We start from the raw sequence: 226,215 nt of genomic DNA on the forward strand, positions 1-226,215 counted from the left end.
TCTTACTGGAATTGTACCTACATTTAACTTTACATTACCATCCGTAACGGGTGTGGTACTTACTAACAGTACTGAAACAGCATTGATTACTGATGCTCCAGATTTCAATATTGCGTGGGATTCTCAGAAGAATATTTTAGTTAATGGTCGTTCATTTAGTGATTATTTTAAGTACTATGTAATCAATGTTTATAATGGTACAACACTAGTAGACACATTCTATACACAGAGTAATACATTTAACTTAACTCTCGCGATGAACCGTTTGAAAATACGTAAACCTACTATTGGAATTATCGCACAGGGTTTTAATGCTGGGACATATTCACAAGAAGTTAAAATTACCGTAGAGAACAAACAGGCAGGTTTAGTAACTGGTGTTAGCTTTACGGGTGGTTTTGGTAACTTATTCTGTAGTTGGACTAAATCAAATGAACGTGATTATGCTGGGGCTATTATTAGTATTGTTTCTGGTACTACTACTAAAATTTATACCAGTTATGCTCCTGAATTCGATAGTATACCAAACATTGCCGATGGCGAGTATCAAGTTAAGATGGGTTTCTTTGATGTGTTTGGTACTGATGATATTCAATATTGTCCAGTACAGACAATTTCAATCAACTCTAAGTATCAGTTTACGGCAGAAGATGCCGATGCGATTAATGGTATTCTTGATTTAGATGATCGTCTAACTGATACATTGAATAACGCAGTTAATGAATCAAACGCATATACGAATACACGTGTTGATTTCCTTAAGAATACCGTAGACGGGAATACTGCTCAAATTGGCACTTTATCACAGACTGTAGTTAGTAATAATACAGCACAAACGCAGGCAGTTACACAGTTACGTAGTGATGTTGATGGACAGATAGCAACTGTTAACCAGCAAATGGCAACTAAGGCTACGGCAAGTACTGTAGATGCTCAGTACTCACTATCTGTTAATGCTAATGGTACTGTAGCTGGTATTCGTCTTGTGGCTTCACAGGGTGCTAGTAATAACTCAGCAATTTATTTTGCTGCGGATAAGTTCATTGTATCGGGTAGTGATTCGGCAACAGTTGGCGGTACTGCTCCATTCGCAATCGTCAATGGTACTACATACATCAAGACAAGTATGATCCAGGCGGCAAGTATCGGTACTGGTTATATTGCTGATGCTGCGATTACAAATGCGAAGATTGCTAACGCTAGTATCAATGCTGCGAAAATCATTGATGGTGAAATTACCAACGCGAAGATAGGCCAAGTGATTCAAAGTAATAACTATGTTGAAGGATATTCAGGCTGGTCAATTAACAAGTCTGGAGTTATTGCCATAAATGGTAATGGCGGTACTGGTAGAATGACAATCAGCAACAACATTATTCAAATCTTTGATAACAATGGTGTACTAAGGGTAAGAATGGGGTTGTGGTAATAAATAGGATGGGGGATTTTACATCCCCCGATTTTAAAAGGATTTAATATATGGCACAAGGTTTACAATGTTGGGATGCTGCGGGAAATCTAATAGTAGATCTCGGTGATTACAATATTCGTTATATGGGGACATATTATGTTACTGCTTCATCAGGAGTACCTACATATACAATAGCAGTACCAGGAATGAGAACTACTGGATGGTTTGTACATTATGCCCCTGCTAATGATGTTTTTAATGATTGGTCAGCATTCTGTAATAATGGTTCATTCACGGCTGTTTATATGCCTACTAACTTTCCACCATCTGGCACTTATGCCTTTAATGTTTATAAGTGGGATGTGTAATTATGGCAGGTTTTGAAGTTTATAATTCGGCGGGTGCTCTTACAATCGATAGTAGTAACAAATCAATACTAACTGGTTTCGTAAAAGCTATGGGTGGTTTAACTGACTATGGTTACTATACAGGTCTAACGTGTGCCTTTGGTAATGGTGGCTCACTTGGTTTCTTGAATAGCTCAATCATCACGAACAGGAATGTATATCAGTACTGGTTTCAGTTACAAACAGATGGGGCATGGTGTTTTCCAGGGGCTTCTATGTTCATGCCTAATACTGGTAGATTTATGACAAGCTCACATACAACTACTCCAACTAGTGGTTATCTTGATGTATATAATGCTTCAGGTGGTTTGATTTGGTCTGCTGCCAGTGCTGCGACTATGCCAAGAATTGTTGGGTTTTTATCTGCTGGTCCAGGGGTTGATCTCTCAAGTGTAGTTAATGTTACGTCACCAGTTCCTAATCCGTGGTTTTGTTGGTCACAATGTCCGGGTAACTTATCTGATGATGGGTCGGCATTAGGTTATTCAGGAATAGTAATTAGACGTAATTCAAGTACTTCATTTAGTTTTCAGTACATTAATAGATTACAAAAATCATATACTCAGGCAATGGGTAATAGTGGCGTACAGATTGCTTTGGCAACATTTACCGGATACTAATAATAAATACATTATAATAATTACAGCAAGGAATATACACTAATGGATATTGGTACTATTTTAGCCCTTGTTATTTCTGGTTGTGTATTTCTATATACTATCTTCCGTGATAATACTAAAGACACTGATGATTTACTTTACCGTGTTAGTGATATTGAAACTAAACAGGCAGTACAAGAAGCAAGTATCTCCCGTATTGAATCGGATCAGGATAAAATGAGAGATTCACTATCTAAACTCGAAGCTCAGATACATGATTTAGATGTTAAGATTGAAAAGATCATTACAATTCTTGAACAGAAACAATAAGAATGAAAAAGGGCAAGATACTATCAAGTACTTGCCCTTTTTTTATTTGTTAGTTAACGCTGCGATCATTTGATCTACACGTTTTGGAGTTTGTTTATACCATAGTGAATCTTTAGCTTGTTTGATTGCTTCAGGGTAGTTCTTTTCCCTTAGTGCCTTTAACATCTTCTGAAACTTCTGAACGCCACCTAATCCCAATTGAAATACCATAATGACCATGAAATCACGCCAGTCAGTTGGAAGCCAGATGTTAAGGGTTTCAACATTATGAATAGCAGTTTGAATATCACGGTCTAGTAGTTTCTCGGCTTCTGCGTCAGTTAGTCCATTTGGATAGCTTTCACCATATGTTAATAGATGACCGTAACCAATCGTTGGATAACCTAGAGAATCTTTATACGTCCAGAATTTACCATCACGGTAGTAACCTACTTTCTTTTGGTACGCAATAGTACCCTCATACTCTTTTAATCTCGTTTTTAAATCACTCATAGATAAATACCTTTAGTTAAATTATTATTGGTATTTATATGAACGAATGGAAATATACAGATGGTTGGAGTGAAGAAGAACTACTAAATGGTTCATATTGTGGATTCGTGTATAGCTTCTACTTCCCCAATAGTGATCAGTACTATTATGGTGCTAAACAACTATACAAACGCGTTAAAGACGCAAAGAAAATTAAGGAAGATAGTACTAGTAATGGTTGGGAAAACTATACTAGTAGCAGTAAGACAGTAAATCAGATGATCAATGACGGTGAACCATACATACGTACAGTACTATATGGTTTCCCAACTATGCGAGAAACTTTACTTGTCGAATCTATCATTATCACAACACAAATTTTAAAGCCAGAATGTCTAAATATGGCAGTTATGAATAAATTACGTGCTCCCAATTCCCAAACTAAAGCACGTTTACTAGCAATAGTACAAGAAATATTAGAATGGATTAATTGAGGTAAATATATGGCAAGCGGAATAAATGGGATAGGCAGTACTAGAACCTATATACAAACGACAGGGACAAAGTTAAAGAAACAATTCCAAAATGAAATAATTAAACGGTCGCGTACCCTATCCCAAAAAGTACAAGCAGATTTGAATAATTCTGTAGATAAAGGTGCTGTTAACTTCACACAACGTTCAATACTATTTCTGTATAAGAAAAAAGGTACTGATTCAGTACAATGTTCAATTCTAGTGAAGGATATTCAGGCAAAGTATCTATATGAAGTAATCGTTAAACAAAAGGCAATTGATAAATTCATTCCTACCAGTTTAGCTAAACTCACTAAGCAAGGTAACATTTCAGGACTGAAAAAGAACCTATCAAGTGGAAGATTCAAAATCGTTAAAGCGAAGAATGGTAAAGAGCGTTTGATCGACACGAGTAAGAAAGATACTAAGAAGAAAACTAAACGTGTAATTGGTCTACGTGAACGGAAACAACGCAAAATGATTTATGATTTCTATGGCGAAGTGGAATCAGGATTTCGTGTAGTAATGTCGGGGATTCAGGGATCATTTGTACTAAAAAGGAATTGATATGAATTTTGAACAACATTATGAAGAATTAACAAGTGAAATTACTTTAGATGGTATTACGCCAGATGGTAATTCATTGCCATTGAATAAAATGTTCCTTGGCAAAAAGTTTCAAAAGATCATTAAAAATAGTAATCATGAAATTGATAGCTATATGAATGTTATTTTTGAAAAAAAGCAATCCTTTAAAGATGGTGAAGTACTCGAATGGGAATTACAGGGTGAGGTATTACCCGTATTCGTAATCGATTATAAAAAGCTATTCGTAAAAGGTAAACACTTTCATGTATACGCAGTGGGGATCATTGAATGATTGGTGTAATAGTAGAACTACTTTCTAAAGGTTTAGATTTCTTTATCAAAAGAAAAACAATTGAATCTGAAGTAAGTAAAACAAATGCCGAAGGGCAGATTGAAGTAAACAAAGAAGAGATTGAAAAGGTATCATTCCATTGGCGTAATGCTCTTGGATTCGTGATTACCCTAATCATCCTTTACAACTGGATCATAGTACCAGTACTTGATGCTTTTGGAATCGTAGTAATCCAGGTTCCACTAGGTCAACTCTTACAAGTACTTTTGATCATGGTTGGTGGTAACTAAAACTAAGCCCGTATATGAACGTATGCGGGCTTTTTTCTTGGGCGTACATACTGTACTAGCTACGAGCAGTCTGTGGTGCCGCCGCCGATATCCACCACCAGCACCCGCTTCTCTTCGCTGAGGGTAGCCTCGAAATCCAGTCCGGCCGCCACCGGCTCGAACTGGAATACCACGTCCTGAAAGCCGGCCCGCTTCGCCGCCCGTTCGAGAATGCCCTGCGCCTGGGCGTTGGCCTCTTCGCCGCCGAGGCCCTGGAAGTTGATCGGGCGGCCGATGACCGCCTGGGTGATGCTTTCGGGCAGCTGCGCGCCGGCCTGCTGGCGGATGTGCAGCATCATGGCGCAGACCAGATCCTCAAACAGCGCCACCTGCTGCGGCTTCAGGCCGCTGGCGCCGAGAAAGGATTTCGGCGACTTGACGAAGTAGACCTCTTGCGGATCGTCGATATACTGCTGCAGCGACGCGAGACCGAACTGCACGCTGCTGCGGCCCACCTCAATATCTTCGTCGCGGTTATAGCGCAGGGCGCGGCGCAGCAGGGCTTCAGTCTCCGCGCCGGTCGCCGGAACGTCCTGCTGGCGATAGAGCCACTCGCTGACCGCTTCGCGTACCGGGGCGCAAAGCATGGACGGCAGCAGCGGGCTGCCGTTTTCCAGGGCCAGCATCTGCGGCGCGCCGTCGCGCATCGCGGCCACCGAGCAGTTGGCCGTTCCGTAGTCAAAACCGATAAACATTGTGCACATTCCCCATGCCGGTGAAGAAGGGGGGCGACTTTAGCCCAATGCGCCGCCGGCGACAACCGGAATATGAAAGCAAAGCGCGGCCGGGCGTTCGCCGTTATGCTGGGATCTGCAAATGAAAGGAGCCTTTATGTTAACGCTCTCCTGGCAGCCGCCCTGCGACTGGGCCTGGCTGTTTGGTTTTCTCTCGGCGCGTGCGGTCGAAGGCGTTGAGGCCTTTGAGGGAAACAGCTACCTGCGCACGCTGGTGATTGGCGGGCACCGCGGCCTGGTGCGGGCGACGCCGGATCCGCAGGCGCACGTCCTTCATGTTGAGCTCAGCGACGGCCTGCTGCCGGTAGCGGCGCAGTGCCTGCAGAAGCTGCGCGACCTGTTTGATACCGGCTGCAGCCCGCAGCAGATTGCGCAGGCGCTCGGCGGACTTGCCGCTGCGCGTCCCGGACTGCGGCTGCCGGGCTGCGTCGATCCGTTTGAGCAGGGCGTGCGGGCGATCCTGGGACAGCTGGTGAGCGTGGCGATGGCGGCGAAGCTCGCCGGGCGGGTGGCGAACGCCTGCGGCACGCCGCTGGCAGAAGCGCCGGGCTTTATCTGCTTTCCGACGCCGGAACAGCTCGCCGGGGCCTCGCCGCTGATGCTGAAAAATCTGGGGATGCCGCTCAGGCGGGCGGAGGCGATCGTCTCCCTGGCGCGGGCGGCGCTGAGCGGCGAACTGCCGCTCAGCGCGCCGGAGGATATTGAGCAGGGCGTCAGGGCGCTGCAGCGGCTGCCCGGCATTGGCCGCTGGACCGCCAGCTACTACGCCCTGCGCGGCTGGCAGGCAAAGGATATTTTCCTGCCGGATGATTACTTAATTAAGCAGCGCTTTCCCGGCATGACGCCGGCGGCGATCCGCCGCTACGCCGAACGCTGGCAGCCGTGGCGCTCTTACGCCCTGCTGCACATCTGGTATAGCGACGGCTTCACGCCCGATTAGCGCGTCTGCCGGCTCGGCTCGCCGTGCGGCTGCTGGCCGGAGATAATCACGCCCCGGGTTTCACGGCCAAAGGCAACGAACAGGCAGATAAGGATAGCCACCGTCCCGGCCACCAGCGCCATCGCCAGACCGTAGTTGCCGCCGTTGGCTTCAGCAATACGCGCCTGCAGGGTGGCGTTGACCGAGGCCAGCAGATTGCCCAACTGATAAACGAAGCCCGGCAGCACCGCGCGGGCGTTGGCGGGCACCAGCTCGTTGAGGTAGGTCGGCACCACGCCCCAGGCGCCCTGGACCATAAACTGCATCAGGAACGCGCCGAGGCCGATATTGAAGGAGCCGGTGGAGAACGCCCACAGCGGCAGGACCGGCAGGGCGAGGAAAGCGGCGATAATCATCGCCTTCTTGCGGCCAATCCTCTCCGACAGCGAGCCGAACAGGATCCCGCCTAGCATCGCGGCAATGTTATAGCTGATGGCGATCAGGCTGACGGTATGCGGATCAAAGCTGTGCTGCACCTTCAGGAAGGTGGGATAGAGGTCCTGGGTGCCGTGGCTGAAGAAGTTAAAGCAGGCCATCAGCAGCACCAGATAGATGCACAGCTTCCAGTGGCTGCGCAGGATCGGCAGCAGCGCCGTGCTCTCTTTTCGCTCACGCGCCGCCAGCCACACCGGCGACTCCGGCACCTTAAACCAGATATAGGGCAGCAGCACGATCGGCAGGGCGCCTATCAGGAACATCCCGCGCCAGCCGACGGTGCTGTAGAACAGCCCGAACACCACCGAGGCCAGCAGGTAGCCCGCCGGGTAGCCGGCCTGAAAAATGCCCGACATCAGGCCGCGGGCGCGGTCGGGAATGGTCTCCATCGCCAGCGACGAGGCCACGCCCCAGATACCGCCCATCGCCACGCCGTAGATCACGCGGAAAATCAGGAACGCGGTGAAGGTGGGCGACCAGGCGGAGAGCAGTTCGAAGATGCTGAACATCAGAATATTGAGCATCAGAATAGGGCGACGGCCAAACTTTTCGGCCATGCGGCCAAACAGCAGCGCCCCGATGGGGCGAACGGCGAGGGTCAGCATAATGGCAATCGACACTTCAGAGACGGAGGCGTGAAACCAGCTTGCCAGGTCGCTGAGAACGAAGACCAGGATAAAGAAGTCGAAGGCGTCCAGCATCCAGCTGGAGAAACTGGCGAAGGCAACGTGCTTCTGCGTTGCGCTCCAGTCAAATGGCGTATTCATGTCAGGTGTCCTTGTAATAACAGCAGGGTACGGCGCACGGCGATCGCGGGTAAGAGGGGTGACGCATCCGATCGCCGGGCAAAGGTCCTTTTGTAAAGATGAAGACCTTTTGTTATTTAAGTGTATACCTGATGTAAATAATGGTTAGCGTGTTAATGGTTAAATTTTGTAACCTGTCGCCGGGGCGATCACGCTTTGGTCGCGGCGCGATTGGGAGGAGCGTAAATGCTGACGGTGCCGCGCCCGCTGTTCTTTGCAACGTAGCAGGCGATATCGGCCTGCGACATCACCTCAGACATTCGGGCGTTGGTCGCATCAATCTGGGTGATGCCGATACTGGCGCCGACGCGGTGCTCCTGTCCGCCGTAGCTGAAGGAGAACGTCGCAATCGCCTCAACGATACGCCCGCAGAGCACCCTGGCGCTGGCGAGGGAGCGATCCGGCAGCAGCAGGCCGAACTCATCGCCGCCGAGGCGGGCAAGCACATCTCCCGTACGCAGCATCTGCTGCATCAGCGTCGCCAGCGCCTGCAGCAGGGCATCGCCGGCGGCATGCCCGGCGGAGTCATTGACCGCCTTGAAGCGGTCGAGATCGATAAAGGCCAGCGCGTGCGACTGGTGGCTATGCGGTAAGCTTTCGAGCAGTTCGCTGAGCCGCTGCTCGAAACTGCTGCGGTTGGCAAGCTGCGTCAGAGGGTCGTGCGAGGCGCTATAGCTGAGCTCGCGCAGCAGCTTGCGCGACTCGGTGACGTCGTGAATGACCAGCACCAGCCCGAGGCTTTTGCCCTCAAGGGTGCTCAGGGGGCGCACGCTGTAGTGAATGTCGTACCGGCCTCCGCTGCGGCTGTGCAGCACCACGTCCTGATCGATAGCCATTTCGCAGGCCCCTTCAGCGGTCACCGTGATTGGCGAGGCGCCGCCTGCCGTAATGTGCAGCACGCGCCCCAGCGGCCGATCGAGGGCTTCATCCAGCCTCCAGCCGCACATCTTTTCGGCAACCGGGTTCATAAAGATAACGTTCATGGCGACGTCGGTGCAGATCACCGCATCGGCAATGGAGTCTAGCGTGATGTGCAGCCGCTCTTTTTCCTGAAACAGCGCCTCGTTGAGCTGCTTCACTTCGGTCATGTCCATATTGATGCCGATCAGGCGCTCAACCTCGCCCTGGGCGTTCAGCACCACGCTGGAGTGGGAGCGGATGTGGCGTATACCGCTTTGAACGCGGATCCTGAACTCCACCATAAATGAGGCGCGCATCGCCATCGTACTGCGGATAAGTTCCTGAATCCGGTAGCGGTCCTCATCCAGCAGGCAGTCCAGCCACATCTCCCGGGTAAGAGAGACATCCTGCGGCAGCTCGTACAGCTCGTGCATACGCTTATCCCAGACCATAGCCTGCTGGGCGGGCAGCCACTCCCAGATACCAATGCCGCCCGCCTCGTTGGCGAGCGTGATCCGCTCCATCAGACGCCGGTTCACCTCTTCGGACTGCTTCAGATCGTCAATATCCTCTATCTGGGCGATCAGATAGAGCGGCGCACCGTCCGGCGCCCGCACCAGCGAAACGGCCAGCAGGGCCCAGACCATTTTACCGCTGCGGGTGACGTAGCGCTTTTCCATGCTGTAGCTGTTGACCTCGCCGCGCAGCAGCTTATCCAGCTGCCGCAGGTCCTTATCCAGATCCTCCGGCCAGGTGATCTGCTGAAAGGTGGTGGCCAGCAGCGCATCCTGCTCGTAGCCGAGAAACTGGCACAGAGCCTTGTTGACCTGCAGCCACTGACCTTCGACGCTGACCAGCGCCATGCCGATAGCCGAGTACTCCATGGCGCTCCGAAAGCGCAGTTCGCTCTCGGAGATATGCTTGCGCTCAAGGCGAAACGCGTACATCACCATGGTCATGATATTGACCGGCAGCAGCATCATCAGGAATGGCAGCCAGGCAATATTGCTGAGTCCGAGGGTGCGCGGCGAGCTGAGGATCTGCGGATGTACGGCAAGCATCAGCGACACCATCATGGTGGTGAGCAGAAAAACGGTGAACGCCTCCATACGCGGCAGGCGCACCGCGCTCCACATCAGCAGCACGATGATGCAGGTAAAGGGCCAGGGCATCCACAGGATAGCGACGGCGCTGAGCGTCAGGGTGACAATCAGCGTGGTGACGGTTTCCAGCAGCAGCTGCGGGTTTCGGTGGCGCAGCAGATAGTGATTTTTATACAACATGCCCAGCGGCACCAGCGCCAGCGCGCCGATAGCTTCTGACTGCACCCAGACGATCAGCGTCTGCAGCGGTTCATCGCCCGGGGCCAGCATCAGCACCAGCGCGCCGCCCACCAGCGGCGGGATCAGCGCGCAGGAGACGGCCAGCCTTACCCAGTCCTGCAAATTTTGCAGCGGGTTATAGTTGGGCAGCAGCTTGCGCATAAGCAGCGCCCCGACGATAGCTTCAATGATATTGATAGCCACAGAAGTGAAGGTGGTGTCATCGACTGACGATAACAGCAGACACCCTAATAAAGTGCTGAGCGAGCAGCAGAGGAGGATCGATGGCCACAATTTATGCGGATGGCGATAGCAGGCGACCATCATCAGCGAAGTCGGGAACCACAGCGGGGCCAGGCTCGCGCCGGCGCGGGTAAGCTCTAGCGAGAAGAGGGTAAATATAAAGGCCAGGACGCTGAGACTGGCCGTGCGCCGCAGAGGATGATAAAGCGCAACCCGCGTCCGCTGATGCGATATCTTCATGTAGCCGCGTCCCGCAATGATAACTTCCTCGAATAACTAAATTTATTACATAACTTCGCTTGATGAGAATATGCTAGTACAAACCCTTTACATTTCCTATCGCCGCGTTTCACTTATTTGCAGCGGGCGAAGCCGGGCGCGGCAGATGGCGAAATAAAAAGCCGTCGCGGCGGCGTTTTCCATACAGAATAACGGCCGGACCGTTTTCGGCTGGAATCGACGCCCTGAAGTCCCTATAATTGCCGCGTTTGGCGCAAGCCGCCCCCTCTCTACTTCCAGTTTAATCAGGTCGCAAAATTTATGACTGATAAGTCTCATCAGTGCGTCATTGTAGGTATCGCCGGCGCATCGGCTTCGGGAAAAAGTCTTATTGCCAGTACGCTCTATCGCGAATTGCGCGAACAGGTTGGCGATGAGCACATTGGCGTTATCCCCGAAGACAGCTATTACAAAGATCAAAGTCATTTATCGATGGAAGAGCGCGTTAAGACGAACTACGACCACCCTAACGCGATGGACCACAGCCTGCTGTTTCAGCATCTGCAGGCGCTTAAGCGCGGCGAGCCCGTAGAGCTGCCGGTATACAGCTACGTTGAGCACACCCGCACCGGGAACACGATTCGCGTTGAGCCGAAAAAAGTCATTATCCTCGAAGGGATCCTGCTGTTAACCGACGCCCGCCTGCGCGAAGAGATGAACTTCTCGATTTTTGTCGATACGCCGCTGGATATCTGCCTGATGCGCCGCATTAAGCGTGACGTTAACGAGCGCGGGCGCTCAATGGATTCGGTGATGGCCCAGTACCAGAAGACGGTACGCCCGATGTTCCTGCAGTTTATCGAGCCTTCCAAGCAGTATGCCGATATTATCGTCCCCCGCGGCGGCAAAAACCGTATCGCCATCGACATTCTGAAAGCGAAAATTAGCCAGTTTTTTGAATAATTTCCCTGAATTAGGTACTGTGCATAATGGCCCGGCAATCGGCGGGCCTGATGGCATCTTAAGGAGATAACGTATGCGTCTGTGTGACCGAGATATAGAAGCCTGGCTGGACGAGGGGCGGCTGTCCATTTCGCCCCGCCCGCCGGTTGAGCGCATCAACGGTGCCACCGTCGACGTTCGCCTGGGCAATAAATTTCGCACCTTCAGCGGGCACACGGCGGCGTTTATTGACCTGAGCGGGCCGAAGGCGGAGGTGAGCGCGGCGCTGGATCGCGTGATGAGCGAAGAGATTGTGCTCGCGGAAGGCGACGCCTTTTACCTCCACCCCGGCGAACTGGCGCTGGCCGTCACTTATGAATCCGTAACCCTGCCTGCGGACCTGGTAGGCTGGCTCGACGGCCGCTCATCGCTGGCCCGGCTCGGGCTGATGGTTCATGTGACCGCGCACCGCATCGATCCGGGCTGGTCCGGCTGCATCGTGCTTGAGTTCTATAACTCCGGTAAGCTGCCGCTGGCCCTGCGCCCCGGCATGCTGATCGGCGCCCTGAGCTTTGAGCCGCTCTCCGGCCCGGCGGCGCGCCCCTATAACCGCCGCGAAGACGCCAAGTATCGCGATCAGCAAGGCGCGGTTGCCAGCCGCATCGATAAAGACTGACTGTAGCTGAGGCCCCGAGGCTGACATGAGACGACTGTTAACAACCCTGATGATTCTGCTGGTGGTGATTGTCGCCGGCCTGTCGGCCCTGGTGCTGCTGGTCAATCCCAATGATTTTCGTCACTACCTGATCGACCAGGTTGCCAGCCGCAGCGGCTATCAGCTTGAGCTTGACGGGCGCCTGCGCTGGCACGTCTGGCCGCAGCTGAGTATTCTGACCGGGCGCATGAGCCTGACCGAGCCCGGCGCCAGCGCGCCGCTGGTGCGTGCGGATAACATGCGCCTCGACGTGGCGCTCATCCCGCTGCTGTCGCACCAGCTGAAGGTTAAGCAGGTGATGCTCAAGGGCGCGGTTATCGAACTGACGCCGCAGACCGAGGCGGTAAGAGACGGCAGCGCGCCGGTGGCCCCGCGTGAAAATACGCTGCCGCTGGAATCCGCCGATCGCGGCTGGTCTTTTGACGTCGCCAGCCTGAAGGTTCACGACAGCGTGCTGGTGTTCCAGCACGCTGACGATGAGCAGGTGACGGTTCGCGGTATCGACCTGGAGATGCAGCAGGATGAGCACCACCGGGCAGAGGTGGATTTCTCCGGACGAATCAATCGCGATCAGCGCGACCTCACTATTGCCTTTAACGCCCAGGTTAACGCCGGCGACTATCCGCAGAACCTGACGGCTACCTTTAATCGCCTTAACTGGCAGTTGAAGGGCGCCGACCTGCCGCCGCAGGGGATCGTCGGCCAGGGCAGCCTGCAGGCCCAGTGGCAGGAGGCGGCGAAAAAGCTCAGCTTCAGCCAGCTGCAGCTGACCGCCAATGACAGCACGCTGCGCGGCGAAGGCAGCGTGGTGCTCTCCGACAGGCCGCAGTGGACTCTCAATCTGCAGTCCGACAAACTCAATCTCGATAACCTGATGGTTCATGCCGACGCGGCCGCCGACGGCGGCACCGGCGGACAGGGCCAGGTGCGTCAGCAGCCGCTGCGGCCGGTCATTGCCGACAGCGCGCCGCAGCCGGACTATGCCAGCCTGCGGGCCTACCGCGCCGACTTCAGCTTCCAGGCAAGCCAGCTGCAGTGGCGGGGCATGAATTTCGTCAACGTGCGGGCCCAGGCGCAGAACAATCGCGGTCTGCTGACGGTCAGCCACCTCAGCGGCGAGCTCGGTAAAGGAACCCTGTCGCTGCCCGGCACGCTGGACGCGCGGGAGGACGTGCCGCGTGCGCGCTTCAGGCCGGCGCTGAAGGATATTGAAATCGGCGCGCTGCTGAAGGCGTTTAACTATCCCATCGAGCTGACCGGCGAGCTGTCGCTGAACGGCGATTTTAACGGCGGCAAGATTGATGCCGACAGCTTCCGCCGCAGCTGGGATGGTCAGGCGAGCCTTGCGCTGCGCAACAGCCGGGCGCAGGGGCTCAACTTTCAGCAGCTGGTGCAGCAGGCGGTGGCGCGCAGCGCCAACGTGAAGGTGCAGGATTCATTCACCAATGCCACCGAACTCGATAGCCTTACCAGCGAGCTGTCGCTCGATAGCGGCATGCTGAGCCTTGACGATATGGCCGGCCAGTCGCAGATGCTGGCGCTCACCGGCGAAGGCACGCTTGATCTGGTGCATGAAGAGGGCGATGTCCGCTTCAACGTCCGCGTGCTGGATGGCTGGGAAGGGCAGAGCAAGCTCATTGAAACGCTGAAGACGACGCCGGTCCCGCTGCGGGTTTACGGCAAGTGGACGGCGCTTAACTACAGCCTGCAGGTCGATCAGGCCCTGCGCAAATCGCTGCAGGACGAGGCCCGCAGCAAGCTGCAGAAGTGGGCCGACAAGAATCAGGACCGGCAGAGCGGCAGAGACGTGAAGAAGTTTCTCGACAAGCTGTAGCGGTTAACGGGGCGCCTTTCGGCGCCCCGTTTGCTATACCTCGTAATCCAGCGCGTCCTCATCCGGCGGCGGTGGAATAATCTGCACCTTCTGCACCCGATGGTGCTCCACGGCCAGCGTTTTCAGCCTGTATCCCGCCACCTCCACCTCTTCGCCCGGCTCGGGTATCCGCTGCAGGTGCTCCATAATCAATCCGGCGATGGTGTGGTATTCGCGCTTTTCATCCAGCGGAATAGCGACGAACTGTACCAGGTCGTCGAGCGGCATGTGGCCGTTAGCGGTCCAGCTGCCGTCCGGGTTTTTCTGGATATCGTGGCGGGCGTCAATCTCCTCGGCTTCGTTGGGCAGGTTGCCCGCAATGGTCTCCATCACGTCGCTGAGGGTGACGATACCCTCCACCGAACCAAACTCGTCCACCACGAAGGCAAAATGGGTGCGGGCGCTGCGGAACTGCTCCAGCGCCGGGAGCAGCGGCAGGGTTTCCGGGAACACCAGCGGCTGGCGGACCAGCGCCCGCAAGTCCAGCGGCTCGCCGCGCAGCGACTGCTGCAGGAGATCGATAACGTGAACCACGCCGAGCAGGTCTTCGTCGCGCTCGCCGCCGGTCACCACGATCCGGGTATGCTGATTTTTCTCCAGCAGGGCGCGGATAGCGGACTCATCGGCGCTGAGATCGATATGCTCGATATCGTGACGCGAGGTCATGATGCTGCTGACGCTGCGCTGGTTGAGGTTCAGCACGCGGCCGATCATCCTGCGCTCCTGCGGATTAAAAATCGGCTCATCGCCGCCGGAGACCAGCGATGCGGTATCGGGGTCAAGCTCGGCGTCGGCGGATTTGCCGCTCAGCAGCCGCATCACCGCATCGGTGGTGCGGCGGCGCAGCGACTGGCTGGCGGAGAGAAAGCGGCGGCGGTTGAAGTTGGCCAGCTGGTTGAGGGCCTCAATCATCACCGAGAAGCCGATGGCGGCGTACAGGTAGCCTTTCGGAATGATAAATCCGAAGCCTTCCGCCACGAGGCTGAAGCCGATCATCAGCAGAAAGCTCAGGCAGAGAATAACGATAGTCGGGTGGCTGTTCACGAAGCGGGTCAGCGCCCGGCTGGCCAGCATCATCATACTGATGGCGATGACCACCGCCGCCATCATCACCGCCAGACGATCGACCATGCCCACCGCGGTGATCACCGAATCGAGGGAAAACACCGCGTCCAGCACCACGATTTGCGCCACTACCGGCCAGAATTTCGCCCCGCGGCGCTGGGTGGGGCCGTCGCTGTCCTTACCCTCCAGCCGCTCATTCAGCTCGACCGTGGCCTTAAACAGCAGAAACAGCCCGCCGCCGAGCATAATCAGGTCGCGCGCGCTGAAGCTGAACTCGCCGACGGAAAACAGCGGCCGGGTGAGGGTTACCAGCCAGGAGATAGAAGCCAGCAGCAGCAGGCGCATCAGCATCGCCAGCACCAGGCCGGTAATGCGCGCCCGGTTGCGCTGCGCCGGCGGCAGCTTCTCCGCGAGGATCGCGATAAACACCAGATTATCAATGCCCAGCACCAGCTCGATGACCACCAGCGTTATCAGGCCCGCCCAGATTGAAGGATCGGCGATCCAGTCCATAGGAAGTGTGTACCCTCATCGTTACATAATATGTATTTGTAATGGATCATGGTTAAAGGCAGAGGGAATTGCAATTTTTGTCGCGCTGTGTAGCGGACAATACCCTTGTTATTTGTGTTACAAAACATCTGGATAGATGAACATTAAGATACCAGGAAGATAAATGCGATTAATCTGGGTTATGGTTGTTAACATTATGAATTAGAAGCGTTTTATCCAATTAAGGATTTCTTAAGAACACAAAAAACTACTGGAGTTAATGTCTTTTCGATGATTATAATCGGACCTCTATTCATAGTTGGAAATGATAATGACTAATTTAAAAGCGGTTATTCCGGTAGCGGGTCTTGGGATGCACATGCTGCCGGCTACGAAGGCGATCCCGAAAGAGATGCTGCCGATTGTTGATAAGCCGATGATTCAGTACATTGTCGATGAAGTGGTAGCTGCGGGGATCAAGGAAATCGTCCTGGTGACCCACGCGTCCAAAAATGCGGTGGAAAACCACTTTGACACCTCCTATGAGCTTGAATCCCTGCTTGAGCAGCGCGTGAAGCGCCAGCTGCTGGCGGAAGTGCAGGCTATCTGCCCGCCGGGCGTTACCATTATGAACGTGCGCCAGGCGCAGCCGCTGGGGCTGGGTCACTCCATCCTCTGCGCGCGTCCTATTGTTGGCGACAACCCTTTCGTCGTCGTGCTGCCGGATGTCATCATTGATAACGCCAGCGCCGATCCCCTGCGCTATAACCTGGCCGCGATGGTTGCCCGCTTTAACGAGACCGGCCGCAGCCAGGTGCTGGCCAGACACCTTGAGGGCGACCTCAGCGAATACTCCATCATTAAGACCAAAGAGAGCCTCGATATCGAAGGTAAGGCCAGCCGCATCATTGAGTTCGTTGAAAAACCCGATCAGCCGCAGGCGCTGGACTCCGACCTGATGGCGGTAGGGCGCTACGTGCTCTCCGCGGATATCTGGCAAGAGCTTGAGCACACCGAGCCCGGCGCCTGGGGTCGTATTCAGTTGACCGACGCCATCGCCGAACTGGCGAAGAAGCAGTCCGTCGACGCGATGCTGATGACCGGCATCAGCTACGACTGCGGCAAAAAAATGGGCTATATGCAGGCCTTCGTCAGCTACGGACTGCGCAATCATAAAGAGGGCGCGAAGTTTCGCGAAAGCATTAAAAAGCTGCTGGCGTAGCCCGTGGCCGCTTCAGCCGATGGGAGCATCCTGTTCCCGCCGGCTGAATAAGCGCAGGGCGTATCCAGGTTAGGAGACTTCTGGTATTCAGCGCCCGGCCAATGTGGCCTAATCCAGCAGTTGGCTTTACTAACTTCAGGGAAGCGTGCGTCTCATGTTGATGACACAAATGATTACTATTGCGGTTGGAGTGTGAGCGGCAGTGTTATGAGCAACTTCTCGCAGGTGCCTGCGGTCGTGCGCGTCAGACAGGTGATTAATTCAGGGGTGCAGACGCTATGAGCTGGCCGTTTATCTCTTTCTTTGGTGATAGCACCGTGCTGCTGCCGAGCGCAGCGCTCCTTTTTGCCATTTTGCTGCTGCGTAAAAAAACGGCGCATCTCGCCTGGCAGTGGGCGGCGCTGTTCGGCGTCATCGGCGGAATAGTCAGTCTTTCCAAGCTGGCCTTTATGGGCTGGGGTATCGGCATCCGCGATATCGATTTTACCGGCTTTAGCGGTCATTCGGCCCTCTCTGCCGCATTCTGGCCCATCTTCCTTTGGCTGCTCAGCGCCAGATTTACCTCCGCAAGCAGAACCCTTTTCGTTGTCGCAGGCTACGGTATCGCGCTGATCGTCGCGTACTCGCGGCTAGTGCTCCACGCCCACTCCGTCTCGGAAGTCATCGCCGGGGCCCTGCTGGGCGCCGCCGGCAGCGCGCTGTTCTTACTGCTGCAGAAGCGCGCGGGCGAAACCGCGGCGGTGCAGATTTCGTGGGGCGGTGTCGCCTGCATGGTGCTGATCCCGGCAATGCTGTTACATACCGGCGTTAAGGCACCCACCCAGTCGCTGCTGGGGAAAGTGGCGGTGGCCATCGGGCCGCTGGAAAAACCGTTTACCCGGGCGGATCTGCACAGGCAGGCCTGGTAGCGGCGTTTTATTTCATATCCATCGTCGCTAATTAGTGAGAGAGGCGCGGTTAAGAGTAGCCACTATTTTAACAGGGAATGAGTGTGGCTATATCGGCAGCGAAAAACAGTCTGCTGCGGATAATATTCTGCGCGCGCCGGATAATGTTATAAAACCAGGCGCCACTAGCGACAGATTGGAGTGACTCCTAATTTTTAGGAGTTGACATATCATATTACTCTCAGGCATCAGTGAGTTTGATGCATTAGTTTTCTTCATCCGGCGGAAAGCTGCGCCTGCTCCCGGACTGGAAGATGAATTTATTATTAATTTCATTAAAATTATAGCGTTATGCTGCCAATCGGCGGCGAAAGCCTGTAGAATCCCGGCGTTAACTGAAATCGGTAGCGATTAGATCTACTAATGCCATTCCTGAAAAAATAAGTTTTCTGCATCACAGTGCACTGGTAGCTGCAAAGCCAGGGGCGGTAGCGTGCCTGAATTGACGAACCTCACCCTTTACACTGCGCCTCTCTGAGTAGGCCGCTATTTGTCATGCCGAGTGACTATCTGATTGTTTAATAATGTACCCGAAAAACTTGACGGTGATATAAATCACATTTAGTGCGTGGATGAAGCTGATAGGGCCATCACTGAAGCGCATCCGCCGACGCGCTTCTTGAAGTATAGCCGTCAGAACAGGCAATATACGGAATACGGATACATTCTACCGTTTTAATCATTAATAATGATGATTATAGCGGCTGTTAATATAGGATACTTTCGGTGCTTACCCGAGAGTGGGTCGGATGCCTGACGCTGACCTGCTGTCGGAGATAACCTTTTTCTTCTTCTTTCCCTCACCTCTGCACGCGACCTGCATGAGAGGGGCAAAAATGGATCTTGTGCAATGATAAAAATCTCCCGTTTAGCCCTTGCCCTTGGACTGGCCTCCGCCATTTCGACCCAGGCGTTTGCCGCCGGGCTGGTTCTTAATGACAACGACCTGCGCAACGATTTGGCGTGGCTGAACGACAGGGGGGTTATCCACCTGAGCCTCTCCACCTGGCCGCTGAGTCAGGAGGAAATTGCCCGCGCGCTGAAAAAGGCAAAACCCTCCTACTCCTCAGAGCAGGTTGTGCTGGCCCGTATCGATAGTCGCCTTGCCTCCCTGAAGGCCGACTTCCGCGTCAGCGGCTATACGTCCACCGATCAGCCGGGCACTCCGCAGGGCTTTGGGCAGACCCAGGCCGCCGATAACTCGCTGTCGCTGGCCTTTAACAACAGCGGCGACTGGTGGGACGTGCACCTGCAGGGCAACGTCGAGGGCGGCAAGCGCATCAGCAACGGTTCAGACGTTAACCCGAACGGCTCCTACGGCGCGGTAAAATTCTGGAACCAGTGGCTCTCCTTCGGCCAGATGCCGCAGTGGTGGGGCCCGGGCTACGAAGGCAGCCTGATCCGCGGCGACGCCATGCGCCCGATGACCGGCGTGCTGATGCAGCGTGCCGAGCAGAATGCCCCGGAAACCTGGTGGCTGCGCTGGATCGGCCCGTGGCAGTACCAGATTTCCGCCAGCCAGATGAACCAGTACAGCGCCGTACCGCACGCCAAAATTATCGGTACCCGCGTCACGGTATCGCCGTTCCAGTCCCTGGAGCTTGGCGGATCGCGTATTATGCAGTGGGCAGGGAAGGGGAGACCGCATTCGTTCGGTAACTTCTGGGATGGATTTACCGGAAAGGATAACGTTCACGGCGATGATTCCAACGAACCGGGCAACCAGCTGGCGGGGTTTGATTTCAAGCTGAAGCTTGAGCCGACCCTGGGCTGGCCAATCAGCTTCTATGGCCAGATGATCGGTGAGGATGAATCGGGGATGCTGCCGTCCGCTAACATGTACCTGGGCGGGGTAGAAGGGCATCACGGCTGGGGCAAGTCGGCGATCAACTGGTACGTTGAAGGCCATGATACCCGCACTAACATGAGCCGCGAGAACTACAGCTACACGCACCACATTTATACTGACGGCTACTATCAGCAGGGATACCCGCTTGGGGATGCGATGGGCGGCGATGGCCGACTGCTTGCCGGTAAGATCGAGCTGGTGACCGAAGATAATCAGCGCTGGAGTACCCGCCTGGTGTATGCCAAAGTGAACCCGAGAGATCAGCGGATTAACAAGGCCTTCCCGCACTCCGATACGCTTAAAGGCGTGCAGCTCGGGTGGAGCGGGGATGTTTACCAGTCGATACGGCTAAATACATCGCTGTGGTATACCGACAACGACCACAGCACGGCGGACGATGTGGGTGCCAGTGCCGGGATTGAGATCCCGCTGAGTTTGTAAACATTCGGGGCTGAAGAGACGATGATACCGGTACGATACAGAGAATCTCACTGCCTCTTCGGTCTTATGGATATAACAGCAAATAATTGCTCAGGAATTAGCAACGTTTGAATGATTGATGATACGACACTATGAAAAAAAACATTATTAGATTTAGCGCGCTGGCGTTGGCTGTTGGGATTTTATCGGGCTGTACGGTTTTTCCAGGGCAGGGACTGAATAGCCTGCGTAAGAATGTGGTTGAGCTGCCGGACAGTGACTATGACTGGGATAAGCTGATAAATGTTTATCCGATGACCCCGGGGCTGGTGGACCAGCTGCGGCCAGAGACCGTTATGGCCAGGCCGAACCCGCAGCTGGATGAGCTGCTCAAGAATTATGAATATCGAATTGGCGTTGGCGACGTCATCATGGTTACGGTTTGGGATCATCCGGAACTGACAACGCCAGCTGGTCAGTACCGAAGTGCCAGCGATACAGGTAACTGGGTCAATGCAGATGGGACAATGTTCTATCCGTATGCGGGTAAAATCCATGTTGCAGGCAAAACACTTAGCCAGGTTCGTCAGGAAATCGCTAATCGACTTACTACTTACATTGAGAGCCCGCAGGTTGACGTCAGCGTTGCTGCGTTTCGTTCTCAGAAAGCTTATGTCACAGGGGAAGTTGCTAAATCTGGCCAGCAGCCAATTACCAATATCCCGCTTACCGTTATGGATGCAATCAACGCCGCCGGCGGCCTTGCCGCTGATGCCGACTGGCGGAATGTGGTGTTAACTCACAACGGTAAAGATACGAAGATCTCGCTCTATGCCCTGATGCAGAAGGGCGATCTGACTGAAAATCATCTGCTTTACCCCGGCGATATACTCTTTGTGCCGCGCAATGACGATCTGAAAGTGTTCGTAATGGGTGAGGTCGGTAAGCAGAGCACCATGAAGATGGATCGCAGCGGTATGACGCTGGCCGAAGCGTTGGGTAACGCGGAAGGCATATCTCAGGAAATGAGCGATGCGACCGGGGTCTTCGTTATTCGCCAGCAGAAAGCTGACAAGCAGGGCAGAATTGCCAATATCTATCAGCTTAACGCCCAGGATGCATCGGCTATGGTGTTAAGCACTGAGTTTCAGCTACAGCCATATGATATTGTTTACGTTACCACTGCGCCGGTCGTACGCTGGAACCGTGTGATCTCGCAGCTAGTACCCACAATTGCCGGTGTACATGATATGGTTGAGACTGGGAGATTTATTAAGACTTGGAATAATTAGAATGTTTGATTCTATTTTGGTGATTTGTACAGGTAATATTTGCCGTTCTCCTATAGGCGAACGTTTGCTACGTAAGGCGTTACCAAATAAGCAGGTAGATTCTGCTGGAGTTGGAGCTCTTGTTAATCATCCAGCAGATGCGGCAGCCATTAGAGTTGCTAGTAAGTATGGGCTTAGCTTAGATGGACACAAAGGTAGGCAGTTCACACGCAGCATAGGCCACATGTACGATTTATTGCTGGTTATGGATCACAGCCATCTCTCACAGGTAACACGCATTGCTCCAGAAGTTAGAGGGAAAACCCTGCTGTTTGCCCATTGGTTGGGAGGGAAGGAGATCCCAGATCCATACCGCAAGAGCGATGAAGCATTTGAATCGGTGTACCAGTTAATAGACCAAGCTAGCCAGAGTTGGGTGGCACGGCTGAGCGAATAATATCAGGAATAATATTGCATGACTTCTGTCACTACGAATACTGCGACCTCACAGGATGCTAATGAAGTTGATTTGGGCCGCCTGCTGGGAGAAATTATCGATCACCGCAAATTAATCATTGCTATCACTACAGGATGCACGGTGTTAGCTATACTTTACGCACTTTTTGCTACGCCGATTTATCAGGCGGATGCGCTCATTCAGGTTGAGCAAAAGCAGGGTAACGCAATCTTAAATAGCCTGAGCCAGATGTTGCCTGACAGCCAGCCGCAATCGGCCCCTGAAATCGCCCTACTTCAATCCCGGATGATTCTGGGTAAAACTGTGGATGATCTTAATCTACAGGCACAAATAACTCAGGATTATTTTCCTCTGTTGGGGCGAGGCATGGCACGTTTATTTGGGAAAAAATCAGGGACACTGACTATTACACGCTTTTATTTACCGGAAAGTGAAAACAGTGCAGATACTCAGAGCGTAAATATTATAGTATTGGATAAGGATCATTATATTGTTGAGAAAGAGGATTATAGAGTTAAAGGGAGAGTAGGGCATCTTCTTAATGAAAATGGTATCTCGTTGCTGATTTCAGAGATAAATGCGCAGCCCGGGGATCAATTTACCGTAACTCAACTTTCCCGTCTCAAAGCTATAACAAATTTACAGTTAGAATTAAAAGTAAACGATCAAGGCAAAGATACAGGTATACTGAACCTAACGCTTACGGGCGATAATCCAGAATTAATTTCTAAGACTCTAGATAGCATTAGCCAAAACTACCTTGCACAGAATATTGCCCGTCAAGCGGCTCAAGACGCAAAAAGTTTAGATTTTTTGAATAAGCAGCTGCCGAAAGTCAGAGGAGAACTGGATATAGCTGAGGACAGACTTAATGCCTATCGTAAGCAAAAAGATTCAGTAGATTTAAATATGGAGGCAAAATCCGTTCTTGATCAAATAGTTAATGTAGATAATCAGCTTAATGAATTAACGTTCAGGGAAGCGGAAATCTCCCAGCTATATACCAAGGAACATCCAAATTATAAAGCATTATTGGAAAAGCGCAGTACTCTTCAGGATGAAAAAAACAAATTAAATAAACGCGTGAGCGGAATGCCCTCGACACAGCAGGAAGTCTTGCGATTGAGTCGGGATGTCGAGTCAGGTCGGGCTGTTTATCTGCAATTGCTTAATCGGCAGCAGGAATTAAGTATCGCTGAATCTAGCGCTATAGGTAATGTGCGAATAATTGACAATGCGGTAACTGAGCCTAAGCCAGTTAAACCCAAAAAAATAATAGTAGTTGCCATCGGCATCGTATTAGGTATTCTAGTTTCGTTTTGCCTAGTACTAGTGCGTGTATTTTTACGTAGGGGGATTGAAACACCCGAGCAGCTTGAAGAGATTGGAGTTAACGTATATGCCAGTATCCCTGTTTCAGAATGGTTAATGAATAATAAACGCAAGGTAAATCGTTTAAGAAAGAACCAAACTGACGTGCTTCTTGCTGTGGAAAATCCGGCTGATTTGGCGGTCGAAGCCATCAGAGGTTTACGTACCAGCCTGCATTTTGCAACAATGGAGGCCAAAAATAACGTTCTGATGATTTCAGGTGCAAGCCCTAGTGCCGGTAAGACTTTTATAAGTACCAACTTAGCTGCTACTGTGGCCCAGACAGGGAAGAAGGTGCTGTTTATTGACGCGGATATGCGCAAAGGATATGTCCATAAGATTTTTGGGAGTAACAATGAACAGGGATTGTCTGAGGTGCTTTCTGGACAAGCATTACCCGATGATATTATAGAAAAAGTAGCAGGAGGTAATTTTGACTATATTTCTCGGGGGCAAATACCACCTAACCCAGCCGAGCTACTGATGCACCCAAGATTCACGAAGTTGTTGTCTTGGGCAGAAAAAAAATATGATTTAGTTATTATAGATACACCGCCAATTTTAGCTGTTACAGATGCAGCAATTATCGGTAGCTATGTTGGTACAGCATTGCTTGTTACGCGATTTGAGGCGAATACAGTCAAAGAAATTGAAGTTAGTATTAAGCGCTTCGAGCAAAGTGGTGTATTGATTAAAGGTGCCATATTAAATGGCGTAGTTAAGAAGGCCAGTAGTTATTATAGCTATGGTTATAATAGTTACGGATACTCTTACTCTGAAAATAATAAAGATTAAATATTTCCGGCTATGCCAGATGAAATGGTATCGTTATTTCATCTGGCTATTTTAGTTCTATAATCATTTTTTACTAGTTTCTTTGAGGGCCTTATGACGCCTTTTAAAAAAAATATTTGTTGCGCAATTACACTAGCATTAGGAGACTTTATTAGTTTTGCAGTATCAATGTATTTTTCTGTAGCCATATTAAGCATCACTATGAGTCAGTTTTCATTACGTGTACCAAATGATCAAATTGAGCCATGGATTGAACTACACTGGTTATTGGCGGGGACATGTGTGGCTTGGTGTGGAATACGTTTAAGGCATTATCTTTACCGAAAAACATTCTGGTATGAGCTGAAGGAAATATTGCGAACACTAGCAATATTTGCCGTAATAGAAATGGCGGTTATCGCTTTCGCGAAATGGTATTTCTCGCGGTACGTATGGTTGTTTACATGGGTTTTTGCAGCAGCACTTGTACCATTTATGAGAATACTTATTAAACATATACTAAATACCTTAGACATATGGATGCGAGATACATGGATTATCGGGAGTAGTAAGAATGCCTCCGATGCTTATAATGCTATTAACAGCGAAAAAAATTTAGGGCTGAAAATTGTAGGTTTCATTCATGCGGATAAAGCTCCAAATTCAACTTTAATGATGCACTCTCTGCCTGTGATTGAAGCAGACGATCATTGGCTTACAAATGTGGATAAACATACTCAATTTATAGTAGCAGTCGAATCAGATCAGGCTGATATCCGTAACAATTGGTTGCGCGAGTTTATGATAAAAGGTTATCGTTATGTGTCTGTAATACCAACACTGCGTGGCATGCCGTTGGATAGCACTGATATGGCATTTATTTTTAGCCATGAAGTAATGATTTTTAGGGTTCAACAAAACTTGGCAAAATGGTCATCGCGAATCATGAAGCGTACGTTTGATTTTCTCGCCTCATTATTTATTATACTTCTATTAAGCCCACTACTCGTTTATATCTTTATTAAAGTTAAGAAAGATGGCGGTAAAGCAATTTATGGTCACGAGCGCGTAGGAAAAGGTGGTCGAACGTTTAAATGCCTTAAGTTTCGCTCAATGGTTGTCAACTCTAAAGAAGTACTAGACAAGCTTCTAGCTACTGATGTAGCTGCGAAAGCTGAGTGGGATGCAACCTTTAAATTAAAAAATGATCCAAGGGTTACGGAAATTGGTGATTTTTTACGGCGTACCAGCATGGATGAATTACCTCAGCTTTTTAATGTTTTAAAAGGTGAAATGAGTCTGGTTGGACCTAGGCCAATAATTACCGCAGAGCTGGGTAGATATAATGAAGAGGTTGACTATTATTTATTAAGTAAGCCTGGTATGACTGGTTTATGGCAAGTTAGTGGTAGAAGTGATGTAGATTATGATACTAGAGTATATTTAGACGCATGGTATGTAAAAAACTGGTCTATGTGGAACGATATAGCTATACTGTTTAAAACAGTTTCAGTAGTATTAAAAAAAGATGGTGCGTATTAATTGTCAATAATACAATAAATTCGGTGTAAAAAATGAAATTTTTTATAGCAATACCGACGTATAATGGTGGGGATATTTGGCGAGAAACGGTGATCAATATAAAAAAAAATGCGCCAAAAAATACTTTTGTCCAAGTAATAGACTCAGGAAGTAAAGATGAAACTGTTGCGGTGGCAACAAAAGCTGGTTTTGATGTTATTAGTATAACCAGTGAAGATTTTAATCATGGTGACACACGAAATAAAGTCGTTTTTAATAATATTAACCAATTTGATATAGTTATTTTTTTGACTCAGGATGCGATCCCAACACCGGGATTTACTGAAAATATTGTTCAAGTATTTTCAGATCCATCAGTTGCATGCGCGTATGGAAGACAACTTCCCCATAAAGATGCTACTCCTCTTGCAGAGCATGCTAGAAGATTTAATTATCCTGAAGCAAGCCATATATGCGATCTATCAAATGCTGCCACTATGGGTTTAAAAGCTGTATTCATGTCTAATTCCTTTGCTGCTTATCGACTTTCAACTTTTAATAAGTTAGGGGGCTTTCCAAGCAATACTATATTATGTGAAGACATGTACTTCGCAGCTAAAGCATTATTATCTGGTTATAAGTCTGCATACGTTGCTAATGCAGTGGTTAAACACTCGCATAATTATACTGCGATCGAAGAGTTTAAACGATATTTTGATATAGGTGTCTTTCATACCGACCAACCGTGGATAAAAAAAGAATTTGGAGGAGCTGGACATGAAGGTTCTAAATTTATTGTTTCAGAAATTAAATTTATATCAATTACAAGATTGCCATGGCTAGTAAAAGCTTTTTTTAATAATTCAATGAAGATTTTAGGATATAAATTGGGTTCTAAGTATAAATTATTCCCTATTGAGTTTATTAAAAAGTTTAGTATGCATAAAAAGTATTGGACTTAAATTTTTAACGTTTTTGAATTGTTATGTATTTTTAGTTTAGATTATAGTGTATGTTACCTTTAATTTTATAATGCACATGACGGATATTTTTGCGAATAGCTTACATTTTAATAATGATATATTTTGTCTCAGTAGGAAGTCGGGTTCAAAAGTGACAAGTTATGATTAATACTAATGTAACTAACGTATATTGAATGTATATAATAAAGGTATCGAAGAAAGTCTTAAATAAAATAGCATTCAGATGATTTGGTTATTAAGTTGAACCAGTACTGAGAGATAATATATGGTGAGTAACATTAAGAAAATATCAATCATAATGGCAACGTACAATGGTGGAAAATATATAAATGAACAACTTCAGTCAATTATAACGTGCAATTCATATAACGATAAAGTTGATGAGTTTATAGTTTCTGATGATGAGTCTTGTGATAATACATTGTCCATCTGTCAAGCATATATGGAAAAAGATAAAAGAATAAAAATTATAAAAAATCCCAATAAAGGTGTCATTAGCAATTTTATCAATGGTGTTACTAATGCAAAAGCAGATTTTTTAGTCCTTACAGATCAAGATGACGTATGGGAGTTTAATAAAATAGAAATTCTCTTTGATAAAATGGTTAATGCAGAAAGTGATTTTGGAGAAAAAACGCCGCTGATAATATTTTCCGACTCTCGTGTTGTTGATAGTGAGTTAAATATTATTAATGATTCTTTTTTTAAATATTCGAAAGCCGATCCGCATAACTTAACATTGGATTCTTTGCTGGTAAAAAACTGCATTCAAGGATGTGTAATGATGCTTAATCGTGCACTTATAGAAAAAATTGATTTAAAAAACACAACTAAATGGATAATGCACGATTGGTGGTTTTTGCTAATTGCTGTCTATTATGGCAAAATTATATTTGCTGATGAAAAATTGGTGAAATACAGGTTGCACGGACAAAATGTTCTTGGGGCAAAAAAAAAGACATTGCTGTATAAAATTTCAAATATTCCAGCTCTAAATTTCAAGTTTAAACAAGATGGGAAAAGGATCATTGCTCAAGCGGCTGAGTTTCTTAACATAATAGATAATAAAACAATGTTGAAAAAAATCCCTTTACTAATGATTCGATATGAAAACTCATTACCTCGAAAACTAATGGCTTTAATTAATTATTTCTATTTTAGAAAAGAAGTAAAATCTAATAATAGGTAAATTTATGTCTGACTTAGTTAGTGTATATATAACTACATGTAATAGATTGGAAAAACTTAAACGGGCCTTAAAGTCTGTTGTTAATCAAACATATGAAAATATTGAAGTAATAGTTTCTGATGATGCTTCAGATGATGGCACTAAATTATTTATGGATAATTATGTCCTTGAAAATAAAAAATGTAAGTATATTCGTAATAATCAGCGAGAAGGTGCGTGCGCAACTAGGAATAAGGCAATAAATATAGCTTGTGGGAAATTTATTACAGGCCTTGACGATGATGATGAGTTTTTGCCTAATAGAATTGAAGTGTTTATTAGGCATTGGGATGATGAATATTCTTTTTTATGTGCAAATTTCTTTGAGGTATATAATGATAAGCAGAAAAAAAAATATTATACTACCCATGATAATACGCTATTAAAATACACTGATTTGCTTTATGAGAATAATGCGTCAAACCAAGTGTTTACATTGACGGAAAGATTAAAATGTATTGATGGATTCAATACGAAAGTATCTAGGCTCCAAGATTGGGATACATGGTTGCGTCTTTCTTACAAGTACGGTGATTTTTTACGATTAGATACCGTAACTTATCTAATGCATCATGACCATGCTTTAGATGAGTATAGAGTTTCCGGAAGTTATCCTTTGGGCATTGCTTTAGATGAACTGCTTGAAAGAAATAAAGAAATATATGCAAGTGTGTACTATAAAAGAAAATTATATTTAAATTACTTTAATAATAACTTAAGTTTTCTTGATAGTATAAAGTGGGCTTTTATAGATAAAAACCCCTTGCATATGCTGAGGTTTTTCTATCAATTCAACCGAAAAAATACACAGTAAGGTATGCTGTAAATATGATAAAGGTAAATGTTCTTCTTGCTTCCTATAATGGTGAGAAATATATCAGAGAACAGATAGATTCAATTTTAATTAATTTTGAAAATGTCGGAAATGAGTTTGATTGCAAAATTTTAATTTCTGACGATGCTTCTACAGATAATACTATTGAAGTGATCAATAATTACTTCAATAATGATAGTCGAGTTGAAATTGTTAGCGGGGATAAAAAAGGCGGGGTAAAAGAAAACTTTTACTTTCTTATAAGCAACGTTGACTGTGATGCTGAGTATGTTTTTTTTAGTGATCAAGATGATTTTTGGCTTCCTAGTAAAATGCGTATATTTCTTAACACTCTAACTAAGTATGATGCGTTAAGTAAGGGTAAAGTTCCATTGCTTGTTCATTCTGATCTTGTAGTCACCAATGAGTTATTGATACCCAAAAAAATATCAATGTTTAATTACCAAGGCCTAAATAGGAATGCAAACTTCAAGGAGCTTTTAGTTACTAATTCTGTAACAGGGTGTGTGATGGCTTGTAATAAAAAATTGATTAAAATAGCTAAGCAAAGTAAAATACAAAATTCAATTATGCATGATTGGTATATAGCTTTACTAGCATCAGCATGTGGAGATATAAAATTTATCGATGAGCCACTTATTTTATATCGTCAGCACAGTAATAATCAGGTTGGAGCTAAATCAGACTCATTATTTAATAGACTTAAAAATAAAAGAATATTAAATTTATTAGAGGATGCTAGACACTCCATTTCGCTTACAAAAAATCAAGCAAAGCTTTTTCTTTCCGAAGTTAATTTAACACTCCCCTATGAGAAGGCGGTTACATTAAAATTGTATTGCGGAAATGGTAATGATAATCTTATAAAGAGATTTTTCTTATTTTTGTCGGGCGTAAGAAAAAAAGGTTTTATAAAGAATGTTGTCTTTTTTATTCTCTTTGTGATGGGACGTTAATTTTATCTGCAGATTTTCAATGGTTTTATCGTTTAATGTAAAGAATTTTAGTGCTTTCACTTATGTATCATGCGGCGAGACTAACAGGGTAGAGCCTTAGGGCTGAGTGTTAGTTTGGCAAGATGGTGAGAGCCATCGGCTAATCCGGTAAAGTAATAGAGTGGTTTATTGGGCCTGGCCACCTAAATAAAGGGGATATGCTCACCTCAGATCAACACAGGAGCCATAATAAAAAAAGAACTTTCAGCGCAGAGTTTACTCAACTGGTCGTTGACCAGAACTACACTGTGGCAGATGTAGACGCGCTATGGATGTCGGCCTTTCCACAATGATGCGATGGGTTAAGCAATTACGTTATGTGCGGCAGGGAATAACACCAAAAGTCTTCCCCGTTCCCCGGAACAAATTGAAATGCGTGAGCTCAGGAAAAAACTACAACGTCTTGAAATAGAAAATGAAATATAAAAAAAGCTACCGCGCTTTTGATGTCAGACTCCTTGGACAGTTCTCGATAATCGGCAAACTCACGGCGCGTTATCCTGTAGCCAATTCCTGCCATGTGTTAGGGGTTCATCGGAGCAGCTACAAATACTGGAAAAATCATCCTGAAAAGCCAGACGGCAGACGGGCTGTATTACGCAGCTAGGTAACTTGTAATGGCTCAATAATACCGGCACTTCAATAGTCTGCTAATGTAACAACAGTAAATTATTGAGGTAAGTGACCTTTACTCAGCGTAATCAGACGATGTGCAGTTTCTCTCCCGAATTGAAACTGGAAGCCGTTGAACAGGTTGTTAAGCATCAGCTGCGTGCCGTGGATATCGGATGCCACTCTGCTGCGCAAATGGATACGGCAGTACAAATCAGGGCTTCAGGGAGAAACGTCGAATGGCGCTGCCTGACACCGGAGCAGCGAAAAATTCAGTCACTTCGGGCTCAGGTTAAGCGCCTGGAAATGGAGAAAGAGATACTAAAGCATGCGGCCGTGCTGATGAGCGAACTCCCGACTAAATTTGTGCGCTAATCACACGGCTGAGGAGACAGTAATCCTACCCACGTTATGTTGTGTGGACACAGCCCTAAGCGAGATTCAGGTTTTCAAATTGTTCCAGGCTGAGACTCCCGGAGGCACTGTGGCGACGCCAGCGACTGTAATCATAATCGATATAATTAAACACCGTCGTTCGCATTATTTCCCAGCTGCTAAGCGTTTCCCGTAGATACATTCCACCTACAGCGAATGAACGAATCTTTCTACGCAGGCATTGTCATAACAACAACCTTTAGCGCTCATGCTTCCGCGCAGATTGTGCCGCTTCAGTGGGTCAGTCCTGATAATTCACTCGACAGTACTGGCCTCAAGGTCAATGTGGACAATGACATTTTCCGGGAGCTTTCGTCACCAGAGTGCTATTTCCAGTGGATCACAGGCAAGCTGTGCCGTCATCCGTGATGGCACTGACCAGCTGATTGCCGTACGAGACCGCAATAACTACTGCCAGATACAACCAGCCTTCATCAGTGCGAAGATACGTGATATCGCCCGCCCACTTCTGGTTCGGGCCGCTGGGGATGAAGTCCTGCCTCAGCAAATTTTCTGATACCGGCAGGCTATGCTCACGGTAGCTGACTGGGCTGAATTCGAGGCTGGCTTTCGCCCGGAATTCCTGACGCTCCAGACTGGTCGGCACCGTTTTGACACAGACGTCTGCCTATGGTCGCGCTGCTGACAAAATTGTTTACGCGGATTCAACAACGTACGGCGTCCACGCCAGGTATACTAGCCGTTGCGGGTAACGAACTGTGCTTAATAATGAAGTGCGGATTTAATCTTAACCTGATGGAATTGGGATGCAATTACATATACTCATATGAAAAAGTTTAATAAAAATAGATATGCAATGGTTTTATTATTGCAGCTATAATATGGCTTGAATAAATGGAGCCCTCATTGTTGAGGGCATTAATTAATCACAAAATAAACCATTTGTTTTCTGTAAAAACAATATTCATTTTTTTTTCATTTGTTTTTTGTTGTATAATATCAGCTTTACTTAAAAAAAGTATTTTACCTAGGCCTATATTGTTGACTTCTATAGTATAACCATCTGCTAGATTATTAGTGTCGGGTAACTCTAGCGAAATATTGGAGGGTGAATTGACTATATACCTATAATAGGAGTCAGATAGTTTTGTAGATTCATTTATAATTTTTGTTTTAAATGATATCTTCATTACTTGTCCACTCGGAGAAATTTGTGCTGTTATTCGCTCGTTGCTACGCCATACGATTGAGCTATTTTTATTCTTACCCTCAAATGTTAGACCTGATAGCGATGATGAGTTTTCATAAAAACCGGTTTTAGTACTATTTATCTTAGAGTTTCCGGCACTATAGAAGTTTGCAATTTTTGCACCATTTGAGGAGAATCCTAACTGCCATTGTTGCCTTTTACCTGAAGTCGCTGATCTGGCGAGATATGCAGCTGTTCCTCCATATTGAGATATCGGCAATATAACAGTGTCAATTCCATTTACTTCATTTGGATTTTCATTATTGTTATTTACAATACCATTCTCCTGTACTACACCTGATCTCGCTCGGCCTTCTTTCGCTAAGAATAAATTGAAGTTTGTTGACCATACTTTTGATATAGGGTTTAGTAGTATTGCTGTATTGTTTTCTGGGGTTCCTAGTTTTTGAGTTTTTAAATTTACCCAGCCAGATGTTGTTATTTTGTTTCCTTTAATTGAAATAATAAATGCTGACCACTTTTCAACGCCTATCGTATCAATAATCATACCTGGATGAATAAAACTTCCAATTATTTCTGGTGATTTTACTGATGTCGGTGTAAAAATTGTTTTTTCTATTTTTTCCCAATTATTAAAGGGAAGTGAAGTATTGTCAGCGTATAAACCTACAGAGTCTCTACTTTTATAGCTTGATAAAGATTTAGTATAGTTGAAGCCATTGATGGGGTATTCTAAAAGATTCAAGTTAGTGGTATTAGCTCTGACAGCAACCGCAACAGCATTTGCTCTCATGCCATAAGTATTTCTAGCAGCATAAATACCACTCGCATAAATGTTTTTGGGAGAGTTAAACTCAATTTTACCTAATACATTTGTTTTCTCGGTTTCACATGATGCAAAAAATGGAAAAGAAGATGCGATAGCAAATAAAACAATCAGAGTTAATTTCATAATGGGACCCTTTACACAATAATGTTTAATAGCATATATCATTAGCACAATTAAATGTCAATAAGAATAGAGACTAGAATTAATGAATTCACTCGTAAATAAATGCACACATGCATCAGCATTGATTTTTATCTGTCTGATAGTCATCCTTCCATCAGGAAGTATAGGTAGTATAAACGTTAAGGTTCTATCGATGACCTTCTTATTGTTATCTCTTATTATGTCCTTGATTTTAAAAAAGCATATAAGAATGAAAACACTCAAATTAGTTTCAATAACATGTTTTGCTATGGTGTTGATTCTTTTTGAATATTATAGCTCAAGCTCTTTAGCTACTCAGAAAGGCTACAGGGATATAGAGTCATTTCTTTTTTTTACTTATTTTGTTTCTACTCTAGTAATTATTGTGCTAATTCTTGAAGAGTTTATATCCAAACATTTTCTTTTAGGCGTGATTTTCTACGCTTCGTTATTGTACTCAGGAATTAAATTGGTGGCGACTGTATGTGCTGCTTTAGGTTTTATTTCCATGGCGTCAATTTCTGATTTCGTTTTGTTAAGTTTTGGTGTTCAGCCTATGTTGTTCCCAATAACCGAATATTTTAGTCGTTTACAGTTGGCTAACGATTATATAATTTGTTTTTGTTTATTTTTTACAATAGTCAGACCGGATCTTTTCTCCTTTACTTCCAAGAAATTCTTCGTAATTGGAATGCTATTGTTGTTCATTTGCGTAATCATATCATTCTCTAGATTTATGCTTCTGCTTTTATTGTGTTCTTTGATCTTGAAATTAATAAGAATTAAATCGATTAGCGTGAGTGGTTTTATTGCTTTTGTTTTTTTTATATTGTTAGTTACTTCTCTATATTACGTGAATTTCGAGCAGGTAAATAATGCAATTGAGTTAAGGTTCTCCTCATCTGGTGTTAATCAGCACTCAGATGCAACTAGGGATTTCCAAGTTACATGCCTTAGCAAATCTATAGATAAATCACCATTTCTCGGTGTTGGTGGGTTTGGTGATTATTCTGTTTTGTGTCCAGGTCCAATTAATGCAGAGTTTTCTTATGAAGTACAATATTTGGGTTTTATATATAGATTTGGATTTATACCAACATTGCTTTTTATGTTAATTTATTTTTTCCAGTTTAGCATGTCTATAGAAGGCTGGCTCTTCTCAAAATATAATATTCCATCATTCATAGCAATGTTGACTTGGATGATGGTTGGATTTTTTAATCCATATCTTATTAGTGCTTTCGCTTCAGTGATAGTTGCTTTATGCATGAGTTGCTCAGGGGGATATAAGCTCATAAAAAAACCTTTTGATCTTTCATAGGTAAGTAATTAAATGTGTAATACAATTAGACGAAAATGCTAAAGGTTGGTGGTCTTTGTTAACTATATATGAAATAAGCTAATAATTAAAATGTAAAACTCTATACTTAATTTTTATTGCCTGATATTTTTAATTTTTTACTTGCGATAAAAAATTAATTAGATTTTTGTTAAGGAGTCGAGTTGAAGAAAATAATACTTTCCAATTCGCTTTGGATGATGAGTGAGAAATTAATTTCAATATTTGGCCTTGTTTTTGTCACTTCATTTGTAGCGAAGTACGTTGGTCCTGGTGTATTTGGTACAATTGCGTTAGCCATGTCTACATTTCAGCTTGTGCAATTGGTTTCACTTATGGGAACAGATATTCTCATTTTTAAGAGAATAAGCAGAAATAAGAAATCTGGCGTTAATCTAATTAATATAACATTCCCAATTAGATGCTTTGTTTATGTTTTTTTATCAATTCCGATTTTGGTTTATTTCTCATTTGATTCTGACTGGTTAGTGATTTTTTTCTTGATTGCAGCATTTGCTGCATGTTTTATACAGTCGCTCGATGTGTATTCTATTTTCTATGACGCTACACTTAACTCTAAAGTAAATACTTTTGTTAACGCATTTGGCTTGGTTATTTCTCTGGTTCTGAGATGGTTGATTGCTGCACTTGAACTTGATCCTGTTTTACTATGTATTCCAATTGTGTTGACGCCTCTAGTTCCCTTTATGATTCGCTATCTTTATTTTATAAAGAAGAATACACAATCGACTATACCAAGGAGACATCGTAAAAAATATTATAAGTATATAATTGGTGCTGGCTCTTCATTTGTTATTGCGTCAATTTCAGTAGCAATATATACTCGCCTTTCATTGCTGATGTTAGGTGCCTATGATGGCGCAACTGCTGCAGGTATTTATTCTGTAGCTGCGACATTAGCAACTTCTTGGATTTTTATTCATAACTCATTAATAACGTCCTCTCTTCCATCTATTTTTTCAGAAAACAATGATGCATTAGCTTTGATAAAAACAGCTAAGTTGAATGTCGTTATTCTCGTAACATCGATACCAATTATTTTGGGATTCTTTATCTTAGGTAAGTGGTTTATTGGTTTTTTTTACGGTGTAGAATATTTAGCATCATATGATGCTCTTTTAATTCTTAACTTTGCTGCAGTATTAGCTTCACTTGGTACCATTTCAGCAAGATTTATTGCGAAATATTCTGGTTATACTTTTCTTTCAATTAAAATGTGTTTAGTTGCAGTTTTTAGCCTCGGAATTAATTTGATTCTTATCAAGGAGTATCATATAGTAGGCGCTTCCATAGCTAGTGTTCTAACGCAGTTTGTTTCTCTGACAGTATTCAATTACCCTTTTAAAAATGGGATTGTGTTTAAACTCCATTGTAGGACATTTTATTTTAGATAATAATTTTATATTTTATTATTAATGCTCGCGAATACTTATAATTTTATTTATTGATGATAGTAATGGGGGGCTTAGTGACATAAAATATTGAACTAATTTTATTGTTAGATGTTTCATTGTTATTGATTTTTTAAATAGCACTATCTTGATAAAAAGGTAAGTATACATGAATATTTTGGTAACTGGTGGCGCCGGCTTCATCGGCTCAGCTGTTGTTCGTAATATTATTGATAAAACCGCCAACACGGTGCGTGTGGTAGACTGCTTGACCTACGCAGGCAATCTCGAATCCCTGTCCTCTGTTTCATCCAACGAACGGTACTCATTCTCTCGTACCAACATTACCAATGCTGTTGCGGTTGCAGAACAACTCCGTGATTTTCAGCCGGACATCGTTATGCACTTGGCGGCCGAAAGCCATGTTGATCGCTCTATCGACGGGCCTACCGCTTTTATCCAGACTAACCTTATTGGTACATTTACCCTGCTGGAAGCATCCCGTCAGTACTACATGACCCTAGATGCGGATCGTAAAAAGACATTCCGCTTCCATCATATCTCTACCGATGAGGTTTACGGAGATCTTCATGGTACAGATGACCTCTTTACTGAAGAAACCCCCTATGCACCCAGTAGCCCGTACTCTGCATCTAAAGCTGGCAGTGACCACCTTGTCCGTGCCTGGAACCGTACCTATGGTCTCCCGGTAGTTGTAACCAACTGTTCAAACAACTACGGCCCTTATCACTTCCCGGAGAAACTAATCCCGCTGACGATTCTAAACGCATTGTCAGGTAAGCCCCTGCCTGTGTACGGAAACGGTGAGCAGGTTCGCGACTGGTTGTATGTAGAAGATCACGCCAGGGCGCTCTACAAAGTGGCCACTGAGGGTAAGAATGGCGAGACCTACAATATTGGCGGTCATAATGAGCGGAAAAATATTGACGTGGTTAAAACTATTTGCGCCATTCTCGATAAGGTGGTTGATAACAAACCAAACGGGATTACGCAGTTTGCCGATCTCATTACCTTCGTGACAGACAGACCGGGGCACGATCTGCGCTACGCGATTGACGCTACAAAAATTCAGCGCGAGCTGGGCTGGGTACCGGAGGAGACGTTTGAAAGCGGTATCGAAAAAACGGTACACTGGTATCTCAATAACCAGACCTGGTGGCAGCGTGTTCTCGATGGTTCTTATGCCGGTGAGCGTCTGGGTCTGAATAAGTAATACAAGGAATAATGAATATGAAAGGTATTGTTCTCGCTGGTGGCTCAGGCACGCGTCTTTATCCCATCACCCTGGGCGTCTCCAAGCAGCTGCTACCTATTTATGACAAACCGATGATTTACTATCCGGTCTCTGTGCTGATGTTAGCTGGTATTAAAGATATTTTAATTATCACGACCCCGGAAGATATGCCTGCCTTTCAGCGCCTGATGGGAGATGGTTCGCAATTTGGAGTCAACTTCTCTTATGCCATCCAGCCTTCGCCAGATGGCCTGGCACAGGCGTTCATTATTGGAGAGAAGTTTATTGGTAATGATTCCTGTGCATTAGTACTGGGCGACAATATTTACTTTGGTCAAAGTTTTGGTAAAAAACTTGATGCTGCTGCAGCTAAGCAAACGGGCGCAACGGTATTTGGCTATCAGGTACTCGATCCTCAGCGCTTTGGCGTTGTTGATTTCGATGAAAACTTTAAAGCGCTATCCATTGAAGAGAAACCGCTGAAGCCGAAGTCCGACTGGGCCGTCACCGGTCTCTATTTCTATGATAAAGACGTTGTCTCGATGGCGAAGGAAGTCCGTCCTTCTGAACGAGGAGAACTCGAAATCACCACGCTTAACCAGATGTATCTCGAGCGTGGCGATCTTCATGTCGAACTTCTGGGGCGCGGTTTTGCCTGGCTTGATACCGGCACTCACGATAGCCTGATTGAGGCTTCGCAGTTTATTCACACCATCGAAAAGCGTCAGGGGATGAAGATCGCCTGCCTGGAAGAGATAGCTTACCGCAATAAGTGGCTGTCTGCGGAAGGTGTTGCTACTCAGGCTGAACGCTTGAGGAAAACGGAATATGGCGCGTATCTGAAGCGTTTGCTGAATGAATATTAAGCACGAAGGTTGCATTCAATGAAAATTCTGCTGATTGGAAAGAATGGCCAGGTGGGTTGGGAGTTGCAACGCGCCCTCTCTACCCTTGGCCAGGTTGTTGCTGTTGACTATTTCGATAAAGACCTCTGCGGGGATTTAACCAATCTTGAAGGTATTGCGCAGACAGTCCGCACTGTAAAACCCGATGTTGTAGTCAATGCCGCAGCGCACACGGCAGTGGATAAGGCAGAGAGTGAGCGTGAGTTATCGGAACTGCTTAACGAGCAAGGCGTCGCCGTGCTTGCTGCCGAGTCTGCAAAACTTGACGCTTTAATGGTGCATTACTCGACTGATTATGTTTTTGATGGACTGGGGAGCCACTATCGTCATGAAGATGAGGCTACCGGCCCGCTTAACGTTTATGGCGAAACTAAACGTGCCGGTGAACTGGCGCTGGAGCAACACAATCCTCGGCACCTGATTTTTCGCACCAGTTGGGTTTATGCTACGCGAGGGGCGAACTTTGCCAAAACTATGCTGCGACTCGCTGCTGATAAAACATCTTTGTCGATCATTGACGACCAGTACGGTGCACCGACAGGTGCCGAGCTGCTGGCGGACTGCACGGCAATCGCTATTCGCCAGGAGATGCGCGACCGGGCTGTTGCAGGCACGTATCATCTAGTGGCCAGCGGAGAGACCAGCTGGTGCGACTATGCAAGGTTCGTTTTTGAGGTAGCCCGTAAGCATGGAGCAGAATTGGCTATCAAAGATGTTAAGGGGATCCCCACGACATCTTATCCGACGCCAGCTGCCCGTCCTCTGAACTCACGTCTTTCAAATACTAAGTTTCAGCGTACATTCGCAGTCACTTTGCCAGACTGGCGGCAAGGCGTAGAGCGGGTCGTTACTGAACTTCTGGGAAAATAAGCGAGTACAGGCGTATGAACATCATTAAAACCGATATACCGGATGTCCTAATTTTTGAGCCCCGCGTTTTTGGCGACGCGCGCGGTTTTTTCTTCGAAAGTTTCAGTAATAAATTTTTTAATGAGGCTGTGGGTCGTAGCGTAGAGTTTGTTCAGGATAATCATTCGCAATCACAGAAGGGCGTATTACGGGGCCTGCACTACCAGCTCGATCCGCACGCGCAAGGTAAACTGGTTCGCTGCGTCGAGGGAGAGGTGTTTGATGTCGCGGTTGATATTCGAAGCTCTTCTCCGACATTCGGAAAATGGGTAGGAGCCATTCTGAGCGCTGAAAATAAGCGCCAGCTTTGGATCCCGGAAGGCTTTGCCCACGGTTTTCTGGCTTTAAGTGACACTGTGCAGTTTGTGTATAAAGCGACTAATTACTATGCCCCACAATCTGAGCGCAGCATCCTGTGGAATGATCCTGAGATTGGCATCTCATGGCCTGAGATTAATGAAGGTAAGCTCTCTTTATCTGATAAGGATCTGGCAGCTGTCAATCTGGCTGGTGCCGAAGTTTATAAATAACGTCATCAATAAAGGCCCTGAGCGGGCCTTTATTTTCTGGTGTTATTCCCGACTTTAAATCCTGAAGGCTAAGCTTGTGCTATTTATGGATAAAGTCGGCCGCTTTGCACAATTTTTTAAATGAATAAAGCGCAATCAAATGAAAATAACCATCTCCGGCACAGGCTATGTCGGCCTGTCCAACGGCGTACTGATCGCCCAGCACCACGAAGTGGTCGCTCTCGACATCGTGCAGTCGAAAGTCGATCTCCTGAATCAGAAAAAATCGCCGATTGTCGATAAAGAAATTGAGGAGTATCTGGCCAGCAGGCCGCTTAATTTCCGCGCCACCACGGATAAGCAGGACGCCTACCGCGATGCTGACTTTGTGATCATCGCCACGCCAACGGACTACGATCCGAAAACCAACTACTTCAACACAGCTTCCGTTGAAGCGGTGATCCGCGACGTGACTGAGATTAATCCGTCTGCAGTAATGATTATCAAGTCAACCGTACCCGTCGGCTTTACGCAGAACATGAAGGAGAAGCTGGGCATCACTAACCTGATCTTCTCCCCGGAGTTCCTGCGCGAGGGCAAGGCGCTGTACGACAACCTGCATCCTTCCCGCATCGTGATCGGCGAGCGTTCCGAGCGTGCGGAGCGCTTTGCCGCGCTGCTGAAAGAGGGGGCCATTAAGCAGGATATCCCGACGCTGTTCACCGACTCGACCGAAGCCGAGGCCATCAAGCTGTTCGCCAATACCTACCTTGCGCTGCGCGTGGCCTATTTTAACGAGCTGGACAGCTACGCGGAAAGCCTGGGCCTCAACACCCGGCAGATCATTGAGGGCGTGGGGCTCGATCCGCGTATCGGCAGCCACTACAACAATCCGTCGTTCGGCTACGGCGGCTACTGTCTGCCGAAAGACACCAAGCAGCTGCTGGCCAACTATGACTCGGTGCCGAATAACATTATCGGCGCCATCGTCGACGCCAACCGCACCCGCAAGGACTTCATCGCCGAACGGATCCTCGCCCGCAATCCGAAAGTGGTCGGCATCTATCGCCTGATCATGAAGAGCGGCTCCGACAACTTCCGCGCCTCTTCCATTCAGGGCATCATGAAGCGCATCAAAGCCAAGGGTATTCCGGTCATCATCTATGAGCCGGTGATGAAAGAGGACACCTTCTTTAATTCGCAGGTGATCCGCGACTTCGATGCCTTTAAGCAGCAGGCCGACGTCATCATCTCCAACCGCATGGCTGACGAGCTCTCCGACGTGGCAGACAAAGTCTACACCCGCGATCTGTTCGGCAGCGACTGACCGCTCCCCGGTGGTATTCCGCCGCCCGCGCAGCGCGGTATAAGCCTTGCTTACCTCGCTGCGCTTTTTCCCTCCGGCAAAAGCTTAAAACCCGCGCTAAAATCAATGAAATTAGGCAATCAGTGTGACTTAGATCAGCAAATACTATTCATTTTACCTCTGACTGAGTTAACATCTAAGCCACATTCCAGACCGCATCGAATCGCGGTGAAAACACCTGACAGGAGTATGTAATGTCCAAGCAACAGATCGGCGTCGTTGGTATGGCTGTGATGGGGCGTAACCTGGCGCTCAACATTGAAAGCCGCGGTTATACTGTCTCCATCTTTAACCGTTCGCGCGAAAAAACCGAAGAAGTGGTCGCCGAAAATCCGGGCAAAAAACTGGCCCCATACTACACGGTGCAGGAGTTCGTTGAGTCGCTGGAAACCCCGCGTCGCATCCTGTTAATGGTGAAGGCCGGCGCGGGCACCGATGCCGCGATTGAGTCCCTCAAGCCGTACCTGGAAAAAGGCGACATCATCATTGACGGTGGCAACACCTTCTATCAGGACACCATTCGCCGCAACCGCGAACTGTCTGAAGACGGCTTCAACTTCATCGGCACCGGCGTTTCCGGCGGTGAAGAGGGCGCACTGAAGGGCCCGTCCATTATGCCCGGCGGCCAGAAGCACGCCTACGAGCTGGTGGCCCCGATCCTGACCAAAATTGCTGCCGTCGCCGAAGACGGCGAACCGTGCGTGACCTATATCGGTCCAGACGGCGCTGGCCATTACGTGAAGATGGTGCACAACGGTATCGAGTACGGCGACATGCAGCTGATTGCCGAAGCATACTCCCTGCTGAAGGGCGGCCTGAACCTTTCCAACGAAGAGCTGGCGCAGGTCTTCAGCGAGTGGAACAAGGGCGAGCTGAACAGCTATCTGATCGATATCACCAAGGATATCTTCACCAAGAAAGACGAAGAGGGTAAGTACCTTGTCGACGTCATTCTTGACGAAGCCGCCAACAAAGGCACCGGTAAGTGGACCAGCCAGAGCTCGCTGGATCTCGGCGAACCGCTGTCGCTGATCACCGAATCCGTGTTTGCGCGCTACATCTCTTCCCTGAAATCACAGCGCGTTGCTGCCTCTAAAGTCCTCAGCGGTCCGCAGGCCAAGCCGGCCGGCGACAAGAAAGATTTCATCGAGAAAGTTCGCCGCGCGCTGTATCTCGGCAAAATCGTCTCCTACGCGCAGGGCTTCTCTCAGCTGCGCGCGGCGTCTGACGAAAACAACTGGGATCTGCACTACGGCGAAATCGCCAAAATCTTCCGCGCCGGCTGCATCATCCGCGCCCAGTTCCTGCAGAAGATCACCGATGCCTATGCCGAAAACAAAGATATCGCCAACCTGCTGCTGGCACCGTACTTCAAGAAAATTGCCGACGATTACCAGCAGGCGCTGCGCGACGTGGTTGCCTATGCCGTGCAGAACGGTATCCCGGTTCCGACCTTCTCTGCGGCCGTTGCCTACTACGACAGCTACCGCGCAGAAGTGCTGCCGGCTAACCTGATCCAGGCCCAGCGCGACTACTTCGGGGCGCATACCTACAAGCGTACCGATAAGGAAGGCGTGTTCCATACGGAGTGGCTGGATTAAGCTTGACTGGATAAAAAACAATCAAAAATCCCGGCTTTGCCGGGATTTTTATATTTGTAACTTATTGTTTTTAATTAGATATATGCTTCATGCACAAGCGAGTCTTGAATGACTTAAAATAGTGTTGTTTTTATATGTGACATAACATTTAGAAATGCAAAAGATATATTATCGATTTTCATAAAAAACAGTGTGTTAAATCATACCTACGGAGCGCGGGCTAAAAAATTCTCGTCGGTAATGGCTTGTCTTAGGTGATGTTTAAGACCACAATAGCCGACTGTATTTACCAGTGCCATCTCGTGGCTGATGTTATATGGATGATAACTATACTATTAAAGCATTCTGGTAGCTGTCGAGCCAGGGGCGGTAGCGTGTCCGAAAAGGATTTGATGCATTTCTTATGATTAATTAGCATCAATAGATCGATGGATGAAGCATGATTGGTCAAGTGACATTTGACTGAGCAAGATACTTTTTTGAAGTTTCTTTGGGTTGAATCATCGATAGTAAGTGCATAGTTATTGACGAGAGAAGCATAAACATGCAATCTATGCAGCTCTCATATTAACTACTGATATAATTCCCATTATGGATATTGTGAGCAAAAGGAAGTATATCTTTATAAATCATCATACAGTTTATAAAGTTTAAATAAAGGATGGTCATAAAATTAAGGAACGATACTGACTCTATTATCAGTTTAGTTAAAGTGGATGTGCTCATTTTTAATTACTTTCATTCAATCGCTCGAAAAACTTACTATTATTTCTGAATCCTTTTACTTTACAGTTTTGATATTTTTTACATAGAGTAACAGCTTTGTTTTTTTAATTGTAATTTAGTATAACTAACAACAGTGATATCAACAAATTATGGCAATAAGTAAAACTAAACAATTTGTAGCAGGTATTATTAATCAAGCATCTAATATTATTGTACCATTTATCATAACCTTTATAGCATTGAATCAGTTACCTAAAGAGTTAGGCAGTGTGTGGTTAATATTTTTATCCATGGTTGTTTTAGTTATTCTTTTTGACTTCGGTTTGTCACCAACGATAATACGAAATGTAAGCTATGTTATAGCTGGTGCTCGTAAGTTGGCTAAAAATAATATTGATGAAATCGATTTTAGCGATAGCATATCCTATGGCTTATTGAAAAGGTTGGTTAATGATACACGGGGTTTATATAAGAAATTATCCATTATAGCAAGTATCATAATACTTGTTTTTGGTAGTGTATATTTTTACTATATTTCTCCGGCCAATATTGTGATTGAAACTGTAATGTCATGGATATTGTTTGGTATGGGGCTTCTCTTAAGTTTCTATTATCTTTATTATACGCCAATGCTCAGTGGGTTAGGGGAAATACACCTTGCTAATATTGCAAATACGATTGGCAGAATAACGTGGTTACTACTGGTCATTATAAGTGTACCCTTTAAATTGTCATTATTAAGCATTTCTGGTTTTTTCCTGATTTCTGTGATCGTTATTAGAATATTTAGTTCTTATTTTTTTAATCGGAATGAACACATCAGGGCTATGGCGGATATACCCGAAGATCCTGTATCAACAATACCGTACATTTCAGGTAGTGCAATAAAACTTGGCATTGCGACCTTAGGCGGTTTTTTAATAAATCGCTCAACTGTCATTATTGCCGGAATGGTATTAAGTTTGACATTAGCTGGTCAATTTACTTTTACAATGCAAATTTTTTTGGCTATCATGTCAGTAAGCAATGTTTATCTTGCAATGCAAATACCAAGTCTGTCTCAATTAGTGATAAAGAAGGATACTGAGTTACTTAAAAAAGAAATATCTAAAGTAATTCTTTTTTCAATCTCTCTATACGTTTTGGGTGTACTCACCTTCTTGCTTAGCGCTGACTTTATTGTGAGTCTTACTCGAGTTAAGGTCGGGTTTTTAGAACACAAATATATCATTATAATGAGCCTGATGTTTTTATTAGATCTGAACCACAACGTTTGTGCGTCAATTTTGACTGTAAATAATAAGATCCCCTTTGTTGTTCCTGTTTTAGTATCAGGTTTTTTAATTGTTATTACAGCTCTAATATTAGTAGGGCCACTCCACTTAGGGGTTGCTGGGTTGATTATGGCTCAAGGTATTGTCCAGATATGTTATAATAATTGGAAATGGCCTTTGATGATTTATAAGGATTTCTATACAAAGAGTTGAATATTACTGGAGCGACAATCACAATATTATGATTTAATTATATTATAATGAATTTTGAATCAGGCGGTTGTAATTTTATCGTTTTAAATGCTTTCTATAATAATCAATAGGATTAAAATTGGCTAGAGTAATCATTTTAGCACTAATGTTGATATCAGCTAATCCTTATTACCTTGGTTCTATTGCGTATGCTGCAGTTATTGCATTAGTTTTTTATAATGTCTTTACAACGAAATATTCCCATCAAAGGTTATTGGCTTTACTATTATTCATATCATACTATATTATAAATTTTATTTACGTTTTTTCACAAAAGGCAGAGTTTGATCCTGTTGTATTGAATTTCTTTGTTCAGATGCTTTTTTTATTAACTGTAAACTATTCCAATATTTCATTATTTCGTACCTTATACTTTTCAATGCAGCTACAGGTGGGTCTTTCTGTCCTTCTTGGATTAGTCGGATTCATGACCGGTGGGGGGGCAATGTTTGTTGATGCTGGTTCAGCTAAAGGTTTTAGCGGTTTCTACGCACTTACAGGACTTTTCGCTACACCACAATTATTATCCAGCGTAAGTTTAGCGGTAGTATTGTTCAGTAAAACCTTTACTAAAAAAATAACGCTATTTCCTTTTTTTAATTTTATGTCTGCTTTGTCGTATATCACTATGTTGGTTTCGTTAAATCGCATTAACTTATTAGGTGTTATTGCATTAAAATTTTTGGCATGGTTTAAGGATAGAAAAGACAAACATATTTTAATATTCCTACTTCCTCTATTAATAATGTTATTGTTTTTTATTTTATTAAGTGTAATTGATCTTAGAAGTGTTGATTTGCAAACTATTAATAGCAGATTAGCTCTTTTTTCTGGAGTTTTGTCTACGATAGACCTGAGCTCCATATGGCAATTAATATTTGGTTCATTTTCTAAAATTCATTTTTATCTTAGAGAATATATTGTTGATATTTACTATGTGGAAAATGGATTTCTTTTTTTATTTAAGTATTTTGGCTCGTTAGGCCTTCTGATCTATTTTTCTATAGCTATTTTTTTTGTGGTTTATTTATATAAAAAAAATATGTCAATTTTAGCATTATATACATTTTTTTATCTTTTTATTGTTCAAAATTTCACTAATGAATATGTTTCATTTGTGTTTCCACAGATATTAAGTTTGATAATTTTTAGGTCATTAAATTTCCCTAACAAATATAAATCATACGCTCATGAGGGAGCTTAATTGTTGTGAAAAAAATAGCATTTTTCCATCCTGTTGATGATTACTACGGAGCAAGTAAAATTCTTGCATATATTCTTTTATTTTTATCCAAAGAGTATCAATGTGATGTTTATCTTCCTAAAGTGACTGGTTCATTAAAATCAATGACTGCCGACGCGGGAAATATTAATTTTATAGAGTTTAACGAATTACCTTTAGCTCATAGAGGTATGTATAATCTCTCAGGGCTATTAAAGTGGTTTAAATACGATATACAAACTTTCTTTTTACTTAGAAAAATTAAGAAACAATATGTTTTTATTTATATTAATACAGTTGCATTATTTAGTGTTTCTTTTTTATGCAGAATTCTCAATATAAAAAATATAGTACATTGCCATGAATATCTAAAAGGATCTATTTATGGTAAATTAATTCGTTTGTTAGTTAATTTTTCGGCCAATGATGTGATTAGTGTCTCAAAGCATGTAGCATCATATATTGGAAAAAATAGTTTAATAATACATAATGGTATCCCTGATATTAAAATTACAGAGAATATCCAACCTTACAAAGGTGCGGATGATAAAATTAACTTTGCGATTGTCGGTAGAGTGATGCCTGAAAAAGGACAATGGTTCTTGCTTGATGCGCTTAATTTGCTTGAAAAGGACATCACAGATAAAATTAAAATCCATATCTATGGTGATGCTCCTCCGACAAGGGCATATTTAATGCGAGACTTAAAAGAAAAGATCCTAGATTTACATCTCAGCGATCTCATTGTATTACATGGATTTGACTCAGATGCCTCGTCTAAAATCAAAGATGTTGATTGTTGTTTAATCCCATCACTAATGGCTGACCCATTTCCAACAACAGTTCTTGAAGCAATGAGGGTGGGGAAGGTAATCATTACCACTAGCAATGGTGGCGCGAAAGAGATTATTCTTGATGGTGTTAATGGATTCATTATTGAGCCTAATGATTTAAATGAATTCGCGTCAACTCTTCGTAAGGTTGCAAGCCTTTCAAAACAACAAATGAATTTGATGGGTGAGGCAGCACGTGGTACTTTTCTCGAAAATTATACAGTAGAAAAATTCCAATTACGTTTTAATAATGTTATAAGAAAATATATTTAATCACTCAAGGTAAGCAATGAAAAATGTACATATTATTGGCACGGTTGGAGTACCTGCGTGTTATGGTGGTTTTGAAACATTAGTCGATAATCTAATTGATACTGATGAAGTTTCTTTTACTGTATACTGCTCAGCAAAAATCTATAATTCTGAACAACAGTTAACAAGCTATAAAGGTGCAAAGTTAGTTTACTTACCATTCAATGCAAACGGGATAGCAAGTATTTCGTATGATATACTTTCTATGATTAGTGCTGGAATAAAGAAAGCAGATTGCATCCTTATTTTAGGTGTTTCAGGTTGTTTGTTTCTCCCATTCCTTCGCTTGTTCACGAAAGCATTAATTATCACAAATATTGATGGCCTGGAGTGGCGAAGAGATAAATGGAGTTTACCAATAAAATATTTTTTGAAAATATCGGAGAAAACCGCCGTGCGTCATTCTGATATTGTTGTTTCAGATAATCAAGCTATTGCAGAATATGTTAAGAATGAGTATAGCAGAGATAGTAAAGTAATTGCATATGGAGGGGACCATGCGATCTGTAATGGTGTTGCCCATGATGACAAGGGTTATGGATTAACTGTGTGCAGAATTGAACCAGAAAATAATATTTCGATGATTCTTGAAGCCTTTAGTAAAATAAAAGAAAGCATTATCATTGTTGGCAATTGGGAATATAGTGAATATGGTAGAAAAATAAGGCAATCATACCAAATGTATGAAAATATAAAAATGCTAGATCCAATTTATGACAAAGAAAAATTAGCAGAGATGAGAAGTCAATGTTCATTTTATATACATGGGCATTCGGCTGGAGGAACAAATCCTTCACTCGTTGAGATGATGCATTTTTCTAAACCTATTTTATGTTTCGACTGTAATTACAATAGAGCCACAACTGAAAATAAAGCCATTTACTTTAAAGATGTAAATACACTTGTCGCTGCTATTCAAGAGAAGGAGTTTTATGGCGTTTCTAATGAAGTAAAAGAAATCGCTAATAGAAGATATACTTGGAGTATTATACGAGAGCAATATCTGGAGCTTCTAAGGTGAGAAGTGGCAGATTACTCATAGATATATAAAAACATTGTCCATTAACTTAAATTTAGTAGATGCTCTAAATTTTGCAAAACTTTTATGATGGTTATTGCGAAGGTTTTTAATTGCAGGTGAGATTATATAATGCTGAGTAACGATCGATTCAATGATAGAAACGAAAATTCGAATTCATTCGATTTGACTGATGTGTTTATTGAAGTTTGGCATCATAGAATCACTGTACTCTTAACGGTATTCGTAACATTAGTTCTAGCTACAGGCTATATTTTTGTTGCTAAAGAAAAATGGATTTCTACGGCTATCGTTACTAGTCCAGATGCAGGGCAGATTTCTGGATACACTAATGCATTGAATGTAATGTACGGTAATAATGCTCCAAAAATAAATGATGTTCAAAAAGCTTTCATTGAGCGCTTTGGTGCCGCTTTTTCGGCCTTATCCGAGGCCCTGGATAATCAAGAGGAGCGAGAAGAGCTTACTATAGAACCTGCTTTAAAGGACCAAAACGTTCCTCTTAAACTAACATATACGGGGAGGTCTGCTGAAGCAGCAAAACAAAAGCTAGCCGAATATATACAGCAAGTTGATGATACGGTTTCTAAAGGTCTTGAAGTGGATTTGGACTCATCTATTACTTCTCGTAAATCAGAACTTGAGCAGTCTTTAAGTACACTGAAACAAGTTGCTACCGAACAAAAGGAGTTAAGTCTCGCTCAAATTAGTCAAGCACTGATGGTAGCAGAGCAGTCAAATATCAAAATTCCTCAAGTGCAACAGATGGATCAGGTATCACAAGATACAATGTTTATGTTAGGTAGTGATGCTCTTTCATCCATGCTTAAAAATAAAGCATCGCGACCACTGCATTATCCTGACAGCTATTATCAAACTCGCCAATCACTTCTTGATGTCTCGAATTTAATCAAAGGTGAAAAGCAAGATGAAATTAAGGCAGATAATCTACACTCCTATCGCTACGTAATGAAACCAACATTGCCAGTCCGCCGTGATAGTCCAAAACGGCCACTTATTTTTGTCTTAGCAGTGTTTTTAGGTCTGGTTATTGGAACTGCTATAGTATTAGCACGTAATGCTTTTCGAGCTACTCGTCCATGATTCATTAAAGAACACAAAGCAATATAATATTTGAAAATATTATTGGGCTATAGGGATTATAGCCCAATACCGAAATTCTAATTAGTTATTGTAATGTTATAGAGCTAGTAACTCATAATCATCGAGCATTAAACTACTATAATGCTATTTGTGCCTCTCCCTCAACCTCCCCACAACATCCCCCAACCCCAGCCCCCCATCCTGCAACAGCACCATCAAATGATAAACCAAATCCGACGCCTCATTCTTCAACTCCTCCCTATCACGCACCGTCGCCGCCAGCGCCGTCTCTACGCCTTCCTCGCCCACCTTCTGCGCAATCCGCTTCGTTCCGCTGGCGTACAGCCTCGCGGTATACGAACTCTCAGGATCGGCGTTTTTCCGCGACGCAATCAGCTCTTCAAGCTGATACAGGAACAGCCACTCGTGGCTCGCCTCGGCGAAGCAGCTTGAGTTCCCCTTGTGGCAGGTCGGCCCAATTGGATTAACCAGCACCAGCAGCGTATCGTTATCGCAGTCCGGGGAGATGCTCACCAGATTAAGAAAGTGGCCGGAGGTCTCGCCCTTGGTCCACAGTCGCCCCTTGGTGCGGGAAAAGAACGTCACCTTGCCGGTCTCCAGCGTTTTCGCCAGCGCGTCCTTGTTCATATAGCCCAGCATCAGCACTTCGCCGGAGACGGCGTGCTGCACGATGGCCGGCATCATGCCGTCGGTTTTTTCCCAGTCCAGCTTCTCTGTCAACATACCCTTATCTCCACGCCCTGGGTGGCCAGGTACGTTTTTAATTCACCAATATTAATAATTTGTTTGTGGAATACCGAGGCGGCAAGCGCGCCGTCTACGTCGGCATCCCGGAAGGCTTCCAGAAAGTGCTCCATGGTGCCCGCGCCGCCGGAGGCGATCAGCGGGACGTGGCAAACCTCGCGCACCTTCTTCAGCTGCGCCAGGTCGTAGCCGCTGCGCACGCCGTCCTGGTTCATCATATTGAGGACGATTTCGCCGGCGCCGCGCTTCTGCACTTCCTGCACCCAGTCGAGGGTTTCCCACTGCGTAACGCGGGTGCGGCTCTCATCGCCGGTGTACTGATTGACGTGGTACTTGCCGCTGTCGGCGTCAAACCAGGTATCAATGCCCACCACGATGCACTGCACGCCGAAGCGGTCCGCCAGGCGGGTTATTAGCTCCGGGTCGGCGAGGGCGGGGGAGTTCACCGAAATTTTATCGGCGCCGAAGGATAAAATTTTGGCGGCGTCCTCTAACGACTTGATGCCGCCCGCGACGCAGAAGGGAATATCGATCACCTCGGCCACGCGCTCGACCCAGCTCTTGTCCACCACCCGGCCATCGCTGGAGGCGGTGATATCGTAGAACACCAGCTCGTCGGCGCCTTCTTCGGCGTAGCGCTTCGCCAGCGGCACGATGTCGCCGATAATTTCGTGATTGCGAAACTGCACGCCCTTAACCACCTGACCATCGCGCACGTCCAGGCAGGGAATTATCCGTTTTGCCAGCATTCGATGGCCTCCGTTACGTTGAATTTACCTTCCAGCAGCGCGCGGCCGACGATCACGCCGCGCACGCCGGTGCCGCGCAGGGCGGCGATATCGCTAAGGCCGCCGATGCCGCCGGAGGACTGGAACGCCACCTGCGGATAGCGGGCGCAGACTTCCTCATATAGCGAGACGTTGGAGCCCGCCAGCGTACCGTCGCGGGAGATATCGGTACACAGGACGTGCTGCAGGCCGACCGGCAGATAGGCTTCAACCAGCGCCTCGAGGCTGACGCCGGAGTCCTCCTGCCAGCCGCTGACCGCCACCTGTTTATTACCTTCAGCATCAATGCGCACGTCGAGGGCGAGCACCAGCTTCTCCGCGCCGAAACGCGCGAACCAGCCTTTCACTACCTCGGGTGATTTTACTGCCGTCGAGCCGACCACCACGCGCGCCACGCCCGCCTCGAGCAGGGCGGCAACGTCCTCTTCGCTGCGGATCCCGCCGCCGACCTGTACCGGCACGTCGACGCCGGCCACCAGGGTTTTAATCAGCGCGATCTGGCGCTTCGCCGGATCTTTGGCGCCGGTTAAGTCCACCAGGTGCAGGACTTCTGCGCCCTGCGCGGCGTAATCCTGCAGGCGCGGCAGCGGATCGCTGCCGTAGTCGCGCTGCTGCCCGTAGTCGCCCTGGTGCAGGCGCACCACGGTGCCGTCGATTAAATCTAAAGCCGGTATGATCATTACATCTCCAGGAAGTTTTTCAGCAGCTGCGCCCCCGCGGCGCCGGAGCGCTCCGGGTGAAACTGCACGCCGAAGAAGTTCTCTTTCTGCACGGCGGCGGTAAAGGCCTCGCCGTAGCTGCACTGGGCGATGGTGTGGGCATTCACCGGCATCGCGTAGCTGTGCACGAAATAGAAGTAGGCTCCGTCGTCGATGCCGCGAAACAGATGGTCACCGGCTTTCGGATAGACGCGGTTCCAGCCCATGTGCGGCAGCGGCAGGCCGAAGTCGGTCATTTTCGGCACCGGCTGGTCGATGATGCCCAGCATATCGATACCGCCGTTTTCATCGCTACGGCTGCCCAGCAGCTGCATCCCCAGGCAGATGCCGAGCACCGGCTGGGAGCAGGCCTTAATCAGATCGATAAGCGCGCGCTCGCGCAGCTGATCCATCGCCGCCTGGGCGGTGCCGACGCCCGGCAGGAACAGCTTATCGGCGTGCAGCACCACGTCCGGGTCGCGGCTGACCACCGGCGCGTAGCCGAGGCGGCTGACCGCCGATTTGACCGAGTTGAGGTTGGCGCAGCCGGTATCGAGGATCACCACGTCCATCAGAGCACTCCTTTCGATGAGGGAAGGGTATCGCCCTCCACGCGGATCGCCTGGCGCAGGGTGCGGCCAAAGGCCTTAAACAGGCTCTCAACCCGGTGGTGATCGTTTTTGCCCTTGGTTTTCAGGTGCAGGGTCACGCCCATGGCGTAGGAGAGCGAGCGGAAGAAGTGCTCGACCATCTCGGTGCTCAGATCGCCCACCCGCTGGTAGGTGAACTCGGCCTTATATTCGAGGTGCGGGCGGCCGGAGATGTCCAGCGCGCAGCGCGCCAGGCATTCGTCCATCGGCAGCACGAAGCCGAAGCGGCAGATGCCGCGCTTATCGCCCAGCGCTTTTTTCAGCGCTTCGCCCAGCGCCAGGCCGGTATCTTCCACGGTGTGGTGATCGTCGATGTACAGGTCGCCCTTAACGCCAATCTCCATGCGGAAGCCGCCGTGGGTGGCTATCTGGTCGAGCATATGGTCGAAGAAGCCGACGCCGGTGTTGATCTTGCTTTCGCCTTCGCGATCCAGCCACACCTTGACGTCAATCTGCGTCTCGCGTGTATTGCGCGCAACGTGAGCGTAGCGGTCGCGCTTCGCCAGCTGTTCGCTGATCCGCGGCCAGCTCAGGCCGTCGCTGCCGTAGCGCAGGCCGGTGATGCCCATGTTTTCAGCCAGCTGAACGTCGGTGGCGCGATCGCCAATCACGTAGCTGTTGGCGAGATCCATCGTGCCCTCGACCAGCCACCGGGTGACCATTTTGGTGCCGGGCTTGCGGCAGTCGCAGCCGTCGGCCTCGAAGTGCGGGCAGATCAGCACATCGTCAAACGTCACGCCCTGGGAGGTAAAGACCTGCATCATCAGGTCGTGCGGCCCGTCGAAGTCCGCCTGCGGGAAGCTGTCGGTGCCCAGCCCGTCCTGGTTGGTGATCATCACCAGCCGGTAACCCGCTTTCTGCAGCGCCAGCAGGGAGGGAATAACGTCCGGCTCGAAGGCCAGCTTATCGAAACGGTCAACCTGGTAGTCGCTCGGCGGCTCGGAGATCAGGGTGCCGTCGCGATCGATAAAGAGGAACTTCTGGGTCATACTTGCTCCGCGCGAAGGGCGTCAATGACGCGCTGGCTCTCGGGGCGGGTGCCGATAGTGATGCGCAGGCAGCCGCTCAAAGAGGGTTGTTTATTCTGGTCACGTAAGATAATGCCCTGATCCCACAGCGATTTAAAGACCGCGCTTGAGGCGGTGATGCGGGCAAGAATATAGTTGGTCTCGGAGTCGAACACTTCCTCAACGCAGGCAATCTCCCGCAGCTGGCTGACCAGGAACTGCCGCTCGTCGATAATCTGCGCCACCCGCTGGCGCATGGCGGCAATCCCTTCCGGGGAGAGCGCCTGGGCGGCGATATCGGCCACCGGCGTGGAGAGCGGGTAGGGGGCGATCACCTTCAGCAGCAGGGCGATAATCTCGGCGCTGGCGAGGGTAAAGCCGCAGCGCAGGCCGGCGAGAGCAAAGGCCTTTGACAGCGTGCGCAGCACCACCAGGTGCGGATACTCCGCGATCCAGCCCGCCAGCGTCGCCTGCGGGCAGAACTCGATATAGGCCTCATCGGCCACCACAATCGCTCTGCCGCGGGTCATCTCCAGCAGGGTGCGCATATCCTCGGGATTGATGATTTGCCCGGTCGGGTTGTTCGGGCTGCAGACGTAGATCACCTTCACGCCGTCCAGGCTGTCGCCGATGGTCTGCAGATCCAGCTGCCAGTCCTCGCGGGCGGGTACGGTACGATACTCGACGCCGAAGGTTTCGGCGCTGACGCTGTACATGCCGTAGGTCGGCGGGCAGAAGAGGATAGCGTCCTGGCCCGGTTCGCAGAAGGCGCGGATCAGCAGCTCAATGCCCTCATCGGCGCCGCGGCTGACCAGCACCTGTTCCGGCTTCAGCCCCGCGTAGGCGGCGTAGTTGTCAATCACCGCTTTCGGCTGGCACTCCGGGTAGCGGTTCAGCGTCTGCTGGCGCAGGTCGAAGTTGACCGGCGTCGGAAACTCGTTGGCGTTGAGCCACACGTCGCCCTTGCCGCCCAGGCGGCGCGCGGACTGATACGGCGTCAGGTCGCGCACGTTTTTACGGGCTAACTCTTCAATGCTCATTTCATCTCCTTGAGCGCGGCGACGCGCAGGGTCACGGCGTTTTTGTGGGCGGTCAGCAGCTCGGCGGCGGCCAGGGTTTCAATGGTCGAGGCCAGGGCAGAGAAGCCCGCCTTCGACAGCTCCTGGACGGTCATCCGCTTCTGGAAGTCGGCCAGCCCCAGGCTTGAACAGGTAGCCGTGTAGCCGTAGGTCGGCAGCACGTGATTGGTGCCGGAGGCATAGTCCCCCGCCGACTCCGGCGACCAGTCGCCGAGGAACACCGATCCGGCGCTGGTGATGTCGTCCACCAGGGCGCGGGCGTCGCGGGTCTGGATAATCAGGTGCTCCGGGCCGTACTGGTTGGAGATCTCTACGCACTGGGCGAGATCGCGGGCGACGATCAGCCGGCTGGCCGAGAGCGCCTGGCGGGCAGTTTCCGCGCGGCTCAGTTCGCCGAGCTGGCGCTCAACCGCCTGCGCGACCCGGGCGGCCATCTCCGCATCCGGCGTCAGGAGGATCACCTGCGAGTCCGGACCGTGCTCGGCCTGGGAGAGCAGGTCCGAGGCGACGAAGTCCGGCGTCGCGCCGCTGTCGGCGATCACCAGCACTTCGGAGGGGCCGGCGGGCATGTCGATGGCCGCGCCGTCGAGGCGCTGGCTGACCTGGCGCTTGGCTTCGGTGACGAAGGCGTTGCCGGGGCCGAAGATCTTGTCCACTTTCGGCACCGATTCGGTGCCGAGCGCCAGGGCGGCGATGGCCTGGGCGCCGCCGACGTTAAACACCTCCTGCACGCCGCACAGCTTCGCCGCGTAAAGGATCTCATCGGCGATGGGCGGCGGCGAGCAGAGCACCACCTTGCGGCAGCCGGCGATGCGCGCCGGGGTCGCCAGCATCAGCACCGTCGAGAACAGCGGGGCCGAGCCGCCGGGAATATAGAGGCCAACCGAGTCAATAGGGCGGGTCACCTGCTGGCAGCGCACGCCGGGCAGGGTCTCCACGTCCACGCCGGGCAGCTTCTGCGCGTTGTGGAAGGTGTCGATATTCTTCACCGCCACCGCCATCGCCTGCTTAAGGGCGTCGCTCAGCCGATCGCCGGCGGCGTCGATTTCCGCCTGGCTTACCTTCAGCGCCTTAACCTCGGTTTTATCAAACTTCGCGCCGTACTCGCGCAAGGCCGCATCGCCGTTGGCCTTCACGTTATCGAGGATCTCCGCCACCGTGCGGGTGATGCTGTCCGAGGCGGCGATCGCCGGGCGCATCAGCAGCTCGCGCTGCTGGTCGGCGCTGCAGTCGTTCCAGTCAATGATTGTGCTAAAGCTCATGGCCGTTACTCCATCATCTTCTCAATCGGCAGCACCAGAATGGAGCTTGCCCCCAGCGCCTTCAGTTTTTCCATGGTTTCCCAGAACAGGGTTTCGCTGCTGACCATGTGCATCGCCACCCGCTGCTGGTCGCCCGCCAGCGGCAGAATGGTCGGGCGCTCGGCGCCCGGCAGCAGGGCGACAACCTCTTCCAGACGCTCGGTCGGCGCGTGCATCATGATGTACTTCGACTCGCGGGCCTGAATGACGCCCTGAATGCGGGTCAGCAGTTTATCGATAAGCTGCTGTTTGGCCTCCGGCATCTCGCCGTCGCGCTGGATCAGGCAGGCCTTCGAGCGGTAAATCACTTCGACTTCGCGCAGGCCGTTGGCCTCAAGGGTCGCACCGGTGGAGACCAGATCGCAGATGGCGTCGGCAAGGCCGGCGCGGGGGGCCACTTCCACCGAGCCGTTCAGCAGGCAGGACTTAAAGGAGATGCCCTTCTGATCGAGGTAGCGCTTGAGCAGGTGCGGGTAGGAGGTGGCGATACGCTTGCCGTCCAGCGCCGCCGGGCCGTTCCACGCTTCATCCACCGGCGTTGCCAGCGACAGGCGGCAGCCGCCGAAGTCGAGGCGGCGCAGGGTAAAGTAGCGCGGATCTTCGCCCTGGGCGCGGCGGTCCAGCAGCTCCTCTTCCAGCACGTTTTCGCCGATAATGCCAAGGTCCACCACGCCGTCCATCACCAGGCCCGGAATGTCGTCGTCGCGCACGCGCAGGATATCAATCGGCATATTCTCCGCCATCGCGATCAGGCGCTGGGTGTGGAGGTTGATTTTTATGCCGCAGCGGGCGAGCAATTCGCGTGAATCATCGCTTAAACGCCCGGATTTCTGCATAGCTATGCGTAAACGGCTGTTGTCTAACATTCTCTTTATCCTCGTCGTCCTGTCTGTACTGTACGCAATTGCGCTCAACAAAAAAGCCCCCGGAAGAGCGATCTTCCGGGGGCTTTCTTTGCGTTCATGCACCGCTGGAAGATCCAAACGTCTTCCAGCACACATCGCCTGAAAGACTAGTCAGGGTGATGGTGATGATGGTGCTGTTTGAACTGAACGCTAATCATAAAAAATCTCGTTGAATGCTTATGCATTTGATGCCTTTTAACCTAAACCACTTTTGTGACCGAAAGCAAGGTCTTTTTTCTATCATTAATTCATTTCATATTCAGCGGATAAATTGTCAGCCGCTCCCGGCTGGCGTAGCCTTAATGAAGGAAGACGACGAGCCGGGAGAAAGGGCATGAAGAAGGTCGCAATTGTAGGATTAGGCTGGCTGGGTATGCCGCTGGCGTTAGCCATGACGGCGCGGGGCTGGCAGGTGAGTGGAAGCAAAACTACCGAAGACGGCGCAGAGGCGGCGCGGATGTGCGGCATTGACGGCTACCCGCTGCGCCTGACGCCGGTGCTGGAGGCCGACAGCGACGATCTGGAAGCATTAATGAACGTCGACGCGCTGGTCATCACGCTGCCCGCGCGGCGCAGCGGCCCCGGCGATGATTTTTACCGGCAGGCGGTGCAGGAGATTGTCGACAGCGCGCTGGCCCACCGCGTGCCGCGCATTCTCTTTACCAGCTCCACGTCGGTTTATGGCAAAGGGGAGGGGACGCAAAAGGAGAGTTCGCCGCGCCATCCCGTCACCGCCAGCGGGCGCGTGCTTAAAGAGCTGGAGGACTGGCTGCACAACCTTCCCGGCACCTCCGTCGATATCCTGCGCCTGGCCGGGCTGGTGGGGCCGGGGCGTCATCCGGGCCGCTTCTTTGCCGGCAAATCGGCACCGGACGGCCAGCAGGGCGTCAACCTGGTGCATCTTGAGGACGTTATCTCTGCGATTATGCTGCTGCTGCAGGCCCCGAAGGGCGGACACATCTATAATTTATGTGCGCCCGGCCATCCGGCGCGCAAAACGTTCTATCCGCAAATGGCCCGCGAGCTGGGCCTGGCGCCGCCGGTGTTCAGCGACAGTAGCGATAAAGGACGCATCATCGACGGCAACAGAATTTGCGCCGAGCTGGGGTTTGAGTATCAGTATCCGGATCCGCTGGTGATGCCTCTGGAGTAAACCGCAGCGGTGATGGCTCTCTGAGTAAAGGAGGGAACATGAAGCCGCTGCTGGAAGTTTTGCTGATCCTCGACGCGCTGGACAAAGAGGGAAGCTTCGCCGCCGCCTCGGCGAAGCTCTTCAAAACGCCGTCTGCGCTGAGCTACACCGTTCAGCGCCTGGAGAGCGACCTCAATATTCTGCTGCTCGACCGCAGCGGCCACCGGGCCAGGTTTACCCGTACCGGGCAGATGCTGCTGGAGAAAGGGCGGGACGTACTGCAAACCGTCCGCGAGCTGGAGAAGCAGGCCGTAAAGCTGCACGAAGGCTGGGAGCACGATCTGGTGCTCGGCGTCGACGACACCTTTCCCTTCTCCCTGCTGGCGCCGCTTATCGAACAGTTTTACCTTCATCACAGCGTTACCCGCCTGACCTTTATTAATGGCGTGCTCGGCGGCTCCTGGGAGGCGCTGCTCCAGGGGCGGGCGGATATCATTATCGGCGCCCTGCGCGAGCCGCCGCCGGTGAGCCACTTCGGTTTTGCGCCGCTGGGCCGCCTGGAGCAGATTTTTGCCGTCGCGCCCCATCATCCGCTGGCGTCGGAGCCGGAGCCGCTCAGCCGGCGGACCGTGCGCCGCTTTCGCGCCGTTGTCGTCGGCGATGCCGCCGGGAGCGACTGCCCGCCGTTCCGCCAACTGCTGCAGGATCAGGAGGCGATCACCGTCTTTGATTTTAAGACCAAGCTCGAACTGCAGATAAGCGGCCTCGGCTGCGGCTATATCCCGCGCTACATGGCCCAGCGCTACCTCGACAGCGGGGCGCTGATTGAGAAACAAATCACCCCTCAGGCCGGGCCTGAAGCGGTATGGATTGGCTGGAATGAACAGACCGCGGGCCTTGCCTGCGGCTGGTGGCGGGACGCGGTTTTGACCAATAATGCTATCGCTTCCGTCTATCGCAACTGCGTCGACGAATAATCAGCCGCTTAGATCAAGAAATTTCCCGATGCCGCCCTGGCCGGCTTGTGTTTCACCAGGGAAGGGGGCAGAATACGCGCCAGCAAAAAATGAGACTAACCGACGCTGTTCAAAAGGCGCCGGTTATTTTTTTGCTACACACTCATTCAAATAAAGAGGCCGGGCTCCGTACCGGATAGATACTTACCAAAAATCGACAGTTGTTGTCGCCGAGGATTAAACAAAAAATGGGGCAATTTTTTGCTTACGCGACGGCGTTCGCCGTAAAGGGGAATGACCATGTCGCATAACGTTACTCCAAACACCTCTCGCGTGGAATTACGTAAAACGCTTACGCTGGTTCCGGTTGTCATGATGGGCCTTGCCTATATGCAGCCGATGACGCTGTTCGATACGTTCGGTATCGTTTCGGGCATGACCGATGGTCACGTTCCGACAGCCTATGCCTTTGCCCTGATAGCCATCCTGTTTACCGCCCTGAGCTACGGTAAGCTGGTGAAGCGCTATCCGTCAGCGGGCTCTGCCTACACCTATGCCCAGAAATCCATCAGCCCGACCGTGGGCTTTATGGTGGGCTGGTCGTCGCTGCTCGACTACCTGTTCGCGCCGATGATCAACATCCTGCTGGCAAAAATCTATTTTGAAGCGCTGGTGCCGTCGATTCCGTCGTGGATCTTCGTGGTGGCGCTGGTGGCCTTCATGACCGCCTTTAACCTGCGCAGCCTGAAATCTGTGGCCAACTTCAACACCGTGATCGTGGTGCTGCAGGTGGTGCTGATTGCGGTGATCCTCGGCATGGTTATTTTCGGCGTATTCGAAGGTGAAGGTGCCGGTACGCTGGCCAGCAGCAGGCCGTTCTGGTCCGGCGACGCGCACGTGATCCCGATGATCACCGGGGCGACGATCCTCTGCTTCTCCTTTACCGGTTTTGACGGCATCAGCAACCTGTCGGAAGAGACCAAAGACGCAGAGCGCGTTATTCCGCGCGCCATCTTCCTGACCGCGCTGATCGGCGGCCTGATCTTTATCTTCGCCACCTACTTCCTGCAGCTGTACTTCCCGGACATCTCCCGCTTCAAGGATCCGGATGCCTCGCAGCCGGAGATCATGCTGTACGTGGCCGGTAAATTCTTCCAGGTCGGGGCGCTGATTTTCTCCACCATCACCGTACTGGCCTCCGGTATGGCCGCCCACGCGGGCGTGGCGCGCCTGATGTACGTGATGGGCCGCGACGGCGTGTTCCCGAAGAGCTTCTTCGGCTACGTGCACCCGAAATGGCGTACCCCGGCGATGAACATCATTCTGGTCGGCGTGATTGCCCTGCTGGCGATTAAATTCGACCTGGTGATGGCGACGGCGCTGATTAACTTTGGTGCGCTGGTGGCGTTTACCTTCGTTAACCTGTCGGTGATCTCGCAGTTCTGGATCCGCGAGAAGCGCAACAAGACGCTGAAAGACCACTTCCAGTATCTGTTCCTGCCGATGTGCGGTGCCATGACCGTCGGCGCGCTGTGGGTCAACCTCGAAGAGAGCTCGATGGTGCTGGGCCTGATCTGGGCCGCCGTGGGGCTGATTTACCTGGCCTGCGTGACCAAAAGCTTCCGTAACCCGGTGCCGCAGTACGAAGACATCGCCTAATCTGCGCACGATCTGACGAGCAAGCCCGGAATTGCGAGCGCGATTCCGGGCTTTGTTTTTTCTTACGCTTACCGCTTTCTTCCCCGCCCGACTTTCCGTTAGGCTGCGGACATCTTATTTCCCGCAAAGGCAATGGATATGTCCGCCAGAAAAGGAACAGGAAAGCGCCCCGGGTCGCCCACGCCCCACGATCTGACCTTTAAGCAGTTTCTGACGCACCCGGATATCGCCCGCGACTTTATCCTGCTTCACCTGCCGCCTGAACTTCAGGCCGCGTGTGATTTATCTACCCTTCAACTGGAGTCCGGAAGCTTCGTCGAGCCTGGTCTAAGACCTTTCTTTAGCGATGTGCTCTACAGCATGAAGACCGTTTCCGGACATTCTGGTTACGTTCACGTGCTGATTGAGCACCAGTCGACGCCGGATAAACAGATGGCTTTCCGGCTGCTGCGCTACGCGGTTGGCGCGATGCAGCGCCACCTTGATGCCGGGCACAAGGCGCTGCCGCTGGTGATCCCGGTTCTGTTTTACGCCGGCAGGCGCACGCCTTATCCGTATTCGACCCGCTGGCTGGATGCGTTTGCCGAACCGGCGTTGGCGGAAAAGCTCTATTCTGGCCACTTCCCGCTGGTTGACGTGACGACTATTGCGGATGATAGAATCATGACGCACCGCAGGATGGCTGCGCTGACGCTGCTGCAGAAGCATATTCACCGGCGGGATTTGTCGGCACTGGTTGAACGTCTGGCTCAGCTTTTACGCGCAGAGCCCATTGCAGAGACGCAACTGGCGGCGCTGATTAACTATCTGGTGCAGACGGGAGAGACGTCAGAGGCCGAGGCCTTTGTACGCGAGCTGGCGCGGTGGGTGCCGCAGCATGGAGAGAAACTGATGACAATTGCAGAACAGCTGGAACAAAACGGGTTCAGAAAAGGCGTGGAGATGACGAAGCGAGAAGTCGCCCGCTCCATGCTGCAAAACGGCATCGACTGGCGCCTTGTCAGCAAAGTCACCGGCCTAACGAAAGAACAAGTGGCGCAGCTGCGCCACTGAAATCCGGCGGCCCGCCGGCCGCCTTACACTATCTCCTGCGCATATTGCCACAGCGCCTTCAGCAGCTTCAGCTTTTCCGCGTCATTCTCATACTGGCCGTAGAGCGTCTCCAGCTCGCGGGCGTAGGCCTCGAGAAACTCCGGGGTAAACACATTGCGGCGGTGCTGCAGCCAGCGCGCCTGCTCGGCTTCATCCAGCGTGCCCGGAAAGTTGCGGGCGCGGTAGTTAAACAGCAGCTTCTCGATGCGCTTATCGGCAAAGGTTAAATCCAGCGCCGGCAGGTTGCGCGGCTCGGTCTCCAGCAGGATCTTCATCGCCGCCCGGTCGGCATCGCTGAAAAAGCCGTTATAGAGCTGGGCGTCGACGTTCTCCGACGGCACAAACGGCTCCGCCTCGGCGAAAATTGCCAGCGCCTTATCGCGCACCTGCGGGTTATCGCGCAGCAGCTTCAGATTATCGAGGCAGCGCTGGCGGTCGACGCCCAGCCGCTCGGCGTCCTCCGGGCGCAGGGTATTGGCTTTCGCCAGCACCGGGCACTTGTTGAGGTGTACCAGCTTCACCGGCACCGCCGCCAGTTCGCCCAGATCCGCTTTTGGCGTATACAGCCGCTCGCGCAGGGCATCGGCATCCAGCTCCAGCAGCGGCGCCATATCACCCGCAAGATCGACCGTAATTACCGCGTTGCGGTTATCCGGATGCCACGCCAGGGGGGCAATCCAGCTGGTGTTGCCGCGCGCGGCGCCGAACATGCCGGAGACGTGCACCAGCGGCGCCATCTGCGCGACGTCAATCAGCGTCGCCAGCTTGTTTTTGCCGCGGTACGTATAGAGATAGTCAAACAGCCGCGGCTGCTTCTCTTTCACCAGTTTTGCCATGGCGATGGTGGCGTACACGTCGGCCATCGCATCGTGGGCGTTGCTGTGCTCAATGCCGTTGGCTTTCGTCAGGTGCTCCAGGCGAAAGCTCGGCAGCCCGTCGTCGTTCTCCGGCCAGTTGATGCCGTCCGGGCGCAGGGCGTAGCAGGCGCGCATCACGTCGAGCAGATCCCAGCGCGAGTTGCGGTTCTGCCAGCTCCAGCCGTAGGGATCGTAAAAATTGCGATAGAGAATGTTGCGGGTCACCTCATCGTCGAAGCGGACGTTGTTATAGCCCACCACGCAGGTTTCCGACACCGTAAACAGATCGTGAATGCGGCGGGCAAACGCGGCCTCGTTATCGCCCTTGGCGCGGGCCTCCTGCGGAGTGATCCCGGTGATCAGCACGGCTTCAGGCTGGGGCAGATAGTCATCCGCCGGCCGGCAGTAAAATACCTCCGGCTCGCCGATAAGGTTGAAGTCGCCGTCGGTGCGGATGGCCGCGAACTGCGCCGGCCTGTCGAGCTGGGGGCTGGTGCCGAAAGTTTCGTAGTCGTGGAAGAGGAATGTGCTCTTTGGGGTATCGCTGCTGTTTTTCACCTGATGTACATGTCCGCTTTTTTTATCTGTCGGCATTTATACTCTCTGCCGCCGTTTCGCTTTACCGCGGCCGCGCCGCCGGTATCTGTATTTGCCGAAGTCGGCACCGGGAGCGGACGCGCGTCCGCCGTCGCCGGGTAGGGAACAGCGCGAGCGTCAACTCAGGCTGCGACCTCCTATGGTAAACCATATTCGCGGGCATCTGAAATGGCCGGTTGCGACCGCTGCCCCGGCGAAAAAAGAGGGCGGCCGGGCTCAGGGATAAATAATATTCAGCGTCGCCGTGGTGTTGATCGTTCCCTGAGTTAGCGCATGGGGATCCCAGGTGTAGTAGTAAACGCCCATCGGGATGGAAAAACTCGCCGCCAGCGGCGCGCCGGCAGCGACGCTAAAAAGGGCCGTTGCGTTGCCCCTGACGGTTCCCGACGATGACAAGGTGACCGGCTTTTGCGGGTTGTCACGCGTCACCAGCCGCAGCCCCAGGCCTTTAGCTGCCTGCGGCGAAGCGTCGGTCAACACGGTCGCATCGCCGGATAGCAGCGTGTTACTGGATAAGAAGACTTCAATCGCCCGATTGGCCGTGGCGTTGCTCTGCCGGTTGTCGCAGCGTAAGTTGAGCGTAAAAGGCGTATAGCCCGGCTGCTGCTGCCCGAGAACCTGATTGAGTCCCAGCGTCGGCAGCACGACGGACATGCCCGGATTGGTGAAGGCACAGGTGGTCAGCTTCGGCGCGTAGCGGATGTTCATCGGCTGGCCGAACATATCCCGCACATCATACGGCCAGTTGAAGCCGCTAAACAGCCACTGAAGGATCTTGAGCAGTTGCTTTAACGGCCAGCCGATAATCTCCAGAAACGACATCCCGCTCAGGTCCGTGACGAAGAGCACATCTGCAAGATTGGCGGTATCACCCGCCACCGCCGTGCCGCTTTTGTTCACCAGCGTAAAGCGAATGGTCATGGGCGTATTAAGCTCTGAGGCGCTATGGCTGTAGCCCTTAAGCGTGACGTTCGGGATGTCGTTCGTGATCTCCGCCCGGATGTTATAGCTGCCGTTATTAAACCCAAGAATGGTCTCGTAGCTATCGTCGGTGTTGAGAATTTTGGTATAGCCAAACTTGCTGCTGTCGGTCGTACAGCTGAAAGAGCCGCTGTACTGGGTGCTGAGCGACGTGGTCCATTCTGGCGTCGCCGGCGTGAGCTTATCGGATAGATCGAGAGTAATCGGCGGCGCATAGCTGACGCTGTTACCGTGGCAGGTGGCGTGGCAATAGCCACTGAAGAGGGCCAGTATCAGGAAGAGGGCGAAGCGGTTATTCATGGCTTTTTCTCCAGCGGCAAATGTTTGCCTGGCTATCCAGCGTCAGCGATGGATGCGCGATGAGGCATTCACCATCGCGAAGACGAACAATCAGACGTTCCGGCGGCCGATCGGCCTTGATGAAAAGGGTTCCCGCCTGGCCGACATAGCCCAGAGAATGGCCCGCTTCATCCTGAACCTCCGCGCCAAACGGCAGCCCGGAGCGGTCCGGCAGGGTTGCGCGCATGACCCAGGACTGGCGGCTATCGGTTTCAAAATGCACCACGCTGATGGCGCCATCAAATGGCACGCTGTTGGCGACGTTACCGATAACCTCGGCCCCGGAGGCGTTGTCGGAATTGGCGAGCGTGATCGTGTTTTTACGGTAAGGCGTGGCATAGGGGACCAGCGCCAGCCCGTCGCTATTGGTAACGATACTGCTGTCGCCATTGACCATCAGCCCTTTGGCTTTTGGCGCTTCGACAATTGTCAGGGTGGTGCCCATTTCGTTCGCTGCCAGTACGTGCCAGGGGATAGCGACCAGGCTCCCGCGCGCGCTGAGGCCGCCCTGGCGGTAATCGCGGGACTCGCTCCACGATCCTCCGAGGGTGGAGGCATTGGCGCGATAGGATACGCTGGCGCTGGCCATATTTTGTCCCTGGCGCTGGTTTGAGCCAGAGAACGAGTAGCTCAGACGGTTAGCGTCCATGGCGTTGCCGCTGAGGGTCATGTTTGCCTGCTGATAACGCGCGTCATTGGCAGAGATGCCGGCGGTAAGCCAGGCGCTGTGGTCGAATATTTTCAGCGGTATGCTGAGCGACAGATAGAAACGCGTGTCGCTATTGCTGCTGCGGCTGTGCGTCCGGCTGGCCGTCAGCGAGTAGTTGATCTGGCGAAAAGCGTTTGAATACCCGATCTGGAACTCGCGGCTGGTCTGCGATTTCGTCCAGTAATCGCGCTGAGTGCCGGAGATAAACAGCGTGCCCCGGCTATCGTCCAGCCGCTGATTAAGATTCAGCGTGAAGGTGTTTTTCGGCCTGGCCGAGCGGAGCGAGTCCCAGGTATTGAGATCCAGCGCAGGCAGCTCGCCGTCGCCGTCCGACCTGAACGCCTGCTGGTAGCGCCGATAGCGCGAAGCGCTATCGTGCGAGTAGATAGCATCGCTGAAACTGTAATATCCCCGGGTCGAGTAGCGGTAGGCCGCGAGGGTGAAGTTGGTGGCGGTCGCGTCGATGAATTTGCTGTAGGCGACGCGCAGACTCTGCCCGGAGGCGTTATGATTTTGCAAACGCGTCTGCGCCTGGGTAACGTCAAGCGAAACGGCGCCGACCGGAAAATTCCATCCGCTTCCCAGAAGCCAGGCGCGATAGTCCTCGCTGAGGAGCGTTCCGGCATATCCCGTCAATAAATTATTAACGCCGTAGGTCAGCGTCCCCTGCAGAAAATGGGGCTGATAGCCGGTGCCGGTCTCGCGGACCTGGCCGGCAAGCAGGCTATATTTACTCACGCCCTGTTTCAGCATATTCGGAACCGCAGAAAAGGGGACGGTGAAGGAGCGCGCTTTGCCGTCTGCGCCGGTGATAATCACCAGCAGATCGCCGGCCGAACCGGTAGGCTGAATGCTGTCGAGGGTAAACTTGCCCGGCGGGACGTTCTCCTGGTAGATAACGTTGCCGTTCTGCAGCACCTTGACCAGAGAGTTAGAATCGGCGACGCCGTGCACGATCGGCGAAAAACCCTGCTGCGAATTAGGCCGCATATTCATATCGGAGGCGAGCGCGACTGCGCGTATGCGCAAAGAGTCGAACAGCTCGCCGGGGGAGTACATATCGCCGATCGTCAGGTTCGACCGGATTGCGGCGAGGGGGCGGCGAAAATAGCGGGTGTTGTTTTGCCACTCTGCCTTCTGCCCGGAGTGTTTACGGAATGAACTGCTGTCGCGCAGCTGCCAGCCGAACAGATTCACGCCCGATTCAAGCCCGGTATAGAGGTCGTCGTCGGTATCGTGGGTGCCGCTTTTTTGCCGGGTTTGATAATACGTTGTGTTGTAGGAAAGCTGCAGGGCGGAGACGCCGCTGTCCCAAAATTGCGGCGCGACATATCCCGCTTCGGAGTGAATGACGTGCGCCTGGGGGACGCTCATTCTGACGCTGAGCGTGCTGGCATCAATCTCATAGCGCCCGCCCTGAACCAGCGCCCGCAGCGTAAACGTATCGCCGCCCGCCGCACCGGTTTCCGGCAGGCGGATCCCCAGCAGGGCCGCATCGCTGCGCCCGAGGTGAATATCCTCTTTCGCGGTGCCGAATCGTAAAGAATAGCGGCCTTTCCACTCATCATTAACGTAAATATCCATCTCCTGCTGACCGGCTGGCATATCGAGATCGGGATTAAACCGCGACAGATCGGATTCAGCTGACTTTCCTGCCAGCAAAGAGGTATCAAAAGTGACCGCCATACATTTCTCCCCTATGAGGCATGAACAGATCGCCAGCAGCACTATTTGGTGACCCTGTGGTTTCATGACATCCTTTCTCATTATTGGCTGGTAACAGCCTGCGTCTTATAGGCGCCTAAATCGTCCACATATAGCAGGTAATAAGATTTGCCCGGCAGCGCCGCCGTCGCAGAGGCGACCTGCTGAGTGGCGAACGGGCTCAGCATAATGGCGTCGCGCAGCAGATTTTTTTGTTTACCGTCGCGGATATTCGCAAGGGTAATAAAGTAGGGGCTCGGGTTACTGATGCTGAAGCCATTGCCGGCGCTTTTTATCTGAACCCGGGTGATGGCTTTATCCGACCGTCCGGCAAGCGCCTGAGGGCGATAGAATAATTTTATGCGCGAGCGCACCGCCAGCTGCACGGTATTTTTGCCCGCCAGGTTTTCTGGCACCGGCGGGATATCAAGTACATTCAGAAAAAAAACGGACTCTCTGTCTGCGGGCAGCGTGGAGGGCAGCTTCTTAATCAGCAGCTGCTGTCCGCTGCCGCCGGCAATTTTGACCACCGGCGGCGTCAGTAAAAAAGGAACGCGGGCGGTTTCGGGCGTGGAATTAATATCTCCGTCGTCAATCCAGGCCTGGACTAACGCAGGCGAGGTGCCGTTATTAAACAGCTGAACCGTGGTTTCCCTACTGGCGGCATGATAAATAATGCGGGTGCCATTAACCACCACATTCGCGAATGCCGGCTGATAAAAGGAGATCATCAGCATTATGGTGAGCAATATTCTCATTATTGTTCCCGGTTAAGCCAGACCCGCACCGGGTCTGGCTTATCTCATTATAAATAGGCGATGGTATAGGTTACATTGGAGCTCAGATCGCCGACTTTGGCGGCTTCGGCATTGGTTTTGTAGTAGTAAACGTCCAGGTTCAGGGTTTCAGCATCAGGCGCCTTGCTGCTGCCCTTCAGGCCGGTGTCAAAAACCTGATTAAGCAAAATGGGCGTTGATGAGCCGGGCTTTGCCAGTGAAAAACCGACGTTCCGCGCGACGCTGGCATCGCTTTCATTGACGGTGGTGTTCAGCAGATATTTACCGTCGGTGGAAATATTATTGGCTGACGAGAAATAAATTTTCAGCGAGGTTCCGGTCTCTTTTGCCGCCGGGGAGCAGCCGGAAAAAGTCAGCGAAAATGATTTTTTATTTTTCGTGATCGGCCCGACCGTGGTTCCCGCATCGGTAACGGAAATAGGGTTGAGGGCGACGGTAAAGTCGGCGCTTTTGCCGCCGTTGATGGTGCAGGTGGTGTCAGTAATCGCGCCGCTGAAGTTAATACTGCCCCCGGCAGCATTATCCTGCGCCGCTGCCGCGCCGGATAACGCCAGAGGAAATAAGGCGGTGACAAGATGTATTTTTTTAAACATGATAGCTCCATTTATGGCAAGAATAAGCCAACGGCCAGACAGGCGTTAACTTGGTCGGGTTGAACGTGAGTGTTATTAGTGGTGTCGCCAGTTAGTCAGATGGCATAATAATGGCAGATTAATAGGTTATTAAATTATTAATGGTGTCACCCATTTTATTTTTCAGTGAACGTCTGACGTTATAAATTGAGTTGCGGTTGGTCGCCAGCTTCTGGCAAATATCTTTGATGCTGCATCCGCTCATCAAATATTGTAAAACGGCGACTTCAAATTCAGTAAGCTGCTTGCGGCAGGTTTCCCTCGTGGTCAACCCACAGATTGCTTTGCTGATTTTATTGTTGATAATCCGGCGATCGTTATCGCTGTAAATCACCGCGAGTATTTCATCAAACTGCCTTTGCCAGTAAGTTGCCAGGGGCGCCATTCGCTTATCAGCAACCAGGATAAGCGGCAGCCTTGACTGGATCAGATAGGTGAGCCAGTCGCGTTTACTTAACAATAATAAGTTATAGTAGGCGAAGTCGATAAAAATAAATCCGCGGCCAAGATGACACTTTGTCTTCTCCGTCAGGATGGAATAAATGCCCTCCTGAAAAAAATTATTACCTCCTGGCCAGATGCAATATTGCCTCTCCAGGCACTGACTGGTTCGGATAGAGGCTACCGGCAGAATTTCACAGTTTAAGTGACAACTGATGCAGCATAATTTATCAAGCTGTGAATGATGCATTATTATCCTTTCCCCCCCGGTAGTAACGGCCCTGTGTTACCAGCGGGATGTATTTTACGCAGACATTTTTCGCCATGACAATATCATCATTTTTTTTGATGCTGATGGAGTTTTACAAATACTCCGAAAAATAACAAAAAATGATTAACACCGGGAACAAAACCTTCTGTAGCCGCGCCATAACCCCCATCAGAAAGCAAAAGAGAGTTTCTATGATTAAATCCAGGAATATCACATCAGGTATTCGGAGTATCTGTTGATGAGAGCGGGAAAAATTTGAGATAAAAGCGCACAAAAAGTCAAAGAAATTCAGCGCTGAAAAGTCAGTAAGCTTAAAAATTTAACTTAAGTAAGGCTTTGGCTGTTCAGATATCCAGCCAAAGCAACTTGAGCGGCTTCCGTAATAGCATTATTTGTGATTTATTTTGCGGCGAAAGCCGTTATGTCCGTAGCCTGACGATATATTTTAGCCGCAACGGAGATCGGGTTTCAGCGTCACAACAGTGTGGCATTTTTTTATAAGCCAGGGGCAGCAGCGGGTAATAGAGATCTGCGGTACGGGCTGGCGCAAAGGCGGGTCGGCCGCGCGCATTCGCTCCGTGAGGAGGTGCGGCAACCGCACATTAAGCAAAACATGTCATAAATTCTTGCAATTTAACGCTGTCAGAAAAGCGTAACTCCCGTAAAAAGTACTGCGAATTCATGAACGTTGAGGATCCTCTGTTGAAAGGCCGCTTTTTTATTGCCGTAACTTTGCTCGCTTCGGGCATCTCCTGCGCGTTTGCCGCAGACACTTTATCCCCTCAGGTACAGCCGCCGGCTATCCAGGCGGGCTCCTGGGTGCTTATGGACTATACCACCGGCCAAATCCTCACTGCGGGCAATGAGCACCAGCAGCGCAATCCCGCCAGCCTCACCAAACTGATGACCGGCTACGTGGTCGACCGCGCCATCGACAGCCACCGCATCAAGCCCGACGACATGGTGACCGTCGGCAAGGACGCCTGGGCGAAGGGCAATCCGGTGTTTAACGGCTCGTCGCTGATGTTTCTCAAGCCCGGCGACCGCCTGACCGTGCGCGATCTCAGCCGGGGGCTTATCGTCGATTCCGGCAACGACGCCTGCGTCGCGCTGGCGGACTACGTGGCCGGCGGCCAGCCGCAGTTCGTTAAGCTGATGAACAGCTATGTTGACAAGCTGGGGCTGAAGGATACCCACTTTGAAACCGTGCACGGCCTCGATGCGCCGGGGCAGCACAGTTCGGCCTACGATCTGGCGGTGCTCTCACGGGCGATTATTCACGGCGAGCCGGACTTTTACCACATGTACAGCGAAAAGAGCCTGACGTGGAACGGTATCACTCAGAACAACCGTAACGGCCTGCTGTGGGATAAAACCATGAACGTCGACGGCCTGAAAACCGGCCACACTTCCGGGGCGGGCTTTAACCTTATCGCCTCCGCCGTCGACGGCGAGCGCCGCCTGATCGCGGTGGTTATGGGCGCCGACAGCCCGAAAGGGCGCGAGGAGCAGGCCCGCAAGCTGCTCGCCTGGGGCCAGCAGAACTTCGATACCGTGCAGATCCTCCACGACGGCAAGCAGGTCGGCAGCGAGCGCATCTGGTACGGCAATAAAGAGAAAGTGAGTCTCGGCACCAACCAGGACTTCTGGCTGGCGCTGCCGAAGGCGGAAGTGCAGAACATCAAGGCGAAGTATGTGCTGGACAAAAAAGAGCTGGATGCCCCGCTCGCCGTTAACCAGCGGGTCGGGGAGATAGAGCTTTACGATCGGGATAAGATAGTGGCCCGCTGGCCGCTGGTGGCCCTCGAAAGCGTGGAGAAGGGCGGTATGTTCTCCCGCTTCGGCGACTGGCTGCACCACGTCCTGTAACGACAAACGCTCCCGTTACGGGAGCGTTTTTTCCTTCTGCCTTTTACCTTCTGTCTTCAGGCGTCCGCGCAGGCCAGCACCAGCCCGGTTGCCACCGCGTTGCGCGGCCCCTGCGTGCCGCGAATATTGCCCTGGCCGGCGACCACGCCGTAGTGCGACAGCGCGTCGGTGATAAGCTGCGGCACCTCAAAGTCCAGCGATGAGCCGCCCACCAGCACCACGAAGGCAATATCGCGGATCGAACCGCCCGGCGAGACCTGGCGCAGGGCGCGCAGGCAGTTGGTGACGAACACCTTCTCTTTGGCCTGGCGGCGCACGGTGCGGATTTTCTCCAGCGAGGTCTGGTTATCCAACGGGATCAGCTCCCCGTCCTTGATGTAGACCACTTTGGCAAACACCGACGGGCTCAGCGGCTCGCGGAAGAACTCCACCGCGCCGTTCTCGTGGCGGATGCTGAACAGACTCTCCACCTTCGCCAGCGGATACTTTTTCAGCTCTTCGGCGAGGTGCAGTTCGCTTAACCCCAGCTCGGTTTTGATCAGCAGGCTGACCATATTGCCCGCCCCGGCCAGGTGCACCGATTTGACGCTGCCTTCGGCGCTGATGATGGCGGCATCGGTGGAGCCGGCCCCCAGATCGAGAATCGCCAGCGGCGCCGCGCAGCCCGGCGTAGTCAGCGCCCCGGCAACGGCCATATTGGCCTCCACGCCGCCGACCACCACCTCGGTATGCAGACGCTCGCTCAGGGCGCTGGCAATGGCCTGCATCTGCAGCCTGTCGGATTTCACCATCGCGGCAATGCCGACCGCGTTCTCCATCGAGAACTCCCCGGCGATGCCGCCCTGGACTTTGCGCGGAATAAAGGTATCCACCGCCAGCAGATCCTGAATACGGATATCGCTCATCGCGTGTCCGCTGAGGGTCGCCATCACGCTGCGCACCCGCTCCAGCATCCCGCCGGCGTGGGTGCCCGCTTCGCCGCGAATATCCTGCACCGGGGCGCAGCCCGCCATCGCCTGCATAATGCCGTCCGCGCCGCGGGCGACGTCGGCCTCGGCGCTGCGGCGCTCGCCGCTGATGAGGATTTTCCCGGCGGGTATGGTCCTTGACTTCACGTCGCCCTGGGGCGTTTTGAGCACCACCGCCGAGCGGTTGCCGATCAGCGCCCGGGCGATGGGCACGATGGCCTGGGTCTCTTCCGGCGTCAGCCCGAAGAAGGTGGCGATCCCGTAGGGATTGGAGAGCACGCGCACCACCTGGCCGGTAGCGGCGACTTCCACTGCCGCCAGCACGCCTTCCGGCACCTGCTCCAGCAGCGTCACCTCGTCCACCACCGGCAGCACTTTGCGCAGCCGGTTATTGACCAGCACGCCGTCGTCCTTTTTCAGGATGGCAGCGACGACGTTGACGCCGCGATCGAGCGCCTCGTTCAGCAGCCAGACCGCCTCCAGAAAGTCGTACTCGTCGCCGATAAGCGGGATCCAGCCGTCGGCAAACTGCGCCTCCGGGACGGCCGCCAGAGCGGCCAGGGCGATGGTTTTCCCGACGCCGATCCCCGCGCCGCCGGGCGTCTGCGGGTTGTGGCCGATCATCGTCGATTCGGTGATGATGGTTTCGGTGATGGTCTCCATCGCCACGTCGCCAATGACCGGGGCCGCTTCATTAATGCAGATCTTATCAAGATCGCCCAGCGTCCACGGCGTGCCGCTCAGGGCCTTCTCCAGCGAGGCGACGATCCCGGCGATGTTCTCGCCGGTGCCCTTCATCCCGGTGGTGGCCACAATGCCGCTGGCGATAAACTGCGTTTCCCGCCCGCCGGTCTGCGCCAGCGCCACCTCGGTGGTGGCGTTGCCGATATCAATACCTGCAATTAACGGCATTATGACTCCGCCTTGCTCTCTTTACGCAGCTTGCTGCGCTGCTGGTACACCTCGGCCGCCTCGCGCACGAACGCGGCATTCACTTCGGCGTTCCAGGTGTGCTCCAGCTCATCGGCGATGGCCAGCAGCTCCGCCTTCGAGGAGCGGTAGGGGCGCAGGGCGTTGTAGATTTCGAGGATGCGCGCATCCGGAATCGCAATCAGCTCCCCCGCGCGGCGAAAGTTGCGCGCCACCGCATCGCGGTGCATCTCTTCGGCAATCTGCGCCTGGTACTCCAGGGTCTGGCGCGAGATGCGCACGTCCTGGGGGCCGACCGCACCGGAGAGTACGTTTTCCAGCGTAATGTCGGTGAGCGGCCTGCCGGTAGGGGTCAGGATCTTCTCCGGGCAGCGGCTGGCCAGCGGGTAGTCCCGCGCGGTCATGGTTTTATCGCTCATGGTCACTCCTTCACTAATTCAATGTCCAGGGTGACCGGCTCCGCGTCCGGTACTACGTGCCTGGTCTCTTTAATATGGAACAGGGCGGCTTTGGCCATAAATTTCGGCCGCACCATCTGATCGTTGACCACCGGCACCGGCGACGGCGACTCTTTGCGGGCGTAGCGCGCGGCGTTTTTGCCGATCTGCCGGTAGGTCTCGAGGGTCAGCAGCGGCGCCTGGGAAAACAGCTCCAGGTTGCTCAGCGGCAGCAGGTCGCGCTGGTGGATCACGGTGGTGCCTTTCGACTGAATGCCGATCCCGATGCCGGAGCCGCTGAGGTTGGCGGCGTCCCAGGCCATAAAGGAGACGTCGGAGGTGCGCAGGATCCGCACTACCCGGGCGTGCAGGCCTTCCTCTTCCACGCCGGCGATAAGCTCTTTAAGGATCGCTTTGTGCGGCATGTCGATCAGCGTTTTGTGCTGAAATTTATCAAACGCCGGGCCGACGCCGATAACCACTTCATCGACGCGCTCGCCGACGCCCGCCGCGCCGGCCTCCGTTACGCGGAGGGTAAACGTGGGTTTCTGCTTCATTGTCTGTTCCACAAGCGTCCCGCCTTATTCAATGGAGTCGGGCTGGATCACGCCCGCGATGTTTTTGATTTCCGCCCAGCGCTCGGGCGACACGCGGTAGCCGGTGCCCGGCCCCTGGTAGTCGTTGATATCGTTGACGGCGCTGACCACTTCGAACTGCCTGTCGAGAATGGCCGAGGTTTGCAGGTAGTCGCCGGTTACGCGCTGGCGCAGCATGTTGAGGATATTTCCGGCCACGTCATCGAAGCCGCTGCGGCTCAGGGCCCTGACGATGTCCAGACCGGTGATGTTGCGCTTCATCATCTCTTCAACGGCGCTCAAATCTTCGACCACGTTGCGCGACGGCATATCTTTGCTGCCGTGGGCGTAGGTGGCGGCCTCGACCTCTTCATCGGTGACCGTCGGCAGGCCCAGTTCGCGGAACACCGCCTGTACGGCGCGCGCCGCCTTGTTGCGGATGGCGATGGTCTCCTCTTCGGTCACCGGGCGCAGGCCGCCGTCCACCATCAGATCGCGCTGCAGGATGTTGTAGTCGTCAAAGTCCTCGGCGTCGAAGTTGGAGCCGGCAAACATATTGTCGTAGTTCGGCACCGCGCTGTAGCCGGAGAAGATAAAGTCGGTGCCCGGCAGCATCTGCATCAGCGTGCGGGCGGTGCGGCGGATGTCGGAGTGGGAGAACGTCTGGTCGTTGGCGGAGGCGCATTCCAGATCGAGCATCGAGGCGATCAGGTTTTCCGCCAGCACCGCGCGGATGCCGGACGGCACCGCGCCGGTCATGCCGATGCAGCTGACGGCGCCGTTCTGCAGGCCCTGAACGCCCGCGCCTTTGGTAATAAAGATGCAGCGGGATTCGAGGTAGAGCATCGATTTCCCTTCGGAGTAGCCCATCAGCGCCTCCGAGCCGGTGCCGGAGGTGTAGCGCATCTTCAGCCCGCGCGAGGCGTAGGCGGAGGCGAGGAACGCCTTCGACCAGGGCGTGTCGTCCCCGTCGGTAAATACCGCTTCGGTGCCGTAGACGGAGACGGTCTCGGCGTAGCTGGTCAGCCCGCGCATCCCCAGCTCCAGTTCGGTGGCCTCTTCGACGGAGCACTGGGTCAGCACGCCCGGACGGCCGCTCTGGGAGCCGATCAGCAGCCCCAGGGCGTTAAACGGCGCGTAGCGGGCGATGCCGACGGTGGTCTCCTGCTCGGAGAAGCCGCGAATGCCTGCTTCGGCGGCGTCGGCGGCAATCTGCACCGGGTTGTCCTTCAGGTTGGTGACGTGGCACTGGTTGGAGGGCGTCTTCCTGGCGCGCATCTTCTGCAGGGCCATCATCATCTCCACCACGTTCATTTTGCTCATCACCTCCACCGCTTTGGCCGGGGTAATGGCGGTGGTGACGGCAACGATCTCTTCACGGCTGACGTGAATGTCCACCAGCATACGGGCTATCTCTAGCGCGTCCAGCCGCATGGCCCGCTCCGTTTCGGCGACGTTGATCGCATAGTCGGCGATGAAGCGGTCAATCATATCGAACTGCGCGCGGGGTTTACCGTCCAGCTCGACGATCTGTCCATTCTCGACCTTTACGGAAGAGCGGGGATCGTGTGGGCTCTCCATGGCGATCAGGCCCTCTTCCGGCCATTCGCCGATCAGCCCGTCCTGGTTTACCGGGCGCCGGGCCAGAACTTCGAATCGTTTCGATCTTTTCATGACGTATTGACTCAATAAATAAGAAATGGGATGCATTTACTGCTTGGCTGCAATTTAAGGCGAACTTTAAATGAGTGCGTTTTAAATAAAATAAAATTAATTTTGTTCCGTTTTGAGACGCTCGGGAATTTATTTGATTCCAGATTGAAACGTTATAGAACAAAATTGATTAAAGTGTGATGCGGGTTACGATGAACATCAAAGTTTACGCGTTATGGCTCTTCTGATGATGATTTTGAAGACTTTTCAGTGATTGACTTAATATCTCGTGATGACAATATAAAACAAACGTAAATAGAGATGTTAGCGGTCGGTTACTGTATTTTTAAATAATGACCTGAGCGCGTTTAATTTAATTATTGAATTTAACAATCACGTGTGGCGTTGGAGTACGTATGCTTAAAAGTCAACAGATCCAGACAATTACCCTCGCTGCCGCCAGGGCTATGGCCGATGCGGTGCAGGAAAAAGCGAAAGAAATCAATGTTCCCGTCGTCGTGGCGGTGGTGGACTGCGGAGGCAATACGCTGCTGCTGCAGCGCATGGACGAGGCTTTTACCACCAGCTGCGATATCGCGCTGAATAAGGCCTGGACCGCCTGCTGTTTAAAAACAGGAACTCATCAATTAACCCAGGACGTACAGCCAGGTAAATCACTTTATGGTCTGCAGTTAACCAATCAGCAGCGAATTGTTATTTTCGGCGGCGGTTATCCGGTTGTCCTGAATAATCAGGTGATCGGCGCCGTTGGCGTCAGCGGCGGCACCGTTGAGCAGGATATGCTGCTCGCTAACGTGGCGCTGGAAAAATTTTCTCAATTGTAATCGAAATTAATTCAGGAAGGTAAATGATGAGTTATCGTATGTATGATTATCTGGTGCCAAATGTGAATTTCTTTGGCCCAAATGCTATTTCCGTGGTGGGCGAACGCTGCAAACTGCTGGGCGGCAAAAAAGTGCTGCTGGTGACCGATAAAGGTCTGCGTTCAATTCCGGACGGCGCGGTAGACCAGACCCTGAAATACCTGCGCGAGGCCGGTATCGAGGTGGCTATCTATGACGGCGTTGAGCCGAACCCGAAAGACACCAACGTCCTCGACGGCCTGGCTATTTTCCGCAAAGAGCAGTGCGACACCATCGTGACCGTCGGCGGCGGCAGCCCGCACGACTGCGGTAAAGGGATCGGCATTGCCGCCACCCACGAGGGCGATCTCTACAGCTACGCCGGGATCGAAACCCTGACCAATCCGCTGCCGCCGATTATCGCGGTCAATACCACCGCCGGCACCGCCAGCGAAGTCACCCGCCACTGCGTGCTGACCAACACCAAAACCAAAGTGAAGTTCGTTATCGTCAGCTGGCGCAACCTGCCGTCGGTATCGATTAACGATCCGCTGCTGATGGTCGGCAAACCCGCCCCGCTCACCGCTGCTACCGGTATGGACGCGCTGACCCACGCGGTGGAAGCCTATATCTCCAAAGATGCCAACCCGGTCACCGACGCATCCGCTATCCAGGCGATCCGCCTGATTGCCCGCAACCTGCGCCAGGCCGTTGCCCTGGGTACCAATCTGAAGGCCCGCGAGAATATGGCCTGCGCCTCTCTGCTGGCTGGCATGGCCTTCAACAACGCGAACCTCGGCTACGTTCACGCCATGGCGCACCAGCTGGGCGGCCTGTACGACATGCCGCACGGCGTGGCCAACGCGGTGCTGCTCCCGCACGTGGCGCGCTACAACCTGATCGCTAACCCGGAAAAATTTGCCGACATCGCCGAATTTATGGGTGAAAACGTTCAAGGTCTCTCCGTCATGGATGCCGCCGAGCGGGCCATCAGCGCCATCGCGCGCCTCTCTGCCGATATCGGTATCCCGCAGCACCTGCGCGATCTCGGCGTTAAAGAGGAGGACTTCCCGTACATGGCGGACATGGCGCTGAAGGACGGTAACGCCTTCTCCAATCCGCGTAAGGGTAATGCGAAAGAGATCGTTGAGATCTTCCGTCAGGCATTCTGATAGCGGCAGGGGACACGATGTCACTTTCACCACCGGGCGTACATCTCTACTACGACCCGCAATGGCAGGACTCCCGGGCCATTAACGAGCTGTGCTGGGGGCTGGAAGAGCAGGGCGTTCCCTGCCTGACGACGTGCGTAGAGGCGGGCGGCGACGCCCGCACTCTCAGCCATCTCGCCGCCAAAGGCTCCGCGCTGCGCGTGGGGCTTGGCCTCAGCGCCAGCGGCGAGATTGCCCTGACCCACGCCCAGCTGCCGGCCACCAGGCCGCTCATGACGTGCAGCGCCCGTGAGGGCGCCGCGCGGCTGCGCGCGCTCGGCGTTAACGCCGGACAGCTGGTCAAAGTTTTACCCTTCAGCGAGGTAACCTGAATGTACCGCATCTATACCCGCACCGGGGACAAGGGAACCACCGGGCTGTTTGGCGGCAGCCGCATTGATAAAGACGATATCTGCGTCGAGGCGTACGGCACGGTTGACGAGCTCATTTCCCAGCTCGGAGTGTGCTACGCCAGCGCGGCAGACGTGGCGCTGCGCGACTGTCTGCACGCCATGCAGAAAACGCTGTTCGTGCTCGGGGCCGAGCTTGCCAGCGATGAAAAGGGCCTGGCCAGGCTCACTCAGACTCTCGGCGACGAGGATATTGAAGCCCTGGAGCAGCTTATCGATCGCAACATGGCCCTCAGCGGACCGCTGAAGGCATTTGTCATCCCGGGCAAAAATCTCGTCTCCGCCCAGCTTCACGTGGCGCGCACGCTGGCCCGCCGGCTGGAGCGGATCCTGACCGCCATGGCCCGGACCCGGCCCCTGCGCGACCACCTGCGGCGCTACGCGAACCGCCTGTCGGACGCGCTCTTCTCGATGGCCCGCGTTGAGGAGACTACTTCGACGCCGGACGCTTAAACTGGCTGGCGTCGATATTATACTGCTTCATCTTACGCCACAGGGTGGTGCGCCCGATGCTCAGCAGGCGGGACATCTCCTGCACGCGCCCGCTGGTCACGCGGGCCGCGTGAATAATGGCCTCTTTCTCAATGGCGGTGAAGGTCAGGCTGGCGGGCAGCAGGGAAGAGGCGCCCTCGTCGCTGCCGGGCCGCTCTGAGAAGAGGTACTCCGGCAGATTATTCAGCCGGATGTGGCCGTTGTCGCTGCTGATGGCGATATTATCGATCGCGCTGTTCAGCTCAAAGTCGTTCCCCGGCCAGGAGTAGGCCATCAGCTGGGTCAGCACGTCGTCGTCCACCTTCAGCTGGGTGGAGAAGCGCTTCTCCAGGGCCCGCAGGCGGTGCTGAACCAGGGAGGGAATGCTGCTGCGGCGAGCCCGCAGGGGCGGAATGGCTATCTCAAACGAGTGCAGGGCATAGTAGAGCTGGCGGCTGAAGCGGTTCTGCTCCACCAGGTTCGCCAGGTCGACGGTGCTGGTGGCGATGATTTTCACATCCACCGGGATCAGCCGCCGGGCGTCCAGCCGGGTGAGCACGCCCTGCTTGATAACCTGAAGCAGCACCGACTGCAGCTCCGGCGCCAGATACTCAATTTTTTCCAGAAACAGCGTGCCGCCGCTCGCCAGCTCAAGGCGGCTGAGGCGGCCGTGCTCCTCATCCGCCGGGGCGCTGAAGTCCTGCCCGGCCAGACTGTCGGTGTACATCTGGCAGTTAATCGCAATATAGGGCCCTTCGGCCCGCTCGCTTTCATTGTGTATCGCCTGGCTGAGCAGCTCTTTGCCCACGCCCTCCTCGCCGCTGAGCAGCGTCGGGAAGCTGCCGCGCGCCGCCTGGCGGCCAAAGTGGATCAGCCTGCGGGTTTCCGGATCGTCGACGGGCATCTGCTCGAAGGTGTGGCTGACCTTGCCGAGCTGGCTGGTCATCAGCTGGCGCATCTGCGCCACCGGGTGCAGCAGCATGATAAAGCTGTAGCCCTGCGCTTCGGCGATGGGCTTGAGGGTAATCACCGTATCCACGAACTGATGCTGGCTCTCAAAGGTGACTTCGGCGTGATTGAGCGCGCGGCCCTGCTTGATGGCCCGGCGCAGCAGTGGGGGCAGGGTGACCAGCTCGGTCAGGCTCCTGCCGAGGCTTGCCTGGGCATCGAGATGAAGCAGGGTGGCGGCCTGCACGTTGAGAAACTGCAGCTGTCCCTGCTCGTTCCACGCCATCATTCCCGCGTCCATGCTCTCCATCAGGCCGTAAACCTGGCTGAGATGGCGGTTAGATTCGGCCAGCAGGCTGTCGGTCAGCAGCGAATTGCCGACTTCCCGCGCGACCGCGAGGGTCAGGGAGAGATCGGACCCGGCGTGGTCGTCGTTGAGGACGGCGAGGGCAATAGAGCCGAACAGCCGGCCGTGGTTATCAAACACCGGCGTCGAGCAGAAGGTCCAGGGAAACAGCGCCTCTTTGAAGTGCTCCTCTCCCCGGGTGCGGATGGGCTGACCCTGCATCGCCGCAAGCGACAGCGCGCAGGTGCCGATAATGCTTTCGGCGCAGTAGCTGCCGTCGCGAAAGCCCAGCGCGTCGAGCTGGGCGAGCGTCTGCGCCGCGCCGCAGCGGCTCAGAATGCAGGCCGACTCATCGAGAATAAACAGCGCGCAGGCGCGATCGGACATAAACTCAAACGCGTCTTCCAGCGCCGCCTGGCCGATGGTCAACAGGGTGGTTTTACGTCGGCAGATAGACTCAAACGTCAGGCCCTGCGCCTGGTGGGGCGTGCTCCATCTCTCCCGCGGCATAAACTTGCTGCAGCGATGCCAGGACTGGGCGACGGCGAGCGAAATTTCATTCCCCGGATTCTGCGTCATATTCATTTCCGCTTCATAATAATTGAAAACCCCTCCGGCAGCGGCTGTCGGAGGGGAAATTTACGCTTTACTCACTCAGAATGCTGAATCAGCGCGCCAGCCAGCGCTGGCCCAGCCGATCGGCGACCATAATAGCGGCATACACGCTGTCCGCCGTGACCGGGAAAGGCATATTGTGAATGGTTTCGCCTTCGGCGCAGGTCGCTTTCGCCACCTCGCGGATCTTCGCCTCAATATCCTCTTTCACGCCCATTTGCGCCAGGGTGATCGGCAGGCCGACGTTTTTGCAGAAGGCGAGAACGGTCTCGATCTCTTCCATCGGGCTGTTCTGCAGCGCCAGCTGCGCCAGGGTACCGAAGGCCACTTTCTCGCCGTGATAGAGGTGGTGGCACTCTTCGAGGATCGTAAAGCCGTTGTGAATGGCGTGCGCCCCGGCCAGGCCGCTGCTCTCAAAACCGATACCGCTGAGGTAGGTATTAGCCTCGACAATACGTTCCAGCGCATCGCTCACCACCCCGGCCTGCGCCGCCAGCAGCGCCTTTTCGCCTTCGCGCAGCAGCGTGTCGTAGCACAGGCGCGCCAGGCTCAGCGCGGCGGCGGTAGACTGTCCTCCCGCCATGCTGGTGGCGCGGGCATCAAAGCAGGCCTTGGCTTCAAACCAGGTGGAGAGCGCATCGCCCATCCCGGCAACCAGCAGGCGCACCGGCGCTTTGGCAATGATCGCGGTATCCATTACCACCATATCGGGGTTTTTCGGATAGATCAGGTACTCTTCAAACTCGCCGCTTTCAGTATAGATGACCGACAGGGCGCTGGTGGGCGCATCGGTTGAGGCGATGGTGGGGATGACCACCACCGGCAGTTTCTGGTAATAGCCGATGGCCTTGGCGGTATCGAGGGTTTTGCCGCCGCCGATACCGATCACGCCCTTGCAGCCCTCTTTCTGCAGGATGGCGCTCAGGCGGTTGATCTCTGCGTGGCTGCACTCGCCGTTAAAGCGCTCGGCGTGGCAGCGAACGTTATGGCTTTTCAGCCCGCCTAACACCTTGTCACCGGCCAGCTTCATCACAAAATCATCGGCGATAACAAAGAAGCTGTCAGCCAGATTTTTGGCGTACTCCCCGAACAGCATCGACGCGTCGGGACCCTGAATATATTTGGCTGGAGATTGAATAACGTTTAGCATTCCGTTCATCCTCAAATAAGTTGCATTACGCATGATGGGCTCTGGCACAGGGCGCTTTCACATTCAGCGTCGCCGGAGCGATGCCCTTACTTTATGGCGAGCGGCGAGCAGAAAAACTTTTCCGTGAAATGTTCTTTAATGAAACCTTTCTTTGTTTATGGCGTTCCATATTGGAACTAAAAACCACAATAAATGTCAGGATTGAGACCCCTGTCCGCTTTCGGATCACTTTATGCGCACCCGGCGCAGTGCATATTCAGGCGCTTAGGGTGTTTAAAAGTTGAGCTGTCGTGTCGCGGAGCGCGCGGTTTTTTGCCGTCGGTTTCTCACCCGGCCGCCGACCCGGGTCTAAAAAGACTGCTCCCGGTCGCATTTTTCTCTTAATCCGCGCAAAAAGGTTTCACTAAGGAACAATATTAATAATTTATGTTCCTTAATGGAACGTAATTTAACAGCATTTTTTTTCTTCCCCGCTTAGCGAAAATCATTTCATCGCCGGGACGCAAGCGCGTCGGCGACAACCCTACAGATACCGGCCCAAGCAGGGCCGGATCGCCCCTTCTCCAGCGGAGATGAACATAATGAAAAAACTGATTAACCGTGTTGAAGACGTCCTTAACGAACAGCTGCAGGGGCTGGCGAAAGCGCACCCCGGCCTGACGCTCCATGAAGATCCTGTTTACATGACCCGCGCCGATGCGCCGGTGGCCGGAAAAGTGGCGCTGCTCTCCGGCGGCGGCAGCGGGCACGAGCCGATGCACTGCGGCTTTATCGGCCAGGGGATGCTCTCCGGCGCCTGCCCGGGTGAAATTTTTACCTCGCCGACGCCGGACAAAATGTTCGAGTGCGCCACGCGCATTGACGGCGGCGAGGGCGTGCTGCTGATCGTCAAAAACTACACCGGCGATATCCTCAATTTCGAAACCGCAGCCGAGCTGCTGCACGACGGCGGCGTGAAGGTGGCCACGGTGGTGGTTGACGACGACGTGGCGGTGAAGGACAGCCTCTACACCGCCGGACGTCGCGGGGTGGCCAGCACCGTACTGATTGAAAAACTGGTGGGCGCCGCCGCCGAGCGCGGCGACTCCCTGCAGGCGTGCGCTGAACTTGGACGCCGGCTCAATAATCTCGGCCACTCCATCGGCATTGCGCTGGGGGCCTGCACCGTACCCGCCGCCGGTACGCCCTCTTTTGTCCTTGCCGATGATGAGATGGAGTTTGGCGTCGGTATCCACGGCGAGCCGGGCATTGACCGCCGCCGCTTCACCTCCCTTAACCAGACCGTCGACGAGATGTTCGACACGCTGCTGGAAAACGGCCCCTATACCCGCACCCTGCGGCACTGGGACTGCGTCCAGGGCAGCTGGCAGGAACTTAAGCAGGAGAAACGCGGCCTGCAGCGCGGCGACCGGGTGATCGCTATGGTCAATAATCTCGGCGCTACGCCGCTGTCTGAACTGTACGGCGTCTACAACCGGCTTGATGACCGCTGCCGGGAGGCGGGGATCGACATTGCCCGCAGCCTGGTGGGCAGCTACTGCACATCGCTGGATATGAGCGGTTTCTCCATCACGCTGATGAAGGCCGACGATGAAACGCTCGCGCTGTGGGATGCGCCGGTAAATACCCCGGCGCTGAACTGGGGAAAATAAGGAGCTGACTATGTCTCTGACCAGAACTCAAATTGTTAACTGGCTGTACCGCTGCGGCGAGATCTTCACCCGCGAGAGCAGCTTCCTGACCGGGCTGGACAAGGAGATTGGCGATGCCGATCACGGCCTGAACATGCACCGCGGCTTCAGCAAAGTGGTGGAAAAACTGCCGGCCATCGCCGACAAAGACATCGGTTTTATTCTCAAAAATACCGGTATGACCCTGCTGTCTAACGTCGGCGGCGCCAGCGGCCCGCTGTTCGGCACCTTTTTTATCCGCGCGGCGGCGGTAACTCAGGCCCGCCAGAGTCTGACCCTTGATGAGCTGTATCAGATGGTGCGCGAAGGCGCAGACGGCGTGGTCAGCCGCGGCAAAGCCGAGCCGGGAGATAAAACCATGTGCGACGTCTGGCTGCCGGTGGTGGCGTCTCTGCGCCAGTCCAGCGAGCAGGGCCTGACGGTACAGGCCGCGCTGGATGTGGCGGCGGAGGAGGCGGCGCGCGCGGCGCAGGCCACCATTACCCTGCAGGCCCGCAAGGGCCGGGCCAGCTATCTCGGCGAACGCAGTATCGGCCATCAGGATCCCGGCGCCACGTCGGTGATGTTTATGATCCAGATGCTGGCCGCAGCAGCGAAAGAGTAAGGACAGCGCAATGGTAAATCTGGTGATTGTTTCCCACAGCGCCCGCCTGGGCGAGGGCGTGGCCGAGCTGGCCGGGCAGATGCTGCACGGCGACGGCTGCCGGCTGGCGGTTGCCGCCGGTATCGACGATCCCGACAGTCCCATCGGCACCGATCCGCTGAAGGTGATGGCGGCGATTGAATCTCTCGCCGACGCCGACGCCGTACTGGTGATGATGGATATGGGCAGCGCGCTGCTGAGCGCGGAAACCGCGCTCGATCTGCTCGATCCGGCGATTGCCGCCAGGGTACACCTCTGCGCGGCGCCGCTGGTCGAGGGAACGCTGGCGGCGGCGGTCAGCGCCGCTTCCGGCGCCGGAATCGACAAGGTGATGGCCGATGCGATGGCCGCCCTTGAGGCCAAGCGCGCCCAGTTGGGAATAGCGCCGGCGGCTCCGCAGACGCCGGTTCCGCAGGGCGAGGCCGAGCGTTCCGTCACGGTGGTTATCAGCAACCGCAACGGCCTGCACGTGCGCCCGGCCTCCCGGCTGGTGGCGGCGCTGGCCGGCTTCGACGCCCGCCTGGCGCTGGAGAAAGCGGGGCGGCGCGTGGTGCCGGACAGCATCAACCAGATTGCGCTGCTGCAGGTGCGGCAGAATGACCGGGTAACGCTGCTGGCCAGCGGACCGGACGCGGAGGCGGCCATCGCCGCCTTCACCGCCCTTGCGGAGAGCCACTTCGGCGAAGATCCGCAGGCGGAAACGGCCGCACCGCCGCTGCCGCCGCGCGTCTCCGGCAGCGCGGTATTCTGGCCGCAGCCCGGCGCGCTTCGGGAACGTCAGCAGGCCGCCGATAGCGACGGCGAGCGGCGGCGGCTGCAGCAGGCCATTGCCGACACCCTGACCGATCTGGACGCCCTGGCGGCGCGGGCCGACGCTCAGTACGGCGCTGATATTGGCGCTATTTTTGCCGGCCACCGGGAGCTGCTCGACGATCCCGAGCTGCTTGCCGCCGCCGACGAGATGATGCGCGAACAGCAGTGCGACGCCGGCTGGGCCTGGCAGCAGGTGATGTCTGACATGAGCCAGCAGTACCGGCAGCTCAGCGACGACTATCTGCAGGCGCGCTATATCGACATCGACGATCTGCGGCAGCGCACGCTGGATCATCTGGACGGACGCCGGAACGCGATCCCGGGCTTTAGCGCCCCGGCGATCCTCGTTTGCGACGACATCTTTCCCTCCACCGTGCTGCAGCTCGATCCGCAGCAGGTGAAGGGCATCTGCCTGCGCGGCGGCAGCGAGCGCTCCCACGGTGCGATTATCGCCCGCGCCGCCGGGATCGCCTTTCTCAGCCAGCAGGGCGAGGCGCTCGCTTCCCTGCGCAGCGGCCAGCCGCTGACGCTGGATCTGGCGGCCCATCAGCTTATTGCGGACTGAATCTCTCACACTCAGCCGGCGGCCTGACCGCCGGCCACATTCGACACACCAACTTCAGGAAATGTTATGTCTCAATTCTTTTTTAATCAGCGCGCCGCGCTCGTCAGCGACGTTATCGACGGCACCCTTATCGCCAGCCCGTGGAATAACCTGGCCCGCCTGGAGAGCGATCCGGCCATCCGCATCGTGGTGCGCCGCGATCTGAATAAAGAGAACGTTGCGGTGATCTCCGGCGGCGGCTCCGGCCACGAGCCGGCCCACGTTGGCTTTGTCGGTAAAGGAATGCTCACCGCCGCGGTCTGCGGCGATCTGTTCGCCTCCCCGAGCGTGGACGCCGTGCTGACCGCGATCCAGGCGGTGACCGGCGAGGCGGGCTGCCTGCTGATTGTGAAGAACTACACCGGCGACCGCCTCAACTTTGGCCTGGCGGCGGAAAAGGCCCGCCGCCTCGGCTATAAAGTCGAGATGCTGATCGTCGGAGACGACATCTCCCTGCCGGACAATAAGCACCCGCGCGGCATTGCCGGTACGGTGCTGGTGCATAAAGTCGCCGGCTACTTCGCCGAGCGCGGCTGCAACCTGGACACGGTATTGCGGGAGGCGTCACTTGCAGCACGCAGCACCGCCAGCATCGGCGTGGCGCTCTCCGGCTGCCACCTGCCGCAGGAAGCGGAAAGCGCGCCGCGCCATCCGGCGGGCAGCGCCGAGCTGGGAATGGGCATCCACGGCGAGCCGGGGGCGGCGACCATCGCCACCCACAACAGCGGCGAGATCGTCCGCCTGATGGCCGATAAGCTGGCGGCGGCGCTGCCGAAAACCGGCCGCCTGGCGGTGATGCTCAATAACCTCGGCGGCGTATCAGTGGCCGAGATGGCGATCCTGACCGCCGAGCTGGCGAAGACGCCGCTGCACGCGCGCATCGACTGGCTGATTGGCCCCGCCGCGCTGGTCACGGCCCTGGACATGAAGGGCTTCTCTCTCAGCGCGATTGTGCTGGAAGAGAGCATCGAAAAAGCGCTGCTCGCCGATGTCGAAACGTCCGGCTGGCTGCGTCCGGTACAGCCGCGGCAGATAAGCGTCATGCCGTCGTCGCTGCGCAGCGCCAGCGTCAGCTATCAGCCCTCCGGCAACGCTGAGGTTGCCGGAATTGTCGCCCGCGTCACCGGCACCCTTGACGGACTTGAGGCCGAGCTCAACGCCCTGGATGCCAAAGTGGGCGACGGCGATACCGGCTCCACCTTCGCCGCCGGCGCCCGGGAAATTGCCCGCCTGCTGGAAGCGAAGCAGCTGCCGCTCGACGATCTGCCGGTGCTGTTTGCGCTGATCGGCGAACGCCTGACCGTCGTGATGGGCGGCTCCAGCGGCGTGCTGATGTCCATCTTCTTTACCGCCGCGGGCCAGGCGCTGGCGCAGGGCGAGAGCATTGCCAGCGCGCTGAACGCCGGGCTGAAGCAGATGAAATTCTACGGCGGCGCGGATGAGGGCGACCGTACCATGATCGACGCCCTGCAGCCCGCCCTGGCGTCGCTGCTGGCAGAGCCGGGCGCGCTGCAGAAGGCCTTTGAAGCCGCCGAGGCCGGGGCAGAGCGCACCCGTAACGCGGCGAAGGCCAATGCCGGACGCGCCTCCTACCTCAACAGCGACAGCCTGATCGGCAACATGGATCCGGGCGCCCACGCGGTGGCGCGGGTGTTTAAAGCGCTGGCTGAGTAATTTGACTCTCCGCTTCAGCGCCCCCGGCCGCGATGCGCGGTCGGGGGCGCTGTTTTTTTGTTCTGTGAACCCTCGCACATACGCCTCTGAGACATTTCTCTATGTTATATGGATATTTATACAGTTATTAACCGACAGGGAGGCAGCATGAACTACCAAATCAGGCAGGAATCAACGCGTTCGATTGCGGGTTTTCATCTCGTTGGCCCGTGGCAAGAGACGGTGCCGGAGGGGTTTGAACGGCTCGGGAAGTGGGTTAAAGAGAAGGGGATCGCCGCCGGACCCTGGGTTGCCGTCTACGAGGGTAACCCGGATGAAGTTCCGGCAGAGCAGCTGCGCTGCGACACGGCTATCGCCGTTCCCGATGATTTTGTCATCCCGCAAGGCAGCGACGGCGTGACGCTGCGCGAGCTTGTGGGAGGGCCGTATGCAGTGGCTACTGTACGGATTGAGAATGGCGACTTCACCACGCCCTGGTATCAGTTCTTCGACAGCCTGCTGCGGGACAGCGCCTGCCAGATGTCGATGCATCCCTGCTTCGAGGTCTATCTGAATAACGGTGATGTCGACGGCTACTGGGATCTGGAGATGTATATCTCACTTCTGCCTCAATAGCCGCTATCCTGTATTGACGGAGCATTTGTCGGGGAAATCGCCTGCTCCGCTGCAACATCCGGTGAGAAAACAAGTACAATCTGCTTTTGTTATTCCCGACGGAGTGCCCGCGTGCGTGCTGACAAATCCCTGAGCCCTTTTGAAATTCGGCTATACCGTCACTACCGTATCGTTCACGGCGTGCGTATAGCTCTGGCATTTATCCTGACGTTTCTACTGGTACGGCTGTTCGACGTTCCGGAAGGGACCTGGCCGCTGATCACCCTGGTGGTGGTGATGGGGCCTATCTCCTTCTGGGGCAACGTCGTGCCGCGCGTGCTTGAACGCATCGGCGGCACCGTGCTCGGCTCGGTGCTTGGGCTGGTGGCGCTTAAGCTTGAGCTGTTGTCGCTGCCGCTGATGCTGCTGTGGTGCGCGGCGGCCATGTTTCTCTGCGGCTGGCTGGCGCTGGGCAAGCGGCCCTATCAGGCGCTGTTGATCGGCATCACGCTGTCGGTGGTGGTGGGCGCCCCGGCGGGGGATATGCACACCGCCCTGTGGCGAAGCGGCGACGTCATCATCGGCTCGCTGCTGGCCCTGCTGTTTACCGGCATCTGGCCGCAGCGGGCGTTTATCCACTGGCGTATCCAGATGGCGGGCTACGTGACCGAGCTTAACCGCCTCTATCAGACGGCGTTTTCGCCTAATTTGCTTGAGCGCCCCCGTCTTGACCGCCGCCACCAGAAAATCCTCAGCGATGTGGTCAAAATGCGCGGCCTGATTGCCCCGGCCAGTAAAGAGATCCATATCCAGAAATCGGTATTTGAGGGCATCCAGACCATCAACCGCAATCTGGTGTGTATGCTTGAGCTGCAGATGAACGCATGGTGGGCCTCCCGCAGCAGCCACTACGTGCTGCTCAACGCCCACACCCTGCGCGATATGCAGCACATTACCCAGCAGACGCTGCTGACCCTGGCGCACGCGCTTTATGAGGGAAATCCGCAGCCGGTGCTGGCTAACAACGAAAAGCTCAGCGATATTGCCGCCGAACTGCGCCAGCTGGTGAGTGATTATAAAGACGCTAATCCGGCGGAGACGCCCATGCACGGCTACGTCTGGCTAAGCATGGAGATGGCGCGTCAGCTGGAGCTGTTATCGCGTCTGATTTGCCGGGCGCTGCGCAAATAACGCCCACCCGGTCACGGTTTACCGCCGGCTTGTTTCGATTCAGCAAGATTTAGGGTTATGATGGCCCTAACGGTACTACGATTATCACAGGCTGCTGCCACCCGTTATGTTTACCCTAACGCGGTCGCATTACGAATCCGAAGCTTAACTATCAGGGGTATAAAAATGGATACATCCAAACCATCTTTCCAGGACGTACTGGAGTTTGTTCGTCTGTTCCGCCGCAAGAACAAGCTGCAGCGCGAAATTCAGGACGTTGAGAAAAAAATTCGTGACAACCAGAAGCGCGTGCTGCTGCTCGATAACCTGAGCGATTACATCAAGCCGGGCATGACCGTGGAAGCCATCCAGGAGATCATCGCCAGCATGAAATCCGATTATGAAGACCGCGTTGATGAGTACATCATCAAAAACGCCGAGATCTCCCAGGAGCGCCGCGAAATCTCTAAAAAGCTCAAGGCAATGGGTGAGCTGAAGACCGGCGAAACGAAAGCGAAGTAAGTCGCTTCACGCCCTGCGCCGCAGGGGATTAGGCCAGCACCGGGTGCTGGCCTTTTGTTATTCTGAACCGATCGTCCGCTAAGTCATCGCCGGCGTCTATTTAGGCGTGTGCAGGTGTTTTCATTAACATCGCCGTCAGCGCCGAGAGCAGACAACCCGCCGTCAGGTAAATCGCCACGCTGTGCCACTCGCCGCCGGAGAAGGTCAGCAGCGCGGCGGCAATGAACGGCGTAAAGCCGCCGCCCACTACGCTGGCCACCTGATAGCCCACCCCGGCGCCGCTGTAGCGATAGCCGGTGCCGAACATATCGGTAAACATCGGCTGCTGCACGCAGACCACCATATCATGGGCAATATTGGCCAGCAGCAGAGAGAAAAGGACGATGCTGAACATCGAGCGGGCCTCCAGCGCCATAAAGAAAGGAAACGCGCTGAGGGCGCCGATCAGGGCGCCGGTAATGTAGATGCGCCGGCGGCCGTAGCGGTCCGCCATCCAGGCGAATAGCGGAATGGTCAGGCAGCTGACGCCGCCGACCAGCAGGCCGATATTGAGAAACAGCTCGCGGGGCATGCCGAGATTCTGCGTCGAGTAGTTGAGGGCGAACGCAGTGACGATGTACATCGTCAGCAGCTCGCACAGGCGCAGGGCGATAATTTTCATAAACGCCCCGGGATGGCGAACCAGCGCCTCCAGTATCGGCAGCGTCTTTTTGGCCGACGCCGGCCGCACTTCGCGCACCCGCTCAAATTCAACCGACTCCTCCATGCCGTTGCGGATCCACAGGGCGCCGATCACCAGCAGCACGCTGAACAGGAACGGCAGCCGCCAGCCCCAGCTCAGAAACTGCGCGTCGGTGGTCAGGCTGCTTATCAGCGATACCAGCCCGGTGGCGAGCAGCAGGCCGACGCCGTAGCCGACCTGGATGCCGCTGCTGTAAAACGCCTTCTTACCCGACGGCGCGCTCTCCACCGCCAGCAGCGCCGCGCCGCCCCATTCGCCGCCGACGGCGAAGCCCTGGATGGCGCGCAGGGTGACCAGCAGCGCGGGCGCCCACCAGCCGATAGAGGCGAAGGAGGGCAGAAGACCGATGCAGGCCGTGGCGGCACCCATCATCCAGACGGTGAGCATCAGCATCCGCTTGCGCCCCAGCCGGTCGCCAAAGTGGCCGAAGACAATGCCGCCGAGCGGTCGGAACAGAAAGCCCACGCCGAAGGTGGCGAAGGCCGCCAGCGTGCCCATGGCCGGATCGATCTGCGGGAAAAATTCGCTGTTGAACACCAGCGCGGCGGTAATGCCGTACAGCAGGAAGTCGAACCAGTCGACCACCGCGCCGGCGAAACTGCCCCAGGCGGCCCGGCGGGCGCGCTGGCGGGACGCTGTTGTTCCATCAGTGCAGGGGGTGGTGAGGGTGGAGTCCGTCATTATGTTGTCCGTACCTTAACACTTTCTTATTCTGGCAATGAATGCAGGGTTAAACTGACGCAGACCGCAGGCTGCGTACTAAAAAACGCTATGAGACTACAGCGACATCCGCCCGCTGAAAACTCTTTTGCGCCGCCGGCGGCGCGAAAGGGGAAATTGACTCAGGGAGCGCGCAAGCGCAGACGATTATTCGGCAGGCGGGCGATTTAGTTTCGTGAATACCCTGGGGTGGGCTGACAGCGCAAAAAGCCGTCGGCGGAGCGGGCGGTTGCGTCAATATGATATTAAGATGATAAATAAAAATGGCCCTGATAATAATGCGGGAAGCAATTATATAAATAACAGCGGGTTAATTCTGGCGTATCAATTGGATAAATTTGAGCGCTGCTGATAATAATTTCTCTAAATGGTAATACTTTGACCGATTGATAAAAATCAAAGTTTTACCTCGCTCCGATAATAGAATCTATAAGCGGAAAAAAGTCGTCACTTCTGCGTAGTTTAAATTTCAATATAGCCATGCTCACCGGCCTGATAACAGCGGCAGCGCGCGGCGGTCATTATTTATTTAGCGAAAAGGAAAAGTTCTATGCCTCATTATAATGCGGTGCTGGCGAGAAATGCGGATAACGTGGTGAAGGATCCGCTGAGTTCACATACCGCGGCGTTCTCTCATTACAATAATCTTTCTGCCCAGCTGCCCGTGGATATTAGCACCGGCAGGCTGGTGGCCGGCGACGCCGCTGCCCAGGCGGCGCAGTGTCTGAAGAATATTCAGGCGATCTTAAGCAGCATCGATCATGTACTGAACGATGTGGTCAGGCTCACCGTCCACCTGACGTCGGCGAAAGATCTGGACGCCGTGGCCGGGGTTTGCCGGGCGTGGTTCCCGGTCCGGGCGCCGTCGCTGACGATGGCCGTCGTCGCGGCGCTGCCGATGGGCGCGCGGGTGCAGATTGACGCCCTGGTCTCTAACGGCGAAGGGACGATCCCCGACGCGCCGCAGCCCGGCGATCTCATTAAGCTTACTAACGCCACCGGCCGGGCGCCGTCCTCGCCCCTCAGCGCGCAGACCGTCGCGTTTTCCCACTACAACAATCTCACCTGCCAGCTTCCCGTCGATCCGCGCACCGGCAGGGTCGTGGAGGGCGGTATCCGTGCGCAGGCCGCGCGCTGCCTGAATAACATTAAAGCTATCCTTGAGAGCATTGACGTCCCGATGGACGACATCGTCAAAGTGACGATCTATCTGCAGGATCTGGCCGATATTGAGCAGGTTAACGAGGTCTACCGCACCTTTTTCCCGGACTCGGCGATTGCCAGAGCCGTCGGCTACCTGCCGGCGCGTACCGTGGTGGCCGCCTCTGGGCTGCCGATGGGCGCCCTGGTGCAGATGGAGGCGGTGGTCTCCCACGGCGACGGCACGCCGCCGCAGAAGGTGGAGGACAGGCACGGGATCGTCATCAGGGCATACAACACCGACCGGGCGCCGCGCTGTCCGCACGCGACCCAGAGCGTCGCCTTCTCCCACTATAACCACCTCTCGGCGCTGCTGCCGCTGGAGCTGAAAACCGGCAGGCTGACGGCGGGCGGCGCAGGCGAGCAGGCCGCTCTGTGCCTGGCGTATATGCAGGCCATTGTTGAAAGCAGCGGCCACGCGCTGGAGGACGTGGTGAAGGTGAATATCTTCCTCACCGATATGGCCGATGCGGGCGCGGTAGACGCCGCCTACCGGCAATACTTCCCCACCGGGACGCCGGCGCGGCGCGTGCTTGGCGTCGCCGCGCTGCCGCAAGGGGCGAGAGTGCAGATGGACGCCGTGGTCGCCAATGCCGAAGGCACGCCGCCGCAGGCGTGATGGCCTGCTACAGCGCGAGCTTGTCGGCCAGCGCCAGCCAGCCGCAGGGCTCGTTGATGAGCGCGTGAACGTCATACTTCCTGTGCGCCAGGCGGCTCCAGCCGCGCTGTGAGAAGATTTCACTCAATACATTCACGGCCGGTCGCCGCAGGCTGTAAGAGTTATGTCGTTCCTGATAGGCCAGGTAATGCAGCGCGATAACAACCTGAACAACATCGTTGTTATCAACGCTGGCGTGGATGCTCTTTGACAGTATTTTGGGGAACAGGGGCTTAATGGCGGTAAGCCCCTTTATGATTTCAGACGACGTCCCGGTCGCAAGACCCGAAGGAATAGCGGTAAAGGCGAGGTTAATCCCGGTCACTACTTCGTGTATCGCCATCGGTCTCTCGCCCTCTGATAATTGCGCTACCTCTCTTTATTCTGCTTGATGTCCCAGCCGGACATGGTTTCGGCGCCTCTGCTCCCAGTATTGCATCCTGACTTTCGATGCCTGAAAGGGGTAGTTAACGATAATTTCGTCGGTATCGCCGATGCCGTTAAACTCAACGTTCGTAATCAGCACATCCTCAAGTACGATGCGCGAATACTCAATCTGCGTGCCGCCCGCTTTACATAAAGATAATTCCACTTTTGTGACGTGCTGACCGCTGGAGCAGTACTTAAGCAGCGAGGGCGTCGCTTTATCAATTATTTTACCGCTAAGCGATTAACGCTGAGTCCATTCTTAATTCTGCGGATTTTGCCACCACGCCGGGCTCCCCGTTTTTTCAACAATAAAATCAATAAACGAGCGCACCTTGCTGGAGACGATTTTTTTTCGCGGATAGACGATCCATACGGCGGTCTCCGCGCGGTACATGCTGAACTCCCACGCCGGCAGCACCCGCTGCAGGCGCCCGGCCTGCGCATCCTGCCACACCAGCCAGTCGGGAAGAATGGCAATTCCGCCGCCGCTGCGGCAGGCGTAGAGCAGCGCCTCGCTGTCGTTAGCGCTGAAGCGGTAGTTGACGGGTACCCGCGACCAGCCTTCGTCGCTGTCTGTCCGCCGGGCGTACCAGCCGTCGCCGTGCAGGCGCGAGAACATCAGGATCTGCAGATCCTGCTTACCGTTAACCAGGTCCGGCTCGGGATGAGCGGCGATCCACGCCGGGCTTGCCCAGGCGAAGCGGCGCTGCGGCGCCAGCCGGCGGGCGTGCATGGTGGAGTCCGGCAGGGTGCCGATGCGGATGCTCAGATCGATACGCGACTCAATCAGATCCTGCATATCGTCGTTGAAGGTAATATCCAGCGAGATCTCCGGGTGCAGGCGCAGAAATTCGTCCACCAGCGGCATCACGTGCAGGCGGCCAAAGGCGCTGGGGACGCTGAGGCGAAGCAGCCCGGCGGGGCGCGCATTAAGCGCCGACGTTAAGCTGCGCGCCTCCTCCCACTGCAGCAGCAGCTGCGCCGCGTGGGAGTAGAACAGCCTGCCCGCTTCGGTCAGGGTCAGCCCCCGGGTCGAGCGGTTGAACAGGGCAATGCGCAGGTCTGCCTCCAGATCGGCGACGTGCCGGGAGACGGTCGACGTTTCGATATTCAGCGCCTTTGAGGCGGCGCTGAAGCTTTTTAATTCCGCGGCGCTGACGAACGTCCTGATAGCAGCAAAATGGTTCATTATTCTTTTCCGGTAAGCGCAGGTGTAATGTTATTTGATAGCCATTCTAGCGGCTATTTGCGCTTCCGGGGGAGACCGGGCCGCAAAAGCGCGGCCCGGTATTGATCAGGTAAAGCGGATATCCAGCGCCCGCAGCCAGGTCTGCAATCCCGCATCCTGGATGGGAATCAGCGTAGCCGCCTGGCCGGATTCGTTGATGTGCGCGTGCCAGTAGCCCGGCGGCGTCACGAACGACATGCCCGGCGCCCAGTCCACCCGGGTGGCGTCGGCGATAGCGCCGCTCTCATCCAACCGCGTGCCGACCAGGGTATAGCAGCCCGGCGGGCAGTCGACGATAAAATCCAGCGCAATCGACTGGTGGCGGTGCGGCTTCTGCACCGAATGGGCGGGGAGGGTGCCGTACATCGCCCACAGCACGTGGGTTACGGTGCGGGTGTGCGGGAAATTAGCATTACCCAGCAGCACCGAAATGCGGCTGCGGCTGGCGGCCTCTTTCTCTTCGGCCGCCCGGCGCAGTTCAGCGGCGGCGCGTCCGGCCTCGTACAGCGTTGGCCGAAAGCGCGGCGTCACGCTGGTCGCGCCCAGATAGTCGAGCAGCGGCGCATCGTTAACGTAGTAGAGCTTGAGGGTTGCGTCTGCGCTCAGGGTGGCCGGCAGGCCGCCGGGCAGGGCCAGAAATGCGCCTTTCTCCAGCGCGATACGCTGACCGTCCTGTTCGGCGCGGCCGCTGCCGTCAATGACGTAGAAGATTTGCGAAGTGGCGAGCGGATCGAGCGCTAAAGACTCCCCGGCGTTGACGCGAATAAAATTGGCCAGCAGGCCGGGACCGGTTGCCGGTACCGGGCTTGCGAGCGCCTCAGAAAGATCGAGCGGCACCACGCGCGTCTCCCCGTCCTGGTAGAGCGAGGCGGGAAAGATATGGTAGGGCACGCGGGAGATAATTTTTGCGCCGATAGGATTTGCGGCCTTTGAGTACTCGTAAAAAATTGCGTCTGCCTCGGCGTCTGCGGCGGCGCGGCGTTCAATAATCGAGTCGGTCATAGGGATGTTCCTCCGGTACTTTTTATTGGTTGTGCCGCTACTGTAGCCGCGACGTCGCGCCGCTGGTAAGCCTGCTGGCGGCAAAACTGTTTTGCGCAAATCGGGTAGCACCTGCGCGTTGTCGGAGGTAATGTAGTGAAACATCAACGTCATAGAGAGAAGTCAGCATGAAAACATTACCGGTGGTGGCCGTCCTCGGTCTCGGTGCAATGGGCCACGCGTTTGCCGCGAACCTGCTGAAAAGCGGCTTTACCGTCCGCGGCTGGAACCGCAGCCGCGCGCGCGGCGAAGACCTTACCGCTGCGGGCCTTATCCTCTGCGACAGCGCGGGACAGGCTGCCGGCGGCGCCGATGTGGTTATCAGTATGCTGACCGACGGCGACATTACGCAGCGCATCTTAAAAACGGCGCTGCCGCAGCTGCGCCAGGGGGCCATCGTCTGCCAGATGGGCACCATCGGCGTGGAGGCCACGCAGGCGCTGATCGCTGATTTTGGCAGGGATCGGCCCGACATCGTCTTTATCGACGCCCCGGTCTCCGGCAGCAAGGCGCCGGCGGAAAACGCGCAAATCGCCATTCTCGCCAGCGGCGATCGTCACAAGGCCGCGGCGCTGGAGCCGGTGTTTGCCGCCATCAGCCGCCGCCAGCAGTGGCTCGGCCCGGCGGGCGGCGGGCAACGGATGAAGCTGGTGGTCAATAGCTACCTGATTGGCCTGATGCAGAGCCTGGCCGAGAGCGCCGCCCTGGCCGACCGGCTCGGCTTTAGCGCCGAAACGCTGTGGGGCGCGCTGGAGGGCGGCCCGCTGGCCTCACCCTACGCTGAGGGCAAGCTGGGGATGATCGCCCGCAATGACTTCACGCCGCAGATGCAGCTGGCCCACGCCCTGAAGGACGCCCGCCTGGCGCTGGCGGCGGCGCCGGAACTCGCGCTTAGCGGCCTGCAGAATATCGCCAGCCTCTGGCAGCAGGCGGCGGAGGCGGGCTATGCAGAGCAGGACCTGGCCTCGGTGGCGCAGTTTATCGCCGACCCGCGCAAAGGCTAGAAAACCGGCGCGACCCGCCTCCTGCCGCGCGTGACGTACAGGCTCACGACAAATACGCCCCCGGCGACCGCCAGCGTCAGTAGCCCCTGCTCGCGGTAGTCGTCGAGGGCGAACATGTAGCCCAGCACCGCCAGAATCACCGCAATCGCTGCCCAGGTCAGCCAGGGAAAAAGCCACATCTTAAATGCCGGCGGCTGCCCCCGCCGCTCGGCCCGGCGGCGCAGCACCAGCTGCGACGCGGCGATGACCTGATAGACCAGCAGGGCGATCGCCCCGGTGGTAGAGATAAGAAACGTAAACACCCTGCCGGGAAAGGCGTAGTTGGCGACGCAGGCGGCAAAGCCCGCCAGCGTCGAGGCGATCACCGCCGCGCGCGGTACGCCCTGCGCCGACACCCGGCCGCAGGCCGCCGGGGCATCTCCCCGCCGGGCGAGAGAGAACAGCATCCGCGAGGCGGTATAGAGCCCCGAGTTCATGCAGCTGCACACCGCCACGAACACCACCACGTCCACCATCAGCTTCGCGCCCGGCATATTCAGCGTGGTCAGCACGTACTGGAACGTCCCCTGCTGGCGCAGGCCCGGATCGCTCCAGTTCACCAGAGAAACCACCAGAAAAATCGACAGCAGATAGAACAGCGCGATGCGCCAGACCACCAGGTTAATCGCCCGGCGGATCTTCTCTGCCGGCCTTTTCGACTCGGCGGCGGCGATGGTGACAATTTCCGCGCCGAAGAAGGAGAACACGGTCACCAGAATGCCGGTCAGCACCGCGCCAAAGCCGTGGGGCATGAAGCCCTGATTGGCGAACAGGTGGCGCACGCCGCTGACGTCCGCCAGCGGCCAGGCGCCGAAGACCGCCAGTGCGCCGACGGCGATAAACGCCACAATCGCCAGTACCTTCACCAGCGAGAACCAAAATTCGAACTCGCCGAAATTTTTCACCTGCAGCAGGTTGGTCGCCGTCAGCGCGGCGATAATTGCCGCCGTAAACGCCCACGAAGGCACGGCGCTGAACCAGGCGTGCAGAATATCGGCCCCGGCAATCGCCTCCACCGGGATCAGCAGCACCCAGAACCACCAGTAGAGCCAGCCGACGGTAAAACCCGCCCGCTGCCCCAGCGCCTCTGTGGCGTAAGTTGAAAACGAGCCGGAGTCGGGATTGAGCACCGCCATCTCGCCCAGCATGCGCATTACCAGCAGCACCAGCAGGCCGGTGATGGCGTAGGAGAGCAGAATGGCCGGGCCGGTGGTGGCTATGGCATTCGCCGAGCCGATAAACAGTCCGGCGCCGATAATGCCGGCAATAGAGATCATGGTGACCTGACGATTGGAGAGACCGTCGCTCAGCGCGGCGGCCGGAGTGCGTGACTCTGGCATAATCCTTCCCTCTCACGAGGCCCGAGGGCCCATTCGAAAACAGAGGCCGCCTGCGGCCTCACGCGCGTTAAGAGGCTTCAGCCTGACAGTTTAGTGGCGCACGGGCTTAGGTCAGGACGACAGGCGCGCGTCGGTTTGCGTCGCGGAGGGTCAGGAGATTTTGGAAGCGGGATCGCAGGAGATAAAAAAACCTGCTGGTGAGGCAGGCTTTTTTATTTTTGCTCCCGGCGCGGAGAGGGCGCTGCGGGCGGGGTTGCGTGATAACACCGATTCAACGGTGGGATTTTAACCTGCTCCTGGGGCAGTTGCAAATGAAAGGCCACACTCTTTATACTGCCGACTGCTGAATCTTTCACCTTTCAGACCATACCCGTTTCAAGTCCTGACTGCCGGACGGGTGGTGCCGCAGGCAGTGCCCCGGTCTGGAGCGTGATGACACAGATTCAACACCGGTGATCCTGCGTCGACAGGCAGCGTAAGGGTAAGATGCAGGGATTGCGCTCCTTTAACAAGGAGAAAGCGGATGGACACACTCACGCGCAAGCTGGTCGTGCTCATCGCCGCAGCGGAGTTTTTACTGGCCCTGCTGCGGTTGATCGATCTGCTGAAGTCATCACGGATTGAAACGCACCTAAGGGGAAACGCCCGTTTCCCCTTTAATAAACAGTTGCGCCGTTTTCATTACCGCAGAAAAGCAAAAAGCCTGCTCGAAAGCAGGCTTCTTAAATGTGGCTCCTCTGACTGGGATCGCCTTTGCCAGTAACTGGCTAATAAGCAAACTAAACTTAAATTCTTATCCTGTCAAGACCACCAAAATGACCACCAATCGAAGTTGGTTATATAAAACTGATTTGAGCGGTCTCGTGCATTTGGTGATCGTTACTATGATCGTATCTACAAGGGCAGTCTGCTCTGTGCTCAGGCTGTGTGAAAACCGGCTTAGCTCAAAGCAATAACCGAATGCGAGACAAAACCAGCGTATTTAAGTTAAATCTGCGAGTTCTTACCAGGGAACAAATCGCAGTTCTCGCGTAGACGCACGTCCTATAGTTTGTAGTTAGAGTTTTCACACAGCATGTGCCTGGAGCGGACGTTGTTAACGAGAAGATCATGAGAAAGCTGAAGTCGGTATAGGTGTAGCCAATGTGGTAAATGAGGGTTGAAACTATGAGATGTAAAAACTATTTCCGGCTATGTCAGACATTTCCCTGAAGGAACTTAAAGTTCCTCGGTAGAAGTATAATATTATGGTTATCATAATTAGCAGAGCATATACTAATAGAGTACAACAGGAACTCTATTTTAATGATTTTATTAGGGAGCAATGTCAATGCTTAAAAATTGGAATGATTTAGAAAGTTATACCCAATATGTCTACTCGACCTTGCTTAACCCTCGAGATAATGGAGTGGAAGTTAGTCGTAACGTTATCCTTAAAGGATTAAAAGGTGAATATCAAATTGATGTATTTTACCAATTTGAAAATGCAGGCTTTATACATCGTGTAGCGATAGAGTGCAAATATCACAATCGCCCGCTTGATCGTGATACTATTATGCCATTTTGCAACAAAATTACTGATATTGGAAATATTATTGGGGTTATAGTTAGTAAGTCTGGTTACCAAAGTGGTGCAAAAGAATACGCTGAAAAACATGGCATTACTTTGTTGAAAACTGAAGATTTACCAAGATTTAACATTTTGGTTGCGGATTATTTGATAAATTCAATTTTACCTACAAAAGACTGGATCGGTGAGCCTTTTTGGATTTTGATGGAAAGAGAGGAAGATAACGTTTCAGGTTCATACTACAAGTTTGCACAAAAGCATAACGGAAGAGATGTAATGCCTTTATTCTTTTCAAAGCGTGAAGCAATCGACTTTCTAAATGAATTTGAGCAGGCACCGCATTTCGCAATAAGAGGTGTTCCGCAACATTATTTAAAACGTTTGATCGCAATAACAGAGCGTTTAAACCCTTTATTCTTCTTAATGCTTCCTGCTTTGAATGAAGAACAAGCGAAAGGTTTATTAATTGAACCAATTGAATTAATGAAAAGATATCTGTTATCAGAGATATTGCCAGAGGAATATCAAGAGTTTTACGTTAAAAGGAAGTTGCGTAACAAGAATGAACTTACTCTTTTAAAAATATTGAAAGCAATGAAAGGTAAAATTGGTGCAGAATTGGCGGACAAAATTTTAAAAAAGAAAAATAGGTAATTACGGAGTCGTGATCCCGGTAACCGTTCAACCTGAAGTGCTGGCGTGAAAGATGAAGCGGAGGGCCATTTGATGAAATAAAAGATTAAACATTCGATGCAAAGCAAACGGTCCGCTGTGTGCCAAAAGCGGAAGTGATTAACATCCATATGTGTTGTTCAACGGGGAACGGGTCACTTCATTTTTCTGCCCTCAGGAAACGAAAAAAGCGCGCCGGATCAAATCTGCTTCACGCGAGTGCGTTAATCACGTAGCCGGGACGTTTCAACCTCATTAAGATGGCGGAGACACTTTCTGTATGAAGGATACGCCGGTGATAGGCTCACAATGGAATAAATGGGATTTACACATCCACAGTCCCCTGACATGGCTGGCCAACAGCTATACTCCGGATGATATTGAGAATTATGTTGGCACGCTGGGGGCGCATCAGCTGTCCCTCATCGCTGTGACGAACTACTTTTATTTCCGGCAGAACGAACTGGAAATCATCCGGGAGGAGATTGCCCGGCAGGGTCTGGCGATTACAGTACTTGCCAACGTGGAATTCCGTCTCGATCAGCAGAACCGGGATGACCAGTTCATTAACATTCATATTCTCTTTTCAGAAAAGCTCTCAACCGAGCGCATCAATGAAGCCCTTTCCCGCCTGCCGATCAGGCTGACGGATGGTGAGGGGAAGAATGTCTACTGCTGTGAGAAAAGCCTTGGCGACAGCGGGCACGGTGTCGATACCATCACTGTTGCACTGTCAGAGCTGACTTCCCATCTTAATTCCGCGCTGCGTCCATTCCAGGATTTTCTAATTGCAGTGTGCCCCAACGGTTACGGCGGATATCGTCCGGGGGGCACCGGACGGTCCGTAGCCGCCGCGACCGAGATTGACCGGCAGGGACAAATAATTTTCGGTGGTGCCGCCGATCGTGCATTTTACCTGCGGACCGACCGTTATCCCGGCGCCACAATCAAACCCGTCTTTCTGTGTTCGGACTCGCACAGCATGGCACAGATTGGCGGGCGTTATACGTGGGTAAAGGCGATGCCGACTTTTGAGGGACTCCGGCAGGCCCTACTTGAACCCGAGTCTCGACTGAGGATAGGGGATGACTGGCTAGCCACTCGCACACCCAAGGCCCACTTCAGTAAGATCGAGGTGGAAGGGACAATTTTTGACGGGCAGGAGATCCGTTTCCGGCAACTGGCAATCCCCCTGAGCCAGGACATGGTCGCCATTATCGGAGGCCGGGGAACCGGAAAAAGTCTGCTCCTCGATGCGCTTCGCTCCCGGTTTGCCGGAGCCGCCACCAGAGGAAGTGAGCAACGTGCGGTGAATGTGCAGAATCTCTGCGTTGAACTGGACAAGGCCAACGGGGAAAAGGTGCGCTTTGATGCACATTCAGAAGGATATGAATACCTTCACGTATCGCAGGGCGAGATCAAAAAACTCTGCCAGGAACCCGGTCTTATCAGCGACGAGATTAAAAAAATGCTGCGACTGTCTCCTCACCATGAGGCCGGCAGTACGGGCATTCAGCTGAACGAAAACCTCAGTGCCTGGCGCGCATGGCGTGAGTTTCTTACCTTTAAAAATGAGCGTGATGAGCCGATCAATACGCGGGCATTTCAGGAAGCCATGGCGAGAACGGCCCGGGAAAAAATTGATGTCCTGACCAGCAACCGTAACAGGGAGCTGATCGCGCGATTTCGTGACAACAGCGGCCGGCAGGCCACCCTGACACAGGCAAGAAAACACGCCACCGGGCTGCAAACAGCGATTGAAACCGTCGCTCGGGATCTAATTACAAAAATTGACGCCGTCAATGCTGCCGTCGATGACGGCACGGTTATCCCGTACCCTGATCTGTCATTGCTTGATGCCGCCGTCGGGACAAAGCTGGCCAGCATTGACGAGCATACAGCCCGGCTTGCCGAGGATGATCGCCGTATCATTTCATCGTTTCAGGAGCAGGGGTTAGGGCAGGATATCGCTGGATTACTGGAGAAGGTGCAGGAATATCAGCTGCAGGCGGATCGTGCAGATGAACACTTGGGCACTATTGACGCCCGGGAGACACAGTATCAGCAGGAATTACTCCAGCGAGGCCTACTGGCTACCGCGTTTATTGACACGCTGCTGACAAGGCAGGAAATTATCGATACTGCTTATGGCTCTCTGTCCACCAGACCACACCTGACTGAAGATCAGCAGGCGCTGATCCGAGATATTCTGACGGACATTCGTATTTACGGCCGGCCGCATTTTGATGTAGCGGCGTTTTACAGCGGCTTGCTGGATCATATGAACCGCGGCCGGTTCAGGGCTTCCGCTGAACTGACATCTGTTGAAAGGCTACGCGATGTGTTCCAAGTGCAAACCATTGCTGATTTACATGCACTGCTCTCCAACGCTCCTGTAATGGCACTGCCGGAATGCTCAGACAGGAAACTCACCATTGAAGAATTTCTGTGGCGCATTGAGTACTTTAACAGCCCGGGACCATATGCCCTTCTGAGCTTCCTATTCAACCCGGAACATATCCAGCAATACCTGAGCGTCAGGGCAGAGTTTGAATACAAGGGAAAAACCGTCGAGAAACTGTCTGCCGGTCAGCGCGGAACCTTTTACGTCTGTCTCAAACTGGCTACGGATGCGTTTGGCTCACCTTTTGTTTTCGACCAGCCGGAGGATGATCTGGATAACGATTTCATCATGCACAATCTGGTGCCGCTGTTCCGGAAAATCAAACAGTACCGTCAGGTCATCATAGTGACTCATAACGCTAACCTAGTGGTGAACTGTGATGCGGAACAGGTGATAATTGCCACAAACGATGAAGAGGTGATCAGTTACCGTGCAGGGGCACTGGAGTACGGCGATCATGACGCACCAAACAGCATGCGCAAAGCAATTTGCGATGTGCTTGAAGGGGGCCGCCACGCATTTGAGGCTCGGGAGCAGAAATACGGCATGCTCTGGCTCAATTCCTTATAGAGAAGAGCTTAAGGAAGAGAACCGGAGGTTCAAACAGCAGTTTGTGATCTGGTAATACAATGCATACAAACATGGAATGACAGAACATCAACTTAATACTCGGTTGATAAAGATTGACCGGGAACGTTCTGACGGTGAAAAACGATGATAATCACGGTAGAAAAATTTTTCGTAATATTGATCATAAAGGAGATTGAAAATGATTGATCAGTCTTTTTCAGCAAAAAATTTTAGAAGAATATACGACCTAGATAGGAAAAACAAAGGTACTATAGAAGTTGAACACTTTCCTGATGCTTATAAAATTAGGAAGAAAATGATAAGGTTAAAAGCTTTTATTTACTGGCACTCAAGAAGACTTAAAAGTGGTCAGATTAGCGCTGCTAAATTTGAAGAAAAGGAAAATATAATTAATGCGCATATTAAACTAAGGAAAGAACAATATAATAATGAAGTAAATGAAAAGTTGAAGATTATTGCAAGTAATGTCAGTGTAAAAGGGTACACGTTACCTTTGACGTTATTGCCACAACAAGTGAAAAATAAAAGTGTATATTCAATTGGAAATTCAGTTGAAGAATTATTTGTGTCTCGGCAAATAAAGTGTATTTTAAGCGCGTTATATACAATAAAATCAAATAATAGGGATCTGATTATCAGTCGCCTAAGCGCTTTGGCTAAGGAAATGAGTCCAAAGTATATAATTAGGGCCGATGTTGAAAGTTTTTATGAATCTATAAATCATAAGTCTTTATTAGATATGTTACATTCATCACCTAAATTATCTGTTCCTCCACGTCGGGTGATTACTCAGCTAATTAGAAAATATCAGGCTTTAACTGGATTAGATAAAGGGGTGCCTCGTGGTGTAGGCATAAGTTCGTATTTATCTGAGCTGTATATGAGTGTTGTAGATGATAAAATAAGAACCTTACCAGATGTTACTTATTATGAACGATTTGTAGATGACTTGATAGTAGTTTTCTCGCCAAATAAAGGGGGGAATACAGATGACTATCTCCCCAAAATCACTAATATTATAAATGATAGTGGCTTGTTCCTAAATAATAAAACAAAAGAATTGGATTTATTTACACAAACTAATAAAAACTTTGAATATCTAGGATATAAATTTCAGCTAACAGCTGGAGGTTGTAGTATAAAAATGAGTTCTAATAAAGTTCAAAAAATTAGAGGTCGAATTGATAAAACATTTGATGAATATAATCAGAGTGTTAGTAAAACACCGAAGAGAGCAGCAAAAAATATTTTGCTTAGAATGAAGTTTCTTACCGGAAATACTCGGCTTTATAATAGTAAGTCAAAAGCTTTTGTTGGCATATATTTTAGCAATCGATTCATAACTGATTTATCTGACTTAAGTGGATTAGATGCTTATTTGTCGAATAAAATAAATGGATTGCAAGATCAGAAACTTAAAAAAAGAATTAGTAGATTTTCTTTTAAAAAAGGTTTTGAAGATAAAGTTTTCAGGAAATTTAGTTTCATCGAATTTAGCGAGATATCTAAGGGATGGTCACATGTCTAAAAAAGCATTATCTATAAATTTCCCTATAGAACGAGTAGTTCTTTCCGATTTTTTACCATATGAAGTTCCTATTATTTTTTCAAATAGACATTTTTATAACTTTATTGTTAAGTATCAAATAAAACATGATGGATTGAATTTTATATGGTTAAAGAGAGATGACTGTTTAAATAGTTTAATACTACTTTTATTGGGGCTTGAAAAGGGCACTGCAACAGTTGAAATAGTTGTTGATGGCATTAGTTATATTAAAACAAATATCGAGCATGCTAAACTGCCTAGTATTGCCTTTACTTTTCCAATTTCGCATAAACATAAAGAATACAGATACTTGTCTCTAATGCATCCTAAGGGGCAGTTATTAGGTGTTGATTTTTATAGAAATTATAAAGATTTAATAACATACTATTCTAATGTTAGCCCACTCAGCCTCAGATCAGCAAAAAGGGTCGCTGGTTGTACTTACATCGATTCCAAGTCTCTTATTGAAAGTTTTGAGAAAGAAGATTTAAGTATTGAGGTTGAAGGTCAGGATTATGAAAATTTAAAATCTTTTTTTGTTTATAAGAAATATCGTAATATTTTTGAGTTTTATGAATCTGAAGATCATCATTGGTGTGAAAAACGTTTTAATTTCCTCTCTAAATTAGATGTATCGAACTGTTTTGATTCAATATATACCCATTCAATTTCATGGGCTGTTTTGCAAAAAAATTATGCAAAACAACAGTTAAATAAGACAAAATCGACATTCCCATTTAAATTTGATCAATTAATGCAGAGGTCTAACTACAACGAAACAAATGGCATAATAATTGGACCGGAATTATCCAGAATTTTTGCAGAGATAATAATGCAGTCAGTGGATAACAATATAATTAATGATCTTAATAAAGAGGGTTTAGTTCTTGGGGGAGATTACCAAATATATCGCTATGTCGATGATTATTTCATTTTTTATAATGATGATGATGTGTTCAATAAAATTAGAATAAGTGCTCAGACAAATTTAAAAACTTACAAGCTAAGTTTGAATAAATATAAAGAAGAGAAGTTTTCCCGTCCAATAATAACTCCCATAACTATTGCCAAGAAAAAAATAGCGAATTTGATATCTGAAAGAATATCTTATAACATCATTGACAATGATTCTTTAGACGAAGATTCAAATAAAGGCAATGTCTATATACATCAAAATAGTTTATCTACCGACTTTAAATCGATACTTTCTGTATCAGGCATAACATATTCGGATATCTTAAACTATTCATTGTCTATAATTGAAAGGAAAATCAAGACACTTTTTAAAGATTATAAAGAACTATCAAAAGAGGAAAGTGGTGACCGCCAACTAATTAATGCTATTGTATCTGTGGTGAATTTCACATATTTTATATATGCAGTTGCCCCGAAAGTGAATAGCACCATAAAATTATGCAGGATAATTCAGCAAGTAATTATGTTTGTTAAAGATCAAAGATTAGGCGAGGAATATCAACATATTGTATTCAAATGCGTATTCGATAACTCGTGTTCTATTTTAGACAAATATTCTGTTGATAAAACAACACCTATTGAAACTTTGTATTTGCTGGTGTTAATCAGGCAGCTTGGTAAATATTATTGGCTAGGCGAGAAAAGCTTAATAAAATATTTTAATATTGGCTTTGATGGCGACACCTACACATTTGATGATAACTTAAATTACTTTTCTATTACTTCTTTATTGTTTTATATGAGTGACAAAAAAAGATATGGTGGAGTCAGGAAACATCTTTTGATTCATATTGAAAACATTTATAGCATGAAAATTGATACTCTTCTAAATGAGTCTGAAATGGTTCACTTAACGTTGGATCTAATAGCTTGTCCTTACATACCTGTTTCTTTTAAAAAATCTTTGCTTTCTCGTTATGGTATTGATAAATCTTGTGTGAAAAGAATTATCTCATTAAATGAATATTGGTTTACAAAATGGAATGACTTTGATTTTGCAAAGGAACTGGACGCGAAACTTAGCAACGCTGTATACTGAGAGGCAGCGCATCAGGCACCCTTAATGGCTGTTGGCAGCCGCACACACCAGCGCTAACAGGTATGATTGCCCTATGCATGGGAATTATGCTTGGCGAGATTCGTCTGAGTCTTTCCGTTGAGATAGCCCCCTACTACACAGCTTTGGCCTATGTTGTAGGGGGTTGTCGATACTAAAATGACCTAGGTACCATTCTCTCCAGCTTGGAGATACATTGGTGTCAAAACTAGCCTGAGAATTTTCTTAAATACTTAATCTAAATTAATCAGTGTGCCAAGACTTTGCTCGGCGTTCTTGCATGTTTGATTCGTTGATTACCACAAATATAACAAGAACATGAACAAGTTGCTTGGTAAATTTCCCCTACAACTTTCGGTGTTTTAGCCACCGCAGTTCGATAGTTTTTATTTTGGATTTCAACCGAGATATATGGTGGCGCCGCCAGGCCCGATTTCTAACCATTTCCATTCACTCCAATTTTCGAACGCGGCGTCATACCGCGCCCTTATCAATCTTTGGAGTTTGATATCAACCTGATTTTTCATGAATATCTCTCAATTTGATGGCGCAATATATCATTAATTAGCAGATGAAAAGTCTGACACTCCACATTTTCATCTAGGCTCCACGTTGTCAGCTATAGGACAGGCGACAAGATCTATCAGCAGATATAGCGAGATTTACGGACGTGCCAGCATTTGTAATTTTGAAAAGCACTGGTTCTGGATCAACGCCTAGAGTGGAAGGATGCCGCTGACCTAATCCACGTGATCAGATACTCAGGCTCGATAGAGGAAGTCGCAGCTCTATTCGTTCAGCGTATTCGTTCAGAGCTGCACCCAGAAGCCTTGAAGGACGGGCTAGCTGCGCTCGGCAGGCGTTTTGGGGACGACGAGCATGGTGAAGGCTATGGGAAGGTGGGAGCTATTGCTTAAGCACGCTTCCACGGCGAAAACGACGAAGACGAAGATGAGCTTGTTGGTCGTCAGCGTTTTGCTGCAGGGTTAGCCCAGAGCTTACTGGCCGAGACTAAGAGGCAACGGGCAATCTAACGAAAACAGAATTGCCCCGTGCAAACTTGGTTTTTTGGCTGTTCCATCTTCTCACTAGTCGCTGACAAAAATGTAATGTTTAACAGGGAGTGTTATAAGGAATTTTACAAAAAGCATTACACTTTATGTATTTTCTTGGGTGTCGAGGCACCAGGAGCCCTTTCCATATAGCCTGTTATTATTACTGATACATTCAGTCGTGATGCATCAGGTAAATCTAACCGTTCTAATCAAGAGTACGTCTTTTTCCGAAAAAAATACGCGACAGGTGGTCACATCTTCAGGGATACCTTGATCTGACGATATAACAATCCGCATGAACGTCAGCGGCCCCGCGGGCAGATATTTACAAAAAACACTTATTCATCAAGCAGAGGGCAGTTTGTTGAGTAACGCCTTAAGGTTCCAGGCATCCCACGGCAGATGTTCGGTAATACCAATAATCAAAATTCTTGTTTCTGCTGAGACATCACTAATTATTCTGAGTGTCTGGGCGAGATTTAATTTCCCTACCGGGTAGACCGCCTGCCAGTCAAATTCAGGTTCGGGCTCTGCGAACAGCAGCGAGCGGAAGACGTCCGGATTGAGGACGTCCAGATCCAGATGCACGGTAAGTCGCGGTTCATCTGTAACAACGTTGAAGGTATCCGGACCATGTGTAACGGGCATAACATCTGATCTTCCGGGCGATAGGAAAACGAGGTGCCCCGTTCCCAGCAAGGGACCATCGCGAACTTGGTGTTCGCTCTGTTATAGATGTTCATCTTTGGAATCAAGCAGGTTGGACCGGAACTGCTTTTACTCATTAGGGGCCCTCGTATCCACCAGCGGTTGCGCTCATGTTTAAGCACGAGGATGCCGCCAGGAAGATCTTTGCACGTTGGCGTGAACGTCTAGGAATGGTCGATAAGCAGGACGAAATTTACATGGCGATTCTGCGTGGAATCTCCGTTAAACATCCGGCGCATTACCGTGTTCTTATCACTTCCAGGCTTTCTAATGATGAGGGCGAAACGTCAGGCAAAACCTTCATGATGGCATCACGTATGCAAACCATGCATGCAGAAACCGATGTCAACTTGAGCCGCTTTCTTGATATTTACAGGCAGTCAGGCGCGTATCTGCTTCTTCCCGCGATATTTAATGGAGGGGCTGAGCCGAAGTTTATTCCAGAGCTTGCAATCCTAAAGCGGGAGCTTAGTGTAAAGAACGCTATCGACGTGAACGAGCATGACGTTGAGGTGATGGCTCTTGGGGCGGAAGAGTATCGCCGTCGGTTCGGAACGTCAGGGCCCAGCAACAGAACTTAGGTGCTGTTATCTGATACTGTAATGAGCCCATTGACGGGGCGAGTCCTGCGTAGTGTGACGTCTGGCCCCGTTAATCAGCTGCCGGAGTGCGTGGATTGTTTGCGTTCCTCGATCCACGCTTCTACTTCGGCTAAGTTCCACACTACGCAGTGTGGCGTCAGATTGAAGCGATGCCGAAACTCGCCGCGGCGTTTCATCTCGTAGAACATCGTTTCGGCTAGCACGTCGCCACAGTCGCGGCAGGTTGTTCGCTCTCCATTTGCGACAGGTGCGCGCTTCTGGTCGTCGATCCAAGCATACAGCATCTGGGCCGTTCCCTTTTAGGTGTCGGCAGCCGGCCAACGCAACTTTCCGCGGCCGACGCGTAGAGCATCCACGAGCCGGGTTTTGCCCGGCAACCGTCCCGAGAATAGGCTGGGCTTGGGATCAACCGCTGGCTTCTTGAAGACGGCGATCCGCTGGTAGTCGGGGGTTACCAGCCAAGTCCGCGCGTCCCCTTCGTCGGTGACGATTCGATAGAGGCCAGCGGGCGGGGAGGACTCGGTATCGAGTAGGCGCTTGTAGCGTTCGACGGACCATTTCTGGATGCCTCCGCTGAGAGCTTCGGTTCGGAAGCGGGCCCATAACGCGGAGGTGTCGGGTGTTGGCCAGTCGCCTGCGTCGGTTTTGGCCGTAATCTCGTCGGATTCAAGCCAGGCCCGCATTTCTGCGGGCGTGACGAAGACTGGCTCAGCATCTTCGATGGCCGCCATTGCCGCGCGCCGTGACGGCAGGCCTGCGCGGATCAGCATCGCCATCATGAACTGGGGGACACCGGTTTCGACCGCAGCCGCAGCACCGCCCGCCACCGTATCCGGCGACCAGCCGAAGGACATGCGCCGGGTGCGGACGGCTTCTAGCGCCCAGACTAGCCGATAGGTGAAGGCATCTTCGACCGCCCGCATGTTCTGCGGTCCGATCTTGGAGACTTCTTCCCCGGACACCCAACTACGTAGGATAGCTTTCCAATTCGGCGGCAGCGCGTTCGCCTTGTCAGGGATGAAAGGCCGCATGAACAGCAGGCGTTCGCCGAGTCCGCCTAGAGCATCGGCGAGTTCGTTGATGTCGCCGCTCAACGCTGCACTGTCTGCCCTGTCGATGAGTTCGGCCAGCTCGTCCGCCATAGCGTCGATGAGGAGGCCAGCTTCGAGCCCGACTCCCATCGCGAAATGCCCGCGTCGCGTTGGGGTGGTGGTGGCTTTCCAGATGAGACCAGCGCGTGCTTCGAATACCTTCCGGTGCAGGGAAGCGACATCCTCGTCCTCCCGAGCAATTTGGCGAGCCCAGAGTGACCCCCTGAGCGCTTCGTCTAGAAGCTTAGGTAGATCGGCGCGATCAGCGTCTAGGGCTTCGATCAGACCGAATACAGTGGCGTCGAGGCGTTCGACGAGCTGAGACAGGGGCTCCTCGTCGATGGTTTCCTCCTCGTCGTCCGTCTCGTCTTCATCGTCGGTGGTAGCGTCGTATTCCACTGCGGCGGCCAGTCGTTCTGCCACCCCTGCTTCTTCGTCAGGTGACCTCCAAGCCTCGCGGGCGTTGGCGAGATATTCCCAGGCGTCATCTCTATCCAAGACACCCTCGCGCGATAGACGCTCAAGGATTTCGGCAACGATCTGAATAAGGCCGCTTTTAAGCGTCCTGGCCTTGGCAGAGGCGACCAGTTCCCTCCATTCTTTCTTTCGCCATTTGATTTTGTCGAACATGACATGGACGATCAGCCCCTCGACATCGACGAATGCACGTCCGGCGCGGCCGGCCACGTTCGCGAACTCCTCGCCTTTGATCTTCTCGGAGGCGCGATATAGCGCGGGCACAAGCAGCACGGCAGCGTTGAGATTGAGGCCCTGCGAGAGCGTCGGCGAAGCGACAATGACCTTTAGCGCTCCTTCGGATAGGAGCAGTTCCAGTTCGCGTAGGAACGGGCTCGGCAGTCGGCCGTGATGAATGGCAACGCCCACCTTCAGGCTGGCCACGGCTGGATGATTCTCGCCCAACCATTCCTTTCCGACTTCCAGGGCGCGGGCTATTGGAGCCTCGTCTTCCAGCAACGAGTCCAGATAGCCGCGCTTGCAGAGGTCCACGACTTGTTTGCCGTAGCTCTCGACCCAGTTTGCTTGGGTAGAGAAGATCAAGGTGCGCTTGCCCTGGCTCGCGAACTCCCATGCCGCGAACAGAGCGAGGTGCGAGTTCTTGCGTGGATAGGGCTTCTTCTCCTTCCCGAGCGCTGGTTTTTCCGCGACGAATTTGTCAAGGAAGGGGCCATCGTCGTCTAGATCGAGCCGTAGCAACGCGTCCTTACCTCGCCAGGTAAGCACGCCGAATCTCTGGCGCGTTGGGCGCCAGTCGGAACGCACAGGCTCCCCGGGTTCGTCGGAACGAATCCATGCGGTAAGGTCGTCGAGTTCGTCGCCGCTTGGCAGGATCGCGGAAAGGCAAACTATTCGGCGCTCTGCCGCATCCGTGCGCCGAAGTAGGCGCTGCACGAGCGTCTCATAGCGGATTTCGCGCTCACTAGGACCGATCATGTGGCCTTCGTCGAGGACGATCAGGCCGACATCGTCAATCAGCGTCTGGTCGCTTCTCAGAGCGAAGTCGAGTTTTTCGGGCGTCGCAATGATGATCTCCCGTGTGCGGAGGGCGTCTTCATCACTGGCCGAAAGGCCGCTGGCGCCGTAGAGAGAAGAGACACCAAACCCTAGTGGCGCGAAGGTTTTCCTGAAAGATCGTTCGGTCTGGGCCGAAAGAGCGCGCAGCGGTGTGACGATTAGCACCCGGCGTGCGGAGGATAGGGTCATTAACGCGGCAATCTCTGCCACTCGTGTTTTGCCCGCGCTGGTCGGCAGGGCGACGACCAGATCGTCCGTGACGTCTGTGGAGCGCTGGGCGGCTTCGCGCTGCGATGGCCATAGCTCCACCTCTGAGGTCTTGCGGGCGTAAAGTGAAGATATAAACAACCGCCGCAGGTCGGGATATTTTTCCTCCGCACCCTCGGGTGGCTCAGTCGGCAAATTCTGGTGTAGCGAGTGTTGCCACAAGTCGTCGATCAGGTGACGGCAGAGATTCGAGATCCACCACAGCGGGACGTTCTCAGCGTTGTCGGCAAGCCCGACAGCGGTGGTAAGGAGCTCTCGTGCGGCTTCGATCGGCTCGACCTCGCCCGTCTCAAGCGCGAAGTCGAAAAATGCCAGAGCACGGCAGACCGTCGTATTGAGAATTGTCGACAGCACTTCGTCGACGTCAGCGTCTCCACCCTGCAGCGCCGCCGCAATCTGCTCATCGCCGTGAGCCCCATCATTCAACCAGTCGCGAACGAAGCCGCGAAGTTGGTCGAGATCGCGCAGTATCAGGTGTCGGATCGCTATTTCGCCGGGTGAGACGTTAAGGTCTTCCTCTGTCTCGTTGAAGATTGAAAAGGCGACGGCCGAGAAGCCGGCTAGATGGTAGGCTGCAGCAGCAATAGTGCGGCGGAATCCGCGATCAGGCGACTCTGGATTACCATTGCGCACCAGGGCTTCGAAGGCGTTGGCTGCGCGCTCAAAGGCCTTGCCAGTGAGTTCTGAAGCACCAGCCTGAGCCTGCAGTGCCATTGCGCCTCGAAGCAGGGCAAAACCGTGCTCGGCAAGATCTGTTTCGATGGTTGCGCCAAGCGGCGGAGCGTTTTGCGGCAATACGCCATCCTCGCGCATCAACGACCAAGCTGCACCGCGATAGAGGAGGCGCCCGAGAATACCGTCAACTGTAGCGGCCGTCAGGAAGGTGCTTAATTCTTCAGTCGTCTCCAAGATCTTCCGCCTCTCGGTACATTGCCGCAATGAAATCCTGATGGTCTTCGACGTGAATGTTCACGACGTAGTGGTCCCTGTTGACTCCAGCGGCTTCAAGGTTCTCTTTCAGGGAAGCGTGAGGGCCGTTACCTGACACGGTGAAGAGCATGTGGTCGATGCGATCGGCTCGCATAGACTTAAGACCCACTTCGTCGCGAAGGTCGCGACCCAGTGCATTATCGCCAGCGTCGTTGCTCTCCAGCAGGCGATTGGCGACGAACAGCAGCGAGTCAGGCGTGCAGCGGCCATTGTCGCGGTCGAGAACCTTGCGGGCGGCGGTGACCGTGGTTTTGCCAAGCTTCTGGTTACTTTTAGCTTCACCTTTTAGCAGCCAGAGCTTATTGTCTTGGTAGCCCGCGCCGATGAAGTCATCGCCGCGCATGGCCATGTTACGGCCGTCCTTGTAACGGAGCCGGCGCACGGGTACCCGCAGACCGATTTCTTCCTCCACTAGTTCAGTCGCAAGGATTTCGCCGAGGTCGCCAGAGCGGCCCTTGGGGGTATTAGGCATTGCCTCGCTGAGGATCTTGGCAGCAACCTTGTATCCTAGTCGCCCTACGTCATCGGCGATGCGTTCAAGTCGGTCGTAGTGCGAGCGAATTGTCTCAGCAAGGTCCTCGCGGATATCATCGCGGCCGCCGTCCTTCTCGACATACGTCCAGTAATACTTGCGTTCATCATTTTCTTTAATGGACTCACACCACTTCTCATATAGCCCCACGGCGCTTCTCCCTTCTCCCGATCAATCAGTTCTGATAACGTCAAGATTTTCCCGATTCGAAATCGGCTTATTGAAAGAACCCATCGTCAGCGCTTTACCACGTATCTTGCAAAATGGCGTCAATCTCTTCCCGCTCAGTTTCAGTCGCGCCAATCAATGGGAAGCCGCTCAGATTTCTTTCAATCACCAACAGGCAAACATTTCTGATAATGTACCCTATAGGAGAGGAGACGCAATGTCAGAGAATAATCCACACGATGCCGCGCAGACTTTGCCCCAGGATCGGGAAACGCTGTACCACTTGGTCTGGAGCGAGCCCGCGGAACGTATAACTGTGTTGTATGACATCAGTACTGAGTTACTGGCAAAACGATGCAGCGAAATGCGGATACCCAGACCGCTTGCCGGTTACTGGAAGGCACTTGCGCATGGGACTGCACCCGCAATTCCAGCCCTGCCCGCTCTGAGAAATGGTAAGGCGGAAAAGGTACGCGAGAATGACAATTCATCAATGCAATTTCCTGCCATTACGGTATCAAAATCAGCATATTCAGTCGCCCCAAAGCAAGCTTCTGTTACGAGTAATGGCTATGGATTGATAAATGATCTCAAAACGTATCTGCCAGTCTCTTCGGTTACAGAAGATGGCTATTATAAACCTGCGAAAAAGAAATTACTGGATCTCAACGTTTCTGATACGGGATTTGAGCACGCAATTGAGTTCCTGAGCCGGTTCATTGAAGCTCTGGGGAAAAAGGGTTATCGGGTAACGCTGGATGCTCCGGGAGAAAAACTACATCGTACGGATATTGATATTAAGGAAGATCTAAAAGCGGGAGGATATCGCTGGGAGAATTTATGGCGGCCTTATACGGCAAGTATTATTTGTGTCGGTGATATGTACTTTGCGTTTAATCTTGCTGAAATGACGGAGTATGTTCCAGCGAAAAAAGTCAAAAACCGCTATATTCGTGATGAACAGATGGGACGGTGGATTCGGGGGAAAAATAGTGAGTCTTTGATACACGTATCAAAACATACTCTACCTACCGGGCGATTTCTGTTGCAGCTTTACTCGCCTTATTCTTACTCAGAATGGTTGGTACAGTTCCGTCAGACGAAACAGTGCGGGTTAATTAGCCAGATCCCTAAGATGATTTCGGCGATGCAGGAGGCTGTTCCGCTAATTTCAAAGCAGCTAGAAGAGGCTAGAATAAAAGCTGAGGAGCGGTGTGTCCAGCGTGAGCGGGAATTAGCCATATATCTTGAAAAGGAGCGGATAGGTCGGGAACAGGAAGCTTACCGTGCCAGCCGTGCCGAGCTCAAATCTATTATGGTTCAGTGGGCTGAAGATAAACGGCTGGAACAGTTTTTTCACGAAGCAGAGTCAGATACGGCAACGCTTGATGTTGAGCAAAAGGTGCAGGTTATGAAACGGCTACAACTGGCTCGCCAGTTCCTGTCAGAGGATACGGCGATAGAAAGGTTGCTGAAGTGGAAAACGCCGCAAGAGCGCTTAATAAAATAATAATATTATTATTCCGTAGGTTATAGGTTTCAGGGGTGAGGTGTGTCATTCAGCGCAAAATATTACTGGCTGACGGTTAGGTTCAAGCAATGAGTATTTTAATATTACCACTCTTAATCAGCCGCTCGCTATACCTCTCTTTCATTGGGATTTGTAGTACGGCAGCAGTCCTGTCCCCTGCATACGAATATCGGATATCCAGAGCGAGTGTACCGATTGTAGCCGTTGCGTATTGATTAAAAGCAGGATTATGAAGTCCGCTACTCTTTAAAACCGACTGACAGTTCAGGTCTGAACTAATAGCGTTAAATCAAAACCCAAAACCCAAAACCCAAAACCCAAAACCCAAAACCCAAAACCCAAAACCCAAAATCATTTCACCGCTGCGAACCAAGGGGCGCTACGCCCGCTATGTAGGTCATATCTTTTCCCTCCGTGTAATTTCTGTTCCCGTACCAGCTTCCGGTTAATCGTTCCCCAACATAACCCGTCCCACAAGTGTAAATGGCACGCATACTGCGCCCTTGCAGGCCGGAACGATGCCGGGAAAGCGAACCGTCAGGCGATACGAAGACGAAAATCACACCACTGACGGAGAAAAACCATGACTATTTCCCTGCATACTCAGACTTGCGCCCCTAACACCGCATCGGCAACCAGCGTATCCCCGCTGGACCCGTCAGGCTCCTCAAAAACGAAATTTTCCAAAACCAAAACTGATATTTATCAGACGGTTACTGACAGCATTATTTCTGCCCTTGAAACGGGCGTTAAGCCGTGGTCCTGCCCGTGGCAGCGCGTACCGGGTATGTCAGGATTGCCTTCAAATTACTCAACTGGTATGGCTTACAGTGGAATGAATATCATGTTGTTGTGGAGCAGTGCGTCAGAACAGGGATTCAAGGATTCACGCTGGATGACTTACAAACAGGCGCAAGCGGAAGGCAGGCAGGTACGCAAGGGAGAACACGGCACTACCGCCATTTTCTATACCACGCTGGAAAAGGAAAATGACAACGGAGAAACTGACTATATCCCGATGCTGAAGACGTTCACCGTGTTTAATGTTGAGCAAATTGATGGTTTGCCTCTAAGTGACGAAGCCGTTTGTCCGGCAGAGACCTTTGAATCGCTACCGCGTGCGGAAGCGCTTTTCCGTAACAGTGGTGCAACCATCATTGAGAAGGGACAAAACGCCTTTTTTGCACCATCAACCGATGAAATCCGTTTACCGGAACGTTGTCTTTTTACCGATGCTGCCAATTTCTACGCCACCGGCCTGCATGAGCTGATTCACTGGAGCGGGGCAAAAAGTCGGCTGAACCGTGAAATGAAAGGGAAGTTTGGCAGTGAGGGATATGCGTTTGAGGAGTTGATCGCCGAACTGGGAAGTGCGTTCCTGGTGGCGGATCTGGGGATCGTTGGAGAGGTGCAGCATGAAAGCTATATCGCTTCCTGGCTGAAAGCACTGAAGAACGACAAGCGCTATATTTTCAAGGCCGCCAGTGCGGCATCCAAAGCGCATCGTTATTTGATGGATAAGCTTTGAGCGGGAATGCACTGCAAAGGAATGGGGCTTTCCGTGAAAACAGTAACGCTGTAGGGACATGAGTGAGGCGGAGCGCAGACAGGGCGAGCACCGAACAGTCATGTTCCTGCAGTGGAATTAAAACAACCCCAAGAAGGGATTGATGTGTAGTTACTCCATGTGATTAATTGCATTAGCTCATATCGCTGTACAGCTTTCTCGTACAGTACACAACCAAATATGACAGTCAGTTAAGAGCGATCAACGGGCATTGCTAACATCGCGGTTTATCAATCCAAAAGGAGCAGGTCAACGGGTATAAATTATAGTGGGTTATTATTGTATTGAAAATTAAATTGATAGGCCCGCAGTTATGCGGGCTTTTATATTTGAGGTAATGTCAGGAAATTGCACCATACCTAAAAAGCATATCATGATTTTTTAGTTCGAAATTATAGAAGATGTTATTATCTCCTTTTTCTTTGTAATGCACCATCCATTGATTCAGGATTATCCATATTAACGCTGCCCTTTCTGTAAGTAATATTTTATTTTCATTTCGAGGAATGCCAAAATCCCTGGCGACTCGTTCCTTTTCATTCTTATTAAGAATTGAATTAATTTCAAGCTCAACAGGCAGGTTAAGTTTCCATAATGAGTCATAGTCAAGACTATGTTCTTTCTCTATATCTTCATTAGTTTCAGAAACGTCAATAACTCTGGAAAAATTAAAATTTTTATATCTAACAGCGGGTTGTGACGGGGCGTTTTCATGGTAAGCCCTGAAAATCCAGTTCCTGCCATCAAATAAAATAGCCAGTGGAGAGAGTAATCTGCTGTCTGTGTTTTTACTGGACGCTGAATCGTAATTGCAGAGAATTTTTTTGTTATTAAGCATTGCCCTGGTGATTTTAGAAACCTCAATTGAGTTAAGAGTTGATTTTATAAAACCAACTCTCTCGAAAGGCGTGTTGATTCTGGAGTTGATTATCTTATTTTTGTTAAACCCTTCAGCTAACATTTCTAGTGCGTCATCTACACTAAAGTCCACAAATGGAATAAAACTGTCAATCTTGATTATGAATTTCTTTTCGCTTTTATCATAATCGAAATTATTCTCTCTGAGAGAATTGTATTCCGCAATTATGCGCGTTGCGGTAATTTCAGAAACATCAAATTCTTTAGTTATATCCAGTCTGGAAAATTGTCCTTTGTAGAGCAATAAAAAATCAATAAAAGCTAATCTCAGAGCTAAGTTCTGGTCATTTTTTAGTATGTCTGTAAAAGATTTATCGGTCATGGTATCAGCCTCATGTCTACTCTAAGTAGATTCTACCACAAACCATCGCTCACATGGTTATCATTTTGATAGCCTTATAGATCGCTTTATAGGTTCGTATGTGGCATGTTTCCATGTGCAAGTGCTTGACAAAGGGCAGGCGGCATTTTAGATTAAAGCTGACTAGTGGGAATTGGTCCCACCGGTAACTTTTAGGAGCAGCCCAGATGGCTACTAACCCACCGAAAGATGGACATAGAAATGGAATGGTTAAACAGCGCTCACAGGTGTTTAATCCATTGACGGAGACATGGACTAAGCGTGATACGCAGACAGGGCGCTTTATGGATGGTAAGGCAGATGGTGATCCATTCAAAGGCGTAAGAAAGGAAAAGTAAAGTGGATGCTGTATTAAGCATCCACTTTATGATTGCACTCAGCACTTAACTTCCCCAAGAAAGTGCCTAACCCAAAGGCTGTTAATCAGAATGCCATGACGGAAGCTTCTGGTCAACAGCCAACACATAAGAGGTTCTTTTATGAACTTTCAGCATTATAGTTTAAATCATCGTCACAAGGGCGATGTGGTAGAAATCTTCTTGCAAGGAAATGCCGCTAATATTCGGGTCATGGATGATATTAATTTCCATAGATATAAAAGCCGCCAGCGTTATCAATATCTGGGTGGGCTAGCTATGAAATCACTTACTCGGATTCAAATACCAAATGAAGGAAACTGGCATGTTGCTGTTGACCTTGAAGGTTACCGTGGTAATGTGCGCTCATCTGTAAGAGTACTGTGAGATAAAAAGGGGCCTTCCAGGCCCCCAATTCATTATGAAAGCATTGGCAATTTTTGGCAGCACTGCGCGGTATGAAAGAGAAGCTTCATCAGATATAGATTTAATCGGCCTTTACGATGAGGTTGCAGTTAAATCCATTACTGAGCAGTCAGTTTCTCTTTTCATGTACCCGGAAAAAAAATTGGTCGAAATGATGACCAATGGTGATTTATTCTCTCTACACTTGGTTAAAGAAGCACAGCCTATTTATGGAAATGAGATATTCGAATGCATTTTCTCTAAGTTCAATTATAAAGAAAACTATCAGCAGGAAATGAATGTGTCGATGTTTGTCGCAGAATACATCCTTAGTAACTACGAGATGCTAAAGAATTACTCAGAGGCCAATAAGAAACTATCATGGTCACTGCGAACTTTTATCATTGCCGTTTCTGCTCATGATAGAAAACCTGTTTTTTCCAAAATTAAAATATCGGAATACTTATCTTTCCCAAATTTAACTAGTCAGGATATTTTAGTTGCTATCAATATAAAGGCATTCAAAAATAAACTGCCTGATAGTATAATGCTGAAAATAAAGGATATTTTTAGTTATCTTGCAGAGAGTAATAATAGTAGCCCAAGATGTGAAATGGACATTGAACTGGCGACATCAATTATAAAAAAAATTGGGAATGGTTATTCTGGTTTATTTGTTGGCGGTCAGTAAAATAGTCCGGCAGTTCAGACGGGCTGAATTTTTTAAAATTTATAGCTATTTCCTGCAGTGACTGAACGCTTAGGCGCTGGTTGACGTCACAAGGGCTAGTATCTACGCCGCGGAACCAGTACTCGCGGTCAAAGATATTATCGATTCTGACATAGCCGTTAAGCATGGTGCTGCCAGATTTGTACAAGTACCGGCTTACCTTGTATTCCGTATCCAGTAGGACGGCATCTGGCACAGAGCAGCCTGTCAGATTAGGTTTAGCCTTGTGCCTTATGGTGTTAGATCAAATCGAACTAATACAGATTAACATCTGCCCGGAGTGCCAGCAGCCGCCGTTCCAAATTATCCAGTCTTTCTTCGAGGTCATAGCTCTGCTGCTCAATATCTTCCAGCGTTTCTGACAGAACATCACGAAGCAGCACAAAATTTGCCTGTAGAGCATAGACAAAATCGCTGCCGCGAGTCAGTAACGCTTCGCGCGGTATGTCCTGCAATGCGGAATGCGTCATCCATGTCACCAGCGCTTTTGCGCTCATTTCTGTCAGTACGTCCGAAAGTCGGTCAGTTTCTCTGTTCATTCTGGAGTCCTGTCTGTTCTGATGTTGGGGAGTATTTCGAAAGGGCATGATTTCCGGTCGTTGTGCTGCTGGTGGACGGGTTGGGGCAGTTGGTGATAGAGAAGAACTATATGCAGAGGCCTACATCGAGCTGTTGCAGCTCGTCGAGTGTGTAGATGCGAAAGACATTCCGGTGGCGGGTTTCCAGCGGGATGTGCTGATGGTTAACGATAACGTGCCTGATGCTGTCAAAGAGCCGTTCAAGGCCGCGCTTTTTCTGCGGATCCGGCACAATATAAAAAACGTAAATCCAGTCTTTACGGGTTCGGGCAAGCAAATGACTGGCGATGATCGACTGATATCGGGCTCTGGTTTTCAGACGGCGCTCTGTCTCAATGGCGATCACGGTGCCGCCGGGTAGGGTGATTAGTCCGTCCGGGCGGTGACTGACCTGATAACGACTGAGGAAGGTTGTGCGATCGCCATTTATCCACCCGGATGCGCCTTTTTGCTCAAGGATAATCCGGGCTGCCTGATTATCAAGGTGATGTTCCAACGTCCAGCCGGTGATTTTTGAAGGCTCAAACCGCGCCGGGAAAAGCGCATCGTCGGGGGTTAATACAACGGCCAGCCCGTCAGTGGTTATGCCCCATAATGAAATTTTCATCGTGCGCGATACCAGGACATGTTTTTGTATCAAGCCCATACCCTCGGCTTTTGAAAGCAGGGAATACAGTGATTTATGATCCCTGAAACCGAACAGCAGCATCAGTGTTTTAAAGTCACTGTACGTTTCCTCCTTCAGAAAATTCAGCAGTCGTTGTATTTTTTCGTGGTGTCGCGTCTGGCGTTCGCTGTATGCGGTGATAAGCATCATTCCCCCCCTTTAAAAATCCAGCAATGACGGGTTTTCCTCTTTATCGGCATTCGGTGTTGTTGTGTCTTTTTTGTCCGCCTCATCAAAAAAAAGATCGGGCCGCGTTGTGGTGATATCCGGTGTTGATGCGGGTTCAGGGGAAGTTTCCTCCTCGTTAAAATCCAGGGTGATGTTTACCGTTGCGGCGTTGGCGGCAATCGCAGGCGACACGGCGCAGATCTCCAGCTCGCGTTTCTTCACCCTGATGGGCGAAATCAGCGAAGCAGAGGGGAGTGTTTTTGTCGTAAAAATGAAGCTGACAAAATCGGGTAGATTCAGGATCATATTGCTGTCGGTAAAGAAACGCTCGGCCTGCCTGATGGTGCGTTCATCGTCGATAGTCTCTGTCAGCACGGCGTCGGTTTTCGCTTTACGGACCTCATCATCGACTAATATGGTGCCGGACATCCTTGCCACCCATTCAGCGGTATCCGGGTCCATGACGCGATAAACCAGTTTGAATTTGGCGTTTTCAACGACCGCGCCGACAACGGCGTCCCCTTTCAAATCTGCCGGACAGTCTTTTAAATCGGCAATCGACTGATGGTCCATAATAATATGTACGCCTTTATCCCGCGCCGCGCCTAAACCTTCGAGCGCTGGCCTGGATAAATGGTATTTCAGTTCGGAAAGATAAATAGCAATGGGGCGGGGGACGTCTTTCACCCGTTCACGCCTTTCTGCCAGCTGGTACAGGCGAACCAGCAGCATGCGCTGAGCGGTAATGATTTTGCTGTTGCGCATTGAGCCAATCACATAACAGCAACCCCCTTCATCAAATATCCTATTAAGCGAAAATCCTGTCGGCGCATTGATGGCATTGAGCAGGGCCAGCTCTTCAATTTTCCCGAAGAAGGCTTTTATCTTATCTGCAATACCCTGAACGTAGTCTCCGTTATACACATCCCGAATGGTTGAGGCAGTATTACGGGTGACAAATTGTGCGGCTATCCGGGCAGCTTTCCGGTCGTCAATGCGATAAAAATCTGACTCCTGACCTTTCTCAGCCAGACTGAAACCGGCAACAAAAAGCTCTTCCAGCTCATCGGCGGTGATTTCTTCAATCAGATTTAACTGGTATGCCTGTTTCCTCAGGTCAATTAAGGCAAAGGGCTTCCCGGCATCTTTACAGGCTTTTCGGTAAAGGTGCGGAGCCCATTCATCATCCTTGGGGTCCATAACAAATACGCCTTCACCGGCCAGAATACTTTGATAAAGTAATATCCCGGAGGCAACCCCTTTGCCGGCGCCGGTGGTGCCGATGATATCCGCGTGTTGTTTTTGCCAGTCTTTTAACGGCAGGTACATCGGCTGAATATCGCGGTCCATGCCAATAAATAACCCTTTGTTCAGGTGGATATAATCCAGCGGGTCATAATGCAATGTTTCCGGCAGCAGTGATTTCACCGTACGGACATCGGTGCGCAATTCCCGTTCAAGCGCTGTTTTCCTGACGAGGCGTTTCTTTATTTTGTCTAATTCAGGGGTTAATACCCTACGCAGCAGAATATGGAAAATAAAACCTGTTACGGTAAAGGTAATCAGCACCGGCCATGCCAGAACCGGAATGCTGTCGACGACCCGGCCTTGATAAAGCCACTGGAAAATCCAGATAACAATCGGGGCCATCGTACCGGAAAGAAAACACAGCAGGGAAAAAGCAATAATCAGCTTTTGCCACAACGGGGCTTTTTGCCGTTCATCGCTTTTCATCGACGCGAAAAATGGCATCGTCAGCCCCGATAACAGCGCCAGCATCAGCTGATGCTGTTGTATAAAAGCCATGACGCTCAGCGCGCCATTCACTATCGGCGACAGTGAAACGGCCAGCTTATTCAAAATCACGATGCCTCCTTCGTCAGCAGTTCGCCCCATGACATCGCCCCATCAATTCGCCCCACGGTATCGGGCGAAAAGGCGGGGCGAACGTCCGGGGTAAAGAAGGTGGCCGCATTGCGGCCATGTGCCGGAAAGCATGCTTCCCGGCACCAAACGGCTTGCGCCAGTTCATGCGGGCTGGACGCCCTTATGATATGTCGCATGGGGGTAATGTCGCGGCTGGACGCCGCGCCAAAACCCCCAGGGTCAACGGCGGCACACCGTCGCCCGCTACGCGCGACCACCCCCTTTAAGACGGTCGCTTTCGCCTTTTTATTCCCTTTGCTCGTGCCTCGCAGCGGGAATAAAAGGGAAGCTGACCTTTAAAGAGGGTGGTCGCGCCACGCTACCGGCTTTTGGCCGGTGACTTAGCCGCGACGGTGTGCGGGGCTTACGCCCCCCAAATAAAGCGCTGTCGTGGGCGACAGCTTTTCGCTCGCTGGGGCGGCGAAATTTATTCGGCTCCCCCCGGCCGGCAAAATCCGCGTGGGCGCGGCTGTTTGCCGGTGAGGCGCGGTGCCTGAACTATTTTCGCTCCTTAACCCGCGAAAATAATTCTGTCCGCTGCCTCATTTTTACGGCCCGCATTTCTTCACTCCTTGATCCGCGAAAAATGTGCTGGGCCGTAAAAACCTGAAAACCGCCACGCCTTAAGCCGGACTCGGCTGAAATATTCCGCTGTCGTTTGAGAGCTGAGAATAAAATAATAGCAGGGGTTAATATTGGCTCTCGCGGATTTCCCTGATGATGTCGGAATAACACTGACGACTTTCTTTAATGCTGGTTTCATCCAGCGTAAATCCACGCCGGTTGGCTTCCTCTGTCAGCGTTATTCTGTCGGTGGCGTTCAGCGTTTGCAGCAACTGCAATAACCGGCAGACAACCCGGTAGTGATAAATTTCATAATAAAGGCCGCATCCGTGCATCGCCTCATTTTCAATGTGCTCAATAACACAAACTGCGCGCATGGAATCCCCACGCTGATGTGTCCAGGGATGCTGAATAAAACCCGGTTTGGTCATAAAGATAACCTCCGCTAATTAACTACGCACGCGGCCAAATTTATTGATAATTTGGCTGATTATTGCCGGGTCTGCCGAGTCACATTCAAGTAAGAACGATTTTCTGGCATCGACAGTATGGTCCGGCAGAAAACCGTGCTCGTTCTTTTTCACGATATTAAAGAATGCACGTTCGGCCGAATGGCATTCATTGCCGCCGCCGTTCCCGGTGGCTTTACCGTACATGCATAACACCACTTCACAGGCGTCAGCGGCCATGACGGAGGTTGAATATGACGCCATAATGCAGAGCAATAATGCGGAGGATATTGCTTTTTTCATTTTGGTCACCTTCATATTTAAACGAGGGTTGCGTAATTCGATAAGTTATTTATTGAAGTCCTTTACTGAATACACCTCTCATGCCATTAAGATGAAGGGGTTTAAAATAAACATCATTCATCCGGCGTACGTCACCGTGAATATCAATGCTGACTATCACATCAATGCTTTTTAGCACCTTGCGTAACAGCACGTCGAAAGGCATGTTCCGGCAGTCGGGATTTTCATAGCAGCTGTCAATTATCCCTTCAATACATTCTTCCGGGCTGCCCGCATGCAGGGAAGTCATCAATCCCTCATGCCCGGAACCGACGATTTTCAGTGCATCCCAGGCTTCCCGACCGCGAATTTCTGCCAGTAATATCCGGTCAGGGTTCATACGATAATTGGCACGTATCAGCCTGCCGGGCGTGACAATGGCATTATCCCCGGCATCCGCCGGATAAAAGAGATGGACATAATTGGTGTGATGATAGAACCGGATTTCGGGATTATCTTCGATGGTGGTCAGCCTGAGGTGCCGGGGAATATGGTGCAGCAGCGTTTTCATATAGGTGGTTTTACCGGATCCGGTTTCACCGACGATAAAAATCGTCTTGCCGTATTCCACCGCTTTTTCCATAAAGCGGGGCATATCCTCACTCTGATAATAGCGTGTCAGTTCAACATCTTTGCCTTCCGTTCGCTCCTGACCGGTGACCGGATTATAAAATCCCGCATCAATCCATGACTGATGCGTTTTCTGCCCGAATGCGGGCTTGCGCAGCGTAATGGATACGGTATTGCGCTCACAGGCCGGGGGAATAATGGCCTGAATGCGCTCGCCTGATTCAAGCGTGGCGGAAAGGATCGGCGAGGTGTCGTCGATATTATCGTCCTGCCATGACGCCAGCGCTCTGGCAAAGGCGTAACACTGACGCAGCGTAATCGGGGCTTCGTGTCTTCGCCATTTCCCCCGGATTTTGGTATGCAGTTCACCCGGCCGGTTAACGGCAATATCCGTCAGGCCGTCCTGCGCAATAAAATCACCAAACAGCTGGTTTTTCATAAAATCCAGCGACAGGTTTTCAGCGTTCATACCACCTCTTTTTCAGTCGCAGCTGCCAGACGGATGAGAAATCAATGTCGGTGCCGGTCATGATCCCGATGACATCACCCTGATTCAGGTACAGGGTGGGCGGGATACTGATGCTGTTGTCCAGCGTCGTTTTCGCCATTTCCGCCGTGGCGGCGCGGGTGTTTTCGGTGTAGTCGGTATTGCGGTCTTTCCCCGGGGCAGCAACCGACGCCGCCGCAGCCACGTCCTGCACGGTACTGAGCATCAGGGCATTGCCGAAGCGCTCCCAGAAATGGTTGTCGATCCAACCTGAGATCCCCGCCTCGCCGAGCGGGCCGCTGGCCTGCGTATCAGTTAGCGGGATTTGCAGGCTGCCGGGCTCAGGCGTACGCAGCTCCGTCCACAGCACAAACATCCGGCTGCGTCCGTGTTGCAGCGCCCCGGTGCGGTAGATGCCACGGGCGACCGTTCCCGCCGGGATCAGCGTCACATGGTTGCTGGCGCTGTAAACATCTTCACTGACCAGGCAGGAAATATGCCCCCCGACATCGGACACGAAGCGCCACATCATCGAACATGGGATATAGCGGTCCACCGGGATATAGAGATCAGGATCGAGACCCAACCGTCTGACGCCGGTGACGCGGGCGACGCCCGGATTGTCGGTGTTATCCGTTTCCGGCGCGGCAGTATCCGGGCAGCGCAGGCGGCCATCCTTTCCCCTCGCCAGTACTGACGGACAGGATGTGTACGTCGTGGATGATGACCGACTGTCGGACGTTTCTGCGTGGCTGCGCGTTTCACCCGGGGACGTGCGTGCATTATCGCCCGGCATTGTTCGGGCGTTGTTCAGCCCGTCAGCCAGCGCGGCTGCCTTGTTCAGGGTGGGTGAGGCCGGTGGCGGGGTTGGCGCGGGAGTGACGGCCTGGCTGGCAGGGTTTGTTTTGTCCTGTGTGTGCGGCCCGAACAGGCCAAACGGGTTACTGTCCATGCCCAGATTTTGACGCTCATGAAGCGTCTTCCCGGCAGAAGGCGGCGGCGCGGTGTCGGCTTCCTTCCTGTTATCGCCTTTCAATGCACTGAAAAGACGATCGCCGCCGGATGCCAGGGCGATCACCAGCGCCAGACTCAGCAGGCTGACGATCAGCGTGCGGCGGCCGGATGTCTTACGAAAGCGGGTCACTTCCGGCTGGCCGGGCGGTGTTTTTTGCTCCGGCTCCTGATACGCCATTGCCGCCCGGGCGCGTTCGCGGGCTTCCGCTTCCCGCTCTGCGGTGGTTTTTTCCGGTTCATTCGGGACAGGTTTATCGGTCATTTCGCCTCCAGCGTAACGGACGGTGAAACAGTGTCGCTGCGGGTTATCGGGATGCGCCCGAATCCGTCGTTTTCGAGCCCCACCACCGAGGTGCCGTAACGCAACACCAGTTGTGGCGCTGCCGGAACCACCATCACGGTGTAATTACCCTGCTTAACTGTCCGGGGCGTGAGCGCCTGCTCCCGTCCGTTAACCACCCGGAAAAAGGAAGGCAGGGTTCTGATGGGGGAAAAACCGATATATGCAAATCGACCATCGTCCCAGGCAAAATCCGGTGTGATGGAGGTCGAACCGGCGGCTACCCGTTTGATGTAGCGCCAGTTGCGTGGCACGCTGACCTGTCCGAATGCCGCTGCTATCTGCTGCTTCTCCTGTCTTTCACGCTGCTGCGTCTGACGCGCGGCGCTGGCGGCGGCGGATTGCTGGCGAACCTCGGCCGGATAGTGGTAACGGATAACGAACGCCTGCGCGGGGGAATCGTGGTCCAGCACGTTCAGCTCCAGGCTGTAATCACGCTTTGAGGTCACCACGAAGAGGTTGGTCTTCCAGTCCTTTGCCGTGGGCAGGAACACCTGGCTGACGTTGTTGCCGCTGGCGTCCGTCACCGGCTGGGTGATGGGGTTCGGGCTGACGCCTACCCGGTTATCACTCTTCGTTACCGTCCAGCCTTTGGGAAAGCCCGCTTGCGCATCAATCACAGCTTCATCGTCGTCAAACAGCAGCGTGGTGACGTAGCCAGGGCGGGTATTGACGACCGTGGCGTTCTGGCTGTTATACGATACGTTCTGCATCCGGCCGTCATAACCGCTGCCGCGCGGGGTGTCGGCACTCCATGCCGCGCATGACGCGAGTAAGCCCGTCAGGAGCAGGATGTTTTTCAGCATCATTCGCTCCTCAGTTCTTTATCGCGCTGGTAGCTGGTGACGATAAAGCCCAGCGGGTTCACTTCACGCTGACTGTCGGTCAGTTGCTGATGCGGGACATAACGATAAGTCAGGCGGATATTCCAGAAGTCCGTTTTCACTGAATTATCAGAAATACGGCGGAGGGTGCGCTTAATACGCAGTGTTGCCAGGCTATCCGGCCCGGTGGCAGGCGCATGCACATTAGAAATAATGTCGATATAGACGACGTATTCGGCTTTATTAAAAATAACGTCCGGTGCCTGGTCGCCGTTAAACCCGTCCAGATAATCCCGGTTCACGCTGTCGCTGTTAAATAACTGTACGTCGTCGTAATCACGCTGGAGGGAGAAATAATTATATCCCTCACGGAGTCTGACATAGTGTGCCGCCAGTGAATGGGCCAGCGCTTTTTCAGACGCCATATCCCGCTCTTTAATGCGGGTCATATACTCATAACGACCGGTCTGTTTATCCACCGACCACAATTCAATGTCAGTGGTTTTCAGCGGCAGCAGAATAATCATGGCCGTGATAGCCAGTGCAGCCAGAATCAGCCCGGCAGCGGCCACCCGCCAGGCAATTTTGCGGGAACGCTCTTCCTTTTCCAGCAGGATGGATTCAAAAGAGCGCGAGACATTAATGATGCGCTGAATATCAGACATGGTGAGTCAGCTCCTGAATTATTGCGGGGGAATTAACCGGCTGGGGATCGCCGGACACCGGCGGGAGGTCGCCCTGATGCTGCGCGCAGCCCGTAAGCGCGCACAACACCAGAAGCAAGATGCTGAATTTCATGGAAGCCTCTTATCGGATAAATGTAGGAAGGCCTCACCGCTGGCAGAGGCCACGGCGTGACGGAGAAAAGAAATTAGCGGTCGGGAGGATTAACGATGACGCTGCTGATTCTGGCGTTTCATGCTTTCAATGGCGGTGGCACGTTTCTGCCAGGCGCTCACGGTTTTGCCCGCCCCTGCGGCAATGAACCTGCCGGTTGTCGCTGCTGCGGCCATGCCACCTTTGGCGGTCAATCGGCCCCCGGTCTTTATGCCGGGTCTGGCGGCGTCGGCAGATCTGCTCGCCAGCCTGCTAAGTCCGCTCATGGCGGCACCCTGTAACACGGCCTGTACGGCGGCACCGCTCAGCGCAGTGGCTATTTTCGCTGAAAAATACACCACGACGCCTGCGGCAATCCCGGCCAGCAAACATTGCGCCGCCAGGGTCACCATATTGCTTTCAGCAGACGTTGCTGTGGCGGCATCCAGTATTTTATTCAGGTAGTTGATGGCGATTCGGACAGACAGGGCAGAGAACATGATCGTTAAGATTGCGGTAAATATTGTTTTCAGCCAGTTATCAAACATGGGTTTAAGAAAACCGTACAGCAGGCAGAAAATAAAGAGTGGGGCGGTGGTGGTCATTAACAAAATGGTGATTTCGGCGAGCAGGTTGACAAAGGTTGCAGCCAGTAACAGAACGGTTGCACCGCCCCAGACCAGCACCTCGGCAAAGCCGCCATTCATTTTAACGTAGGTGGAGGTATCGAGATTAAACAGCGTTTGCCCCAGCGCTTGTGCCTTTTCCCACACCGTGTCGAGCAGCGCCCAGACATTATCATCGCCACTAATGCCGTCCTTAAGCCCTTCAATGGCCGCAATGATAGCATTCAGCCAGCCATCGCGGTTTAAAACGAAAGTGGTGATCAGCAACATGCGCCCCACATCCCAGACAACATCTTCAACCGGTGTCTGGAGTTTGCCGCCAAGCGTCTGATACCCGCGATACGTAATAAATAGGGTGAAGGAACTGACGATAATCACACTGATTAGGGTGCCGTAGGTAGAAGACTGACCCTCTAAAACGGCATTGAGTCCATCCATGATGTTTTTGTCCATACCAACAAAAATACCACCGGACATGGTGCCTCTCATTAGTCAGGAACAGACAGGGGATAAAACAGGGAAGAACCCCTGTTTTTATTGGCGGGAATATTACTGAGTGACGGATTTTCTTTTTTGGGCTTCCTGCTGAAACAGTGTCTCGAATTTTTCCCTGATGCCGGGTTTGCCGGTCTGGGCAAACATTAATGCTGCCCGGTGTGCAAACTCGCAGTTGTCGCTTGCCTCGCCATCCTTGAGGCATTGCGTATAGACCTTATAGGTTTCATCGGGATGTTCTTTATACCAGGCTTCTGATTTCGTCTCTTTACAACCGGATAAGACTAGAATGCCTGACATGACGCATAAGGTTAATACGGGTTTTAACATGTTAACCTCCCTATAGAGAGTTCAGATCAGCAACGGGCGCAGTTAATTGCTGTTGCTCGAAGGCTTTCTGTTTTTGCTGTTCCAGCAGCGTTGCTCGCTGTTCAGTCTGTTTGACTGACATCTCCCACTGGCTGGTCAGCGCATTCAATTGTACGCTTTTGGCCGCGATGGCGTTAGCCAGGTCCTGTGACTCTTTCGAATCCTGCGCATTAGCAATACGGTCTGATAAATCTGATATATCACCGAGCGTGCCCGTGATCTTGTTTTCAACCTCGGACGTATTTTCTATCGCTACGGCCTGATTCAGGATCATCTGTTTGCAGCTGTCCAGATAACGCTGTGAGGAACTGGACGGGTTACAGGTATCGAACGTTTTATATTTGTTATACAATCTACTAAGTTCAGACGAATATGACCCGCTTTGGTTGCTCAGCAGGTCATCCAGTGAAATACCGTTTTGACGAAGATTATCGATATCGGTTTTCAGACTTTTGGCCTCGCGGAGAAATGCCTGAACGTCCCGCACGCCCGTTGCCGTGGCTAATTGCTGCTTGTAGGCATCGAGTTCACTTCTATAGTGGGTGACGGTTTCCTGCCACTGCTGGAGTTTCTGGATCCACTGATTCATGGATTCGGTATTCTGTACGGCGTCGAATACCGGTATTCCGGCACTTAACGCTCGGGTGGAAATAAACAACGATAATGCCAGTATGATATCTCTGAACCGCATTTTCATTACCTCCGTCATGAATATTACAGGGCTTGTTCAAGGAAGGCGGCTTTCCAGTCATCAGGCTGCATTCCTTCCTGATACAGGGTGTCGAACAGTTTCAGGTTGTCTTCGCTCCCGCTCAGCATTTTGGTAAGTTTCCCGAGGCCCGCTAAATCCATTTTCGCCATCGCCACAAAAGGCCGGGTTTCACCTGCGCGTAACGGCGTTTTCAGGACCACCATGTAGCGCTCACCCGCATCGAGATTTTTGACGATGTCGTACACGTTTTCCGGCACTTTCATCTTTTCCACGTAATCACCCCGGCTGGCCTTCGGGTTGGCGAGAAAAATCTGCGTACTGCACTGCTCGATAATCGCCGGGGCAATCGGGTGCTTGACGATTTCGTCAGGCGACTGGGTGGCGGGGACGAAGATGCCGTTCAGCTTGCGGATCACTTTCAGCATATTGAGCGAGAAGCGGGAGAATTCGACATCGGCCAGCCATTTCCAGAACTCGTCCATGAACATTACCAGCCGGCGACCGTCCAACAGACTGGTGACGCGGTAAAGCAGATAAAACGTAATGGGGCCGCGAATATCGTCATCATCGAGAAATTCCGTACCGTCGATACCCACGTTATCAATGTTGCTGATGTTGAAGGTGTCCTCCTCATTATCGAATACCCAGCCGAACTCGCCGCCCTGCGCCCACTGTTTAAGGCGAATACGTAGCCCGTTGAGGCGGGCGTCGGTGGTGGGCGGCTCCGGCAGGACTTCCAGCAGCCGGGTGATACCGAACTTGCGGTATTCCGGCGGGTAGTCGAGCATAATGGTATCTACGGCGGCACTGATCCGCTCCTCATCGCGCGGCTCGAGCGGCTTGCCGTTGCGGCGGCACAGCATGCGCACCAGCCGTTTGATAAAGCTGATATTCCGCCGGGTTGGGGCCAGCGCAAAAGGATTGAACCCGGTAGGCACACCGGTGCGAATACGGAAGTAGCGTCCGCCCATCTGACGTATCGCCATCTCCGCCGCCCGGTCCTTGTCGAAATACACGGTAGTCAGTTGCTTAAGAGGGGCTGATTCAGAGAACGTCGCCGGATTGCGGTACTTCTGCATCAGTTGCTGCATCATGGTCATCAGCATCGTTTTCCCTGAGCCGGTTTTACCGATAATCGCCGTATTACCCGGCGTTTTTTCGTTGAAGTCATCCCGTCCGCTCTGGCTGTCGTGCAGGTTCAGGTAATACCCGCCGCCGCCAGGGGATTTGAGGATGGCGATGGCATCGCCCCAGGGATTGACGTTTCGTTTATGAGGATGAAAATTGTGCAGGCTCGCCAGGTCGGCAAAGTTCTGGCTGCTGACGGCCACCAGACGGGGGCGCAGCGTATAGATACCCGGCAGTTGCGCCAGGTACGCAGCGGGCAGCGACAGCGTGGACAGCGTCGTCATGATGCCGAGGTCGGCGAAGGGCTGCGCCAGTGCGTTGGTGTCCTTGACCACCTGGTCGGCGCTGTCTGAGGATACGAGCAGGGAAAAGTGGTATTTTCCGCAGGAGACATGCCCGGACTGGAGCAGGTCACGCAACACAATCAGCTCTTCACGCTGTGAAATGGCGTCGTCATCCGCCGAAGTCAGGCGCTTTTCCGCCAGACGAATATGCTTCTGCGCCTCATCGCGGGCCATGCAGGTGAAGGACTGCGTCAGCACATACTCGCTTTCGGAATACAGCAGCGCGTCCAGCAGGCCGGTCGCGGTCTCCGGCGAATAATCTTTGATTTCCAGACTGCGGAAAAAACGGGAGCCGCCGACCGTCTGGCACTCGGCGGTGTCGGTGGTAAAAAAGACATCCGGCGTGCTTAATGTTTCATAAAACGTCGCACGCGTGACCGCCACCTTTTGCCACTGGCCGGTGAGCAGGCGGTGATAAAAGGACAGCTGGGCGGAATACACCCGCCCGTTGCCTTCATACATCCCCAGTGGCGTCGCCGTATAGCGGGACAGCGCCGAAGCCAGCGCATCCCGGTGTTCCAGCATCACTTTCAGGGCGTCATCCAGCGCCGCTTTGCGTTTACCGGACGGCTGCGCCTTCATGGCCTTTTTCTCCAGCGGAGAGAAGGGCGCATAGCAGACGGTGAAAAACAGCCGGTGCCGCCAGAACGGCTTTTCGTTGAGCGGTTGGTAATACAGCCGGGTCACTTCATCAGAAAAGGGAATACCTGAATTCGCGTCAAAGACATCGTGGTACTTTTCCCGGATACGGTGAAGATAAAAAGTAACCGGCAGGCCTTCATACGCACGAATCACGTTATTGAGATGCGTCGCCATTAACGTCAGGTGATGTTCATCCTCGCATTCAAAAACGGTGCCCTCCAGCTCCCAGCTGGCAACCAAATCACCCTGGCGGTTTCTGATGACGTGCGGATGAATATGGGAGGAATACGGAATGTATTCCTCCAGCGTAACGCGTTCGTTTAACTTCATCTTTTCAATAAACTCCGAAACGTCGACGGCGTCATAGCGGTTTGCCAGCAGGGCATTGGCACCAAAATGTTTATTGGTGCCAAACCGGCCACGGGTTATAAAGGCCAGCCAGAGCAGCCCGAAATAGTGAATATCGGTTCTGGCCTTTGCCTTCATCTCCAGCCAGGCGGGAATAAGTAGTAATATCAGGTAATTGCTGACATAGACCGCCAGCAGGACGATGGCCCCGCTGACCATCACGAACGGCACGAGGGGAATGCCGGCTATGGCGGCAGGCCGCGTCAGCGCTTTGTTCAGCGTAGCCATCATTGCCTCCCTTATGATGCCCAGTAGGCACCGAAACCTGACGCGCCGACGATAAGGATGGCGCCAATGATGACGTTGCGCATGTCATGGAGGCTCTTGCCGTCAAACAAGACTTTGTATCCCACCCACATGGTGGCCAGCGTGATGGTGACGGCGGCGAGCCCGAGCAGGCCGGTGGAGGTGTTACTCAGCGTCTCATTGGCTTTATTAAATCCGCTGTCCGCTGCCAGCACCGGGCTTGCCATTAACAAGGAAGAGAGGACGGGCCAGTCAGTCTGTTTTCGTTTCATCATTGTTCCTCCTGGGGGCCGGGAATGGGTAACGCGCCGCGTATCACGGCATTGGGGTAGCGCAGGGATGTGAGAACTGACGTGGCGTTATCGGTAAGCTCGCCACGCATGACGGCGGTGGGGTAACGGATTTCAGGCACGAGCTTTTCGGCGGGTGGTCGCTGCCGGTCTTCCCGCGTTGACGGTACGGTGTAGCCGATGCGCTGGATGTAGCTGGTCTGGTTAAACGCGAATTCCGGCTGTTGGCCGGTCGTGAAATTTCCTGAGTAGTAGCAACTGAGCGCACGCTTCAGGGAACGGCCACGGCGGTAGCAGTCGGTGAGGATGCGCTCAAACACGTACAGGTTGGTACAGGGGTCAAGAAGGTCACGGGCGGTCACGTCGTAATGGCGGAAATTGGTGCTGGTGATTTGCATCAGCCCGACCGAATAACGTCGGCCCTGTGCTGCCAGCCGTCCGGTGAGGCTGATGGCCTCATCCCTGCTGGTGGGGAAATGTGAAATCACGCCTTTGCCACTGGGCAGAATTTCAGCGATGGCATACGGATTCAAACCGGATTCAACCCGCGCCACATCAAGCACCGTGGACGGGTGAATGCTGGGGGCGCACTGCATAGCCGCCGCCAGAAATACGGTGGTGGAAAGCATGATGGCCTCGGAATGGTAAACCGGGCAACGCGTACCGCCATCAGACGGCACAGGGCCGGGAAAGTGGGGGAGGGGCGGTTAAATGGACTGAGTATCCTGTGTCGCGCCGCCGTCATCCCTGGGCTCAAGGAGCACTAACTTGCCGGAGATAGCAATACCGGGTGTCAGCATGATATTCAGGCCAGACTTACCGTTATGAGCGAACGCCACGCCAACCCTGGTCCAATACGTGTTTATTTCGCCCTGTGCATCGGGTTGACTTTCCTGAGTGACGAATACGTGGTAAATGGGTTTTCGCATGACGCCTCCTCTAATAAAAACAACAATGAGTTAAATGAATGTCACATCCCAATTCTGCATTCCGGTTTTAACGGGTCAGCGAGAACATTCAGCGGCACCCTGAATTGTGGTTTCGTGACAGCCCGAACCTTATTTTTAAAGAGCAATACCCGATCTGGGGAAATTAACGACCATTCGGGCAACCATTCTGTAATGACGTTTTCAGGATCAGATATCCGGGGCGGCATATACACGATAAATTCAAAGTTAAAATGAGAGAGATAAATTAGTGGTGGAGGGGGTGAACTCTGCGAGAAATAAAAGTAAGTGAAATATATAATAAAGACGACTGTGTATTCATAGTTAATGATAGAGACATGCAGGGGAAATGTTCCTGCATGTCTCTGTGACCATTATTAACGTGTTCGACGTTCAAGTTTTTCCTGGCATTCTGTGCAGGTGGTTATGCCTGGGAGTGCCTGCCGTCGCTTTTCAGGAATGGGCTTACCGCATAGACGACAATGGAATAATGATGGCGTAGACCCTAGCTTAAAACGACTCTGTTCAATCATATCCTCCAGTCGTTGCTCATTAAATTCCTGATCGCGGTCGATCTCATCTGGCATGGGCGGCCCTCCGGTCTGACGCCTCCTGTTCACAAAGTGCGATACGCTTCCAGACGATGGTCAGTGACAACCCTTCGACTTTCGGCAGCAGGGATTGCGTTACTTGCATCATGGCAGCCAGCGCATCGGTCGATTCCAGGTTGGCCACCCGGCATTGTTGCCATTGCAGCCAGATGGCAGTATCCGTATCTTCGTCCGGCTCTGGCGTCCGGCCATAAGGTACACGGACGCCCAGTAACCGGCGGCGAAGGCAAACTTCGTTGGAGGTGAGGCCAAAATACTTGTTGAGTAGCGCAATTGACCCGCCGAGCCGGATGGCATGATTGATACGTTCCTGCTGCAGAACCTCCTCACGGGATTTAGCCAGAAGCAGGTGTAATGCGTCGTGATGAACCGTCACAGCCAAAAACTGCGCAGACTCCCGACTGATGATAAACAGCTCGTCTAGTGATAATTGGTTGAGGGCATTCATTTCGTCGAAAGTGAATCCTAGCGATTCACAGTGACGAACGTTGCCATCTTTCAATGCATGCAGGGCATCGGTTAATACGGCGTAATTAAGTGATGGGATAATCATGGTATTTTCTCCCTTCAGCCTATTGGGCGGCGGACTAATTTAATATTGATCCATTCGTCAATTTCCGATTCGAGCCATGCGACACTGGCCGGGCCAATCTTGATTGAGCGGGGGAAGGTATCGTCTTTCATATACAGATAGATTTGAGAGCGCTTCAGGCCAGTTTTTTCTTCAACCTGTTTCAGACGTAATAACTGATGAGATGTCACGGTATTCTCCTGTGGCAGATATAGCGCTAGCCGGGAGAACACACAACAACACAAAATAGTGGTGTGGAGAAAGCTGATGAGCCCGTATTACGGAAAATACAATCCTTAATACGGGTTTTCATAGCGAAGGGCATCATCTTAATTTTGTGTTGGTAGGGAAGGGGGCGAGCCGCGCTCAAGCGCAGTCTTCAGGGTGTCGCCACTGAATCGATCGGTAATGCCTTTGTAAGTATCCCAGCTTTAGTTCCAGGCACTTTTTGAGATTTCCTGTTTCTGATCCCTCCCAATATCGGTGCCAGGATAAATCAGAGATCCGGGCCTGTTTGCAGGCTTCGGACAAATTCTGCCGGAGTCTGGTTATTTAACGAAGAATGCGGCCGGTACTGGTTATATTCCTGCCGCCAGTGCTCGATCTTATCCTGAGCATCTTCCAGTGACAGGAACCAGTGCACGTTCAGACATTCATCACGCAGGCTGCCGTTAAATGACTCGATCAGGGCGTTATCCGTGGGCTTCCCGGGGCGGGAGAAGTCCATCGTTACTCTGTTTTCATACGCCCAGCGGTCCAGCGTTTTCGAGATAAATTCGCTCCCGTTGTCCGTCTGTAGCCGCTGGGGTACACGCTGCTTTGTCTGCCTGATCCGTTCCATCACGGCAACCACATCGTCACCGCGAAGCCCCTGGCCTACCTCGATCGCCACGCATTCACGACTAAAATTATCGACTACAGTCAGGGCTCGGATCCGGCGTCCGTTGAACAGATTATCAGCAACGAAATCCATGCTCCAGCACTGATCCACAGCGGTCACGGCCGGGCGGATACGCCTGTGCCTGGCCGTCACGTGCCGACGCGGGCGTTTTGACCGCAGGTACAGCCCTTCCAGACAGTAAATCCGATGGGTTTTCTTATGGTTAACCAGCCAGCCCTCGCGCCGCAGCAGGATATGGATCCGCTGCACACCATAACGAATGCGGGTTTCTGCAATCTCCCGTATTCGCTGCGTGAGGGACCGGTCATCGCGGCAGCTGCGGTAGTTGTAGACCGTCCGGCTCTGCATCATCAGCCGGCATCCCCTGCGAACCCCGATGCGGTACGCCGCCAGCAGGTATTCTACCGCCTCGCGTTTCTGCACCGGCCTCAGAACTTTTTTCGGATGACGTTCTGCAGCATTTCCTTGTCCAGACTGAGATCGGCGACCAGCCGTTTCAGGCGGTGATTCTCTTCCTCCAGCTGGCGCAGACGGCGCAGTTCCGTCACGCCCATGCCGCCAAACTTCTTCTTCCAGTTGTAAAAAGTAGCCTCAGAAATGCCCATCTTTCTGCAGACTTGCTCCACCCGCGTACCCGTTTCTGCCTGCTTCAGGGCAAAAGCGATCTGCTCTTCGCTATAACGCGTTTTTTTCATGCCGGATGACCTCATTTGTTCAGGGAAAGAAAGGCCGGAAACCCCACTTTACGCCGGTACTGAACAAAGGGAAGAGATCACCTTATAGCTGCTCGGCTGATACTACCTTCTTGGATTATAGCCAGAAAGGTTCTTAATAGATTCCAGTCAAGACGATCGTGTATTTGAGACATTCGGTTGTCCGGTCAAGTTGATTAGTCCGCCAGAGGCTGTAACTGGCAAATTGAGCTCAGCAAAATTGCGTTGGCTATGACCATCTCATTTTCTGGTCTGAATATCCTCTTTTAACGATTATTTACTGTAAACGGCAATACTTTCTTCCCCCTTTCTTCTGCGGTAAACGATGGTCAGACCGATAAACCAGATTGGAGAAATCAGCAGACCCATTCTGGTATCTGCTCTTAAGGAGAGCACTATCAGCATAAAGAGAAAGAATATCAGGCAGGCATACGACATGATTTTACCGCAGGGCATTTTGTAATTTGAGCATCTGTGCAGATCCGGTCTGGTTTTTCTGTAAACCAGCCATGAGACGATAATCAGGCTCCAGATAGAGATCAGTAAAATAGCCGACATGGTGGAGAGTAGCGTAAAGGCCGACATCACGCCGGGCATGACGAACAGGATGGCGACACCACACAGCATACAGAATCCTGAGAGCAGTAGTCCCCGCAGCGGGATATTCGCGGAAGATAATTTTTTAAGCGATCTGGGTGCTGCATTATTTTTTGCCAGCCCGAATAGCATTCGGCTGGTAGAGAATACGCCGCTGTTTGCTGAGGAAAGTGCGGAGGTCAGTACGACGAAATTAATGACCGCTGCGGCTGCGGGGAGGCCCGCTAGGGTGAACAGTGAAACAAATGGGCTCTTATCTACAGAAATGTGATGCCATGACGAGACCGCAATAATACAACCCATCGAGAGCACGTAGAAAAGCAGAATACGCACTGGAATCGAATTTATCGCTTTGGGTAAGGTTTTTTCTGGATTTTTGGTTTCCGCCGCCGTCACGCCGATAAGCTCTATGCCTACAAAGGAAAATAGTGCGATTTGGAACCCGGCCAGGAATCCGGTGAGACCATGAGGAAATAGAGTGCCCTGTTCGGTTAAATTTTTGAATGAGGCTTTGACGCCATCGGGTGACGTATATCCGGTGAACGACATCCAACAGCCTGCGGCAATGAGCGCGATAATAGTGACAACTTTGATGATAGCGAACCAGAACTCCATCTCACCAAAGAGTTTCACTGACAAGATATTGAGGAGCACCAGTATGAGAAGTGCGCCGAATGCAGGTACCCATAGAGCTAAATCAGGATACCAAAACTGCATATAGCCGCCGATTACCACGACGTCCCCGACGCAGGCAACGACCCAACTAAGCCAGTAGGTCCAGCCAACAGCAAAGCTCGCCCAAGGGCCTAAATATTCGCCGGTAAAATCGGCGAAAGTATTATAACGTGGGTTAGAAAGAAGCAACTCTCCCAGTGCCCGCATGACAAAGAACAGAAAAAAACCAATAATCAAGTAGGTAAAGATAATTGAAACACCAGACAGGCTGATGGTTTTTCCCGATCCCATAAAGAGTCCGGTACCTATTGCCCCACCAATGGCAATGAGCTGAATATGACGGTTATCGAGCTGTTTTTTTAACTTTCGGGTATCGGATGGTGCCCGGCAATGACTTGCCGAAATATTGTTATTGTGCATAAACCACTCCGGTGTTAATTGGGTCATTTGCGCCGAACTAAGCTCGGTGACCGACGGTTTTAGACCCGACCTGATGTCGGGCTAATGAGAAACTATAGGGGTATCAGCAATAGGCCATGCGCCTTTCGAGGAAAATTTCACAAAGCATGCAACGTGCGCCACCGCCACCGAGATCTTCAATAATGTCTATTGGACCTAGTGCCAGCCGTGCGTAGCTCGAAATTTCAAGTTTTTGAGCCGTGGTAAATGCATCCCACGCACGTGTAGACATGGCATAGACGGGTTTTCCGAGCTTATCTTTCAGTTCCAAAACGTTGCAGGTAAAAGACTCCATCTGGTCAAACGTCACATTAATGATGGTTTTTCCAGTGCTGTTAAGGTGATCAACGAGCTGTTTTCGCTCATTGAGTGACGTGAGTGCCTCCAGACAAACGATGGCAAAGCGGCTGCCGACGCTGAGCATTACATTGGTATGATAAATAGGCTGTAGATTGCGGTCGTGGGCATCAAACCACATAATGGGATATCCCGACAGACGTTCAAACTCTTCACCGACCAGATGTGAGCTGCGCGATGACCTGCATGAGTAGGCTATTTTGTTGTCGTGATCGAGGATCAACGAACCTGTACCCTCAAGATACCGGCCCTGCTGCTCGTAGGATGAGAGATCTATGCGTTTATTCACCACAAAATCAGTGGCTAACTGGATGATAATCTCTTGTCGTCGCTCACGCCGGCGGTTAGGTGCCTCCATTGGGAAGGTGTAAAGCGTCCCATCCTCCAGCATAGCAATCCAGTTATTGGGAAAGAGCGAGTCGGGCGTGCCGTGTTCGGCGATATCGTTGATGATATGCACCTCGATATCGGCACGCTTCAACGCGAGCACATAGTTGTCGAAGGCGGCTTGCGCTTGGGTTTGCACATCGCCAATATCCCCGAGGCATTTCTGGAAAGTGTTGCTTGCCTGCGTCTCGGGATTACTCATAAATGCGGCGGGCCTTACCATTAATACCCTGTTAGTCGTCTGCATGACCCTTACTCCGGATTGCACAGCAGGCGATAGAGATCGCGGGGATTTTCAGGCTGCGGCACTAGATCGATAGGTTTGCCAAGATTGTGCTTTTCTGCAATATCGTACATCAAGCGTAGTGCTGAGAAGTCTTCAATCGCGAAGCCGACTGAATCAAAAATGGTGATGCTTTCCTGAGAGAGACGACCCGCTTTGGTACCGCAAATGACTTCCCACAGCTCGGTGACGAAAAAGTCAGCTGGCATCTGCTGGATTTCACCCTCAATGCGCGTTTGCTCAGGGAATTCGACAAACACATCGGCTTGAGTCAGGATTTTGCCCTCTAACTCGGTTTTACCCGGACAGTCGCCCCCCACGGCATTTAAGTGCATGCCAGGTTTAATCTGTGAGGCGCGCAGGATTGTAGCGTTGGTTTTATCGGCCGTAATGGTGGTAATAATCTCGGCATGCGCCACCGCCTCGTCAACTGAGCGGCAGAAGTGAAGCCTGATACCCTGATACCTGTTGAGATTACCTATCAGTTTTTCAGTTGCTGAAGCGTCGATATCATACAAATAGAAATCAGTCACTCCCAGAACCTCATTAAACCCGATGATCTGGAACTCGCTCTGTGCGCCGTTACCAATAACGGCCATCGTTTTAGCGCCCTTGTTGGCAAGATATTTAGCGGCCACGACTGAGGTTGCCGCAGTGCGTAGTGCAGTTGCCAGAGTGAATTCACATAGCAGCAGTGGGAACCCCGTTTTCACCTCGGCCAGCGCCCCAAATGCCATCACGGTTAACTGATTATTTAGCGCATTTTGCGGATGCCCATTAACGTATTTGAAACCGTAAAGCTCAGCATCGGCGGTTGGCATCAGTTCGATGACACCGATATCAGAATGGCTGGCAACCCGTGGCGTTTTGTCGAACTCCGGCCAGCGTTTGAAATCGCTCTCAATATAATCAACGAGTTGTTTAATGAATGGTGCAACGCCAGTTAGGTTAACCAGCTTGCGCATCTCTGCGAGATCGATAAAGCGTGTCATTGAAAATTCTCACAATTGTCATAAAGAACGATAGTATGTGAAAACAAATTGACTTGAGGTAGTTGTAAAGTTGTTCAAAAAGTATAAATAATTGGCATATTGAATATTGATATAAGCATATTGATTAAATGAACGATACCGATCGCCAGATCCTTGCCTTACTAAGAGAAAACTCACGTATTTCTGTAACCGATATCGCAAAAAAAGTGCGAATATCGCGAACCACGGCACAGAAGCGTATCGAGAGTATGGAGGCTGAAGGTATTATTACCGGTTACACCATTAGAATTAAGCCTGGCGTTGAGAAGAACCGCATCAGGGCCTGGATGAGTGTGGCGGTAGAAGGGGCAAAAGCCCCAGTGATAGTCCAGCAGCTGCGCGGAGAACCGGCAGTGCATACCTTGCATACCACCAACGGGAAATGGGATTTGCTGGTGGAGTTACGGGCTGACAATTTGGAGATCTTCGATCAAATCCTGGGGCGTATTCGGCGGATTGAGGGGATCTATAATACAGAAACCAGCATCCTGCTCTCCACACGCAAGGCTTAGAGTAGGGTAATGGGAGTTGGTACATCGCTATATCATACTATACACACGGTAATAGACACCAATTCACAAGAAAAATAACGCGGTGGAGGTGTAAGTAAACGGGACAAGCCCGGAGAGGACAAAAAAACACAGGAAGGGTGAATGAGGGAAGTTACTAAGCCCGTATTAAGGATGTCGTTATGCTTAATACGGACTTTCAGGTTAAATTGAGTAATATCATTTAAATTTGATGTTTAGGTTGATGTGGGCGAACCGCGCTCAAGTGCGGTTTTTAGTGTGTCACCACTAAGATGATCGGTAATGCCGTCGGCTGATGCCCATTGTTCAAAGATGGAGAGTAGTTTATATGGCTTGTTGATTAATGGGCTTATGGCCTCATTATTCCTACAGGAAAGCCAGAACAGACGGGAGAGTGGTGTTGATATTCTTGTTGAAGATGAATATGATGTTTTATTTTTAACGGGGAGTTCGATTATTTTTTCAAGTTCTGTACGCCGGATTACAAAACTTGCATCTCGTGGTAATTCATAAATTGGGAAATATGCGTATTTTCCTTTATTCTGAGATAAAAAATGTTCGTGAATATCAGGGGTGATATTTTGAGGTAATCTCCTAACTTGTTTTTCTATCCGTTCCATCCATGTGATTTTTTCAAGTAAGATAAATAATTTACCATAAATAAAAACTGAAATGCCATGATTTGTTTCATTAGCTCCTTTAATGGGAGAGGGGATATTGAGAGTTCGAGCCAGTAAGCGTTGCACCAAAACATATTCATACCCCGCTAATGTTGTATCAATAACCATTTGCATAGGTGAAATGGCTTCATCACCAGTACTGATAATTAAATTCCTCCCCTGTTGAAAACAGTTATGGTCTACCAGGCATAGTTGGTGTATTGGCGAATTCTCAACAGGACGCAGTTTTACTTTGTTGTTAGAAAACTGGATTTTCTTTAATATGACAGGTGACTGAAAGTAAATGGAAAGGTAGATGTTTCCAGATAAGGCTTGACGATAAATGTCACTTATTGTCAGGCTTTGATTCCCCCTTTGTCTGGCTAGATCAACAGCTTCTTGTATAGTCACCCAGTCTGGCATTATGTTTCGGAAATTTAAAATGATGTTTTTTTTGACATAGTACAACTCCTTTCATGCAACAGTATCTTTGATAAAATAAAAAAAGATAATGTTATTTGATGGGAATTTTAATATATCGCCGTAACAATATAAAGGTGAATATTGAGTGATTGCGAATTGTTATATTTTTTAAAACAATTTAAAAAATATTAGTGCTGGGGTTTCAATACTAAATATATGCGGCTGAAGGTAGTGCTTTCGCTCATAATCAATGGCCTGACTACGGTAATACGTAAGAGTTATACAAGTAGCAGAGATGGTTTTAGATGTATTATTCTTTGTTATTTCGCCGTCGTCAGTACCTGGTTAAAATCAGTGGAAAAAAGGCTGCCTATTCTTTTTTACCCTTCTGACAGCAATTTATGCGCTATCGCTAAAGCTTCTTCCTTCGAAGATGTTATAATCAAAGGATAGCCCCAGAATTTTTCATATACGATAGAAAAAGGTTTGGCCGCAATCCGTTTGGCATTGTTTGGTTCAATATGGATTGAGGCTTTGACGAAGGACCGTAATTCACTTTTGTGAGCTTTCATCCAACGTGTAGTTAGCTTCATCTCTTCAGGCGAATGCTCGTGTTTGCCATGAGCAACACCTTCATCGTTCAGGAAAACGAAGACCTCATTACGAGCAAGCAGAGCTTCGAACTCTTTAAACGGGGATACATCTGGATCATTGCCAGGGGCAGCGATTTGCATCCACACGAAAGGGAACTGAGTAGCATCAATCCGCATAGTAATATTCCTTCCAAATTTTGGTTTCATCTATTGTCATTGAGGGGCAAAGCCTTAGGCTGCAACATACCAGCATGGTTTATTCAAACATACCCAAAAGTCTATAGAACGTCATTGTGATGGTTGGCCATAATATTGCTCAATTCGGCCAGTTCAATGATCCCATCCTGAATTCATTGGCAGGTTAACTTGCGTGTCCGGGATTTCTTCCGTTTCAACGGAGGTAAACACCCTGAGACTGGAATCAGATATACGCAGCGGATATTTACCAGTGGTTTAGTGCCCTTTTGTTACCACTATTGATAAATTTCTCAATATCATAGCCGTTCCTGCACGTCAGTTGAAATGCAGTCATACATGGTCCAAAAACGAAATGAATGAATTTCTGAAGATTTTTGCACGTCATTTCATAAGTGAAGTGCACATAGGCTCCGGCTTCCAGAAGAGTGGTTTGTGATGAAGGTAAAGGCTGCGTCAGTACGTAAGATGAAACCGAAGTGGTATACAAAATTTCCAGTTTGTTGTCCCTTTCACGTCCATACCGGACCTGATGCAGCCCATAAACCATACAGGGGGTCAGTTTGTAATCCCCCAGAAATGGGACCTCATTTCATCCTGATAACTGGTGAGCAGTTGGGCTCACAGGTATAACTTTGTGTCTGACCTGTTAGCACAGTTTCCGGGAAAGTCATGAAGATTGATTTAGGAAGAGTTAAATCACCTGGGTGGATAGGGAGTAGAAGCCCGTAGGCAGTCCAGTCTGACGAACGTCGATACCTGCCGGGGGACTGACTAAACTGCTTTTTGAAGGCACGTGTAAATGTCTGTTGAGAATCGAAGTGATACTCCAGGGCAATATCCAGAATCGGGCGGTTGGTTAATCGTAGTGCCACGGCCGCTTTTGACAGTCTGCGGGCGCGAATATAACTCCCCATTACGTGACCAGTGACTTCTTTAAACATCCGTTGCAAATGCCATTTTGAGTATCCGGCTTTGAGTGCGACATTATCCAGGGACAACGGATTTGTAAGGTGGTTTTCAAGCCAGGTAAGCAAGTCGAAAATTATTGTACCTTGGTTCATAAATCGTCCCCCATTGTATTCAACAATTGTGAAAGGGAGCGTTTCTGTGCTTCTACTCCCTCTTGCTGTTCTGACAACTTCGCGATACCCACTCCAATGCGAGTTTTCCGGGAAAATTTCGAGTATGTGAATGTTAAATTAAAAATACGCGATTCAGCATTAGACTGCATTGCGAATGTTGGTCATTATATTATTCAATCCTGCCATCTTTTCCCGAAAATTGAGGTCCGATTAAGATCATGTCAAACATAGATTACTCTCTCGATTCTGTTGTACTACCCGATGTCGATAGTATTCCCAGGCCTGTCTCTGTCATGAGGGCTTCAATGGTGTCTACAGGTTGGGAACAGGAACGGCATCAGCATCGCAAGGCGCAACTGATCTACTCGGTGAAAGGTATGTTGAATTGCGAGGTGGAAGACGGCGTGTGGATTGTCCCTCCGCACTGTGCGGTCTGGATCCCAGGTAATTTGCCTCATTCGGCCCGAGGTTCTGGTGATACCGAGTGTTATTGTTTGTTCGTTGAACCAGACGCGGCGCCAGGGCTTCCTAAAACCTGTTGCACTATTTCAGTAGAGCCATTGATGCGAGAATTATTGTTGAAAGTGGTTGGTTTTCCCCAGCTATACCTGACAGATGGCCGTGAGGGGAGATTAATAGCAACCCTTTTGGATGAATTGTCTTTAGCTCCTGTGGAAGATCTTCATTTGCCAATGCCTCGCGACAGGCGACTTCGTCAGCTTGCAGAAATGCTTTTAGCCGATCCTACAGACAAATGTTCTTTAGGTGTATGGGCACATCGTATCGGCATGAGCGAGCGAAGTATGAGCAGGCTTCTGTTACAGGAAATAGGAATGAGTTTTGGTCGCTGGCGTCGACAGCTACATGTGATCCTTTCACTGCAACGTCTTACAAAGGGCGAAAGTGTGCAGACAGTAGCACTGGAGCTTGGTTATGAGAATGCCAGCGGATTTGTCACCATGTTCCGGAAAGCATTGGGCAAACCGCCTGGTCGTTACCTAATTGAACGAATGGCGGGTTCTACGGGGGGGGATTCCGCCCATATGCCTGGCATCATTCGTTTGGAATAAACGTTGCGCCGCTCTTAGCATTCCACATATTCAGAAAAACTCATTTTTGCCAGGCACAATATTGACTGTATTGAGCAATATTCTGGCCGGACGTCGCTAACCATCTCATACAGAAACTGGTAAATTTGGAGTTTTCATTTATATCGGAGAAAATTTATGGATCTTGGATTGAGTGACAAACGTGTACTTGTAACGGGCTCAACGGCAGGCATTGGGCTGGCTACAGCCCGCATGTTGGCAGCTGAAGGGGCATCTGTGACAGTAAACGGCCGGACACAGGCGCGTGTTGACAATGCTGTAGCTGAAATACTGAATGAGTTACCTCATGCGCGGGTCTCGGGAATTGCCGCGGACCTGAGCCATAATGAAGGTTGCGAAGCGCTGATAAACCTGTTGCCGCATACCGACGTGTTAGTGAACAATCTGGGTATATTCGAACCTAAATCGTTCGGGGACATCACCGACGAAGACTGGTTACGTTTCTTTGAAACCAATGTATTGAGCGGGATACGCCTCTCACGCCATTACGTGCAGTCGATGAGATCGCGTAACTGGGGGCGGATTGTATTTGTTTCCAGTGAATCGGCTTTACAGATCCCCGCCGAAATGATCCACTATGGTATGACCAAGACCGCACAACTTGCCGTGGCGCGTGGACTGGCAGAAAGCCTCGCCGGTACAGGTATCACCGTTAACAGTGTGCTTCCAGGCCCCACAGCATCTGAGGGCGTGGGCGCAATGGTTGCTGAGATGGCGGCGGGGCGTGGTGTTGATCCCAAATCCATTGAGCAGGAGTTCTTTGCTACAGCACGCCCTTCTTCGATACTTCAGCGATTTTCTACGACACAAGAGATTGCTGCGATGATTGCTTATGTCTGTAGCGAGCGTGCATCTGCTACGACCGGCGCAGCACTGAGGGTTGATGGTGGTGTGGTGAGAGCAATTGCGTAAGAAAGAACTATCCAACAAATAGGTGGTGATAAGCCGTCGGTTAACCACCATTTTCATCATGAGCAGCCAGCGCAAATTATGGTAACAGTAAATACTGGCTCGCCGTCAAGTTCGAATCCTTCCTGACCGGCAAGAGAGAGCAGATGTTCATGTAATTTCGGGTCTTCAATAAAAATGAGTTTTTCCCCACATTTGCAACGCAGGCTATCCTGGTTATGTGATTTTTTATATGGCTTGAGTGCATAGGTGGCACGGCCACGAACTCCATCGGTGCGGACAAGTAATCCTGCCACCCATAAATCATTGAGCACCCGGTAGATTGTGGCTTGTGTTAAGCTCCCGGATAGCTTCGAGTTAAGGAGGCGATATAATTGACCCGCACCAAGACAATGTGGTGCAGCTTGACTCAGAGTGTTCAGTATAGAAATTCGTGCAAATGTTGCCCTGAGATTGCTTGCTTTAAGACGTTGAATGTGCGTTGACTGACTGTCGTTCCCCCTGGAGTCAGGGACGACTAAGTTAGTTCGCCCGAGTTGTTTTGATGTTGAAGTGCTTTTATTGCCAAATGACGTAATGCGATCAATGAATTTTGGTTTGTCATTACAAGCCATCTTTATTTTCCTTTGCAGAGCCGGCTTTTCTGCTGTGCGCTACAACGTAAAGCCTGCTGGGTGAAAATGAGTCGTGGGTACCAGCGCGACCACAGAACATGCAGCGCGCTGGTGTGGGATGTTATTTTGTACGGGTCTTTTCCCATCCTCCACCCAGGGCTTTAAATACGTTTACCCGGGCGTTACCTACCCGTCGGTCAGCTGCGGCCACCTGTGACCTTGTGTCTATCAGGTTGTTTTGCGCTACGATCACATCGAGGTAACTGATCGAGCCAACCCGGTATTGCTCTTCAGCTAACCGGAAGGCATTCCCTGCACGATCCCGTGCGTCGATCAGCGCCTCACGCTGCTGCATCGCGGCACCATAGGCGCTCAATGATTGCTCGGACTCTTTCAGCGCATTCAGTACTGTGCCATTAAAATGAGCCAGCGATGCTGCGGTTTGCGCCTTCGCCTGAGCGAGACGGCTACGTGCCACCATCATGTTCGGAAATGTCCAGGAGATCAGCGGACCGACTGAGAAAGACCAGGTGCGATTGCCTTTCAGATAGTCATTACGCAGGTAGTTTCCTGAGGCACCCAGCGACACGCGCGGATAAAGATCGGCTACCGCCACGCCGATGCGTGCCGTGTCGCCAGCCAGCTGGCGTTCGGCTTGTCTTACATCGGGGCGACGACGCAGCAGTGCAGTGCCGTCACCGACCGGTAGCACTTCAGCAATTTCTGGTGCTTTGGTGCAGGCACGTGCTGAAGCTGGTACCTGTGATGGCGTGCGACCCATTAATGCAGCCAGCTCGAACAGCGCAGCATCCCGCTGGCTTTGCAAAGGCGGTAGAGTGGCTTCGACCTGAGCCAACGTGACACCGGCACGCTCCACGTCCAGATGTGATGCCGCTCCGGCGTGTGCCTGATTGCTGATGAGGTCCAGACTACGTCGGGCCAGTTCAATGGACGAATGTGCTACGTCGATGGATTCGCCCTGGGCGCAGGCGCCCACGTATGCCCGTGTCGTTTCAGCGACCACCATAACTCTCGCCGCATCGTAGTCGGCAGCGACGGCATCAGTATCGTCCTGCGCAGCTTCAATATCACGTCGAACCCGGCCAAACAGGTCGAGTTCATAAGAGACGTCAAGTCCACCGCTGTAACTCCACTGCGTGGGTGCCTGACCGGAGCCGGTCCATGTGGTCTGGTCGCGTCCGTAGCCTGCTCCGCCCGATAGGTTGGTAGATGGTAGCAAGCCGCCTTGCGCTTCCTTGTAAATAGCCCGTGCACGCTGGAGGTTAGCAAGGGCGACACGCAGCTCGGTATTGGCCGAAAGAGCCTCCTGGACAAGTCTGTTCAGGATGGGGTCATCATACAATTTCCACCATTCAGTCGGCAGAGATTGAGCGGTATCCGTATGGTCCGGTTTGCTGACAAAAGGGCCAACTGCGGTTTGAGGCAAAGACGGTGCATGGTAATCGGGGCCACTGGCGCAGCCGGTGACGAAGGTTGCGACCGCAGTGACCAGGAAAGTGGCACGTAAAATGGGAAATAATGCCCGATGCAGAACTATGGTCATGGCATCAGTGTGGGCAGAAAACAGATCACAGTTCGACATCGGGTGCCTCCGTACTGGCGAGTTCGCGGGCGCGGGGGCTTTCAGCGACTGCCCGGTGATCTTTAGCAACGAAGCTGTAAATTGTAGGAAGTACAAACAACGTGAAGAAGGTACCGATAAGCATGCCCATAACCACCACAATACCGATAGAAAAGCGGCTTGCAGAACCTGCACCATCAGCAAACAAAAGCGGCACCAGACCGGCGACCATGGCCGATGTTGTCATCAGAACGGGACGCATACGCACCGTCGCAGCTTTCTGAATGGCCTCTATGCGGCTGAGATTTTCATGGTGCTGGATGTGATTAGCGAAGGTGACCATTAAAATCCCGTGTTTAGATATCAGCCCTATCAATGTTACGAGTCCTATCTGGGTATAAATGTTAAGCGTCGCGTAACCTAACCACAGTGGCACCAACGCACCGCAGATAGCCAGCGGTACCGTGACCAGGATCACCAGCGGATCGCGTAGACTTTCGAACTGTGCCGCCAGCACAAGGAAGATAACCACCAGCGCGAAGCCAAAGGACACCAGCAGACGGTTACCTTCCTGCACGAACTGGCGGCTGTCGCTGAGCCAGTCCACGCTGGTTCCGGGGGGCAGTGCCTGTGATTGCAGAAATGTGACTGCCTCCCCCATGCTAACCCCTGGCGCTGGCAACATTTCCAGTGTCGCCGAGTTCATCTGGCCGAACTGGGTAAGCTGGTTGGCCTGTGGACGCATCTCAACGCGAGTCACGGTTGAGAGTGGCACCTGAGCACCGGAAGTAGACTTGACGTAGAAACGTCCGAGGTCTTCCGGCGTCATACGGTCGCTACCACGTACCTGCGGGATCACATCGTAGGAACGATCATGGAAGTTGAAGCGGTTGACATAGTTCTCGCCAACCAGCACCGCCAGAGTATCGGCAACAGATTGCATAGTCACACCCATTTCGCTGGCGCGGACATTGTCAATACTGATATGTGCCTGTGGGCTGTCGAAGGCCAGGTCATTTTGTACATAAAGGAACAATCCGCTGGCATAGGCCGCTGTTTTGATCTTCTCTCCGGTCTCGTATAACGTCTGAAAGTCGTCAGGCGAGCGCAGCACCATCTGTACAGGCAGGCCACCGCTGGAGCCTGGTAGCGGCGGCATCTGAACAGCCGTGACGGTTTCACCATCGATGGCACCGCCAGCAGCCTGAATTTGGCCCTGGATCTCGGTGGATGAACGCTTGCGCTCGGACCAGTCTTTTAGAATCGCGCCTGCAATAGTCAGGTTTTGCCCCCCGGAGAAATCGCCGATGTGGATGAAGCTGCTTTCAAATTCCGGTATCGACTCAAACACTTTTTCGATTTGTTCTGCATAATGTGCGCTGTAAGCAACTCCTGCATACTGGGGTGCCTTGGTGACGGCCAGGACAATGCCCTGGTCTTCCATCGGTGCCAACTCATGACGGGTACCTGAGAACAGCACTATGATGGTCCCCATGACTACTGCTCCTACCAGTAACACCACACCACGCGCAGATAGCGTGTGCGCCAGCAACAGTCCGTAGATAGCGGTCATCCCCTGCATGGTATGCTCGATCCGTTTTGCGAGGCGCCCTTCGCCCTGTTTTGAACTCAACAGCATTGAACTCATCACTGGCGATAGCGTAAGTGCAACCACGCCGGAGACGAGAACCGAACCAGCAAGAGTGAAAGCAAATTCCTTGAACAACGCGCCAGTCAGCCCCCCCATCATACCGATGGGCGCATATACCGCTGCAAGCGTAATTGTCATTGCTATCACCGGGCCGACAATCTCTCGAGCGCCCAAAAGGGCCGCGCGTACAGGGGACAAGCCTTCCTCAATATGTCGATGGATGTTCTCCACCACTACAATGGCATCGTCTACTACCAGACCAATCGCAAGTACCATCGCAAGCAGGGTCAGAAGATTGATCGAAAAGCCGCACGCCAGCATCAGTGCAGCGGTACCCACCAGAGAAAGCGGGATAGTGACGACCGGAATGATGACCGCACGAAACGTGCCGAGGAAAAGGAAAATTACCGCGATAACGATAATTATGGCTTCAGCAAGCGTGTGTTTGACTTCCGAGATAGAAGCATTTACGAAGGTAGCCACGTTGTAATTGGGTGCTACCGTGAGTCCAGGCGGTGCCATTTCACGGATCTTTGGAATCAGCTCCTGTGCGTGTTTGACGATATCGATCGGATTGCCATCCGGGGTAGGTTGGAGCTCGATGAAGATTGCAGGAACGCCGGTCGCGAATGAGGCACTGTTGTAGTTCTGACCACCGATCTCCATCGTGGCGATATCCGACAACCGCACCACGCCACCTTCGGGGTTGGACTTGATAACCATCTGGCGGAAATCTTCAACATTTCGCAGATCGGTCGCAGCACTGATATTAGTAACCGTCAAGGCACTCTTGAGTTGCCCCGGTGCGGCCTGCACGTTGTTGGCGCGCAACGCGGCCGCAACCTCCCCGGCTGATAGACCACGAGCGGCAAGTTTTATCGGGTCGATCCAGACGCGCATCGCCATGGTCTGGCCGCTCAGAATGTTGGCAGAGGCTACGCCGGGAATTCCTGTAAACATGGGCTGTGCCACGCGGGTGGCGAAATCCGTTACCTGCGGGATCGTCAGCGTCTTACTGTAGAAAGCCACGTACTGGACCCCTGTACTGCCCTCGGTAGACTTGCTGATGACCGGGTCCGTCACACCGGACGGCAACTGGTACTTGACTTGCTGCACCTTGGCGAGAATCTCAGTCATTGCGCGATCGGCGTTGGCGTTAAGTACCAGCCGTGCCTTTATTACACTCTTGCCCTGTGTCGTGGTCGAAGTCAGGTATTCAATACCGCTGGCGGTAGCGATGGATTGTGCAATCGGCGTCGTAACGAAACCCTGCATAACCTCCTGTGTTGCGCCAGGTAAGGTGGTACTCACGCTGATGGTGGCATTTTCGAGAAAGGGGTATTGCCGTACAGGTAACTGAAAGACGGCTGTTATGCCCATCAGCAGGATAAGCAAGCTGACGACCAGCGCCAGGATCGGTCGGCGAATAAAGATGTCAGTGAAGTGCACGATGTTTTTTTTCCTATTGTGCGTTTGCATCTGAAGCGATAGCTGATGAAGTAGACCTATTGCTGATTTTCACGGTAGCACCGGGCGGCAGGCGGTTCTGACCCGCCGTCACCACAATGTCACCGGCTTTAACGCCCTGCAGCACCATGACTTCTTCGCTGAGTCGCGGACCAGTGACCACCGGTACGGCGATTGCTTTGCCGATCCCCTGCGCATTAGCGCTTTGCACGAGTACCACGCTGTCGCCAGAAGCAGAAGTCTGGATCGCCGTAAGGGGGAGAACGATGGCATCAGTAGTAGCGGGTAAGCTCAGTCGTGCCGTCGCGTACATTCCGGATTTCAGAGACAGGTCCGCATTAGGCAACAACGCCTGAATAGTCACGTTACGTGTTTCACTATCAATTCTCGGTTCGACAGTACTAATTCTGGCGGTGAATATCCGGCCCGGTGCGGCATCTACCGTCACCTGCACCGATGCGCCCGGTGTTAATTTGGGCAGATCCTGCTGAGGTAGCGTGAAATTAACGTAGAGGGGGTCGAGCTGGGTTAGCGTGGCGATTTCATCACCCGCATTAAGGTACTGACCAGGATTGATATGACGGATACCAAGTTGACCAGGAAATGGTGCACGAACGGTCTTCTGCTGGATACGTGCGTCAAGTTGCCGGACCGCGGCTGCGGTCTGGGCGGCTTCCGCCATGCGCTGTTCAAGAAGTTCGCGGGACTCGGCCCCCGTTTTGGATAATGTTTGTGTGCGTCGAAGTTGCAGTTGCGCAAAATCAGCTTTTGCTTTGGCAGAAGTGAGATCCGCTTGTTCCGGAGCGTCATAAAGCTGTATCACGGCGTCTCCTTCCTTCACAAACTGGCCCGATTCAAAGTTAATTGCGGTCACACGCCCTGATGTATCCGGAGCAAGCAATACTTCACGTACTGCCTGCAAACTCGCAACGGCTTGCAATTGATCTGCGACATTACTGGTTTTTGCGCGGATTGTAGTTACAGGTATAGGTGGCAGAGTCTGTTGTTCTGCGCCACTGCTACGGAGGCTTCGCCAGGTGTAGAGCAGGCTGAAGACTATAATGAGGGCGAGTATGCTGATGACTGCTGGCTTCACATGGCGATTCATCGCGAGGCTCATAAATGCTCACCTTTGTCAGGGAAAACAGACATGGTTTGGGAGCAGAGCCGCGATAATTGCCCCCGAGTGTTTCGTAGATGCATGATTATTCCTCATCGATTTGAAATTAAGCTGTGCTTAAGCGCATTTTTGCCCACATCCAGGCATTTTGATTGACACTCTATCCTTTCGATGAATTAGAGACATTGCGAAAATTTGTCATGTTATTTCGCATTCCAGCCAATAAGACTTTTAAAGTACAATTTGGCTGTATTGAAAAACCATATGGCTGTATTTCGCTATCGCAACATTAATTCTCGTAGTTTAATGAGAATGAGTTTTATTTGAGTGTATCGGCGCTGTACATCCCTAGATACTGAATGGTCTTTTTTCGCAGAAATTTTTTTCAGAAAAGTATCTGGGGTGAAAGTTGGTGGGCATCTACAAGAAAATGGGTAGCAGGCGCGGGTTCATATCACCGATATTGATAAATCAGGAAATATTAAGCCAGCCAATATAGGGCATTTATTTCTAAGTCTTGGAAAATGATCTCACGACATTATTTCTCACTTAATCCAAACGAGTATATAAATGAAATTGCAAAAAGCTCTGGTTCTACGTCCCTCTACCGTCATGATCAGTGCGTTTATCAGTTCATTGTCATTTCCGGCAGTATCGTCAGACAGTCCCACGACCTCTACTACAGAAGATACGATGACGGTTACCACTAATGGTCAGAGCTCAACTTCTGAAAATGCCTGGGGGCCAGTGGGTACAATGGTAGCAAAACGCAGTGCGACAGGTACCAAAACAGATACTCCGTTAATTAAAACACCACAGTCGATCACCGTCGTGACTCGTGAAGAAATGGATTTGCTGGATCCCCCGACGCTAAAAGATGCTTTTCGTTATTCAGCAGGTGTGATGGTTGACAACCGAGGGTCTGTAACTGGATTCAACTCAGTCAATATTCGAGGTTTTAGCCAGATTGCGGATAATATTTATCTTGATGGATTAAAACTTCAGAACGATAGTTATGCATCATTCCAAGTTGATCCTTATATGGTTGAGCGTGCAGAATTATTGCGCGGTCCTGTCTCTGTCTTATATGGCCTGAGTGACCCAGGGGGAATTATTTCTCTAGTGAGCAAGCGTCCTACAGCGGAAACCATACGTGAACTTCAGTTTAAAATGGGGAATCATAATCTTTTTCAGACTGCTTTTGATTTTGGCGGTGCGGCCGATGATAACGGAGAATTAACCTACAGAATGACTGGTGTCGCAAGCGATCAAGATCAACAACAAACTGGCGAAAAAGCAAAGCGTTATTCCATAGCACCGTCATTTACCTGGCGTCCAGATGATAAGACTAGCTTCACTTTTTTAAGCAGCTTCCTCGATGAACCTGACATTGGCTGGTTTGGTTATTTACCTAAAGATGGAACCGTGACTAATGGTGCCGGAGGTAAATTGCCGACAAGCTTTAATGATGGTGAACCGGGTTATAATAAAATCTCCCGAAACCAGAAGTTAGTCGGTTATACATTCGACCATCAGCTCAATGATAACTGGACCGTCCGTCAGAACCTGCGGTATGGAACGGTCGATATGGATTATAAAACTATCTATGGTAGTAGTATTTCCGCCGTTGATCCTACTCAGTTAACAAGAGGGGCATTGGCGTTCAAGGAGCATTTATCTACCTTCGCGGTCGATACTCAGGCACAGAGCAAGTTTTCTACAGATACAGTAGATCACACCCTGCTTTTGGGCGTAGATTATCGACGTACTCGAAACGACATCTGGCATGCCTTTGGTCTGGCATCAAATCTGAATCTTATAAATCCTGTTTATGGCAACACCGCGGTGCAGTATTACAGTACCAGCAGCCAGGTTGATCACCAGGAGCAAACGGGACTGTACCTGCAGGAGCAGGCTGAATGGAATCGCTGGGTATTAACTCTAGGAGGCCGTTACGACTGGTCCAAAACAGACAGTGTCAATCGCCTGAGCAATAATGCTGTTTCGGAGCAGGAAGATAATGAGTTTACATGGCGGGGTGGGATGAACTACCTGTTTGACAACGGTATTTCACCTTATTTCAGTTACAGTGAATCTTTCCTGCCCACAAGTGGCACTGACTATGCAGGTAAAACATTTCTGGCGTCACGAGCTAAACAATATGAGGCAGGATTAAAATATATCCCTGATGATGGGTTGATTTCCGCAACCTTATCGGTGTTTCAGTTGACAAAGAATAAAAATTTGAGTACGGATCCCGAACATATTTATTATTCAGTGCAAAACGGTGAAATACGGTCAAAAGGTATTGAGCTTGAAGCTAAAGCGGCGTTAACTGAAAATGTGGACGTTATAGGAAATTATTCCTATACGGATGCAGAATATACAAAAGACACCTTGTACAAGGATAATCGGCCATCTGAAGTTCCAAAAAATATGGCGGCACTATGGGGTAATTACACTTTTCATGAAACCGCACTGAGCGGGTTGACACTTGGACTCGGGGGACGGTATATCGGTTCAACTGAAGGTGATAGTGCCAACTCATTCAAAGTTAAGTCCTATACCATCTGGAATGCAGCAGTTAAATACGATTTGGCCAGGTTTAATTTACCGGGCTCTAATGTTGGAGTCAGCGTTAACAATCTCTTTGATAAAGAGTACGTGGCAGGTTGTTACGCCACTACAGCGTGTTATTACGGAGCTGAGCGTCAGATTACAGCGACCGCTACTTTTAGGTTTTAAAAAATAGCACTTACGAAAATCATTGGTTTTCTTGCAGGCGATGAGTGAGATACCAGTTACTTTAGTAAACGAAATGTTGATAAACTGTATCTAATATATAGAGTGATTTTTCCGCTGAGAATTTCGGTGACGTTTAGGAATGAACGCTTCGGTGTATTAGTATAAGAAGTCTTTAAAACTAAGCCTCCATGACGGTAAAGTCAGGAAAATATACCGATAGTAGAAAACTGTCGCTAGCGGTTTTTTATCAAACAAAATTTTAATACTCTAATTGAGCGGGTTATTTTAGTTATGGCAGGTTCAAGTTTTTAACTAAAGAAAGCAGATCCTAAATGTGTAGGATCTGCTTTCACTTTATCATTAATTATGTCAGGCTAGCTTGAGTTATTCTAAAACAGTTTATTCGGCCCCGATTATAGGGCGGAACATACTTCCCCCGGCACGCATCTAGATAGTCAGAGCAACGTTGTATCATTGCCCTTCTGGCTTCCAGATACACCGCTTTATGGATGTAAGTAAGCAGCACACTTTTGCGCTGGTGTTGTCACGTTAATCGTTTTGGTTTCAAACAATTGGCGACCTTGGCATATTTTCAAGCATTAAATGCCGCAATGTTCCACGTCTCGAAAGCTTCGAGACGATGGTAACGAATTGTGAGGGCGGCTCGGCGGCGGGAGGGGACGGAAAACAATTGCGCGTTGCTGAATGCAGGGTGACGAACCGCTGCAATGCTCCTGGATACTGGTAACGCTGCAGGGTTCGTTCCCGTTTTCGATAGGGCAGGTGGCTGTTCTCAGCCCGATTATTGAGACCCTTATGCGACCAGTGCTCAATACCCGGAGCCACATCCGCTTTTGCTGCCTTTTTATCCCGTCGTTTTTGCAGTATTTCTTCAAGAACCGTTCCAAACTGATTAACGGCTCGCCAGAGCCAGAGTTTTTCGCCGCCACATTTAACCGCTACTTCATCAAGATGCCAGATATCGCCAGGCTTGGGCTGGCGTCGACGAAGGTTTTAGGTTATGTTCGGGCCAAATTTCTTTACCCAGCGGTGAACAGTCTCATAGGAAACGTCGATCCCTAGTTCCAACAACATTTCCTCGACTTCCCGAAAACTTAAGTTGAAGCGCAGATAGAGCCAAACCGCGTGAGAGACTATCTGCGGTGGAAAACGGTGATACTTGAAGCTGATCTGTGATGTCTGTATCAGTGGAATTTAGCGCAAACATGCAGCGCAGACAACAGGTGCAAGATTAACGTGACACCACCTTTTAATAAGATAATCAAAGAGTTAGGGCTAAATGGTACAAAACTGATCCTGATGGAAGCAACAGGAGGTATGGAGTCCGGTGCAGCCTGCTATCTTCAGTCTGAAGGTTTTGATGTTGTCGTTATTAATCCCCGACAGGCACGCGATTTTGCCCGGGCCATGGGCATTTAGCGAAGACCGATCGAATTGATGCCAGAGTTCTTCTTCAGATGGCCGAAGTTATTAACCTGTATCTGAGCGGGGAAAATACATTCGCTCTTTACCTGACGCTCCCAGGCAACTCCTGGCCGCAATGGTAGTCAGGCGTAGACAGCTAACGATAATGCTCACCGCTGAGCGGGATTCGATTACATCCTTCACATCCCCAGAGCCACGACAGTATCAGGTTCATAATTTCGGCACTTAAAGAGGAACTTGCCCGCATCGAGGGTGAAATGGCTTCTCATATCTCTAAAAATTTAAGTGAATTATCTGATCTACTGAGTGCAGTTAAAGGTGTTGGGGCTGCGACCGTTGCTGTGTTACTGGCGGAAGCTCCTGAGCTTGGTTCGCTGTCACGACGTGAAATTAGCGCGTTTATTGGGGGTGCTCCAGTAAACAGGGATTCCGGCACAATACGCGTTCGCCGAACGGTATTCGGAGGACGGGCTTCCGTCCCTACAGCACTCTATATGTCAGCCCTTGTTGGGACGAGGCACAACCCCTCAATTAAAGAGTTCTATACACGACTGGTCGCTGCAGGAAAACCTAAAAATGCTTGCATCAGAAAGCTACTGACCATACTGAACGCACTGCTGAAAAGAATGAAGCATGGGATCCGTTGTATCACCGACATGGTTCATATTCGGGCTCGTAAGACAGTTGCTATGCTCAAACTATAGGGCAGGATCGTCTACTTGGGCGGGGTCAGTCCATCCCATTGTGCAACTGATTTCCTTCCCACAAATATAAGGTGGGGCATACGCTTTCCGGCACATATCCAGATAATCCGACCACCATTGCATCATCGCTTTACGGGCATCGAGATATTCTGCTTTATGGATGTAAGCCGCTCGAACGCTGTTACGCTCCTGGTGACTCATCTGCCGTTCAACCGCATCCTGTGGCCATAGGCCAGACTCCATCAGGGCACTACAGGCCATTGCCCGAAACCCGTGGCCGCAGATTTTATCTTTTGTGTCATAGCCCATCATGCGTAGCGCCTTGTTGACCGTGTTTTCACACATAGGTTTATACGGATTGTGATCGCCGGGGAATACCAACACCTGATGCCCGGATATTTCCCGTATCTGTTTCAGAATAGTGATGGATTGACTGGAGAGGGGTACGATATGTGGAGTGCGCATTTTCGCGCCACGCCCTGAATAGCGGACATCGGGTATGGTTTCTCGGGTGGCTGGAATGGTCCAGATTTTGTTTTTGAAATCAATTTCAGACCAACGGGCAAAGCGCAACTCGCTGGATCGGATGAAAAGGTGCAGAGTAAGTGATACTGCCAAACGGGTTAATTCTCGCCCTTGCTTGTAGTCCTCAATGCGAGTCAACAGTTCCGGCAGTTTCTCCAGCGGAAGGGCAGGGTAGTGGCGTTTAATGGGAGGGGCGATGATACCGTTCAGATTGGCCGCCGGATTATGCGCTATTAACTCCTGATGCACCGCATGGCGCATGATATTGCACATATGCTGCCGGGTGCGTGCCGCCACTTCCAGCAGACCTTTTCTCTCAATTCCTTTCAGCAGGTCGATGAAATGGCGGGTTTTCAGTTCTGTGACTGGCAGGTGTCCAATTATCGGGAAGATATGATTGTTCATGCTGGCAAGCAGGCGGGTTGCATGGCTCTCCGACCATGCTCTGTTGCTTTTATGCCAACTTAGCGCCACTGATTTGAAGGTTTCCTCTGGTGAGGCAGTGGCTCTCTCAGCAGAGCGCTGTTGAGCTGGATTGATATTCTGCGCCAGCAATTTACGGATACCATCACGCTGCTGACGAGCGTCGGCCAAAGATACTGCAGGATAGGCCCCTAAGCCGAGGCGGGATTCTTTTTTATTGATGCGATATTTGAGATACCAGAGACGTGAACCGCATGGATTGACCAAAAGGTATAAACCGTGAGAGTCGGATACTTTGAAGGGTTTTTCGGATGGTTTTAAGCTGCGGATTTTTGAGTCGTTAAGAGACATTTGGGGGTCACTCCGTCATCGAACCAACTTGACCCCAAATCTGACCACCAAATTCTCCCGATGCGGAGAGTAAACTGAAAATGCATCGGGAAGACTTTCCACGCTAACCTATTGAATCTGAATCACATAGGGATTCGCAAAGCAGCATGAAAACAAGAATTTGGCTCCTCTGACTGGACTCGAACTTCATCTACACCTCCTGTTATTACTGCTTTTGTTAAACTTAGCCATATTTTTACCAACATATTTACCATCATTATTGTTTTCTTTTGGTAAAAATGTCAATTAAAAACAATTCGTTGTTGTCATAATCATCTAACTATAAGCATCTAAATTTACTTTCATTATCAACATGATGTTGTCGTTATTGTTGTTAAAATAAATTATTAAAAACAATTGGTTAATTTTTATTAAATAAATCATGTTTAGTCAAGGTGAAAGCACTGACCTTCAAGGTCACTTACTGTGCTCACACCATTTTGAAAACCCGCTCCTCTTTTCCACTTTCTCTATCATGTTGAATGGGCTAACGTTTAGGAAACACAAAAGCAATCGGTAGAACAATGACTACACAAAAGGAAATGGAAGAAATCAGGGCAGCGTTATCTTGGTTTGATGTACGCCGATATGATGGCCTGAAAGACCTCACCTTAGAACAAATCTATGCAGAGCTTGAAAGACGGATGTTGGCTTACAAAACAAGACAACAATGGGAAACAGCAGGCAAAGATAATCAAATGCAAGCGATATACCATGATGCCACAATCCGATGTGGTGATGTGATACTTAAATCAGACTGGATTTCAGACAATCACAGACTGTCGCATAGCTATGCTGTAAGACCAATGACCAGAGTTCAATTGTTCAACTATGGGCGGGCTATGTATCGGCTGGAGACTTCAGAGCAAACAGACCCTGTTGCAGTGAGTTCCGACTACATCTCTGAGTATCTGAAACAAGGAGGCATGAACCCTGCTAACAAGATGCTGATTGAAATTGACTTGGAAGAAGCCAGCAGTGACGATCTCGCAGAACATCTGAAAGTACTGATTGCTCTATGGCAAAAGCACCTGAAAACGCCTAAACCCCCGAAACGAAAATTTAGGTTTGGTCATAAGACCTTTGAAAGAATACTTGATTACAAAGTCATCCCTTTGATGGATTTGATCTCATGGGAACAGCTCTACAACGAAGGTAAGAACATACCTTTCACCATTTTAGCTGACATCCTGCATGGTAATAATGGGGTCAGAAGTAGTGAGAACATCAAAGATACTGATTATGATTACGCGAAAAGTTATCTTGATAACGATGAGTACTTCAAGGTTTTAAATGATTTCTATATTAAAAACAATATGTTGAAGGATTGGTATATCGTTGATGTGATAACACTTAACGATAAATCCTCGGATAAAAACAAAAAGTAAACACAAGGGATGTTCACAACCTGCGAACATCCCTAAAAAGCGTATCCCTCCAAAAATTTCCGCGAAACTCACGGTTGGTGAACATCCCTAGTTTAGAACTAGCCAAAATCCTAGAATTATCTCCATCGAACAACATACTAAAAAACGAAATATCCAAGATATTACGTAAAAAAAACAGGAGATAATATGGTTCAAAACAAAACAGATAAACATCCGAAACTGATTCGTTTGCCAGAAGTAAAAAGAAGAACAGGGTTTGGTAAAACGTGGATATATGCCTTAATAAGAGCGGGTAAATTTCCTAAGCAAGTAAAAACCGGATTGCGCTCTATAGCATTTATTGAAAGTGAGATTGATGAATGGATTTACAAAATCATTTCTGATTCTCGCAATCATATCTAAAAAATTTTATTAAATAATGAGAGGTTAAGATGAAAAGTAAAAACGTACTGCCTTGTGTGGTGACTGTTACGAATGATGAGACAGAAGTATTTATGGAAATGGCAATAAATAACTTTAGAAAACATCTTCAGGTCATGATTGATTGTATGGGAAATGATTATGAGCGTCATTTTAAAGACCGACTTTATATTGAAGAAGTGATTGGAAAAGTGATCGAACGAACAAAACAAGAGTTTGCTGAATCAATGAAAGATAATAAAGGGAAAGAATATTATCTGTTCTTGGATGAGGTGAGAAGGAATCTGAGAGTTATTTACTCTGCGTATCGTACTAACTATTAATGAGAGAGGTGAATATGAACGAAAAATGTTTAGGCTGGAATGAAATACCCGTTAAAATATCCGCAAGTAATGCTGAGACAGCAAACTTTGCTACTGATGTTGTAAATACCTATAACGAGTTAATACATTACTTATACTTTAATCTAAGTGATGATGAATTTCTGAAAAAAATGAAGGATGGATTTTACAGGGAGATATTCATAATGGATATTATTAATCTCACGCTACAGGAATGGTTTGAAAGTGCTGAAGAGATAAAGATTAAATACATATCAGTTCCAGAGGTTAAAACTATACTAAGTAGTTATCATGAGTTTTTGATTAAATGCTTTAATGGTGATGATTATGTTCTTTATTACAAAAGAATAGAAATCAGCGCAAATAAACAGTCTGTAATATAAATCAAGAGGTAGAGGAATGAGTGAAAAACTGATAAAAGAATCCCGGAAGGTTTTCATGCATATGGCAAGTTTATTCTATGAAATGAAAATAAATACGCTTAAGGAAATCCGACCCGATGAAGTAGAGATGTTAATGAAGGATGATGCATTCATGGAAGGCATTTATAAAGAGAGCATTAAAAAGGCAGGTGCAGCTTTTAAAAAAGTAGTCAGGGCTGAGTATTATGAGCAAGGGCATTCAGTAAAAATGGTTGATAAGGAGGTGGTGTTAATAACATTACGTGTTAATCACAAACGAAGATAAAAAGGTTATTTAATAAATCATTTTTAGCCTCATTCATGGGGCGAAAAAAATAAAAAAGAAAACAAATATCATTTAATAGTGAGGCGTAACCATGAGTAAAATTTTTGAAATTAAAAGTGTATCTACAGAAACGTTTTATAATATTGCAGAGCGTTCGTTTGAGGCTAGTTGGAAGGTTATGCAGGATATGGCCTCTGATAATGTCTCATACTTGGTATATGATGCGGATTTTATGTGTGTTTTCATCGGCAATGTTATTGAGCATATCAGTAAAAATTTTTACATCATTATCCAATGTGAATGTCTGGAAGGAAAGCTTGAAGAAGTAAACTTTGAAGAGGTAGCGGAACGTCTGGTCCGGCATTCATGGGAGTATTGTAAATAATATCAAAATAAAAATAGATTAAGAAATCATGGGCAGAGTTGTTATCTACTCACTGATTTAGATTATGTGGCCCCGTAATGGGGCTGTACATCGATTACAAGAGGAATATGATATGAATGATGTGGTATTATACGAAAAAAATGAATCAATGTCTTTTGCTATTTGCACGGTCTTATCATTATATTGCGATTTCATATACGAAATAGCACATGGATTTCATAATGAAGCGGTAATGATCATTGAAAATGAAAAGTGTGTGGGACAGGCACTTAAAATACAAATAAACAATCTATTCGATGATTTCGATTACTACAAAAAAGTGAATGGAACAGAAAAAGTAAAACGGGAAGATATAGATGAAAAAGAACTCTTTAACAAAGTAATGGCAGCACATAACCAAGGAGTAAAAGCGCTAATCATAAAGAATCTTGAGGCCAATCTTCGAGAGAAAGAGGAAGGTTCTGAATATTGGAAGTTAAAAATATTTAATAGGTTTAATGGGATATAGAAGTCAATGTAGGCTTCTATATATTCAGATAAAGAAAGTAGTCATGATCTTTATCTCATCGGAGAAAGTGTTTTTCATGGCTGGATATTTAAAAATTATTTTATTTTATTTTTCATTATTTTTTCGACTTCTTTTTTTTGTGATGTAGATAAATTCCTTTTAATCTCTTTCATTTTGTTTTTAAAATTAAGATTATCTCTTTCATCATGCAAGGACTTCATTTTATTATATGCTTCGTCACTGAAAGGATTAAAATCATCATCTGTTTTTTCATCTGAGCAAGGAAAAAGGAAACTTCTGTTAAGATAATCGCGCCTAAGCTCATCGTAAACTTTACCACCATCAATAATTGTTTCATTTTCCTGTGCTTTTTTTATATGGTCTGTCATGTTGACTCCTCTTATTTTTAGTGGATTGTGTATATATTTTATTTTAAGGGATTGGTTCAAAGTGTCAAATTTAATGGAGAGGCATGGATTTAATTATCTATTTTTCTTGTCATGTCTCTATAATTTAGCCTTGCTGAATAACCTCGTTCAATAAACTGTGTTTTATCGTAGCTATAAAGATAATCTGCATCGATTCTTCCACAAGACTTACAAAAAGAGTATTCCCATCTCAAGTTGCATTTCTTAGAAACAGAAAACCTCTCTGTCATTTCTCTACCACATGAACATTGCATATCATACCTCTCTTATTTGTTTTTATAGCTTTCAAAAATTAGTGTTCCAGAAAGATCATAAAGTTCAACCTTGCCGACTTTACCTTCATCATTTTTGATGGACATTCTTATTAATCGGGAATCATGATATTTTTCTAATAAATCAGGTTTATTGGCTAGGTATTTTGCTATTACAGCGCCGCTTTTTATATAGTCGAAGCTGGAACATATTGTTCTTTTGAACTCTACATCAGTTAGACCGCTTTCCATGATCTTTCTTGCGATGAGTGATTTTAATGGACGCTCAAATTCCTCATGCTCTTTACGCCTTTGTTCCTCTTCTTGTTTACGTCTCAGTTGGTTGAGGAAGTAAAGTTTATCTCTTTCTAATTGTAGTTGGCTTTCTTTATCTTGAATGATGTTGCTGACTACTGATGATGGAATGACTTGAATATTGTTAGACCAATATCGATACGGATTATGTTTCTGAATACTTCCAACTGTTAAACGTATTCTATCTACATCGATATTTTTATCAAAAGAGACGATTCTTTTATTACCATCTTTTGAAATTATTTTTGCTGTGTTCTCAAGTTTCTCATTACCTTGTAAGTCAAATGAATTTACAACAGTATTATGTTCTTCATGATAAAAGGACTGTTTTTTACTATCAATATAACATTCAAGAAAAGAATAGAGTTTGAACTCTTCAATGCCAAATGTTTCCTCAAGCATAGTCATTTGTTCCGCTAAGATATCAAGAATATCGGTTTTTGATAATCTATCATGCAGTTTTATTTCGAGTGAGCCGGGTAAGTATTTCATTTCTTCACCTTATTATTACTGGGTTTATTAGAGTTACTGCTGGAAAGATAATATGTTTTCATAAATGTTAAACGGTCGCCATTAAACATATAGTCTGGATTAATGAAGTAATAGTTCTGTATCATGGTCTCTGCAATAAACTTCTTGTCAGCAAGTTCTTTCATGCCTTTGAAATATGTTGTTCTGGATATTTTTACGACATCTTGATCAACAATATCGTATGACATCAAAATAGTATCAGTATCCTTATTATCTCTGATAGCAAGATAAAGGATCTTGAAAACTTTTTTACCCGATGAAGACAGTCCTTCAATAGCAGATACTCCGTCAACATAAAGTTTCACGAACTGTGTCTTATCAACCTCCATAGCCTGATAGAAACCGCCATTACCAACTTGCTCTCCAGTATTTTCATTAATTAATGCTAATCGATCTTTTCCTGTAGTAATACGTCTGACTCCAGTTTTTGTATGTAGACTTGTATCATTAAGAAATGGGTTTTTAGTATGACGTGGGAGACCTCTTCTTGATTTCTTTACTTCAGTTTGTATCTTATTTTCTATCATGGTATTTACTCCTTTATTTTTTTAGTTATACATTTAAGTAAATACTATATTTTGCGTGCAAGTCAATACTTAAAGTTTATATTTTTTAAAATAACTAACACTTGATGTTTTTACTTATGAAACTTGTAGTGCTACATAATATATATAAATAACACTTTATCATTTTTATTTGAGAATACTTATCAACTTAAGTACCGGGATTCGGGACTTTAACTCCCGGATGTCGGTACTTGGTTTTGAGCTATAGCTGCCCTGAGAGCATTTTCCTTCTTCATTATTCAATTAGTGAAGTTGAGAACAACTATGCAGAGGCATTTCAAGGGTATAGTTTAACTATTTATTGCATTGGTTTCCTCTCTTCAATTTATATCTCAGCGAAGTGATTGTTTCAAACAATCACTAAGCGCTGCTGATATCTTATTAAAGTTGAAATTGTTTCCCATTTACCTCATAGCGACTATCGCCGCAATTATTCATGGATAAATCCATCATCAACAGGGATGAACCCTGTTCCAGCAATGTGATTGTTTTGAACAATCACGAAGTGCTGCTATGGAGATATAGTTTTCCTATGCGTTTAAGAGCAAATACTATATTTTTTAGTGCTAATACTGTTATGAAATATAGGATCTAAAATATTTAATCATGAATAAAAGAATAGATGTTGATCCTTTTGGCTTTACCCTAAAACATAGCAAGGACCATTGTTAAATCGTTAAATATATTTTACAGAGTTAGGGCGTAGCCGTGCGTCAGCACATGAGCGTTAGCTCATAAGAGAAATATCTTCTCAAAAGAATAAGAAAAAACAGGTAAAACGTTTATTATATGAGTTAAATTTGATTTTTACCGATTCGATATGGTATTAAATAATAAAAAAGAAGGAAAATAATGAATGAACAACATTAAGATTATTACGCTCTTTCATACAAATAAAAAAATACCATTTATGACTTGTATTGTTAAAGAAGTTGAAGAAAATGAACAAGGAATAAAACTCACTTTGGAAAGTGGTGATAATATCCATGTCAAAGATTATGGCTATTTCTTCTTATCAGAATCAGCAAATCAGTTTGATCAGGAACGAATGATTAATACATACAGAAGATTGATTTCTGAACTGAGCCAAGTTAGCGAAGAAACAATAGAGTCCTTAGTTCCGAAGATATCGAATAATATGAAAAGCAATTTCCCGGCAAGCGGTGTGAGTGCTTTGGAAGATGATTGAAAAATCTGAATGGTAGCAACCATTCCATATGAAACAGCATATTAAAACATGCGTTGCATACAGGTTTTTGCAACACCATATCGGAAGATAGCTACGTTACCTGAGATCTAACAATCCCTGTCTGCGTAATGGTCGACAGGGTATTACCTGTTCTGACCTATACCTTTCTATCTCCATCCATGTGCAAACAGCTACTGACATGGCTCTTCGTGTACATTACACCTCTTATTGATCGATATAAAAGATCGATAAACTGCATTTGATAGATATTAACTATCAAATTAGCGTCAATTGATCGGTGTTTTAATTGTTTATATCGATCGATTATAGATATATGATAGTTTTTATCTATCAAATGATTTGAATTCGATCGATACAAACGATATGACGAACAGAAAAATAAATTGAATCCTATCAATTGATTAATGCTTTTTTACAGCCCAGAGAGACCAACCTATGGGTAGGGCTGTCTTTGACATAAAGTTTCCACACATTGGGGATAGATATGAAATTACGGATAGTGATGCCTCTACTGCTGTCTGCTGCCGCACTGACAGGATGCCAGCAGCTCAACGATGGTGTGAATACAGTTAATGGAGCAATCAATTCTTCGTTGTCTTCAGTAGGTAAAGCGCTGGGGGGCACCGCCACCACTCAAAGCCTTGGCCCGGTATCGTCTGTATCTGGCCTTGGTGCTGTCTGCAAAGACTATGAAGAAAACGCAATGGCGGCAGAGAAACAGTGGACTGGCAAAAGGATCTCTATCAGCAACGCAACTGTTCTTGAAGTTACGAAGGGCAGAAGTGCCAGCGACATGATGACGGGAATGCCCAAATCAGCCCCTAACTATTATCTGCTCTTTAAAACAACCGATACCAGCTACTGCGGCGGGATGGTCTGGCTGGATTACTACTCTGGTATTGATGATACCGTTCTTACTTATAAGAAAGGCCAGAAAGTCAGCGTCACCGGAACTGTAAACAATTTCGAAGTCCGTGGATTCGCTACCGTCAACAATGCCGATATGCCAGTTCGTCTGGTTGTTCTGAAAAACGGCACTATCAGTCACAAAAAGGGATAAGAACCATGCGTAAATTTTTAGCCATTGCGGGCCTTACCGTGTTGTTATCAGGCTGCGGTGAAAAAGGTGATTTTGAGAAAGCTATCAATGCGAAGATTTCACATTCAAAGCTGTGCTACTCCTTGCAGGATAATGACATTGTGTTCAATAAGGGCTTCTCCATCCGGGTCAACCATGGCTACCGTTCAGCGGGGTATAGTGCCAGTGATGAAATATTGAAAGGTCTGGCTAATCAGGGGCTGCTTGATGTTTCTCAACAAGCTAATGGTTTCAGTAGTGTCGATGTTCTGGAAGTAACAGACAAAGGCCAAGCGGTTGAGTTTTGGGATCGTAAAGATGGTGCCTGTATTGGTCATCGTGCGGTTGCTGAGATAAAGGAATGGACTGAACCGGGAAACGGTAATCAGAAAATTGTTCGCGTGTCTTATACATGGAAGTTGGCGGATGTTCCTGCATGGGTGGACAAAAAAGCGTTCTCCAGCGTCAAGGGTATGAATGAACCTGAAGACGGCATGATTAATCTTGTTAAAACCAGCAATGGCTGGAAAGCGATCTAAGGGGCTATCATGGAAAACAATACCATCAAGTGTCCATTTTGCCTGAAAGAAAGCCAAAGGGATGTCCATGTCTGCACCGGCTGCATGGCGACGGTTCTGTATGGAACCTACCCCGGCTGGTATGCTTTCGTGGTTATATTATTGACCTTCGGCCTGTCTATACTGATCGGAATGTCTACAGGTATGGCGGGAGCTACTATCAGCCTACCAATAATTGCGGCTGTTGGGTTTGTCGCAGGTAAGGCAATTTTCTCTGATAATGTTGTGTTTAGGCGAAAGATGTAAAACCCTTACCGTAAATGCAAAGAAACCATATCTGTTGAACTAAGTGTGGTTTTTTTGCATAACAAAGTATTTTATATTCCAAAAAAACATATAAAACATGTTGCCTGTCAGGCAACAACTATCTATTATCAAATCATGGACGAACGAACTCGTTTGTCTTTGCTCTTTAAAAACCTCTAGGATCGGTAAAGGACTGAGTGAAACTTTCAGTCAACCATTTCTCCAATACGAGACGTGGCCCATGTCCCTCTTCATTGTGATCGTAACTTAATGCGAAATGTATATTGCAATCGTCTATCTACGATACGGCATTGTTTAATGCTGAAATGGCGGGGTATCCAATCAGTTGTGTTGGATGGGTGTTGGCTGGCTTTGTCTACGGTGTGCAACACGATCCACAAGACATTTTGGCGGGGATGCAAGTTGCATCGTGTTGTTAAAATGAGAGGTTTTTATGAAAGATGTTTTAGACACTTTGCGCCAAGTGCGTGAAAAGAGCAAACACACTGTAGACAATAGCTCTTTGAAAAAACTGGATGATGCGATTCTGACCCTTGAAAAGAGAATCGAGGAGAATTCTAAAGGCCACACAGCCTTAGATTATCTTTCTTATATCGCGAAGATCTTTGCTTTAATTAAACTTCTGAGCGGTGATTCTGATTTTCATTGATATCTACCTACTAAGGGGATTTGTTATGTATCCATCTTCATTTTTTGAACGAGCAGCCAGCCATGTCAATCCCATTATCTGAGGTGCACTATGTTAGATATTGGTTCAACCATTAAACTATGCCGTGAAGCACGTAAGCTCACCTTACAAGAACTTTCAGATAGAACGGATTTAACGAAATCTTATCTATCTCGTATAGAGAACAATCAAAGAGATCCTACTATTACAGCGTTAGAAAGAATATCATTAGCGCTACATATCCCTCTAAATATAATCATCCTTCTTTCTGAAAGTGAAGAGACAAATGATGAGTTTTCTGACATCAATAATATGCTCAAAAAAACTATAATGGATACATTAGTTAATGCATAAAAATTGGAATTATTCAAATAAACCACTTGCTAATTTAGAGTCTCTATTCAAAATGCTGGAAACAAATGAAGAGAGGCTCACTTATCTTTTAAAAAACAAAAGAAAATATTTCAAAACGGTGCCGGTAATAAGAAAAGGTAAAAAAAGAACGACGTATAAAGTGGTTGGTGAATTATTAAAGGTACATGAGCTTATTAAACAGCGTATTTTTTCTAAGATATCACTCCCAGAGTATATTACTGGAGGTAGGAAAGGAGTCAGCTATATTGATGATTGTAAATCCCATCTTAATAAGTCAATTATCATTCAAGAAGATATGAAGGATTTCTTTCCTTCTATAAAAGAAGATCTGATAGCTAAAGCTTTTCAATATTACATGAACTTCTCTCCTGAAGTTTCGTTATTAATAGCGAATCTGTCAACACTTGAAGGCTCACTTGTTCAAGGGACTAAGTTAAGTACTGACATTGCCAACTTAATATTTTTAGAAGAAGAGGCTCTCCTCAGTGAGGAAGTTAGAAAATTAGGTGGAATTTACACGAGATATGTCGATGACATAACTATTAGTTTCGAATCTGAAGTTAATAATGATGATATTTCAAAAATAAAATTAATGATATTGTCAATGGCGCTCAAAAGTGGGGTTAGATTAAATAGGAAGAAATCAAGGGTTTTGAGGAATGGTCAGTCTAAAATTGTACATGGTGTAAAAGTAATCAAAGAGCTTAGACCAACACAAAAAAGAAAAGATAATATAAGGGTGTGTCTTTTTAATTTGAAGAAAAAAGTGATTGAAAAAGAAAGTGTTATGGATGTCCTTACGTTGTATTTTAAAATTAGAGGATTAATAAATACATTAAAGCAGCAAGGTGATAAGAATCATGCAGAGTATATAAAACAAGCTAATCAGTTAGTAGCTGGTGTTGATAAAAAGGAGGCAATAAAATCAATCAGGAAAATGAGAAAGGTTAAAGATATCAGGAAATTAAGATCGTTATATTCAAAGTTAAAACCATTAGGGTATACATCTAAAAGTGTTTCTGCTATTTTGGATGTTGAATATAAAACATGTAAATGTAAAATTAATAACTAACTGATTGAGAAGTTACGGGTAAATCATACTGGATTGTCATCGATTTATTACGGATTACGATTAATGTGTAATAAAATTATTTATTAACACGATAACTGGATGGTCTCAGTTGTGGTGAATTGTTTTTTTTGTTTTCATGTATCGACGGATTGAGAACCATGTCCCTATTGGCATTGTTGTGCTCGCTATTCTGACGACTTGGGAAACGGTTGATCTCATCCGGTGTTGGTTTATAATCATCTTGGTTAAACTTGGATTTTTTCTCATATTCAGTGCGAGAGATATGACGGCCTAATACCTCATCAAAGACATAGTTTTCAGCAATACGTTTATCATGTTCTTCACTGATAAGATCATTTTGGGATTTGTTTGCTTTAGCCCATACAAACTTCTGCTTGAAAAAATCTATGACAAGAGTTGTGAAGCGTTTAAAAATATTATCCTGACGTGGAGTAGTCTGTTTCCTCTTAACACGTTCAGGGGCGCTTCTGGATGCCCTGTTTAGGGCTTGAGAGGAGGATGTTTTCAAAATAGTATTTGTTTCATAATCAGAAATACTGACCGATGGTTTCTTACCAGCAACAACCTTACTGACTTTGGATTTATCACGATAGGATTTAACGCCACGCATACGAGTATGAGGAGGTGGTGCTACAAGTACAGGTCTTTGCGTTTCATTGGCAGAAGAACTGGAGCTTGTTTTTGGTAATACAATCTCTTCTGGTTCAGCAAGATGTGTAATCGTAAAGCTTCTGACATCAACGATGATTTCAAGATCAAGCTCACTGAATGTTTTGTAGACTTCAACGGCTTCTTGCTTGGTAGCATCACGAACAGCCTGTTCTGCGGCTCTTTGCTCTTGAGCTGCTTTACTACGCCATTTGGCACTGTGGATACGCTTCATTGGAGGACGGTTTGTTTCAGCGGCTTTGGCAAGCCATAGTGCTTTTTCTTCATTATCCAGAGCAACCGCCGCTTTTTCTAATGCTTCTTCATGCTGGGCCTGAAGGGAACGATGATCAATACGTTCTGACGAACCAGCAGCAGCAAGGAAGCTGTTCGCCATAGATGCCCATGATTCACGCCAAAAAATAGACATTTTTCTGTCATTCCAGCTTCTTTCTTTTTTACCAAAACCTTCCGGGCCTATGGTTTTTAAGGTCAACATAACGTGAGCATGAGGATTATCACTATCCAGATCATGAAAAGCGATGTCAGCAATCATGCCTTTATCAACGAAATTTTTCTGACAATACTCAAGGACAAGTCTTTTCTTGTCGTCATTGTTTAACTCGGCAGGAATAGCAACATCGAAATAACGGGATGTTTGACCATTGTTCTGGCGCTCAACTCTTTCAACTTCATTCCACAATGCTATAGAGTCTTTTACGATGTTTTCTGGTGCGTTAGCTGGAGCTAATATGAAATGCCCATATAAATCAGTACGGCGACTGTAATCATACGTATCACCTGTTCTTTCATCTGTTATACGTGTACGAGCATGATAGGCAGCCTTCGCAACGGAAGACCTGCCTTCTGAACGTTTCACAATTTTAAAATCAAGATGAAAAATAGCCATACAATAAAAACAACCTCAATATAAATTTAAATATCAAACAAAAATATAACTCTCCAATGCGACTATGCTGGTTTTAGTTTTTCGAAAGAAAAACTCTGGTGTTGACGTTGACCTTGTTTCCGAAGGAAACGGTGTTAGCCTGCGGCAGGCAACCGTCGGTAGACCCCACACGCTCACGAAGTGAGTGTATAGGTGGGCATTGCTTTATTTTTATATCTCCTAACGGAGCTAAAAATAACGACAATGTTTAAAGTTTTTCTATACTTAAATAATAACTCTAGTTTTATAGGCTGTGAAATTTACAGGGCTAGAATCGGATGAACGGCTGAGGTATTACACAAATCTTAATGACTATGGTTTTAGAGAGCGCCCGTAAGGGCAAAAGTAGTTAAATTAGTCTCCCGCCGTAGGCGGGAAAGTGAAATTTAGATAAAACAGTGAAAATAACAGATTTTTTCCGTGTTGCACAATTCACAGGTTAGGCATGAAAATTATAATAAAAATATAACAAATAAAAAGAAAAACTCTAACGAGAAAAATTAAGTAACGTGGAGAGAATCGCTTAAAATGTTAGTGTGCGCTAGCGCACAAGTGTACGATTATTCAATTTTTCATTATCCTATTTTTGATTTTTAAACTGGTCTGACCATGCTTTATGCCAAACTGATAAAAAACCAAATTTGAAACTGACTATCATTAACAGGGCCTTGCCCTGTTTCAGCAATGTGATTGCTTGCGGCAATCACTAAGTGCTGCTATTGATTTTTATCTGTTGTATTTCGTATGCGTGAAATAAAAACATTGGCAGATGCCATTGAAACATATAAGAACATTAAAAAATCAGAATTAAGTCAAACTATATCAAATATATAAGCATCAAAAGCAAAGGCATAGCGAGTAAATTCTGTATTATATTATTTGTATTAAAAAGGAGAGGATTATGAGAACAATAACCATGTATAACAAAGACAACTTAAAACAAGCGGAGGCGGTATACGATAAACTTTATTCTATAACCAGAAAGTTAAAGTGGGAGATTAACAAACTAAAAGAACAGTCTTTCTCTTTAACTCTAAAAGAAGAGTCAGGTAAATGTGTTAAAGACGCTTATTTAACTTTATTAGATAAGACGAAAACAGAACTGAATGACTCTATCTGCAAAATTGGATTTGTTGATAATGATGTTTATCTTTTTATTGACTGGTTTCTAAATAAACATTGTGCTGTGAATACCAGAGATGGTGCTGATCCTGATGGAACACATTTTATCTTTTATGATTATATCGATCTTGAGATACAAAACTTCAACAGCATAGTATCAGAGATTAAAGATAACGCCCTTAATAAGTTGTTTAGCTTACATCATTTAGATAAAGAAGAAGGAAAAATCATTACAGAGCCTTGGGAGCTAGAATATATAACAGAACAATCAATCAAAGTGTTTAAAAAGTTGTGTTTCAAACATAATGTAAGCAATACACAAAAGTATTTAACCTATGCTATGTGTAACAATGAGATTGATGAGTGTTTTGATTTTACGAAGCTTTTAAATGAGCTATGGCGGTAAGCATTTAATCTGATTTAATTTTGTTTTCATGGAGAGGGGATAACAAAAAGAAAGGTGTATGTTCTTACTGTCAATACAACATATCACATAAATATTTCATCTTATATTATAAGGTGAGGTTGATATCAAAGTTCATGTTTTCCACTAGACGAAAGATGTCATGTTGCTGGAAGAGGTATAATGAATTCATGACACATAGAACAGTGAAGTAGCAGTAATCAAGTATGGAAAAGTAGGGCATTATGGCTTCTTCATTCTGTTATTGGTGTTTTAGTTCATCTTCGTGAAACACAGGCTGTAAACATCGATTGTAGGCTTATACATGCACAGTTTACGGTCATATCTTAAAATCAACGTAAATACTAAAGCTCTTAAACCAGCGTCTTAAAATCGCATACAGAGCGTTTTAAAGTATATATGATAAAACAACGCATAGAAAATAAAAGAGTTGTATTATTATCTTGTCTCCTCATCTTTAATTAAACAAGGTTGTTTTATTTGACAAATGAAATGTGGTGTTGTAAATAAAATGAAGATACAAAAAAAGCCAACTTTCAAAGTTGACTTTTTAAGGACTAAAAAAGTTTTGCCGACTTTTGAAGCCTTGTAATCAGTTAAACGGAACGTGATTACAAATATAATAAAGTATTAAATAATCTTTTCATATTTGTCAAATCTAAATCTCAACTTTTTACAAGCCTTTCAAATACCATTTCCAAAAACATTTTAGTTCTCGAAAGCAATAACGTTAAACCTGATTGTACGGGTCTGAGAAGGTAGGAGCGAAAGTGTTTGATTCATTCTCAAGGTTATTGTCGATGCCAAAGCGGGGAGTCTGCGTAACATCAACTCGAAGCGCACATCTAAGGCTTATAAAAACAGCAGTGTAATTTCTTTAGTAAAACGAGAAATGTTTTTAAAGTTATGATGTTGACTATGGGAGTGCAGAAGGGTGTCGCAATATGGAAACGTATTGCAACTCTAAGCCATAGCATGAGAAGCGCCTTGTTCTATTACGGGTATAAAAATAACAAATATTAAAACTATTTTGAAATTTTCATGCGCGGATTAGGAGAGGCGAAGCTCTAGAAAAACTAAGTTTTCCTCCGGAAAACTACTACGACTGAAAGTCGCCATCTAAAACCCCAGAACCTAATCTAATAAAATTCTAGTACTACTAGTACAAAAAATTAATTTAAAAAAGTAGTGAAAAATATTAGTAGGTAGGTGCCATTTCATCAAGGCACTAACGAAAGGTAAGTACAACTATGAATTAAATAAAGCGCATGAAATAATTTGAGTTTTTTTTGTTTTAATTGTATTGATATAATATATTATGAAAAACAAGGAGGATGTAGTGGACAATAAAACACAAGTGGCAGAAGATTTTATCGATAATACTTCAGGTAAATTAAAAAACGAAAGAAAACACCGTGCTGGAAGATTACAGAGAGTGTCATTAACGGAAAAGAGATTTCTTGATGATGCTGTTCATACGGCTACTAAAGTTAAAGGAAAAAAATTAACATCAGAGGAACGTAGGAAAGTATTATGTATAGCGCGTGAACAGATCCGTTCTCAGCGTAGAGCAGAAGAAATAAAAAAAGAAAGAGACAAAGAACGTCATGCCGTAGTGTTTGAGTGGAAAAGACCAGAAACCTTCCGTCGTTAATCGGATATAATAATGGTGAGAAATATATGAAGAAAACTAAAACAAAAAACTTGAAGGAAAGTGAGTTTATAAGACATATAGAAAACAATCCTGTTGTCTCAACGGCTCTATGCGAGAAATATGGAATCTCTACTGAAACGATTGCCTATGCTTTATATGTTCATAGCAATAACTTCTTTCTTAAAAACGACTACGTTCAGGATGACATTCACTATGATATAGTTAAAAACAATTTAATAATAATGAAACCCACGCTTAGACAATACTATAGAAGAACAAGGCAAGTAGATTATAACGGATATACTTTTTTATCAGGAATTAAAGAATATCAAGACTATTGTATTTTGTTGACGCTTTGCTGCTATCACTGGATAGCTGATGTATTTACTGTCTATAATCATAGTGAAAAAAGTCAATTTATCGTTGATATCGCCAATGATCTCCTGAAAAGGAGTGTAGAGCATTTTTCAGTAGAATATGAAAATGTTATCAACTGTTTTAACATTTTAAAAGAAAAGTTCCCATCGTATAAAAAGAAATAATAATCCAATTTTTCAAATATCCTCATTGACTAACATATTTATAAGAAATATATATGTATCATGGAACTATAAGAGGATAGAAAATGAGTGATATTTCAGATAAAGAACAAACCAGAAAGAAACCACGAATAAAAAAGACACTGGAACAGCAATTAGCATCTGCTCAGATGCGTCTTAATCGTTTACAACATCAGTCTAAGCAAGAAACCAAGCAGATTGAAACACGTCAGAAAATAATTTTAGGTGCGGAAGTTGCCAAAGCTCTTGATTGTGATGTTTTTACAGTTGATAAAGAACTTGTTTTAGGTATGCTACTAGAGATACCGCATCTACATCCAGATGATAAAAAAAGATTTAAAAAAAATGGGCTGTTGTTTCTGGCAAGTATGAAAGGTCGAAAAACTTAATAGAATATGGAATGCCCGGTGTAAATAAAGAATATGAATGCTGAATCAATTTTTCATTAAATTAAATTTGACATTGTTATTTATTAATTATATTTTAATTTTATCATCACAGATGAATAACTCCATATTCATATCTTGTAAGCTGTGGTGGTATTTAATAAAGTCATGGGAGTATCCTCCCGATAAAGAGACCGAGAGTGAACTCGGTCTTTTTATTTTCTGTTAAGTAATCCGTTCATCGGTAATGTTACATATAAGATTATTTTTATCATTGCATTTAATTTTCACATTTATTATTTGTTTTATATCTTTCCAATTAACCGAGGAGATATAGAGGAAATGGAAAAAACAGTATTAATTAAAAACATAAAAAGTAAAAAAGGTTTCTCACTTTTAGAGCTATTACTTGTTCTTGGTATCATCGCAGCTTTGGTAGTAGCAGCTTTTATAGTTTATCCAAAAGTACGAGATTCAAGGTATGTAGATATTGAAGCAAAGCATATAGGGCAAATTTATGCATCTGTAAAGAGCGCCTATGCTGGACAACCCGACTATCGTGGGCTTTCTACAACGGCAGTTTCAATACCAGCTCAATTTTTCCCAGATGACATGCTGACTAAAAATATTACATGGGGAATGTCTTCTTGGGGGGGCTATGTTGTCGTTGATGCCAACAATATCAGTCCATCAGGCGCATCTAATTCTTCTTTCACTATTACTTATTCAGACGTTCCAGCTAACGTTTGTACAAGGCTCATAACCTCAGTTGGAAGTACTTTTTTCAATATCTACGTATCAAATGTAAAAGGGATAGTAGACAAAAACTCAGGCACGCTAGTCAAAAACAATGGTGGTGATATCGATGTGGTTTTAACAGCTTCAGTCTGTTCTGCAGGAAATTTGAATAATCAAATATCATTTTTATCTCTCTGAGTAGCGTCCACTTATCTATAAAACTATTTTTTGTTTGTCAATTTTATACCGAATCAGAAAAGGTTCAGCTATTTTTAGATGCCGCTTCCATCCCGGATAATAATAATATATAAAATGGATGGTTGTTTTTGGCAAGCATAAAAGGTCGAAAAACTTAATAGAACATGGGATGTGAGATGTTAATCAAGAATATGATTGCAAAATCAATTTTTATTAAATTAAATTTAACGTTATTATTTATTAATTAATTATATTTTTGTTCCCGACCTTTTTATTTCATCAAAGGTAATCCGTTTATCGGTAATATCATATATAAGATTATTTTATCATTGCTTTTATTTTTATATTTACTATTTGTTTTATATCTTTCCAATTAACCGAGGAGATATAGAGGAAATGAAAAAAACAGTATTAATTAAAAACATAAAAAGTCAAAAGGGTTTCTCACTTTTAGAGCTATTACTTGTTCTTGGTATCATCGCAGCTTTGGTAGTAGCAGCTTTTATAGTTTATCCTAAAGTACAGGCTTCTCAACGTGCACAGGCTGAAAGTAATAACATAGCAACAATTCAAGCGGGTGTTAAATCTCTATATACAGCATCCTCTAGTTTTACTGGATTAACGAACTCTGTAGCCGTTCAGGCTAAGATATTTCCGGATAATATGTTAGTAGGGTCTGGCACGGAAGCAAAACCTGTTAATGCGTTTAAAGGTAATGTATTAGTCAAAGAAGATAGTACTGGTCCATCAAAAGCTAAAGGATCTTCTTTCACCATTACCTATGAAAACGTTCCTGCCGCAGAGTGTACCAAGATTATCACTGCAGCAGCCGGTAATTTCTATACGGCTGGTGTAGGAACAGCAGGCAATGTTAAAGCTGCTGGTGAGGTATTAGATGTCACAAAAACTGCAACACAATGTCAAACAGGTGGGAATGATAATACATTGATATTCACGTCAATATAATTTATTTTTTCACGTTCTTAGAGCCGTTCTGTGAGTATAACCGGACGGCTTTTTATTTAATAATATTTATAGCTTAACGTCTTGAATATTTTTTGGGTTTTGTTAATTGTTATATAGTTAACGATAAAGGAAATTAATCATGAAAACGACAAAAGGCTTTTCCCTGTTAGAACTTACTCTTGTTTTAGGAATAGGAACTTTAATGGCATTTCTTAAATTTCAGGATATGATACATGAACAGGAAAACTTGAAAGCCTCGGCTGCAGGACAGCAAATAAGGCAGTTAGGTGAGGCTGTAAATGGATATATTAATATACGCTATGATAAACTCTCTGTGTTATCTAATGCGGCAGGGAATGGAACCGATCCGGGACCAAGGATATGTTCAACAGCGACATCACTCTGTACTATTACTTACCAGACGTTGATAAACGAAGGGCTGCTACCTTCAACTTATGTTGCTAAAAATAGCTTTGGGTCTGATTACTCTATCCAGTTAAAACGTGCTGGTATTTCCCCAAATTATGTTATTGATGGAATTGTAATAACTAACTTACCGTGGTCAGAAGGTGCTAAAATCCGTTATGACCTGTTGGGTAAAGCGATGCAGGCCGGTGGTATCGATAGTGGTATGACGAAATCCAACAGTCAGTTGGATGGTTATAATGGTAGCTGGAGTTATTTATCATCCAGCTATTCATCAATATCTAAAGCAGGTCTGTTAGGCTACAGGGTAGGATACAATTCAGCAATGTATTCAATCTATCTCCGCCGTGATGGTACACTCCCTATGACCGGGGGCCTCAATATGGGAGCGAATGATATATATAACGCTAAAAACATAGCGGCGTCAGGAACAGGGAGTTTTGGCAACAGTATAACTTCTGGTGGGACTATAACAGCAGCTAAAGAGGTTATAGCTCGTAATGGCTATGGAGATGCCATTGCTTTTGGTGGTGATGCTGCTGGTAATGATTATGAAATAAGATTGAGTAATGGTGGCAGACCGTTATCTATTTTTTCACCCAATGCTGCAGATTATACAACGGTATTAAATGTTTATAAGAACACGAAAATACAGCAAAGGCTTGCTACTAACAGCCTTGATCCTAATGATCTCCCTTCTGGCTGGGCTGGAGGTATAAGAACATATGATGTCTATGCTGCTGGCACTGTAGGAGCAGGAAATGGAGGAAGCGTCAATGCTTACATGAATAGCAGTGGTGATATGAGTGCTTCCAGAAATATTTCTGCAGGTAATGACGTAAATGTAGGTCATCAAGTAAACAGCCAGTATGTATGGGCATCAGGAAACCTCAACTCAAACTATATTCATTCTAATGGTAATATTGATGCTGATAAAAGGGTTAACGCAGGAGAATATGTTTATATTAATGGTCAGGCCAATGTCGGGTGGGGATGCTCTCCAAATGGTCTTATCGGGCGAGATGGATCTGGTGAAATTCTTTACTGTAAGGATGGCCTGTGGAAAAAGAGCACAGGAACAGGCAGGCAGTGTAATGCCAATGGATGTTATATGACACTATTTGATGGTACTGTTTTACAATGGGGACAAACGTGGAATAATCAGGGCGGAAACTCATATATTACTTTCCCGATAGCATTCCCAAATGCTTGTTCAAATGTTTCTTTAACTGCACTCAATACGTCCTTAAGTGGGAACGCTAAAAATGTTCCTTATGTAAACGTCAGCTCAATTAATAATAGTTCGGTTTGGATATCAAACGGTCAAAGTAGTGCTTATGGAACCATGTGGTATGCTATTGGATATTAATTTTATAATGTTTTAATAGGAAATGATGTGTGTTTTTTATAATATGCGGTATAAGAGAGATAAAACGTGAAGAGCTTGGTTTGAACCTCTAATTATTTATGGGGGATTGAGTTTATTTGTGATTGGTGATAGTAAATATATTTTTAATAAATATCAAAATATATTTGACAATCTGCATTTAATATTTTATTTAATAAGGGTTTCTTGAGAATATTCACTTCATGAAGTGTCTGATTGCCCCACATATGGGGAGTAGTTTACAGCCCAATGGGCTGATTGCGTTGCCCCAAGTATGGGGATATGTATTCTCTCCAATGGAGAGTTCCCTTCAAGGGAAAAGGAAAGGGCCGTAAGGCCCTTTTCCATTTTATATACTGCTTAACACATCATTTATGGTTGTAGATAGCATATATCTCGCAGGATTATTCATCTGTTTTTTGAGTGAGATAAAATGAGCTTTACCACAAGTAATTTTCGCATCTTCTTCATTACCAAGACCAATGTGTTTGCTTTTTGTCTCTACAACAAAGTAAATATGTTCTTCGCCATACTCTTCAATAACTAAGGCCCAGTCAGGATTGTAGGTTCCCAGCGGCGTGGGGATTTTAAACCAACCGGGAAGCTTCACATAAAGCTTAACTTCATCCTGTTCTTCGAGTTCCTGAGCGAAACGGCCTTCGACTTCAGAATCTCTAGGAACATATTCGTAAACTGACTTAGACGAGGTTTCAAAAAGATTACGGGCATATCCTGTTAGCTCTTTATCCATAAAGAGACTTTGCGCATACACCTCTCCTTTTAGTGGATAATATTTAATACCATCAACAATTGACAGGCGTTTGCAGTAGTTGATTCGGCCTATAGCTTCACTGATAAACTGCTGTGGATTTTTAGCAAAATCAGCGAGTCTTCCACTCTCTTTCAGGATGGTGCTTAAACTGCGTCTTGTCAGTCCGGTTTTTTCCTGTAGAACACCAAGAATATCTGGCAATGGCTGCTCTGCAACATCAATTACAGCGCTTGTTGTCCCATTAGACTGAGCTTTGACACCAAGTCCAGATTGACTTTGTTTGATTGTTGCTTTGCTGAAACTGACCATTGCTTTTGCTACAGGCTGCATTTCAGAAAGTGATTTCGTACAGGATTTAATCAATTTCTCTTCGTCAAATGCCAGTCGGTACAGCGTTTTTTGACAAATGCGCTGCCATAACGCTTCGAATTCCGGGCTGCTTAAGACTTCTTTCCGGTATTTGATTGTTTTACGCTCATCAGCATTGTTTATATTGAGTCGCCCTGCTGATTTACGCAGGATAGTTTCAATTTGTTCCTGTAGTGAGGCATACTTCTCACTAACAACAAAAGTGTCTTCGAATAACACGTTTTTCAGGGCTTTTGTGATTTTCCCCGATTTTTCCAGATAACCTTCGGTCTGTAGTTCAGCCCAAATCTCATGTGAACCGGCGATACCCACAGCTTGTGAGGAATCAGAGAAGATCAGATGGGCAAACGCATCTTTTTCGATGATACCAAAACGGATGCCTGTTTCGTTCTCAATTTCGCTCTGTAGTCGTTCGGCATAGGCTTCATAATTTTCACTGGCAACGACAGTCAGAATGTTAATGCTGTCATCACGAACACGTTCACCCTCTTGGTTAACACACAGGCGAAGACCACGCCCTAATGTTTGACGACGTTCTCGTTCACTTCCCATCTCTCGAAGGCTACAGATCTGGAATACATTGGGGTTATCCCAGCCTTCTTTTAAAGCAGAGTGTGAAAAAATAAACTTCACCGGATTCGAGAAACTCAAAAGCTTCTCTTTATTTTTCATGATGAGGTTATAACCGCGTTCCGCATTTTCGCGGCCTGCATTATTGCTTTCGGTTGTTTCAGCCCATCCACCTTTTTTATCAATGGAGAAATAACCATCATGAACGTCTTTAGCATGTTCTGGATGAGAAGGGAGAAAATCTTTATATGCGGGGCTTTTGATCGCTTTTAGATATTCTTCTTCAAAGATACGAGCATATTCACCCGGTTCACGAAGTCCTTCTTCATTAGTTTGGCGATAGAAATCAACCTTATCAATGAAGAACAGGGTGAGAACCTTGATTTGCTGAGAATTCAGGCGAAGTTCTTTATCAAGATGTTCGCGAATTGTACGCCTAATCATATGACGCTGGATGAGCATCGGGTCAATATCACCCACGACATCACCTACTTTCATATAATATGTATTAGAAGGCGTATCCAGTGTAAGATAACCTTCCTTACCTGTTCTGATTTCGCTTATCCTGTATCCCTGATAAATATCACGCCCCGTTTCGTCATCAAGTGTCGTACCGTCATACACGGTAATCTCTGACCGATTCACGATCCCTTTTTTATCGGCTAAATCAACAATAACAGTCGCGTTAATGTTATTTTTCTTACTGTTAATACTGACCAGTTTTACATAGGGGCTGTTGCTTGCATTCTGGACTTCAAGCCCGGCAACTTCGATCTGTTTGACCAGTTTTTGATTATAGGCATCAATGGCATCGAGGCGATACACCATATGATGTTTATGCACATGTGTCGCTGAATAGCGTATGGTGAACATTGGGTGCATAGCATCCAGAGCGGTTTTACCCGCACCGTTTAAGCCGCCATCCACACTTTGCGGTTCGTCGACAATAATAATTGGACGTGTAGCACGTATCAGATCGATTGGTTTATCCATATCGTCAACGGTCGTTTTTTCACTGGGCTGGTATAGCTTGTTAACGTCTTTTTTGTTAATCGCACCAACCGTCATTACCATGATCTGCATAACAGAGCTGGTAGCAAAATTTCGCACATCCGCAGGTTTTGCTGAGTCATACAGGTAGTATTGATATGGAGTACCCGCATACAGGCTTTTAAAATGTTCTTCAGTGATTTGTAGTGTTTTATAAACGCCTTCCTTGATGGCAACGGAAGGAACTACGATGATAAATTTGCTCATGCCATAGCGTTTATTCAACTCAAGCATGGTGCGAAGATAAACATACGTTTTACCTGTCCCTGTTTCCATCTCGACAGTAAAATCATGGCTGTCGAGCACAGGTGAAGGTGGAAGCTGGTTTTTTAACTGAACATTGTTCAGATTTTTAAGCAGTACATCATCTTCGGGTATTTGTGGGTTAACAGGCATTGAACCTGTTGCGCCTTCAAATGAGAGTGCCCCCTGAGCTGGGGCCAGCACAGTCATTTCGCTTTCCCATTTCTCCTGACCTTCAAACAAATCGCATACCGATTTTATAGCGTTTTCCTGATATTTAAGGTCAGATTCAAAATGTAGTTTCATCTCAATCCCTTAAAGGCTATGCAGGTTAGTCAGGCCGTGTTGTTCCAGAATGGCGCAAAGATTAGTTTTAGCAATATTATTTTCAAATGCGTCATCAAGGAAATAGCAGACAGTATCTTTGCCAGCCTTCAAACTCTTATGCCAGTCGATAATCCCCTTGGTCAGTTCTTCTACTGAAGATGCAGGGATTTGTTTAGCAAAGCATGTAAACAATTTGCCACCATCAACACAAGAAACAGTTAATTCATCAAACTGACGGGTTTCAACGTTTACACTCAGATCAATACCACGCTTAAGCATCAGTTCAGTCAGCAAGTCTTCTTCACTACGACCTTCAAGGATTGGGCTTACATAAGCATCAAGCTGTTGTGAAAGTGTTTCGGCGGAGGCTTCCCACGGACGAATATTAGATGTATCAAGTTTAAACACACGAAAACCGACATCACCATTCCATTCTGGATTGTCTTCACGAACTTTTTTACCTGCACGACGCAGGCGTTCTTTGGTTAGCTCTGAAATTTTTAAATTAAGTCCGTTATTAGTACAGAATTCAGCCAGTGTTTTTTGTTCTTTATTATCTGGCGAAATCATTTCAGGGAGCTGAATTAGAATATAGTTTCTATTCCCTCCGTCTTCTTTATTCTTAAGGTAAACTGCATGTCCTGTAGTTCCCGAACCAGCGAAGAAGTCCATCACAAGCGAGTCCTTATTTGTGATCATGCTTATTAGTCTTACTATAAGCTTGGTTGGTTTAGGTGTATCAAATACTTTGACTCCATCAAATAGCGATTTGATTTCCGCATTGGCGTTTCTAGTGCTACCTGCAAAGTCATAAGGCCACCAAGTTTGGTTTACCACACCTGATTTAGTTTCAGAAAGGAATTTTTTTCCATAGGGAAGTTGGAATCCCCACTTTTCCCCCACCATATTCTATCTTCTTCCTGTAACTCACTTAATATATCTTTTGGGCGACGCCAGCATGTTCCATCTGGTGGATAAATAGATTTACCCATTGGGTTAATCAAAGGATAATAATCTCTCTCACGAAATTCGCTTCTTGTTAACGGTGTTGCTAACCATACACCTCGTGGGTCATTGTCTGGATTTTTGTAATTAGATAATTGCTTTTCATTTCTATCTAAAAGATTAAGAGACAACTGACCATTATGATACAAAAAAAGGTGATTGTGGGTTTGAGCTATAGATATAGAGTCATTCCCCGGGGTATCTTTCGACTGCCATACAATGTTGGCAATGAAATTTTCCTCGCCAAAGATTTCACTACACATCTTCTTAACATTGTCTGATTCGATATCATCGACATTAACTGCGATAACGCCATCTTTTCTTAAAAGATTCTTAGCAAGTTTCAAACGTGGATACATCATATTTAACCAATCGGTGTGATAGCGACCACTGGTTTCGGTATTCGTGCTGCGTCGAGAACCCTCTTCTGTTTGCCCTGTGATCTCAAGATAATTTTTAATGTTATCTTGGAAGTTATCAGGATAAACAAAATCTTTCCCGGTGTTATAAGGCGGATCGATGTAAATAAGCTTTACTTTTCCGGCGTAGCTTTTTTGAAGGAGCTTTAACACTTCAAGGTTATCACCTTCGATCATAATATTTTGGGTGTTATCCCAATCAACACTTTCAGCTTTACACGGGCGTAAGGTGCCACGAGATGGGGTTAGAGCAAGCTGGCGAGCCTGACGTTTACCATGCCAGTTCAGGCCATAGCGCTCTTCTTTTTCGTCTACATTCTCACCTAAAAGCTGCTTTAAAACATCGAAATCGATGCTTCCTTCATTAAATGCTTCAGGAAACAATGACTTAAGTTTGCTAATATTATCTTCAGTGATATTCATTGATTGTAGTTCTGGCATATCAGAAGTTATTTTTTTCATAAAAAGTATCCATCATGAGGTCACGGGAAAGCAGTGTCCGAAATTGGTAAGCATTTTACGGCATGAAGTCATAGCCATCAACCAATGATGGCTATTCAAATATATTCAAAACAAAGGGTTACATGCTGCTATGTGATTTGTTATCAAGCGGTTAGGCTTGGTTTTCTAACCCAAAACGAGCATCTGTGGCAAATTCAAACGGCCTTACCATACCGTTTCTGCTTGCATCAAGGTAGTCAGCCCACCATTGGAGCATCAGGCGACGCTGCTCAAGATGTTTTGCCTTGTGGGTATAAGCAGCACGGACGCTGTTGCTTTCCTTATGGCTCATTTGAAGCTCTACAGCGTCTTCTGACCATAGCCCGGACTCAATTAAGGCACTACAGGCCAGAGTGCGGAAACCGTGTCCACAGATGTCCTGCTTCGTGTTATATCCCATATTACGCAGGGCTTTGTTGATGGTGTTTTCACTCATGGGTTTAAACGAGTCATAACAGCCAGTGAAGATTAATCCATCATCATGGCCTTCTTCATAAGTCAGTTGTCGGATCTCTTTTAGTATCCTCATAGCTTGCTTACAAAGGGGAACGAAGTGCTTACGCTTCATTTTGGCACCACGAGTCGAATGTTTGACGTTTTCAATTGCTTCACGCTGTTCGGGTATCACCCATAACTTACTTTTGAAATCAATTTCAGACCAGCGAGCGAAACGAAGCTCACTGGAACGAATGAAAATCATCAGATTGAGCTGTATTGCCAGTATGGTTAACCTGCGGCCTTTGTATTCGGCAATTTTGTTCAGTAGCTGGGGTATTTCTTCCAGCTCAAGTGCAGGGCGGTGTTCAGTTTGTGGTTTCTGAACTGCACCTTCCATATCATAGGCTGGGTTATGGCGTATCAGCTTTTGCTGGACGGCATGACGCAGGATTGCCGTAATGTATTGTTGAATGCGCATGGCAACTTCAAGATAACCAAGAGCCTCAACTTTTTTCACCGGAACCAGCAGATCACCCGTATCCAGTTCGGCAACATCTTTGTCACCGATTACCGGGAAGACATAAGTTTCAAGGCGCTTCCATACGGCATCACCATAATCATCAGACCATTTTGTTTTCGTGGAGAACCACGCTTTGGCTACTGTTCTGAAGGAGCGTGTATTATCACGTTTGGCTTTAAGCTCTTTAACCTCTGCCTGTTTCTTTGCATTAGGGTCAATACCCTGAGCCAGAAGCCTTCTGGCCTCGTCACGGCGTTGTCTTGCGTCAGAAAGAGAAACTGCAGGGTAAACACCAATAGAGAAGAGTTTTTGTTTCCCTTCGAAGCGGTAAGCCATTTGCCAGTATTTCGAACCTTTAGGGGTAACACGAAGGAACATACCAAAGCCATCAGTAAGCTTGTATTCCTTCTCAAGGGGTTTTGCATTTTTTGCTTTAATATCAGTCAGTGACATGAAAACATCCCCTCGTTTGTTGGTAAAAGGGAAATCGAACCAGCATTACCAACATTTTTACCATCAAAATGATATGGCTTCGAGTGGTTTTTAGTGAACGAGGGTGAACGACTGAGAGGGGATAACCAATTGATAGAAATGCAGAAAGCAGACGTTAGTGAACGTCTGCTTTCTTGAAAATGGCTCCTCTGACTGGACTCGAACCAGTGACATACGGATTAACAGTCCGCCGTTCTACCGACTGAACTACAGAGGAATCGTGTGGGGGCATATGTTAGCGGCGAAAAATCTTTTGTCAAACCTGATTTTACGTCGCCTGCAACAACTGCTGCATTCGTCAACAATCCGTTGTTATTTGCTACACTTTTCGGTGAAATCCACATTGCAGGTTTGCCGTTTCTCCCCCATCATTTAAAACGAAGTTTCACTTTCCCCCATAAGGTCAATTCTTGAACGTCATCGGCGCAGTGCGTCAGGCCGTCACCCGCACGACCTGGTTTCAGAACCGTAAAAGCTATCGTGTTCTCTTCTGGCGTGAAATCACTCCGCTTGCCGTCCCCATTTTTCTGGAAAACACCTGCGTCCTGCTGATGGGGGTGCTCAGCACCTTCCTGGTGAGCTGGCTGGGCGCGGATGCGATGGCGGGCGTCGGCCTCGCCGACAGCTTTAACATGGTGATCATGGCCTTTTTTGCCGCCATCGACCTCGGGACCACCGTGGTGGTGGCCTTCAGCTTTGGCCGCCGCGAGCGGCGGCGGGCAAGGGCGGCGGCGCGCCAGTCGCTGGTTATCATGACCCTGTTCTCGATCGTGCTGGCGGCGGTAATTCATCTCTTTGGCCGTGAAATCATCGAGGTGGTGGCCGGGGCCGCCACGCCCCACGTCAAGGCGCTGGCGCTGACCTATCTGGAGCTGACGGTGCTCAGCTATCCGGCGGCGGCGATTGCCCTTATCGGCAGCGGCGCGCTGCGCGGGGCGGGGAATACCAAAATTCCGCTGCTGATCAACGGCGGCATGAACATCCTCAACATCATCATCAGCAGCATCCTGATTTACGGCGTCTTCTCCTGGGGCGGGCTGGGCTTCGTCGGCGCCGGGCTGGGCCTGACTATCTCGCGCTATATCGGCGCGATTGCGATCGTTGCGGTGCTGGCGGTCGGCTTTAATCCCGCGCTGCGGATCACCCTCAAAAGCTACTTCCGGCCGCTGAACTTCGCCATCATCTGGGAGGTGATGGGCATCGGCATTCCCGCCAGCATCGAATCGGTGCTGTTCAACGGCGGCAAGCTGCTGACCCAGATGTTCGTCGCCGGGATGGGCACCGAGGTGATCGCCGGCAACTTTATCGCCTTTTCGGTGGCGTCGCTGATTAACCTGCCGGGCAACGCCCTGGGCGCGGCGTCGACCATTATCACCGGCAAGCGGCTGGGCAAAGGGCAGATAGGCCAGGCCGAGCTGCAGCTGCGCCACGTGTTCTGGCTCGCCACCATTATGCTCACGGCCATCGCCTGGGGCACGGCGCCGCTGGCCGGGCTGTTTGCCTCCTTCTATACCCACGACGAAAACGTCAAGGACGTGGTGAAGATCCTGCTGTGGCTTAACGCCGCCTTTATGCCCATCTGGGCCGCCTCCTGGGTGCTGCCGGCAGGGCTCAAGGGCGCCCGCGACGCCCGCTTCGCCATGTGGGTGTCGATGTTCAGCATGTGGGGCGCGCGCGTGGTGCTCGGCTATCTGCTCGGGATCGTGCTCGGCATGGGCGTGGTCGGCGTCTGGCTGGGGATGTTCGCCGACTGGGCGGTGCGCGGGATCTGCTTCTACTGGCGGATGGTCAGCGGCCGCTGGCTGTGGAAGTATCCCAGAGTGAAGAAAGCGTAAACGCGTGCAGGGAAACCCTGCACGCGGGCGCGCTACACGCCGAGGCGATCGCGCAGGCTGTAGTAGGCCGCGCCCATGGCGGTAAACGGAATGCGCAGCGTGCGGCCGCCGGGGAAGGGGTAGTGCGGCAGCTTCGCGAAGGCGTCGAAGCGCTCGGCGTCGCCGCGCAGCAGCTCGGAGATGAGTTTCCCCGCCAGGTGGGTACAGGTCACGCCGTGGCCGCTGTAGCCCTGCATGTAGTAGATATTGTTCTCCAGCCGGCCGAACTGCGGCATCCGTGAAAGCGTCAGCAGGAAGTTGCCGGTCCAGCGGTAGTCAATCTTCACCCCCTTCAGCTGCGGGAAGGTTTTGAGCAGGTTGGGCACTACCAGCCGCTCGATATCGTCCGGATCCCGCGCGCCGTAGACCACGCCGCCGCCGTACAGCAGGCGGTTATCGGCGGTCAGCCGGTAGTAGTCCAGCAGATAGTTGCAGTCCTCGACGCAGTAGTTATTCGGCAGCAGCGAGCGGGCAACCTCGTCGCCGAGCGGCGCGGTGGCGACCACCTGAGTGCCGCAGGGCATACTGCGCTTCGCCAGCAACGGCTCCAGCTTATCGCCGAGGTAGGCATTGCCCGCGACGATAACGTAGCGGGCGGTCACCTGGCCCTTCTCGGTGGTGACCACCGCCGGGTTGGTGTGGGCGATATTGGTCACCGGCGACTGTTCGTACACCCGCCCGCCGTTGAGGCGGATCGCCTCCGCCTCGCCCAGCGCCAGGTTGAGGGGATGAATATGACCGCCGCTGCGGTCCAGCAGGCCGCCGACGTAGCGGTCGCTGTTCACCTCCCGCCTGAGTTCATTAGCGTCCAGAAGCGCCAGTTGAGTATTGCCGTAGCGTTCCCAGTTGGCCTTCTGCTCCTCCAGGGTCTCCAGCTGCCGGTGGTTCATGGCGACAAACAGGCCGCCGGGCCGGTAGTCGCAGGCTATCTGATAGCGCCTGATGCGCTCGCGGATGATCTCCGCGCCTTCAAACATCATGCTGCCGAGCATCTTCGCGGCGTCCGCGCCGTAGGTGCGTTCAATGACGTCGATATCCCGGCTGTAAGAGTTAACCAACTGACCGCCGTTGCGGCCGCTGGCGCCGAAGCCGATGCGCGCCGCCTCCAGTACCACCACGTCGTAGCCCTGTTCGGCCAGGTGCAGGGCAGAGGAGAGGCCGGTATAGCCGCCGCCGACGATGCAGACGTCGCAGGTGAGCGACTCGCTGAGCGTCGGGAACGGATCGTGCTTATTGGCGCTGGCGGCATAATAGCTGCCGGTATGTTCAGTCATGGTCAGTCTCCAGGGCAATCCAGATGGTTTTCAGTTCGCTAAATTTATCCAGCGCGTGCAGGGACTTATCGCGCCCGTTGCCGCTCTGCTTATAGCCGCCGAACGGCACGGTCATGTCGCCGTCGTTATAGTTGTTCACAAACACCGAACCGGCCTTCAGGCGGCGGCTCATGCGGTGCGCCCGGGAGAGATCGCGGGTCCAGACGGCGGCGCCGAGGCCGTAGTCGCTATCGTTGGCAAGCGCCAGGGCCTGCGCTTCGGTCTGAAAGCGGGTAATGACCAGCACCGGGCCGAAAATCTCCTCGCGCCCGACGCGGGCCTCCGCCGCCACGTCCACCAGCAGCGTCGGCCCGACGGCGGCCGGATGCCCGGCACCGCGGCCGTCCAGCAGCAGCGTACCCTGCCGCGCGCCCTCGGCGATAAAGCCCTGCACGCCGTCGGCGTGGCCGCTGTCGATCAGCGTCCCCATCGCGGTGGCGGGATCGAGCGGATTGCCCGGCTGCCATCTGGCGGCCTCCGCCTTCAGCAGGGCAATGAAGTCATCGGTGATGCTCTCCTCCACCAGCAGGCGGGTGCCGGCGATGCACACCTGGCCCTGGTTATAAAAGATCCCCGCGGCGGCGGCGGACGCGGCTTTCGCCAGGTCCGGGCAGTCGGCGAAGACGATATTGGCGCTCTTGCCGCCCGCCTCCAGCCAGACGCGCTTCATATTGCTCTCGCCCGCATCCTTCAGCAGCTGCTTGCCGGTGCGGGTCGAGCCGGTAAAGGTCATCACGTCGACGTCAGGGTGCAGGGAGAGCGCCTGGCCCGCCTCGTGGCCGAAGCCGGGCACCACGTTGAGCACGCCGTCCGGCAGCCCGGCCTCCTTCGCCAGCCCCGCAAGGTAGATGGCGCTCAGCGGCGACTTCTCCGAGGGCTTCAGCACCACGCTGTTGCCGGCCGCCAGCGCCGGGCCCAGCTTCCAGCAGGTCAGCAGCAGCGGAAAGTTCCACGGCACTACGGCGGCCACCACGCCCACCGGTTCGCGGACGATCATCGCCAGCGCGCCCTCATCGGTGGCGGCGACTTCGCCGTACACTTTATCGATGGCCTCGGCGTACCAGCGGATAGCGCGCGCCGCGCCCGGAATATCATCACGCAGGCTGTGGCGGATGGGCTTGCCGGTATCAAGCGTCTCCAGCAGCGCCAGCGCCTCGTGATGCTGCTCCATTAACTCCGCCAGCCGGTTGAGCACCGCTTTGCGCGCCGCGGGCGCTGCCCGGGACCAGTCGCCGCGCTCGAAGACCGCCTTCGCGGCGCTGACCGCGCGGTCGACGTCGGCCTTTTTCCCGCGCGCAACCTGCGCCAGCGGGCGCTGCGCCCACGGATCTTCCGTGACGAAGGTGGCGCCGTCCGCGGCGGGGCCGTATTCGCCGTTGATAAACAGCCGCGCTTCCGGCTGCAGGGCGGCGGCTTTTTCCTGCCAGCCGCTCAGTGAACCAAATTCCATGCTGACTCCTTTTATTTCAACGAGATAACGTATGATTTCGCTTTTATCAGGATGCAAAAAGCCCCGGGAAATCAATCCAGAAAAAAATCGCGGTGTAAAATGGCCTGAGACGCTCAGGCCAGAGGAAAATCAGAACGTGGTGGGCGTGTGGGCGCTGATAATGCGGCAGATACCTGCCGAGGTGTTGCTGAAGCTGTGCGGTATGCCGGTGTTGATGGCATAGCTCTGCCCCGCAACGAGGTGATATGTCTGACCGTTCATTGTCAGCACTACCTCACCTTCCAGTATCGTGCCTATCTCCTCACCCTGGTGCTTGATCCGCTCGCCGGTGGTTGTGCCCGGCTGGTAGGTCTCAAAGATCATCGCCAGCGTACGGTTCGGATTTCCATTGTGTACCAGCTTCATTGAAACACCCTGACTCCCCATCTCAATCAGGTCTTCCTGATTGATAACCACCTGCGGTTCATCAGGTTTTTCCGGGTCCGCGAAGAACTCGGAGAGCGACAGCCCGTAGACCTTTAGCAGCTTCTGCAGCGTACTGATGGCAGGACTCACCTTGTCCTGTTCTATGGTGCTGATGGCGCTATGCGTTAAACCAGACAGTTCGGCGGCGCGTCGCTGTGAAAGACCCAGATTCTGGCGGATCGCTGACAGACGTTTACCCGGCGCCAGGCCGTCATCGCTCATATTGGCATTTCCTTAACAGTAGTGGTCAGAGCTGTTGCTTCTCAGCACGATAGCTCCGACAGGCGGTGATAAAACCTTCAAGCAACAAACGCGACAGGGCGTATTCGCTACTGTTCCATTCCGGGTGCCACTGCACGCCGAGGGCGAACGGATGATCGCGGACGCTGACCGCTTCCACCAGACCATCCTGCGCCCGCGCTTCAACCCGCAGCCCGGGCCCCAGCGTTTTCGCTCCCTGACCGTGCAAAGAATTGACCCAGAACGTGTTGCATCCCGGTATTAGCTGCGAAATCACGCCCCCCTGCTGGACCTGAACCTCGTGCGACGGCGCATACTGCTCCGCCACCGGTAGCTCAGGATCTTCACGATGTTCCAGCAGCTCGGGGCAATCGCACAGGCGACGATACAGAGTCCCGCCGGTGGCGACAACAAGTTCTTGTAAGCCCCGGCAAATGGCGAAAATGGGGATGCGCCTTTCGATCCCGGCGGCAATCAGCGCCAGGCTCAGTTCATCACGCCCGGGATCGGCGTCAGGCTCATCGCCGTTTTCACCATACAGGTGCGGCTGCACGTTACTGGGGCTGCCCGGCAGAAAAATACCGTCGAGCTTCGGCAGTAGGGCATTAAGAAGGTCGGGCTCTGCCAGCGCGTGGGGCAGGGCAATCGGTAAGCCGCCGGCGGTAAGCACGGCATTCAGGTACTTTTCTTGCAGGGTCTGGGTCTGATGACCCTTAAGCCTGTTCCTGCACATCACAACACCAATAAGTGGTTTGTCAAATATATTGCCCATGATCGACCTCACAGAATGGACTAAATTATTGCCAATCGCATTAATACTGCTGCTTAACGTTCAATATTTTCTCAATCTAGCAGTGTGATAACGCCTTTGCAAATAACATTTAACATTTGACAAACATTTAAACTGCCGCCATTGTCGAAAAGTGGAAATTATATTTAACGGCTGGCGCGAGCCACCGTGACCTAAACCAACGGCGGTGAATCATGGAAACCCAAACAATCGATATTGCGAATTTTGTGCAGTTCCCGGAAGAGAGGCGAAGTAGCGCATTTGCGCGCGAGGTGGCGAACTATCTTGAGCGCTACCCGGACACCCAGTATGTCGATGTCCTGCTGACCGACCTGAACGGATGTTTTCGCGGCAAGCGCATTCCGGTGAACGGTCTGCGCAAAATAGAGAAGGGCTGCTACTTCCCGGCCTCGGTCTTTGCGATGGATATTCTTGGCAACGTAGTGGAGGAGGCGGGGCTCGGCCAGGAGCTGGGTGAGCCGGATCGGGTCTGCGTGCCGGTGGCGGGAACCCTGACGCCGTCGGCCAGCGACCCGGAGCAGATTGCCCAGGTCCAGCTCACCATGCTTGACGAAGATGGCGCTCCCTTTGACGCTGAGCCGCGGAACGTCCTTAACCGACTCTGGCAGCAGCTGCGCCAGCGCGGGCTGTTCCCGGTAGTAGCGGTAGAGCTGGAGTTCTATTTACTTGACCGGCAGCGCGACGCCGAAGGCTACCTCCAGCCGCCCTGCGCGCCGGGCACCGATAACCGCAACACCCAAAGCCAGGTTTACTCGGTGGACAACCTCAACCATTTCGCCGACGTGCTGACCGATATTGACGATCTGGCGCGCCTGCAGCTGATCCCCGCCGACGGCGCGGTAGCCGAAGCCTCGCCCGGCCAGTTCGAAATTAACCTCCACCACACCGACAACGTGCTTGACGCCTGCGACGACGCGCTGGCGCTCAAGCGGCTGGTGCGCACCGTTGCCGAGAAGCACAAGATGCACGCCACCTTTATGGCCAAGCCCTACGAGGAGCACGCCGGCAGCGGGATGCACATTCACATCAGCATTCTCGACAGGCACGGTAAAAACGTCCTCGCCGACGACAGTGGCGAAGATTCAGCCACTCTGCATCGCGCCCTTGCGGGAATGATAGACCTGATGCCGGCCTCTATGGCACTGTTAGCGCCTAACGTAAACTCATACCGCCGCTTCCAGCCCGGCATGTACGTCCCGACCCAGGCTTCCTGGGGGCACAACAACCGCACCGTGGCGCTGCGCATTCCCTGCGGCGACCGCGACAGCCACCGGGTTGAGTACCGGGTGGCCGGTGCGGACGCCAACCCCTATCTGGTGATGGCGGCGATCCTGGCGGGTATTCTGCACGGGCTGGATAACGATCTGCCGCTGCAGGAGGAGGTTGAGGGCAACGGACTGGAGCAGGAGGGCGTACCTTTCCCTATCCGCCAGAGCGACGCCCTGTGGGAGTTTGCGGAAAACGAAAGCCTGCGCGCGCTGCTGGGCGCGCGCTTTTGCCACGTTTATCATGCCTGCAAGCATGACGAGCTGGTGCAGTTTGAACGACTGATCACGGACACTGAAATTGAGTGGATGCTGAAAAACGCATAATGCGTCAGGTCCGGCGGTCGTGCGCCGCCGGGCTGCAGCGAATTTCCGGTGAACCGATAATACAATGTGGCGAGGAAATGTGATGATGCAGATGGTCAACTACCCCCGCGGCGAAGGCGCGAGCTGCTGCCGTATCGACAACGACGGACCCGCCCGCGTCGCGGTGCGAATGGACACTCCCCGACTACGATCTACCCCCAGGCTAAGCAGGTTTGCAGCGGCGACGCGTTCACCGCAAATCGGTATTTGCGTGGGGGGGATGGCGTATGGCGGCTAATTTTTCCGGCAATAGCGCGGCCCCGGTAGAAAAGGCCCAACTGCGTAAATCCCTCAAGCTGTGGCAGGTGGTAGTCATGGGCCTTGCCTACCTCACGCCGATGACCGTTTTTGATACCTTCGGCATCGTCTCGGGCGTCAGCAACGGCCACGTTCCCGCCTCGTACCTGCTGGCGCTGGCCGGGGTGCTGTTTACCGCCATCAGCTACGGCAAGCTGGTGCGCCAGTTTCCGCAGGCGGGTTCCGCCTACACCTACGCCCAGAAGGCGATCAACCCCCATATCGGCTTTATGGTCGGCTGGTCGTCGCTGCTCGACTATCTGTTCCTGCCGATGATTAACGTCCTGCTGGCGAAAATCTACCTCACCGCGCTGTTTCCCGGCGTTGCACCCTGGGTGTGGGTGGTGATGTTCGTCGGCATCCTCACTGCCGCTAACCTCAAGAGCGTGAACCTGGTGGCGAACTTCAACGCCCTCTTCGTGCTAGTTCAGGTGGCAATCATCGCGGTGTTCATTTTCCTGGTGGTGCAGGGGCTGCACAGCGGAGAGGGCGTCGGCACCATCTGGTCGCTGCGGCCGTTCGTCAGCGAAAACGCGCACCTGATCCCGATCATCACCGGCGCCACCATCGTCTGCTTCTCGTTTCTCGGCTTCGACGCCGTGACCACCCTGTCGGAAGAGACGCCGGACGCCGCCCGCACCATTCCGAAAGCGATTTTCCTCACCGCGCTGTACGGCGGGATCATCTTTATCGTCGCCTCCTTCTTTATGCAGCTCTTTTTCCCCGACATCAGCCGCTTCAAGGACCCGGACGCGGCGCTGCCGGAGATCGCGCTCTACGTCGGCGGCAAGCTGTTCCAGTCAATTTTCCTCTGCACCACCTTCGTCAACACGCTGGCCTCGGGCCTGGCATCCCACGCCAGCGTGTCGCGCCTGCTGTACGTGATGGGCCGCGACAACGTCTTCCCGGAGAAGTACTTCGGCTACGTGCATCCGAAGTGGCGCACCCCGGCGCTCAACGTCATCATGGTGGGGATCGTGGCGATGTCGGCGCTGTTTTTCGACCTGGTCACCGCCACGGCGCTGATCAACTTCGGCGCGCTGGTGGCCTTTACTTTCGTCAACCTGTCGGTGTTCAACCACTTCTGGCGGCGGGAAGGGCGCAATAAAACCTGGAAGGACAAGCTGCACTACCTGATCCTGCCGTGGACAGGCGCCGCCACCGTTGCCGTGCTGTGGGTTAACCTGGAGGCCACCTCCCTGACCCTTGGCCTGGTATGGGCCGCCGCCGGACTGCTCTATCTTGGCTACCTCACCCGCCGCTTCCGCCAGCCGCCGCCGGTGTTCGACGGCAGCAAAGCGGAGCAGGCCTGGGAGTGATTTTTGCCCACAGTGGAGAAGAAATCGGCAAACGATTTAAAATCCGCAAACAGCCTTTGACAAGGCAGGGGCGCACCGATAATATGCGCCCCGTTCACACGATTCCTCTGTAGTTCAGTCGGTAGAACGGCGGACTGTTAATCCGTATGTCACTGGTTCGAGTCCAGTCAGAGGAGCCATATTCTTGTTTTCATGCCGCTTCGTGAATCCTTATGTGATTCAGATTCAATAAGTTAGCGTGAAAAGTCTTCCCAATGCATTTTCAGTTTACTCTCCGCATCGGGAGAATTTGGTGGTCAGATTTGGGGTCAAGTTGGTTTGATGACGGAGTGACCCCCAATGTATCTTAACGACTCAAGAATCCGCAACTTAAAACCATCCGCAAAACCCTTCAAAGTTTCCGACTCTCATGGTCTGTACCTTTTAGTCAATCCTAGCGGTTCACGTCTTTGGTATTTCAAATATCGCATCAATAGAAAAGAATCCCGCCTCGGCTTAGGTGCCTATCCTGATGTTTCTCTGGCTGATGCTCGTCAGCAGCGTGACGGCATTCGTAAATTGCTGGTGCAGAATATCAACCCAGCACAACAGCGCTCCACTGAAAGAGCCACTGTCTTACCGGGAGAAACCTTCAAGTGTGTCGCGTTGAACTGGCATAAAAGCAACAGATCATGGTCAGAGAACCATGCCGCCCGTCTGCTTGCCAGCATGAACAATCATATCTTCCCGATAATTGGACACCTGCCAGTCACAGAACTGAAAACCCGCCATTTCATCGACCTGCTGAAAGGAATTGAAAAAAAAGGTTTGCTAGAAGTAGCGGCACGCACTCGGCAGCATATGTGCAACATCATGTGTCATGCCGTGCATCAGGAGTTGATAGAGCATAATCCGGCGGCCAATCTGGACGGTATAATCGCCCCGCCCGTTAAACGCCACTATCCTGCCCTTCCGTTGGAGGGTGATGTCTCTAATTAGTTGAATTTGAGGTATAATACGGGCTTTTGAGGTTATCTAATGGCCAGCGTTAACGTTCATTGTCCCCGTTGTCAGTCTGCTCAGGTTTACCGCCATGGTCAGAATCCTAAAGGCCATGACAGATTTCGCTGCCGTGACTGCCACCGTGTGTTTCAGCTCACTTATGCTTATGAAGCACGTAAGCCGGGTATTAAAGAGCAGATCACTGAAATGGCCTTCAATGGCGCCGGGGTTCGCGATACCGCCAGGACACTGAAAATTGGCATTAACACCGTCATCCGGACTTTAAAAAACTCGCGCCAAAGCGAATAACGTCTTCGCCTGTTGCCCATGTTGATGTGGCGCTTATTTGCGAACTCGATGAGCAATGGAGTTTCGTTGGCAGTAAAGGCCGGCTGCACTGGCTCTGGTACGCGTACAACACCAAAACAGGCGGTGTACTGGCCTACACTTTTGGTCCCCGAACCGATGAAACCTGCTGAGAGCTACTGGCACTGCTTACACCATTCAACATCGGCATGATCACCAGCGACGACTGGGGCAGCTATGGCCGGGAGGTGCCAAAGGATAAACATCTGACCGGCAAAATATTCACCCAACGCATTGAGCGTAATAACCTGACGCTCCGCACCCGCATTAAGCGCCTGGCTCGTAAAACAATCTGCTTCTCACGCTCAGTTGAGATCCACGAAAAAGTGATCGGAGCGTTTATCTAAAAACACATGTTCTACTAATTGGATGCACTACCCAACAGAGGTGAGGTCAAGGTAGCGGGGCTACAAAAAATTTCTAAAGCAGAGAACTGAATTGCTAATATTGATGCTGATGATTGCTCGAACAACGGGCCTTAACAACTTGTTTTTATTCAGTATCTTTGAATGGATAACTGTGCGGATTCAGTATATATTTAAGTTTAACGTTCGAATTGTTAAAATGAAAAAGAAGCACGTTTTTTCTTTCAACAACACGATATAAAGAATAAGATATTGTATTATATAGGATTTTTATGCACAAAGCCCCTAATGTAATTGACCTTTTTAGTGGATGTGGTGGATTTGGCCTTGGTGCAAAACTGGCTGGTTTCAATGTGATCGCAGCGATTGACATAGATTCAACCTTGCAATCTGCGTACGGCCTAAATTTCCCTAAAACACAACTTATCAACGCAGACATCTCTACAATGAGAAAAGCAGAGTGGTCTCAAATAATTGGTGACCGCGAAGTTGATGGAATCATCGGTGGCCCACCATGCCAAGGTTATTCCCGCATGGGACATTCAGACGCCAATGACCCAAGGCGTTCTCTACTACGTCATTTTTTTAGAACTATTAATATTATTAGGCCTAAATTTTTTGTAATGGAGAATGTAGAAGGTCTAATGGATAGTAAGAATGTTTACGAACTAAAATCAGCACTTAAAACTTTAGATAGAAATTATAAAGTTTTAGAACCTATGATACTTGATGCTTCAGATTTCGGTGCACCTACTAAACGAAAAAGAGTAGTAGTAATTGGCTTTGTGGATGAGGACCTTGATTTATTATTAACCCAAAGTACTTTTGCACCAAGAAACATTAAAAAAACCTGTGTTAGAGATGCCATTTATGACCTTTGCTCCCCAATATCAAAAGCTAAAAGTGATGATGCTCTTGACTATGGGTGGTCTGGTTATAGAACTAATTTTGAATTATCAACTTATGCTAAAGAAATGCGAAAAATGCCATCATCTGGGCTTGGCTGTAAACTTGCATTGGATAAATTTAAAGCAGGACAAGTAAGTGGTTTTTTCAATACCATTCATTCTTTAAAAGTTAAAGAACGCTATTCTTCGACAGCACCTGGCACAAGCGATCCTATTAGTAAATCAAAGAGGTTAACTTGGGATGGTTTATGTCCGACATTGAGAGCGGGCACCGGTGCAGATAAAGGTAGTCATCAAGCAGTTCGTCCACTCCACCCTCAGGAAGGGCGAGTTATAACTGTAAGAGAGGCTGCTCGCCTGCAAGGATTTCCTGATTGGTTTATATTTCACCAAGCAAAGTGGCACAGTTTCAGAATGATAGGAAATAGTGTCTCTCCAATTATGTCAAAGCATATAATGGGAGTACTATTTGAAGCTTTGAAAGAAAAAGACACTAAGAATAAAAAGGTTGGTTAATATGCCGGGAAATTCAATTATTGAGCGTATATCAATTGATACAGGTGTTAGCTCTACTTTTCTTGAGGAAGCTCTAACAAAAGATGTTACTACTCTCGAAGCCATTTTTGATTTAGTTGATAACTCAATAGATGCTGCAAGAGACTGGCTAATAGACTCTGAATCTACCAGAGGAAAAGATAATTTACCAACGGATTACTCAGCTTTTTTTGTTTGCATTCGTATAGATGACAATAGCATTCGTGTGTTAGACAATTGTTCAGGTATTGACAGAGAGACTCTAACTAACCGAGCTCTTTACACAAACAAGCCATCAACGCATGAATATGGTATAGGTTTATATGGTATAGGATTAAAACGCTCATTATTAAAAATGGGTACCGATTTTTCATTTTCTGTTGATAATGGAAAAGAAGAGTTTAAATCGCGATTTAATAATAAAGGAATCGGAGGTGGAGTTAAGGATAAAGTATTCGCCAATGTATTCCCAACTAAGGGGAAAAAGAAATCTTTATTTAATGTATCTAATTTAAAACGCGAAATACAGAACGACTTACACAATCCCAGATGGTTTGAAAATGCAGTCAGGGAGTTTTCTCTGAGATATGCATTATATATACATAAAGGATTCAAGATCATACTTCATCATGCAAAGAATGGGATAAGAAAGCAAATTGAAGGCATTGCTCCTAATCTGAGAACAGAATGCAAATTTCCTCCAACAAGAGAAGTAATAAAATTTGATGGCATTGAGGTAATTATTGAAACCGGTATTCATTTTGACTACAGGTTTCCAGGTGAAAGTGACCATGATTTATCTAAGAACAGAAAACTGACAGACTTTTTTGGTATTTACTTTGCTTGTAATGATCGTGTAATAGTTTCGGCTAGTACAGAAAGAACCCATGGATGGCGTACAAAGTGGCACTCGGAATATAATGGTTATGTTTGTTGGGTAAAATTTGTATCTAAAAATGCTGCATTACTCCCATGGAATACAGCTAAAACAGCTCTAAGGACTGACAGTCCCTTATTTTTAGCCGTCAGAGACAGAATTCAACCTATTGCAGATAACTATAGGTCAGCCATAAAACAACGCTATTCATCTAATAATAAAAAAGATAGTTCTATCTCTCATAAAAAATCAACTGATAAACCAGTTAGTGCTCAACCCATCAGTGAAACAGGCATTAAAGAAACAACGAAAAAAAATAAAAATATAACCAGAGTATCCACTCCTCCCAAATCACGGCCAATTTTAGACCTCCCAAGAAACAGAGATATTTTTGTTGATTGGGAAAGAAATACGGTTGTCGTACCCACGTACAGAAATAAAGAATACCACATATTTTGTGAAATTTGCCAACTCAACTCATATGAAAACCCTATAAGTTGCGTTGTAATGCTCCGAGTGTTTCTTGAAACAACAGCGAAAGAGACAATGAAATGTCTGGGTTCTAATTGGAACAATAATTCTCTTGCAAAAAACACTACGTATCTAGCTTTAAGATTAAATAAAAATAACTACATTACTGACAGTGTCAGATTATTAATTGAAAGATATGGGCGTACTGTAGATGAACCTATTCTTTCAATTAACAACATACAGTCCTTGGTTCATTCTGTTGATTTTAATATCGATAAAACTCTTATTAATAGATATTGGGATGATTTAGAGCCATTTCTCTCAGCGTGTTGGAAAATTATAGTAGATATAGATAATACACCTGAATTAAAAAACACCTTATTAAAGTAATTCATTGGCTTATCTAAATAAGGTGTTGAATCATCATGGGCCGGAGTATAATGCCGGCCATTTTTTAATAATATATTTTTTAGAGAGTAAATTTTCCAAACCATGGAAAAGTTCTGTAATAGCTGATAAAATTTTCCATTTGTTCCTTTGCTAACGCCTCCTTTTCCGCGGGATAAAAACCCAACGTTTCCCTGATTTCGTCATAATTGCTGCCAGGTAACATTTGCTCTACCAAAAGGCGCTCTCTAGAAGAAAGAGCAGGAAGACTAATATTTTTTATTTGTTCCCACCTTTCCGAATAATAAGCCCATGATGAAATAGACGTTTTCTCATTAAACTCTGCAATCTGATCTTTTTCCAAAACAATGCCCATTGCAGTAAGCATCTTCTGACCATCCTCATATACAAAAGCATTAATTGGTACAACTTGTAAATCTACAGCTGATGCCATACCTTTTGATATCGCTCTTTTAAGAGATGCCAAAACAGCATATGGAAATTGCTTAGCATGCATCAACTCAGCATTAAGTTCATGCGACTCATATTCCTCAGTAATTAACTCTTTAAATCTATTTAAACGATACTCCATCACATCATCATCTCCCTCAGGCTTACCTAAGTTTGGCGAGTGAGCATTCAAAGTCACTTTGAATATATCCCCATGTGATAATTTACCGATTAAGCGAACAACATCAGAAAGTTGCTTGTTAAGATCATTGAAAGAAATAAAATCTAACCAAACAATAGATTGCCTATCAAAATCATGCGCATTAACAAAATCAGTAGAGGAACAAGCTCTCTCATAAAAATCAATACATGACAACGGTTTATTAAATTTTTGTCTTATGCGAGTATTTTCATCTTTTTCTATACATATCATATCCGATATTCTTAGTTCTTGATGTAAGATTTTAAAGTCTTCCATGAACGGTCCACCGAAACCTATGTATCGATAATCAGAGATATTAACATATTTATTAATGCGTCTTAACGCTTGAATAAACAGACCTCTTTCAACGGCCTTATTTGGCCTTAAATGGTATGGTATCGAAGTTCCCGTGGACATTTCACACCTTTTTCAATATCTGGTCAAAGCAATATTCACCAACCTGAGAGGTAGGCCTAATTTCTTCGAATATGTATTCAGAGACAGCTATTATTTCACTTTTCTTTTTTGTAAAAATAACTCTCTCAACGGGATCAGTTTCTTTTGGCGCTGGAAGACTTGGTTTAAATACACGCCCTCCATCCCGCCTAACATTTTTCCACTCGTCAGACTTAACTCTTCCTGATAAAGTTACACTAGGTGCTGACTGAGTCTCCTCACTTCGAAAATATAATGATAAATCTTCTTTAGAAGCCTTTTTCCATCGATTAGTAAAATCAGTAAATGTTTTAATACCTTCTCTAATTTTTTCTTTGACGATAGAGTATATTTGCGTACTGCTATCCACACCTCTTTTTGTTGTCTTTAGCGGTAATTTTGCTGGATTATTAGACTGGAATACAACAACCCCAGATATTGCTATGAATTGTGTATGATACCGGGGAACACCAGCTTCTCCCCACCCAGTAATATGGCTTTTATCATTGTGAAGAACAACACGATCATTACATATAATGGTGATGCCAGCCCTTTCACTGACAGATTTTCCATCCTGTTCGTCCTGTTCTTCTTTTTCTGTACTTAATGAACGATAAAAACCAATTGCCACATCAACATTGACCCCATCAATAGTATTTTCATATATATAGGGAGCAATACCATCTTTTTTATTGGAAAAATCTTTAGCAAATTTTGTGATTGAAATTATAGGAGAAATCAAAGCACCATTTACTTTTATTTCTAGACCTTTCGCTATTATATATGAAAAGTGAGTTGATATAACCTTATGCAAATCATCAATGAAATCTTGGCTTCCGAATTGTAAACTCACCCCTTCTCTGATTTCAGACACATTAATAATCGTACCATTTGATCTATTATTATCATCGGTATCATTAAGAGGCAGATGCCAGTTGGTATCATCTTTCATCCACGCACTGGTTATTTCAACCTTATAACTACCATCGTCAGTCTTACAAGCTACAGTCGATTCCTCCCCCATTTTAAAAATAGCTCTTTTCATTCCAATCCCATATACGCCAACAGTGGGAAGATCCTTATCTCTATCATTATCATGCCGTCCCATCCTAAATGCAGATTTTATTGCCACATCTCTAGGAATGCCACCGCAGTTATCGGTAATATTGAAATGTTCAGGGCTGAAGGATATATCAACTTTGAAGCCCTTATATGGTGATTCTCCCGTGTTATTCCCTTTTAATAGTCTCATGGCACCATCAAGACTATTATCAATCAAATCCAATATTGCATCCACTAGTTCAATGTCGCGAGTCAACATCTCAACAAAGAATCGTTTTGCTGGTACTAGTTCAACCTGTTCCATATAATTTCCATTAATTCCTCATATGTAAAGAGGATAGTTTTAGATAACAAAGATAATGATTGCCATCATTCGTAGTTTTACACAAATATTTCAATGGTTAACAACTAGCATACTTTCATAAAGATTAAAAGAACAAATGGTGAACTACGCTTCCCATGCGGTAGGCACCATATGGATGATCACCACCAACCACTGAGAACTCAAACCGATTTTGTGCAACTCATATCTATTGGTGGTCATTTTGGCGGTCTTGACAGCAAGGAAACTCTAGTTTAGCTTATTTATTAGCCAGTTACTGGTAAAGGCGATCCCAGTCAGAGGAGCCATATTTAAAAAGCCTGCTTTCGAGCAGGCTTTTTGCTTTCTAGCGTTCCGAAAGCTCAAACGCGCAGTGCGTGCCGTCCGGCAACTCGATATCCAGCTTCAGCCGGCAGCCCGCCGCCTCTACGTAGCGCTTGAGGGAAGAGAGCTTGATGTCGTTGCCCTTTTTCTCCATGCCGGCAAGCGTCGGCTGCTTAATGCCCAGACTGTCGGCCATCTCCTGCTGGGTCTTATTGACCATCTCACGCAGCTTCGCCAGGTTGTACTCCAGCAGCAGCTCCTGATAGAGGACGTCGGCTTCGGCGAGAACCTGAGGGTCTTCGTCTGCCAGCAATTGCTCTAATGTGATAGTCATGATTTACCTCGATTGATAAAAATGATTAAGGTATTCAGTAAACTCGTCGTCTGCCCTTGCGATCATCTCGGTATAAAAGCGCTTTTCGTTGCCAGCCTTGCTGCCCGCGCAGAGTAAAATCGCGCTACGGTCAGGTGAAAATGCAAAAAAGATACGAACCGGATCGCCCATGCACTGGACTCTAAGCTCTTTCATTTGGCTAAAGCGCGACTCCTTGATCGTGTCCGCATAGGGGCGACCCAGATTGGGTCCCTCTTTTTGCAGCAGTGCGATTGTCGCAACGACACGCGCTCTTTTACTGATGTTAAGGTTAAAGTGCCAGGCCTTATAGGCTTCTGTTACCTGAATGTTCCACACGCTATCACTCCCTGATTTATAGGTCAAAGGCTATAGTCTGTTTGTCCAGATCCCGACTATGCCCGATTCACCGGGAGGAGAGAAAAGTCACTTTTCCGTTAAGGAATCACGCTTCCACGGCGCGTTGTGTTACAAATGAGGTTGCATTGTTAAATGCGCACCCCCTCGCACAGGAGAAAAAATGACCACAGTAATTCGCAGCGCCGGACGGGCAGATGCCCCGGCAATTTACGAGATGATTATGGCTCTGGCCGTGTATGAAAAGGCCGAGCAGGAAGTCGTCACGACGCCGCAGGAGATTGAAGAGACGCTGTTTGGCGCCGGCAGCAAAACGGAGGCGCTGATCTGCGAGATTGACGGCAGGGTAGCGGGATACGCGGTGTACTTCACCACTTATTCAACCTGGCTTGGCCGCAGCGGTCTCTATATCGAAGATCTGTACGTCTCACCAGAATTTCGCGGGCACGGGGCGGGGAAGGCGCTGATCCAGTGCATCGCGAAGACGGCGGTGGAGCGGCGCTGCGGCCGCCTGGAGTGGAGCGTACTCGACTGGAACCAGCCGGCGATTGATTTCTACCTCAGCACCGGCGCATTGCCGCAGAGCGAATGGGTCCGCTACCGGCTCGACGGCGAGGCGCTGCGCGCGTTCGCGGCGAAATAGGACGTGCCGGGCGCCAGGGGCGCCCGGCACGGAGCCGCTAGCGGAACGGCGGCTCGTTGAAGGTGCGCAGCTTGCGCGAGTGCAGCTTATCGCCCTCGGCGCGCAGCAGGTCGATGGCGCGAATGCCTATCTGCAGGTGCTCGGAAATCGCCCCCTCGTAGAAGCGGTTGGCCTGGCCCGGCAGCTTGATCTCGCCGTGCAGCGGCTTATCCGACACGCACAGCAGCGTGCCGTAAGGCACCCGGAAGCGGTAGCCCTGGGCGGCGATGGTGGCGCTCTCCATATCAATCGCCACCGCCCGGCTGAGGTTAAAGCGCAGCGAAGACGCCGAGTAGCGCAGCTCCCAGTTGCGGTCGTCGGTGGTGACCACGGTGCCGGTGCGCAGCCGCTGCTTGACCTCTTCGCCGGGCATCCCGCTCACCAGCTTAGTCGCGTCGTACAGCGCGCGCTGCACTTCGGCGATGCTGGGAATCGGGATATCCGGCGGCAGCACCGCGTCGAGTACGTGGTCGTCGCGCAGATAAGCGTGGGCCAGCACGTAGTCGCCGATGCTCTGGCTTTCGCGCAGCCCGCCGCAGTGGCCGATCATCAGCCAGGCTTCCGGACGCAGCACCGCCAGGTGGTCGCAGATGTTTTTGGCGTTGGCCGGACCGACGCCGATATTGATAAGCGTTATGCCCCGGCCGTCTTTATCGATCAGGTGCCAGGCGGGCATCTGGTGCTTTTTCCACGCCAGATCGGAAATGTCCTTCTCCGGCGCGTCGCTGTCGGCGGTAATTAATGCGCCGCCCGCGCAGGAGAGGGCCACGTAGGGGCTGTCCGGATCGAGGATCTGGCCGCAGCCCCAGCTGATAAACTCGTCCACGTAGCGGGTGTAGTTGGTGAACAGCACGAAGGGCTGAAAATGCTCCACCGGCGTGCCGGTGTAGTGGCGCAGGCGGGCCAGAGAGAAGTCCACCCGCCGGGCATCGAAGTGCGACAGCGGATAGAACTCGGTCGGATGAAACAGACCGTCGGCGGTTTCATCGCCGATCTGCGCAAGCTCAGTGGTCGGGAAGTGGCGGGTCAGCCCGGCGCTCATCGAGCGGTCCAGGGTCAGGGCCGAGCCGTCAATCACGTACGGATAGGGAATTTCGTGCTGCGATGGCGCGACGCTGATGTGTGCGCCGTAGTCCTGATACAGGGAGGTCAGCTGCTCGCGCAGGTAGCGGCCAAACAGCGCCGGCTGGGTGACGGTGGTGGTGTAGCATCCCGCGTGGGTAAAGCGCCCCCAGGCCCGGGTTTTCAGCGCGCTGTGGGCCTCGCCGTCCCAGGAAACCGACAGGGCAGGGTAGACAAACAGCCCGGCGGCCCGGGCCTGCGCATCCGGCAGCGCCCCCTCTTCGATATAGCGGCCAATCGCCTCGCGCAGGGCGGCGACGGCGGCGGTATACAGCGTTTCCAGCTGCTCAAGCGCCTGCTCCGGCGTCAGGCCGGTCTTTTTGTTGCTCATTCTCTGCTCCTTGTCTCAGCTTCGCTGCTGTTTTGCATAGTATGTCACAGCAATGTGAAACAAAAGATACAGATTGTTTTGTTTAACGAATGACGGGGCGAAGACTAAATGTTGAGTAGCGATGGTTTTTTAACCATCGCGTCAGGATTAATTCGCTGCACGGCTTGCACGAAAGCAACAAAATTGTGATTGAATAAAGTGAGATTATGAAAAAACTCAACCTCTCTTTTAATCCCGGCCTGTAGGTATAAAACAGACCATTTCCTTCTGTTATTTACTTTTATCGAAGTGGGTTTAATTTGTATTATCGTCGATAAAGGGATGGTATAAGTTACACCATTCTTAATTTCATAAAGAAAATCGCCGTCATAGTAGTATTCCTCATGCGCCGCTCTCTTAAAAAAAGAGGGATTTGACGATATTTTTTTCATGCCATTTTTTTCAGTCACGATGCGCCTGGGATAGCGCATATTTCTGCGTAAGCATTCTATCGATATCAGTAATAAAATTAGCGGGAGCACCGTTAATAGTATATTAAGCATTTCCCGCATATTTCCTCCCCTCAACTGTGAATGTCGATCCTCACTGATGAGGGTAGCACTGTCAACATTGCCGTTACATAGTGACGGGAACACTCGTTCAGCACTCTCTTGCGAAACCTTACTCGCCGGGAGGGATTTTCCGGCAGGCCGCCCCTGAACTGCATAATCAGCACAAGAGTTGAATTCTGTATTGTTATAATATAACATTATTAGCCGTTAAAATCCTGCCCGTTCGCGCCGGAGTCAATCATGCCAAAAGTCCCCATCACCATCCTCAACGGCTTTCTCGGCGCCGGGAAAACCACGCTGCTCAAGCGCCTGCTGGGCCAGGCCCACAGGCAGCAGCTGGCCGTGGCGGTGATCGTCAATGACATGAGCGACCTCGACGTTGACGGCGTGCTTATCGCCAATACCGAGATCGTCAGCCGGGCGCAGCACAACTTCGTCACCATTTCCGCCGACAGCATCAGCAGCCCCGGCGGCATCCGCAGGCTGGACGCCGCGCTGGATAAGCTGCTGGTCCACCGGCGCCCGGCGCATATCCTGCTGGAAACCAGCGGCAGCAGCCATCCGCTGCCGCTGGTGAAGTATCTGCACGGCCACCCGCAGGTCAGCCTGCGCGGCCTGCTTAATCTGGTGGACGGCGTGATGCTGCGCGACGACTACCGCGGCGGCGAAACGCTGCTGGCGCGCTGGCAGCAGAACCTGCGGGCGGAGTGCAGGGGCACGGAAAATCTGCTTGCCGAGCAGGTGCTGTTCTGCAGCCACCTGCTGCTGACCAAAAGCGACCGCCTCACGCCCGCTGAACTGAAGGCGATGGCGCAGAGCCTGCAGCAGATCAATCCCTATGTGGCGGTGATGGCGCTTTCCAGGGGCAACCTGGCGCTTGAGGATCTGCTCGCGATGGCGGAGTACGACTTTCACCGGGTGCTGCGGCTCATCGACGAGCTGGAGCCGGAGCTGGACGCCGGGGGTGCATACGATATCGAATCGCGGGTTATCGAGGACGACAGGCCGTTCCATCCGCAGCGGCTGTGGGACACCTGCCACCGCTTTCTCGGCACCGGCATCCACCGCAGCAAAGGTTTTTTCTGGCTACCGGGCCGCGACGATCTGGCCCTGCTGTGGAATCAGGCGGCGGGCAGCATCAATCTCGACGTGGTGAGCTTCTGGAAGGCCGGCGTGCTGGCCCACAGCGATTCCGGGCTGACCGTCGAAGAGCGCGCGCTGCTGCATCAGCAGATGCTACGGCAGTGGCCGGGGCGCTTCGGCGACCGGCGCTGCCGCCTGACGGTGATCGGCCAAAAAGACGAAGTAGACGGCTTCGTCACGGCGTTGAAAACGTGCTTCCTCACCGAAGCCGAGATCCGCCGCTGGGAAACGGGCGGCACCTTCCCGGACCCGTGGCCGGTGCGCATGGCAAAAGTCGAGGCGTAATTCTAGCGCCCCAGGCTGCGCAGCTGCGTACAGAACGGACAGTCGCAGCCGTTCACCGATACCGCGTTACACAGCCCCGGCTGCACATTTTTCACGTCCAGCGTATGAAAGGTCGCGAAGGCGTAGCTGGCCCTGGCGGCAACGTCGCTGTTTCCCGCAGGTTCAGAAGGGATTTTAGAGGTAAACGCCTGCGCTTTTACCGCAAACAGGGAAAGCATCAGCAAAGAGAGTGGTTGTTTCATCGAGCAGTCCTCGCCAAAAGGCCAATCAGCAACGGAGATGATATTCATAATGGAGTATGTAATATCGTAACATTACTCCATCGGGATGAATAGTGAACGAGTAAAATATGAAAAAAGTGTCCGCAGAAGAGAAAAAGGCCGTCCTGGCGATGTCGCCGGACGACTATATGAACGAAGCGCAGCAGGCGTTTTTCCGCCGCCTGCTGGAGGAAGAGCGCGCCGGGCTGCTGGCGCATATTGAGGAGCTTAAGGATCAGCTGCAGCCCGCCAACGAGTCCGGTGACGAGGGCGACATCGCCTCCCGCGAAGAGCACCTGCGGATGCTGCTGCGCCAGATTGACCGCGAAAGCCGGCTGCTGCCGAAGTTCGACGCCGCCCTGCACCGCATGCGCAGCGGCGACTACGGCTACTGTATGGAAACCGGGGAACCCATCGGCCTGGAGCGCCTGATGCTGCGCCCGACGGCGGAGCTGAGCATCGACGCCAAGCTCAAGCAGGAGCAGAAAGAAGGCCACTACCGTAAATAGTCAGAAGGGCCGGCGCCCGTCCGGGCGCCGGCCCGAACGCCGCTAGCGCGCTCTCACCAGAAAGCGGCTGACGCTCTCAAGCTTCTCTATCGTCTCCTCAAGCTCCCGCGCCGGCTGCGACTGGTCGATAATGCCCGCGCCCGCCTGCAGCGAATAGCCGCCGTCCCGGCGATAGAGCGATCGCAGCACCAGCGCCGCGTCCAGCTCGCCCTTGCTGCTCAGCCAGAACACGCTGCCGCTGTAGGCGCCGCGCGGCGTCGGCTCCAGGCGGCGGATGGCCGCTATCGCCGGCGCCTTCGGAATGCCGGAGGCGGTCACCGCCGGGAAGAGGGCGGCAAAGGCGTCCCAGACGCTGCAGCCCGCGCGCAGCTGTCCCTCCACCCGCGAAGCCAGGTGCTGCACGCTGCCGCGCAGCGACACCGACATAAAGTCGCTCACCCGGGTTGAGCCCTCCTCGCACAGCGGCGCCAGCTCCTCAAAGGCGAGCTTCACCGACACCGCGTGCTCGGCAATCTCTTTCGTATCGCCGGTCAGCACCTCGCGCAGCCGCCGGTTCTCCGCCTCGTCGGCGGTCAGAGCGCGGGTGCCCGCCAGCGGCTGAGTGCTGACCGCGCCGCCGGCTGAAACTTCCACCACTGTTTCCGGACTAAAGCCGACAAACTGCTCTTCCCCGAGCCGCACCGCGAAGGCGCGGGCGGGCGTATTGTGCTGCCGCCCCAGGCGGAAGCTGGCGAGCAGATCAATGTTGTCATCCACCTCGATGCGGCGGGAGAGGATCACTTTCTGATACTCGCCCCGCGCAATCTCCGCCACCGCCGCTGCCACCCGCTGCCGGTAGCCGTCCGCGTCCTGTTGGCGAATGCGCTGCGCAATCCGCTCCCGCCAGGCCTCATCTTCCCCGATAGCGGCCGCCGGGCGGTCGGCCTCGCGCAGGCGGGCTTCCAGCAGCGGCAGTTCAGCGGCATCGTGCGCCTTCAGCGCTGCGCCGTCCGCCGTCAGGGTCAGCTGCCAGCGCGGAATAAACAGCGTCAGCTGCGGCCCGGCCGTCGGCGCGAAAGGAAGGTGATACGTCAGCGCCGACAGCTCGAAGTGCCCGCAGCCGAAGGCCTGCCAGTCGCTGAACGGCAGGGCGTCGAGCGCCTGCTGCAGATTCTCCCGCCAGCGCGCGCCGCGCCACGTCAGCGGCGGCTGCCCCGGCAGCGCCAGTTCGGCCCGATCGGCGTAGACCCTGACCTCGGCCGCGCTGCCGATGCCGACCCGCCAGCGCCCCTGCTGCTCGTAGGCAATATGGCTCGCCTTCTCATCCGCCAGCAGGTGGCACACCACGTCCAGCGGCGGGGCGGCAAGGGGAAGCGTACATTCTCCCGGCGCCCCCCTGGCCTCCTGCGCCAGCGCCGCCAGCCGGCGCTTATCAATTTTGCCCACCGCCGTTAGCGGCCAGCGGGGCACCATCAGCAGCTGGTCCGGCAGCTTGTGGGCGCTCAGCCCCCGGCCCAGCAGAGTGCCGCGCAGATCGGCCAGCGACATCGTACCGTCCCCCGACAGGCAGGCGCAGATCCGCTCCCCGAGCCGCGCATCGGCGACGCCCACCACGACGCAGGCCGACACGCCGGGGCAGGCGGTAATCAGCGATTCAATCTCCGCGCAGGCAATCTTCTCCCCGGCGCGGTTGATAAGCTCCTTGAGCCTGCCCTCGACCACCAGGTTGCCCGCCGCCGTCAGGCGCACGATATCGCCGGAGCGGTAAAAACCCTCCGGCGTAAACGCCAGCTGATTCTGCGCCCCGGCGCGGTAGTAGCCGCGAATGGTGTAGGGGCCGCGGGTCAGCAGTTCCCCCGCCTCGCCGTCGGCCACGGGCGCATCGTCGCTATCGACAATCCTTAACTGGTCCGCGGGCGAGATGGGGCGGCCCTGGGTGTGCAGAATCACCTCGTCCGGGTCGTCGAGGTGGGTACAGCAGATAAGCCCCTCCGCCATGCCGAATACCTGCTGCAGCTGGCAGCCGAACGCCGGCTTTACCTTCGCTGCCAGGGCGCTCTCCAGCCGCGCGCCGCCCACCTGTATCAGCGTAAGGCTTGAAAGATCGCTATCGTCCCATTCCCGGCACTCCAGCCACAGGTTGACCAGCGGCGGTACCAGCGCGGTAAAGGTGACTTTCTCCTGCGCAATCAATTCAAAAGCCTCATCGCAGCCTGAGGTCAGCGCCAGCACCACTTTGCCGCCGGAAAGCAGTGTTCCCAGTACGCCCGGGCAACTGAGGGTAAAGTTGTGCGCTACCGCAAGCGTCGCCAGATAGACGCTCTGCGCCGACAGGCCGCAAATCGCCGCCATTTCGCGGGCATTGTAGTAATAGTCGGCGTGGGTACGCGGAATCAACTTTGGCGTGCCGGTACTGCCGCCGGAGAGCAGCAGCAGGGCGACATCTTCGGCGTGCGGCGGCGTAGCGTGCTGTGCCGCCTGCTGGTACGTAACCATCAGCGGGTCGTCGGTCGTTATCTGCCAGCGCTGTACCTGCGGATGCCGCGCGGCGATCGTTGTCGCCAGCGCCTGATAATCATTGCCGGGATGGCGGTCGGGATAGAGCCATGCCCTGGGCTGGGCTGCGGCGCACAGGGCGTCGATGTCGCTCGCTTTTTGCCCCGGCATTGCCAGCACCGGCCGGGCGCCGAGGCGAAACAGCGCAAACAGGCTGGCCACCAGTCCCGGCATATTGGGCAGCTGCAGCATCACGTTATCGCCGGCGCGAATACCGCGGGCGCTAAAGCCCGCCGCCAGTCTGTCCGCCAGCGCGTCGAGGTCGGCATAGCTGAGACGGTGCGCCCCTGCCACCAGCGCAATACGCTGCGGCTGCGCGCTGGCCCACTGGCGCAGCTGCTCGCCCAGCGGCTGATTCACCCAGTATCCCCTGGCGCGATAGCGTGCGCGTTCGCTCTCGCACCACGCGCCCTGCTGGTGTTGTTGCATAGATGTCTCCTTCGGCAATAGCGTCAAAAATCCCCCGGCGCCCGGTTTAACGACGGATGCTGTGAGAATGATAATCAATGGCAATGACTGTTATTGTAATGATATAACATATAAAGTGATAAAGTATATTCTCATAACGCAGGCAAAAAAGAGGCAGAGGAATGCAGCAGGGATTAACCAGACGCACGCTGATAAAGGCGATGGGCATTGGCGCAGGCGCGGCGCTGGTCGGCGGCGCGCCGCTGGCCTGGGGGGCGGAAGAAAAACCGCTGAAAGGCGGCGTGCTGCGGGCGGCGTTTGCCGGCTCCGCCAGCGACTCCACCAGCGTGCTCAACGCCACCGGCAGCAATCTGGCCTACGTCAGGGCGCGCCTGATCTGGGACTCGCTGGCCGAAATTGACGGCGACCGTATCGCCTGGCGGCTGATGACTTCCGCCGAGCCGAACAAAGACGCCACCCTCTGGACGCTGAAAATTCGCCGGGACGTCACCTTCAGCGACGGCCGCAGGCTCACCGCCAAAGACGTTTTCTACAGTCTTAAAGTATGGAAGAGCCAGCCCGGCAGCCAGAGCGGCTGGCTGCAGCCCCTCGATATTGACGCCTCCCGCATTATCGACAGCGAAACGCTGGCGCTGAAGCTCGGCAAGCCGGTAGGTTCGTTCGATCTGCTGCTGGCTCAGTCAATGTTTATCTTCCCCGACGGTACCCAGGATCTCAGCAAGGCGCCCGGCAGCGGCCCCTATACGCTCGCCGGCTGGACGCCGGAGAAGAGCGTTCTGCAGGCGCGCGCTGACTACTGGGATAGCGAAAACGGCGGGCCATATCTGGATCAGATCCAGCTCTACGCCATCAGCGACGCCGCCGCGCGCCTCAACGGCGTTAAGGCGGGGCAGTTTGACTACGCCGGCGGTATGGCGCTGCTGACCGCCCGCGCCGAGGCCGCTAATCCGGCGATCAAACTCTGGCGATCCGCCAGCAATGAGATGAGCAACCTTGCCTTTAGCATGAACCTCAGCAAGCCGCCGTTTAACCGTCCGGAAGTGGTGGAGGCGCTCAAATACGCCATTGACCGCGAGGCGATGGTGCGCGCCGTCACCCTCGGCTTTGGCGAGGTCGCCAACGACGCGCTGGGAGCCGGGCAGCCGTGGTTCAATAGCGGCCTGCCGGTCAGGGCCTACGATCCGCAGCGGGCAAAAGCGCTGCTGAAAAAAGCCGGGCTGAGCGGCGTGGAGGCGGCGATCCGCACCAGCGACTACGAATACGGCACCGCCGAGAGCGCCACTCTGCTGCTGCGCCAGGCGACGGCGGCGGGGTTCTCGCTGTGCCTTAACCGCGTTCCCGCCCAGGACTACTACAGCGATTTCGGTCTGCTGCTGAGCACCCCGCTGCAGACCAACCTGTTCCGGCCGATGCCGCTGCCGGTGGCGCTGCCCTTTTACTACGGCACCGGCGCGCCCTGGTCCTTTACCGGCCCGGCCTCGCCGCAGCTCGACGCGCTGATGAACGCTATGCAGGCGGCGCGCGGCGACGCCCTGAAAGCGCGGGTGGCCGACGTTCAGCAGTGGCTGTGGCAGCAGGGCGGTGACGCCGTCTTTGCCCGCATTCCCTCCATCGCCGCCTCGACGCCGGCCGTCGGCGGCGTGCGGGCCGCGGGCTTCTTCGACTACCCGCTGCTGCGCGACGCCTGGCTGCGCCGGCCGTGATCCTGCGCGGACGCGGCAAAGCGCTGCTCTGGCGGCTGGGGCAGGCCGTCGCTACCCTGTGGCTGCTCTCCTTTATTATCTTCTGCGCCCTGGCGCTGGCGAAGGGCGACGCCGCCACCGCCCGGCTGGCGGGCAGCGGCAGCGCCCAGCAGGTGCGCGACCTGCGCGCCCAGCTCGGTCTCGACAAGCCGCTGCTGACCCGCTACCGCCTGTGGCTCGGCGGCGCGCTGCGCGGCGATCTGGGAACCAGCTACCTCAGCGGCCGCCCGGTCAGCGACCTGCTGCTGGATCGGGGGCGCTTTTCGCTGGCGCTCGGGGGCAGCGCGGCCCTGCTGCTGCTGGTGCTGGCCTTCAGCGCCGGGATCGGGTGCGGCCTGCGTCCGGGCGGAGCCGCAGACCGGCTGATCGGCACCCTCTCGCTGGTGCTGGCCGCGCTGCCGGAGTTTGTCACCGGCACGCTGCTGGTGCTGCTTTTTGCCCTGACGCTGCGCTGGCTGCCCGCGCTGTCTCTGGTCAGCGACGAGCGCTCCCTGTGGGCGCAGTGGCCGCTGTTTATCCTGCCGGTGCTGACGCTGGTCAGCGTCTGCCTGGCGCAGAACATCAGGCTTATCCGCGCCGGGGTGATGCGCGCCTCGGCCTCCGCCGCCTGCGAAAGCGCTCGCCTCAACGGCGTGGCGGAACACCGGGTGGTGCTCCACTGGGTGCTGCCGGAGGTACTGAGCTACGTGCTGCCGGTGCTGGCACGCTATATCACTTACCTGTTCGGCGGAGCGCTGATCGCCGAAACGCTGTTCGGCTGGCCCGGGCTGGCGGCCTCCCTGCTTAACGCCACGCTCTCCCGCGATACGCCGGTAGTGATGGGCATTGCGATGGCCATCTGCTGCCTGACGGTGCTGCTTAACGCCCTGGCCGACGGGCTGACCGCGCTGTTTACCCCGGCCGCCGGGCGGGAGGGGCGGTGATGGGCAAGTGGCGTACCCTGGCTATGACGCTGTTTGTGCTGATGGTGGCCCTGAGCCTCGCTGGCCCCTGGCTGGCGCCCTTTGCCGTCGATGACATTCGCGGCATGCCCTACAGCGCGCCGCAGCCGGGCCTGCCGGCGGGCAGCGACTACCTCGGCGCGGACGTGCTGAGCCGGGCGCTGAGCGGCGGCAGGATGCTGGTGCTGCTCGCCTTGACCGCCGTTTTTCTCGCCTGTCTACTCGGCGGCGCGCTGGGGATTATTGCCGCCCTGCGCGGCGGCTGGCCAGACATGCTGCTGCTCGCCGCCGCCGACATTCTGCTCAGCGTTCCCGGCCTGCTGCTGCTGACGCTGGTGGTGGTGGTAACCGGCACCGGCTATCCGGCGGCGGTGGCGGCGGCGGTGCTGGTCTTTTTACCGGACATCTTCCGCCTGGTGCGCGCCGCGACCCTCCAGCAGCTGCAGCAGGACTATGTCGAAGCGGCCCGCTGCCGGGGCGAAAGCCCGGCGGCGATTATCTGCCGCGAAATTGCCCCTAACCTGCTGCCGCTGCTGCGGGCCGACGCCGGCGTGCGCCTGCTCGGCGCGATCTTTATCCTCGCCACCGCCAGCTTCCTCGGCCTGGGCGCCGCGCAGCCGCTGGCCGACTGGGGGCTGATGATCTTTGAAAACCGCCAGGGGCTGACCTTCCAGCCGTGGGCGACTCTGCTGCCGATTGCGGCTATCCTGCTGCTGCTGATCCCGCTCAACCTCTGGCTGGATGAGAACGGCGCCGGCCCGCGCCGCCGCGTGCGGCGAAAGCCTGGCGCGGCTCCGGCACAAGCGGAATGCGCCGCCGAACTGGCGGGCTTTTCACTGACCCTTGACGGGCGGCCCCTGCTCAGGGAAGTCAGCTTTGCGCTGCGGCGCGGCGAGATCCTCGCCCTGGTGGGGGCGTCGGGCAGCGGCAAAAGCACCCTGCTGCGCGCCGCGCTGGGCGAGGTGCCGGCGGGGGAGGTGGTGGTATCCGGCGAGGCTTGGCTGGCCGAGCGGCCGCTGTTTGCACTTTCTGCCCGCGAACGGCGCGCTTTGCGCAGCCGCCGGGTCGGTTTTGTCTCGCAGGATCCGCGCCGGGCGCTGCTGCCTTCGCAGACCATCGGCGCCTGGCTGCGGCTGATCGGCGACGGACGCGGCGTCAGCCGCGCGCAGCGGCAGGCGCAGGTCAGCGCCCATTTCCGCCAGCTGGATCTCCCGGACGACGCGGCGTTTCTGCGCCGCTATCCCCACGAACTCTCCGGCGGCCAGCGCCAGCGGGTAATGGCCGTCGCGGCGATGCTCGGCTTTCCCGAACTGCTGGTGATGGATGAACCGACCAGCGCGCTGGACGCCGTCGGCACCGGGGCGCTGATGGCCTGGGTAGCGCAGACCGCCCGCCGCCGGGGCGCCTCGGTGCTGTTTGTCGCCCACGATCTTCCCCAGGCCTGCCGGGTGGCCGACCGGGTTCTGGTCATGGACGACGGCAGGCTGGCGGAAGCGCAGACGACGGCGGACTTTTTGCGCCGCCCCCTCAGCGCCGCCGGCGAGCGGCTGCTTGCCGCCTGGCATCCGGGGCCGCACTGTCCGCCGCCCGCAGAGAGCGGGCCGCCGCTGCTGAGCATCGACGGCCTGACCGCCTGCCACGGCGGCCTGACGACGCTTGGCCCCCTGCGGCTGGCGCTGGCGCCCGGCGAGGTGCTGACGATCGCCGGCCGCTCCGGGGGCGGCAAAACCACGCTGCTGCGGGCGCTGGCCGGTTTGCATCACCGCGGCAGCGGCAGCCTGACGCTTCGCGGCGCCCGGCTGCCGGTCGCGATCCGCGACCGCAGCCGCAGCCAGACGCAGGCCATTCAGTACGTCGCCCAGAATCCGGCCAGCGCCCTCAACCCTTTTTACCGCGTCGACGCGCTGCTGGCGCGCCCGCTGCGCCTCTGCCAGCCCGAGCTGAGCGCCGGGCAGCGGCGGGCGAGGGTAGCAGAAGTGCTGGCGGACGTCGGCCTCGACGGCAGCCTGCTGTCGCGCCGCGCGGCGACCCTCTCCGGCGGCCAGCAGCAGCGGGTAGCCCTGGCCCGGGCGCTGATCGCCCGCCCGGCGCTGCTGCTGTGCGATGAAGTGACCAGCGCCCTCGACGGCCCGGCGCGGCTTGAGGTGGCCCGCCTGCTGCAGCGCCTGCAGCGGGAGCACGGCTTCGCCCTGCTGCTGGTCACCCACGACTTAACCCTGCCCGCCTTTCTCGGCGGGCGGATAATGGTGATTGACGACGGCCGGGTGGTAGAGGAGGGCCGTGCCGCCGCGCTGCTGGCCCATCCGGCCCATCCTGCCACCCGGCGGCTGGTCGATGCCGCCCGACTCACTGATGGAATAACCATGTCATGAGCTGGATCCGTACCCTCGCCGGGACCTCTTCCCCCGGCCTGAAGCTCTTTTGTCTGCCCCACGCCGGGGGAAACCCGGCGCTGTTTCGCGGCTGGCGCGCGCTGCTGCCCGTTGATATTGAGCTTAACCTTATCTGCTATCCCGGCCGCCTCGACCGCTGGCGGGATCCGGTGCCCGACAGCATGGCGGCGCTGGTGCAGGCGGTTACCAATGCGATGGCGGAACACATCGACGGCGAATGGGCGATTTTCGGCCACAGCATGGGGGCGGTGGTGGCCCACGAGGCGGTAACCCTGCTCGCGGCCCGGGGCGTACCGCCGCCGGCGCTGCTGGCGGTCTCCGCCCGCGAGGCGCCGCAGTTTCACCTGCCGGGGAGCCTCCACGCCGGCAGCGACGAGGCGCTGATTGACGAGCTGATGCGCCTCGGCGGCACCGATCCGGCCCTGCTGGCGATGCCGGAGATGCGCGGGCTGATCCTCCCGGCCCTGCGCGCCGACTACGCGCTGATCGAGCGCTGGCGGCCTGACGCTGTGCGGCCGGTCGCCTGCCCGATTGCCGCCTTTGTCGGCGGCAGCGATCCGGCCCTTGACGAGGCGCAGGCGCGGGGCTGGTCTGAGTGGACGACGGCCCGCTTCACGCTGGACCGCTTTGCCGGCGGCCACTTCTATTTCAGCCCGGATCCGCAGCCGCTGATTGAGCGGCTGCGGGCGAGGCTCGACGAGGCTCAGGACAGCGGCCGGGCGCGCTGAGCCTGCGGGCGGATCAGCCACAGCGCCGCCAGCCCGGCCAGCGCGCTGGCGGCGGCCGCTACCCTGAACATCATATTCAGCGCATCGACCCACGCCTGCAGCGCCTGCGCCTGCAGATGCGGAACGGCCTGCAGCGCCTCAAGCCGGGCGCTGCCGACGGCCTGCATAACCTCAGCGGGGCGGGGAATACCGGCGGCGGCCAGCGCGGGCAGCGGCAGGGCGTGCTGCAAAATAGCGTTCAGCAGTACGCCAAACAGGGCGATCCCCACGGCGGTGCCGAGCGGGAAAAAGGTATTTGCCGTGCCGGAGGCCGCCCCGGCCTGGCGGGCGGGCACCACGCTCACCGCCAGATCCATCAGGTGCGGCAGGGTCAGTCCGGCCCCGGCGCCGAGCATCAGCAGCATCGGCAGCAGCACCGGCCAGCTGCTTTCGGTCGTTACCCGGCTGCTCAGCAGCAGCCCGGCGGCGACAATAAACATCCCCGCCGCCAGCAGTACCCGCACGCTGATGCGCCCGGAGAGCGGCCCGCTGAGCCCGGCGGCAATCACCATCGTCAGCGACTGGGCGAGCAGAATAAGCCCGGTTTTCAGGGGCGAGTAGTGGAGTATTCCGCCCAGCCAGAGGGTGATAAACGGCAGCAGGCCGAAGCTGAAGATGCGCCCGGCAAAGCTCAGCAGCACCGCGCCGACGAAGGTCGGAATGCGGAACAGGCCCAGGTGCAGCAGGGCGCGCTCGCCGCGCCGCGCCTCCAGCCAGAAAAAGAGCCCGGCCGCGGCAGCGCCGCCGAGGAAGGTCCACAGCACGTCGGTCTGCCGCGGCGCCCGGGCGGAGAAATTGAGCGCGGCGTAGTTGAGGCTGAACAGCGCCAGCGTCACCAGCAGCGCCCCGGCGGCGTCGAGCGGGTAGCGCGGCGCCGGCAGCGGCTTTTCGCGCACCCGAAGCAGGGTGATAACAATAATCAGCAGTGCCACCGGGACATTGATCGCAAATAGCCACGGCCAGCTGGCCCACTGGATCAGCATCCCGCCGAGCAGCGGACCGGTGGCGGCGGAGACGGCGCCGCCGGCGGCGAACAGACCCACCGCGCCGGCGCGCACCCGGGCCGGTTCGCCTTCGCAGGCGCTGGCGATCAGCGCCAGGGCGGTGCCCAGTACCATCGCGCCCCCCGCGCCCTGCGCGACCCGGGCGGCGATCAGCAGCTCAATCGTCGGCGACAGGGCGCAGACCAGCGATGCCAGCATAAACAGCGCGTTGCCGGTCAGAAAGATCCGCCGCCGCCCGAGCCTGTCCGAAAGCGCGCCCGCCAGCAGCAGCAGTCCGGCAAAGCTCAGCGTATAGCCGTTAATCACCCACTGCAGCTGCGCCAGGCTCGCCGACAGCGCCAGCCCCATCTGCGGCAGGGCGATATTAACGATCGTGATATCCAGCGTCATTATCGCCGCGCTCAGGGCGGCGACCAGCGTGGTCCAGCGGCGGTTCTGCGCGCGCCTCTTCTCTTCTGACATCCTGTTTTCCTCGCCAAATGCCGGTGATTACCCGGCGGGTTAATGATAACGGTTATCACTTGTTCTTTTGTTTTGATACGTTATAACATGTAATTTATTGCCTTGATACGATATTCCATTCGCCACCGCTTTTCCGGCTTTAAGGACTGAACGCGCGCTATGACGACACCTCTTGAGCACAAAATCCGCACCGATATCGCCGCTTTTCTGCCCGGCGGCATGCCCGAAGATTTCCCGCAGGAGGGCGACCTCGTCGGCCTCGGGCTCGATTCGCTGGCGATGATGAAGCTGGCGGCGATCTGGCGGCGGCAGGGGCACGATGTCTCCTTTGCCCGGCTTATTGAACAGCCGCGCCTGGCGGCGTGGCTTGCCCTGATGGACGGCGCAGCGGCGGCGGCGGAGAGTCTCCCCGCGCCGCAGGCCCCTGATGCCGAAGAGGGGAAACCCTTCCCGCTGGCGCTGATGCAGCACGCCTACTGGGTGGGCCGCGACGCAGGCCAGCAGCTGGGGGGCGTCGCGGCCCACTTCTATCACGAATTCGACGCGCCCGCCGTGGACGTCCCCCGGCTGGAGAACGCCGTACGCGCGCTGCTGGCCCGCCACGGCATGCTGCGGGTGAAGATCCTCGACGCCGGCCAGCAGCAGATCCTGCCCGCCGCCCGCTGGGCCGGGCTGAAAGAGTACGATCTGCGCGGACTGGAAAAGTACGCGGCGGCGGAGCGGCTGGAGGGCCTGCGCGCCATGCTGTCGCACCGCCACCTCGATATCGGCAGCGGCGAGGTCTTTGACCTGCGGATCAGCCATAAGCCCGACGGGTTGGGCGGCGGCTGCCGGCTGCACGTCAATCTCGACATGATTGCCGCCGACGCCATGAGCCTGCGGGTGCTGCTCGACGACCTGGCCGCGCTGTATCTGGATCCGCAGCAGCCGCTGCCGCCGCTGGATCTCAGCTACCGCCGCTACCGCCAGCTGCGCGAGGCCCGGCTTGCCGAACCGGCGCAGCGGGCGGCCAGGGAAGCCGATCGGGCGTGGTGGCTGGCGCGCCTCGACGATCTTCCCGGTGCGCCGGTGCTCCCCGCCGTCGGGCGAGTGTCGCAGAGCGATCTGCAGCGCACGGTGCGCCGCCACCGCGCCTTTACGCCGGGGGAGCGCGAACGGCTGGCCCGCGCGGCCCGCGCGCACGATTTGACGCTGCCGATGATGTTCGCCGCCGCCTTCGCCGAAACCCTCGCCCAGTTCAGCGACGAAGAGGACTTTATTCTCAACCTGCCGCTGTTCGACCGAGAGATGCTCCACCCGCAGGTAGGCGCGCTGGTGGGAGATTTTACCTCGTCGGTACTGCTGGCCTGGAAGGGCAGCCGCCCCGGCAGCTTTATCGAACGCGCCCGCCGGCTGCAGGCGCAGTTTCGCGACGACGCCGCCCACGCCCGCTTCTCCGGCGTGGAGGTGCTGCGCGAGATCTCACGACGGTGCGGACGCCGGCAGCTGGCGCCGGTGGTCTTTACCAGCGCCCTCGGCCTCGGGGAGCTGTTCAGCGAGCGGGTGCAGCAGGCCTTTGGCTCCCCCGGCTGGATCGTCTCCCAGGGGCCGCAGGTGTGGCTCGACGCGCAGGTAACCGAACTTAACCAGGGATTGCTGGTCAACTGGGATGCCCGGGAAGCCAGCTTCCCGGCGGGCATCCTCGATTTGATGTTCGGCCACTTTATTGCCCTGCTGCAGTCGCTGATGGCGGACGACGGCGCCTGGCTGAAACCGGTGCCCGCCGCGCTGCCGGAGGCGCAGAAAATTGTCAGGGAGCAGGCCAACGCTACCGATGCGCCGCTGCCCGCCGGGCGCCTGCACGACGCCTTCTTCCGGCTGGCCGACGCAGCGCCGGACGCTCCGGCGCTGCTGTGGGAGACGCACAGCCTCAGCTACGGCGAACTGGCCCGGCGCGCCCGGCGGCTGGCTGCCTGGCTTATCAATCGGGGCGTGCGCCCCGGCGATCCGGTGGCGATCCACCTGGCGAAGGGGCCGCAGCAAATTGTCGCCGTCCTCGCGGTGCTGGCCTGCGGCGGCGCGTGGCTGCCGCTCAACCACCGGCAGCCGCGCCGCCGTACCGACGCGATCCTCGCCGGCGCCGGGGTGACGCAGGTCATTGAGACAATCCCCGACGACAGCGAACTGCCGCCGCTGGCAGAGGTTTACAGCGGCGACAACCGGCAGCTGGCCTATATTATCTACACCTCCGGCTCTACCGGCGCGCCGAAGGGCGTGGAGGTCAGCCACCTGGCGGCAAAAAACACCATCGACTGCCTCAACGGCCTCTGCGTTTCCGGCGCGGCGATGCGCACCCTTGCGGTGTCGGCCCTCGGCTTCGATCTCTCGGTGTTCGATATCTTCGCGCCGCTCAGCGTCGGCGGGGCGGTGGTGTGCATCGACGACGACGGCTGGCGCGACGCCCGGCAGTGGGTGGCGCTTATCCGCCGCCACCGGGTGACGGTGCTCAACTGCGTCCCGGCGATTGCCGCCATGACCGCCACCGGTGCCGCCGCCGACGGCGCGACGCTGCCGCTGCGGGTTCTGCTGCTGGGCGGCGACTGGGTGCCGCTGGATCTGGCGGACGCGGTGCGCGCCGTGGCCCCCGGCTGCCGCTGCCTGGCGCTGGGCGGCACCACCGAAACCGCTATCCACTCAACGCTGCAGGCGATAACCACCGTCCCGGACGACTGGCGCTCGGTGCCCTACGGCTATCCGCTCGATAACGTCCGCTGCCGGGTGGTGGACGCCCAGGGGCGGGACCGCTGCGACTGGGTCAGCGGCGAGCTGTGGATCGGCGGCGCGGGCGTGGCGCTCGGCTACCGGGGCGACCCAGCGCGCACGGCGGATCGCTTCGTCACCTACGAGGGCGAGCGCTGGTACCGCACCGGCGACATGGCCCGCTACCGCCCGGACGGTACGCTGGAGTTTCTCGGCCGCCGGGATCGGCAGATAAAAGTGCGCGGCTACCGCATCGAGCTGGGCGACATTGAGGCCGCGCTGCTGGCCTGGCCGCCGGCGTCGGCGGGCGTGGCCCTGCTGGCGGAGAGCGGGCAGCTGGCGGCGGCGGTGGCCGTCGGCGATAGCGGTGCCGATCTGGCGGCCCTGCGCCAGCACCTCAGGGAAACGCTGCCCGGCGAAATGGTGCCGGAGCAGCTTCTGCTGCTGCCCGCGCTGCCGCTCAGCGGCAACGGCAAAATTGACCGCGCGGTCCTGAAGGCGATGCTGGCGGCCGATAGCGCCGACGCCGTGCACGAACCGGCGCATCCCGGCGTTGAGCAGGAGGTTGCCGCGCTATGGCAGGATTTACTCGGCCAGGCCGTCGGCCGCCGGGATAACTTTTTCAGCCGCGGCGGCGATTCGCTGCTGGCCACAAAGGCCGTCGCCGACCTGCGCCGCCGGGGCTACGGCGCCGTCACGCTGTCGCAGCTCTTCGCCCACCCGCAGCTGGCGGACTTTTGCCAGATCCTGCTCCCCGGCGGGCAGGCGCAGGCGGCAGGCGCTCTGACGCATGATGCCGCCGGGCGCTACGCCCCGTTCCCGCTTACCGACGTGCAGCAGGCCTACCTGCTCGGCCGCGAGCGGGGCTTTGCCCTCGGCGGCATCGGCTGCACCTTCTGGCGCGAATTCAGCATCCCCGATCTCGATACGGATCGGCTGGAGGCCGCGGTTAACGCCCTGGTCCGCCGCCACGACATGCTGCGCGCGGTGTTCCGCGACGGCCAGCAGCGGGTGCTGGAAACGGTGCCGGACTACCGGCTGCCGCGCTTCCGCCAGCCGGGTGAGGACAACATCGCCCGCCAGCGCGCGGAGTACGCGGCGCACACCTTTAGCCCGGACCGCTGGCCGCTGTTCAGCGTCAGCGTGGCGGAGCAGAGCGGCGAGCGCCGGGTCGGCATCGCCATTGATAACCTGATCCTCGACGCACTTAGCATTCTGCAGTTTTATCAGGAGCTGGACGCCCTCTATCGCCGGCAGCCGCTGCCCGCCGCTCCGGCAATCCAGTTCCGCGACGCCCTGCTGGCGAACCGCCCGACGGCGGCGGCCGAGGCGGCCGCCTGGGCGTGGTGGCATCCGCGCCTGCCCGCGCTGCCGCGGGCCCCGCAGCTGCCGCTGGCCGTCGCCCCGGAGACGATATCCACGCCGCGCTTTACCCGCCGCGAGGCGCTGCTCGACGCCGGGCGCTGGCAGCGGCTGGTTAGCCGGGCGCAGCAGCACGGCGTCACGCCCTCGGCGGCGGTGCTCGGCGCCTTTGCCGCTACCCTGCGCCGCTGGAGCGCGGAGGGCGACTTCACCCTTAACCTGACGCTGTTTGACCGCCCGGAGGGACACCCCGACATCCCGCAGGTGATGGGCGACTTCACGTCATTAGTGCTGGTGCCCTGCCGCCGTGCATCGGACGGCTGGCAGGAGGAGGTGCGCCAGTTGCAGCGCGAGATGTGGGCCGCCCTCGACCACCGCGCCGTGTCGGCGGTGGCCGTGCTGCGCGAGCTGGCGCGGCTGCACCGCGAGCCGGAGCTGGTGATGCCGGTGGTGTTTACCAGCGCTCTCGGCCTCGGCGAGCGGCAGGCGGATGGCCTGTTCGACCGCGCCGTCTCGGGGCTGTCGCAAACCCCGCAGGTGTGGCTCGATCACCAGGTGACCGGGCGCGACGGCGGCGCGGCGCTGGTGTGGGACGCCGTCGAAGAGCTGTTCCCGGCCGGGCTGCTGGACGCCATGTTCGGCGCCTATCTTCAACTGCTGGAGCACCTCTGCGACGCGCCGTGGCAGGAGCCGCTGCCCGACCTGCTGCCCGTCGCGCAGCAGCGGGTGCGGGAGGCGATAACCCGGAAAGCGCAGGTGCCCCGGCGGGCGAAGACGCTGCACGCCGACTTTTTCCATCAGGCCGCCGCCGCGCCGCGGCGCGAGGCGCTGGTCTGGTCCGGCGGCAGCCTCAGCTACGGCGAACTGGCCGAACAGGCCCTGCGCCTGGGACGCTGGCTGCAGCAGCGCGGTGCCCGGCCCGGGGATCGGATCGCCGTCTCGCTGCCGAAGGGACCGCAGCAGGCGGTGGCGGTGCTGGGCATTCTGGCCGCCGGCGGCTGCTGGGTGCCGGTGGGCGCCGATCAGCCCGCCGCCCGTCGGGAAGCCATTTTGCGCCGGGCCGACGTCAGGCTGCTGCTGGATGCGGGTACGCCGCTGCTCGGCCCGGACGCCGTGCAGGCCGCCAGTGAGCCGCTGGAGGCGCCCGCCGCCTGCTCGCCGGAACAGCTGGCCTACATCATCTTTACTTCCGGCTCCACCGGCGAGCCGAAGGGCGTGGAGGTGTGCCACGCCGCCGCCGACAACACCCTGCAGGATCTGCGCGGACGGCTGGCGATGGGGCCGGAGGATCGGCTGCTCGGCCTGTCGGCCCTCGATTTCGATTTATCAGTATTTGACCTCTTCGCCACCCTCGGCTGCGGCGCGGCGCTGGTCGCGGTTGACGAAGCGGACCGCCGGGACGCCGCCCGCTGGCTGCGGCTGATCCACGACCAGCGGGTGACGCTGTGGAATTCGGTGCCCGCTCTGCTGGAGATGCTACTGACCGCCGCGCGGGAGACCCCGCTGCCGACCCTGCGGGCGGCGCTGGTCTCCGGCGACTGGATCCCGCTTACGCTGCCGGCGCGCCTGCGCGGGCCGGCGCCCGGCTGCCGGTTCCTCGCGCTGGGCGGCGCCACTGAAGCGGCGATCTGGTCCAATGTTTATCCGCTGACCGATGTTGAGCCGGCGTGGCGCTCCATCCCCTATGGCTACCCGCTGGAAAACCAGCGCTGGCAGATACTCAATACCGTCGGCGAGGCGTGTCCGGACTGGGTGGAGGGAGAACTGCTGATCGGCGGTGCGGGCCTGGCCGACGGCTACCTCGGCGATCCGGCTCTGACGGCGGCGCGCTTTCCGATCATCGACGGCGAGCGCTGGTACCGCACCGGCGATCGCGGCCGCTACTGGCCCGACGGCACGCTGGAGTTCCTCGGCCGGATAGATACGCAGATGAAGCTGCGCGGCCACCGCATCGAGGCGGGTGAGGTGGAGCAGGCCCTTTGCGCGCTGCCGGACGTGGAGCAGGCGGCGGTCTCCCTGTGGCGCGACGGCGCGGCGCTGCGGCTGATGGCCGCCGTTGCCCCGGCGCTGCCCGCCGATGGCGGAGCAGAGGACGCTAGCGGTTCCGATGAGGCGATGCCGGGCGAAGAGTCGGCGACCGCCGGACAGATCCTCACTGAGCTGCTCGACCTACCGAAAAGGGCGGGCGAAGGCTGGACGCCGGAAAGCCTGCGCCCGGACGAAACCGGCCGCCGGGTGCTGGCCCTCTGGCTGCGCTGGCTGTGCGATTGCGGGCTGCTGCGGGCGCAGGGCGAAGCCTACGTCGCCACAGCCGCGCTTGCGGCCCCGGCGGCGGAGAACGGCCTGGCGCTTGAAGCCCGCGCCCGCCGCGACGGCTGGCGGGCGATGCTGCGCGGCGAGCGGCCCGCCGACGCCCTGCTGGCGGGCGATGCTGCGCGGCGAGCGGCCCGCCGACGCCCTGCTGGCGGATACGACGTTTGCCCCGGCCAGCCTGTCGGCGGCGGACCCGCAGACCGGGCGCTGGCTCGACGCGCTGGCGGAGCATATCGCGCAGCGCGTTCGCCTCGGGGGAGAGGCGCTGCGCGTCGTTGAGCTGAACGGCGCCTCCGGTCAGCACGCGCTCTCCCTGCTGGCGCGGCTGCCCGCCGGCGCCGTTCGCTATACGCTGCTGGAATCGTCTCCCGTCGCCCTTGAACAGGCGAGAGCGCGGCTGGAAAACGGCGGAGAGCCGGTGGAGGTCGCCCTCTTCGGCGGTCTGGCGCTGCCGCCGCACCTGCACGGCTGCGCCGATATTGTTTTTTCCGCCAACGGTCTGCACCGCTACGGCGCGCCGGGTGAGGGGCTTAACGCCGCCCGCCAGTGCCTGCGGGCCGGGGGCGAGCTGTGGCTGCTCGAGCGTCAGGGCCTGACGCCGCTGGCGATGATTAGCGCCGGGCTGCTGGCGGGCGGCTTCGGCCACCTGCAGCAGCATCCGCTGCGCCCCGGCCCCGTCTGGCAGCGGCGGGCCGCGCAGGCGGGATTCACGGACATTGTCTGCCAGCGCGACGGCGCGGCGGCGCGGCTGCGGATGGTGAATCCGCGCAGTATCGGCCTGGCGGCGGACTGGAAGCAGCGGCTGGCAGAGCGGCTGCCCGCCGCGATGGTGCCGGACCGGGCGCTGCTGCTGACCCACCTGCCGCTGACCGCCAACGGCAAGGTGGATCGCCGCCGCCTGCAGGCGCTGTACGATGCGATGCCGCAGGCGGCGCAGCAGCGGGCGGATCTGACGCCTGCCCAGGCGGCGCTGGCGCAGATCTGGGCCGGATTGCTCGGCATCGATCCCGCCATCGGCCCGCAGCAGAGCTTCTTCGAACTGGGCGGCGACAGCCTGCTGGCGACCCGGTTGATTAACGGCGTCCGCGAGGCGTTTGCCGTCGAACTGCCCCTGAGGCAGATCTTCAATGCGCCGGGGCTGGCGGCGATGTCCGAAGCCGTCGAGGCCCTGCGGGGCGCCGAGGCGGACATGGAAGGAGGCTCGCTATGATTGGCGTTCTGGGCGGTTATGGCGCAGTAGGCCGGGAAGCGGTGCGCCTGCTGCAGTCGGCGGGCGTCGGCGCTCTGCGGGTCGGCGGCCGCCGTCCGCAGCCCGTAGCGGGCGCGGAGAGCCGCGCTGTGGATGTTACCGATGCCGCCAGCCTGCTGGCCTTTGCCGACGGCTGTCGGCTGGTGGTCAACTGCGCCGCGCCCTCGGCCAGACTGTCGCCGCACGTGGCCGCGACGCTTGCCGGCGCCGGGATAGCGCTGGTGGACGCCGGCGGCGCCGCGTGCGCCGACGTCGCCTGGCCGGCGGGCGCCCGGGCGCTGTTC

The 226,215-nt window shown here is 51.4% G+C and carries 192 protein-coding genes, 2 tRNA genes, 12 pseudogenes and 1 other annotated feature (1 of these 207 only partly in view); of the genes and pseudogenes, 113 read left to right on the forward strand and 93 right to left on the reverse strand.

Annotated elements, in window-relative coordinates; genetic code table 11:
* The 4 genes in view from ENGE1_RS01540 to ENGE1_RS01545 are tightly spaced (at most 50 nt apart) and all read left to right on the forward strand, a layout consistent with a single transcriptional unit that may run on beyond the window.
* Nucleotides 1-1,429: the 3' end of a phage tail tip fiber protein gene (locus tag ENGE1_RS01540; RefSeq protein WP_064360451.1), read on the forward strand. The gene continues 1,775 nt to the left of window position 1, outside the view; only the last 1,429 of its 3,204 coding nucleotides appear in the window; its start codon lies off the left edge, out of view; its stop codon occupies nucleotides 1,427-1,429.
* A gap of 50 nt (nucleotides 1,430-1,479) precedes the next feature.
* Nucleotides 1,480-1,779 carry a hypothetical protein gene (locus ENGE1_RS28275; protein WP_151206499.1) on the forward strand — a complete coding sequence of 100 codons (300 nt, stop codon included), beginning with the start codon at nucleotides 1,480-1,482 and terminating at the stop codon, nucleotides 1,777-1,779.
* 2 nt (nucleotides 1,780-1,781) lie between these two features.
* Nucleotides 1,782-2,438 carry a hypothetical protein gene (locus ENGE1_RS26435; protein WP_073971282.1) on the forward strand — a complete coding sequence of 219 codons (657 nt, stop codon included), beginning with the start codon at nucleotides 1,782-1,784 and terminating at the stop codon, nucleotides 2,436-2,438.
* Nucleotides 2,439-2,480: 42 nt separating this feature from the next.
* Nucleotides 2,481-2,747 carry a hypothetical protein gene (locus tag ENGE1_RS01545; protein ID WP_064360452.1) on the forward strand — a complete coding sequence of 89 codons (267 nt, stop codon included), beginning with the start codon at nucleotides 2,481-2,483 and terminating at the stop codon, nucleotides 2,745-2,747.
* Between the two features lie 42 nt (nucleotides 2,748-2,789).
* Here the strand turns inward: ENGE1_RS01545 and ENGE1_RS01550 are convergent, their stop codons facing one another.
* Nucleotides 2,790-3,239 carry a glycoside hydrolase family protein gene (locus ENGE1_RS01550; protein ID WP_064360453.1) on the reverse strand — a complete coding sequence of 150 codons (450 nt, stop codon included), beginning with the start codon at nucleotides 3,237-3,239 and terminating at the stop codon, nucleotides 2,790-2,792.
* 38 nt (nucleotides 3,240-3,277) lie between these two features.
* Between ENGE1_RS01550 and ENGE1_RS26440 the strand changes: the two genes are divergently transcribed.
* Genes ENGE1_RS26440 through ENGE1_RS01565 form a run of 4 tightly spaced genes read left to right on the forward strand, consistent with a single transcriptional unit; the run spans nucleotide 3,278 to nucleotide 4,903 of the window.
* On the forward strand, nucleotides 3,278-3,712 hold the full coding sequence (locus ENGE1_RS26440; protein WP_073971283.1) for a GIY-YIG nuclease family protein: 435 nt from the start codon (nucleotides 3,278-3,280) through the stop codon (nucleotides 3,710-3,712).
* A 9-nt stretch (nucleotides 3,713-3,721) separates the two neighbouring features.
* Complete coding sequence (locus tag ENGE1_RS28280) at nucleotides 3,722-4,300, forward strand: hypothetical protein (RefSeq protein WP_064360454.1); 579 nt, start codon at nucleotides 3,722-3,724, stop codon at nucleotides 4,298-4,300.
* 1 nt (nucleotide 4,301) lies between these two features.
* Nucleotides 4,302-4,613 (forward strand): hypothetical protein, encoded by a 312-nt coding sequence (locus tag ENGE1_RS01560; protein ID WP_064360455.1) that lies wholly within the window; start codon nucleotides 4,302-4,304, stop codon nucleotides 4,611-4,613.
* Complete coding sequence (locus ENGE1_RS01565; RefSeq protein WP_064360456.1) at nucleotides 4,610-4,903, forward strand: 3TM-type holin; 294 nt, start codon at nucleotides 4,610-4,612, stop codon at nucleotides 4,901-4,903. The genes ENGE1_RS01560 and ENGE1_RS01565 overlap by 4 nt, the downstream gene beginning before the upstream one ends.
* A 62-nt stretch (nucleotides 4,904-4,965) precedes the next feature.
* On the opposite strand, the pseudogene yegD reads toward ENGE1_RS01565, so the two are convergent.
* Nucleotides 4,966-5,637: pseudogene (yegD, locus tag ENGE1_RS01570) on the reverse strand (molecular chaperone); the annotation flags it as partial.
* Between the two features lie 136 nt (nucleotides 5,638-5,773).
* Here yegD and alkA point away from each other — a divergent pair.
* Complete coding sequence (alkA, locus tag ENGE1_RS01575; protein WP_048273389.1) at nucleotides 5,774-6,616, forward strand: DNA-3-methyladenine glycosylase 2; 843 nt, start codon at nucleotides 5,774-5,776, stop codon at nucleotides 6,614-6,616.
* On the opposite strand, the gene ENGE1_RS01580 is transcribed toward alkA, so the two are convergent.
* Together ENGE1_RS01580 and ENGE1_RS01585 are read right to left on the reverse strand one after the other, a co-directional pair.
* The gene (locus ENGE1_RS01580; RefSeq protein ID WP_045287813.1) at nucleotides 6,613-7,857 is read right to left on the reverse strand and encodes an MFS transporter; all 1,245 of its coding nucleotides are present in this window, start codon (nucleotides 7,855-7,857) and stop codon (nucleotides 6,613-6,615) included. The two genes, alkA and ENGE1_RS01580, sit on opposite strands and share 4 nt — an antisense overlap.
* Before the next feature lie 191 nt (nucleotides 7,858-8,048).
* Nucleotides 8,049-10,601 (reverse strand): annotated as a pseudogene (locus tag ENGE1_RS01585) (diguanylate cyclase); the annotation flags it as partial.
* Nucleotides 10,602-10,901: 300 nt separating this feature from the next.
* Here ENGE1_RS01585 and udk point away from each other — a divergent pair.
* The 3 genes from udk (at nucleotide 10,902) to asmA (ending at nucleotide 14,071) form a co-directional block, all read left to right on the forward strand.
* Nucleotides 10,902-11,543 (forward strand): uridine kinase, encoded by a 642-nt coding sequence (udk, locus tag ENGE1_RS01590; RefSeq protein WP_043082961.1) that lies wholly within the window; start codon nucleotides 10,902-10,904, stop codon nucleotides 11,541-11,543.
* Nucleotides 11,544-11,616: 73 nt separating this feature from the next.
* The gene (dcd, locus tag ENGE1_RS01595) at nucleotides 11,617-12,198 is read left to right on the forward strand and encodes a dCTP deaminase (RefSeq protein ID WP_043082963.1); all 582 of its coding nucleotides are present in this window, start codon (nucleotides 11,617-11,619) and stop codon (nucleotides 12,196-12,198) included.
* 25 nt (nucleotides 12,199-12,223) lie between these two features.
* Nucleotides 12,224-14,071: an outer membrane assembly protein AsmA gene (asmA, locus tag ENGE1_RS01600; protein ID WP_064360458.1), complete on the forward strand. Its 1,848-nt coding sequence runs from the start codon at nucleotides 12,224-12,226 to the stop codon at nucleotides 14,069-14,071.
* A gap of 33 nt (nucleotides 14,072-14,104) precedes the next feature.
* On the opposite strand, the gene ENGE1_RS01605 is transcribed toward asmA, so the two are convergent.
* Nucleotides 14,105-15,688 (reverse strand): TerC family protein, encoded by a 1,584-nt coding sequence (locus ENGE1_RS01605; protein WP_048255198.1) that lies wholly within the window; start codon nucleotides 15,686-15,688, stop codon nucleotides 14,105-14,107.
* Nucleotides 15,689-15,998: 310 nt separating this feature from the next.
* Between ENGE1_RS01605 and galF the strand changes: the two genes are divergently transcribed.
* The 13 genes and pseudogenes from galF (at nucleotide 15,999) to ENGE1_RS01655 (ending at nucleotide 30,548) form a co-directional block, all read left to right on the forward strand.
* Complete coding sequence (gene galF, locus ENGE1_RS01610; protein WP_045287816.1) at nucleotides 15,999-16,889, forward strand: UTP--glucose-1-phosphate uridylyltransferase GalF; 891 nt, start codon at nucleotides 15,999-16,001, stop codon at nucleotides 16,887-16,889.
* 278 nt (nucleotides 16,890-17,167) lie between these two features.
* Nucleotides 17,168-17,797 carry a phosphatase PAP2 family protein gene (locus ENGE1_RS01615; protein ID WP_064360459.1) on the forward strand — a complete coding sequence of 210 codons (630 nt, stop codon included), beginning with the start codon at nucleotides 17,168-17,170 and terminating at the stop codon, nucleotides 17,795-17,797.
* 889 nt (nucleotides 17,798-18,686) lie between these two features.
* Nucleotides 18,687-20,126 carry a capsule assembly Wzi family protein gene (locus ENGE1_RS01620; protein WP_064360460.1) on the forward strand — a complete coding sequence of 480 codons (1,440 nt, stop codon included), beginning with the start codon at nucleotides 18,687-18,689 and terminating at the stop codon, nucleotides 20,124-20,126.
* A gap of 131 nt (nucleotides 20,127-20,257) precedes the next feature.
* A complete protein-coding gene (locus tag ENGE1_RS01625; protein ID WP_064360461.1) occupies nucleotides 20,258-21,397 on the forward strand; it encodes a polysaccharide export protein in 1,140 nt (379 codons plus the stop codon).
* 1 nt (nucleotide 21,398) lies between these two features.
* Nucleotides 21,399-21,833 carry an arsenate reductase/protein-tyrosine-phosphatase family protein gene (locus ENGE1_RS01630; RefSeq protein WP_048273055.1) on the forward strand — a complete coding sequence of 145 codons (435 nt, stop codon included), beginning with the start codon at nucleotides 21,399-21,401 and terminating at the stop codon, nucleotides 21,831-21,833.
* Between the two features lie 18 nt (nucleotides 21,834-21,851).
* Nucleotides 21,852-24,020 (forward strand): polysaccharide biosynthesis tyrosine autokinase, encoded by a 2,169-nt coding sequence (locus ENGE1_RS01635; protein WP_064360462.1) that lies wholly within the window; start codon nucleotides 21,852-21,854, stop codon nucleotides 24,018-24,020.
* Between the two features lie 93 nt (nucleotides 24,021-24,113).
* Nucleotides 24,114-25,541 carry an undecaprenyl-phosphate galactose phosphotransferase WbaP gene (gene wbaP, locus ENGE1_RS01640; RefSeq protein ID WP_064360463.1) on the forward strand — a complete coding sequence of 476 codons (1,428 nt, stop codon included), beginning with the start codon at nucleotides 24,114-24,116 and terminating at the stop codon, nucleotides 25,539-25,541.
* A 32-nt stretch (nucleotides 25,542-25,573) separates the two neighbouring features.
* Nucleotides 25,574-26,482, forward strand: coding sequence for a glycosyltransferase family 2 protein (locus tag ENGE1_RS26445; protein WP_072065358.1), 909 nt, complete (start codon nucleotides 25,574-25,576; stop codon nucleotides 26,480-26,482).
* A 319-nt stretch (nucleotides 26,483-26,801) separates the two neighbouring features.
* On the forward strand, nucleotides 26,802-27,692 hold the full coding sequence (locus tag ENGE1_RS01650; protein WP_162268874.1) for a glycosyltransferase family 2 protein: 891 nt from the start codon (nucleotides 26,802-26,804) through the stop codon (nucleotides 27,690-27,692).
* A gap of 4 nt (nucleotides 27,693-27,696) precedes the next feature.
* Entirely contained in the window at nucleotides 27,697-28,545 is an 849-nt protein-coding gene (locus ENGE1_RS26450; RefSeq protein ID WP_072065357.1) for a glycosyltransferase, read from the forward strand.
* Nucleotides 28,546-28,559: 14 nt separating this feature from the next.
* Nucleotides 28,560-29,522, forward strand: a complete 963-nt coding sequence (locus tag ENGE1_RS26455; protein ID WP_072065356.1) for a glycosyltransferase family 2 protein — start codon at nucleotides 28,560-28,562, stop codon at nucleotides 29,520-29,522.
* 197 nt (nucleotides 29,523-29,719) lie between these two features.
* Nucleotides 29,720-30,165, forward strand: a pseudogene (locus ENGE1_RS27840) (transposase); the annotation flags it as partial.
* Nucleotides 30,166-30,242: 77 nt separating this feature from the next.
* A complete protein-coding gene (locus ENGE1_RS01655) occupies nucleotides 30,243-30,548 on the forward strand; it encodes a hypothetical protein (protein WP_155409071.1) in 306 nt (101 codons plus the stop codon).
* Nucleotides 30,549-30,603: 55 nt separating this feature from the next.
* Here the strand turns inward: ENGE1_RS01655 and ENGE1_RS29105 are convergent.
* Together ENGE1_RS29105 and ENGE1_RS28295 are read right to left on the reverse strand one after the other, a co-directional pair.
* A pseudogene (locus ENGE1_RS29105) lies at nucleotides 30,604-31,224 on the reverse strand (IS3 family transposase); the annotation flags it as partial.
* A 271-nt stretch (nucleotides 31,225-31,495) separates the two neighbouring features.
* Nucleotides 31,496-32,731: a hypothetical protein gene (locus ENGE1_RS28295; protein WP_048273051.1), complete on the reverse strand. Its 1,236-nt coding sequence runs from the start codon at nucleotides 32,729-32,731 to the stop codon at nucleotides 31,496-31,498.
* A 250-nt stretch (nucleotides 32,732-32,981) separates the two neighbouring features.
* Here ENGE1_RS28295 and ENGE1_RS01665 point away from each other — a divergent pair, with 250 nt between their 5' ends.
* From ENGE1_RS01665 to wzzB, 13 genes are all read left to right on the forward strand, one after another.
* Nucleotides 32,982-34,073, forward strand: coding sequence for an O-antigen ligase family protein (locus tag ENGE1_RS01665; RefSeq protein ID WP_155409070.1), 1,092 nt, complete (start codon nucleotides 32,982-32,984; stop codon nucleotides 34,071-34,073).
* A gap of 182 nt (nucleotides 34,074-34,255) precedes the next feature.
* Nucleotides 34,256-35,506 (forward strand): oligosaccharide flippase family protein, encoded by a 1,251-nt coding sequence (locus tag ENGE1_RS26480; RefSeq protein ID WP_053075645.1) that lies wholly within the window; start codon nucleotides 34,256-34,258, stop codon nucleotides 35,504-35,506.
* Nucleotides 35,507-35,672: 166 nt separating this feature from the next.
* Nucleotides 35,673-36,737: a dTDP-glucose 4,6-dehydratase gene (rfbB, locus tag ENGE1_RS01670; RefSeq protein ID WP_048273050.1), complete on the forward strand. Its 1,065-nt coding sequence runs from the start codon at nucleotides 35,673-35,675 to the stop codon at nucleotides 36,735-36,737.
* Between the two features lie 17 nt (nucleotides 36,738-36,754).
* Nucleotides 36,755-37,624, forward strand: coding sequence for a glucose-1-phosphate thymidylyltransferase RfbA (gene rfbA, locus ENGE1_RS01675; protein WP_048255181.1), 870 nt, complete (start codon nucleotides 36,755-36,757; stop codon nucleotides 37,622-37,624).
* A gap of 18 nt (nucleotides 37,625-37,642) precedes the next feature.
* Nucleotides 37,643-38,533, forward strand: coding sequence for a dTDP-4-dehydrorhamnose reductase (gene rfbD, locus ENGE1_RS01680; protein ID WP_048255180.1), 891 nt, complete (start codon nucleotides 37,643-37,645; stop codon nucleotides 38,531-38,533).
* 14 nt (nucleotides 38,534-38,547) lie between these two features.
* Nucleotides 38,548-39,102 carry a dTDP-4-dehydrorhamnose 3,5-epimerase gene (rfbC, locus tag ENGE1_RS01685; RefSeq protein ID WP_048255179.1) on the forward strand — a complete coding sequence of 185 codons (555 nt, stop codon included), beginning with the start codon at nucleotides 38,548-38,550 and terminating at the stop codon, nucleotides 39,100-39,102.
* A gap of 139 nt (nucleotides 39,103-39,241) precedes the next feature.
* Nucleotides 39,242-40,408 (forward strand): UDP-glucose 6-dehydrogenase, encoded by a 1,167-nt coding sequence (ugd, locus tag ENGE1_RS01690; RefSeq protein ID WP_048273048.1) that lies wholly within the window; start codon nucleotides 39,242-39,244, stop codon nucleotides 40,406-40,408.
* Between the two features lie 233 nt (nucleotides 40,409-40,641).
* Complete coding sequence (gndA, locus tag ENGE1_RS01695) at nucleotides 40,642-42,048, forward strand: NADP-dependent phosphogluconate dehydrogenase (RefSeq protein ID WP_048255175.1); 1,407 nt, start codon at nucleotides 40,642-40,644, stop codon at nucleotides 42,046-42,048.
* An 875-nt stretch (nucleotides 42,049-42,923) separates the two neighbouring features.
* The gene (gene wzx, locus ENGE1_RS01700; RefSeq protein WP_048255174.1) at nucleotides 42,924-44,261 is read left to right on the forward strand and encodes an O-unit flippase-like protein; all 1,338 of its coding nucleotides are present in this window, start codon (nucleotides 42,924-42,926) and stop codon (nucleotides 44,259-44,261) included.
* 118 nt (nucleotides 44,262-44,379) lie between these two features.
* Nucleotides 44,380-45,504 (forward strand): hypothetical protein, encoded by a 1,125-nt coding sequence (locus ENGE1_RS28300; RefSeq protein ID WP_155731547.1) that lies wholly within the window; start codon nucleotides 44,380-44,382, stop codon nucleotides 45,502-45,504.
* Between the two features lie 5 nt (nucleotides 45,505-45,509).
* The gene (locus ENGE1_RS26485) at nucleotides 45,510-46,628 is read left to right on the forward strand and encodes a glycosyltransferase family 4 protein (protein ID WP_155409068.1); all 1,119 of its coding nucleotides are present in this window, start codon (nucleotides 45,510-45,512) and stop codon (nucleotides 46,626-46,628) included.
* A gap of 16 nt (nucleotides 46,629-46,644) precedes the next feature.
* Complete coding sequence (locus tag ENGE1_RS26490) at nucleotides 46,645-47,688, forward strand: DUF1972 domain-containing protein (RefSeq protein WP_072065317.1); 1,044 nt, start codon at nucleotides 46,645-46,647, stop codon at nucleotides 47,686-47,688.
* A 126-nt stretch (nucleotides 47,689-47,814) separates the two neighbouring features.
* On the forward strand, nucleotides 47,815-48,810 hold the full coding sequence (wzzB, locus tag ENGE1_RS26495; RefSeq protein WP_409372172.1) for an LPS O-antigen chain length determinant protein WzzB: 996 nt from the start codon (nucleotides 47,815-47,817) through the stop codon (nucleotides 48,808-48,810).
* 144 nt (nucleotides 48,811-48,954) lie between these two features.
* Here the strand turns inward: wzzB and hisIE are convergent, their stop codons facing one another.
* The 9 genes from hisIE to hisL form a co-directional block, all read right to left on the reverse strand.
* Nucleotides 48,955-49,554 (reverse strand): bifunctional phosphoribosyl-AMP cyclohydrolase/phosphoribosyl-ATP diphosphatase HisIE, encoded by a 600-nt coding sequence (gene hisIE / locus ENGE1_RS01710; RefSeq protein ID WP_064360466.1) that lies wholly within the window; start codon nucleotides 49,552-49,554, stop codon nucleotides 48,955-48,957.
* A complete protein-coding gene (gene hisF / locus ENGE1_RS01715; RefSeq protein WP_048274273.1) occupies nucleotides 49,548-50,324 on the reverse strand; it encodes an imidazole glycerol phosphate synthase subunit HisF in 777 nt (258 codons plus the stop codon). Before hisF ends, hisIE begins: the two co-directional genes overlap by 7 nt.
* Nucleotides 50,306-51,043: a 1-(5-phosphoribosyl)-5-[(5-phosphoribosylamino)methylideneamino]imidazole-4-carboxamide isomerase gene (gene hisA / locus ENGE1_RS01720; RefSeq protein ID WP_064360467.1), complete on the reverse strand. Its 738-nt coding sequence runs from the start codon at nucleotides 51,041-51,043 to the stop codon at nucleotides 50,306-50,308. The genes hisF and hisA overlap by 19 nt, the downstream gene beginning before the upstream one ends.
* Nucleotides 51,043-51,633, reverse strand: a complete 591-nt coding sequence (gene hisH / locus ENGE1_RS01725) for an imidazole glycerol phosphate synthase subunit HisH (protein ID WP_048274271.1) — start codon at nucleotides 51,631-51,633, stop codon at nucleotides 51,043-51,045. The genes hisA and hisH overlap by 1 nt, the downstream gene beginning before the upstream one ends.
* Nucleotides 51,633-52,700, reverse strand: a complete 1,068-nt coding sequence (gene hisB / locus ENGE1_RS01730) for a bifunctional histidinol-phosphatase/imidazoleglycerol-phosphate dehydratase HisB (RefSeq protein ID WP_064360468.1) — start codon at nucleotides 52,698-52,700, stop codon at nucleotides 51,633-51,635. Before hisB ends, hisH begins: the two co-directional genes overlap by 1 nt.
* The gene (hisC, locus tag ENGE1_RS01735; RefSeq protein ID WP_064360469.1) at nucleotides 52,697-53,758 is read right to left on the reverse strand and encodes a histidinol-phosphate transaminase; all 1,062 of its coding nucleotides are present in this window, start codon (nucleotides 53,756-53,758) and stop codon (nucleotides 52,697-52,699) included. Before hisC ends, hisB begins: the two co-directional genes overlap by 4 nt.
* Entirely contained in the window at nucleotides 53,755-55,059 is a 1,305-nt protein-coding gene (gene hisD, locus ENGE1_RS01740; protein WP_064360470.1) for a histidinol dehydrogenase, read from the reverse strand. The genes hisC and hisD overlap by 4 nt, the downstream gene beginning before the upstream one ends.
* Before the next feature lie 5 nt (nucleotides 55,060-55,064).
* On the reverse strand, nucleotides 55,065-55,964 hold the full coding sequence (gene hisG, locus ENGE1_RS01745; protein ID WP_043082998.1) for an ATP phosphoribosyltransferase: 900 nt from the start codon (nucleotides 55,962-55,964) through the stop codon (nucleotides 55,065-55,067).
* A 47-nt stretch (nucleotides 55,965-56,011) separates the two neighbouring features.
* Nucleotides 56,012-56,135 (reverse strand) — a sequence feature (His leader region).
* Nucleotides 56,111-56,161: a his operon leader peptide gene (hisL, locus tag ENGE1_RS28305; RefSeq protein ID WP_106913040.1), complete on the reverse strand. Its 51-nt coding sequence runs from the start codon at nucleotides 56,159-56,161 to the stop codon at nucleotides 56,111-56,113. It overlaps the preceding feature by 25 nt.
* Before the next feature lie 176 nt (nucleotides 56,162-56,337).
* Here hisL and ENGE1_RS01750 point away from each other — a divergent pair, with 176 nt between their 5' ends.
* The 5 genes from ENGE1_RS01750 (at nucleotide 56,338) to ENGE1_RS01765 (ending at nucleotide 60,803) form a co-directional block, all read left to right on the forward strand.
* Nucleotides 56,338-57,156, forward strand: a complete 819-nt coding sequence (locus ENGE1_RS01750) for an SDR family oxidoreductase (protein ID WP_045287838.1) — start codon at nucleotides 56,338-56,340, stop codon at nucleotides 57,154-57,156.
* A 38-nt stretch (nucleotides 57,157-57,194) separates the two neighbouring features.
* A complete protein-coding gene (locus ENGE1_RS01755) occupies nucleotides 57,195-58,112 on the forward strand; it encodes a LysR substrate-binding domain-containing protein (protein ID WP_064360471.1) in 918 nt (305 codons plus the stop codon).
* 227 nt (nucleotides 58,113-58,339) lie between these two features.
* Entirely contained in the window at nucleotides 58,340-58,402 is a 63-nt protein-coding gene (yoeI, locus tag ENGE1_RS28310; protein WP_099433339.1) for a membrane protein YoeI, read from the forward strand.
* Nucleotides 58,392-59,750, forward strand: a complete 1,359-nt coding sequence (gene plaP / locus ENGE1_RS01760; RefSeq protein ID WP_043083001.1) for a putrescine/proton symporter PlaP — start codon at nucleotides 58,392-58,394, stop codon at nucleotides 59,748-59,750. Before yoeI ends, plaP begins: the two co-directional genes overlap by 11 nt.
* A 138-nt stretch (nucleotides 59,751-59,888) precedes the next feature.
* The gene (locus ENGE1_RS01765; protein ID WP_064360472.1) at nucleotides 59,889-60,803 is read left to right on the forward strand and encodes an Rpn family recombination-promoting nuclease/putative transposase; all 915 of its coding nucleotides are present in this window, start codon (nucleotides 59,889-59,891) and stop codon (nucleotides 60,801-60,803) included.
* 23 nt (nucleotides 60,804-60,826) lie between these two features.
* Here ENGE1_RS01765 and sbcB read toward each other — a convergent pair whose 3' ends face one another.
* From sbcB to ENGE1_RS01795, 6 genes are all read right to left on the reverse strand, one after another.
* Nucleotides 60,827-62,293, reverse strand: a complete 1,467-nt coding sequence (sbcB, locus tag ENGE1_RS01770; protein WP_174543322.1) for an exodeoxyribonuclease I — start codon at nucleotides 62,291-62,293, stop codon at nucleotides 60,827-60,829.
* A 219-nt stretch (nucleotides 62,294-62,512) separates the two neighbouring features.
* Entirely contained in the window at nucleotides 62,513-63,577 is a 1,065-nt protein-coding gene (locus ENGE1_RS01775) for a fimbrial protein (RefSeq protein WP_048252778.1), read from the reverse strand.
* Nucleotides 63,570-66,077, reverse strand: a complete 2,508-nt coding sequence (locus ENGE1_RS01780) for a fimbria/pilus outer membrane usher protein (RefSeq protein WP_064360473.1) — start codon at nucleotides 66,075-66,077, stop codon at nucleotides 63,570-63,572. Before ENGE1_RS01780 ends, ENGE1_RS01775 begins: the two co-directional genes overlap by 8 nt.
* Nucleotides 66,078-66,091: 14 nt before the next feature.
* Nucleotides 66,092-66,787, reverse strand: a complete 696-nt coding sequence (locus tag ENGE1_RS01785; protein ID WP_048252780.1) for a fimbrial biogenesis chaperone — start codon at nucleotides 66,785-66,787, stop codon at nucleotides 66,092-66,094.
* Nucleotides 66,788-66,834: 47 nt separating this feature from the next.
* Nucleotides 66,835-67,419, reverse strand: coding sequence for a fimbrial protein (locus ENGE1_RS01790; protein WP_048252781.1), 585 nt, complete (start codon nucleotides 67,417-67,419; stop codon nucleotides 66,835-66,837).
* Nucleotides 67,420-67,537: 118 nt separating this feature from the next.
* Complete coding sequence (locus ENGE1_RS01795; protein WP_064360474.1) at nucleotides 67,538-68,149, reverse strand: hypothetical protein; 612 nt, start codon at nucleotides 68,147-68,149, stop codon at nucleotides 67,538-67,540.
* Nucleotides 68,150-68,872: 723 nt separating this feature from the next.
* Here ENGE1_RS01795 and dacD point away from each other — a divergent pair.
* Nucleotides 68,873-70,039 (forward strand): serine-type D-Ala-D-Ala carboxypeptidase DacD, encoded by a 1,167-nt coding sequence (gene dacD, locus ENGE1_RS01800; protein ID WP_064360475.1) that lies wholly within the window; start codon nucleotides 68,873-68,875, stop codon nucleotides 70,037-70,039.
* A 56-nt stretch (nucleotides 70,040-70,095) separates the two neighbouring features.
* Here the strand turns inward: dacD and ENGE1_RS01805 are convergent, their stop codons facing one another.
* From ENGE1_RS01805 to ENGE1_RS01820, 4 genes are read right to left on the reverse strand one after another with little or no spacing between them, the layout of a single operon-like run.
* Entirely contained in the window at nucleotides 70,096-71,919 is a 1,824-nt protein-coding gene (locus ENGE1_RS01805; protein ID WP_064360476.1) for a diol dehydratase reactivase subunit alpha, read from the reverse strand.
* A complete protein-coding gene (locus ENGE1_RS01810) occupies nucleotides 71,919-72,356 on the reverse strand; it encodes a diol dehydratase small subunit (RefSeq protein ID WP_045287847.1) in 438 nt (145 codons plus the stop codon). Before ENGE1_RS01810 ends, ENGE1_RS01805 begins: the two co-directional genes overlap by 1 nt.
* Nucleotides 72,357-72,358: 2 nt before the next feature.
* Nucleotides 72,359-72,931 carry a propanediol/glycerol family dehydratase medium subunit gene (locus ENGE1_RS01815; RefSeq protein WP_071883364.1) on the reverse strand — a complete coding sequence of 191 codons (573 nt, stop codon included), beginning with the start codon at nucleotides 72,929-72,931 and terminating at the stop codon, nucleotides 72,359-72,361.
* 24 nt (nucleotides 72,932-72,955) lie between these two features.
* Nucleotides 72,956-74,623: a propanediol/glycerol family dehydratase large subunit gene (locus ENGE1_RS01820; RefSeq protein ID WP_043083015.1), complete on the reverse strand. Its 1,668-nt coding sequence runs from the start codon at nucleotides 74,621-74,623 to the stop codon at nucleotides 72,956-72,958.
* Between the two features lie 395 nt (nucleotides 74,624-75,018).
* Here ENGE1_RS01820 and ENGE1_RS01825 point away from each other — a divergent pair, with 395 nt between their 5' ends.
* Genes ENGE1_RS01825 through ENGE1_RS01840 form a run of 4 tightly spaced genes read left to right on the forward strand, consistent with a single transcriptional unit; the run spans nucleotide 75,019 to nucleotide 77,539 of the window.
* On the forward strand, nucleotides 75,019-75,447 hold the full coding sequence (locus tag ENGE1_RS01825; RefSeq protein WP_045287850.1) for a GlcG/HbpS family heme-binding protein: 429 nt from the start codon (nucleotides 75,019-75,021) through the stop codon (nucleotides 75,445-75,447).
* A gap of 26 nt (nucleotides 75,448-75,473) precedes the next feature.
* A complete protein-coding gene (gene dhaT, locus ENGE1_RS01830) occupies nucleotides 75,474-76,637 on the forward strand; it encodes a 1,3-propanediol dehydrogenase (protein WP_048252955.1) in 1,164 nt (387 codons plus the stop codon).
* 17 nt (nucleotides 76,638-76,654) lie between these two features.
* The gene (locus ENGE1_RS01835) at nucleotides 76,655-77,008 is read left to right on the forward strand and encodes a glycerol dehydratase reactivase beta/small subunit family protein (RefSeq protein WP_043083017.1); all 354 of its coding nucleotides are present in this window, start codon (nucleotides 76,655-76,657) and stop codon (nucleotides 77,006-77,008) included.
* On the forward strand, nucleotides 77,009-77,539 hold the full coding sequence (locus ENGE1_RS01840; RefSeq protein ID WP_048252784.1) for a cob(I)yrinic acid a,c-diamide adenosyltransferase: 531 nt from the start codon (nucleotides 77,009-77,011) through the stop codon (nucleotides 77,537-77,539).
* Here ENGE1_RS01840 and dhaR read toward each other — a convergent pair.
* Together dhaR and ENGE1_RS01850 are read right to left on the reverse strand one after the other, a co-directional pair.
* Nucleotides 77,517-79,436 (reverse strand): dihydroxyacetone kinase operon transcriptional regulator DhaR, encoded by a 1,920-nt coding sequence (gene dhaR, locus ENGE1_RS01845; RefSeq protein ID WP_043083022.1) that lies wholly within the window; start codon nucleotides 79,434-79,436, stop codon nucleotides 77,517-77,519. The genes ENGE1_RS01840 and dhaR overlap by 23 nt on opposite strands.
* Nucleotides 79,437-79,518: 82 nt before the next feature.
* A complete protein-coding gene (locus ENGE1_RS01850) occupies nucleotides 79,519-80,616 on the reverse strand; it encodes a glycerol dehydrogenase (RefSeq protein ID WP_043083023.1) in 1,098 nt (365 codons plus the stop codon).
* Between the two features lie 581 nt (nucleotides 80,617-81,197).
* Between ENGE1_RS01850 and dhaK the strand changes: the two genes are divergently transcribed.
* The 7 genes from dhaK to ENGE1_RS01885 all read left to right on the forward strand — a co-directional run bounded on the left by dhaK (nucleotide 81,198) and on the right by ENGE1_RS01885 (nucleotide 88,327).
* Entirely contained in the window at nucleotides 81,198-82,268 is a 1,071-nt protein-coding gene (gene dhaK / locus ENGE1_RS01855) for a dihydroxyacetone kinase subunit DhaK (protein ID WP_048252785.1), read from the forward strand.
* Nucleotides 82,269-82,278: 10 nt separating this feature from the next.
* The gene (gene dhaL, locus ENGE1_RS01860; RefSeq protein ID WP_043083025.1) at nucleotides 82,279-82,911 is read left to right on the forward strand and encodes a dihydroxyacetone kinase subunit DhaL; all 633 of its coding nucleotides are present in this window, start codon (nucleotides 82,279-82,281) and stop codon (nucleotides 82,909-82,911) included.
* Between the two features lie 10 nt (nucleotides 82,912-82,921).
* Nucleotides 82,922-84,328, forward strand: a complete 1,407-nt coding sequence (gene dhaM / locus ENGE1_RS01865; RefSeq protein WP_048252786.1) for a dihydroxyacetone kinase phosphoryl donor subunit DhaM — start codon at nucleotides 82,922-82,924, stop codon at nucleotides 84,326-84,328.
* 66 nt (nucleotides 84,329-84,394) lie between these two features.
* Nucleotides 84,395-86,041, forward strand: coding sequence for a glycerone kinase (locus tag ENGE1_RS01870; RefSeq protein ID WP_045287858.1), 1,647 nt, complete (start codon nucleotides 84,395-84,397; stop codon nucleotides 86,039-86,041).
* Between the two features lie 147 nt (nucleotides 86,042-86,188).
* A complete protein-coding gene (sbmC, locus tag ENGE1_RS01875) occupies nucleotides 86,189-86,656 on the forward strand; it encodes a DNA gyrase inhibitor SbmC (protein ID WP_048252787.1) in 468 nt (155 codons plus the stop codon).
* Between the two features lie 111 nt (nucleotides 86,657-86,767).
* Nucleotides 86,768-87,826: an FUSC family protein gene (locus tag ENGE1_RS01880; protein ID WP_043083029.1), complete on the forward strand. Its 1,059-nt coding sequence runs from the start codon at nucleotides 86,768-86,770 to the stop codon at nucleotides 87,824-87,826.
* 165 nt (nucleotides 87,827-87,991) lie between these two features.
* Nucleotides 87,992-88,327 carry a DUF496 family protein gene (locus ENGE1_RS01885; protein ID WP_043083030.1) on the forward strand — a complete coding sequence of 112 codons (336 nt, stop codon included), beginning with the start codon at nucleotides 87,992-87,994 and terminating at the stop codon, nucleotides 88,325-88,327.
* A 100-nt stretch (nucleotides 88,328-88,427) separates the two neighbouring features.
* Here ENGE1_RS01885 and shiA read toward each other — a convergent pair whose 3' ends face one another.
* Nucleotides 88,428-89,750 carry a shikimate transporter gene (gene shiA / locus ENGE1_RS01890; RefSeq protein ID WP_048252788.1) on the reverse strand — a complete coding sequence of 441 codons (1,323 nt, stop codon included), beginning with the start codon at nucleotides 89,748-89,750 and terminating at the stop codon, nucleotides 88,428-88,430.
* A gap of 589 nt (nucleotides 89,751-90,339) precedes the next feature.
* Between shiA and ENGE1_RS01895 the strand changes: the two genes are divergently transcribed.
* On the forward strand, nucleotides 90,340-91,608 hold the full coding sequence (locus ENGE1_RS01895; protein WP_048252789.1) for a RidA family protein: 1,269 nt from the start codon (nucleotides 90,340-90,342) through the stop codon (nucleotides 91,606-91,608).
* A gap of 7 nt (nucleotides 91,609-91,615) precedes the next feature.
* On the opposite strand, the gene ENGE1_RS01900 is transcribed toward ENGE1_RS01895, so the two are convergent.
* From ENGE1_RS01900 to ENGE1_RS01915, 4 genes and pseudogenes are all read right to left on the reverse strand, one after another.
* Nucleotides 91,616-91,990, reverse strand: coding sequence for a hypothetical protein (locus tag ENGE1_RS01900; protein ID WP_048252790.1), 375 nt, complete (start codon nucleotides 91,988-91,990; stop codon nucleotides 91,616-91,618).
* A 26-nt stretch (nucleotides 91,991-92,016) separates the two neighbouring features.
* A pseudogene (locus ENGE1_RS01905) lies at nucleotides 92,017-92,302 on the reverse strand (Hcp family type VI secretion system effector); the annotation flags it as partial.
* 33 nt (nucleotides 92,303-92,335) lie between these two features.
* The gene (locus ENGE1_RS01910) at nucleotides 92,336-93,265 is read right to left on the reverse strand and encodes a LysR family transcriptional regulator (protein ID WP_043083034.1); all 930 of its coding nucleotides are present in this window, start codon (nucleotides 93,263-93,265) and stop codon (nucleotides 92,336-92,338) included.
* Nucleotides 93,266-93,370: 105 nt separating this feature from the next.
* Complete coding sequence (locus tag ENGE1_RS01915) at nucleotides 93,371-94,306, reverse strand: cupin domain-containing protein (protein WP_048252791.1); 936 nt, start codon at nucleotides 94,304-94,306, stop codon at nucleotides 93,371-93,373.
* A gap of 167 nt (nucleotides 94,307-94,473) precedes the next feature.
* On the opposite strand from ENGE1_RS01915, the gene ENGE1_RS01920 reads away from it, so the two are divergent.
* Entirely contained in the window at nucleotides 94,474-95,349 is an 876-nt protein-coding gene (locus tag ENGE1_RS01920; protein ID WP_048252792.1) for an NAD(P)-dependent oxidoreductase, read from the forward strand.
* Here the strand turns inward: ENGE1_RS01920 and ENGE1_RS01925 are convergent.
* Nucleotides 95,346-96,728, reverse strand: coding sequence for an amino acid permease (locus ENGE1_RS01925; RefSeq protein WP_048252793.1), 1,383 nt, complete (start codon nucleotides 96,726-96,728; stop codon nucleotides 95,346-95,348). The genes ENGE1_RS01920 and ENGE1_RS01925 overlap by 4 nt on opposite strands.
* Before the next feature lie 523 nt (nucleotides 96,729-97,251).
* On the opposite strand from ENGE1_RS01925, the gene ENGE1_RS29435 reads away from it, so the two are divergent.
* The 5 genes from ENGE1_RS29435 to drt3b all read left to right on the forward strand — a co-directional run bounded on the left by ENGE1_RS29435 (nucleotide 97,252) and on the right by drt3b (nucleotide 105,528).
* Nucleotides 97,252-97,491, forward strand: a complete 240-nt coding sequence (locus ENGE1_RS29435) for a hypothetical protein (RefSeq protein WP_064360477.1) — start codon at nucleotides 97,252-97,254, stop codon at nucleotides 97,489-97,491.
* 567 nt (nucleotides 97,492-98,058) lie between these two features.
* Nucleotides 98,059-98,952 carry a restriction endonuclease gene (locus ENGE1_RS01935; protein WP_158296419.1) on the forward strand — a complete coding sequence of 298 codons (894 nt, stop codon included), beginning with the start codon at nucleotides 98,059-98,061 and terminating at the stop codon, nucleotides 98,950-98,952.
* A 313-nt stretch (nucleotides 98,953-99,265) separates the two neighbouring features.
* Entirely contained in the window at nucleotides 99,266-101,944 is a 2,679-nt protein-coding gene (locus ENGE1_RS01940) for a TrlF family AAA-like ATPase (RefSeq protein WP_064360534.1), read from the forward strand.
* Between the two features lie 199 nt (nucleotides 101,945-102,143).
* On the forward strand, nucleotides 102,144-103,493 hold the full coding sequence (drt3a, locus tag ENGE1_RS26510) for an antiviral reverse transcriptase Drt3a (protein ID WP_073971286.1): 1,350 nt from the start codon (nucleotides 102,144-102,146) through the stop codon (nucleotides 103,491-103,493).
* Complete coding sequence (gene drt3b / locus ENGE1_RS01945; RefSeq protein ID WP_064360479.1) at nucleotides 103,486-105,528, forward strand: antiviral reverse transcriptase Drt3b; 2,043 nt, start codon at nucleotides 103,486-103,488, stop codon at nucleotides 105,526-105,528. Before drt3a ends, drt3b begins: the two co-directional genes overlap by 8 nt.
* A gap of 1,418 nt (nucleotides 105,529-106,946) precedes the next feature.
* On the opposite strand, the gene ENGE1_RS01950 is transcribed toward drt3b, so the two are convergent.
* Nucleotides 106,947-107,249, reverse strand: coding sequence for an arginase family protein (locus ENGE1_RS01950; protein ID WP_064360480.1), 303 nt, complete (start codon nucleotides 107,247-107,249; stop codon nucleotides 106,947-106,949).
* 170 nt (nucleotides 107,250-107,419) lie between these two features.
* Here ENGE1_RS01950 and ENGE1_RS29005 point away from each other — a divergent pair, with 170 nt between their 5' ends.
* Nucleotides 107,420-107,890 (forward strand): hypothetical protein, encoded by a 471-nt coding sequence (locus ENGE1_RS29005; protein ID WP_064360481.1) that lies wholly within the window; start codon nucleotides 107,420-107,422, stop codon nucleotides 107,888-107,890.
* Nucleotides 107,891-107,964: 74 nt separating this feature from the next.
* On the opposite strand, the gene ENGE1_RS29010 is transcribed toward ENGE1_RS29005, so the two are convergent.
* From ENGE1_RS29010 to ENGE1_RS01970, 3 genes are read right to left on the reverse strand one after another with little or no spacing between them, the layout of a single operon-like run.
* Nucleotides 107,965-108,195: a helix-turn-helix transcriptional regulator gene (locus ENGE1_RS29010; protein WP_081214691.1), complete on the reverse strand. Its 231-nt coding sequence runs from the start codon at nucleotides 108,193-108,195 to the stop codon at nucleotides 107,965-107,967.
* Nucleotides 108,196-108,210: 15 nt separating this feature from the next.
* Nucleotides 108,211-111,711 carry a DEAD/DEAH box helicase gene (locus ENGE1_RS01965; RefSeq protein WP_064360482.1) on the reverse strand — a complete coding sequence of 1,167 codons (3,501 nt, stop codon included), beginning with the start codon at nucleotides 111,709-111,711 and terminating at the stop codon, nucleotides 108,211-108,213.
* Nucleotides 111,698-112,474: a HamA C-terminal domain-containing protein gene (locus ENGE1_RS01970; RefSeq protein WP_049264815.1), complete on the reverse strand. Its 777-nt coding sequence runs from the start codon at nucleotides 112,472-112,474 to the stop codon at nucleotides 111,698-111,700. Before ENGE1_RS01970 ends, ENGE1_RS01965 begins: the two co-directional genes overlap by 14 nt.
* Before the next feature lie 235 nt (nucleotides 112,475-112,709).
* Here ENGE1_RS01970 and ENGE1_RS01975 point away from each other — a divergent pair, with 235 nt between their 5' ends.
* Nucleotides 112,710-114,002: a hypothetical protein gene (locus ENGE1_RS01975; RefSeq protein WP_064360483.1), complete on the forward strand. Its 1,293-nt coding sequence runs from the start codon at nucleotides 112,710-112,712 to the stop codon at nucleotides 114,000-114,002.
* 604 nt (nucleotides 114,003-114,606) lie between these two features.
* Nucleotides 114,607-115,551 carry an ArdC family protein gene (locus ENGE1_RS01980; RefSeq protein ID WP_064360484.1) on the forward strand — a complete coding sequence of 315 codons (945 nt, stop codon included), beginning with the start codon at nucleotides 114,607-114,609 and terminating at the stop codon, nucleotides 115,549-115,551.
* A 379-nt stretch (nucleotides 115,552-115,930) separates the two neighbouring features.
* Here the strand turns inward: ENGE1_RS01980 and ENGE1_RS01985 are convergent, their stop codons facing one another.
* Entirely contained in the window at nucleotides 115,931-116,830 is a 900-nt protein-coding gene (locus tag ENGE1_RS01985) for a WYL domain-containing protein (protein WP_064360485.1), read from the reverse strand.
* A 206-nt stretch (nucleotides 116,831-117,036) separates the two neighbouring features.
* Between ENGE1_RS01985 and ENGE1_RS28935 the strand changes: the two genes are divergently transcribed.
* From ENGE1_RS28935 to ENGE1_RS01990, 3 genes are all read left to right on the forward strand, one after another.
* The gene (locus ENGE1_RS28935; RefSeq protein ID WP_169804715.1) at nucleotides 117,037-117,207 is read left to right on the forward strand and encodes a hypothetical protein; all 171 of its coding nucleotides are present in this window, start codon (nucleotides 117,037-117,039) and stop codon (nucleotides 117,205-117,207) included.
* A 141-nt stretch (nucleotides 117,208-117,348) separates the two neighbouring features.
* Nucleotides 117,349-117,612: a DUF1883 domain-containing protein gene (locus ENGE1_RS26525; protein WP_073971287.1), complete on the forward strand. Its 264-nt coding sequence runs from the start codon at nucleotides 117,349-117,351 to the stop codon at nucleotides 117,610-117,612.
* Between the two features lie 34 nt (nucleotides 117,613-117,646).
* A complete protein-coding gene (locus tag ENGE1_RS01990) occupies nucleotides 117,647-118,321 on the forward strand; it encodes a hypothetical protein (protein ID WP_064360486.1) in 675 nt (224 codons plus the stop codon).
* 293 nt (nucleotides 118,322-118,614) lie between these two features.
* On the opposite strand, the gene ENGE1_RS01995 is transcribed toward ENGE1_RS01990, so the two are convergent.
* From ENGE1_RS01995 to ENGE1_RS02110, 23 genes are all read right to left on the reverse strand, one after another.
* Nucleotides 118,615-118,899: a hypothetical protein gene (locus ENGE1_RS01995; protein ID WP_064360487.1), complete on the reverse strand. Its 285-nt coding sequence runs from the start codon at nucleotides 118,897-118,899 to the stop codon at nucleotides 118,615-118,617.
* Nucleotides 118,900-119,005: 106 nt separating this feature from the next.
* Nucleotides 119,006-119,752, reverse strand: a complete 747-nt coding sequence (gene mobC / locus ENGE1_RS02000; RefSeq protein WP_064360535.1) for a MobC family replication-relaxation protein — start codon at nucleotides 119,750-119,752, stop codon at nucleotides 119,006-119,008.
* A 12-nt stretch (nucleotides 119,753-119,764) separates the two neighbouring features.
* On the reverse strand, nucleotides 119,765-121,639 hold the full coding sequence (locus ENGE1_RS02005) for a type IV secretory system conjugative DNA transfer family protein (RefSeq protein ID WP_064360488.1): 1,875 nt from the start codon (nucleotides 121,637-121,639) through the stop codon (nucleotides 119,765-119,767).
* 749 nt (nucleotides 121,640-122,388) lie between these two features.
* The gene (locus tag ENGE1_RS02010; protein WP_064360489.1) at nucleotides 122,389-122,694 is read right to left on the reverse strand and encodes a hypothetical protein; all 306 of its coding nucleotides are present in this window, start codon (nucleotides 122,692-122,694) and stop codon (nucleotides 122,389-122,391) included.
* Between the two features lie 18 nt (nucleotides 122,695-122,712).
* Nucleotides 122,713-123,015, reverse strand: coding sequence for a TrbM/KikA/MpfK family conjugal transfer protein (locus ENGE1_RS02015; protein WP_064360490.1), 303 nt, complete (start codon nucleotides 123,013-123,015; stop codon nucleotides 122,713-122,715).
* A 49-nt stretch (nucleotides 123,016-123,064) separates the two neighbouring features.
* Nucleotides 123,065-124,093 (reverse strand): P-type DNA transfer ATPase VirB11, encoded by a 1,029-nt coding sequence (gene virB11 / locus ENGE1_RS02020; protein ID WP_064360491.1) that lies wholly within the window; start codon nucleotides 124,091-124,093, stop codon nucleotides 123,065-123,067.
* Nucleotides 124,083-125,387: a VirB10/TraB/TrbI family type IV secretion system protein gene (gene virB10 / locus ENGE1_RS02025; RefSeq protein WP_064360492.1), complete on the reverse strand. Its 1,305-nt coding sequence runs from the start codon at nucleotides 125,385-125,387 to the stop codon at nucleotides 124,083-124,085. The genes virB11 and virB10 overlap by 11 nt, the downstream gene beginning before the upstream one ends.
* Nucleotides 125,384-126,271 (reverse strand): P-type conjugative transfer protein VirB9, encoded by an 888-nt coding sequence (virB9, locus tag ENGE1_RS02030; protein WP_064360493.1) that lies wholly within the window; start codon nucleotides 126,269-126,271, stop codon nucleotides 125,384-125,386. The genes virB10 and virB9 overlap by 4 nt, the downstream gene beginning before the upstream one ends.
* Nucleotides 126,271-126,954 (reverse strand): VirB8 family type IV secretion system protein, encoded by a 684-nt coding sequence (locus ENGE1_RS02035; protein WP_064360494.1) that lies wholly within the window; start codon nucleotides 126,952-126,954, stop codon nucleotides 126,271-126,273. The genes virB9 and ENGE1_RS02035 overlap by 1 nt, the downstream gene beginning before the upstream one ends.
* 222 nt (nucleotides 126,955-127,176) lie before the next feature.
* Nucleotides 127,177-128,208, reverse strand: a complete 1,032-nt coding sequence (locus ENGE1_RS02045; protein WP_064360496.1) for a TrbL/VirB6 family protein — start codon at nucleotides 128,206-128,208, stop codon at nucleotides 127,177-127,179.
* 72 nt (nucleotides 128,209-128,280) lie between these two features.
* Nucleotides 128,281-128,556, reverse strand: a complete 276-nt coding sequence (locus ENGE1_RS02050; RefSeq protein WP_064360497.1) for an EexN family lipoprotein — start codon at nucleotides 128,554-128,556, stop codon at nucleotides 128,281-128,283.
* Nucleotides 128,557-128,566: 10 nt separating this feature from the next.
* Nucleotides 128,567-129,286: a TrbJ/VirB5 family protein gene (locus ENGE1_RS02055; RefSeq protein ID WP_064360536.1), complete on the reverse strand. Its 720-nt coding sequence runs from the start codon at nucleotides 129,284-129,286 to the stop codon at nucleotides 128,567-128,569.
* A gap of 23 nt (nucleotides 129,287-129,309) precedes the next feature.
* On the reverse strand, nucleotides 129,310-132,057 hold the full coding sequence (locus ENGE1_RS02060) for a VirB4 family type IV secretion/conjugal transfer ATPase (RefSeq protein ID WP_064360498.1): 2,748 nt from the start codon (nucleotides 132,055-132,057) through the stop codon (nucleotides 129,310-129,312).
* A gap of 11 nt (nucleotides 132,058-132,068) precedes the next feature.
* Nucleotides 132,069-132,347 (reverse strand): TrbC/VirB2 family protein, encoded by a 279-nt coding sequence (locus tag ENGE1_RS02065; protein ID WP_037038866.1) that lies wholly within the window; start codon nucleotides 132,345-132,347, stop codon nucleotides 132,069-132,071.
* The gene (locus ENGE1_RS02070; protein ID WP_064360499.1) at nucleotides 132,347-132,994 is read right to left on the reverse strand and encodes a lytic transglycosylase domain-containing protein; all 648 of its coding nucleotides are present in this window, start codon (nucleotides 132,992-132,994) and stop codon (nucleotides 132,347-132,349) included. Before ENGE1_RS02070 ends, ENGE1_RS02065 begins: the two co-directional genes overlap by 1 nt.
* Before the next feature lie 78 nt (nucleotides 132,995-133,072).
* Nucleotides 133,073-133,294, reverse strand: coding sequence for a hypothetical protein (locus ENGE1_RS02075; protein ID WP_064360500.1), 222 nt, complete (start codon nucleotides 133,292-133,294; stop codon nucleotides 133,073-133,075).
* A gap of 395 nt (nucleotides 133,295-133,689) precedes the next feature.
* Nucleotides 133,690-133,899, reverse strand: a complete 210-nt coding sequence (locus tag ENGE1_RS26535; RefSeq protein ID WP_073971289.1) for a TraR/DksA family transcriptional regulator — start codon at nucleotides 133,897-133,899, stop codon at nucleotides 133,690-133,692.
* A complete protein-coding gene (locus ENGE1_RS02080; RefSeq protein WP_064360501.1) occupies nucleotides 133,889-134,476 on the reverse strand; it encodes a DUF2857 domain-containing protein in 588 nt (195 codons plus the stop codon). The genes ENGE1_RS26535 and ENGE1_RS02080 overlap by 11 nt, the downstream gene beginning before the upstream one ends.
* 14 nt (nucleotides 134,477-134,490) lie before the next feature.
* Nucleotides 134,491-134,685 (reverse strand): AlpA family transcriptional regulator, encoded by a 195-nt coding sequence (locus tag ENGE1_RS02085; protein WP_064360502.1) that lies wholly within the window; start codon nucleotides 134,683-134,685, stop codon nucleotides 134,491-134,493.
* Between the two features lie 305 nt (nucleotides 134,686-134,990).
* Nucleotides 134,991-136,090 (reverse strand): IS3 family transposase gene (locus ENGE1_RS02090; RefSeq protein ID WP_119218091.1). Its coding sequence is split into 2 segments (ribosomal slippage): nucleotides 134,991-135,829 and nucleotides 135,829-136,090, totalling 1,101 coding nucleotides; the frame shifts between segments, so codons are not numbered across the junction.
* A 291-nt stretch (nucleotides 136,091-136,381) separates the two neighbouring features.
* Nucleotides 136,382-137,800, reverse strand: a complete 1,419-nt coding sequence (locus ENGE1_RS02100; protein WP_064360505.1) for an amino acid permease — start codon at nucleotides 137,798-137,800, stop codon at nucleotides 136,382-136,384.
* 103 nt (nucleotides 137,801-137,903) lie between these two features.
* Complete coding sequence (gene ctlX / locus ENGE1_RS02105) at nucleotides 137,904-138,830, reverse strand: citrulline utilization hydrolase CtlX (protein ID WP_064360506.1); 927 nt, start codon at nucleotides 138,828-138,830, stop codon at nucleotides 137,904-137,906.
* Nucleotides 138,831-138,835: 5 nt separating this feature from the next.
* A complete protein-coding gene (locus ENGE1_RS02110) occupies nucleotides 138,836-139,858 on the reverse strand; it encodes an ornithine cyclodeaminase (RefSeq protein WP_064360507.1) in 1,023 nt (340 codons plus the stop codon).
* A 128-nt stretch (nucleotides 139,859-139,986) separates the two neighbouring features.
* Between ENGE1_RS02110 and ENGE1_RS02115 the strand changes: the two genes are divergently transcribed.
* Complete coding sequence (locus ENGE1_RS02115; protein WP_064360508.1) at nucleotides 139,987-140,409, forward strand: Lrp/AsnC family transcriptional regulator; 423 nt, start codon at nucleotides 139,987-139,989, stop codon at nucleotides 140,407-140,409.
* Nucleotides 140,410-140,642: 233 nt separating this feature from the next.
* On the opposite strand, the gene ENGE1_RS26540 is transcribed toward ENGE1_RS02115, so the two are convergent.
* From ENGE1_RS26540 to ENGE1_RS27855, 3 genes and pseudogenes are all read right to left on the reverse strand, one after another.
* Nucleotides 140,643-141,509, reverse strand: a complete 867-nt coding sequence (locus ENGE1_RS26540; protein WP_073971300.1) for a hypothetical protein — start codon at nucleotides 141,507-141,509, stop codon at nucleotides 140,643-140,645.
* 380 nt (nucleotides 141,510-141,889) lie between these two features.
* A complete protein-coding gene (locus tag ENGE1_RS02120; protein WP_064360509.1) occupies nucleotides 141,890-142,279 on the reverse strand; it encodes a hypothetical protein in 390 nt (129 codons plus the stop codon).
* A gap of 173 nt (nucleotides 142,280-142,452) precedes the next feature.
* Nucleotides 142,453-143,361: pseudogene (locus tag ENGE1_RS27855) on the reverse strand (helix-turn-helix domain-containing protein).
* A 239-nt stretch (nucleotides 143,362-143,600) separates the two neighbouring features.
* Here ENGE1_RS27855 and ENGE1_RS02125 point away from each other — a divergent pair.
* Both ENGE1_RS02125 and ENGE1_RS02130 read left to right on the forward strand, forming a co-directional pair.
* The gene (locus ENGE1_RS02125; protein ID WP_064360510.1) at nucleotides 143,601-144,452 is read left to right on the forward strand and encodes an AraC family transcriptional regulator; all 852 of its coding nucleotides are present in this window, start codon (nucleotides 143,601-143,603) and stop codon (nucleotides 144,450-144,452) included.
* Between the two features lie 156 nt (nucleotides 144,453-144,608).
* Nucleotides 144,609-145,403, forward strand: coding sequence for an SDR family NAD(P)-dependent oxidoreductase (locus tag ENGE1_RS02130; protein WP_064360511.1), 795 nt, complete (start codon nucleotides 144,609-144,611; stop codon nucleotides 145,401-145,403).
* A gap of 56 nt (nucleotides 145,404-145,459) precedes the next feature.
* Here the strand turns inward: ENGE1_RS02130 and ENGE1_RS26550 are convergent, their stop codons facing one another.
* The 4 genes from ENGE1_RS26550 to ENGE1_RS02145 form a co-directional block, all read right to left on the reverse strand.
* Entirely contained in the window at nucleotides 145,460-146,014 is a 555-nt protein-coding gene (locus ENGE1_RS26550) for a Fur family transcriptional regulator (RefSeq protein ID WP_081214693.1), read from the reverse strand.
* Between the two features lie 121 nt (nucleotides 146,015-146,135).
* Nucleotides 146,136-147,617 carry an efflux transporter outer membrane subunit gene (locus tag ENGE1_RS02135; RefSeq protein WP_203457918.1) on the reverse strand — a complete coding sequence of 494 codons (1,482 nt, stop codon included), beginning with the start codon at nucleotides 147,615-147,617 and terminating at the stop codon, nucleotides 146,136-146,138.
* Entirely contained in the window at nucleotides 147,604-150,696 is a 3,093-nt protein-coding gene (locus ENGE1_RS02140; protein WP_064360538.1) for an efflux RND transporter permease subunit, read from the reverse strand. Before ENGE1_RS02140 ends, ENGE1_RS02135 begins: the two co-directional genes overlap by 14 nt.
* 13 nt (nucleotides 150,697-150,709) lie before the next feature.
* Nucleotides 150,710-151,834: an efflux RND transporter periplasmic adaptor subunit gene (locus ENGE1_RS02145; RefSeq protein WP_064360512.1), complete on the reverse strand. Its 1,125-nt coding sequence runs from the start codon at nucleotides 151,832-151,834 to the stop codon at nucleotides 150,710-150,712.
* Nucleotides 151,835-152,404: 570 nt separating this feature from the next.
* Here ENGE1_RS02145 and fhuA point away from each other — a divergent pair.
* A complete protein-coding gene (fhuA, locus tag ENGE1_RS02150) occupies nucleotides 152,405-154,579 on the forward strand; it encodes a ferrichrome porin FhuA (protein ID WP_064360513.1) in 2,175 nt (724 codons plus the stop codon).
* Nucleotides 154,580-155,171: 592 nt separating this feature from the next.
* Here fhuA and ENGE1_RS29440 read toward each other — a convergent pair.
* A pseudogene (locus ENGE1_RS29440) lies at nucleotides 155,172-155,770 on the reverse strand (IS6 family transposase).
* A 78-nt stretch (nucleotides 155,771-155,848) separates the two neighbouring features.
* Between ENGE1_RS29440 and ENGE1_RS26560 the strand changes: the two are divergent.
* Nucleotides 155,849-156,704: pseudogene (locus ENGE1_RS26560) on the forward strand (IS110 family RNA-guided transposase); the annotation flags it as partial.
* Nucleotides 156,705-156,723: 19 nt separating this feature from the next.
* On the opposite strand, the gene ENGE1_RS02160 reads toward ENGE1_RS26560, so the two are convergent.
* Nucleotides 156,724-158,028, reverse strand: a complete 1,305-nt coding sequence (locus tag ENGE1_RS02160; RefSeq protein WP_064360515.1) for a tyrosine-type recombinase/integrase — start codon at nucleotides 158,026-158,028, stop codon at nucleotides 156,724-156,726.
* 563 nt (nucleotides 158,029-158,591) lie between these two features.
* Between ENGE1_RS02160 and ENGE1_RS02165 the strand changes: the two genes are divergently transcribed.
* From ENGE1_RS02165 to ENGE1_RS02190, 7 genes are all read left to right on the forward strand, one after another.
* On the forward strand, nucleotides 158,592-159,455 hold the full coding sequence (locus ENGE1_RS02165) for a DUF6387 family protein (RefSeq protein ID WP_048287092.1): 864 nt from the start codon (nucleotides 158,592-158,594) through the stop codon (nucleotides 159,453-159,455).
* Nucleotides 159,456-159,641: 186 nt separating this feature from the next.
* Nucleotides 159,642-159,857 (forward strand): helix-turn-helix transcriptional regulator, encoded by a 216-nt coding sequence (locus ENGE1_RS26565; RefSeq protein ID WP_073971291.1) that lies wholly within the window; start codon nucleotides 159,642-159,644, stop codon nucleotides 159,855-159,857.
* Nucleotides 159,858-159,886: 29 nt separating this feature from the next.
* Entirely contained in the window at nucleotides 159,887-160,198 is a 312-nt protein-coding gene (locus ENGE1_RS02170; protein WP_001515481.1) for a hypothetical protein, read from the forward strand.
* A 14-nt stretch (nucleotides 160,199-160,212) separates the two neighbouring features.
* On the forward strand, nucleotides 160,213-160,599 hold the full coding sequence (locus tag ENGE1_RS02175; protein ID WP_049111561.1) for a hypothetical protein: 387 nt from the start codon (nucleotides 160,213-160,215) through the stop codon (nucleotides 160,597-160,599).
* Nucleotides 160,600-160,615: 16 nt separating this feature from the next.
* Nucleotides 160,616-160,903, forward strand: coding sequence for a hypothetical protein (locus tag ENGE1_RS02180; RefSeq protein ID WP_064360516.1), 288 nt, complete (start codon nucleotides 160,616-160,618; stop codon nucleotides 160,901-160,903).
* 91 nt (nucleotides 160,904-160,994) lie between these two features.
* Nucleotides 160,995-161,288 (forward strand): hypothetical protein, encoded by a 294-nt coding sequence (locus tag ENGE1_RS02185; protein ID WP_049121561.1) that lies wholly within the window; start codon nucleotides 160,995-160,997, stop codon nucleotides 161,286-161,288.
* A 112-nt stretch (nucleotides 161,289-161,400) separates the two neighbouring features.
* Nucleotides 161,401-161,796 (forward strand): hypothetical protein, encoded by a 396-nt coding sequence (locus ENGE1_RS02190; RefSeq protein ID WP_064360517.1) that lies wholly within the window; start codon nucleotides 161,401-161,403, stop codon nucleotides 161,794-161,796.
* Nucleotides 161,797-161,891: 95 nt separating this feature from the next.
* On the opposite strand, the gene ENGE1_RS26570 is transcribed toward ENGE1_RS02190, so the two are convergent.
* The 3 genes from ENGE1_RS26570 to ENGE1_RS02200 form a co-directional block, all read right to left on the reverse strand.
* The gene (locus ENGE1_RS26570; RefSeq protein ID WP_064168142.1) at nucleotides 161,892-162,185 is read right to left on the reverse strand and encodes a hypothetical protein; all 294 of its coding nucleotides are present in this window, start codon (nucleotides 162,183-162,185) and stop codon (nucleotides 161,892-161,894) included.
* Nucleotides 162,186-162,490: 305 nt separating this feature from the next.
* Nucleotides 162,491-163,282 (reverse strand): hypothetical protein, encoded by a 792-nt coding sequence (locus ENGE1_RS02195; RefSeq protein ID WP_064360518.1) that lies wholly within the window; start codon nucleotides 163,280-163,282, stop codon nucleotides 162,491-162,493.
* Nucleotides 163,279-163,848: a replication/maintenance protein RepL gene (locus ENGE1_RS02200; RefSeq protein ID WP_001548721.1), complete on the reverse strand. Its 570-nt coding sequence runs from the start codon at nucleotides 163,846-163,848 to the stop codon at nucleotides 163,279-163,281. Before ENGE1_RS02200 ends, ENGE1_RS02195 begins: the two co-directional genes overlap by 4 nt.
* A gap of 895 nt (nucleotides 163,849-164,743) precedes the next feature.
* Between ENGE1_RS02200 and ENGE1_RS02205 the strand changes: the two genes are divergently transcribed.
* The 7 genes from ENGE1_RS02205 (at nucleotide 164,744) to ENGE1_RS02230 (ending at nucleotide 169,134) form a co-directional block, all read left to right on the forward strand.
* Nucleotides 164,744-165,076: a hypothetical protein gene (locus ENGE1_RS02205; protein ID WP_064360519.1), complete on the forward strand. Its 333-nt coding sequence runs from the start codon at nucleotides 164,744-164,746 to the stop codon at nucleotides 165,074-165,076.
* 505 nt (nucleotides 165,077-165,581) lie between these two features.
* Entirely contained in the window at nucleotides 165,582-166,157 is a 576-nt protein-coding gene (locus ENGE1_RS02210) for a hypothetical protein (protein WP_064360520.1), read from the forward strand.
* Between the two features lie 5 nt (nucleotides 166,158-166,162).
* The gene (locus tag ENGE1_RS02215) at nucleotides 166,163-166,714 is read left to right on the forward strand and encodes a hypothetical protein (protein ID WP_064360521.1); all 552 of its coding nucleotides are present in this window, start codon (nucleotides 166,163-166,165) and stop codon (nucleotides 166,712-166,714) included.
* Between the two features lie 9 nt (nucleotides 166,715-166,723).
* Entirely contained in the window at nucleotides 166,724-166,999 is a 276-nt protein-coding gene (locus ENGE1_RS02220; RefSeq protein ID WP_064360522.1) for a hypothetical protein, read from the forward strand.
* Nucleotides 167,000-167,453: 454 nt separating this feature from the next.
* Nucleotides 167,454-167,669 (forward strand): hypothetical protein, encoded by a 216-nt coding sequence (locus ENGE1_RS02225; protein ID WP_000655891.1) that lies wholly within the window; start codon nucleotides 167,454-167,456, stop codon nucleotides 167,667-167,669.
* Between the two features lie 90 nt (nucleotides 167,670-167,759).
* Complete coding sequence (locus ENGE1_RS26580) at nucleotides 167,760-168,041, forward strand: helix-turn-helix domain-containing protein (RefSeq protein ID WP_000884144.1); 282 nt, start codon at nucleotides 167,760-167,762, stop codon at nucleotides 168,039-168,041.
* The gene (locus ENGE1_RS02230) at nucleotides 168,034-169,134 is read left to right on the forward strand and encodes a reverse transcriptase family protein (protein WP_000549476.1); all 1,101 of its coding nucleotides are present in this window, start codon (nucleotides 168,034-168,036) and stop codon (nucleotides 169,132-169,134) included. Before ENGE1_RS26580 ends, ENGE1_RS02230 begins: the two co-directional genes overlap by 8 nt.
* A gap of 76 nt (nucleotides 169,135-169,210) precedes the next feature.
* Here ENGE1_RS02230 and mobQ read toward each other — a convergent pair whose 3' ends face one another.
* Nucleotides 169,211-170,713, reverse strand: a complete 1,503-nt coding sequence (gene mobQ, locus ENGE1_RS26585; protein ID WP_073971292.1) for a MobQ family relaxase — start codon at nucleotides 170,711-170,713, stop codon at nucleotides 169,211-169,213.
* 940 nt (nucleotides 170,714-171,653) lie between these two features.
* Between mobQ and ENGE1_RS02240 the strand changes: the two genes are divergently transcribed.
* From ENGE1_RS02240 to ENGE1_RS27860, 7 genes are all read left to right on the forward strand, one after another.
* The gene (locus ENGE1_RS02240; protein WP_073971293.1) at nucleotides 171,654-172,280 is read left to right on the forward strand and encodes a hypothetical protein; all 627 of its coding nucleotides are present in this window, start codon (nucleotides 171,654-171,656) and stop codon (nucleotides 172,278-172,280) included.
* A gap of 1,357 nt (nucleotides 172,281-173,637) precedes the next feature.
* Entirely contained in the window at nucleotides 173,638-173,952 is a 315-nt protein-coding gene (locus ENGE1_RS02245; RefSeq protein WP_064360524.1) for a hypothetical protein, read from the forward strand.
* Nucleotides 173,953-173,978: 26 nt separating this feature from the next.
* Nucleotides 173,979-174,494, forward strand: coding sequence for a hypothetical protein (locus tag ENGE1_RS02250; RefSeq protein ID WP_064360525.1), 516 nt, complete (start codon nucleotides 173,979-173,981; stop codon nucleotides 174,492-174,494).
* Between the two features lie 83 nt (nucleotides 174,495-174,577).
* Nucleotides 174,578-174,901: a conjugal transfer protein TraD gene (locus tag ENGE1_RS02255; protein WP_048272962.1), complete on the forward strand. Its 324-nt coding sequence runs from the start codon at nucleotides 174,578-174,580 to the stop codon at nucleotides 174,899-174,901.
* 339 nt (nucleotides 174,902-175,240) lie between these two features.
* Complete coding sequence (locus ENGE1_RS26590) at nucleotides 175,241-175,834, forward strand: type 4 pilus major pilin (RefSeq protein ID WP_048272963.1); 594 nt, start codon at nucleotides 175,241-175,243, stop codon at nucleotides 175,832-175,834.
* Between the two features lie 396 nt (nucleotides 175,835-176,230).
* Complete coding sequence (locus tag ENGE1_RS02260) at nucleotides 176,231-176,800, forward strand: type 4 pilus major pilin (protein ID WP_048272964.1); 570 nt, start codon at nucleotides 176,231-176,233, stop codon at nucleotides 176,798-176,800.
* Nucleotides 176,801-176,939: 139 nt separating this feature from the next.
* Entirely contained in the window at nucleotides 176,940-178,595 is a 1,656-nt protein-coding gene (locus tag ENGE1_RS27860; RefSeq protein ID WP_081214694.1) for a type II secretion system protein, read from the forward strand.
* A gap of 367 nt (nucleotides 178,596-178,962) precedes the next feature.
* On the opposite strand, the gene ENGE1_RS02270 is transcribed toward ENGE1_RS27860, so the two are convergent.
* From ENGE1_RS02270 to ENGE1_RS02285, 4 genes and pseudogenes are all read right to left on the reverse strand, one after another.
* On the reverse strand, nucleotides 178,963-181,923 hold the full coding sequence (locus ENGE1_RS02270) for a type III restriction-modification system endonuclease (protein WP_064360526.1): 2,961 nt from the start codon (nucleotides 181,921-181,923) through the stop codon (nucleotides 178,963-178,965).
* Between the two features lie 9 nt (nucleotides 181,924-181,932).
* A pseudogene (locus ENGE1_RS02275) lies at nucleotides 181,933-183,830 on the reverse strand (site-specific DNA-methyltransferase).
* A 151-nt stretch (nucleotides 183,831-183,981) separates the two neighbouring features.
* Nucleotides 183,982-185,280: a tyrosine-type recombinase/integrase gene (locus tag ENGE1_RS02280; RefSeq protein ID WP_048287113.1), complete on the reverse strand. Its 1,299-nt coding sequence runs from the start codon at nucleotides 185,278-185,280 to the stop codon at nucleotides 183,982-183,984.
* A gap of 180 nt (nucleotides 185,281-185,460) precedes the next feature.
* Nucleotides 185,461-185,536: transfer RNA gene (locus tag ENGE1_RS02285), tRNA-Asn, on the reverse strand.
* Nucleotides 185,537-185,541: 5 nt separating this feature from the next.
* Here ENGE1_RS02285 and ENGE1_RS29445 point away from each other — a divergent pair.
* Entirely contained in the window at nucleotides 185,542-185,733 is a 192-nt protein-coding gene (locus ENGE1_RS29445; protein WP_406947154.1) for a DUF5951 family protein, read from the forward strand.
* Nucleotides 185,730-187,154 (forward strand): EmmdR/YeeO family multidrug/toxin efflux MATE transporter, encoded by a 1,425-nt coding sequence (locus ENGE1_RS02290; protein ID WP_043083039.1) that lies wholly within the window; start codon nucleotides 185,730-185,732, stop codon nucleotides 187,152-187,154. The genes ENGE1_RS29445 and ENGE1_RS02290 overlap by 4 nt, the downstream gene beginning before the upstream one ends.
* Before the next feature lie 32 nt (nucleotides 187,155-187,186).
* Here the strand turns inward: ENGE1_RS02290 and ENGE1_RS02295 are convergent, their stop codons facing one another.
* The 4 genes from ENGE1_RS02295 to puuD form a co-directional block, all read right to left on the reverse strand.
* Entirely contained in the window at nucleotides 187,187-188,467 is a 1,281-nt protein-coding gene (locus ENGE1_RS02295; RefSeq protein ID WP_048252794.1) for an NAD(P)/FAD-dependent oxidoreductase, read from the reverse strand.
* Nucleotides 188,460-189,956, reverse strand: a complete 1,497-nt coding sequence (gene puuC, locus ENGE1_RS02300) for an aldehyde dehydrogenase PuuC (protein ID WP_048252795.1) — start codon at nucleotides 189,954-189,956, stop codon at nucleotides 188,460-188,462. Before puuC ends, ENGE1_RS02295 begins: the two co-directional genes overlap by 8 nt.
* A gap of 129 nt (nucleotides 189,957-190,085) precedes the next feature.
* On the reverse strand, nucleotides 190,086-190,643 hold the full coding sequence (gene puuR / locus ENGE1_RS02305) for an HTH-type transcriptional regulator PuuR (protein WP_043083043.1): 558 nt from the start codon (nucleotides 190,641-190,643) through the stop codon (nucleotides 190,086-190,088).
* A 25-nt stretch (nucleotides 190,644-190,668) separates the two neighbouring features.
* Nucleotides 190,669-191,433 (reverse strand): gamma-glutamyl-gamma-aminobutyrate hydrolase, encoded by a 765-nt coding sequence (gene puuD, locus ENGE1_RS02310; protein ID WP_048252956.1) that lies wholly within the window; start codon nucleotides 191,431-191,433, stop codon nucleotides 190,669-190,671.
* Between the two features lie 212 nt (nucleotides 191,434-191,645).
* Here puuD and ENGE1_RS02315 point away from each other — a divergent pair, with 212 nt between their 5' ends.
* From ENGE1_RS02315 to ENGE1_RS26615, 7 genes and pseudogenes are all read left to right on the forward strand, one after another.
* Nucleotides 191,646-193,064: a glutamine synthetase family protein gene (locus tag ENGE1_RS02315; RefSeq protein ID WP_045287871.1), complete on the forward strand. Its 1,419-nt coding sequence runs from the start codon at nucleotides 191,646-191,648 to the stop codon at nucleotides 193,062-193,064.
* A gap of 266 nt (nucleotides 193,065-193,330) precedes the next feature.
* On the forward strand, nucleotides 193,331-194,719 hold the full coding sequence (locus tag ENGE1_RS02320; RefSeq protein WP_048252796.1) for an APC family permease: 1,389 nt from the start codon (nucleotides 193,331-193,333) through the stop codon (nucleotides 194,717-194,719).
* A gap of 103 nt (nucleotides 194,720-194,822) precedes the next feature.
* Nucleotides 194,823-194,898: transfer RNA gene (locus ENGE1_RS02325), tRNA-Asn, on the forward strand.
* Between the two features lie 160 nt (nucleotides 194,899-195,058).
* Nucleotides 195,059-195,679, forward strand: a pseudogene (locus ENGE1_RS02330) (tyrosine-type recombinase/integrase); the annotation flags it as partial.
* A 57-nt stretch (nucleotides 195,680-195,736) separates the two neighbouring features.
* Nucleotides 195,737-196,468 (forward strand): annotated as a pseudogene (locus tag ENGE1_RS27865) (IS1 family transposase).
* A gap of 235 nt (nucleotides 196,469-196,703) precedes the next feature.
* Nucleotides 196,704-197,855 carry a DNA cytosine methyltransferase gene (locus tag ENGE1_RS26610; protein WP_072062206.1) on the forward strand — a complete coding sequence of 384 codons (1,152 nt, stop codon included), beginning with the start codon at nucleotides 196,704-196,706 and terminating at the stop codon, nucleotides 197,853-197,855.
* Between the two features lies 1 nt (nucleotide 197,856).
* A complete protein-coding gene (locus ENGE1_RS26615) occupies nucleotides 197,857-199,611 on the forward strand; it encodes an ATP-binding protein (RefSeq protein ID WP_072062205.1) in 1,755 nt (584 codons plus the stop codon).
* 79 nt (nucleotides 199,612-199,690) lie between these two features.
* Here ENGE1_RS26615 and ENGE1_RS28320 read toward each other — a convergent pair whose 3' ends face one another.
* The 4 genes from ENGE1_RS28320 to ENGE1_RS02360 form a co-directional block, all read right to left on the reverse strand.
* On the reverse strand, nucleotides 199,691-200,677 hold the full coding sequence (locus tag ENGE1_RS28320) for an O-methyltransferase (RefSeq protein WP_307653628.1): 987 nt from the start codon (nucleotides 200,675-200,677) through the stop codon (nucleotides 199,691-199,693).
* A 1-nt stretch (nucleotide 200,678) separates the two neighbouring features.
* The gene (locus tag ENGE1_RS26620; RefSeq protein ID WP_080964503.1) at nucleotides 200,679-202,061 is read right to left on the reverse strand and encodes an ATP-binding protein; all 1,383 of its coding nucleotides are present in this window, start codon (nucleotides 202,059-202,061) and stop codon (nucleotides 200,679-200,681) included.
* 364 nt (nucleotides 202,062-202,425) lie between these two features.
* Complete coding sequence (locus tag ENGE1_RS02355) at nucleotides 202,426-202,737, reverse strand: helix-turn-helix domain-containing protein (protein WP_048252800.1); 312 nt, start codon at nucleotides 202,735-202,737, stop codon at nucleotides 202,426-202,428.
* Between the two features lie 3 nt (nucleotides 202,738-202,740).
* Nucleotides 202,741-203,094: a type II toxin-antitoxin system RelE/ParE family toxin gene (locus tag ENGE1_RS02360; protein WP_048252801.1), complete on the reverse strand. Its 354-nt coding sequence runs from the start codon at nucleotides 203,092-203,094 to the stop codon at nucleotides 202,741-202,743.
* 181 nt (nucleotides 203,095-203,275) lie between these two features.
* Here ENGE1_RS02360 and ENGE1_RS02365 point away from each other — a divergent pair, with 181 nt between their 5' ends.
* On the forward strand, nucleotides 203,276-203,755 hold the full coding sequence (locus ENGE1_RS02365; RefSeq protein ID WP_048252802.1) for a GNAT family N-acetyltransferase: 480 nt from the start codon (nucleotides 203,276-203,278) through the stop codon (nucleotides 203,753-203,755).
* Nucleotides 203,756-203,792: 37 nt separating this feature from the next.
* On the opposite strand, the gene ENGE1_RS02370 is transcribed toward ENGE1_RS02365, so the two are convergent.
* A complete protein-coding gene (locus tag ENGE1_RS02370) occupies nucleotides 203,793-205,247 on the reverse strand; it encodes an AMP nucleosidase (RefSeq protein ID WP_048252803.1) in 1,455 nt (484 codons plus the stop codon).
* 104 nt (nucleotides 205,248-205,351) lie between these two features.
* Nucleotides 205,352-205,996, reverse strand: a complete 645-nt coding sequence (locus tag ENGE1_RS29120; RefSeq protein ID WP_230682734.1) for a hypothetical protein — start codon at nucleotides 205,994-205,996, stop codon at nucleotides 205,352-205,354.
* A gap of 42 nt (nucleotides 205,997-206,038) precedes the next feature.
* On the opposite strand from ENGE1_RS29120, the gene ENGE1_RS02380 reads away from it, so the two are divergent.
* The gene (locus ENGE1_RS02380) at nucleotides 206,039-207,226 is read left to right on the forward strand and encodes a CobW family GTP-binding protein (protein WP_048252805.1); all 1,188 of its coding nucleotides are present in this window, start codon (nucleotides 206,039-206,041) and stop codon (nucleotides 207,224-207,226) included.
* A 2-nt stretch (nucleotides 207,227-207,228) separates the two neighbouring features.
* Here ENGE1_RS02380 and ENGE1_RS02385 read toward each other — a convergent pair whose 3' ends face one another.
* On the reverse strand, nucleotides 207,229-207,468 hold the full coding sequence (locus tag ENGE1_RS02385; protein ID WP_048252957.1) for a hypothetical protein: 240 nt from the start codon (nucleotides 207,466-207,468) through the stop codon (nucleotides 207,229-207,231).
* Nucleotides 207,469-207,575: 107 nt separating this feature from the next.
* On the opposite strand from ENGE1_RS02385, the gene dksA reads away from it, so the two are divergent.
* The gene (dksA, locus tag ENGE1_RS02390; RefSeq protein ID WP_043083055.1) at nucleotides 207,576-207,995 is read left to right on the forward strand and encodes an RNA polymerase-binding protein DksA; all 420 of its coding nucleotides are present in this window, start codon (nucleotides 207,576-207,578) and stop codon (nucleotides 207,993-207,995) included.
* Between the two features lie 42 nt (nucleotides 207,996-208,037).
* Here dksA and ENGE1_RS29125 read toward each other — a convergent pair whose 3' ends face one another.
* Entirely contained in the window at nucleotides 208,038-209,321 is a 1,284-nt protein-coding gene (locus ENGE1_RS29125; protein WP_233425084.1) for a salicylate synthase, read from the reverse strand.
* Nucleotides 209,322-209,381: 60 nt separating this feature from the next.
* Nucleotides 209,382-210,959 (reverse strand): annotated as a pseudogene (locus ENGE1_RS29130) ((2,3-dihydroxybenzoyl)adenylate synthase); the annotation flags it as partial.
* Nucleotides 210,960-211,120: 161 nt separating this feature from the next.
* On the opposite strand from ENGE1_RS29130, the gene ENGE1_RS02400 reads away from it, so the two are divergent.
* The 4 genes from ENGE1_RS02400 to ENGE1_RS02415 are packed head-to-tail and all read left to right on the forward strand — an operon-like array spanning nucleotide 211,121 to nucleotide 216,763.
* Nucleotides 211,121-212,662 carry an ABC transporter substrate-binding protein gene (locus ENGE1_RS02400; protein WP_064360527.1) on the forward strand — a complete coding sequence of 514 codons (1,542 nt, stop codon included), beginning with the start codon at nucleotides 211,121-211,123 and terminating at the stop codon, nucleotides 212,660-212,662.
* Nucleotides 212,659-213,624, forward strand: a complete 966-nt coding sequence (locus tag ENGE1_RS02405) for an ABC transporter permease (protein ID WP_155409066.1) — start codon at nucleotides 212,659-212,661, stop codon at nucleotides 213,622-213,624. Before ENGE1_RS02400 ends, ENGE1_RS02405 begins: the two co-directional genes overlap by 4 nt.
* Nucleotides 213,624-216,014: an ABC transporter ATP-binding protein/permease gene (locus ENGE1_RS02410; RefSeq protein ID WP_053075554.1), complete on the forward strand. Its 2,391-nt coding sequence runs from the start codon at nucleotides 213,624-213,626 to the stop codon at nucleotides 216,012-216,014. The genes ENGE1_RS02405 and ENGE1_RS02410 overlap by 1 nt, the downstream gene beginning before the upstream one ends.
* Nucleotides 216,011-216,763 (forward strand): thioesterase II family protein, encoded by a 753-nt coding sequence (locus ENGE1_RS02415; protein ID WP_048252808.1) that lies wholly within the window; start codon nucleotides 216,011-216,013, stop codon nucleotides 216,761-216,763. Before ENGE1_RS02410 ends, ENGE1_RS02415 begins: the two co-directional genes overlap by 4 nt.
* Here the strand turns inward: ENGE1_RS02415 and ENGE1_RS02420 are convergent.
* The gene (locus ENGE1_RS02420) at nucleotides 216,739-218,268 is read right to left on the reverse strand and encodes an MFS transporter (protein ID WP_053075555.1); all 1,530 of its coding nucleotides are present in this window, start codon (nucleotides 218,266-218,268) and stop codon (nucleotides 216,739-216,741) included. The two genes, ENGE1_RS02415 and ENGE1_RS02420, sit on opposite strands and share 25 nt — an antisense overlap.
* Nucleotides 218,269-218,427: 159 nt before the next feature.
* Between ENGE1_RS02420 and ENGE1_RS02425 the strand changes: the two genes are divergently transcribed.
* The 3 genes from ENGE1_RS02425 to ENGE1_RS02430 form a co-directional block, all read left to right on the forward strand.
* The gene (locus ENGE1_RS02425; protein ID WP_064360528.1) at nucleotides 218,428-224,961 is read left to right on the forward strand and encodes a non-ribosomal peptide synthetase; all 6,534 of its coding nucleotides are present in this window, start codon (nucleotides 218,428-218,430) and stop codon (nucleotides 224,959-224,961) included.
* Between the two features lie 37 nt (nucleotides 224,962-224,998).
* Nucleotides 224,999-225,892, forward strand: coding sequence for a phosphopantetheine-binding protein (locus ENGE1_RS29450; RefSeq protein WP_409372173.1), 894 nt, complete (start codon nucleotides 224,999-225,001; stop codon nucleotides 225,890-225,892).
* Nucleotides 225,889-226,215, forward strand: a 327-nt coding sequence (locus ENGE1_RS02430; RefSeq protein ID WP_155731550.1) for an NAD-dependent epimerase/dehydratase family protein, incomplete at its 3' end; no start/stop codon positions are given. The genes ENGE1_RS29450 and ENGE1_RS02430, both read left to right, overlap by 4 nt.

Origin of the sequence: Pluralibacter gergoviae ATCC 33028 = NBRC 105706, from assembly GCF_001598855.1 — a bacterium.
GTDB lineage: Bacteria > Pseudomonadota > Gammaproteobacteria > Enterobacterales > Enterobacteriaceae > Pluralibacter > Pluralibacter gergoviae.

Excerpts from the sequence above, each read along its gene's own strand:
- ENGE1_RS28275 (WP_151206499.1), top strand. The coding sequence starts at position 1,480 with ATGGCACAAGGTTTACAATGTTGGGATGCTGCGGGAAATCTAATAGTA.
- ENGE1_RS26435 (WP_073971282.1), top strand. The coding sequence starts at position 1,782 with ATGGCAGGTTTTGAAGTTTATAATTCGGCGGGTGCTCTTACAATCGAT.
- ENGE1_RS01545 (WP_064360452.1), top strand. The coding sequence starts at position 2,481 with ATGGATATTGGTACTATTTTAGCCCTTGTTATTTCTGGTTGTGTATTT.
- ENGE1_RS01550 (WP_064360453.1), bottom strand. The coding sequence starts at position 3,239 with ATGAGTGATTTAAAAACGAGATTAAAAGAGTATGAGGGTACTATTGCG.
- ENGE1_RS26440 (WP_073971283.1), top strand. The coding sequence starts at position 3,278 with ATGAACGAATGGAAATATACAGATGGTTGGAGTGAAGAAGAACTACTA.
- ENGE1_RS28280 (WP_064360454.1), top strand. The coding sequence starts at position 3,722 with ATGGCAAGCGGAATAAATGGGATAGGCAGTACTAGAACCTATATACAA.
- ENGE1_RS01560 (WP_064360455.1), top strand. The coding sequence starts at position 4,302 with ATGAATTTTGAACAACATTATGAAGAATTAACAAGTGAAATTACTTTA.
- ENGE1_RS01565 (WP_064360456.1), top strand. The coding sequence starts at position 4,610 with ATGATTGGTGTAATAGTAGAACTACTTTCTAAAGGTTTAGATTTCTTT.
- alkA (WP_048273389.1), top strand. The coding sequence starts at position 5,774 with ATGTTAACGCTCTCCTGGCAGCCGCCCTGCGACTGGGCCTGGCTGTTT.
- ENGE1_RS01580 (WP_045287813.1), bottom strand. The coding sequence starts at position 7,857 with ATGAATACGCCATTTGACTGGAGCGCAACGCAGAAGCACGTTGCCTTC.
- udk (WP_043082961.1), top strand. The coding sequence starts at position 10,902 with ATGACTGATAAGTCTCATCAGTGCGTCATTGTAGGTATCGCCGGCGCA.
- dcd (WP_043082963.1), top strand. The coding sequence starts at position 11,617 with ATGCGTCTGTGTGACCGAGATATAGAAGCCTGGCTGGACGAGGGGCGG.
- asmA (WP_064360458.1), top strand. The coding sequence starts at position 12,224 with ATGAGACGACTGTTAACAACCCTGATGATTCTGCTGGTGGTGATTGTC.
- ENGE1_RS01605 (WP_048255198.1), bottom strand. The coding sequence starts at position 15,688 with ATGGACTGGATCGCCGATCCTTCAATCTGGGCGGGCCTGATAACGCTG.
- galF (WP_045287816.1), top strand. The coding sequence starts at position 15,999 with ATGACTAATTTAAAAGCGGTTATTCCGGTAGCGGGTCTTGGGATGCAC.
- ENGE1_RS01615 (WP_064360459.1), top strand. The coding sequence starts at position 17,168 with ATGAGCTGGCCGTTTATCTCTTTCTTTGGTGATAGCACCGTGCTGCTG.
- ENGE1_RS01620 (WP_064360460.1), top strand. The coding sequence starts at position 18,687 with ATGATAAAAATCTCCCGTTTAGCCCTTGCCCTTGGACTGGCCTCCGCC.
- ENGE1_RS01625 (WP_064360461.1), top strand. The coding sequence starts at position 20,258 with ATGAAAAAAAACATTATTAGATTTAGCGCGCTGGCGTTGGCTGTTGGG.
- ENGE1_RS01630 (WP_048273055.1), top strand. The coding sequence starts at position 21,399 with ATGTTTGATTCTATTTTGGTGATTTGTACAGGTAATATTTGCCGTTCT.
- ENGE1_RS01635 (WP_064360462.1), top strand. The coding sequence starts at position 21,852 with ATGACTTCTGTCACTACGAATACTGCGACCTCACAGGATGCTAATGAA.
- wbaP (WP_064360463.1), top strand. The coding sequence starts at position 24,114 with ATGACGCCTTTTAAAAAAAATATTTGTTGCGCAATTACACTAGCATTA.
- ENGE1_RS26445 (WP_072065358.1), top strand. The coding sequence starts at position 25,574 with ATGAAATTTTTTATAGCAATACCGACGTATAATGGTGGGGATATTTGG.
- ENGE1_RS01650 (WP_162268874.1), top strand. The coding sequence starts at position 26,802 with ATGGCAACGTACAATGGTGGAAAATATATAAATGAACAACTTCAGTCA.
- ENGE1_RS26450 (WP_072065357.1), top strand. The coding sequence starts at position 27,697 with ATGTCTGACTTAGTTAGTGTATATATAACTACATGTAATAGATTGGAA.
- ENGE1_RS26455 (WP_072065356.1), top strand. The coding sequence starts at position 28,560 with ATGATAAAGGTAAATGTTCTTCTTGCTTCCTATAATGGTGAGAAATAT.
- ENGE1_RS28295 (WP_048273051.1), bottom strand. The coding sequence starts at position 32,731 with ATGAAATTAACTCTGATTGTTTTATTTGCTATCGCATCTTCTTTTCCA.
- ENGE1_RS01665 (WP_155409070.1), top strand. The coding sequence starts at position 32,982 with ATGAAAACACTCAAATTAGTTTCAATAACATGTTTTGCTATGGTGTTG.
- rfbB (WP_048273050.1), top strand. The coding sequence starts at position 35,673 with ATGAATATTTTGGTAACTGGTGGCGCCGGCTTCATCGGCTCAGCTGTT.
- rfbA (WP_048255181.1), top strand. The coding sequence starts at position 36,755 with ATGAAAGGTATTGTTCTCGCTGGTGGCTCAGGCACGCGTCTTTATCCC.
- rfbD (WP_048255180.1), top strand. The coding sequence starts at position 37,643 with ATGAAAATTCTGCTGATTGGAAAGAATGGCCAGGTGGGTTGGGAGTTG.
- rfbC (WP_048255179.1), top strand. The coding sequence starts at position 38,548 with ATGAACATCATTAAAACCGATATACCGGATGTCCTAATTTTTGAGCCC.
- ugd (WP_048273048.1), top strand. The coding sequence starts at position 39,242 with ATGAAAATAACCATCTCCGGCACAGGCTATGTCGGCCTGTCCAACGGC.
- gndA (WP_048255175.1), top strand. The coding sequence starts at position 40,642 with ATGTCCAAGCAACAGATCGGCGTCGTTGGTATGGCTGTGATGGGGCGT.
- wzx (WP_048255174.1), top strand. The coding sequence starts at position 42,924 with ATGGCAATAAGTAAAACTAAACAATTTGTAGCAGGTATTATTAATCAA.
- ENGE1_RS26490 (WP_072065317.1), top strand. The coding sequence starts at position 46,645 with ATGAAAAATGTACATATTATTGGCACGGTTGGAGTACCTGCGTGTTAT.
- hisIE (WP_064360466.1), bottom strand. The coding sequence starts at position 49,554 with ATGTTGACAGAGAAGCTGGACTGGGAAAAAACCGACGGCATGATGCCG.
- hisF (WP_048274273.1), bottom strand. The coding sequence starts at position 50,324 with ATGCTGGCAAAACGGATAATTCCCTGCCTGGACGTGCGCGATGGTCAG.
- hisA (WP_064360467.1), bottom strand. The coding sequence starts at position 51,043 with ATGATCATACCGGCTTTAGATTTAATCGACGGCACCGTGGTGCGCCTG.
- hisH (WP_048274271.1), bottom strand. The coding sequence starts at position 51,633 with ATGGACGTGGTGATCCTCGATACCGGCTGCGCCAACCTCAACTCGGTC.
- hisB (WP_064360468.1), bottom strand. The coding sequence starts at position 52,700 with ATGACCCAGAAGTTCCTCTTTATCGATCGCGACGGCACCCTGATCTCC.
- hisC (WP_064360469.1), bottom strand. The coding sequence starts at position 53,758 with ATGAGCATTGAAGAGTTAGCCCGTAAAAACGTGCGCGACCTGACGCCG.
- hisD (WP_064360470.1), bottom strand. The coding sequence starts at position 55,059 with ATGAGCTTTAGCACAATCATTGACTGGAACGACTGCAGCGCCGACCAG.
- hisG (WP_043082998.1), bottom strand. The coding sequence starts at position 55,964 with ATGTTAGACAACAGCCGTTTACGCATAGCTATGCAGAAATCCGGGCGT.
- ENGE1_RS01750 (WP_045287838.1), top strand. The coding sequence starts at position 56,338 with ATGAAGAAGGTCGCAATTGTAGGATTAGGCTGGCTGGGTATGCCGCTG.
- ENGE1_RS01755 (WP_064360471.1), top strand. The coding sequence starts at position 57,195 with ATGAAGCCGCTGCTGGAAGTTTTGCTGATCCTCGACGCGCTGGACAAA.
- plaP (WP_043083001.1), top strand. The coding sequence starts at position 58,392 with ATGTCGCATAACGTTACTCCAAACACCTCTCGCGTGGAATTACGTAAA.
- ENGE1_RS01765 (WP_064360472.1), top strand. The coding sequence starts at position 59,889 with ATGTCCGCCAGAAAAGGAACAGGAAAGCGCCCCGGGTCGCCCACGCCC.
- sbcB (WP_174543322.1), bottom strand. The coding sequence starts at position 62,293 with ATGCCGACAGATAAAAAAAGCGGACATGTACATCAGGTGAAAAACAGC.
- ENGE1_RS01775 (WP_048252778.1), bottom strand. The coding sequence starts at position 63,577 with ATGAATAACCGCTTCGCCCTCTTCCTGATACTGGCCCTCTTCAGTGGC.
- ENGE1_RS01780 (WP_064360473.1), bottom strand. The coding sequence starts at position 66,077 with ATGAAACCACAGGGTCACCAAATAGTGCTGCTGGCGATCTGTTCATGC.
- ENGE1_RS01785 (WP_048252780.1), bottom strand. The coding sequence starts at position 66,787 with ATGAGAATATTGCTCACCATAATGCTGATGATCTCCTTTTATCAGCCG.
- ENGE1_RS01790 (WP_048252781.1), bottom strand. The coding sequence starts at position 67,419 with ATGTTTAAAAAAATACATCTTGTCACCGCCTTATTTCCTCTGGCGTTA.
- ENGE1_RS01795 (WP_064360474.1), bottom strand. The coding sequence starts at position 68,149 with ATGCATCATTCACAGCTTGATAAATTATGCTGCATCAGTTGTCACTTA.
- ENGE1_RS01805 (WP_064360476.1), bottom strand. The coding sequence starts at position 71,919 with ATGCCGTTAATTGCAGGTATTGATATCGGCAACGCCACCACCGAGGTG.
- ENGE1_RS01810 (WP_045287847.1), bottom strand. The coding sequence starts at position 72,356 with ATGAGCGATAAAACCATGACCGCGCGGGACTACCCGCTGGCCAGCCGC.
- ENGE1_RS01815 (WP_071883364.1), bottom strand. The coding sequence starts at position 72,931 with ATGAAGCAGAAACCCACGTTTACCCTCCGCGTAACGGAGGCCGGCGCG.
- ENGE1_RS01820 (WP_043083015.1), bottom strand. The coding sequence starts at position 74,623 with ATGAAAAGATCGAAACGATTCGAAGTTCTGGCCCGGCGCCCGGTAAAC.
- ENGE1_RS01825 (WP_045287850.1), top strand. The coding sequence starts at position 75,019 with ATGCTTAAAAGTCAACAGATCCAGACAATTACCCTCGCTGCCGCCAGG.
- dhaT (WP_048252955.1), top strand. The coding sequence starts at position 75,474 with ATGAGTTATCGTATGTATGATTATCTGGTGCCAAATGTGAATTTCTTT.
- ENGE1_RS01835 (WP_043083017.1), top strand. The coding sequence starts at position 76,655 with ATGTCACTTTCACCACCGGGCGTACATCTCTACTACGACCCGCAATGG.
- ENGE1_RS01840 (WP_048252784.1), top strand. The coding sequence starts at position 77,009 with ATGTACCGCATCTATACCCGCACCGGGGACAAGGGAACCACCGGGCTG.
- dhaR (WP_043083022.1), bottom strand. The coding sequence starts at position 79,436 with ATGAATATGACGCAGAATCCGGGGAATGAAATTTCGCTCGCCGTCGCC.
- ENGE1_RS01850 (WP_043083023.1), bottom strand. The coding sequence starts at position 80,616 with ATGCTAAACGTTATTCAATCTCCAGCCAAATATATTCAGGGTCCCGAC.
- dhaK (WP_048252785.1), top strand. The coding sequence starts at position 81,198 with ATGAAAAAACTGATTAACCGTGTTGAAGACGTCCTTAACGAACAGCTG.
- dhaL (WP_043083025.1), top strand. The coding sequence starts at position 82,279 with ATGTCTCTGACCAGAACTCAAATTGTTAACTGGCTGTACCGCTGCGGC.
- dhaM (WP_048252786.1), top strand. The coding sequence starts at position 82,922 with ATGGTAAATCTGGTGATTGTTTCCCACAGCGCCCGCCTGGGCGAGGGC.
- ENGE1_RS01870 (WP_045287858.1), top strand. The coding sequence starts at position 84,395 with ATGTCTCAATTCTTTTTTAATCAGCGCGCCGCGCTCGTCAGCGACGTT.
- sbmC (WP_048252787.1), top strand. The coding sequence starts at position 86,189 with ATGAACTACCAAATCAGGCAGGAATCAACGCGTTCGATTGCGGGTTTT.
- ENGE1_RS01885 (WP_043083030.1), top strand. The coding sequence starts at position 87,992 with ATGGATACATCCAAACCATCTTTCCAGGACGTACTGGAGTTTGTTCGT.
- shiA (WP_048252788.1), bottom strand. The coding sequence starts at position 89,750 with ATGACGGACTCCACCCTCACCACCCCCTGCACTGATGGAACAACAGCG.
- ENGE1_RS01895 (WP_048252789.1), top strand. The coding sequence starts at position 90,340 with ATGCCTCATTATAATGCGGTGCTGGCGAGAAATGCGGATAACGTGGTG.
- ENGE1_RS01900 (WP_048252790.1), bottom strand. The coding sequence starts at position 91,990 with ATGGCGATACACGAAGTAGTGACCGGGATTAACCTCGCCTTTACCGCT.
- ENGE1_RS01910 (WP_043083034.1), bottom strand. The coding sequence starts at position 93,265 with ATGAACCATTTTGCTGCTATCAGGACGTTCGTCAGCGCCGCGGAATTA.
- ENGE1_RS01915 (WP_048252791.1), bottom strand. The coding sequence starts at position 94,306 with ATGACCGACTCGATTATTGAACGCCGCGCCGCCGCAGACGCCGAGGCA.
- ENGE1_RS01920 (WP_048252792.1), top strand. The coding sequence starts at position 94,474 with ATGAAAACATTACCGGTGGTGGCCGTCCTCGGTCTCGGTGCAATGGGC.
- ENGE1_RS01925 (WP_048252793.1), bottom strand. The coding sequence starts at position 96,728 with ATGCCAGAGTCACGCACTCCGGCCGCCGCGCTGAGCGACGGTCTCTCC.
- ENGE1_RS29435 (WP_064360477.1), top strand. The coding sequence starts at position 97,252 with ATGGACACACTCACGCGCAAGCTGGTCGTGCTCATCGCCGCAGCGGAG.
- ENGE1_RS01935 (WP_158296419.1), top strand. The coding sequence starts at position 98,059 with ATGCTTAAAAATTGGAATGATTTAGAAAGTTATACCCAATATGTCTAC.
- drt3a (WP_073971286.1), top strand. The coding sequence starts at position 102,144 with ATGATTGATCAGTCTTTTTCAGCAAAAAATTTTAGAAGAATATACGAC.
- drt3b (WP_064360479.1), top strand. The coding sequence starts at position 103,486 with ATGTCTAAAAAAGCATTATCTATAAATTTCCCTATAGAACGAGTAGTT.
- ENGE1_RS01950 (WP_064360480.1), bottom strand. The coding sequence starts at position 107,249 with ATGCCCGTTACACATGGTCCGGATACCTTCAACGTTGTTACAGATGAA.
- ENGE1_RS29005 (WP_064360481.1), top strand. The coding sequence starts at position 107,420 with ATGTTTAAGCACGAGGATGCCGCCAGGAAGATCTTTGCACGTTGGCGT.
- ENGE1_RS29010 (WP_081214691.1), bottom strand. The coding sequence starts at position 108,195 with ATGCTGTATGCTTGGATCGACGACCAGAAGCGCGCACCTGTCGCAAAT.
- ENGE1_RS01975 (WP_064360483.1), top strand. The coding sequence starts at position 112,710 with ATGTCAGAGAATAATCCACACGATGCCGCGCAGACTTTGCCCCAGGAT.
- ENGE1_RS01980 (WP_064360484.1), top strand. The coding sequence starts at position 114,607 with ATGACTATTTCCCTGCATACTCAGACTTGCGCCCCTAACACCGCATCG.
- ENGE1_RS01985 (WP_064360485.1), bottom strand. The coding sequence starts at position 116,830 with ATGACCGATAAATCTTTTACAGACATACTAAAAAATGACCAGAACTTA.
- ENGE1_RS28935 (WP_169804715.1), top strand. The coding sequence starts at position 117,037 with ATGGCTACTAACCCACCGAAAGATGGACATAGAAATGGAATGGTTAAA.
- ENGE1_RS26525 (WP_073971287.1), top strand. The coding sequence starts at position 117,349 with ATGAACTTTCAGCATTATAGTTTAAATCATCGTCACAAGGGCGATGTG.
- ENGE1_RS01990 (WP_064360486.1), top strand. The coding sequence starts at position 117,647 with ATGAAAGCATTGGCAATTTTTGGCAGCACTGCGCGGTATGAAAGAGAA.
- ENGE1_RS01995 (WP_064360487.1), bottom strand. The coding sequence starts at position 118,899 with ATGAACAGAGAAACTGACCGACTTTCGGACGTACTGACAGAAATGAGC.
- mobC (WP_064360535.1), bottom strand. The coding sequence starts at position 119,752 with ATGCTTATCACCGCATACAGCGAACGCCAGACGCGACACCACGAAAAA.
- ENGE1_RS02010 (WP_064360489.1), bottom strand. The coding sequence starts at position 122,694 with ATGACCAAACCGGGTTTTATTCAGCATCCCTGGACACATCAGCGTGGG.
- ENGE1_RS02015 (WP_064360490.1), bottom strand. The coding sequence starts at position 123,015 with ATGAAAAAAGCAATATCCTCCGCATTATTGCTCTGCATTATGGCGTCA.
- virB11 (WP_064360491.1), bottom strand. The coding sequence starts at position 124,093 with ATGAACGCTGAAAACCTGTCGCTGGATTTTATGAAAAACCAGCTGTTT.
- virB10 (WP_064360492.1), bottom strand. The coding sequence starts at position 125,387 with ATGACCGATAAACCTGTCCCGAATGAACCGGAAAAAACCACCGCAGAG.
- virB9 (WP_064360493.1), bottom strand. The coding sequence starts at position 126,271 with ATGCTGAAAAACATCCTGCTCCTGACGGGCTTACTCGCGTCATGCGCG.
- ENGE1_RS02035 (WP_064360494.1), bottom strand. The coding sequence starts at position 126,954 with ATGTCTGATATTCAGCGCATCATTAATGTCTCGCGCTCTTTTGAATCC.
- ENGE1_RS02045 (WP_064360496.1), bottom strand. The coding sequence starts at position 128,208 with ATGTCCGGTGGTATTTTTGTTGGTATGGACAAAAACATCATGGATGGA.
- ENGE1_RS02050 (WP_064360497.1), bottom strand. The coding sequence starts at position 128,556 with ATGTTAAAACCCGTATTAACCTTATGCGTCATGTCAGGCATTCTAGTC.
- ENGE1_RS02055 (WP_064360536.1), bottom strand. The coding sequence starts at position 129,286 with ATGCGGTTCAGAGATATCATACTGGCATTATCGTTGTTTATTTCCACC.
- ENGE1_RS02060 (WP_064360498.1), bottom strand. The coding sequence starts at position 132,057 with ATGGCTACGCTGAACAAAGCGCTGACGCGGCCTGCCGCCATAGCCGGC.
- ENGE1_RS02065 (WP_037038866.1), bottom strand. The coding sequence starts at position 132,347 with ATGAAACGAAAACAGACTGACTGGCCCGTCCTCTCTTCCTTGTTAATG.
- ENGE1_RS02070 (WP_064360499.1), bottom strand. The coding sequence starts at position 132,994 with ATGCTTTCCACCACCGTATTTCTGGCGGCGGCTATGCAGTGCGCCCCC.
- ENGE1_RS02075 (WP_064360500.1), bottom strand. The coding sequence starts at position 133,294 with ATGCGAAAACCCATTTACCACGTATTCGTCACTCAGGAAAGTCAACCC.
- ENGE1_RS26535 (WP_073971289.1), bottom strand. The coding sequence starts at position 133,899 with ATGCCAGATGAGATCGACCGCGATCAGGAATTTAATGAGCAACGACTG.
- ENGE1_RS02080 (WP_064360501.1), bottom strand. The coding sequence starts at position 134,476 with ATGATTATCCCATCACTTAATTACGCCGTATTAACCGATGCCCTGCAT.
- ENGE1_RS02100 (WP_064360505.1), bottom strand. The coding sequence starts at position 137,800 with ATGCACAATAACAATATTTCGGCAAGTCATTGCCGGGCACCATCCGAT.
- ctlX (WP_064360506.1), bottom strand. The coding sequence starts at position 138,830 with ATGCAGACGACTAACAGGGTATTAATGGTAAGGCCCGCCGCATTTATG.
- ENGE1_RS02110 (WP_064360507.1), bottom strand. The coding sequence starts at position 139,858 with ATGACACGCTTTATCGATCTCGCAGAGATGCGCAAGCTGGTTAACCTA.
- ENGE1_RS02115 (WP_064360508.1), top strand. The coding sequence starts at position 139,987 with ATGAACGATACCGATCGCCAGATCCTTGCCTTACTAAGAGAAAACTCA.
- ENGE1_RS26540 (WP_073971300.1), bottom strand. The coding sequence starts at position 141,509 with ATGCCAGACTGGGTGACTATACAAGAAGCTGTTGATCTAGCCAGACAA.
- ENGE1_RS02120 (WP_064360509.1), bottom strand. The coding sequence starts at position 142,279 with ATGCGGATTGATGCTACTCAGTTCCCTTTCGTGTGGATGCAAATCGCT.
- ENGE1_RS02125 (WP_064360510.1), top strand. The coding sequence starts at position 143,601 with ATGTCAAACATAGATTACTCTCTCGATTCTGTTGTACTACCCGATGTC.
- ENGE1_RS02130 (WP_064360511.1), top strand. The coding sequence starts at position 144,609 with ATGGATCTTGGATTGAGTGACAAACGTGTACTTGTAACGGGCTCAACG.
- ENGE1_RS26550 (WP_081214693.1), bottom strand. The coding sequence starts at position 146,014 with ATGGCTTGTAATGACAAACCAAAATTCATTGATCGCATTACGTCATTT.
- ENGE1_RS02135 (WP_203457918.1), bottom strand. The coding sequence starts at position 147,617 with ATGTCGAACTGTGATCTGTTTTCTGCCCACACTGATGCCATGACCATA.
- ENGE1_RS02145 (WP_064360512.1), bottom strand. The coding sequence starts at position 151,834 with ATGAGCCTCGCGATGAATCGCCATGTGAAGCCAGCAGTCATCAGCATA.
- fhuA (WP_064360513.1), top strand. The coding sequence starts at position 152,405 with ATGAAATTGCAAAAAGCTCTGGTTCTACGTCCCTCTACCGTCATGATC.
- ENGE1_RS02160 (WP_064360515.1), bottom strand. The coding sequence starts at position 158,028 with ATGTCTCTTAACGACTCAAAAATCCGCAGCTTAAAACCATCCGAAAAA.
- ENGE1_RS02165 (WP_048287092.1), top strand. The coding sequence starts at position 158,592 with ATGACTACACAAAAGGAAATGGAAGAAATCAGGGCAGCGTTATCTTGG.
- ENGE1_RS26565 (WP_073971291.1), top strand. The coding sequence starts at position 159,642 with ATGGTTCAAAACAAAACAGATAAACATCCGAAACTGATTCGTTTGCCA.
- ENGE1_RS02170 (WP_001515481.1), top strand. The coding sequence starts at position 159,887 with ATGAAAAGTAAAAACGTACTGCCTTGTGTGGTGACTGTTACGAATGAT.
- ENGE1_RS02175 (WP_049111561.1), top strand. The coding sequence starts at position 160,213 with ATGAACGAAAAATGTTTAGGCTGGAATGAAATACCCGTTAAAATATCC.
- ENGE1_RS02180 (WP_064360516.1), top strand. The coding sequence starts at position 160,616 with ATGAGTGAAAAACTGATAAAAGAATCCCGGAAGGTTTTCATGCATATG.
- ENGE1_RS02185 (WP_049121561.1), top strand. The coding sequence starts at position 160,995 with ATGAGTAAAATTTTTGAAATTAAAAGTGTATCTACAGAAACGTTTTAT.
- ENGE1_RS02190 (WP_064360517.1), top strand. The coding sequence starts at position 161,401 with ATGAATGATGTGGTATTATACGAAAAAAATGAATCAATGTCTTTTGCT.
- ENGE1_RS26570 (WP_064168142.1), bottom strand. The coding sequence starts at position 162,185 with ATGACAGACCATATAAAAAAAGCACAGGAAAATGAAACAATTATTGAT.
- ENGE1_RS02195 (WP_064360518.1), bottom strand. The coding sequence starts at position 163,282 with ATGAAATACTTACCCGGCTCACTCGAAATAAAACTGCATGATAGATTA.
- ENGE1_RS02200 (WP_001548721.1), bottom strand. The coding sequence starts at position 163,848 with ATGATAGAAAATAAGATACAAACTGAAGTAAAGAAATCAAGAAGAGGT.
- ENGE1_RS02205 (WP_064360519.1), top strand. The coding sequence starts at position 164,744 with ATGAACAACATTAAGATTATTACGCTCTTTCATACAAATAAAAAAATA.
- ENGE1_RS02210 (WP_064360520.1), top strand. The coding sequence starts at position 165,582 with ATGAAATTACGGATAGTGATGCCTCTACTGCTGTCTGCTGCCGCACTG.
- ENGE1_RS02215 (WP_064360521.1), top strand. The coding sequence starts at position 166,163 with ATGCGTAAATTTTTAGCCATTGCGGGCCTTACCGTGTTGTTATCAGGC.
- ENGE1_RS02220 (WP_064360522.1), top strand. The coding sequence starts at position 166,724 with ATGGAAAACAATACCATCAAGTGTCCATTTTGCCTGAAAGAAAGCCAA.
- ENGE1_RS02225 (WP_000655891.1), top strand. The coding sequence starts at position 167,454 with ATGAAAGATGTTTTAGACACTTTGCGCCAAGTGCGTGAAAAGAGCAAA.
- ENGE1_RS26580 (WP_000884144.1), top strand. The coding sequence starts at position 167,760 with ATGTTAGATATTGGTTCAACCATTAAACTATGCCGTGAAGCACGTAAG.
- ENGE1_RS02230 (WP_000549476.1), top strand. The coding sequence starts at position 168,034 with ATGCATAAAAATTGGAATTATTCAAATAAACCACTTGCTAATTTAGAG.
- mobQ (WP_073971292.1), bottom strand. The coding sequence starts at position 170,713 with ATGGCTATTTTTCATCTTGATTTTAAAATTGTGAAACGTTCAGAAGGC.
- ENGE1_RS02240 (WP_073971293.1), top strand. The coding sequence starts at position 171,654 with ATGAGAACAATAACCATGTATAACAAAGACAACTTAAAACAAGCGGAG.
- ENGE1_RS02250 (WP_064360525.1), top strand. The coding sequence starts at position 173,979 with ATGAAGAAAACTAAAACAAAAAACTTGAAGGAAAGTGAGTTTATAAGA.
- ENGE1_RS02255 (WP_048272962.1), top strand. The coding sequence starts at position 174,578 with ATGAGTGATATTTCAGATAAAGAACAAACCAGAAAGAAACCACGAATA.
- ENGE1_RS26590 (WP_048272963.1), top strand. The coding sequence starts at position 175,241 with ATGGAAAAAACAGTATTAATTAAAAACATAAAAAGTAAAAAAGGTTTC.
- ENGE1_RS02260 (WP_048272964.1), top strand. The coding sequence starts at position 176,231 with ATGAAAAAAACAGTATTAATTAAAAACATAAAAAGTCAAAAGGGTTTC.
- ENGE1_RS27860 (WP_081214694.1), top strand. The coding sequence starts at position 176,940 with ATGAAAACGACAAAAGGCTTTTCCCTGTTAGAACTTACTCTTGTTTTA.
- ENGE1_RS02270 (WP_064360526.1), bottom strand. The coding sequence starts at position 181,923 with ATGAAACTACATTTTGAATCTGACCTTAAATATCAGGAAAACGCTATA.
- ENGE1_RS02280 (WP_048287113.1), bottom strand. The coding sequence starts at position 185,280 with ATGTCACTGACTGATATTAAAGCAAAAAATGCAAAACCCCTTGAGAAG.
- ENGE1_RS02295 (WP_048252794.1), bottom strand. The coding sequence starts at position 188,467 with ATGACTGAACATACCGGCAGCTATTATGCCGCCAGCGCCAATAAGCAC.
- puuC (WP_048252795.1), bottom strand. The coding sequence starts at position 189,956 with ATGGAATTTGGTTCACTGAGCGGCTGGCAGGAAAAAGCCGCCGCCCTG.
- puuR (WP_043083043.1), bottom strand. The coding sequence starts at position 190,643 with ATGAGCGATGACGGCCTGGCGCCGGGTAAACGTCTGTCAGCGATCCGC.
- puuD (WP_048252956.1), bottom strand. The coding sequence starts at position 191,433 with ATGGGCAATATATTTGACAAACCACTTATTGGTGTTGTGATGTGCAGG.
- ENGE1_RS02315 (WP_045287871.1), top strand. The coding sequence starts at position 191,646 with ATGGAAACCCAAACAATCGATATTGCGAATTTTGTGCAGTTCCCGGAA.
- ENGE1_RS02320 (WP_048252796.1), top strand. The coding sequence starts at position 193,331 with ATGGCGGCTAATTTTTCCGGCAATAGCGCGGCCCCGGTAGAAAAGGCC.
- ENGE1_RS26610 (WP_072062206.1), top strand. The coding sequence starts at position 196,704 with ATGCACAAAGCCCCTAATGTAATTGACCTTTTTAGTGGATGTGGTGGA.
- ENGE1_RS26615 (WP_072062205.1), top strand. The coding sequence starts at position 197,857 with ATGCCGGGAAATTCAATTATTGAGCGTATATCAATTGATACAGGTGTT.
- ENGE1_RS28320 (WP_307653628.1), bottom strand. The coding sequence starts at position 200,677 with ATGTCCACGGGAACTTCGATACCATACCATTTAAGGCCAAATAAGGCC.
- ENGE1_RS26620 (WP_080964503.1), bottom strand. The coding sequence starts at position 202,061 with ATGGAACAGGTTGAACTAGTACCAGCAAAACGATTCTTTGTTGAGATG.
- ENGE1_RS02355 (WP_048252800.1), bottom strand. The coding sequence starts at position 202,737 with ATGACTATCACATTAGAGCAATTGCTGGCAGACGAAGACCCTCAGGTT.
- ENGE1_RS02365 (WP_048252802.1), top strand. The coding sequence starts at position 203,276 with ATGACCACAGTAATTCGCAGCGCCGGACGGGCAGATGCCCCGGCAATT.
- ENGE1_RS02370 (WP_048252803.1), bottom strand. The coding sequence starts at position 205,247 with ATGAGCAACAAAAAGACCGGCCTGACGCCGGAGCAGGCGCTTGAGCAG.
- ENGE1_RS29120 (WP_230682734.1), bottom strand. The coding sequence starts at position 205,996 with ATGTTATATTATAACAATACAGAATTCAACTCTTGTGCTGATTATGCA.
- ENGE1_RS02380 (WP_048252805.1), top strand. The coding sequence starts at position 206,039 with ATGCCAAAAGTCCCCATCACCATCCTCAACGGCTTTCTCGGCGCCGGG.
- ENGE1_RS02385 (WP_048252957.1), bottom strand. The coding sequence starts at position 207,468 with ATGAAACAACCACTCTCTTTGCTGATGCTTTCCCTGTTTGCGGTAAAA.
- dksA (WP_043083055.1), top strand. The coding sequence starts at position 207,576 with ATGAAAAAAGTGTCCGCAGAAGAGAAAAAGGCCGTCCTGGCGATGTCG.
- ENGE1_RS02400 (WP_064360527.1), top strand. The coding sequence starts at position 211,121 with ATGCAGCAGGGATTAACCAGACGCACGCTGATAAAGGCGATGGGCATT.
- ENGE1_RS02410 (WP_053075554.1), top strand. The coding sequence starts at position 213,624 with ATGGGCAAGTGGCGTACCCTGGCTATGACGCTGTTTGTGCTGATGGTG.
- ENGE1_RS02415 (WP_048252808.1), top strand. The coding sequence starts at position 216,011 with ATGAGCTGGATCCGTACCCTCGCCGGGACCTCTTCCCCCGGCCTGAAG.
- ENGE1_RS02420 (WP_053075555.1), bottom strand. The coding sequence starts at position 218,268 with ATGTCAGAAGAGAAGAGGCGCGCGCAGAACCGCCGCTGGACCACGCTG.
- ENGE1_RS02425 (WP_064360528.1), top strand. The coding sequence starts at position 218,428 with ATGACGACACCTCTTGAGCACAAAATCCGCACCGATATCGCCGCTTTT.